The organism is Nonlabens sp. Ci31, from assembly GCF_012974865.1.
Lineage (GTDB): Bacteria > Bacteroidota > Bacteroidia > Flavobacteriales > Flavobacteriaceae > Nonlabens.
This window is the reverse complement of record NZ_CP043633.1, coordinates 1,975,687-2,206,372: the sequence shown is the minus strand read 5'-3', so window position 1 is coordinate 2,206,372 and position 230,686 is coordinate 1,975,687. Positions and strand designations below refer to the sequence as shown.

General features: G+C 37.1%; 195 protein-coding genes, 2 tRNA genes, 1 other RNA gene and 2 pseudogenes (2 of these 200 running past the window's edge). 97 read left to right on the top strand and 103 right to left on the bottom strand.

The window, feature by feature from the left end:
• The 10 genes from ccoS to F0365_RS09670 form a co-directional block, all read left to right on the top strand.
• A protein-coding gene (gene ccoS / locus F0365_RS09715; RefSeq protein ID WP_169933513.1) for a cbb3-type cytochrome oxidase assembly protein CcoS crosses the window boundary here: on the top strand, nucleotides 1–159 show its 3' portion. 54 nt of this gene lie to the left of the window's left edge; the window shows 159 of its 213 coding nt (coding positions 55–213); its start codon lies off the left edge, out of view; its stop codon occupies nucleotides 157–159.
• 2 nt (nucleotides 160–161) lie between these two features.
• On the top strand, nucleotides 162–2,366 hold the full coding sequence (gene ccoN, locus F0365_RS09710; RefSeq protein ID WP_169933512.1) for a cytochrome-c oxidase, cbb3-type subunit I: 2,205 nt from the start codon (nucleotides 162–164) through the stop codon (nucleotides 2,364–2,366).
• Nucleotides 2,367–2,369: 3 nt separating this feature from the next.
• Nucleotides 2,370–2,570 (top strand): cbb3-type cytochrome oxidase subunit 3, encoded by a 201-nt coding sequence (locus F0365_RS09705; RefSeq protein ID WP_169933511.1) that lies wholly within the window; start codon nucleotides 2,370–2,372, stop codon nucleotides 2,568–2,570.
• Nucleotides 2,563–3,543, top strand: coding sequence for a cbb3-type cytochrome c oxidase N-terminal domain-containing protein (locus tag F0365_RS09700; RefSeq protein WP_169933510.1), 981 nt, complete (start codon nucleotides 2,563–2,565; stop codon nucleotides 3,541–3,543). The genes F0365_RS09705 and F0365_RS09700 overlap by 8 nt, the downstream gene beginning before the upstream one ends.
• A gap of 4 nt (nucleotides 3,544–3,547) precedes the next feature.
• A complete protein-coding gene (locus F0365_RS09695; protein WP_169933509.1) occupies nucleotides 3,548–3,847 on the top strand; it encodes a hypothetical protein in 300 nt (99 codons plus the stop codon).
• 12 nt (nucleotides 3,848–3,859) lie between these two features.
• The gene (gene ccoG / locus F0365_RS09690) at nucleotides 3,860–5,281 is read left to right on the top strand and encodes a cytochrome c oxidase accessory protein CcoG (protein WP_169933508.1); all 1,422 of its coding nucleotides are present in this window, start codon (nucleotides 3,860–3,862) and stop codon (nucleotides 5,279–5,281) included.
• An 85-nt stretch (nucleotides 5,282–5,366) separates the two neighbouring features.
• Nucleotides 5,367–5,504, top strand: coding sequence for a hypothetical protein (locus F0365_RS09685; RefSeq protein WP_169933507.1), 138 nt, complete (start codon nucleotides 5,367–5,369; stop codon nucleotides 5,502–5,504).
• Nucleotides 5,501–5,947 (top strand): FixH family protein, encoded by a 447-nt coding sequence (locus F0365_RS09680; RefSeq protein WP_169933506.1) that lies wholly within the window; start codon nucleotides 5,501–5,503, stop codon nucleotides 5,945–5,947. The genes F0365_RS09685 and F0365_RS09680 overlap by 4 nt, the downstream gene beginning before the upstream one ends.
• The gene (locus tag F0365_RS09675; RefSeq protein ID WP_169933505.1) at nucleotides 5,947–6,654 is read left to right on the top strand and encodes a sulfite exporter TauE/SafE family protein; all 708 of its coding nucleotides are present in this window, start codon (nucleotides 5,947–5,949) and stop codon (nucleotides 6,652–6,654) included. Before F0365_RS09680 ends, F0365_RS09675 begins: the two co-directional genes overlap by 1 nt.
• A gap of 24 nt (nucleotides 6,655–6,678) precedes the next feature.
• Nucleotides 6,679–6,831 (top strand): hypothetical protein, encoded by a 153-nt coding sequence (locus F0365_RS09670; protein WP_169933504.1) that lies wholly within the window; start codon nucleotides 6,679–6,681, stop codon nucleotides 6,829–6,831.
• 162 nt (nucleotides 6,832–6,993) lie between these two features.
• Here F0365_RS09670 and hemN read toward each other — a convergent pair whose 3' ends face one another.
• The gene (hemN, locus tag F0365_RS09665; protein ID WP_169933503.1) at nucleotides 6,994–8,355 is read right to left on the bottom strand and encodes an oxygen-independent coproporphyrinogen III oxidase; all 1,362 of its coding nucleotides are present in this window, start codon (nucleotides 8,353–8,355) and stop codon (nucleotides 6,994–6,996) included.
• 5 nt (nucleotides 8,356–8,360) lie between these two features.
• The gene (locus F0365_RS09660) at nucleotides 8,361–8,648 is read right to left on the bottom strand and encodes a hypothetical protein (RefSeq protein WP_169933502.1); all 288 of its coding nucleotides are present in this window, start codon (nucleotides 8,646–8,648) and stop codon (nucleotides 8,361–8,363) included.
• Nucleotides 8,649–8,986: 338 nt separating this feature from the next.
• Here F0365_RS09660 and F0365_RS09655 point away from each other — a divergent pair, with 338 nt between their 5' ends.
• Entirely contained in the window at nucleotides 8,987–11,416 is a 2,430-nt protein-coding gene (locus tag F0365_RS09655) for a M14 family zinc carboxypeptidase (protein ID WP_169933501.1), read from the top strand.
• A gap of 27 nt (nucleotides 11,417–11,443) precedes the next feature.
• Here the strand turns inward: F0365_RS09655 and F0365_RS09650 are convergent, their stop codons facing one another.
• The 12 genes from F0365_RS09650 to tgt form a co-directional block, all read right to left on the bottom strand.
• Nucleotides 11,444–11,686 carry a hypothetical protein gene (locus tag F0365_RS09650; protein WP_169933500.1) on the bottom strand — a complete coding sequence of 81 codons (243 nt, stop codon included), beginning with the start codon at nucleotides 11,684–11,686 and terminating at the stop codon, nucleotides 11,444–11,446.
• A gap of 26 nt (nucleotides 11,687–11,712) precedes the next feature.
• The gene (locus F0365_RS09645; protein WP_169933499.1) at nucleotides 11,713–11,961 is read right to left on the bottom strand and encodes a hypothetical protein; all 249 of its coding nucleotides are present in this window, start codon (nucleotides 11,959–11,961) and stop codon (nucleotides 11,713–11,715) included.
• Between the two features lie 31 nt (nucleotides 11,962–11,992).
• On the bottom strand, nucleotides 11,993–12,319 hold the full coding sequence (locus F0365_RS09640; protein WP_240961592.1) for a GIY-YIG nuclease family protein: 327 nt from the start codon (nucleotides 12,317–12,319) through the stop codon (nucleotides 11,993–11,995).
• Nucleotides 12,320–12,473: 154 nt separating this feature from the next.
• Complete coding sequence (locus F0365_RS09635; RefSeq protein WP_169933498.1) at nucleotides 12,474–12,851, bottom strand: hypothetical protein; 378 nt, start codon at nucleotides 12,849–12,851, stop codon at nucleotides 12,474–12,476.
• A 344-nt stretch (nucleotides 12,852–13,195) separates the two neighbouring features.
• Nucleotides 13,196–14,458, bottom strand: coding sequence for an asparagine synthetase B (locus tag F0365_RS09630; RefSeq protein ID WP_169933497.1), 1,263 nt, complete (start codon nucleotides 14,456–14,458; stop codon nucleotides 13,196–13,198).
• Nucleotides 14,459–14,586: 128 nt separating this feature from the next.
• Nucleotides 14,587–16,128, bottom strand: a complete 1,542-nt coding sequence (dnaB, locus tag F0365_RS09625) for a replicative DNA helicase (protein ID WP_169933496.1) — start codon at nucleotides 16,126–16,128, stop codon at nucleotides 14,587–14,589.
• Nucleotides 16,129–16,420: 292 nt separating this feature from the next.
• The gene (locus F0365_RS09620) at nucleotides 16,421–17,374 is read right to left on the bottom strand and encodes an acetyl-CoA carboxylase carboxyltransferase subunit alpha (protein WP_169933495.1); all 954 of its coding nucleotides are present in this window, start codon (nucleotides 17,372–17,374) and stop codon (nucleotides 16,421–16,423) included.
• Nucleotides 17,375–17,614: 240 nt separating this feature from the next.
• Nucleotides 17,615–19,318 carry a hypothetical protein gene (locus F0365_RS09615; protein WP_169933494.1) on the bottom strand — a complete coding sequence of 568 codons (1,704 nt, stop codon included), beginning with the start codon at nucleotides 19,316–19,318 and terminating at the stop codon, nucleotides 17,615–17,617.
• Nucleotides 19,319–19,373: 55 nt separating this feature from the next.
• Complete coding sequence (locus F0365_RS09610; RefSeq protein ID WP_169933493.1) at nucleotides 19,374–19,865, bottom strand: hypothetical protein; 492 nt, start codon at nucleotides 19,863–19,865, stop codon at nucleotides 19,374–19,376.
• Between the two features lie 588 nt (nucleotides 19,866–20,453).
• Nucleotides 20,454–21,353, bottom strand: coding sequence for a DMT family transporter (locus F0365_RS09605; protein ID WP_169933492.1), 900 nt, complete (start codon nucleotides 21,351–21,353; stop codon nucleotides 20,454–20,456).
• Entirely contained in the window at nucleotides 21,340–22,410 is a 1,071-nt protein-coding gene (locus F0365_RS09600; RefSeq protein WP_169933491.1) for an LptF/LptG family permease, read from the bottom strand. Before F0365_RS09600 ends, F0365_RS09605 begins: the two co-directional genes overlap by 14 nt.
• Complete coding sequence (gene tgt, locus F0365_RS09595; protein ID WP_169933490.1) at nucleotides 22,410–23,540, bottom strand: tRNA guanosine(34) transglycosylase Tgt; 1,131 nt, start codon at nucleotides 23,538–23,540, stop codon at nucleotides 22,410–22,412. Before tgt ends, F0365_RS09600 begins: the two co-directional genes overlap by 1 nt.
• A gap of 259 nt (nucleotides 23,541–23,799) precedes the next feature.
• Between tgt and F0365_RS09590 the strand changes: the two genes are divergently transcribed.
• The 3 genes from F0365_RS09590 to F0365_RS09580 are packed head-to-tail and all read left to right on the top strand — an operon-like array spanning nucleotide 23,800 to nucleotide 25,909.
• On the top strand, nucleotides 23,800–24,033 hold the full coding sequence (locus tag F0365_RS09590; RefSeq protein ID WP_169933489.1) for a hypothetical protein: 234 nt from the start codon (nucleotides 23,800–23,802) through the stop codon (nucleotides 24,031–24,033).
• Between the two features lie 44 nt (nucleotides 24,034–24,077).
• Nucleotides 24,078–24,923, top strand: coding sequence for a transketolase (locus F0365_RS09585; protein ID WP_169933488.1), 846 nt, complete (start codon nucleotides 24,078–24,080; stop codon nucleotides 24,921–24,923).
• 32 nt (nucleotides 24,924–24,955) lie between these two features.
• Complete coding sequence (locus F0365_RS09580; RefSeq protein ID WP_169933487.1) at nucleotides 24,956–25,909, top strand: transketolase family protein; 954 nt, start codon at nucleotides 24,956–24,958, stop codon at nucleotides 25,907–25,909.
• 60 nt (nucleotides 25,910–25,969) lie between these two features.
• On the opposite strand, the gene F0365_RS09575 is transcribed toward F0365_RS09580, so the two are convergent.
• Together F0365_RS09575 and F0365_RS09570 are read right to left on the bottom strand one after the other, a co-directional pair.
• Nucleotides 25,970–26,620: a hypothetical protein gene (locus F0365_RS09575; protein ID WP_169933486.1), complete on the bottom strand. Its 651-nt coding sequence runs from the start codon at nucleotides 26,618–26,620 to the stop codon at nucleotides 25,970–25,972.
• Nucleotides 26,621–26,786: 166 nt separating this feature from the next.
• Entirely contained in the window at nucleotides 26,787–27,947 is a 1,161-nt protein-coding gene (locus tag F0365_RS09570; RefSeq protein WP_169933485.1) for an FKBP-type peptidyl-prolyl cis-trans isomerase, read from the bottom strand.
• An 81-nt stretch (nucleotides 27,948–28,028) separates the two neighbouring features.
• Here F0365_RS09570 and F0365_RS09565 point away from each other — a divergent pair, with 81 nt between their 5' ends.
• Genes F0365_RS09565 through F0365_RS09555 form a run of 3 tightly spaced genes read left to right on the top strand, consistent with a single transcriptional unit; the run spans nucleotide 28,029 to nucleotide 29,477 of the window.
• Complete coding sequence (locus tag F0365_RS09565; protein ID WP_169933484.1) at nucleotides 28,029–28,406, top strand: RNA-binding S4 domain-containing protein; 378 nt, start codon at nucleotides 28,029–28,031, stop codon at nucleotides 28,404–28,406.
• Entirely contained in the window at nucleotides 28,403–28,987 is a 585-nt protein-coding gene (locus F0365_RS09560) for a methyltransferase domain-containing protein (protein ID WP_169933483.1), read from the top strand. Before F0365_RS09565 ends, F0365_RS09560 begins: the two co-directional genes overlap by 4 nt.
• A complete protein-coding gene (locus F0365_RS09555) occupies nucleotides 28,980–29,477 on the top strand; it encodes a phosphoribosyltransferase family protein (RefSeq protein WP_169933482.1) in 498 nt (165 codons plus the stop codon). Before F0365_RS09560 ends, F0365_RS09555 begins: the two co-directional genes overlap by 8 nt.
• Here F0365_RS09555 and F0365_RS09550 read toward each other — a convergent pair.
• Nucleotides 29,469–29,996, bottom strand: coding sequence for a shikimate kinase (locus tag F0365_RS09550; RefSeq protein ID WP_169933481.1), 528 nt, complete (start codon nucleotides 29,994–29,996; stop codon nucleotides 29,469–29,471). The two genes, F0365_RS09555 and F0365_RS09550, sit on opposite strands and share 9 nt — an antisense overlap.
• A gap of 104 nt (nucleotides 29,997–30,100) precedes the next feature.
• On the opposite strand from F0365_RS09550, the gene F0365_RS09545 reads away from it, so the two are divergent.
• The 9 genes from F0365_RS09545 to F0365_RS09505 all read left to right on the top strand — a co-directional run bounded on the left by F0365_RS09545 (nucleotide 30,101) and on the right by F0365_RS09505 (nucleotide 37,290).
• Nucleotides 30,101–30,173, top strand: a tRNA-Lys gene (locus F0365_RS09545).
• Between the two features lie 45 nt (nucleotides 30,174–30,218).
• Nucleotides 30,219–30,301 (top strand) — tRNA-Leu (locus F0365_RS09540).
• A 134-nt stretch (nucleotides 30,302–30,435) separates the two neighbouring features.
• Entirely contained in the window at nucleotides 30,436–31,347 is a 912-nt protein-coding gene (locus tag F0365_RS09535) for a MerR family transcriptional regulator (RefSeq protein WP_169933480.1), read from the top strand.
• Nucleotides 31,344–32,804 carry a phytoene desaturase family protein gene (locus F0365_RS09530; protein ID WP_169933479.1) on the top strand — a complete coding sequence of 487 codons (1,461 nt, stop codon included), beginning with the start codon at nucleotides 31,344–31,346 and terminating at the stop codon, nucleotides 32,802–32,804. The genes F0365_RS09535 and F0365_RS09530 overlap by 4 nt, the downstream gene beginning before the upstream one ends.
• Nucleotides 32,804–33,643, top strand: coding sequence for a phytoene/squalene synthase family protein (locus F0365_RS09525; RefSeq protein ID WP_169933478.1), 840 nt, complete (start codon nucleotides 32,804–32,806; stop codon nucleotides 33,641–33,643). Before F0365_RS09530 ends, F0365_RS09525 begins: the two co-directional genes overlap by 1 nt.
• Before the next feature lie 4 nt (nucleotides 33,644–33,647).
• Nucleotides 33,648–34,094 (top strand): sterol desaturase family protein, encoded by a 447-nt coding sequence (locus tag F0365_RS09520; RefSeq protein ID WP_169933477.1) that lies wholly within the window; start codon nucleotides 33,648–33,650, stop codon nucleotides 34,092–34,094.
• Nucleotides 34,095–34,097: 3 nt separating this feature from the next.
• Nucleotides 34,098–35,564: a 1-hydroxycarotenoid 3,4-desaturase CrtD gene (crtD, locus tag F0365_RS09515; RefSeq protein WP_169933476.1), complete on the top strand. Its 1,467-nt coding sequence runs from the start codon at nucleotides 34,098–34,100 to the stop codon at nucleotides 35,562–35,564.
• The gene (locus F0365_RS09510; RefSeq protein WP_169933475.1) at nucleotides 35,561–36,178 is read left to right on the top strand and encodes a carotenoid biosynthesis protein; all 618 of its coding nucleotides are present in this window, start codon (nucleotides 35,561–35,563) and stop codon (nucleotides 36,176–36,178) included. The genes crtD and F0365_RS09510 overlap by 4 nt, the downstream gene beginning before the upstream one ends.
• Nucleotides 36,157–37,290, top strand: a complete 1,134-nt coding sequence (locus F0365_RS09505; RefSeq protein ID WP_169933474.1) for a lycopene cyclase family protein — start codon at nucleotides 36,157–36,159, stop codon at nucleotides 37,288–37,290. The genes F0365_RS09510 and F0365_RS09505 overlap by 22 nt, the downstream gene beginning before the upstream one ends.
• A 6-nt stretch (nucleotides 37,291–37,296) precedes the next feature.
• Here F0365_RS09505 and F0365_RS09500 read toward each other — a convergent pair whose 3' ends face one another.
• Both F0365_RS09500 and F0365_RS09495 read right to left on the bottom strand, forming a co-directional pair.
• Nucleotides 37,297–38,220, bottom strand: coding sequence for an ion channel (locus F0365_RS09500; protein ID WP_240961591.1), 924 nt, complete (start codon nucleotides 38,218–38,220; stop codon nucleotides 37,297–37,299).
• Between the two features lie 5 nt (nucleotides 38,221–38,225).
• Nucleotides 38,226–38,942, bottom strand: coding sequence for a DUF3291 domain-containing protein (locus tag F0365_RS09495; RefSeq protein ID WP_169933473.1), 717 nt, complete (start codon nucleotides 38,940–38,942; stop codon nucleotides 38,226–38,228).
• 73 nt (nucleotides 38,943–39,015) lie between these two features.
• On the opposite strand from F0365_RS09495, the gene F0365_RS09490 reads away from it, so the two are divergent.
• Nucleotides 39,016–39,576, top strand: a complete 561-nt coding sequence (locus F0365_RS09490) for a M23 family metallopeptidase (protein ID WP_169933472.1) — start codon at nucleotides 39,016–39,018, stop codon at nucleotides 39,574–39,576.
• 449 nt (nucleotides 39,577–40,025) lie between these two features.
• Here F0365_RS09490 and F0365_RS09485 read toward each other — a convergent pair whose 3' ends face one another.
• Nucleotides 40,026–42,293: an aconitate hydratase gene (locus tag F0365_RS09485; RefSeq protein ID WP_169933471.1), complete on the bottom strand. Its 2,268-nt coding sequence runs from the start codon at nucleotides 42,291–42,293 to the stop codon at nucleotides 40,026–40,028.
• 298 nt (nucleotides 42,294–42,591) lie between these two features.
• Between F0365_RS09485 and F0365_RS09480 the strand changes: the two genes are divergently transcribed.
• Nucleotides 42,592–42,732: a hypothetical protein gene (locus F0365_RS09480; protein ID WP_169933470.1), complete on the top strand. Its 141-nt coding sequence runs from the start codon at nucleotides 42,592–42,594 to the stop codon at nucleotides 42,730–42,732.
• Nucleotides 42,733–43,203: 471 nt separating this feature from the next.
• Here the strand turns inward: F0365_RS09480 and F0365_RS09475 are convergent, their stop codons facing one another.
• The 4 genes from F0365_RS09475 to F0365_RS09460 are packed head-to-tail and all read right to left on the bottom strand — an operon-like array spanning nucleotide 43,204 to nucleotide 48,431.
• Nucleotides 43,204–44,157 carry an AAA family ATPase gene (locus tag F0365_RS09475; RefSeq protein ID WP_169933469.1) on the bottom strand — a complete coding sequence of 318 codons (954 nt, stop codon included), beginning with the start codon at nucleotides 44,155–44,157 and terminating at the stop codon, nucleotides 43,204–43,206.
• A 21-nt stretch (nucleotides 44,158–44,178) separates the two neighbouring features.
• On the bottom strand, nucleotides 44,179–45,648 hold the full coding sequence (locus F0365_RS09470) for a peptidylprolyl isomerase (RefSeq protein WP_169933468.1): 1,470 nt from the start codon (nucleotides 45,646–45,648) through the stop codon (nucleotides 44,179–44,181).
• A complete protein-coding gene (locus F0365_RS09465; protein WP_240961590.1) occupies nucleotides 45,608–46,459 on the bottom strand; it encodes a hypothetical protein in 852 nt (283 codons plus the stop codon). The genes F0365_RS09470 and F0365_RS09465 overlap by 41 nt, the downstream gene beginning before the upstream one ends.
• On the bottom strand, nucleotides 46,452–48,431 hold the full coding sequence (locus F0365_RS09460) for a peptidylprolyl isomerase (protein ID WP_169933467.1): 1,980 nt from the start codon (nucleotides 48,429–48,431) through the stop codon (nucleotides 46,452–46,454). The genes F0365_RS09465 and F0365_RS09460 overlap by 8 nt, the downstream gene beginning before the upstream one ends.
• A gap of 120 nt (nucleotides 48,432–48,551) precedes the next feature.
• Between F0365_RS09460 and F0365_RS09455 the strand changes: the two genes are divergently transcribed.
• The 3 genes from F0365_RS09455 to F0365_RS09445 all read left to right on the top strand — a co-directional run bounded on the left by F0365_RS09455 (nucleotide 48,552) and on the right by F0365_RS09445 (nucleotide 50,716).
• The gene (locus F0365_RS09455; protein ID WP_240961589.1) at nucleotides 48,552–49,034 is read left to right on the top strand and encodes an SRPBCC family protein; all 483 of its coding nucleotides are present in this window, start codon (nucleotides 48,552–48,554) and stop codon (nucleotides 49,032–49,034) included.
• Nucleotides 49,031–49,261 (top strand): hypothetical protein, encoded by a 231-nt coding sequence (locus F0365_RS09450; protein WP_169933466.1) that lies wholly within the window; start codon nucleotides 49,031–49,033, stop codon nucleotides 49,259–49,261. Before F0365_RS09455 ends, F0365_RS09450 begins: the two co-directional genes overlap by 4 nt.
• A gap of 75 nt (nucleotides 49,262–49,336) precedes the next feature.
• A complete protein-coding gene (locus F0365_RS09445) occupies nucleotides 49,337–50,716 on the top strand; it encodes an FAD-binding oxidoreductase (protein WP_169933465.1) in 1,380 nt (459 codons plus the stop codon).
• 6 nt (nucleotides 50,717–50,722) lie between these two features.
• Here F0365_RS09445 and F0365_RS09440 read toward each other — a convergent pair whose 3' ends face one another.
• The 22 genes from F0365_RS09440 to typA form a co-directional block, all read right to left on the bottom strand.
• Nucleotides 50,723–52,846 carry a thioredoxin domain-containing protein gene (locus F0365_RS09440; RefSeq protein WP_169933464.1) on the bottom strand — a complete coding sequence of 708 codons (2,124 nt, stop codon included), beginning with the start codon at nucleotides 52,844–52,846 and terminating at the stop codon, nucleotides 50,723–50,725.
• Between the two features lie 134 nt (nucleotides 52,847–52,980).
• On the bottom strand, nucleotides 52,981–54,399 hold the full coding sequence (locus tag F0365_RS09435; protein ID WP_169933463.1) for a T9SS type A sorting domain-containing protein: 1,419 nt from the start codon (nucleotides 54,397–54,399) through the stop codon (nucleotides 52,981–52,983).
• Between the two features lie 615 nt (nucleotides 54,400–55,014).
• The gene (locus tag F0365_RS09430) at nucleotides 55,015–58,311 is read right to left on the bottom strand and encodes a VCBS repeat-containing protein (RefSeq protein WP_169933462.1); all 3,297 of its coding nucleotides are present in this window, start codon (nucleotides 58,309–58,311) and stop codon (nucleotides 55,015–55,017) included.
• A 187-nt stretch (nucleotides 58,312–58,498) separates the two neighbouring features.
• Nucleotides 58,499–60,745: a beta-glucosidase BglX gene (gene bglX / locus F0365_RS09425; RefSeq protein ID WP_240961968.1), complete on the bottom strand. Its 2,247-nt coding sequence runs from the start codon at nucleotides 60,743–60,745 to the stop codon at nucleotides 58,499–58,501.
• Nucleotides 60,746–61,005: 260 nt separating this feature from the next.
• On the bottom strand, nucleotides 61,006–61,935 hold the full coding sequence (locus F0365_RS09420) for a glycosyl hydrolase family 17 protein (RefSeq protein WP_169933461.1): 930 nt from the start codon (nucleotides 61,933–61,935) through the stop codon (nucleotides 61,006–61,008).
• A 2-nt stretch (nucleotides 61,936–61,937) separates the two neighbouring features.
• Nucleotides 61,938–64,277, bottom strand: coding sequence for an MFS transporter (locus F0365_RS09415; protein ID WP_169933460.1), 2,340 nt, complete (start codon nucleotides 64,275–64,277; stop codon nucleotides 61,938–61,940).
• 4 nt (nucleotides 64,278–64,281) lie between these two features.
• Nucleotides 64,282–65,733 carry a glycoside hydrolase family 30 protein gene (locus tag F0365_RS09410; RefSeq protein WP_410505483.1) on the bottom strand — a complete coding sequence of 484 codons (1,452 nt, stop codon included), beginning with the start codon at nucleotides 65,731–65,733 and terminating at the stop codon, nucleotides 64,282–64,284.
• A gap of 88 nt (nucleotides 65,734–65,821) precedes the next feature.
• Entirely contained in the window at nucleotides 65,822–67,099 is a 1,278-nt protein-coding gene (locus tag F0365_RS09405) for a glycosyl hydrolase family 17 (RefSeq protein WP_169933458.1), read from the bottom strand.
• A 63-nt stretch (nucleotides 67,100–67,162) separates the two neighbouring features.
• Nucleotides 67,163–70,624 (bottom strand): hypothetical protein, encoded by a 3,462-nt coding sequence (locus F0365_RS09400; protein ID WP_169933457.1) that lies wholly within the window; start codon nucleotides 70,622–70,624, stop codon nucleotides 67,163–67,165.
• 142 nt (nucleotides 70,625–70,766) lie between these two features.
• Nucleotides 70,767–71,618 carry a family 16 glycosylhydrolase gene (locus F0365_RS09395; protein WP_169933456.1) on the bottom strand — a complete coding sequence of 284 codons (852 nt, stop codon included), beginning with the start codon at nucleotides 71,616–71,618 and terminating at the stop codon, nucleotides 70,767–70,769.
• A gap of 30 nt (nucleotides 71,619–71,648) precedes the next feature.
• Nucleotides 71,649–73,061 carry a glycosyl hydrolase family 16 gene (locus F0365_RS09390; RefSeq protein WP_240961588.1) on the bottom strand — a complete coding sequence of 471 codons (1,413 nt, stop codon included), beginning with the start codon at nucleotides 73,059–73,061 and terminating at the stop codon, nucleotides 71,649–71,651.
• A gap of 175 nt (nucleotides 73,062–73,236) precedes the next feature.
• The gene (locus F0365_RS09385; protein ID WP_169933455.1) at nucleotides 73,237–74,010 is read right to left on the bottom strand and encodes a PKD domain-containing protein; all 774 of its coding nucleotides are present in this window, start codon (nucleotides 74,008–74,010) and stop codon (nucleotides 73,237–73,239) included.
• 92 nt (nucleotides 74,011–74,102) lie between these two features.
• Nucleotides 74,103–74,957 (bottom strand): family 16 glycosylhydrolase, encoded by an 855-nt coding sequence (locus tag F0365_RS09380; protein ID WP_169933454.1) that lies wholly within the window; start codon nucleotides 74,955–74,957, stop codon nucleotides 74,103–74,105.
• Between the two features lie 33 nt (nucleotides 74,958–74,990).
• Nucleotides 74,991–76,412, bottom strand: coding sequence for a glycosyl hydrolase family 16 (locus F0365_RS09375; protein ID WP_169933453.1), 1,422 nt, complete (start codon nucleotides 76,410–76,412; stop codon nucleotides 74,991–74,993).
• Nucleotides 76,413–76,423: 11 nt separating this feature from the next.
• Nucleotides 76,424–79,588, bottom strand: a complete 3,165-nt coding sequence (locus F0365_RS09370; RefSeq protein ID WP_169933452.1) for a glycosidase — start codon at nucleotides 79,586–79,588, stop codon at nucleotides 76,424–76,426.
• Nucleotides 79,589–79,890: 302 nt separating this feature from the next.
• Nucleotides 79,891–82,668 (bottom strand): sigma-70 region 4 domain-containing protein, encoded by a 2,778-nt coding sequence (locus tag F0365_RS09365; RefSeq protein ID WP_169933451.1) that lies wholly within the window; start codon nucleotides 82,666–82,668, stop codon nucleotides 79,891–79,893.
• A gap of 136 nt (nucleotides 82,669–82,804) precedes the next feature.
• The gene (locus F0365_RS09360; RefSeq protein ID WP_169933450.1) at nucleotides 82,805–83,572 is read right to left on the bottom strand and encodes a 3'-5' exonuclease; all 768 of its coding nucleotides are present in this window, start codon (nucleotides 83,570–83,572) and stop codon (nucleotides 82,805–82,807) included.
• 266 nt (nucleotides 83,573–83,838) lie between these two features.
• Complete coding sequence (locus F0365_RS09355; protein WP_169933449.1) at nucleotides 83,839–85,143, bottom strand: O-antigen translocase; 1,305 nt, start codon at nucleotides 85,141–85,143, stop codon at nucleotides 83,839–83,841.
• Entirely contained in the window at nucleotides 85,144–86,253 is a 1,110-nt protein-coding gene (locus F0365_RS09350) for a DegT/DnrJ/EryC1/StrS family aminotransferase (protein WP_240961587.1), read from the bottom strand. It abuts the gene before it with no gap.
• Between the two features lie 35 nt (nucleotides 86,254–86,288).
• A complete protein-coding gene (locus tag F0365_RS09345; RefSeq protein WP_169933448.1) occupies nucleotides 86,289–86,579 on the bottom strand; it encodes a hypothetical protein in 291 nt (96 codons plus the stop codon).
• Nucleotides 86,580–86,865: 286 nt separating this feature from the next.
• Complete coding sequence (locus tag F0365_RS09340; protein WP_169933447.1) at nucleotides 86,866–87,822, bottom strand: GNAT family N-acetyltransferase; 957 nt, start codon at nucleotides 87,820–87,822, stop codon at nucleotides 86,866–86,868.
• A gap of 612 nt (nucleotides 87,823–88,434) precedes the next feature.
• Nucleotides 88,435–90,240, bottom strand: a complete 1,806-nt coding sequence (typA, locus tag F0365_RS09335) for a translational GTPase TypA (protein ID WP_169933446.1) — start codon at nucleotides 90,238–90,240, stop codon at nucleotides 88,435–88,437.
• Between the two features lie 918 nt (nucleotides 90,241–91,158).
• On the opposite strand from typA, the gene F0365_RS09330 reads away from it, so the two are divergent.
• The 5 genes from F0365_RS09330 to F0365_RS09310 all read left to right on the top strand — a co-directional run bounded on the left by F0365_RS09330 (nucleotide 91,159) and on the right by F0365_RS09310 (nucleotide 103,888).
• Complete coding sequence (locus F0365_RS09330) at nucleotides 91,159–91,785, top strand: DUF4347 domain-containing protein (protein WP_169933445.1); 627 nt, start codon at nucleotides 91,159–91,161, stop codon at nucleotides 91,783–91,785.
• A 93-nt stretch (nucleotides 91,786–91,878) separates the two neighbouring features.
• Nucleotides 91,879–96,564 carry a beta strand repeat-containing protein gene (locus tag F0365_RS09325; protein ID WP_169933444.1) on the top strand — a complete coding sequence of 1,562 codons (4,686 nt, stop codon included), beginning with the start codon at nucleotides 91,879–91,881 and terminating at the stop codon, nucleotides 96,562–96,564.
• Between the two features lie 12 nt (nucleotides 96,565–96,576).
• Nucleotides 96,577–97,803, top strand: coding sequence for a hypothetical protein (locus F0365_RS09320; protein WP_169933443.1), 1,227 nt, complete (start codon nucleotides 96,577–96,579; stop codon nucleotides 97,801–97,803).
• A 598-nt stretch (nucleotides 97,804–98,401) separates the two neighbouring features.
• Nucleotides 98,402–102,649, top strand: coding sequence for a lectin-like domain-containing protein (locus F0365_RS09315; RefSeq protein ID WP_169933442.1), 4,248 nt, complete (start codon nucleotides 98,402–98,404; stop codon nucleotides 102,647–102,649).
• Nucleotides 102,650–102,661: 12 nt separating this feature from the next.
• A complete protein-coding gene (locus F0365_RS09310; protein ID WP_169933441.1) occupies nucleotides 102,662–103,888 on the top strand; it encodes a hypothetical protein in 1,227 nt (408 codons plus the stop codon).
• A gap of 377 nt (nucleotides 103,889–104,265) precedes the next feature.
• On the opposite strand, the gene F0365_RS09305 is transcribed toward F0365_RS09310, so the two are convergent.
• Complete coding sequence (locus tag F0365_RS09305) at nucleotides 104,266–104,544, bottom strand: winged helix-turn-helix transcriptional regulator (protein ID WP_206071271.1); 279 nt, start codon at nucleotides 104,542–104,544, stop codon at nucleotides 104,266–104,268.
• Nucleotides 104,545–104,700: 156 nt separating this feature from the next.
• Here F0365_RS09305 and F0365_RS09300 point away from each other — a divergent pair, with 156 nt between their 5' ends.
• The 4 genes from F0365_RS09300 (at nucleotide 104,701) to F0365_RS09290 (ending at nucleotide 106,948) form a co-directional block, all read left to right on the top strand.
• Nucleotides 104,701–105,210: a VOC family protein gene (locus tag F0365_RS09300; RefSeq protein ID WP_169933440.1), complete on the top strand. Its 510-nt coding sequence runs from the start codon at nucleotides 104,701–104,703 to the stop codon at nucleotides 105,208–105,210.
• 85 nt (nucleotides 105,211–105,295) lie between these two features.
• Nucleotides 105,296–105,709 (top strand): hypothetical protein, encoded by a 414-nt coding sequence (locus tag F0365_RS09295; protein WP_169933439.1) that lies wholly within the window; start codon nucleotides 105,296–105,298, stop codon nucleotides 105,707–105,709.
• Nucleotides 105,710–106,039: 330 nt separating this feature from the next.
• Nucleotides 106,040–106,201 carry a hypothetical protein gene (locus F0365_RS16460; RefSeq protein WP_206071270.1) on the top strand — a complete coding sequence of 54 codons (162 nt, stop codon included), beginning with the start codon at nucleotides 106,040–106,042 and terminating at the stop codon, nucleotides 106,199–106,201.
• 315 nt (nucleotides 106,202–106,516) lie between these two features.
• Nucleotides 106,517–106,948, top strand: a complete 432-nt coding sequence (locus tag F0365_RS09290; RefSeq protein ID WP_169933438.1) for a peptidylprolyl isomerase — start codon at nucleotides 106,517–106,519, stop codon at nucleotides 106,946–106,948.
• A gap of 547 nt (nucleotides 106,949–107,495) precedes the next feature.
• Here the strand turns inward: F0365_RS09290 and F0365_RS09285 are convergent.
• Complete coding sequence (locus tag F0365_RS09285) at nucleotides 107,496–108,257, bottom strand: bacteriorhodopsin-like (RefSeq protein WP_169933437.1); 762 nt, start codon at nucleotides 108,255–108,257, stop codon at nucleotides 107,496–107,498.
• An 85-nt stretch (nucleotides 108,258–108,342) separates the two neighbouring features.
• Here F0365_RS09285 and F0365_RS09280 point away from each other — a divergent pair, with 85 nt between their 5' ends.
• From F0365_RS09280 to F0365_RS09225, 12 genes are all read left to right on the top strand, one after another.
• Nucleotides 108,343–109,224, top strand: coding sequence for a Brp/Blh family beta-carotene 15,15'-dioxygenase (locus F0365_RS09280; protein WP_169933436.1), 882 nt, complete (start codon nucleotides 108,343–108,345; stop codon nucleotides 109,222–109,224).
• A gap of 186 nt (nucleotides 109,225–109,410) precedes the next feature.
• On the top strand, nucleotides 109,411–110,739 hold the full coding sequence (gene ffh / locus F0365_RS09275; protein WP_169933435.1) for a signal recognition particle protein: 1,329 nt from the start codon (nucleotides 109,411–109,413) through the stop codon (nucleotides 110,737–110,739).
• A 190-nt stretch (nucleotides 110,740–110,929) separates the two neighbouring features.
• On the top strand, nucleotides 110,930–111,817 hold the full coding sequence (locus F0365_RS09270; protein ID WP_169933434.1) for a bifunctional 5,10-methylenetetrahydrofolate dehydrogenase/5,10-methenyltetrahydrofolate cyclohydrolase: 888 nt from the start codon (nucleotides 110,930–110,932) through the stop codon (nucleotides 111,815–111,817).
• Nucleotides 111,818–112,055: 238 nt separating this feature from the next.
• On the top strand, nucleotides 112,056–112,406 hold the full coding sequence (locus tag F0365_RS09265; RefSeq protein ID WP_169933433.1) for a hypothetical protein: 351 nt from the start codon (nucleotides 112,056–112,058) through the stop codon (nucleotides 112,404–112,406).
• Nucleotides 112,407–112,588: 182 nt separating this feature from the next.
• Entirely contained in the window at nucleotides 112,589–113,083 is a 495-nt protein-coding gene (locus F0365_RS09260) for a YkgJ family cysteine cluster protein (RefSeq protein WP_169933432.1), read from the top strand.
• Nucleotides 113,084–113,187: 104 nt separating this feature from the next.
• Entirely contained in the window at nucleotides 113,188–113,667 is a 480-nt protein-coding gene (locus F0365_RS09255) for a TlpA family protein disulfide reductase (protein ID WP_240961586.1), read from the top strand.
• Nucleotides 113,664–114,362 (top strand): thioredoxin family protein, encoded by a 699-nt coding sequence (locus F0365_RS09250; RefSeq protein ID WP_169933431.1) that lies wholly within the window; start codon nucleotides 113,664–113,666, stop codon nucleotides 114,360–114,362. The genes F0365_RS09255 and F0365_RS09250 overlap by 4 nt, the downstream gene beginning before the upstream one ends.
• A gap of 179 nt (nucleotides 114,363–114,541) precedes the next feature.
• Entirely contained in the window at nucleotides 114,542–115,957 is a 1,416-nt protein-coding gene (locus F0365_RS09245) for an MBL fold metallo-hydrolase (protein WP_169933430.1), read from the top strand.
• A gap of 7 nt (nucleotides 115,958–115,964) precedes the next feature.
• A complete protein-coding gene (locus tag F0365_RS09240; protein WP_169933429.1) occupies nucleotides 115,965–116,285 on the top strand; it encodes a rhodanese-like domain-containing protein in 321 nt (106 codons plus the stop codon).
• Nucleotides 116,285–116,686, top strand: coding sequence for a rhodanese-like domain-containing protein (locus F0365_RS09235; protein ID WP_169933428.1), 402 nt, complete (start codon nucleotides 116,285–116,287; stop codon nucleotides 116,684–116,686). Before F0365_RS09240 ends, F0365_RS09235 begins: the two co-directional genes overlap by 1 nt.
• A gap of 15 nt (nucleotides 116,687–116,701) precedes the next feature.
• Nucleotides 116,702–117,520, top strand: a complete 819-nt coding sequence (gene kdsA / locus F0365_RS09230; RefSeq protein WP_169933427.1) for a 3-deoxy-8-phosphooctulonate synthase — start codon at nucleotides 116,702–116,704, stop codon at nucleotides 117,518–117,520.
• A gap of 380 nt (nucleotides 117,521–117,900) precedes the next feature.
• The gene (locus tag F0365_RS09225; protein ID WP_169933426.1) at nucleotides 117,901–118,392 is read left to right on the top strand and encodes a GIN domain-containing protein; all 492 of its coding nucleotides are present in this window, start codon (nucleotides 117,901–117,903) and stop codon (nucleotides 118,390–118,392) included.
• 63 nt (nucleotides 118,393–118,455) lie between these two features.
• On the opposite strand, the gene F0365_RS09220 is transcribed toward F0365_RS09225, so the two are convergent.
• Together F0365_RS09220 and F0365_RS09215 are read right to left on the bottom strand one after the other, a co-directional pair.
• The gene (locus tag F0365_RS09220) at nucleotides 118,456–119,226 is read right to left on the bottom strand and encodes a glycoside hydrolase family 25 protein (protein ID WP_206071269.1); all 771 of its coding nucleotides are present in this window, start codon (nucleotides 119,224–119,226) and stop codon (nucleotides 118,456–118,458) included.
• Nucleotides 119,227–119,740: 514 nt separating this feature from the next.
• Nucleotides 119,741–120,709 carry an IS110 family transposase gene (locus tag F0365_RS09215; protein WP_169932342.1) on the bottom strand — a complete coding sequence of 323 codons (969 nt, stop codon included), beginning with the start codon at nucleotides 120,707–120,709 and terminating at the stop codon, nucleotides 119,741–119,743.
• 262 nt (nucleotides 120,710–120,971) lie between these two features.
• Between F0365_RS09215 and F0365_RS09210 the strand changes: the two genes are divergently transcribed.
• The 8 genes from F0365_RS09210 (at nucleotide 120,972) to F0365_RS09175 (ending at nucleotide 129,826) form a co-directional block, all read left to right on the top strand.
• The gene (locus tag F0365_RS09210; RefSeq protein WP_169933425.1) at nucleotides 120,972–124,220 is read left to right on the top strand and encodes a S41 family peptidase; all 3,249 of its coding nucleotides are present in this window, start codon (nucleotides 120,972–120,974) and stop codon (nucleotides 124,218–124,220) included.
• 302 nt (nucleotides 124,221–124,522) lie between these two features.
• Nucleotides 124,523–125,158, top strand: coding sequence for a hypothetical protein (locus F0365_RS09205; RefSeq protein ID WP_169933424.1), 636 nt, complete (start codon nucleotides 124,523–124,525; stop codon nucleotides 125,156–125,158).
• Nucleotides 125,159–125,821: 663 nt separating this feature from the next.
• Complete coding sequence (locus F0365_RS09200; protein ID WP_169933423.1) at nucleotides 125,822–126,118, top strand: winged helix-turn-helix domain-containing protein; 297 nt, start codon at nucleotides 125,822–125,824, stop codon at nucleotides 126,116–126,118.
• A gap of 536 nt (nucleotides 126,119–126,654) precedes the next feature.
• Complete coding sequence (locus F0365_RS09195) at nucleotides 126,655–127,062, top strand: hypothetical protein (RefSeq protein ID WP_240961585.1); 408 nt, start codon at nucleotides 126,655–126,657, stop codon at nucleotides 127,060–127,062.
• 4 nt (nucleotides 127,063–127,066) lie between these two features.
• Nucleotides 127,067–128,476: a DUF4173 domain-containing protein gene (locus tag F0365_RS09190; protein ID WP_169933421.1), complete on the top strand. Its 1,410-nt coding sequence runs from the start codon at nucleotides 127,067–127,069 to the stop codon at nucleotides 128,474–128,476.
• Nucleotides 128,457–128,765, top strand: a complete 309-nt coding sequence (locus F0365_RS09185) for a hypothetical protein (protein ID WP_169933420.1) — start codon at nucleotides 128,457–128,459, stop codon at nucleotides 128,763–128,765. Before F0365_RS09190 ends, F0365_RS09185 begins: the two co-directional genes overlap by 20 nt.
• A 10-nt stretch (nucleotides 128,766–128,775) precedes the next feature.
• Nucleotides 128,776–129,444 carry a DUF1361 domain-containing protein gene (locus tag F0365_RS09180; protein WP_240961584.1) on the top strand — a complete coding sequence of 223 codons (669 nt, stop codon included), beginning with the start codon at nucleotides 128,776–128,778 and terminating at the stop codon, nucleotides 129,442–129,444.
• A complete protein-coding gene (locus F0365_RS09175; RefSeq protein ID WP_169933419.1) occupies nucleotides 129,422–129,826 on the top strand; it encodes a DUF2809 domain-containing protein in 405 nt (134 codons plus the stop codon). The genes F0365_RS09180 and F0365_RS09175 overlap by 23 nt, the downstream gene beginning before the upstream one ends.
• A 439-nt stretch (nucleotides 129,827–130,265) precedes the next feature.
• Here the strand turns inward: F0365_RS09175 and F0365_RS09170 are convergent, their stop codons facing one another.
• Together F0365_RS09170 and F0365_RS09165 are read right to left on the bottom strand one after the other, a co-directional pair.
• Complete coding sequence (locus F0365_RS09170) at nucleotides 130,266–135,113, bottom strand: lectin-like domain-containing protein (protein WP_169933418.1); 4,848 nt, start codon at nucleotides 135,111–135,113, stop codon at nucleotides 130,266–130,268.
• 38 nt (nucleotides 135,114–135,151) lie between these two features.
• Entirely contained in the window at nucleotides 135,152–136,384 is a 1,233-nt protein-coding gene (locus F0365_RS09165) for an NAD(P)-dependent oxidoreductase (protein WP_169933417.1), read from the bottom strand.
• A 121-nt stretch (nucleotides 136,385–136,505) separates the two neighbouring features.
• On the opposite strand from F0365_RS09165, the gene F0365_RS09160 reads away from it, so the two are divergent.
• The 13 genes from F0365_RS09160 to F0365_RS09100 all read left to right on the top strand — a co-directional run bounded on the left by F0365_RS09160 (nucleotide 136,506) and on the right by F0365_RS09100 (nucleotide 154,028).
• Nucleotides 136,506–137,405 carry a YitT family protein gene (locus tag F0365_RS09160; protein ID WP_169933416.1) on the top strand — a complete coding sequence of 300 codons (900 nt, stop codon included), beginning with the start codon at nucleotides 136,506–136,508 and terminating at the stop codon, nucleotides 137,403–137,405.
• 406 nt (nucleotides 137,406–137,811) lie between these two features.
• Nucleotides 137,812–140,103, top strand: coding sequence for a T9SS type B sorting domain-containing protein (locus tag F0365_RS09155; protein ID WP_206071268.1), 2,292 nt, complete (start codon nucleotides 137,812–137,814; stop codon nucleotides 140,101–140,103).
• A gap of 120 nt (nucleotides 140,104–140,223) precedes the next feature.
• Nucleotides 140,224–140,622, top strand: a transfer-messenger RNA (tmRNA) gene (gene ssrA, locus F0365_RS09150).
• Between the two features lie 197 nt (nucleotides 140,623–140,819).
• Nucleotides 140,820–141,107, top strand: coding sequence for a helix-turn-helix transcriptional regulator (locus F0365_RS09145; protein WP_169933227.1), 288 nt, complete (start codon nucleotides 140,820–140,822; stop codon nucleotides 141,105–141,107).
• Between the two features lie 5 nt (nucleotides 141,108–141,112).
• Nucleotides 141,113–142,363 carry a type II toxin-antitoxin system HipA family toxin gene (locus F0365_RS09140; protein ID WP_169933226.1) on the top strand — a complete coding sequence of 417 codons (1,251 nt, stop codon included), beginning with the start codon at nucleotides 141,113–141,115 and terminating at the stop codon, nucleotides 142,361–142,363.
• 1,003 nt (nucleotides 142,364–143,366) lie between these two features.
• On the top strand, nucleotides 143,367–143,924 hold the full coding sequence (locus F0365_RS09135) for a hypothetical protein (protein WP_169933414.1): 558 nt from the start codon (nucleotides 143,367–143,369) through the stop codon (nucleotides 143,922–143,924).
• A 216-nt stretch (nucleotides 143,925–144,140) separates the two neighbouring features.
• Nucleotides 144,141–144,671 (top strand): hypothetical protein, encoded by a 531-nt coding sequence (locus F0365_RS09130; RefSeq protein ID WP_169933413.1) that lies wholly within the window; start codon nucleotides 144,141–144,143, stop codon nucleotides 144,669–144,671.
• A 940-nt stretch (nucleotides 144,672–145,611) separates the two neighbouring features.
• Nucleotides 145,612–146,793, top strand: a complete 1,182-nt coding sequence (locus F0365_RS09125) for a hypothetical protein (RefSeq protein ID WP_169933412.1) — start codon at nucleotides 145,612–145,614, stop codon at nucleotides 146,791–146,793.
• Between the two features lie 1,058 nt (nucleotides 146,794–147,851).
• Nucleotides 147,852–148,790, top strand: coding sequence for a toll/interleukin-1 receptor domain-containing protein (locus F0365_RS09120; RefSeq protein WP_169933411.1), 939 nt, complete (start codon nucleotides 147,852–147,854; stop codon nucleotides 148,788–148,790).
• A gap of 1,056 nt (nucleotides 148,791–149,846) precedes the next feature.
• Entirely contained in the window at nucleotides 149,847–150,314 is a 468-nt protein-coding gene (locus F0365_RS09115) for a hypothetical protein (RefSeq protein WP_169933410.1), read from the top strand.
• Between the two features lie 283 nt (nucleotides 150,315–150,597).
• On the top strand, nucleotides 150,598–151,278 hold the full coding sequence (locus F0365_RS09110; protein WP_169933409.1) for a hypothetical protein: 681 nt from the start codon (nucleotides 150,598–150,600) through the stop codon (nucleotides 151,276–151,278).
• The gene (locus tag F0365_RS09105; protein ID WP_317169846.1) at nucleotides 151,275–151,457 is read left to right on the top strand and encodes an MvaI/BcnI family restriction endonuclease; all 183 of its coding nucleotides are present in this window, start codon (nucleotides 151,275–151,277) and stop codon (nucleotides 151,455–151,457) included. The genes F0365_RS09110 and F0365_RS09105 overlap by 4 nt, the downstream gene beginning before the upstream one ends.
• A gap of 1,179 nt (nucleotides 151,458–152,636) precedes the next feature.
• Nucleotides 152,637–154,028, top strand: a complete 1,392-nt coding sequence (locus F0365_RS09100; RefSeq protein WP_169933408.1) for a serine hydrolase domain-containing protein — start codon at nucleotides 152,637–152,639, stop codon at nucleotides 154,026–154,028.
• 92 nt (nucleotides 154,029–154,120) lie between these two features.
• On the opposite strand, the pseudogene F0365_RS09095 reads toward F0365_RS09100, so the two are convergent.
• Nucleotides 154,121–154,393: pseudogene (locus F0365_RS09095) on the bottom strand (group II intron reverse transcriptase/maturase); the annotation flags it as partial.
• A gap of 18 nt (nucleotides 154,394–154,411) precedes the next feature.
• On the opposite strand from F0365_RS09095, the gene F0365_RS16800 reads away from it, so the two are divergent.
• Complete coding sequence (locus F0365_RS16800; RefSeq protein ID WP_410505482.1) at nucleotides 154,412–154,498, top strand: aminomethyltransferase beta-barrel domain-containing protein; 87 nt, start codon at nucleotides 154,412–154,414, stop codon at nucleotides 154,496–154,498.
• A gap of 386 nt (nucleotides 154,499–154,884) precedes the next feature.
• Here F0365_RS16800 and uvrA read toward each other — a convergent pair whose 3' ends face one another.
• From uvrA to F0365_RS09075, 4 genes and pseudogenes are all read right to left on the bottom strand, one after another.
• A complete protein-coding gene (gene uvrA / locus F0365_RS09090; RefSeq protein ID WP_169933407.1) occupies nucleotides 154,885–157,422 on the bottom strand; it encodes an excinuclease ABC subunit UvrA in 2,538 nt (845 codons plus the stop codon).
• Nucleotides 157,423–157,982: 560 nt separating this feature from the next.
• A pseudogene (locus tag F0365_RS09085) lies at nucleotides 157,983–158,222 on the bottom strand (transposase); the annotation flags it as partial.
• A 605-nt stretch (nucleotides 158,223–158,827) separates the two neighbouring features.
• A complete protein-coding gene (locus tag F0365_RS09080) occupies nucleotides 158,828–159,823 on the bottom strand; it encodes a lipoate--protein ligase (protein WP_240961583.1) in 996 nt (331 codons plus the stop codon).
• Between the two features lie 288 nt (nucleotides 159,824–160,111).
• Nucleotides 160,112–160,615 carry a CPBP family intramembrane glutamic endopeptidase gene (locus F0365_RS09075; protein ID WP_240961579.1) on the bottom strand — a complete coding sequence of 168 codons (504 nt, stop codon included), beginning with the start codon at nucleotides 160,613–160,615 and terminating at the stop codon, nucleotides 160,112–160,114.
• Nucleotides 160,616–161,605: 990 nt separating this feature from the next.
• Between F0365_RS09075 and F0365_RS09070 the strand changes: the two genes are divergently transcribed.
• From F0365_RS09070 to F0365_RS09055, 4 genes are all read left to right on the top strand, one after another.
• Nucleotides 161,606–162,277 carry a haloacid dehalogenase type II gene (locus F0365_RS09070; protein WP_169933406.1) on the top strand — a complete coding sequence of 224 codons (672 nt, stop codon included), beginning with the start codon at nucleotides 161,606–161,608 and terminating at the stop codon, nucleotides 162,275–162,277.
• 217 nt (nucleotides 162,278–162,494) lie between these two features.
• Nucleotides 162,495–163,328, top strand: a complete 834-nt coding sequence (locus F0365_RS09065; protein ID WP_169933405.1) for a helix-turn-helix domain-containing protein — start codon at nucleotides 162,495–162,497, stop codon at nucleotides 163,326–163,328.
• Nucleotides 163,329–163,546: 218 nt separating this feature from the next.
• Nucleotides 163,547–165,049, top strand: a complete 1,503-nt coding sequence (locus tag F0365_RS09060; RefSeq protein ID WP_169933404.1) for an aldehyde dehydrogenase family protein — start codon at nucleotides 163,547–163,549, stop codon at nucleotides 165,047–165,049.
• A 399-nt stretch (nucleotides 165,050–165,448) separates the two neighbouring features.
• Complete coding sequence (locus tag F0365_RS09055; protein WP_169933403.1) at nucleotides 165,449–166,117, top strand: RluA family pseudouridine synthase; 669 nt, start codon at nucleotides 165,449–165,451, stop codon at nucleotides 166,115–166,117.
• A gap of 1,374 nt (nucleotides 166,118–167,491) precedes the next feature.
• On the opposite strand, the gene F0365_RS09050 is transcribed toward F0365_RS09055, so the two are convergent.
• Nucleotides 167,492–168,013 carry a hypothetical protein gene (locus F0365_RS09050; RefSeq protein ID WP_169933402.1) on the bottom strand — a complete coding sequence of 174 codons (522 nt, stop codon included), beginning with the start codon at nucleotides 168,011–168,013 and terminating at the stop codon, nucleotides 167,492–167,494.
• Nucleotides 168,014–168,497: 484 nt separating this feature from the next.
• Here F0365_RS09050 and F0365_RS09045 point away from each other — a divergent pair, with 484 nt between their 5' ends.
• From F0365_RS09045 to F0365_RS09030, 4 genes are all read left to right on the top strand, one after another.
• Complete coding sequence (locus F0365_RS09045) at nucleotides 168,498–171,149, top strand: cation-translocating P-type ATPase (protein WP_169933401.1); 2,652 nt, start codon at nucleotides 168,498–168,500, stop codon at nucleotides 171,147–171,149.
• Between the two features lie 683 nt (nucleotides 171,150–171,832).
• Nucleotides 171,833–172,651 carry a universal stress protein gene (locus tag F0365_RS09040; protein WP_169933400.1) on the top strand — a complete coding sequence of 273 codons (819 nt, stop codon included), beginning with the start codon at nucleotides 171,833–171,835 and terminating at the stop codon, nucleotides 172,649–172,651.
• A gap of 530 nt (nucleotides 172,652–173,181) precedes the next feature.
• Entirely contained in the window at nucleotides 173,182–173,904 is a 723-nt protein-coding gene (locus F0365_RS09035) for an acetolactate decarboxylase (protein WP_169933399.1), read from the top strand.
• Nucleotides 173,904–174,641: a heavy-metal-associated domain-containing protein gene (locus tag F0365_RS09030; protein WP_169933398.1), complete on the top strand. Its 738-nt coding sequence runs from the start codon at nucleotides 173,904–173,906 to the stop codon at nucleotides 174,639–174,641. The genes F0365_RS09035 and F0365_RS09030 overlap by 1 nt, the downstream gene beginning before the upstream one ends.
• 100 nt (nucleotides 174,642–174,741) lie before the next feature.
• On the opposite strand, the gene F0365_RS09025 is transcribed toward F0365_RS09030, so the two are convergent.
• Nucleotides 174,742–175,314 carry a CopD family protein gene (locus F0365_RS09025; RefSeq protein ID WP_240961578.1) on the bottom strand — a complete coding sequence of 191 codons (573 nt, stop codon included), beginning with the start codon at nucleotides 175,312–175,314 and terminating at the stop codon, nucleotides 174,742–174,744.
• Nucleotides 175,315–175,546: 232 nt separating this feature from the next.
• Here F0365_RS09025 and F0365_RS09020 point away from each other — a divergent pair, with 232 nt between their 5' ends.
• Both F0365_RS09020 and F0365_RS09015 read left to right on the top strand, forming a co-directional pair.
• Complete coding sequence (locus F0365_RS09020) at nucleotides 175,547–175,807, top strand: uroporphyrinogen decarboxylase (protein WP_169933397.1); 261 nt, start codon at nucleotides 175,547–175,549, stop codon at nucleotides 175,805–175,807.
• Nucleotides 175,804–176,556, top strand: coding sequence for a patatin-like phospholipase family protein (locus F0365_RS09015; RefSeq protein ID WP_169933396.1), 753 nt, complete (start codon nucleotides 175,804–175,806; stop codon nucleotides 176,554–176,556). The genes F0365_RS09020 and F0365_RS09015 overlap by 4 nt, the downstream gene beginning before the upstream one ends.
• Before the next feature lie 69 nt (nucleotides 176,557–176,625).
• On the opposite strand, the gene F0365_RS09010 is transcribed toward F0365_RS09015, so the two are convergent.
• From F0365_RS09010 to F0365_RS08995, 4 genes are all read right to left on the bottom strand, one after another.
• Nucleotides 176,626–177,255: a carbonic anhydrase family protein gene (locus F0365_RS09010; protein ID WP_169933395.1), complete on the bottom strand. Its 630-nt coding sequence runs from the start codon at nucleotides 177,253–177,255 to the stop codon at nucleotides 176,626–176,628.
• On the bottom strand, nucleotides 177,255–178,874 hold the full coding sequence (locus F0365_RS09005) for a SulP family inorganic anion transporter (RefSeq protein WP_169933394.1): 1,620 nt from the start codon (nucleotides 178,872–178,874) through the stop codon (nucleotides 177,255–177,257). The genes F0365_RS09010 and F0365_RS09005 overlap by 1 nt, the downstream gene beginning before the upstream one ends.
• Nucleotides 178,875–178,976: 102 nt before the next feature.
• Entirely contained in the window at nucleotides 178,977–179,303 is a 327-nt protein-coding gene (locus F0365_RS09000) for a hypothetical protein (RefSeq protein WP_169933393.1), read from the bottom strand.
• 161 nt (nucleotides 179,304–179,464) lie between these two features.
• Nucleotides 179,465–179,986 carry an OmpH family outer membrane protein gene (locus F0365_RS08995; protein ID WP_169933392.1) on the bottom strand — a complete coding sequence of 174 codons (522 nt, stop codon included), beginning with the start codon at nucleotides 179,984–179,986 and terminating at the stop codon, nucleotides 179,465–179,467.
• Nucleotides 179,987–180,396: 410 nt separating this feature from the next.
• Between F0365_RS08995 and F0365_RS08990 the strand changes: the two genes are divergently transcribed.
• Entirely contained in the window at nucleotides 180,397–181,293 is an 897-nt protein-coding gene (locus F0365_RS08990; protein WP_169933391.1) for a DUF6263 family protein, read from the top strand.
• A 60-nt stretch (nucleotides 181,294–181,353) separates the two neighbouring features.
• Here the strand turns inward: F0365_RS08990 and F0365_RS08985 are convergent, their stop codons facing one another.
• On the bottom strand, nucleotides 181,354–182,703 hold the full coding sequence (locus F0365_RS08985) for a DEAD/DEAH box helicase (protein ID WP_169933390.1): 1,350 nt from the start codon (nucleotides 182,701–182,703) through the stop codon (nucleotides 181,354–181,356).
• A 537-nt stretch (nucleotides 182,704–183,240) separates the two neighbouring features.
• Here F0365_RS08985 and rlmF point away from each other — a divergent pair.
• The 4 genes from rlmF (at nucleotide 183,241) to F0365_RS08965 (ending at nucleotide 187,055) form a co-directional block, all read left to right on the top strand.
• Entirely contained in the window at nucleotides 183,241–184,074 is an 834-nt protein-coding gene (gene rlmF / locus F0365_RS08980; protein ID WP_169933389.1) for a 23S rRNA (adenine(1618)-N(6))-methyltransferase RlmF, read from the top strand.
• 19 nt (nucleotides 184,075–184,093) lie between these two features.
• Nucleotides 184,094–185,437, top strand: a complete 1,344-nt coding sequence (locus F0365_RS08975) for an ATP-binding protein (protein ID WP_169933388.1) — start codon at nucleotides 184,094–184,096, stop codon at nucleotides 185,435–185,437.
• Nucleotides 185,437–186,690 (top strand): tetratricopeptide repeat protein, encoded by a 1,254-nt coding sequence (locus tag F0365_RS08970; protein ID WP_169933387.1) that lies wholly within the window; start codon nucleotides 185,437–185,439, stop codon nucleotides 186,688–186,690. Before F0365_RS08975 ends, F0365_RS08970 begins: the two co-directional genes overlap by 1 nt.
• 200 nt (nucleotides 186,691–186,890) lie before the next feature.
• Nucleotides 186,891–187,055 carry a Lacal_2735 family protein gene (locus F0365_RS08965; RefSeq protein WP_169933386.1) on the top strand — a complete coding sequence of 55 codons (165 nt, stop codon included), beginning with the start codon at nucleotides 186,891–186,893 and terminating at the stop codon, nucleotides 187,053–187,055.
• Nucleotides 187,056–187,702: 647 nt separating this feature from the next.
• On the opposite strand, the gene argS is transcribed toward F0365_RS08965, so the two are convergent.
• Complete coding sequence (gene argS / locus F0365_RS08960) at nucleotides 187,703–189,487, bottom strand: arginine--tRNA ligase (RefSeq protein ID WP_169933385.1); 1,785 nt, start codon at nucleotides 189,485–189,487, stop codon at nucleotides 187,703–187,705.
• Nucleotides 189,488–189,610: 123 nt separating this feature from the next.
• On the opposite strand from argS, the gene F0365_RS08955 reads away from it, so the two are divergent.
• The 5 genes from F0365_RS08955 to F0365_RS08935 all read left to right on the top strand — a co-directional run bounded on the left by F0365_RS08955 (nucleotide 189,611) and on the right by F0365_RS08935 (nucleotide 197,076).
• The gene (locus F0365_RS08955) at nucleotides 189,611–190,036 is read left to right on the top strand and encodes a hypothetical protein (protein ID WP_169933384.1); all 426 of its coding nucleotides are present in this window, start codon (nucleotides 189,611–189,613) and stop codon (nucleotides 190,034–190,036) included.
• Between the two features lie 203 nt (nucleotides 190,037–190,239).
• The gene (locus F0365_RS08950) at nucleotides 190,240–191,139 is read left to right on the top strand and encodes an ABC transporter ATP-binding protein (RefSeq protein WP_169933383.1); all 900 of its coding nucleotides are present in this window, start codon (nucleotides 190,240–190,242) and stop codon (nucleotides 191,137–191,139) included.
• Between the two features lie 2 nt (nucleotides 191,140–191,141).
• Nucleotides 191,142–194,831, top strand: coding sequence for an ABC transporter permease/M1 family aminopeptidase (locus F0365_RS08945; protein WP_169933382.1), 3,690 nt, complete (start codon nucleotides 191,142–191,144; stop codon nucleotides 194,829–194,831).
• 105 nt (nucleotides 194,832–194,936) lie between these two features.
• Nucleotides 194,937–196,364, top strand: a complete 1,428-nt coding sequence (locus F0365_RS08940; protein ID WP_169933381.1) for an SDR family oxidoreductase — start codon at nucleotides 194,937–194,939, stop codon at nucleotides 196,362–196,364.
• Nucleotides 196,365–196,416: 52 nt separating this feature from the next.
• Nucleotides 196,417–197,076, top strand: a complete 660-nt coding sequence (locus tag F0365_RS08935; protein ID WP_169933380.1) for a chromophore lyase CpcT/CpeT — start codon at nucleotides 196,417–196,419, stop codon at nucleotides 197,074–197,076.
• Nucleotides 197,077–197,151: 75 nt separating this feature from the next.
• Here F0365_RS08935 and ctlX read toward each other — a convergent pair whose 3' ends face one another.
• The 38 genes from ctlX to rpsL all read right to left on the bottom strand — a co-directional run bounded on the left by ctlX (nucleotide 197,152) and on the right by rpsL (nucleotide 225,535).
• Complete coding sequence (gene ctlX / locus F0365_RS08930; protein WP_169933379.1) at nucleotides 197,152–198,081, bottom strand: citrulline utilization hydrolase CtlX; 930 nt, start codon at nucleotides 198,079–198,081, stop codon at nucleotides 197,152–197,154.
• Entirely contained in the window at nucleotides 198,082–199,002 is a 921-nt protein-coding gene (locus F0365_RS08925) for a dimethylarginine dimethylaminohydrolase family protein (RefSeq protein ID WP_169933378.1), read from the bottom strand. It lies immediately after the preceding gene.
• A gap of 168 nt (nucleotides 199,003–199,170) precedes the next feature.
• Nucleotides 199,171–200,457, bottom strand: a complete 1,287-nt coding sequence (locus F0365_RS08920) for a citrate synthase (RefSeq protein ID WP_169933377.1) — start codon at nucleotides 200,455–200,457, stop codon at nucleotides 199,171–199,173.
• Between the two features lie 262 nt (nucleotides 200,458–200,719).
• A complete protein-coding gene (locus F0365_RS08915) occupies nucleotides 200,720–205,945 on the bottom strand; it encodes a reprolysin-like metallopeptidase (protein WP_169933376.1) in 5,226 nt (1,741 codons plus the stop codon).
• A gap of 219 nt (nucleotides 205,946–206,164) precedes the next feature.
• Entirely contained in the window at nucleotides 206,165–207,451 is a 1,287-nt protein-coding gene (eno, locus tag F0365_RS08910) for a phosphopyruvate hydratase (RefSeq protein WP_169933375.1), read from the bottom strand.
• A complete protein-coding gene (gene carA, locus F0365_RS08905; protein ID WP_169933374.1) occupies nucleotides 207,448–208,566 on the bottom strand; it encodes a glutamine-hydrolyzing carbamoyl-phosphate synthase small subunit in 1,119 nt (372 codons plus the stop codon). The genes eno and carA overlap by 4 nt, the downstream gene beginning before the upstream one ends.
• Nucleotides 208,567–208,650: 84 nt before the next feature.
• Complete coding sequence (gene rplQ / locus F0365_RS08900) at nucleotides 208,651–209,121, bottom strand: 50S ribosomal protein L17 (protein ID WP_169933373.1); 471 nt, start codon at nucleotides 209,119–209,121, stop codon at nucleotides 208,651–208,653.
• A 30-nt stretch (nucleotides 209,122–209,151) separates the two neighbouring features.
• A complete protein-coding gene (locus tag F0365_RS08895) occupies nucleotides 209,152–210,144 on the bottom strand; it encodes a DNA-directed RNA polymerase subunit alpha (protein WP_169933372.1) in 993 nt (330 codons plus the stop codon).
• A gap of 23 nt (nucleotides 210,145–210,167) precedes the next feature.
• Nucleotides 210,168–210,773, bottom strand: a complete 606-nt coding sequence (gene rpsD / locus F0365_RS08890) for a 30S ribosomal protein S4 (RefSeq protein ID WP_169933371.1) — start codon at nucleotides 210,771–210,773, stop codon at nucleotides 210,168–210,170.
• Nucleotides 210,774–210,857: 84 nt separating this feature from the next.
• The gene (gene rpsK, locus F0365_RS08885; RefSeq protein WP_169933370.1) at nucleotides 210,858–211,247 is read right to left on the bottom strand and encodes a 30S ribosomal protein S11; all 390 of its coding nucleotides are present in this window, start codon (nucleotides 211,245–211,247) and stop codon (nucleotides 210,858–210,860) included.
• A 12-nt stretch (nucleotides 211,248–211,259) separates the two neighbouring features.
• Nucleotides 211,260–211,634 carry a 30S ribosomal protein S13 gene (gene rpsM / locus F0365_RS08880; RefSeq protein WP_101013360.1) on the bottom strand — a complete coding sequence of 125 codons (375 nt, stop codon included), beginning with the start codon at nucleotides 211,632–211,634 and terminating at the stop codon, nucleotides 211,260–211,262.
• A gap of 3 nt (nucleotides 211,635–211,637) precedes the next feature.
• Complete coding sequence (ykgO, locus tag F0365_RS08875; RefSeq protein ID WP_015361145.1) at nucleotides 211,638–211,754, bottom strand: type B 50S ribosomal protein L36; 117 nt, start codon at nucleotides 211,752–211,754, stop codon at nucleotides 211,638–211,640.
• A gap of 1 nt (nucleotide 211,755) precedes the next feature.
• Nucleotides 211,756–211,971, bottom strand: a complete 216-nt coding sequence (gene infA, locus F0365_RS08870) for a translation initiation factor IF-1 (protein ID WP_169933369.1) — start codon at nucleotides 211,969–211,971, stop codon at nucleotides 211,756–211,758.
• Complete coding sequence (secY, locus tag F0365_RS08865; RefSeq protein WP_169933368.1) at nucleotides 211,971–213,305, bottom strand: preprotein translocase subunit SecY; 1,335 nt, start codon at nucleotides 213,303–213,305, stop codon at nucleotides 211,971–211,973. Before secY ends, infA begins: the two co-directional genes overlap by 1 nt.
• A 9-nt stretch (nucleotides 213,306–213,314) precedes the next feature.
• Nucleotides 213,315–213,767, bottom strand: a complete 453-nt coding sequence (gene rplO, locus F0365_RS08860; protein WP_169933367.1) for a 50S ribosomal protein L15 — start codon at nucleotides 213,765–213,767, stop codon at nucleotides 213,315–213,317.
• An 11-nt stretch (nucleotides 213,768–213,778) separates the two neighbouring features.
• Complete coding sequence (gene rpmD, locus F0365_RS08855; RefSeq protein WP_101013356.1) at nucleotides 213,779–213,958, bottom strand: 50S ribosomal protein L30; 180 nt, start codon at nucleotides 213,956–213,958, stop codon at nucleotides 213,779–213,781.
• Nucleotides 213,959–213,966: 8 nt separating this feature from the next.
• On the bottom strand, nucleotides 213,967–214,491 hold the full coding sequence (gene rpsE, locus F0365_RS08850; protein WP_169933366.1) for a 30S ribosomal protein S5: 525 nt from the start codon (nucleotides 214,489–214,491) through the stop codon (nucleotides 213,967–213,969).
• A gap of 18 nt (nucleotides 214,492–214,509) precedes the next feature.
• On the bottom strand, nucleotides 214,510–214,857 hold the full coding sequence (gene rplR / locus F0365_RS08845) for a 50S ribosomal protein L18 (RefSeq protein ID WP_169933365.1): 348 nt from the start codon (nucleotides 214,855–214,857) through the stop codon (nucleotides 214,510–214,512).
• Nucleotides 214,858–214,869: 12 nt separating this feature from the next.
• The gene (gene rplF / locus F0365_RS08840; RefSeq protein WP_169933364.1) at nucleotides 214,870–215,412 is read right to left on the bottom strand and encodes a 50S ribosomal protein L6; all 543 of its coding nucleotides are present in this window, start codon (nucleotides 215,410–215,412) and stop codon (nucleotides 214,870–214,872) included.
• Between the two features lie 9 nt (nucleotides 215,413–215,421).
• Complete coding sequence (rpsH, locus tag F0365_RS08835) at nucleotides 215,422–215,820, bottom strand: 30S ribosomal protein S8 (protein WP_169933363.1); 399 nt, start codon at nucleotides 215,818–215,820, stop codon at nucleotides 215,422–215,424.
• A gap of 18 nt (nucleotides 215,821–215,838) precedes the next feature.
• Nucleotides 215,839–216,108, bottom strand: a complete 270-nt coding sequence (gene rpsN, locus F0365_RS08830; protein ID WP_169933362.1) for a 30S ribosomal protein S14 — start codon at nucleotides 216,106–216,108, stop codon at nucleotides 215,839–215,841.
• A 6-nt stretch (nucleotides 216,109–216,114) separates the two neighbouring features.
• Nucleotides 216,115–216,666, bottom strand: coding sequence for a 50S ribosomal protein L5 (gene rplE / locus F0365_RS08825; RefSeq protein ID WP_169933361.1), 552 nt, complete (start codon nucleotides 216,664–216,666; stop codon nucleotides 216,115–216,117).
• Between the two features lie 2 nt (nucleotides 216,667–216,668).
• Entirely contained in the window at nucleotides 216,669–216,980 is a 312-nt protein-coding gene (gene rplX / locus F0365_RS08820; protein ID WP_169933360.1) for a 50S ribosomal protein L24, read from the bottom strand.
• Between the two features lie 9 nt (nucleotides 216,981–216,989).
• Nucleotides 216,990–217,358 carry a 50S ribosomal protein L14 gene (gene rplN, locus F0365_RS08815; protein WP_101013348.1) on the bottom strand — a complete coding sequence of 123 codons (369 nt, stop codon included), beginning with the start codon at nucleotides 217,356–217,358 and terminating at the stop codon, nucleotides 216,990–216,992.
• Nucleotides 217,358–217,615, bottom strand: a complete 258-nt coding sequence (gene rpsQ / locus F0365_RS08810; RefSeq protein WP_101015069.1) for a 30S ribosomal protein S17 — start codon at nucleotides 217,613–217,615, stop codon at nucleotides 217,358–217,360. Before rpsQ ends, rplN begins: the two co-directional genes overlap by 1 nt.
• Nucleotides 217,616–217,622: 7 nt before the next feature.
• Nucleotides 217,623–217,805, bottom strand: coding sequence for a 50S ribosomal protein L29 (gene rpmC, locus F0365_RS08805; protein ID WP_169933359.1), 183 nt, complete (start codon nucleotides 217,803–217,805; stop codon nucleotides 217,623–217,625).
• Nucleotides 217,806–217,814: 9 nt separating this feature from the next.
• Nucleotides 217,815–218,234, bottom strand: coding sequence for a 50S ribosomal protein L16 (rplP, locus tag F0365_RS08800; RefSeq protein ID WP_169933358.1), 420 nt, complete (start codon nucleotides 218,232–218,234; stop codon nucleotides 217,815–217,817).
• Nucleotides 218,235–218,236: 2 nt separating this feature from the next.
• Nucleotides 218,237–218,974, bottom strand: coding sequence for a 30S ribosomal protein S3 (rpsC, locus tag F0365_RS08795; protein ID WP_169933357.1), 738 nt, complete (start codon nucleotides 218,972–218,974; stop codon nucleotides 218,237–218,239).
• Between the two features lie 7 nt (nucleotides 218,975–218,981).
• Nucleotides 218,982–219,392, bottom strand: a complete 411-nt coding sequence (rplV, locus tag F0365_RS08790; protein WP_169933356.1) for a 50S ribosomal protein L22 — start codon at nucleotides 219,390–219,392, stop codon at nucleotides 218,982–218,984.
• An 8-nt stretch (nucleotides 219,393–219,400) separates the two neighbouring features.
• Complete coding sequence (gene rpsS, locus F0365_RS08785) at nucleotides 219,401–219,679, bottom strand: 30S ribosomal protein S19 (RefSeq protein ID WP_169933355.1); 279 nt, start codon at nucleotides 219,677–219,679, stop codon at nucleotides 219,401–219,403.
• A gap of 3 nt (nucleotides 219,680–219,682) precedes the next feature.
• Nucleotides 219,683–220,507: a 50S ribosomal protein L2 gene (rplB, locus tag F0365_RS08780; RefSeq protein WP_169933354.1), complete on the bottom strand. Its 825-nt coding sequence runs from the start codon at nucleotides 220,505–220,507 to the stop codon at nucleotides 219,683–219,685.
• 13 nt (nucleotides 220,508–220,520) lie between these two features.
• Nucleotides 220,521–220,811 carry a 50S ribosomal protein L23 gene (gene rplW, locus F0365_RS08775; protein ID WP_169933353.1) on the bottom strand — a complete coding sequence of 97 codons (291 nt, stop codon included), beginning with the start codon at nucleotides 220,809–220,811 and terminating at the stop codon, nucleotides 220,521–220,523.
• Between the two features lie 3 nt (nucleotides 220,812–220,814).
• Nucleotides 220,815–221,444 carry a 50S ribosomal protein L4 gene (gene rplD / locus F0365_RS08770; protein ID WP_169933352.1) on the bottom strand — a complete coding sequence of 210 codons (630 nt, stop codon included), beginning with the start codon at nucleotides 221,442–221,444 and terminating at the stop codon, nucleotides 220,815–220,817.
• Nucleotides 221,444–222,061, bottom strand: coding sequence for a 50S ribosomal protein L3 (gene rplC / locus F0365_RS08765; protein WP_169933351.1), 618 nt, complete (start codon nucleotides 222,059–222,061; stop codon nucleotides 221,444–221,446). The genes rplD and rplC overlap by 1 nt, the downstream gene beginning before the upstream one ends.
• 93 nt (nucleotides 222,062–222,154) lie before the next feature.
• The gene (gene rpsJ / locus F0365_RS08760) at nucleotides 222,155–222,460 is read right to left on the bottom strand and encodes a 30S ribosomal protein S10 (RefSeq protein WP_006795812.1); all 306 of its coding nucleotides are present in this window, start codon (nucleotides 222,458–222,460) and stop codon (nucleotides 222,155–222,157) included.
• A gap of 11 nt (nucleotides 222,461–222,471) precedes the next feature.
• On the bottom strand, nucleotides 222,472–224,613 hold the full coding sequence (gene fusA, locus F0365_RS08755) for an elongation factor G (RefSeq protein WP_169933350.1): 2,142 nt from the start codon (nucleotides 224,611–224,613) through the stop codon (nucleotides 222,472–222,474).
• 2 nt (nucleotides 224,614–224,615) lie between these two features.
• Nucleotides 224,616–225,092: a 30S ribosomal protein S7 gene (rpsG, locus tag F0365_RS08750; protein WP_101013338.1), complete on the bottom strand. Its 477-nt coding sequence runs from the start codon at nucleotides 225,090–225,092 to the stop codon at nucleotides 224,616–224,618.
• A gap of 68 nt (nucleotides 225,093–225,160) precedes the next feature.
• Complete coding sequence (gene rpsL, locus F0365_RS08745; protein WP_015361172.1) at nucleotides 225,161–225,535, bottom strand: 30S ribosomal protein S12; 375 nt, start codon at nucleotides 225,533–225,535, stop codon at nucleotides 225,161–225,163.
• 171 nt (nucleotides 225,536–225,706) lie between these two features.
• Between rpsL and F0365_RS08740 the strand changes: the two genes are divergently transcribed.
• From F0365_RS08740 to F0365_RS08730, 3 genes are all read left to right on the top strand, one after another.
• Nucleotides 225,707–227,353, top strand: coding sequence for a BamA/TamA family outer membrane protein (locus F0365_RS08740; RefSeq protein WP_169933349.1), 1,647 nt, complete (start codon nucleotides 225,707–225,709; stop codon nucleotides 227,351–227,353).
• Between the two features lie 117 nt (nucleotides 227,354–227,470).
• The gene (locus F0365_RS08735) at nucleotides 227,471–230,527 is read left to right on the top strand and encodes a SusC/RagA family TonB-linked outer membrane protein (protein WP_169933348.1); all 3,057 of its coding nucleotides are present in this window, start codon (nucleotides 227,471–227,473) and stop codon (nucleotides 230,525–230,527) included.
• 14 nt (nucleotides 230,528–230,541) lie between these two features.
• Nucleotides 230,542–230,686, top strand: partial view of a RagB/SusD family nutrient uptake outer membrane protein gene (locus tag F0365_RS08730; RefSeq protein ID WP_169933347.1) — the beginning only. The gene runs 1,316 nt beyond the window's last position; the window shows 145 of its 1,461 coding nt (coding positions 1–145); its start codon is at nucleotides 230,542–230,544; its stop codon lies beyond the right edge, outside the window.

The following is a 230,686-nucleotide window of genomic DNA, read 5'->3' as shown; positions in this document are numbered from 1 at the left end:
TTTGCAGCTTTTATTTTTTCTGTAAAATCTGGACAGTACGATGACGTCTACACCCCTTCAGTAAGAATGTTATTTGATGATGAACTGGTAAAAGAAAAAGCTGCTAAAGCTGCTAAAAGAGAAGAAAAACCAATCATAATAAGCGACCAACCTAAGTAACTATGGACAGACAAAAGTTTTACTACGATAACAAGATCGTTAGCAAATTCATCATCGCAACCATGTTTTGGGGTATTATAGGGATGAGTGTAGGCCTCTTGCTTGCGTATTCTTTTTTATTCCCCAACATGACCGATGGCATATCTTGGTTGAGTTTTGGCCGTTTAAGACCATTACATACTAATGCTGTCATATTTGCATTTGTAGGAAATGCGATTTTTGCTGGTGTTTACTACTCTACCCAGCGTTTGTTAAAAGCACGTATGTGGAAAGACTGGCTGAGTAAACTTAACTTTTGGGGCTGGCAAGCGATTATTGTAGGTGCAGCTATCACCCTTCCTTTAGGATATACCACTTCTAAAGAATATGCAGAGCTGGAATGGCCATTTGATATTGCTATTGCTGTCATTTGGGTTGCATTTGGAGCCAACTTAATTGGCACCATGATCAAGAGAAGACAGCGACATTTATATGTAGCGATATGGTTCTACTTAGCAACATTTGTGACCGTTGCCGTTCTTCATATTGTCAACAGTATCGAGATACCTGTCAGCGCTTTAAAAAGTTACTCTGCTTATGCGGGTGTTCAAGATGCTTTGGTACAATGGTGGTACGGTCACAATGCGGTAGCCTTTTTCCTTACGACTCCATTCTTAGGTTTGATGTATTACTTTGTCCCTAAAGCGGCCAATAGACCTATTTATTCGTATCGGCTTTCCATTGTTCACTTCTGGTCCTTGATATTTATTTATATCTGGGCAGGACCTCACCATTTACTTTACTCTGCGCTTCCTGACTGGGCTCAAAATTTAGGTGTTGCATTTTCTATCATGTTACTCATGCCGTCATGGGGCGGAATGATAAATGGACTGCTAACACTACGTGGTGCCTGGGATAAAGTACGTACAGATCCTGTTTTAAAATTTATGGTAGTAGCGATTACCGGTTATGGTATGGCGACTTTTGAAGGCCCCATGCTCTCTCTAAAAAACGTGAATGCGATTGCTCACTTTAGTGATTGGATTATTGCACACGTACACGTAGGTGCGCTAGCATGGAACGGTTTCCTAGCTTTTGGTATGATCTACTGGTTGGTCCCTAGACTCTTTAAAACAACATTATGGTCTACAAAACTGGCAAATGTTCATTTTTGGATAGGAACTTTAGGAATCATTCTATATGCCTTACCTATGTATGTCGCTGGCTTTGTACAAGCCTCTATGTGGAAACAATTTAATCCAGATGGAACATTGACCTATGGTAACTTTTTAGAAACACTTACCGAAATCATGCCTATGTACTGGATGCGAGCTATAGGTGGTACCCTGTACATAATAAGTGCTTCCATAGGGGTCTACAACATGATCAGGACCGCTAGATCTGGTAGTGCTGTTACTGATGAGCTTGCAGAAGCGGCTGCTCTTCCTAAAGTAACTAGAAAACGTACTTCAAAGGAAGGCTACCACACTTGGCTAGAAAGAAGACCTGTGAAGCTGACTATTTTTGCAACTATTGCCATACTTATAGGTGGAATAGTGCAAATTGTCCCATCACTTATGGTAGATGATTACATCCCTATCATTTCTAGCGTAAAACCTTATACACCACTAGAATTAGAAGGAAGAGATATTTATATACGTGAAGGCTGTGTGGGATGTCACTCTCAAATGATACGTCCTTTTAGAAGTGAAGTAGAACGCTATGGAGAATATTCTAAAGCAGGAGAATACGTGTACGACCATCCCTTCTTATGGGGAAGCAAACGCACCGGTCCAGATTTGATGCGTATAGGAGGCAAATACAGTGACAACTGGCACTTAAATCACTTTTATGACCCGCAAAGTACGTCTTCAGGTTCTATAATGCCTTCTTATAAATGGCTGATTAAAAATGAACTGGATAAAGATCTAACAGAAGCTAAAATGGAAGCCATGCTTACGCTAGGTGTTCCATATACCCAAGAAGAAATAGACAGAGCACAAGAATGGATGACTGAACAAGGAACTCAAATTGAGGAAAACCTGTACAATGATCCAGACTTTGCAAAAACTTATGAGGCAGATAAGCAATATGCAAAAGACAACAACTTGCCATTTGTAGAAATGCGCGATAGAGAAATTGTAGCTATCATTTCCTACCTACAAAGATTAGGGACAGATATTAAAGTAACCCGTCCTGATGGAACTGCCCTCAACTTAAACGACTAAACCATGTTAAAATTTATCAAAGGGAATTTAGAAAATATAGATGGCGTGGAAATCTATCCCATCATATCACTGCTCATCTTTTTCATCTTTTTTAGCGGTCTGTTTTGGTGGGTATTTACAGCCAAAAAGAACCATATAGAAGAGGTCAGTAACATCCCTCTAAATGATGATACGTTCCCTACTAATGACCAAGATCATGAATAATACAGGACCTTTTTTCAGAACTATAGGATTTAGCATCCTAGGCTATTTCTTCTTCAACTGGATAGGAGCTACCCAAGAGGCGACGGCTTTTGAAAACCTACCCTGGCTGTGGTATCTGTACGGTACTATTATTTTGTTTTATATCGCTGGAGAAGCTTGTTTAGGAGCCCTTAGCAGGGTGCTTTATTTAAGCTTAAAACCAGATGCTCAGGAGAAGTATGATAAGAATACCGCTTTCGCGAAAGCGAACCAATTCAAATGGATCAAAGAAACCTATAAGAAATTACTGGGAAGTAAAGACATTGAAGAAGAGCACGAAATCATACTTGACCATAATTATGACGGGATAAAGGAGCTGGATAATGATTTACCACCATGGTGGGTGTATGGTTTTTATGCGAGTATTCTATTTGCCGTAGTTTACTTAGTTCGATTTGAAGTCTTTGATGATTACGATCAAAAAGAAGAATATGAAACAGCCGTTGCAGAAGCTCTAATAGAAATAGAAGAGTGGAAGAAAACAGCCAAAGACCTCGTGGATGTAAACACGGTAGTCTTGCTTACTGAAGCCTCTGACATCAATGCAGGTAAGCTGATTTTTCAAAGCAATTGTGTTGCTTGTCACAAGGCAGATGGCGGCGGCGGTATAGGCCCTAACCTTACCGATAAACACTGGATTTTAGGTGGTGGGATTAAGAATGTATTCAACACTATTTCTGAAGGAGGAAGATCTGGTAAAGGAATGGTACCCTGGAAACAGGATTTGAAACCAGCCGAAATGGCGCAAGTATCTAGCTATGTTTTAAACTTTCAAGGAACTACTGCTGCCGAGCCAAAACCAGCAGAAGGAGAGGTATGGATTGATCCTGATGTTCCAGAAATAAAATCAAAGATCAACGCAATAGTTCAAGATTCTTTAGAGCATCCTGCTATTGAAGTCGGCGATGTAAAGATAGCAACCGAAAAAAATTAAAGGAATGACACTTCACGATATAGAACAAAAATCTCTACAGGCTGAAACGCCTGTTGTAGGAACTATTTTTAAAGCAGATGGATCAAAAGTAATTGCTATAGGTATGAAAAGAGGTGTCGTTTTGCAAAAGCATACGGCACCATCCAAAGCAAAAATACTAGTTATTAAAGGTGAGATTGATTTTAATACAGAAAATCAAAGCAAGCGTCTTGCGCTCTATGAAAGTTATGACATACCTCTAGAGTTAACTCATAGTGTAGAAGCCTATGAAGACGCCCTTTTTCTTCTTCTATTAGAGTCATAAAGTAAACGAAAAATGGCAGAGCAAGGACAGGATAATTTTAGAGATACCATAGGAACGCTGGACAAAGAAGGACAGCGTGCATGGGTGTTTCCTAAAAAGCCAGATGGTATATGGTACGAGTATCGCAAGTATGTGAGCTATGTATTACTAGCTTTCTTGTTTGCGGCGCCATTTGTTAAAATAGGTGGTAATCAGTTTTTAATGTTCAATGTTTTAGAACGTCGTTTCAATATTTTTGGATTTCCCTTCTGGCCGCAAGACTTTCATTTATTTGTGATCATCATGATGATAGGTGTGGTCTTTGTCATTTTATTTACCGTTGCCTTTGGTAGATTATTTTGTGGTTGGGTCTGTCCACAAACGATTTTTATGGAAATGGTTTTTCGCCGTATTGAATATTGGATCGATGGTGATAGAGGTAAACAAATACGACTTGCTAAAATGCCTTGGAATGCAGAAAAGATTAAAAAAAGAGTTTTAAAATGGATCGTTTTTTTTATCATCTCTTTTCTCATTGCAAACGTATTTCTAGCTTACCTCATAGGTAGTGACCAATTAATTAGATACATCACAGAAGGGCCGTTTAAACATGTGAGCACCTTAATATCCTTAATCATTTTTACAGGTGTTTTTTACTTTGTATTTGCGTGGTTTAGAGAGCAAGTATGTATTATAGCCTGTCCTTATGGGAGGTTACAAGGAGTATTACTCGATAATAAATCCATAATTGTAGCTTATGATCACAAACGTGGAGAAAAAGAAGCCGGTCGTGCTAAGTTCAAGAAAAATGAAGATCGGGAGACTACAGGAAAAGGTGATTGTATCGATTGCGCTGCCTGCGTGCACGTATGTCCTACCGGTATAGACATACGTAACGGTACTCAATTGGAATGTATTAATTGTACCGCCTGCATAGACGCTTGTGATAAAATTATGGAAGCTGTGGATTTACCTAAAGGCTTGATACGCTATGCCAGTGAGGATAATATTGAGAAAAAAGAAAAATTCAAATTCACTCCTAGACTGAAAGGTTATGTAGCCGTTTTAGGAATTCTTACAGCTGTTTTAATAGGAATGTTATTCTTGCGCAATGATGTTGAAGCTACTGTACTAAGACTCCCTGGACAGTTGTATGAACATAAAGGAGAATTCATGATCAGTAATGTGTACACCTTTAAATTAGTCAATAAAACAGTGGACGACATTGATAATATCAACTTTAAATTACTCTCACACAAAGGAACTATCGAGCTGGTTTCTCAAGATCATTTTACCGTAAATGGTCAAGGACTTGCAGAAGGAACACTATTCATAGAAATAGATTCCCGTGCTTTAAGCGGCGATAAAGACCGAGTGGAAATAGGTATTTACAGTGATCAACAATTGATAGAAACTACGACTACCGCCTTTTTAGGGCCGCGTAGTTTTCATTAGACTTCTGCTTTTATTTCTATGTCGCACCCGCCTGTGCTGAGTTTATAAAGGTATTGAGTTACAAAAGCAAAACAAAAAACAAACTATGAAGTCAGAGAAAAAAGATCAATGCTGTCAAGGCTGTAAAAAAGGAAAACCAGGTGAAAACTTGAGCTGTCAAGCAAAACTATTGTTTGAAGAGCTTCAAAAGAAAAAAGAACTCGCTAAAAGTAAAGTGTCATGAAATGGAATTGGGGAACAGGTATTGCGCTAGTAATGACCGCTTTTATAGGCTTCATTCTCTATATGGTCATTACCATGAGTACTGATAAAGATTACAGCTACGATCTGGTTACGGAAGAATACTATGCTAAGGAAATGGTCTATCAAACCGAAATCGATGCAGAGAAGAATCTCAACCATTTAGAAGAGAAGTTAACTGGTCAAAAAACAGCCGATGGATGGCTGTTGTCCTTCCCATCAGAACTGACCAATGAAAATATACAGGGAAACCTGTTCCTATACCGACCGTCTAATCAGCAATTAGATTTTGACATGCCTATACTCTTATCTGGATCTCAGTTGCTTATACCTGATAAAAATTTGATAGATGGTCGCTGGAACATTACTGTCGATTTTAAATACAACGGTAAGGACTATTTATATAAAAAATCTATTGTTTATTAATGTTATACACTGCGCTCATATTAGGCTTATTAGGTAGTTTTCACTGCGTGGGAATGTGTGGTCCTATCGCGTTTTTACTTCCGTTGGATCGACAGAATAGAGTGAAAAGAATTTTACAATTATCCAGTTATCATTTTGGTCGTATTCTCACCTATTCTCTATTGGGATTATTATTTGGAATCGCAGGAAATACGTTTCATTTTTTTGGGATACAACAACAATTATCAATAGGAATAGGTGTCTTAATGATTATTTCCATTCTAGCTCCTACCCAACTCACTAATAAGTTCAGCATTACCCGACCTATTTATAAACTAGTAGGTAAAGTAAAAAATGCTTTAGGTGCAGCTCTTAAAAAAAAGGAACCGGAGACCTTTTTTATCATAGGCTTTTTAAATGGTCTACTCCCCTGCGGACTCGTCTATATGGCTGTTTTTGGGGCCATTGCATTGGGTGATCCTTTGCAAGGTATTTGGTATATGGCGCTATTTGGTATAGGAACTATTCCTTTAATGACTACGGCTATCTATTTGGGTAACTTCTTGACAAACAACCTTAAACAACGTATTCTTAAAGCTATTCCAGTTGTTGTAATAGTCATAGGCTTATTATTCATACTGCGCGGTTTGGGACTGGGAATTCCTTATGTATCGCCCTCAGAAATGGTAGCTGTACCAGAAGTCTCTTCACAATATGAGTGTCATTAAAACAACATTTTAAAACATATAATTATGAAAATAACATCGATAATACCTTTAGTAAATTGGGCAATGGGAGCTATACTTATAGGAGTCTTTGCTGTAGTATGTGTCGTTATCATACTGGTAGTCTATAATATGGTTAAGGCCGATAAAAAAGACTCTACAGATGCCGAAACTGATTAGGCAGTAGGCAGTAGGCAGTAGGCAGTAGGCAGTAGGCAGTAGGCAGTAGGCAGTAGGCAGTAGGCAGTAGGCAGTAGGCAGTAGGCAGTAGGCAGTAGGCAGTTTAAATAAAAATTCCTATGAAGCAAGCTTCACAGGAATTTTTATTTAAAACGACCTATATTAAACCGTCATTGAAAATAACTGTGTATCTGGTTGTTTTCTTTGTAATCGGAGATCAAAAGGCAGGCAAACATTTCTCACATAAGCTCTTCCTTTCTCTGTCACTATTAGTTTATTACTCTGTATTTTAACCAAATTGTCTTTTTCTAACTCTACAAGACTTTGTAACACGTCTGGTAGCTCCTTAAAACACAAAGACTCATCACTCCACGAAGTCTCCAACGTGCACATAAGATTAGAGATATGCTCACGTATTACCAAATCCTCTGAAGTGAGTACATGACCTCTATAAACGGGTAAGTCTCCTTTTTCTAAAAGACTTTGATATGCGTCAAGGTTCTTTACATTTTGTGCAAAGCTGTACCAAGAATCACTTATAGAAGAAACCCCTAATCCTATCATCACTTGGGTTTTACTAGAATTATATCCCATGAAATTGCGGACTAATTCCCCAGATTCTTGCGCCGCGTAAAGTGCATCTGATTTCAAGGCAAAATGATCCATACCTATTTCTCTGTAACCAGCTTCTTCTAGTAACTCCTTCCCTATTTCGTATTGCTGCCGTTTTACCTGAGCAGCAGGTAGATCGGTATCTTTAAATCCACGCTGTCCATTTCCTTTGATCCATGGCACATGTGCATAACTGTAAAAAGCGATGCGATCTGGTCGCAATTCTATGGTTTTATGGATCGTAAAAACTACATTTTCTATAGTTTGAAAAGGTAATCCATAAATAATATCATGTCCTATAGACGCATAGCCTACTTTTCTCGCATTTTCTGTAGCTTGCAGTACCTTTTGAAAAGGTTGTACGCGATGTATCGCTTTTTGAACCGATAGATTATAATCCTGAACACCATAACAAACCCGATTAAAACCTAGTCTTCCTAAGGTAGAAAGATGCTCAAGAGTGGTATTGTTAGGATGACCTTCAAAACTGAATTCTGCATGCTCAGCTTTATCAGCTAGAGCAAATATTTCAGTCATTAAGTATTTTAGGTTCTTTGAAGAGAAAAAAGTAGGTGTTCCACCACCTAAATGAATCTGTTTGATCTTAGGCTTTTCATCGAATAATTCAAGGTATAATTGGAATTCCTTTATTACAGAATCTATATAAGGTATTTCTACCTGATGGTTTTTTGTAATGCGCTTATTGCAACCGCAAAAGGTGCACATACTTTCACAAAAAGGCAAGTGTATATAAAGACTTATCCCTTCATTAGCATTGCTTTCTTTAAAACTTCTTTGTAACGATTCTTTCCAACTAGAAAGAGAAAAGCTATCCTGATCCCAATAGGGAACTGTAGGATAGCTGGTATATCTAGGTCCGGCCACGTTATACTTAGAAACAAGTGAACACATGGGCTCTAAAATATAAAGTTGAATGCGGCAATAAGACTACAGATAGAAATGCTCGCAATAACCGCTTTCAATACTAATGCAGGTTTTTGCAAGGTCAAAATCGATGCTAGCACTAAGTTGCACAACACCACGACAGCAAATATTTGAATCATCTGGAATACACCACTACCGTTTTGAAAAACAGACAATACCGTTAATCCTCCCAGACACGTACAAACGATGATAGCAGCCGCAGTGTGCAGCATAAAATGATCTTTCCAGTCTTTTTCCAGTTTTACATATAGAGTACTCATACCTTAAGTGTTTAATTATTAGATGCAAATCTAAGGGGAGACTGGTGTTTCAAAAGATGACTTTTGTCAGCTTTGAGATAATTCTTTGATGTTTTTTTCTCGCTTTCGCGAAAGCGGAACTAATACCACCTCTTGAATTCACATCAACTTCTTCTTTTTATCTTGCTTTAAACTACTTGTTTTGAAAAAATCGGACAATCTACTAAGCCTAATTAAGGTTTATCAAGGCTTTAAACAGTATTTACAAACGGCAAAACTAGTTTTCCATATAGTTCTATAGGCTAGCCTCTTGTATTAAAGTATCTTAGCCATCTTATCATCAGTTATACTCCCTTTTTATGAAATCTTGTTTAACATTATTAATTCTTCTCATTTCTAGTGCTTCCTTTGCACAACAAGAATTGCATCACCGCGCAAAGGTCTATTACAACTCTTATGAGCAATTCAAACAGATTCAAGAAGCTGGTGTCTCCATGGATCACGGTTATCATAAAAAAGATGTTTCCTTTGAATCTGACTTTTCAGTAAAAGAATTACGGACCTTAACTACTATAGGTATTGCTTACGACATCATCATTAATGATGTAAAGCAGTTTTATTTAGACCAAAATGATCCAAGAAGTCCTAAATATGTTTCCCCACAACTAGATTTAAAAAATGCCGGCTGCCTTAATAACAGCAATCAAATAAACTATACAACCCCACAAAATTACAACCAAGGTAGTATGGGCGGCTTTCTAACCTATACCGAAATGCTACAGGAACTGGATGACATGTACCTCTATTCCCAAAACAATAACCTCAACATTATCACGCCTAGAGCTGATAATATAGACCCAAGCAACCCAAATGATCTGGTAACCAGTGAAGGCCGCTACCAACAATGGGTGAAAATATCTGACAACCCAACCATCGTAGAAGTTGCCGAGCCTCAAATGTTATATACTGGTATTCACCATGCTCGTGAACCTGCATCTATGCAACAGCTTATCTTTTTTATGTGGTACGTACTAGAAAATTACAGTACCGATCCAGAAATTCAAGCTATAGTAGATAACACAGAGTTGTATTTCATTCCTGTTGTGAACCCTGATGGGTACATTTATAATCAAACTACAAATCCTAATGGCGGTGGATTATGGCGCAAAAACAGACGTGGTGGCTACGGTGTAGATCCTAATAGGAATTACAGTTACATCACACCTCAAGGAAATGAAGTGTGGAATACCGCTGGTACTTCTACCAATCAAAATAACGATACCTACGCCGGCACTGGACCTTTCAGCGAACCAGAAACTAGAGCGGTACGCTATTTTCTAGAGAATCATAACTTTAAAATGGCACTGAACAACCATAGCTTTAGTGAGTTGCTGTTATATCCTTTTGGATATGCAAATAATCAACCTACCACAGAAAATGCTTTGTTTCAAAATATATCTGAAGTAATGGTGTCACAAAACGGGTATAACAACATAATCAGCTCAGACTTGTATCCAGCGGCAGGAGATAGCGATGACTTTATGTACGGCATGCTCACCACTGCTTCTGGTGGAGCAAGAGAAAAAGTATATGCCATGACTCCAGAAATAGGTGCTTCTTTTTGGCCAGCGGCTAGTCAAATAGATGGTATTTGTAAAGAAATGATGTTCCATAACATTACAGCAGCCCAATTGATAGGTAACTATGGAAAGCTAGAAGATAACGCCCCTAGCTCTTTTGAAACTACCAACCTGACGGTTCCTTTTTCATTAACTCGTTTAGGATTGCAAGATTTGACGGGTTTTAGCGTGAGCATCAACCCTGTTAGTGCTAACATCGCTAGTGTCGGAAGCGCCAGATCTTTTACCAATCTCAATTTAAATCAAACGGTATCTGATAACATTTCTATGACACTGATCAACACGATCAATCCTGGTGATCTTATTACCTATGAACTGGCTCTTTTCAATGGACTGTACACCTCTGCACAAACGATTACTAAAGTATATGGTGACCTCACGCCTATTTTTGAAGATAGGGTTGTAAATTCTAATAATTGGCAATTGAACGGTTGGGGGATTTCTACCACCGACTTCTTTTCTCCTTCTCAATCGTTTACAGATTCTCCAGTTGGACCTTATAACAACAATCAGAATAAGTCTATTATCCTTAATAACGCTAGCAGTATTGACCTTACTTCTACCTCCTTATTAGAAGCAAAGCTTAGGTTCCAAGCCAAATGGGATATTGAAAACAATTACGACTATGTGCAAGTAGAAGTTTCCACAAATAATGGTGCTTCTTGGACGCCACAATGCGGTAATTACACCAACACAGGAGTTGCTAGCCAACCAGCAAACGGACAGCCATTATACGATGGCATACAATCCTCTTGGGTAGAAGAAAGCATCAGTCTTAGTGATTATTTAGGGCAACAAATTTTAGTGCGATTTCAGTTGGTTACCGATCAAAGTGTCACTGGTGATGGGTTCTATTTTGACGACCTTAAGGTAGTCGTGATGGATACTGCTACCGCAAGTGAAGCCTCTAATGAACTGGGTGAATTGGTTGCTGTTTTTCCTAATCCGGTGCAAGACCGGCTATTTATAAACACCTCATTAGAAAAGTTTCAAGCTACTATCTACAACCTACAAGGACAGAAACTATACAGCTTTGAATCTAAAGAGGCCAATATAGAATTGGATTACAATGGTTATTCATCTGGTATATATTTCTTAAACATATCTACCGATAAAGCTTCAAAGACGTTTAAGGTTGTAAAAGAGTAAGCTTGTTCTCGATATATTTTAAAATCTTCATCCATAACGGATTCCAGACAAATCTGGAACTGTTTCCCCATCTTCAGTAAAACATTTCAAACCAGATGTTCTGGAAGGACAAAAGCTGCGCAGGTTAGCGCTTGTGAAATAGATTTGTCCTGCTGGAAGGACAAGAGTCGCGTAGGTTAGCGCTTGTGAAATAGATTTGTCCTGCTGGAAAATTGGTACGCGGTATTTCCAAAAAAGGTGAAGAATACAGCATGCAAATTTGTTCAGCATACTGTAAGTGTTCTCGGTGATCAAAGTTATCTCCATCCATAACGGATTCCAGACAAATCTGGAACTGTTTCCCCATCTTCAGCAAAACATCTCGATCCAGATTTTCCGGAAGGACAAGAGTCGCGCAGGTTAGCGCTTGTGAAATAGAATTGTCCTGCTGGAAGGACAAAAGCTGCGTAGGTTAGCGCTTGTGAAATAGATTTGTCCTGCTGGAAAATTGGCACGCGGTATTTCCAAAAAAGGTGAAGAATACAGCATGCAAATTTGTTCAGCATCCAGTAAGTGTTCTCGGTTTAAGAAAGACTTTCAATCTTCTTTATATTCTTCGATCTCCTTATCGGTATACCATTCTTTAGCTAAATCTATCCATTCAGGATTATGCTGCTGTATGAGATTCACTTTCCATTCTCTGTTCCAAGTTTTCAATTGCTTTTCTCTTGCAATACCTTTATCTGCGTATTGAAAGAACTCTTTATAAACTAGTTTACCAAGCTCATACTTGGAGGTGAATTTACCGCCTTTTCCAGCTTTGTGCTGTAAAGTACGCTGACCTAAATTCCCTGTGAAACCTATGTAGATAGTTCCATTTTTAAAATTGGTCATGATATAAACGTAAAAGGCGTAAACTTTCATTAATAAGGTATCTCTATGAAGCACAAGTTAATAAAAGTTATCTCCATCCATAATGGATTCCAGACAAATCTGGAACTGTTTCCCCATCTTCAGGAAAACATCTCGAACCAGATTTTCTGGAAGGACAAGAGTCGCGCAGGTTAGCGCTTGTGAACTAGAATTGTCCTGCTGGAAAATTGGTACGCGGTATTTCCAAAAAAGGTGAAGAATACAGCATGCAAATTTGTTCAGCATCCAGTAAGTGTTCTCGGTGATCAAAGTTATCTCCATCCATAACGGATTCCAGACAAATCTGGAACTGTTTCCCATCTTCAGGAAAACATCTCGAACCAGATGTTCCGGAAGGACAAGAGTCGCGCAGGTTAGCGCTTGTGAAATAGATTTGTCCTGCTGGAAAATTGGCACGCGGTATTTCCAAAAAAGGTGAAGAATACAGCATGCAAATTTGTTCAGCATCCAGTAAGTGTTCTCGGTGATCAAAGTTATCTCCATCCATAATGGATTCCAGACAAATCTGGAACTGTTTCCCCATCTTCAGTAAAACATTTCGAACCAGATTTTCTGGAAGGACAAGAGTCGCGCAGGTTAGCGCTTGTGAACTAGATTTGTCCTGCTGGAAGGACAAGAGTCGCGCAGGTTAGCGCTTGTGAAATAGATTTGTCCTGCTGGAAAGTTGGTACGCGGTATTTCCAAAAAAGGTGAAGAATACAGCATGCAAATTTGTTCAGCATCCAGTAAGTGTTCTCGGTGATCAAAGTTATCTCCATCCATAACGGATTCCAGACAAATCTGGAACTGTTTCCCATCTTCAGGAAAACATCTCGAACCAGATTTTCTGGAAGGACAAAAGCTAGCAACCAAAAGAGGAAATTAAAATCAGGTCTTTTGCTTTTTCTTTCTCGCCGCAGGAAACAACACATTATTTAAAATCAAGCGATATCCTGGACTGTTGGGGTGCAGACTCAACTCTGTAGGTGGGTCTCCTACTCGATGCTGGTAATCTTCTGGATCGTGTCCACCGTAGAAAGTGAAGAATCCTTTACCGCGTATGCCGTGAATGTATTTAGCTTCTTTGTTGATTCTGTTCTCCCCAAGTACCAAAACATTTTTCTTTACCTCTTCTCTATAAAAACTCGTCGTCTGCCCCATAAATCCTTTGACAAGACTCGTATGGTTTTGATTGAGCATGGTAGGAATAGGATCCCATTTGGCACTGAAATCCATTAAAGAGAAATAATCCAGTTCTCGATCGATCGTACGCTTAGCAGTCATATCAATGGAGCTGAATTCGTACACCATAGGAGAACGCTCAAGTGTATAATCTGTAAAAGCAAACGTCTTTGTATAATCTATTTTATTTTGATACCCCGCATCACTCGCATCACCGTCAAACATGGGCTCTGCAATATCAACTCCTTCTGCACTGAGTGCAATATCAAAGCTGTCTGTCGCGCTGCACATCGCAAACATAAAACCGCCACCGACTACATAGTCTCTAATTTTAAGTGCCACATCGCGTTTTTCTTCACTCACCTTATCGTAGCCTAGCTTTTGCGCCAATTCTTCGGCTTGCTTCTTTTCTTCCACATACCAAGGCGCTGCTCTAAAACTGCGATAAAATTTACCGTACTGCCCTGTAAAATCTTCGTGATGCAAGTGCAACCAGTCGTATAATATAAGTTGGTCAGAAAGTACTTCCTCGTCGTAAATCTTGGTGTATGGAATCTCTGCATAGGTGAGCACCATAGTTACCGCATCGTCCCAAGGCGAGGTACCTGTAGGAGAATACACCGCTATTTTAGGAGCTTTTTCTAGCAAGACTTCTTGCATGTTTTGAGACGGACTGGCTACCAATTCTAAGATAGATCGTACCTCGGCTTCGGTCATTTCTTCAAAGCTCACGCCTCTTACGATCAATTCTTTTTTGATTTCTTCTACGTTAGGCACTAAAAAGGAGCCGCCTCGATAATTGAGCAACCACTTGACTTTGTTTCCTTTAGAAAGCACCCAATAGGAGATCCCGTAAGCTTTTAAATGGTCTGCCTGAGTCTCTGCATCCATGGGTATGAATAAATATTGAGACTGTGCAAAGAGTCCACTGGCACAAAATAATAAGAGTAAGATTATTCTTTTTAGCATTCTTAAAGTGTGTAATTATACCGCTTTCGCGAAAGCGGAATTCAACAAAAACCACCACCCTAAAAGCTGCGTACTAATATAATAATTGAATGCGGAACAGACTGCAATAATGCGACCAAGTTATTCCACTAGAACGGCATGTCGTCATTAGGAATTCCAAAAGCATCACCAGGATTTCCAGCTTTAGGACTGTCAAAGGCATCTGGCTTTAAGGTGTCGTCGTTTGCAGCATTCATTTTAGAACCAAATTCTTCTGGAGTAGTAAAAAACTGATCCAAGTTATCAAACTTACCGAACTGTCCTAAGAACTTCAAACGTATGGAGTCTGTCGCACCATTACGGTGTTTTGCAACGATAAATTCTCCTTGACCAGCAGTAGGGCTGCGGTCGTCATCATCCCATTCTTCCAGACCGTAATATTCTGGTCTGTAAATAAAGGATACAATATCTGCATCTTGCTCAATCGCTCCAGATTCCCTTAAATCAGAAAGTAACGGACGCTTAGACCCCCCTCGAGACTCTACCGCACGAGACAGTTGTGAAAGTGCAATTACTGGCACGCTCAATTCTTTGGCAAGTGCTTTTAAATTACGAGAGATCGTAGAGATTTCTTGTTCGCGATTCCCTCCTTTGTTACCGGTCTGAGCAGTCATTAATTGCAAGTAGTCAATCATGATCAGTTTGATACCGTATTGTGAGGCCAGTCTTCTACATTTTGCACGCAAGTCAAAAATAGACAGTGATGGGGTGTCATCAATAAAAATAGGAGCTTGCTCTAAATCTTTTACTTTAACGTTGAGTTGTTCCCATTCATGTGGCTCTAGTTTTCCTGTCCGTAGTTTTTCAGAACTCAATCCTGTTTCTGAAGAAATCAAACGAGTAATCAATTGTACCGAGCTCATCTCTAGAGAGAAGAAGGCTACTGGAATATTATTTCCTACGGCAATATTACGAGCCATACTCAAGGTAAAGGCCGTTTTACCCATACCTGGACGTGCAGCAATAATGATTAAATCTGAGGGCTGCCAGCCACTTGTTAAACGGTCCAGATCTGTAAAGCCAGATGGAATACCGGAGAGTCCATCGCGATTTGCTATTTCTTCAATACGCTCTTTTGCCTGACGCACCAAATCCATAGCCGTCTCTGTACTTTTTCTGATGTTCCCTTGGGTTACTTCATAAAGTTTAGATTCTGCCTTGTCTAATAAATCAAAAACGTCGGTAGATTCTTCGTAAGATTCATTGATAATCTCAGTAGAAATTTTGATCAGACTGCGCTGTATGAATTTTTGAAGAATGATCCTCGCATGAAATTCAATGTGCGCTGTAGAACTTACCAACTGGGACAGTTGAACGAGGTAATGATCTCCACCAGCGGCTTCTATCTTTTCCATTTTACGCAACTGAGCGCTAACGGTTAATAAGTCCACTGGCTTCCCTTCTTTAAAGAGAATATCTATGGCTTCAAAAATGAATTGGTGGTTTTTCTGATAGAAAACATCTGGAGAAAGCAGATCGATTACCTCATCCACTCCTTTACCATCAATCATCAAAGCTCCTATGACAACTTTCTCTAAATCAACTGCTTGAGGTGGTATTTTACCTTTTTCAAGAGTAACAACAGAAGTGTTTCCTGAGGCGATATTAGGGCGTTGTTGTACTTTTTCCATAGAATTCAAAAGTAGGGATTTAAATAGGTTTTACTCGTGTTGGGTTATGATAACTTAATCAACAATTACATCAAAAAGACGGTTTATAACATGTTAATAAGCATTGGTTTTTTAAGAAAGCTAGGAAGCATCACTACTCACAAAAAAAAGCTGGTATTCTTCTCTGGTTTTTTTTAAGTTGATAAGTCGTTTGGACCTAGGAAATCAAAAAATAAACAATTGAAAAAGCTACAAAGTTGTCACATCAACTTTGTAGCTTTTTTTCAATAGGTTATAAAATGTACACCTGTAATTACCCCTTAAAAACTCCCATATTAGCATATTTATCCATGCGTTGTTCTACGAGGTCTTTAGGAGATAGGACTTTTAATTCTTCATAATATCTCACGATACATTCTGCTACAGATTTAAAAGTAGTCTCTCTATCCTTATGAGCACCACCTTCTGGTTCTTTAAGAATTTCATCTACTAGCTTTAATTTCTTCATGTCTGTAGAGGTCAACTTTAAAGCGTCTGCAGCTCTTTCTTTGTATTCCCAGCTTCTCCATAAAATAGAAGAACAAGATTCTGGTGAGATTACAGAGTACCATGTATTTTCTAACATGACTACTTTATCTCCTACACCTATACCTAGTGCGCCACCACTTGCTCCTTCACCTATAATCATTACTATAATAGGCACTTTAAGACGCGTCATTTCAAGAATATTTCTTGCGATCGCTTCTCCTTGACCGCGTTCTTCTGCTTCAAGGCCTGGATAGGCACCTGGAGTGTCGATGAGTGCCACAACCGGCACACCAAATTTCTCGGCACTTTTCATTAAACGAAGTGCCTTGCGGTAACCTTCTGGATTTGCCATACCAAAGTTGCGGTACTGACGTGTTTTGGTATTAAAGCCTTTTTGCTGACCTATAAACATAAAGCTTTGGTCGCCTATCTTACCCAGTCCACCTATCATCGCCTTGTCGTCTTTTACATTGCGATCACCGTGTAATTCTAGCCAAGTATCTCCACAAATAGCCTTGATATAATCTAAAGTATAAGGACGGCTAGGATGACGAGACATCTGCACACGTTGCCATGCTGTTAAGTTGGCATATATATCTTTACGGGTTGCCTTAAGCTTTTTCTCTATTTGCTTGATCGTTGCACTTACATCAACATCACTCTCTTCACCTAAAGTAATCGTTTGCTGGTGTTTTTCTTCCAGCTCTTTAATCGGTAATTCAAATTCTAAATATTCCATATGAGGGAATTCGTTTTTTGGATCAACAAATATAGTGATATCGATGAACTTGAAGTTGAAGTTGAACTCGAATTTAAAATTGAAATTGAAATGAGTTTTGCTACTTACTCAGACGTTTTTACTCTTGAACCGGCATCGTTGTCCAGACAAGATTGCTCCACAAATTTTATAACTTTAACTTTGCTAACAAAAAAGCACCTCAATAAAGGTGCTTTTCAAGTTCCTTCTAAAAGTATAAACTTAGTCTAAAGTGATTTTAACGTAGCTCTTTTCTTTAGGTTTAGGTGTATTTGTTATGTACTCATTATCTGAAATCTTCACCATTTTTTCTACCATAAGACCATTTAGACCAGTTCCCGTTTTAAGTAAAGGTTTGTATTCAAAGCCTTTTTCTAGATCAAGAGTGATTAAGTAAGGTTTTGATTTTAATAATTCCTTATCTGATTTTAAATTACTGTTTACATAGGTTAAAGTGTCTGTATCTTTTTTCAATTCCCTAGCATTTACTATAAAGTTAAATTTACCTTCTCGATATTTTGAGAAAACCCCATGATTCCAAAACTCAAATCTACCACTGTTAGTATAGGTACCCACGTTATAAATCCTATCTCTTCTATCCCTTGTTATTTCGCGCTTAAGTGTATAATGATTTATCAATTCTCCATTTTGGGAATCTAGCTGGAACACATTAAAGTCTCCTTTAATTCTTTCTGATGAAACTAATCTTCTACGCACATTCTGCCCTGAACCAAAACTCATAGTTTCTGTTCCTACTTCATAAGAATAGATTCCAAAGACCCAATCATTTTGAAATTTTACCATGGTGTGAAAATCAAATTTTCTGAGATCCCCCTCGCTAGGACTTTTAAAATCATAAGATTTAAAAGAATGGTCATCTAATTCCGTATTAATGATAACACCTTTTTGTTTCAGGTCTTGAATATCAAACTCTTGAACCATTAAACCTGTTTTAATTTTATCCTCTTCCGTGTATGCACGAGAAAAGGTTAAACTAGCAAGTGATATCGAATTATCGATGATTAATGCTTTAGAAACTGCCAGAAGATCTTTTTCACCTTGTAATTTTATCATAACAGGTTTTTGATCGCCTTTCAAGACATAAATTGTTTCAAAGCCCATTAGATCTAGTTCCCTATCCTCTTTTCTTCTATTTTTATTTTTAGCTTTTTTCCCCTTGCCATAAAATATATAGGTATCGTTGTCTTCAAAATAGTCAATCTTATATAATTTAAAATCTTTAAAATCTTTATGGATCAGTGTCACTTCTTTATTATCAACAACATTCAATTTTTCATCTAATCTAATTATAGTATGTGTTGATGTTTCTCTAGGTCGATCATCACTGAAAATAGTAAATCCTCTTTTTGCATAATTATGTAAAGTAGCTATTAAAGTAAAGTTTTCTTTATCACTAGTGAAAGTATGTAGAGATGCGTCTATGTCACCGTTAGATTTCTTTTCATTGACTCGATTAAAATCTACGTCTTGTTTTGCAACACTTTTCCTAATCGCTTTTTTATCTAGATCCAGATCATAGGCTTCTTCTATTATCTCCTCCAAATTCTTTTTCTCAAAATTAACAACTAACACCTTACCCAATCCTCTTCCTACTTCTACGGCAAATAGTTTGATTTTTCCATTTTCCAAAGCTGCGGAAACAATTCGATCTTTGGTTGCTCTTATTTTTGTAGACTTGCGTAATTTCATCTTACTATCAAACTCATTGACGTATTGTATTTCACGTTTGTAATTATACACTAAAACATAAACTCCACCATCTGGCTTCTTTAAAGCAAAACCCGTATTATCAGTCTTTTTGGTTTTGACAATCCCACTTTTCTCAATTGAGAAATCTGTTTGAGCTGTTACCGTAAATTGAATTAAAAATATTATTAAAAAGTAAAGAAATTTAAAATGTTTCATGCTAATAAATACTATGAGTTGAAATAAAATTATACTGACTATTTCTATTTAAATTTTAATATAAATCCTTGAATCTAATACCTAAATTAAATGAAGTAAAATTATAACCGTCCCCAAAACTTAAAGAGGGTCCTGAAATGATTGAAATAGAATCTAAATCCAGTTCCAAATATGGTTTTATAAAAATAAGATTGCCTTCTTCTTGTGATTCCACAAAACTGTATCCAACATCTAAATTAGCTTTCAATAAATCAGATAAGTAATATCTAGCAGCAACTCCTACATCTGCATAAAAAACAGAATCTGAAAAACCATCAGGGTTTGAATCACTTGAACCGAATTGAATATCTCTTAAGGTACCTGCGGTAGCTAATCCAAATTGAAAATCGTCGCCTATTTCAAAAAAATAATAATTAAGTTCGATAGCTGCTGAATAATTCAAATCATCTCCAAATCCTTGACCGTAAGTTACACCATAAGAAAAACCTTGTCCAAAACTTAATATGGATGTTAAGAATATAATTGCTACAACTGCTTGCTTTCTCATAAGTTAAAATTTATTCAAAAAAAGTAATAATAGAGAAAATACCTACAATTTTAATTTTAATTTTAATTTTAATTTTAATTTTAATTTTAATTTTAATTTTAATTTTTAAATAAATACAAACACCTATATAGCAATCATATATCACAAAAAATATAGTTTCTATATTCTGCTATTGAACGATAGATTTATATTCAAATTATTTTGAGAAAGATGCTAAGGGATACTGCTATACAGCGGCATGACTAATTCAATAGCTATTAAAATTACGGGAGAACAACTTACTCCCTACCGCTAACTGAGAATGAGAATAAAAACGAGAACTAAAGACTACCTACTAAGATTACGAGCGCCGTTTGGGACCTGACTTTCTACTGCCTACTCTATAACTGATAATGAGAACTAAAAAATCAAAGACTGCCTACTGCGACTGAGACTGAGACTGATAAATTAAGGCCATTTACTGCGACCGCAACTGCCTACTTCCTTCTGCAAACTGATACTGAGACTGCGACTGCAACTGCCTCCTCCGTTCTGCCGACAGTGACTAAGACTGCAACTGAGACTGAGACTGAGACTAAGACTAAAAAGCTACTTCTTAGCCAGACGCGTTTTCAAAATACCATTAGAAATAATAACGACTATAATAACCAGCGCTCCTATATAAAATTCAGGAGTCATTTCTTCCGATTCGCCTAGAATTAGAAACGCAAGAAAAATACCGTATACTGGTTCTAGATTTATGGTCAACATGACCGTATAAGCACTTAAAAATTTCATCACTTTTACACTAGCAATAAAGGCATAAGCAGTACATACAGATGCGAGAATACCCAACCACAACCAGTCCATTTGAGTGAGCTCTGATGGCCGTACAAAATCCACAGGAAGAAATACAAAAAATAAGGACAGCAAGATCACACCACTTAATAACTCATAAAAAGAAATCAATGATGGCGGATGCTCCTTTGCCCATTTTACATTCAGAATTGAAAAAATCGCACTTAATAAAGCGCTAATCAGTCCTAAAATCATTCCGGTCACATATTCTGTTTCAAACTGAAAGATATAATATAGTGCTCCAATGATCACCACTCCAAAAACAAGTTCGTACCAAACAAACTTTTTGGAAGTAAACAAGGGCTCTAGTAAGGCGGTAAAAAAAGCTCCCATACTTACCATAGCAAGAGTTACAGAAACGTTCGATTCTTTAATTGCCCCAAAGAACGTCACCCAATGCAAGGCAATAACGATTCCTGCGATTAAGAATCCTATGATCCGCTTTCGCGAAAGCGAACCTTTACCAACAAATTGAAACGGAATTTTCTTCCATTTCATATAGATAAAGATGAGCACAACAGCGATGCTCATGCGCCACCAAACCAGCGGAATAGAATCTATACTGATTAGTGCACCTAGTACTGCGGTAAAACCCCAGATGAATACTATAAAATGTAGGTGCAGGTAATTAAGGAGTTTATCGTCTGGCATTTCTAATCAGGAAAAATGCCACTACAGCAAAGAATATATTGGGAAACCACACGGCAATCCATGGATTAAAAGTGCTTTTCTCAGCAATCGTACCAAAGACTTTATCTAAAAACACATAAGTCATCGCGATCACGATTCCTATAGCGAGATTCAACCCCATACCTCCACGCTTTTTAACAGAGGAAACAGCGACGGCAATAAGAGTGAAAATAAAAGCGCTCACAGGGATGGAAGTACGCTTGTACTTTTCCACGTAATAGATATTCATATCGGCATTACCGCGTTTTTCTTCTAACTCGATAAAGTCGTTTAATTCAGAAAATTGAAGGGTTTCTGCAATGTAATCTGATGGTGTAAGCTCATCAATATCAAAGGAAAACAGGGTGTCTTTTTTCTGTTCTCGTTCTATTTTTTCTCCGTCTTCAAGAATCGTTCTTTTTTTGTAACCACTTAATACATAAGTCGAATCTTCAAATTTGATGCGGTTGGCATAAATCTTATATTTCAACTCATTTCCTTCAAAATGTTCTAAGGTAAAATCAAAACCTATTTGGGAAGACGGCTGGTAATTGCTTACATAAATGTAGTCGTTATCGTTGATTTGTCTAAAAACATTAGTGGTCTTTTTATCACCACCACGGTTAAAGTATTTGTTTTGAAATTCGTTAAAACCTGAAGAAGCATTTGGTACAAACACCGCACTAAGAATCAATGCAATGACACAAACGATAGTAGCTCCTATGATATAAGGACGCAAAAACCGGTTAAAGGAAACCCCAGAACTTAAGAAGGCAATTACCTCCGTATTCATCGCCAGTTTTGACGTGAAAAACATCGTAGAGATAAACAAAAACAGTGGAAACAAGAAATTTGAGAAATAAATAGTAAAGTCTAGCAAATACAGGATTACTTCACCTATGGGCACATCATTGCCTATAATTTTACCTATTTTCTCGGCAATGTGTACTGTTACCATAATAGGTAAAAACAGCACTAACAGCAGCGCAAACGCCCCTAGGTATCTTTTTAATATGTATTTATCTAATATGCTTAGCACTAGAGTCTGTTATCCATTTGCTTGACCATTTTATCTTTCCATGTTCTAAAATCGCCCGCAATAATACGTCTGCGTGCTTCTCTCATTAACCACAAATAGAAAGAAAGATTGTGTATGGTACAAATTTGTCTTCCCAACATTTCATTTACAGTAAATAAATGACGCACATAAGCCTTGGTATAAGCCGTATCTACCCAAGCATAATCTGCTGCATCTAATGGAGTAAAATCTTCTGCCCATTTTTTGTTTTTCATGTTCATGGTACCATGAGCAGTGAAGATCATACCGTTACGACCGTTACGCGTAGGCATGACACAATCAAACATATCTACTCCCAGAGCTACATTTTCTAATAAGTTGATAGGAGTTCCTACGCCCATTAAGTAACGAGGTTTTTCTTTGGGAAGAATAGCCGTTACTACTTCAGTCATGGCATACATCTCTTCAGCTGGCTCCCCTACAGAAAGCCCGCCTATGGCATTACCAAACTGGTCTGTTGCTGCAATCGCCTCGGCACTTTGTTGCCTTAAATCTACATAAGTACTTCCTTGTACTATAGGAAAAAGCGTTTGTTTATGGCCGTATAGATCTGGTGTGTTATCAAAATGAGTGATACATCTTTTTAACCACCTGTGTGTCATGTGCATGCTACGCCTTGCATAATTATAATCACATGGATAAGGAGTACATTCATCAAAAGCCATGATGATATCACCACCTATAATGCGCTGTATATCCATCGCACGTTCTGGAGTAAAAGTATGATAGGAACCATCTATATGTGACTTGAACTTCACACCTTCTTCCTTAATCTTGCGATTAGAGCTTAAAGAATAAACTTGGTATCCACCAGAATCGGTTAAAATAGGTCGGTCCCAATTCATAAATTTATGGAGACCTCCTGCTTTTTCTAAAATATCAGTACCTGGTCGCAAGTACAAGTGGTAGGTATTTCCCAATATAATATCTGGATTCACCTCTTCTTCCAGCTCCCGCTGGTGAACTCCTTTTACGGTACCTATGGTGCCTACTGGCATAAAAATAGGGGTTTCTATTTTTCCGTGGTCTGTATGGATCACTCCAGCTCTCGCTTGACTCTGTGAATCGCTTTGTAGTAAATCAAATTTCATGAGCGGCAAAGATACTTTAAGTAACTTGAATTTGAACTCGAAATTGAATTTGAAACCTTCCACAAGTCGATTAAAGAAATTGAAAAATGAGATGGTGATAGGTATAATTGTTACCGCTTTCGTGTTGCATCAAGTGAAGTATGCACTTCTTTTTCAAAAAAAAGTAAGATTCCTAAATTTTAAATGTTTTCTTGAAAAGACAGTCGCCTAATTCATTTGTTTAAATTTTGATTTTCCAGTGCTGTATCGTTACAAAATCATGGAACAGTTACCGCATTGTTCTCTCGAAATAAGTCGTTCTACCGCTCTACCAAGGATTTTTTTTGATTTTGATTTTGATTTTGATTTTATTTCTATCCCGCTTTCGCGAAAACGAGATGCCCATCAGCCTTTAAAACAAGGTTATTTAATTGGTTGTTTTGAAAACAAGCTGTATTTGTTCACAAAACACATCATATCGTTAATAACTGGCTTTAAGAAAAACTCTTCTTAAGCCTCATTAAGCCTATTTTTGGCGGATCATTTAAAAACACTAAAATGGCTGATACACAGCACTTAAAAGATTTAGTAACGCAAGTACGTCGCGATATTGTTAGACAAGTACACGCCGTAAGTAGTGGACACCCTGGTGGATCGCTAGGTTGTGCTGAATTTCTAGTAACCTTATATAACGAGGTGATGGACCACAATCCTAACTTTGACATGGATGGAAAAAATGAAGATTTATTTTTTCTTTCTAACGGTCATATTTCCCCTGTTCTCTATAGCGTTTTAGCTCGAGCTGGTTATTTTCCAGTAGAAGAATTGAGCACGTTCAGAAAATTAAACTCCAGATTACAAGGACATCCTACTACCCATGAAGGGCTGCCAGGTGTGCGTATCGCGAGTGGTTCTTTGGGCCAAGGAATGAGTGTTGCTATAGGAGCCGCTGCTGTGAAGAAATTAAATGGAGATGGTAAAACAGTCTTCACTTTACACGGTGACGGAGAGCTTCAAGAAGGTCAAGTCTGGGAAGCAGCGATGTATGCAGCCGCAAACAAAGTAGATAACTTGATCTCTACTATTGATGTAAACGGTCAGCAAATAGACGGAAGCACCGAGCAGGTTCTTGCTCTAGGGGATTTAAGAAATAAGTTTGAGGCCTTCGGTTGGAATGTAATTACCGTTTCAAAAGGTAATGATATAGACGCTGTTCTAGCAGGGTTAAAAGAAGCGCTTTCCTCAACTGGCAAAGGGCAACCTATTTGTATTCTTTTACACACAGAAATGGGTAATGGAGTAGACTTTATGATGGGATCTCATGCATGGCACGGTATTGCTCCTAATGACGAGCAACTGGCTGAAGCATTGAGACAAAATCCAAAAACCTTAGGCGACTATTAACTTAAAGAGCATCTGCCCAGCAGATTTTAGATATGAAAATTTACGAAAATACAGGAAGTAAAGACACCAGATCCGGATTCGGTGATGGTCTTACAGAACTAGGACAAAACAATAAAGATGTAGTAGCGCTTTGTGCAGATCTTACTGGATCGCTCAAGATGAACGCTTTTGCAGATAACCACCCAGAACGTTTCTTTCAAGTAGGAATAGCAGAGGCAAACATGATGGGAATAGCTGCCGGTATGACTATAGGCGGTAAAATTCCATTTACGGGAACATTTGCTAACTTCTCTACAGGTCGTGTATACGATCAGATCAGACAGAGCATTGCTTATTCTGATAAAAATGTAAAAATTTGTGCATCTCACTCAGGATTAACACTTGGAGAAGACGGGGCAACTCATCAAATTCTTGAAGATATTGGATTGATGAAAATGCTTCCAGGAATGACAGTAATTAATACCTGTGATTACAATCAGACCAAAGCAGCAACACTTGCTATAGCTGATTACCATGGTCCTGTTTACTTAAGATTTGGACGTCCTAAAGTAGCTAACTTCACTCCAGAAAATGGCGAGTTTAAAATAGGAAAAGCAGTACTGCTTCAAGAAGGAACTGATGTAACTATTATTGCTACTGGACACTTGGTCTGGGAAGCACTAGAAGCTGCTAAAGCTCTAAATGAAAAAGGAATCAGTGCTGAAGTAATTAACATTCACACGATCAAACCTCTTGATGAAGAAGCTATTATCAAATCTGCTAGAAAAACAGGTTGCGTGGTAACTGCTGAAGAACATAACTTCTTAGGTGGATTAGGTGAAAGCGTTGCCAGAACTTTATCTCTTAACAGTCCTACACCACAAGAATTTGTAGCGACTAATGACACTTTTGGTGAAAGTGGAACACCTGCACAATTACTTGAAAAATACGGTCTGAATGCAGAAAACATCACACTAAAAGCTGAAAAAGTAATTAAAAGAAAATAGCCCCACACTATTTTATTACAAAGTCCTCATTTAAAAATGAGGACTTTTTTTGTGCTTATTTTAAAATCGATACGATACTTTAGGCAGTATGTTAAAGGAGTTTAAACGCCTGGTAACTGCCCGTTCCATTTTAAAAGGGGTGTACTGTACATCTAGAGAGATTTGAAACATCGAGTTGTCATTTAATGTATAATCGTAAGACAATCCTGGGGCTACTAGAACAGAATTAACACTGTCATAATCTAAGACTTCTGCTCCACTGCTTTCTACTGGATCTAAAAAAATGGAAGAAATTCCTACAGAGATTCCCAAACCTAATCTCCCTTTTGATTTTTTATAAACATACTTATTGAGTTTGAGATAGGCATTCACTACAGAAGTAGCTTCCACATCAAATTGATCAACACCGTCTGATAAAATGAAAAAATCTTTTTGTTCAGGCACTGCAAGCTGGATACCCAACTCAAAGGCTCTATTCCTCTTAGTGTCTGGGATCACTAAAGCCAGTTCAAATAAAGGGGAATTGTCTATAAATTTGGATAAGTTTCCTTTGGGCAGCCAGTAGCCTACACCTACTTTCAAATAGCAAATCTCTTGCTGATAAGAGTCCGTATTTACGGAATCTTGAAATACCTGATAATGATTTTGGTTTTGTGCACTTGTAAAGGCTAAAGAGCATATCAATACTGTTGTAATGATCATCGTTTTCATAACTAATAGATTTAATTATTCAAACTTATAGTGATAAACACATTTTGTTTTGTGTTAAACCATTAAACAGCAAATAATTTTTGCTAAAAACACAAAGACAAGCCGCAAAAAAAAATGGAGCCCAATTGGTATGAAGACTCCATTTTTCTATTCAAATTTTTGACCTCTATGAATCTGGATCTAAATAATCTGGAATACCATCTCCATCAGAATCAAGGGCATCTACTGGGTTACCGTTATTGTTAGGGTCAGCATTTTCTTGTGAGGTGGGAATCCCATCGCCGTCGTCATCGTCGTCTAAATAATCTGGTATCCCGTCATTATCGGTATCACGAGCGTCTCCAGGGTTGCTGTTGCCATTAGGATCTGGTTGTTCAAAACGGTTTTGAATACCGTCATTATCAAGATCTATATTCACCTCATTAGCATCTAAATACCCGGGAATACCATCGCCATCCAGATCTTCTGCATCACTAGGATCGCCATCTCCATTAGGATCTGGATTTTCAAATATCGTAGGTACGCCGTCACCATCGTCGTCAGCATCTATATAATTAAAACCTCCATTGATGCGATCATTATCTGTATTATCTCTATTCCCTGGAGACCTTAGGTCTTGATCACCGTCTAAATCTTCAAACTTTGAAAGGATACCATCATTATCGTGATCTGTAATCTTCACTTTTCTCAATTGATAAGTAAAAATCAAAGGGGAGTACTGTGGGATGGTACTTTGTATTCGATTAAAGTAGGCTAATCCTGAAGGCATAAAAACAGCTCCTACCCCAGAATCAGTATAAGAAAAAGTTCCATCACCATTAGGCGTAATACTAGCAGCTTCATTGAGCTCTGTAATTCCAGCTGTAAAACCATCAACAACATTAGGTAAATCAAACCAAACGGAATTAGCTGAACCATCAAAAACAGTGTTATCTAGCAATCTACCTTCATAAGAAACAAGAGTACTATCAGCAAAAGTAGGCTGTGCAGCTCCACCACCTTGACGCACATTTAAAGTGTAGTAGGTATAATCAATCCCGTCTCTATTCAGTACTTTAGTAGCCACTTGACTTGCAAGAGGTATTCTATTAGCATTGGCATCTGCAATAGTATCAAATGCTATTTTAAAATCAGCACCGGCAGGATTTGCGGCAAACTCTTCATAGTTATAAAAGTGAGTATTGAGATAATCTTGTAATTTGACAAGATCTTCTGTGTAGACTTCCCCTCGGTCTCTTATTGCAATACGGTTGTCATCGTCGTTCCCGCAGGAAATCAAAACAATTCCTGTAATAAGAAAAGAGAATAAATATTTAATTTTTTTCATCATCATTTTTTAAAGCAGTCAAAGATAGTATTTTCCACTATTTTTGCGGTGTTGTGATAACGTTTAATAACAAAGGATCTTATGCGAGTAGATAAATTTTTATGGAGTGTGCGCTACTACAAAACTAGAAGTAAAGCGACTGATGCCGCAAAAAAAGGTCGTGTACGTATAGATAATTCTATCGTTAAACCTTCCAGGGATGTATTTCCTGGTGACATCATTGAATTGCGCAAGGATCAGATCGATTATAAAGTGGAGGTTCTTGATTTACCAGACGGTCGTGTAGGTAACAAAATTGTTGATCTATACCGGATGGATCGAACTCCTAAGGAAAATTTTGACGCAAAAAAACTCATTGCGCTTAATCAAGACTATTACAGAGAAAGAGGAGAAGGAAGACCTACAAAAAAAGATCGTCGTGATTTAACTGGACTGCTTAATCAGGATGAAGAAGAATGAAACACGATCAGAATTACTGGCAAGAAAGATATGTAGAACATACTACAGGTTGGGATTTAGGACAGGCTTCTAAACCTCTTAAAAGTATCGTGGATAAAATTGAAGACAAAGAATTGCGTATTTTAATCCCTGGCGCAGGTAATGCTTATGAAGCAGAGTACTTGATTAAAAATGGCTTTAGTAATGTCACCGTTTTAGACATCGCATGGAAGCCCTTATTGCAATTAAAAGAAAGATTAAAGAATACAGAAGATATAGCTATTATTCAAGGTGATTTTTTAAAACATAAGGGTAATTATGATCTTATTTTAGAACAGACGTTTTTTTGCGCTTTAGAATCTCGCTTTCGCGAAAGCTACATCAACAAGTGCCATGAATTACTAAAAAAAAATGGATGTATAGAAGGGGTGCTATTTGACTTTGACTCCAAAACAAAAGAACCTCCCTATCCGGCAACTAAAAAAGAATATCTTAACCTTTTTCAAAAAAAGTTTGAGATCATAAATTTAGATAGGTGTCTAATTTCTGAAGAAGCTAGACAGGGAAAAGAACTTATTATAAAGATGAAAAAAAATGACTGAAAATCAAATTCTCGATCACAATCAAGTACAGCATAAAATACGAAGAATCGCATATCAAATTGCTGAAGTTTATTTAAAAGACGACCGTATCATACTCGCTGGTATAGCAAATGGAGGGTATACCTTTGCCAAAGAATTAAAAAAAGCCCTGTCTCACATCATTGCTACTGAAATCGTGCTGTGTAAAGTCATCGTTAATAAAACAAACCCATTAGAGCCTGTAAAAACAAATCTCAAACCAGAGGAATACACAAACTGTGGTGTGATCCTTTGTGATGACGTATTGAATAGTGGCACCACATTGATTTATGCCGTAAAGCACTTTTTAGACGTTCCTTTAGACCGATTAAAAACCGCTGTATTAGTCAACAGAAATCATAAAAAATATCCAGTTAAGGCAGATTTTAAAGGGACTTCTCTGTCAACCACTATGGAAGAGCACATAGAGGTGCAATTAGAACAGAAACCCTATAGTGTGGTTTTAAAATAAGAGTGCTACTATATTTCTAGCCAACTCCTCTGCAGTTTCATCACCAACCTTTAAAATCTGTTTTGCTTGACGGTAATAAGGGCGTCTTTCAAACAGATGCTTCCCAATAAATTCTAATAATTCTTGCTCTGAAGCGATGCCATTTAAAACAGGACGCTTCGATTTTTCAGATAATAACCGGTTCACTAACGCAGGAATAGAAACATCTAAATAAACAGTATGAACTTCATCTAGATTATTGAGATAATTCATAGATTCAAAATAACAAGGAGTTCCACCTCCTAAAGATAGGATCATGTTTTTTTCTGACCTCAAAACTTCTTCAAGAACTAATTTTTCTTTTTTTCTAAAATAAATAGCGCCATGCTCGTCAAAAATTTCAGACACACTTTTATTTTCCGATTTCTCAATTTCTGTATCTAAATCTACAAATGGAGTAGATATAATTTTTGCAAGTTCCTTTCCCACAGTGGTTTTCCCAGAACCCATATATCCTAATAAGACAATTTTAAACGACATTTGTATTCTCTTTTTTATGCTAAATATTATTTTATAAAATTAATCTAAAAAAAATTAGGTTGCAGTAAATCTTAAGCACTATATTTGCAGCCGCTAACGCAAAAGATCTGGTAGCTCAGTTGGCAGAGCATCTCCCTTTTAAGGAGAGGGTCCTGGGTTCGAGCCCCAGCCAGATCACTTTTATTTAACAAAAAGTCCTTATTCTTAAGGACTTTTTTATTTACCTGGGTGCTGAAATTGGTAGACAGGCACGGTTGAGGGCCGTGTGTACTTTGTACGTGTGGGTTCAAGTCCCATTCCAGGTACTTTTAAATCAGACTTTATGGTCTGATTTTTTTTATTCCAAGTCAAAAAACCACTTTAGTTAATAAAATATCAAACTCAAACCTTTCTGAATAATTTGTCTAACTTTACCGCATAATAAGTAAACAAATCTATTTTGATCAAAAGTAAGTTTAGTATCAGAGATCTTGAAAACCTTAGTGGTATCAAATCTCACACTATCAGGATTTGGGAAAAAAGGTACGACCTTTTGGAGCCGGATAGAACAGATACTAACATCAGATCTTACAACCTTTCTTCTTTACGTAAAATTTTGAATGTCAGTTACTTAAAAAATGCTGGGATAAAAATATCTACTATTGCCAGTTTAACTACAACGGAGATAGAAACACAAGTACGCAAACTAGCCATAAGAAATAATAAAAATGATCACGCTGTTCAAGAATTGAAACTTGCCATGGTCAATTTTGATCAATTTATGTTTCAAAGAGTTTATGATTCTGTTTTAAAAGAAGTTGGCTTTTCGGGTGTTTTTTACGATCTATTTATTCCGTTTTTAGAAGAGTTAGGATACTTATGGCAGTCAAAAACTATAAATATAGCACACGAACATTTTATCAGTCATTTGATCAAACAAAAAGTTTTAATAAATCTGGAAAAGGTTCAGTATCAAGAGACTACAAATAATGATAAGGTTTACGTTTTATTTCTCCCTGAAAATGAGATGCATGACCTTGGACTATTATTTTTAAATTACGAATTACTAAAGAAGGGTTGTAAAACAGTTTACTTAGGCGCAAGTATGGTTTTAGAAGCTCTTCCTTTCTTTAAAAAACAAGGCATCTCCCCGACCTATATCACCTATATCACCGTAAAACCAACAGAAAAGGAACTCCCTTCCTTTTTGAAAAAGTTTAACCGAAAGGTTGCTAAGAATGATGATACAGAATTATGGATTTTAGGGCATCTTGCACAAAAAATTAAACCTAAAGACCTTTCTAAAAATCAAACTGTTTTTAGAGAGATCTCAGAAGTAATAAGAAAAATACCTGAATTAGTTGAAGCATGAGTAAAGTAGCCGTAATAGGATCTGGATTTTCTTCATTAGCTGCTGCCTGCTATTTAGCGCAGTCGGGGCATGAAGTGAGTATTTATGAGAAAAATGACACCGTAGGTGGAAGAGCAAGAAGACTTGTGAAAGGTGGTTTCACCTTTGATATAGGTCCATCTTGGTATTGGATGCCTGATATCTTTGAAAGATTTTTTGCAGACTTTAATAAGAAACCATCTGATTATTATCAGTTGGATAAACTCAGTCCGGCATACTCGGTAGTTTTTGAGGATGAAAAAATTGAAATAGCAGATAATCTCGAAGATATCAAAGCTACTTTTGAAAAAGTAGAAAAAGGAAGTTCAAAACCTTTACAGCAATTCATGTCCAAAGCTGAGGAAAACTACGAGATAGCCATTAAAAACCTCGTGTATAGACCTGGTGAATCTCCATTAGAATTGATTACACCTCAGACAGCAAAAAAAGTGGGTGCTTTTATAGGTAATGTCTCTAAGGACGTTAGGAAAAAATTCACTAATCCTAAATTGATCAGTATTCTTGAGTTTCCAGTACTTTTTTTGGGCGCTACTCCTCAAAACACTCCAAGTTTTTATAATTTCATGAATTATGCAGATTTTGGTTTAGGAACATGGCATCCTAAAGGCGGAATGTATGAGGTGATCATCGCGATGAAGAAACTTGCTGAAGAGTTAGGAGTAGTTATCAAAACAAATAGTCCTATTGATAAGATTTTAGTAGATGATAAAGGTCGTGTGGAAGGAATTATGACAGGTGGTCAGAAACATCTTTATCCTATCGTATTATCTGGTGCAGACTACCATCATTCTGAAACTTTACTGCCTCAAAATTACAGACAGTATTCTGAAAGCTACTGGGAAAAGAAAACCTTTGCTCCTAGCTCCTTGATATTCTATGTAGGCTTTGATAAAAAATTAAAAAATATAGAGCATCACAATCTGTTTTTTGATACTGATTTTACAAAACATGCCAATGAAATTTATGAAGATCCGAAGTGGCCTGAAGAGCCCTTGTTCTATGCAAATTTCACCTCATTAACAGATGCATCGACAGCACCAGAAGGTTGTGAAAATGGATTTTTCTTGATTCCTTTAGCACCTGATTTAGAAGATACATTAGAACTACGAGAAAAATACTTTAATAAAATTATTAAAAGATTTGAATTGAGAACAGAGCAAAATGTCTCAGAACATATTATCTTTAAGGAGTCGTTTTGTGTAAATGATTTCATTTCAGAATACAATAGCTATAAAGGAAATGCTTATGGTATGGCAAATACTTTATTGCAAACCGCATTTCTTAGACCAAATTTAAGAAGTCGCAAAGTTAAAAATCTTTATTTTACAGGCCAGTTAACAGTTCCTGGACCAGGAGTACCCCCATCGCTCATCTCTGGAAAACTAGCTGCCGAACTTATTAATAAACACGATCAATAATGAAAAGCTTATTTGATAAAGTTTCTAGAGAATGTAGTAAGACTGTCACTCAGAATTACAGCACCTCTTTTTCTCTTGCGAGCCGAATGCTGGGACCGACAATAAGACAGGATATTCATAATATTTATGGCTTTGTAAGGTTTGCAGATGAGATCGTGGATACCTTTCATGATTACGATAAACGAAGCTTACTCGATAGATTTGAAAAAGATCTTATAAGTGCCATAGATGAAAAGATAAGCCTCAACCCTATCTTGAACTCTTTTCAAGAAACCGTAAACAAATATGATATCACTCCAGATATGTATGGAGCGTTTATGCATAGCATGCGCTTAGATCTTGATAAGTCTATTTATTTGACAGATGAAGAGTATAGAAATTATATTTATGGCAGTGCAGATGTTGTAGGTTTGATGTCCTTAAAGGTGTTTGTAAAAGGAAATATGGAACAGTATAACGATCTTAAAGATGACGCTATGCGCTTGGGAAGTGCTTTTCAAAAAGTGAATTTCTTACGCGATCTTAAAGCAGACCTCGATACGCTGGAAAGAAGCTACTTTCCCAACACAGATCTTCACGATCTAAGTGAAGAAGATAAAGCTCGATTAATTGAAGAAATAAAAGAAGATTTTGATGCAGGTTTGCGAGGTATTCAACGACTACCTATAGAAGCTAAATTAGGAGTTTATACCGCTTACACGTATTACCGAAGATTGCTTACTCGATTAGAACGCACCCCTTCTAAAGAAATAAGAAACACAAGAATACGGGTTCCTAATTATGAGAAAATTTTCCTTCTTTCAAAAGGATACGTAACTTACAGACTCAATTTGATCTAAAAATATGGACATAGTGTTGTGGATAGTAATATTTGTAGTGACATTTTCGGTAATGGAATTTAATGCCTGGTGGATGCACAAATACGTCATGCATGGCTTTCTGTGGGATCTCCATGAAGACCATCATCATAAAAAACACAACAGTTGGTTTGAAAAAAATGATTTGTTTTTTGTCTTTTACGCCGCAATTAGTGCAGGACTTAAGATAGCTCATAGTGAATTTGATTTATGGTGGGCATTACCAATGAGCGCGGGTATTTTAGCCTATGGTATCGCCTACTTTGTGGTGCACGATATCTTTATACACCAACGCTTTAAGTGGTTGCGCAAAGCAGATAATAAATATGCAAAAGGAGTACGACGTGCTCACAAAATGCACCATAAACACATAGGAAAAGCAGATAGCGAAAACTTCGGTATGCTGGTGGTTCCTTTCAAGTATTTTAAATAAATTATGAAAACAGCCATCGTTATAGGCGCTGGAATAGGTGGACTAGCCACTGCTCTAAGACTTCATAAACAAGGTTTTAAAGTTCAGGTATTTGAAAAGAATCACTATGCCGGTGGTAAACTGCATGCCATTGATCAAGAAGGCTACAGATTTGACTTGGGACCTTCTTTATTTACACTTCCCCGTCTTATGGACGACCTTTTAGATTTATTTCCTAACTCTCAAGTAGCCTTTTCTTATAAAGCTAAAGAAATCGCTTGTCACTATTTTTGGGAAGATGGCACTGTTTTTAAAGCAAGTACGGACACCTCTGAATTTGTAAAAACAGCTGCAACTACTTTTTCTGAGGATCAAAGCACCATTGCTACTTACCTCCGTAAGAGCAAGAAAAAATACCAACTTACCAAAAGTCTTTTTCTAGAAAAATCACTCCATAAAGCCTCTACCTACCTATCCATTGACACCGTAAAAGCTTTAATTAACGCCCCTTTTTTAGGAATATCAAATACCTTAGATCAAGAGAATCAAGTTTTTAAGAATCCAAAGCTAACCCAACTCTTCAATAGATACGCCACCTATAACGGTTCATCGCCCTATCAGACACCTGGAATAATGAGTATGATACCGCATCTTGAGCTTGGTTTGGGCACCTATTACCCTCATGGTGGTATGCACCGTATATCACAATCTTTATTTGAACTGGGACAGGAAGTTGGAATTGAATTTCGCTTTCGCGAAAGCGTGACCCAAATCAATCACAACAAGAAAAAAGTTACCGCTGTCACTACTGAAAATGGTTCTTACAAAGCAGATCTGGTTGTATCAAATATGGATATTTATCCGACTTATAAAAAATTAATCCGTGACGTTAAAGCTCCGGAAAAAACATTGGAACAGGAACGCTCCAGCAGTGCACTAATTTTTTATTGGGGAATTGACAGCACTTTTCCAGATTTAGAATTACACAACATTTTATTCTCTGAAGAATATAAAAAGGAATTCGAGCATATTTTTGAACACAAGACACTTTCTGAAGACCCTACGGTTTACATCAATATAACAAGCAAAGAATCTCCAGAAGATGCGCCTAAAGGTCATGAAAACTGGTTTGTGATGATCAACGCACCTGGTGACTATGGACAAGACTGGGGAAAGCTGGTTACCCAGTCCAAAGAGCGCATCGTACAGAAAATTAAAAAGTGCCTGCAGGTAGACATAACAGATCATATCAAAACAGAATATATTCTTACACCGCAGGGAATTGAATCCAATACCAGTTCTTATAGAGGCGCTCTTTACGGGGCAGCGAGCAACAATAAATTTGCCGCATTTTTAAGACATCCTAATTTCAATAATAAAATTAAAAACTTATATCATGTAGGTGGTTCCGTGCATCCTGGAGGAGGAATTCCTTTGTGTTTATTAAGCGCTCAAATCACTTCTGACCTTATTTCAAAAACATCTCTATGAGAATAGCCCTTGTTTTTTTATGGGTTTTGCACCTAGCGGCATTAATAGGAATTGCAATAGGCTATGAAGATTTCTTTCTTCCCAAGTCGCCATTTACGATCATGTACTTGCTGTTCTTTTTGATCTTCTTTTTTAAAATTGATTCTCGTAATAAAGTACTTTTATTTATCGCATTTATGATGATAGGAATCGGCGTAGAGTGGTTAGGTGTGCATACAGGAAGCCTTTTTGGTGATTATTATTACGGTAAAAACTTTGGCCCTAAATTAGACGGCATTCCAGTGCTTATAGGAGTCAACTGGGCGCTATTAACTTTTACTACTCATGTAATTGCTAAGAGCATTTTCAAGTCTCCCATCGCTATTATTGCTTCAGGAGCTACCTTGATGGTAGGTTTTGATTATTTTCTAGAGCAAATTTGTGATTTTGCAGGTTTCTGGCATTTTGAAGGCGGCGCAGGCTGGTTCAACTATCTTTGCTGGTTCATTATTGCGGCTGCACTGCATGCCGTTTCATTTCAATTTAAACTCCGAGGTAATAAGCTTATTTCTTATCATCTATATGGCGTTCAACTATTTTTTGCAATTAGTCTATGGATCATCATTTCGATATAGCGATTATAGGTATGGGCTGCGCTGGCAGTCATGTGGTGCAGGAATTATTGCGTCGTAAAACCGATCTTAGAATTGTCGTCATTGATGATTTTAATTCAAATTCTCTGGAAAAAACCTGGTCTTATTGGGAGCAAGGAGAAGGTCGCTGGGATCATTTAATCTCTCACAGCTGGGATAAAGGCAGCTTTATTATGCCTGATGATTTTATACATCTGGATCTTGATGGATATGTTTATAAGACTATCGAGAGCCGTGATTTTATCGCTTTCGCGAAAGCAGAATTACAACAACACCCTAACTTTCATCTGGTAAAAGAGAAAGTACATAAGGTGTCGGGATATGAGGTGCAAAAAATAGAATGCGATCACACGACAATTACGGCAAACCTAGTATTGGACAGTCGTATCGACAAAGCATTTTTTACAGACACACAGGCGATCACCTTGCAACAACATTTTAAAGGCTGGGTGATAAAAACAGAACAACCCATTTTTGATCCAGAAGAATTTGTGATGATGGATTACCGTTTAAGAGATCCTGGAACCACGAGTTTTACTTATGTTTTACCCTATTCAAAAACAGAAGCCTTGGTAGAGTTTACCTACTTCTCTAAAGATGTGGTGAGCGATGAAACCTATGACAGGTTTCTAAAAGAATACATCAGCGATTTTTTAAAAATCGAGAATTACAGTATAGAGAAAACCGAGCAAGGTATCATCCCTATGAGCACCTATAAGTTTGAACAACACCACCGTAAAAATATTTTTAAAATAGGAACCGCAGGAGGCTGGGTAAAACCTTCTACTGGTTATAGTTTTAAAATGAGTGAGAAAAAAACGACACAATTAGTCGATAATATCTTAACAGATCGAGATTTAAATCACGGAATGATATCTAAGAAATTTCGCTTTTATGATGAGATCATGTTAGATGTATTGCATGGTGATAATGACCGTGGCGCTCGAGTGTTTCACACCCTGTATAAGAAGAATAAAATACAAACAATATTTAGTTTTCTGGATGAAGAAACAAGTTTTGGACAAGAATTGAGCATCATGCTGCCTATGACGTCAAAACCATTTTTGAGTGCGTTTTTTAAAAGACTGTTCTAGAACTTTTTACTGTAAACCACTTTGGTCATAGGAATTCAAGCCACTGACGTCTATATGTAATTTCCCATTCTTATGTTGTCCTAGGTAAGTGAATTTTGCACCCCAAATTATTTCATCTGCCTTATAAGAAGATCTGGAATACAAGGTTTGAGAAGAAGATGCATCAAATGCTTTGAGCATCACTATAAACTCCACCTTTCTTTTTTCAAATTCCTTTTCTGTCATTTTATAAAGCGGACTCTTCTCATCGATAGGATGCACAATCGTCCAGACTGATGGAAAGAAAAAGACCATATTCCTTTCCAGTTTTAAATTGTGGAACTCTCTATGCTGAGATCCTTCCTTTCTAAAGGAGACGCTTAAATCTGCATTTACCTCTAGCAATTCGTTATTCTGTGGATTCACCACCCGTATCATAAAACCATTAATATTTTGATAGGGAGCAATAACTCCTATATCACTGTATTTTATTTTGGTGGGTGATTTTGAAAACCTACCGTAAAGCAAACCAGTAGCGAGTGCAAAGGACAATAAGCCTAACATAGACTCTATGGCTGCCACAATGTTTGTAGCAAGTCCCAATGGTGCAACGCGACCGTAACCTAAAGTGGTAATGGTCTGGGCACTAAAGAAAAAAGCTTCTGAAAATTGATCTATACCTGTTGTACCAGAGGTTCCTGTCAGGTGATCAACTCCTATACTCATGTAAATAGCAGCAAATGAAAAGTTAATTACAAAATAGCCCAGCAATATATATCCAAAGAAATTAAGCCATGACATGGTTACCAGATTATGAAAGAAATTAAGTTTTTCAAAAAAGGGAATGTTGGTTTTAAGTATATTGAAGGAACCGTCCTTATTTACGGCTCTGTACCCATTCGATTCTGACTTCTCACCTAGCCCAAAATCATTGAATTTTTTTTCTTCCAAAGCTATTATTCGTTACTTATTAAAGATGGTGGGATTTCAAACCCACTCCATTCACCTGTAATTTTAAAAGGTTGAAATCTGGTAAACATCTCTTCTTTATACCACTGTAAAGCCTGTGTTTGTTGTACCGCATGTCGATGATTCTGACTTCGGTAAGCATATTTTTTCAATGCTCTTGCATCATTCCAAAGGCTAAAAGTAGCCATCTGAGTTACCGGTCGCTCTCCTACTCCGGCTGTAAACAATAAACTGGGATTGTCCACGAGGTCCTTTTGAGAAATAGGAACATAATCCCAGAATTTCTTAAGCATATGTAACTTAATCGTTGCCCTAGTAATTACAGCAATCATCTCATTATTCTCATCTAAGGAATCACTAGTCTCAAAGGGATTTTGCTTGGACCACTGCCCATGAGCTTTGATACTTTTCATGTAAAAAGTAAGCTGTTGTTCACTGCGATGTTCATAACGTTTGTAGAGCTGAGCCTCTGCAAAAAAGCCCTTTGCACTTGCTTCATTATCCCAAACTTGCAACAAACCATAAACACTCCAGTCCGGTAGTGGATCAAAATTCTTTTTGCCAGAACCCAGCAATTTATAAAATTGCAAACCCTTGATTTTCTTCATAGGGCCATTTGCAAATTGCATCATTCCAAAAGCCCATAGCTTTTCTTTAAAACTAGGATATTTAAAAAATGTTAGTGTTGTAATTTGTTGAGACATAAAACAAAGATAGATCGCACTACAATTAAAATGGTTAAATTAGTGTTGTAAAACAGAACCTTTCCATTTCTTTATGAAATATACCTTTTTACTAATAAGTCTCTTACTTTTTTCATGTAAAAATAGCCGCAGTGACATAGCTCCTTCAGAAAGGCAACTAATTAAAAGTCCTATCGCCTTTCACTTTGATTTCCCGATTGGAAAACCAGATGCAAAAGGCTATTACAATGCTCAGGGATTTGAGAAAAACAATCATTTAGGTGATGATTGGAATGCGGTGACAGGTGGCAATTCTGATCTAGGAGATCCTATTTATTCCATAGGAGACGGTAAGGTTACTTTTGCTAAAGATATAGGCGGCGGTTGGGGCAATGTAATAAGAGTGATGCATGAACTGCCCGATGGCACTTATGTAGAATCTCTATATGCGCATTGTGATACCCTGCTGGTTTCTAAAAATGAGCTCGTAAAAAAAGGCGATCAAATAGCAACTATAGGAACTGCAAACGGTGCTTACCTCGCTCATCTTCATCTAGAGATAAGAGATGATATAGAACTACCTATAGGCGGCGGTTATTCTAGTGATACGGATGGTTATTTAAATCCTACAGAGTTTATTAAAAACCACAAATAAGGCTAACCGAATTATTGATACCTAAAGACTTTTGAAAGTATAATAATTTCAGCTCCAAATTATCACTACATATTTTAAGAAATAGTTGCTCAAAATCCTATATTTGAAATGTGCAAAAACTATAACATGGACAATATCTTTACTTTTTTACGATCTCCTTTTAAATATTTAGTCCTTTCAAATACCTTTTTGTTTCTAGCTATTTACTTTCTTCTTAGTGGAGGAGAAAAATCAACTTATGAACTGCTGTTTTTAATAGCTCTCGTTCAATTAGCTCTATTTGGAATATCGTTTTACAAAAAACATAGAGGAAGTGATCATAAACTGAAATCTTAAAAAAACGCTTGTATATTCCTCGTTTTTGCGAAAGCAAAACTTCCTCCCATAAAAAAAGCCTCTTGAAAATCAAGAGGCTTTTTAAGTATAGGGAACTCATTGAAAACGCTTTATTAAGCGGCGTTTTCTTCTTTAATTTTATTCAAGGCACTTCCTTTGTGGAACCACCCAATTTGAGCAGCATTATAGGTATGGTTTGCCTTAATCGTGTCCATAGAACCGTCTGCATGGGTAACCTCGATAGTAAGTGGCATATCAGGAGAGAAAGAAGCTAAATCTACAAAGTTAAAGGTATCATCTTCTTGTATCAAGTCATAATCTGCCTCGTTTGCAAAAGTAAGACCTAACATTCCTTGTTTCTTCAAATTAGTTTCATGGATACGTGCAAATGATTTAACTAGTACTGCAACAACACCTAAGAAACGTGGCTCCATAGCAGCATGCTCACGGGAAGAGCCTTCACCATAGTTATGATCTCCTACTACAACCGTAGGAATTCCAGCTTCTTTATAAGCTCTTGCTGTTGCTGGAACGGCACCGTATTCACCATCCAACTGACTTTTCACAAAGTTGGTTTGCTTGTTATAAGCATTAACCGCACCAATCAAACAGTTGTTAGAAATATTATCCAAATGACCCCTATAACGCAACCAAGGTCCTGCCATAGAAATATGGTCTGTCGTACATTTACCAAAAGCTTTGATCAACAATTTTGCTTGAGTAACATCAGTACCTATAGGTGTAAATGGTTCTAATAATTGAATGCGTTCTGAATCTTCATCAACCTTAATCACCACTCCACTTCCATCTTCTTGTGGCGCAAGGTAACCGTCATCTTTTACTTCAAAACCTTTAGGAGGCAATTCCCATCCTGTAGGCTCATCTAGCATTACTTCTTCACCGTCTTCATTGATCAATTTATCAGTGATAGGATTAAAGTCCAATCTTCCTGCAATTGCTATTGCAGCTACCATTTCTGGAGAGGCTACAAAAGCGTGAGTGTTAGGGTTACCATCGGCACGTTTTGCAAAGTTTCTATTAAACGAGTGAATGATGGAGTTTTTAGGAGCATTTTTAGGATCGCTATAACGCGCCCACTGACCTATACACGGTCCACAAGCATTGGTGAAGATTTTAGCATCTAATTTTTCAAATATGCCTAAGATACCGTCACGCTCTGTGGTGTAACGCACTTTTTCAGAACCTGGGTTGATACCAAATTCTGCTTTAGTTTTCAACTTTTTATCAATGGCTTGCTGAGCGATAGAACTCGCACGTGATAAATCTTCATAAGAAGAGTTGGTACAAGAACCTATAAGTCCCCATTCCACTTTAAGTGGCCAACCATTTTTAGTCGCCTTTTCATTCATGGCACCTAATTCTGTCGCAAGGTCTGGAGTAAAAGGTCCGTTAATTTGTGGCATTAGAGTATCTAGATTGATCTCAATTACTTGATCAAAATACTGCTCTGGATGGGCGTACACCTCAGCATCTCCTGTAAGGTGTTCTCTTACTTCATTTGCAGCATCTGCAATGTCGGCTCTTTCTGTAGCACGCAGGTAGCGATCCATAGAATCGTCATAACCAAAAGTAGAAGTCGTTGCTCCTATTTCAGCTCCCATGTTACAAATAGTTCCTTTTCCTGTACAGGAAAGGTTCAATGCTCCATCGCCAAAGTATTCAACAATAGCTCCAGTTCCTCCTTTAACGGTAAGAATTTCAGCCACTTTAAGTATCACATCTTTAGGTGCCGTCCATCCAGATAATTTACCAGTTAATTTCACACCTATCAATTTAGGGAATTTTAATTCCCAAGCCATTCCTGCCATTACATCAACAGCATCTGCTCCACCTACACCTATGGCAACCATTCCTAGTCCACCGGCGTTTACGGTGTGAGAATCTGTTCCTATCATCATTCCTCCTGGGAATGCATAGTTTTCAAGAACTACTTGGTGTATAATACCCGCTCCAGGTTTCCAAAAACCAATTCCATATTTATCAGATACTGATTCTAAAAAGTTAAACACCTCATTAGAAGTATTCAATGCGCTTTGAAGGTCCATAGACGCTCCGTTTTTAGCTTGAATCAAGTGGTCACAATGCACAGTTGTAGGTACAGCTACTTTATCTTTTCCAGCTTGCATAAATTGTAGCAAAGCCATTTGAGCCGTAGCATCTTGACATGCGATACGATCTGGAGCAAAATCAACATAATCTTTACCTCTAGTAAACGGTTTACCAGGGATGCCATCCCAAAGGTGAGAATACAAAATTTTCTCAGAAAGTGTCAGCGATTTACCAGTAAGCTTACGTGCTTTATCCACGCGAGCTGGCATCTCAGCATATACCTTTTTAATCATATCTATATCAAAAGCCATATATCAAAATTTAATTTATCAGTTTTTTAAGGATTGCGAAGTTACAAAAATGCTTCGTGAAATGAAAGTCTCACTGCGTTACCGCTGTTTTTTAGACATTCTCAAAATAACAAGCCATCAAAGGTTCTTAAATTATCAAATTGATAATTTTGATATCTTTAAATTATCAGTTCTATAAATAACGATAACGATAGTAGTGTTTCCGCTTTCGCGAAAGCGTGATTGTTAATTTCTATGGTGGTATTTACGGTGTATTTTATCTAAACAAGCTTTTTGAAATCTTGTCATTACAAAAAATATGGATCGAGATGTTGTATTCAGGATGAGGAGACAGTTCCAGATTTATCCTGGATCCATGATGGATCGAGACTTCAATTCAAACGGAGAACACGATCTGGATGCTGGACAAATTTGCGTTACACATCTTTTACCATATTAAAAATCCAAACCGCAAATTATCCAGCATGACAAATCTATTCAACAAGCGCTAACCTACAAGCCTTTGTCCTTCCAGAAAACAAGTCCTATAAAATTTGGGTTTAACATGCTTTTGGATAAGAAAAAAGTTTGCTCCAAATTTATGTGGAATCTCTTTATGCCTTCTCCTTAATTAAAAAAATCCTGATTCATTCCAGATTTGTTTGGAATCCATGATGGAATGGTGGTTCTATTATTACCGAGAACATTTACTAAACGGGTAACAAATTTGCATTATGTCTTCTTCCCCTTTTTTGGAAATATCGCAAGCCAATTTTCCAGCATGACAATTCCGTTTAACAAGCGCTAACCTAAGAACCTTTTATCCTTCCATATAGTCTGGATCAAAAATGATTGATTCAAAGTAAAGAGACCGTTCCAGATTCTTTTGGAAGACATTATTGATAGGGATGTATAAAAAAAGGACTCTTTCCTACAACAATTGATCGATGATACTTTCTTCCGTATGCCCTTCGGCCTCTGCTTTGTAATTTTTGATAATTCTGTGCCTTAGAATCCCCGTAGCAACAGCTTTTACGTCCTCAATATCTGGACTGTATTTACCGTTAACGGCTGCGTGCGTTTTTGCTGCTAAAATAAGATTCTGGGAAGCTCGAGGTCCTGCACCCCAATCCAAATATTCTTTTACAATCTCAGGTGCTCCATCGCTTTTAGGGCGTGTCTTACCGACTAAAGTAACGGCGTATTCAATGACATTATCTGCTACTGGAATACGTCTTACCAATTGCTGGAAGCCCACTATTTCTTGTGCTGTAAATAAAGCATTTACCACTGGCTTATGATCTCCAGTTGTTGCTTTTACCACATCTACCTCTTCTTGAAAAGACGGGTATTGTAAATTGATGGAAAACATAAATCTATCCAACTGTGCCTCTGGCAAAGGATAGGTGCCTTCTTGCTCAATTGGGTTTTGAGTTGCTAGTACAAAGTACGGCGCATCTAATTTATAATGGTGACCAGCTACGGTTACCGATTTCTCTTGCATAGCTTCTAAAAGCGCTGCCTGAGTTTTAGGTGGTGTACGGTTGATCTCGTCTGCAAGAATGATATTGGAAAAAACGGGTCCTTTTAAGAATTTGAAAGTTCTGTTCTCGTCTAAAATTTCACTACCTAGAATATCACTAGGCATCAAATCAGGAGTAAATTGAATACGTTTAAAATTTAATCCTAATGCTTGCGATATAGTGTTTACCATTAAAGTTTTTGCCAGCCCAGGAACGCCTACTAAAAGCGCGTGACCACCAGAGAAAACAGAAATCAATATTTCATTGATTACATTGTCCTGTCCAATTATTACTTTGGCAATTTCTTTTTTAAGCTCTTGGTGTTTTTTGACCAAGTGATCTATCGCAGCTACATCTGACATGATGGGATGGGTTTATGAGAATTAATTCCAGGCATTGAGAATATCGCAATCTTTGTATTCTGCTCCTATCTTGATGTAAGTATCGGTAATTTTTTCATTGCGCCATTTATTGATAGCCTTAACTTGCTTATCCTTCAATGCCAAATCTTTGATTTTTAAATAATCATTTGCATAATCTGCTTTATGATCTGGTATTTTATCAATAATATAAACTACTTTAAAACTCATCGACCCCATTCGAGGATCTGTTTCTTCTATGATACCACTAAGGTCTCCCTTTTCAAGAAATTGCAAGGTAGACGCCATGTCAGATTCTAATCTAGTCACTTCTATTCTACCAGTTCCTGTGTTAGGATTGATGATCTTACCACCATTTTGAGCTGTCTTTTCTTCGTCGCTAATTTCTTTTGCAGCATCTCCAAAACTAATCTCATCCAGAATGATGCGATCTCGCATAGCGTTTAACTCTGTCTTTGATTTTTCAACTTGTGCCACAGAAATGTAGGGTTTTAATAAAATGTGTCTCACATCTCTGATTTGCCCCCGTATTTTCTCTACATAAAGAATATGCCAACCAAACATGGTTTCAAAAGGCTCGCTGATTTCACCTTCTTGAAGTGAAAAAGCTTGATCTTTAAATTCTTTTACAAATGGGTCATTCCTCTTAAGAGATAAAACTCCGCCTTGACGCTCGGTTCCTGTATCGTCAGAATAGAGCGTTGCTTTTGCTGCAAAATCAGCACCATTATCCATCACGTCTGCTCTATATCCTGCAAGTTTATTAATCACTAGATTTATTTCTTCCTGCTCCGGCTCTGGTATTACTACTATTTGAGCCATTTCTACCTCTGTATTAAAAAGAGGTAAATCTTCCACTGGAATGGACTTATAAAACTCGCGAACCTCCTCTGGAGTGATTTCAACCTGCTCGGTAATACGTTCTTGCATGCGCTGTGCTAATAGCCCATCACGATTTACTCGATTCAAAGCTTCTCTCACCTGAGTAATGTTGTCCTTTTTATAGAAGTCTGCGATCTTTTGATCATCATTGGTTTGAAGGGCATTCTTAAAATATTGAATTTGACCTTCCGTTCTACCTTCTATTTCTCTATCACCAATAGTTATGCTGTCTTGAATAGCGTGGTGTGCGTACATTTTTTCTGAAAGTAAACTTTCCATTAATTCACAACTGGAAATATCAGATATTCCTGCTTCTCTTTTTGCTTGTGCTTTGGCACTTACGATATCAGAACCTAAAATAACGTAGTCGCCTATGACCCCTGCAACCCCTTCAATAAGAAATCTATTTTTTGTACTGGGCTTTACACTGTCCATTGCAGCAAGTGTTTCTTGCACGTTCTTGTTATCTATAGCTACCACATCTTGCTCGGTTGTAGTTTGTGCTGTTACCGCTTTCGCGAAAGCGAAAACCATAATAATGGCTAGATATTTAGTTATTGATTTGAAGTTTATCACTGTTAATAGCGTCATTTAATAAATCTTTTTCTAATTTTTTAATATAAGCAAGTTTGCTCTTGTTGAGTAAAATCTGTTTTACAGTAGGCTTTACATAGGATAAAGGCGCGCGATCCCCGCGTTTAAGCACTTTATTAAATCGCACCAAATATACGCCAAGACTATCTTCTAGCTTCCACGTTTTATTTTCTTTTATATATAACTTTTCATTTGCCACGTTGATAACGTTCATAGCGTCAAAAAGGGCACTCTTTTTTACCCAAATGCTATCGTTTAAAAAGTAATTGCGATAGGATAGCTTAAGACTGTCTAGTTCTTTCAACGAATTTAAATCGCCTTTATTGAACCTCTTTGTTATTTTTTGCAAATCAGTGTTAAGAGGATCCAATTGCACATACCTAAACTGAACTAAATCTTCATTTAATTTAAAGTCCTCTTTGCGTTTTTCATAGAAAGATAGAATTGCCTTTTCTGAGATGAGTGTGTCTAGATTTTGTTTGGTTAGTTCTCCTAAATATTCTTGGGCGTATAATTCTATTTGATAATTTTCAATCAATTGATCCAGTTGCGCCTGTCTCTCTTGTGAAATATTATCGATTGCATTGTCCATTAACAAATGATCTGTTGCCCATTTACTGATATAAGCGTCTACAATTTGAGCACTGTCTTGCCGTGTATACCCTTGTGGTAAAAGTCGCGCTATATCGTCTTTATCTAAGTAATGTGTGCCTAAAGTTACCACATTATCTGCTGGGGTCTCCTTTGTTAAATACTCACAAGAAACTAACGAAATGAAAAGTGCTATGTAAATGGTTTTTTTAATCAAGTTGTGTTTTTATTTGAGCTTTTACTTTTTTGAATACTTTTTTATGGACTTTTATTTGATGACCTTTTCTGAGGTCATCAATCCAATTTTTTTCTAGTTCCTGCTTGTAATCATTAATAACTCTACCTCTTGCTTCTTCTAGCGTTTTAACTGAAGACGCTATGATTTCATTCACTTGTATGACTTTATAAAAACTGTCTCCATCAGCATGATATATATTAGAAACTCCTAATCGCACTTCAAAGTCGTCTGGTAATCTATTGTACGTCTCTTCCACGGTTCCAGAAGAAATGATCACTTTAGTTTTATCACCCACATTAAGGCGGGCTTTGATGGAATCTGTCGCTATCCCTTGTTGCAACATTTCTCTAACCTCTTGGGCCACTTCTTCTGATGTACTTTGAGTGAGGTCCACATCTAACCTGCGTTTCCAGGTATAGTTGACTTTATGACGATCGTAATAATCCTGCTGTCCCACAGAATCATTATCTGCTTTATTCCATATTTGTGTTTCAATTAGGTCAAACACTAAGAAGCCTTCTTTGAATTCATTGTATAAGAACCTAAAGTCTTCGTTATCTCTCTCTAAATTAGAATCGTAGTAAGAAATAATTTTCTCTGTAATAAAAGAAGTATAGAATGCGTCTAACTTTTCTTTTTTAGTCGCAAATGCAGTGAAATCTTTTACTTGTTTTTGCGCGGTATAAGAAAGAAAATTACTGATCGTGTAGCCATTTTCTTTAATATGGAAGAGCTCGTTGCTATTTGCGGCTTGGTTCTTATCAAAAACGTACTTACCCGTCATTATCAAACTGTCGCTCACCATATCATAAACTTCTTCTGGCAGCACCAATGTTTCGGGAACTTGATATTGCTTTTTAAGTTGACCCGTAAAAGCCTCGGTGATGATTCTAGAACGAGGTGATTTTTTAATTTTTTCTTTCAGCTCGCTTTCCAACTCTTCAAAAGTTTTTAGGGGATGGTTTTCCAGTAATTTAATAATATGCCAGCCGTATTTAGTTTCTACTGGCTTGGAATAAGCTCCTTTTTCTTGGAGTTTAAAAGCAGCATTTGCAAAGGTTTCATCTATTCCACCAGTGCCGAATTTATTAAGCCTTCCCCCACGAGAAGCACTATTTTCATCATCAGAGAATTCTCTGGCAAGTTCCTCAAAGCCTCTTCCTTCTTCCAGTTGCTGGTATATTTCTTGAATACGGCTCGCTGCTGTCTGTTCTCCTTCTTTTTGTTTATCAAAAGTCATGATGTGCGCAACGGTCACTTCTCCAGGATCTGGTCTTTTATCATTTACATAAACGATATGATATCCAAAATCTGTCCTTATCGGCTTTGAAAAAGTGGCTGCTGGAGTCTCGTAAGCCGCTGTCTCAAATTCATAAGCCATCACAAAAGCACCGAACCAGCCTATATTCCCTTCATTACCTGCACTAGGACCTTCACTTTTAGTTCTTGCAAGGGTTCCAAAACTGATGTCTTGTTGAAGTTCTTTATAAATAGCCTCTATCCTATTCCAAGCCTTTAAAGTATCTACTGGAGAAGCCCCACGACTTACTTTAATTAAAATATGGCTCGCATTTACCTGTTGCAAACCTCGCTCGTATCCTTCTTTAACTAAGCTTTCTGTCACCTTATTATCTGTTAAATAAGGTTGTGCCAGACTAGAACGAGTACTTTGAATCTCTCTGATATGACTTTCCTTTTTATCCAGCTCTAATTCATAAGCTTGCTGTAACTTTAAACGGTAGTCTATATAAAGATCTAGGTAATTATAAATATCTTTTTGTTCTTCTTCTTGGACGATATCTATATTCTTAAAATAAAATTTCATAAAAGTCCCTGCATCATAGTCCTTCCCATCTATGGTAAGAAAAGTGGTGTCTTCTATTTTTTGCGCATAGGATGAGACAGAAAACAGCAATACAGCTATACCTAAGAGACCTTTTATATTCTTCATAATTTTCTTTTCAAGGATAGCAAAAATAGTTATTTAACACTGCCTTTCAAAACGTAGTGTTTCACTTGTTATTTTATTAAATATAATTAAGTTTAGAACAGCTTACACGACTTAAAAATTATGATAAAAAGCGAGCACTCTATTGAGATTTTACTTCCTATTAATGAGGTAATGGAATTATTTAAAAATCAAAGCTATTTTAAACATTGGCAAAAAGGACTGGTAAGTACTCGAAATCTTTCGGGAAATCCTGGAGAAGAAAATAGCACTAGAGAAATGAAAATTAGAGTTGCCGGAACAACTATTACCATGAAGGAACAAGTCACCGCTGTAGACTTACCTCACTTATGGGAAGCTACCTACCGCACTAGTGGTGTAGTTAATAAGCAGAGCAACCGCTTTCGCGAAAGCGAAACAAACATCAATGATCAATTAGTACCAACTACTTTATGGAATGCTACCAGTATTTTTAAGTTTACGGGAATGATGAGAGTAGTAGCAAAAGCCCAACCTAAATTATTTAAGCAGCAAACACTGCAACATATGGAAGATTTCAAGACCTTTGCAGAAAACAAGGATGATTATATCAAAACCAATTCATGAGAAAATTAAAATTGATTTGGGACTTTAAAGGTCCAGATGCTTCTAGAACAGCAGCGCACCACCTTATTCACCTAGATGAATATGTAGAAAGTGAAAAAGTAGCTTCTATTGCCACTGGCGTTGAAGAGATAAATGATAGGCATCACATCGCTTATATAGCATTAGAAGAAGAACATATGCCTGCAGTAAGGGACGCCTTGAAGCCACACAGAGGACAATTGTGGTAACAGTAAAAAACACAGCAAAATTGAGCTTTAATTGATTAGCTTACACCTTTAGTAACTATCAAATATTTTTCCTACATGATCGCACACGAGTTATTTTCTCACTTCCTTAAAGAAGAACAAATACTTGAGAAGAATGCCCTGTCCCATAGATACCATCATATATGGCATATGGACGAGCCTCTTAAAGCTTTGTGTGTACTACTGCCAGAAAACACTGAGCAAGTAAGTAACATCATGAAAATATGTTTCCAAGAAGCCCTACCGGTCGTCGTTCACGGTGGTCTTACCAACCTGGTAGGAAGCACAGAAACTAATGGTGATGAAGTGGTGATATCTACAGAACGATTAAATAAAATAGAAGAGATAGATACTGCCAGTAGAACGATAACAGTGCAGGCAGGTGTGATTCTAGAACATATTCAGGAGTCGGCAAATAACAAAGAACTGCTATTCCCTTTGAATTTTGGAGCAAGAGGTAGTGCGCAAATAGGTGGCGTCATTTCAACAAATGCCGGAGGATTGCGTGTTCTCAAATACGGAATGACCAGACAGCTTGTTTTAGGACTTGAAGCGGTAACAGCAGACGGCACGATTATTTCTTCTTTGAAAAAGATCATTAAAGACAATAGCGCTTATGACCTCAAACAATTGTTTATAGGTAGTGAAGGAACACTAGGAATAATTACTCGCGCGATTCTAAAACTAGAAGAAGCCCCTAAAAGTCGCAACGCCGCCTACATAGGTTTTAATAACTATGAGAAAGTCGTCTGTTTTCTAAAATACATGGATAGTAATCTTGCTGGAAAACTAAGTGGGTTTGAACTGATTTGGAAAAATAGTTACGAGCAAATGACCAGCGTCAGTGCTGCTGTAAAACCACCGTTACCTTACGATTACGAGTATTATGTTCTCGCAGAAGCATTAGGGAGTCATCCGACTAATGATCAAGCAGAGTTCCAAGATTTGCTAGAGAACGCCTTGGAAAATGAAATGATTCTAGATGCGGTGATGGCACAATCTCCTAGCGATGTAGAGTGGTTTTTTAGAATCAGAGAAGATGTCAATAATCTGGTAGATTTTATGACCCACGACCAGCATTTTGATATCAGTTTACCCATCCCATTAATAGGTTCCTATATAGGGGACAGATACAAGGCTTTAGCTGCGATTAAAGGTGTAAAGCAAATCTATGCATTAGGCCACGTGGCAGATGGGAACATTCATTTCATGATAGGAAAAGAAAATCTAAACCTAGCACTTAAAAAAGCCATTGATCATTGCATCTACGACGGACTCAAAGAAATAGGTGGCTCTGTAAGTGCCGAGCATGGCATAGGAACCCATAAAAAGGCGTATTTAGAATTGTGCCGTACTCCAGAAGAAATTGCTTTGATGCGTTCTCTTAAAAGTTTTATGGATCCTAAAGGAATCTTGAATCCTGGTAAGATTTTTTAGAATCAATTATTTTAAAAGCTGATCAACCGCACTTTCCGTATTGGTAACAGGAAGTTTACAACTACCATCTACGCATACATAGATATACGTATGGTCCTGATTAAACCTATTTTTCATAATAGACAAGTCACTATCAACAGTGGAACCCGCTATTAATATATTTGGCAAATAATAAGAATGCAGCTCCTTCATTTTTTCCATAGCATTACTTCCAGAAATAGCTACTTCATAATAAGGGTTAGAATAGTTTAAATATAAACCCAGCCAATTAGCATAAGCAGAAGGCGTTGCTTTCAAATCCTTATGCATATTGGACAGCATAAATTTTGAATTTTTAGAGTACTCTTTATTCGTATAGTAATGTCCTAGTTGGAATAAACTAGTAGCTAACACTGAATTTGATGAAGAAATCACATTATCTACAACCTCCGTTTTACGAGTGATCAAGTTGGTGTGTTGATCGGAAGTAAAATAAAACATACCGCTGTTTTTATCATAGAAATGGGTCATGGAATACTTCATAAGATCATTTGCTGTCTTGAGCCATTTTTCATCTAACGTTGCCTGATATAATGCGATAAACGCGTCAATCGTGTGTGCATAATCTTCAGAAAAACCTTCAATCGTACTTCTGCCTTTTTTATAATTATGGAATAGCGAGCCGTCCTTATTTAATTGTTTGGTTTTTATAAACTCGGCATTTTTAATTGCTCGATCCAAATATTTTTTGTTTCCTAGAACGCGGTAGGCATCCACGTATCCCTTAAGCATTAATGCATTCCAAGAAGTGAGCACTTTATCATCTGTAGAAGGTCGTTCTCTGTTGGCTCTAAAAGTACCTAGTTTGGATTTCCAATCATCTACCAATACATCTAACTCCTGTTGCGTTAAACCAAATTCTTTTAAAAATTCTAAGTCTGATGTTGTTTTGTATAAAATGTACGTATCATCTTCCCACTTCCTAGCTTCATTGATATTATAATAGGAATTAAACAGCTCTAGTTCTGAATCTATAGCAGTTTCTAAGTCTTTTTTAGTCCATGTATAGAATGCACCTTCCTTAAGGACATCGCTATTGGTTTTACTATCTGCATTTATGGATGAATAAAAAGCTCCTTCCTTTTGAGTAAGCTCTACATGAACAAAGTCTAATGTTTCCTCTATAATTTTTTTAAAATATTCATTTCCTGTTAATTGATAGGCATCTGCATAAAGGCTAACGAGCTGAGCATTATCGTACAACATTTTTTCAAAATGTGGTACATGCCATTCTTCATCAACCGTATACCTAGAAAAACCACCACCTACTTGGTCATATATACCGCCATTAGCCATTTTAATTAAGGAGTTCTCTACATGCTTTTGCAGTAATTTATCATTGTTCTGAACACTATAACGCAGTAAAAAACTTAATTGATTAGGCATGGGGAACTTTGGAGCACCTTGCTGTCCTCCATAAACAAGATCTAAGGAAGGTTTCCACAAGTTTACTATAGAATCCATTGACTTCGTATTAAATGCAACCGCTTCTTTGTTAACCGCAATTAAGTCCTTGCTTTTCATTCCTTTAGTTAATCTATCAGCATAGGCAATTACTTTTTCAGGATTCTTCTTATACAGATCAGACATTTCGACCAATACATTAGTCCATTGGGATGTTGTAAAATAAGTACCTCCAAATACAGGTCTTCCATCTGGTAGAGTAATACAATTAAGCGGCCAGCCGCCCTTACCTGTCATTAATTGAACCGCATCCATATAAATTTGATCTACATCTGGTCGCTCTTCGCGGTCTACCTTAATACTTATAAAGTTATCATTCATTAAAGCCGCAACAGAATCATTTTCAAAGCTTTCTTCTTCCATGACATGACACCAATGACATGCTGAATAACCTATGGAGATAACCACTAGCTTATTTTCCTCTTTTGCTAACTCTAAAGATTCTGAATTCCAAGCCTTCCAATCTACAGGATTGTATGCATGTTGCAATAAGTAAGGACTTGTTTCATGAATTAAATCATTTGCGAGCCGTCCTCGAGCATCTGTTGCGGCGGCTTCTTCTTCTTTATTTGAGCAACTGGATATTAAGATAAAAGAAGCTAAGAGAAAAAGTACTTTATGAATCATAGTCAATTGTAATTTTAATGTAAAAATATTCTTTTTATACTATTGGGTTCGATAACTAAAAAGGTAAAATAAAAAAGGCTGTCCTTACAGACAGCCTTTTTAACTCTTATTGAATTAAATCAAATAACCAATTGTTATTCTTTAATAAGCTTTATGGTTTGTACGCCATTATCGCTTTCAATTTTAGCAAAGTACATACCTGCAACAATGTTAGTAGTATTGATTTCTACATCCATGTCGTTAGCTTCTACTGTAGCAATTTGCTTACCCATGATATCAAAAATAGCAACTGAATTAATGGTAGTAGTACCAGAAATAGTCCAGTTATTTGAAGTTGGGTTAGGATATGCAGTAAATACAGCTGCATTTGCATCATCTACACTAGCTGTAGTATCCTTGTGAAGATACAAGTTATCGTACCACACATTATTTAAATTTGAAGTAATCACTATTTGAGACAAATCATCAAATGGAGAAATATTTAGATCAAGAGAAACCCAATTTGTACCATTTCCTGCGACTACACCAGGATTTGTACCATCATTAATATTGAGTTCAATTGTTCTAGCATTATCTTCTCCAGCGCCTCCATTAAAATCAACTAGTTTCAGGTTGAAAACTTTACCTACTACATTAGTTTCATCCGTATAAAAATCAATGTGTAGTTTGGTAAATCCAGTCGCATCTATATCGTTAGCATCACTATCAAAAGCAATTCCTTGACAAGGTTTGCTTGAGAATAATTTTGTAGCATTACCCGCAATAATTGCATCTGTAACAGAAGGAGTACCACAAAAACCTGCGTCAAATGCATCTACAGCAACATCCGTATAAACGTCACTAAAGAAAGAAATAACATCAGCAGCTGGTCTATTAGGTGGTCGAGGTGCAGCTACGGTAGGTGGTGTAGGACAGGCAGCACAGTTAGGTCCTCCACAATCGATCCCTGTTTCCCCTTGATTTTGAATACCATCATCACATGTTGGTGGTGGTGGTGTGGAAAATGCAGAAACATTATCTACGTAACTAGTTCTAACAGAACTTGCTCCGTTTGCATCGGCCCATCCACCGCTTCCTCCATTTGCAGAGCTATCCCACAGGTTAAAGAAAAATATTTTAGGATAAGCACCATTAGCCACTTGCTGACCATCTTTAGGTATACTAAAGTCAAAAGAAAGGTTCTCCCAACCGCTTCCTGTATGACTTGCATCAGTAGCAGATATAGGACCAGTTCCTCCCTCTATTCTAGCAAGCATGTCGAAAGCTGAAGTTGAATAGACATCTACAGTAACTATTTTGTTAGTAGTTAAATCCATCCAGTCACCTTGTAAGGTAAGCTCGGCTTGCTGCCATGGTGCAGATGCTGCTCCTGTAATTATCTCAAGAACGTTACCGTTTGCAGCTCCTGCAGCCGGATCAGTTACAATTGTAGCCGTACCTGGCCCATTAGAAAAGCCTAAGGTCGGTGCTGTACCTTCAAAATTTTCCAGCACTACTTGTGCAAAACAAACTGAGCTGATAAGGAAGGTTAATAAAAATGTAATTTTTTTCATGGTGTTTTTAATTAAAATTTGACACCTACAAGATGCAAAACTATAACGATATAGCTGCGACAAAACACCTATACAAAAACTATACAAAACTATAATAATCTAGGGATTGATCATTAAAAACAGAAAAAACTACTTGTAATTAAGATTTAAGTGGAAATTTAAAGAAGATGTTCTCCTGAAGTTAAAGTAAAAAATCCTCTAACTCTACTAAGAATATGCAGCTATTAAATTTTAGAATAGAGCTGTTTTTAGCCAAAGAAGGAAAGCATTAGCATTACCTATTTTCTACACAGTTGTAAAATTATCTTTACTATATCTCGGAAAACACAAAATACTTTTACAGAGCACTTCCTCCTAGTTTATTTAGATATAAGGATAAAACCTGCAGCATGATGATAAAAAGCGATTCTGTCTTTTAGCATTTATGGTATAGAATTCAGATTTTCTTCCATACCGATAAGCAAAGCTCAAAAGCTGCAATTATAAATGTCTATCTATTTAAGAACATGGTAAATGTACCTTAAAAGACGAAGTTAACTTTACAAAACGCCTATACAAGGAACAACAAAGCAGCATAAACTGCATCAATCAATAGTGCTTGCTATCTATAAAGGACTATGGTTGTTCTTTAAAAAAGGATAGAGTTGAATTGTTGTTAGTCACCACAAAGGTATTGTTTCCTTTAATGGAAAGCTGTTTAAGGTCTCGGCTATCTCTAGGAACATAAAAACCGCTTTTTCCTGCTGGCATAAAACTAAAATCGTTTTCACCGTTACCCAGCAGCACCGTTCCATAACCCGCATCATATCGCACCGTTTCCACCTCAACACCATAATGATTTCCTACGGTAATGATATCCTTATAACCGTCCTTGTTAACATCTATAACAAGAGCTGATTTAATTGGAGCTATTTGGGCTTCGTTAGGTAATGATTTTGCTATAAGCTTACCATTATCATTAATAAGTAGGATACTTTCAAAACTTGATATTTCATAAACGACACTACCTTCTATCTTTTCTTCCGGTAAGATTTCTATTAAGGTAGAAGAAGCAAAGCTGTGATAATCTCCAAACTTATCGGCTACATAAGGCATTTGCTGACTGGTGCATTCTCTACCTCGCATAGGTACATAATCGCCTTTATAAAATTTAGCAAATACCACATCGTTAGTACCGTTGTTATCAAAGTCATTTGCATATACCTTAAAAGGGTGCTCTTTAGAAGCTTTAAACTTATTGTTTTTACCTAAATTACCTATGATATAATCTTCATCACCATCATTATCTAAATCACTGGCCGTAATAGACCACCAAATCCCTCTGGTATTCTCGAGCCCATATAGCTTGGAATCGTCTTTAAAAACGCCATTATCATTTGTTAAAACTTTAATTTCCATCCATTCCCCTACTATCATCAAATCCTCATCATTATCATTATCTATATCTGTAAAAATAGCGTCGGTAACCATTCCTATATTCTGTAATGCTGGTGCTACATCGCTTGTTGATTCTTTAAACACCCCATTTTCATTAATAAGAAAATAACTGGTTGCTGGAAAACTGTATTTACCAGGTATCATTCTAGTTCCTACAAAAATATCCAGATCTCCATCATTATCTATATCTGAGGTTTTGACACTTTGCGTACTTTGGGCAATTGCAGGTAAGGCTTGTTCCTTTTTGCTAAAGTTACCTTGTCCATCATTTATATATAAACGGTCTCTAAGTTGCGGACTTCCTATATTAAATTCACTTCCTCCACTTGCTACATATAAATCAACATCATTATCTCCATCAACGTCAAGAAAGACACTTCCCATGTCTTCACTAGCTTTATCCAATTGCCATGGTTGAGATAAACTCTTGCGGAACTGACCGCTTTCTTGTTGCAGGTACAATACACCGCTCTGACCGGCAGCACCACCTATAAAAATATCTTCTAACCCATCATTATTCACATCTTTGATTGCTGTGAATGGGCCGTTTTGAGATAATTTATGTGGTAAAAGTATTTGCTCTGTAAAATCGTCAAAATCATTTTCAGTATGTATGAAGTCGATTCCAATATCATTTGGCTTTACTGATGACAACAATGTCTTGGATATTTCAGTAGAAGTATCCATTTTTATGGCTTTAGCGTAATTTGCAGTTATTGTCTGATTTGCAGATACCTCTTTAAATACATTCACCTTTCCATCAGGCCAGGTTACCTCAATTTTCTCTATTTGAGTATCCTTTCCTACTCCAAAAAATAGACCTGGTTCGACAGAAGATAAATAACCTTTTGTCAAAAAGTGTTCAGCTACTTGTATTTTATTTTTTTGATAAATTTTTGCTTTTGCCCCTAATCCAAATGGATTATTAACAGACCCCTTAAGGGCTATTTTCAAGAAATTCCCCGTTGCATTATTGTTGTAAACAAACGCCTGGCCGTCGATGTTATTAATGACAACATCTAGATCACCATCGTTGTCTAAATCGCCATATGCCATTCCGTTTGAAAAACTAGGAGTATCAAAGCCCCATTTTTCACTTACTTTTTCAAATTCTAAATTTCCCTTGTTTCTAAAAGCATAGTTAGATATGGGCTGTGATGGCGCATCTTTACTTAATTGAAACAATTCATCTACAGTTGTGGTTTTATCTAAATTTTGAAGAGTAGTTCTAAAATCATTGTTGTCTACATCTTTCTTTATACCGTTAGAAACAATGATATCTTTCCAGCCATCATTATCTAAATCTACCAACAGACTTGCCCAGCTCCAATCTGTAGAGGATACTCCTGCCATACTAGCCACGTCTGAAAAAGTCCCTAGCCCAGTATTCACTTGTAACGTATTAGACATATACTGGTAATGAGCTCCAGCATCTACCATTTTATTAAAAGCCTCTGTACTCATGGTAGCCATATTAGTTTTGGCTCTATAATGATCTTCTGGGGTCATGTCTGTGGTCATTAAATCAATAAAACCATCATTATTAATATCGCCTGTATCTGACCCCATACTTAGTTGGGTAATATGTTTTAACTTTTCATTTATGACATTTGTAAATGTACCATCGCCATTATTATAATACATAAAGTCAGGCTCTGCATAATCATTTGCAACATACAAATCTGTCCAACCATCATTATTAAAGTCTGAGGCACTAACACTTAAACCATAGGAGACATTGCTAGAGATACCCACTTGATTGGACACCTCTTTGAATTTACCATTATCATTTCTGTATAGCTTATCTCTAAATAAAGGATACTGCTCCCGTGGAATAGTATTGATTAAAATTAATTTCTTGTCAGGCATCTGATTGACTTGATACATGTCTAAATCCCCGTCATTATCCATATCAAAAAACACGGCTTGGGTAGAAAAGCCAGCATCTGCTAGACCATAAGCTGCAGCACTTTCAGTAAAAGTTAAGTCTTGGTTGTTTATGAATAATTTATTTTCCCTGTCTTCTGCTTTTAAGGAATTACCATTTCTACTAACGTATATATCTAGATAACCATCTGCATTAACATCGGCCATAGTAACTCCCCAAGTCCATCCTGAATCTGTATCTATTTTAGAACTAGTAGTAATGTCCTCAAATTTAAAATCCCCTTTATTGAGATATAACTTATCATTTACTTGATTCCCCCCAAAAAAAACATCTGATAAACCATCATTATTAATATCACCAATAGCTACTCCAGAACCTAAATAAATTTGACCGAAAAAGTAATGATTGAAATACTTAGACTCTTCGATGGTATTGTTAAAATCTATTCCCGTTTGTTCAGAAGGCAATAAGTTAAAACCTCCTACTAACTCTTTAGGATAAAGATCACGCGAAGGCTCTTTATTACAGCTCATCAAAAAACTAGTGATTATTAATAATACTATAAATGGACTATTTGATTTTTTCATTTTTATCATCTAATGTTTTAAAAGTCGTATTTGGGATTAAATCAATACGGGTAAAGGTAATAATTATCTGAATTATTACATCACGTGCAAGGGACGAGCACATGGATAGTATTGGATTCCATTTACCTATTGTAAAATGGGCCTCAATTAATTACTTGTAAATACCTAAAATAAAACGGTGCCTTTTTTACTCTATCTCATTTAATTCAAAGGTAGTTTTAAGCGCTGCGTTAGAGCTGCCTCCTACCCAAATATCAAAACTTCCGTTTTCTATAAACCAGTTCCCTTCATTATCATAAAAGCCCAGGTGACTTTTATCTAATATAAACCTTATTGGAGTAGAACTATCCGGTTCTAATTCCACTAACTCAAATCCTTTTAATTCTTTAACAGGCCTAGCAATACTTGAAAATTTATCACGTAAATATAATTGGACAATTTCTTTTCCTTTCACTTTACCTGAATTTGTCAATTTTACAGTAACCTCTATAGTCCCGTTTGAGCTATAGTTGTCTATAACGCTTAAATCAGCATACTCAAATTCTGTATAACTTAATCCGTGACCAAAAACCCATAAGGCATCATTTACTTCATCTTGATAATGTGACCAAAACACAAAATCTGGGGAAGGCAAACTAGGTCTCCCAGTACTTTTACTATTATAATAGATAGGCACTTGACCTACATTTCTAGGAAAGGACATCGGTAATTTACCCGAAGGATTGTAATCTCCATACAGGACTTGTGCTATGGCATTACCACTTTGCGAGCCTAACTGCCATGCTTCCACTATTGCAGGAATATTTTCTTTTGCCCAAGGTAAGGCTAGAGGTCTTCCATTGTTTAAAACCAGCACTACATTTTTATTCACCTCAAATACTTTCTCAAGCAATTCTTGTTGAAGACCAGGCAATCCTAATTGAGTTCTACTGCGACCTTCACCGCTTTGAAGACCATGTTCTCCTAAAACCATAACAACTACATCTGCCTCTTTTGCCACCTCAACGGCTTCGGTTATTCCGGTAGTATCAGAATTGTTTATAAGAACCTCTTTGGTAAATTCAATTTTACCTAAAGTGAGATCTGGTCCTTTAGAATATATAATATTTTCATCATACTGCTGCATCCCCTCAAGAACGCTTACCCCTGTATTTTCTTTGGCAGCCGCCCTCCAATTTCCTAAGGGACTGTTTTTTTCAGTAGCAAGTACCCCTATTAATACTGCGTTTTGACCACTTTTATCTAAAGGTAAAAGCTGGTTTTCATTTTTGAGAAGAACTATAGATTTTAAAGCCATATCTAGTGCCCCATTAATGATCTCTGTACTGCCCATTACCTTTTTTTCTCTTTCCAGATCGCAGTACTTGTAAGGGTTATCAAAAAGTCCTAATTCAAATTTTATCTTTAAAATGCGTCTAGCGGCATCATCAATTGCAGCACTATCTACGAGACCTTCCTTAACCAGACTCACCAATTCATTTACATAAAGATGGGATTCCATATCCATATCTGTCCCGGCATTAACGGCTAACTTTGCAGCCATTTTACCATCTTTAGCATAGCCATGGGGTATCAATTCAGCCACAGAACCCCAATCAGAAACTACAAAGCCTTTAAAATTCCATTTTTCTTTTAAGATATCTCTCAGTAAAAACGTATTTGCAGTTGCAGGAATTCCATTCAATTGATTGAAACTATTCATAAAGGTTCTAACGCCAGCATCATTTGACGCTTTAAACGGAGGTAAAACGATGTTATATAGTGTCGATGTCCCAATATCAGCATTATTGTATTCTCTTCCCGCTTCTGGAAAGCCGTATGCAGCAAAATGCTTTGCACAGGCCATAATGGATTCCTGACTGGCTAAATCTTTTCCTTGAAAACCCTGAATCCGAGCCACCGCAATTTCACTAGAAAGAAATGGATCTTCTCCTGCACCCTCCATGACTCTTCCCCATCGTGCATCCCTAGAGACATCTACCATGGGTGCAAATGTCCAATTGATACCAGCTGCTGAGGCTTCCTTGGCTGCTAAGCGAGCAGACTCTTGAATGGCCTTTAAGTCCCAACTTGCAGCCTCTGCAAGCGGGATAGGACTCATTGTTTCATAGCCGTGTATCACATCAAAGCCAAAGATTAAAGGAATACCTAAACGAGATTGCTCTACTGCTATTTTTTGAACAGCCCTGACTTCTTTTACACCTCGCACATTTAACATGGCTCCCACATATCCCATCTTAATGTGTTCAAATTTCCGTTCTGTATCCTCCACATTTGGAACTGGACCTGTAAAATCCATAAAACCGTTATACTGGTTCATTTGACCGATTTTCTCTTCTAAAGTCATCAAATTTAAAACCGAATCTACTTTTTTGTCAATGGTATCCTGCTGGAGAAGTGTACTATCTTTCTCCTTAAATGTAACGGATGAAATATCATCTTTACATGCGGTGATAGAAATAACCAAAATGCAAAAAATAAAGGCGGTAAAATAATGTGTGTTTTTAATAATAGTAGAATTAGTAATAATAAAATAATAATAAACCGATCGTGTATTTAAATTCGCTTTCGCGAAAGCGAAACATAATAGTAATTCTTAAACAAAAACTTGCTAAAAAGATTATAAAATCTATTTAGCAAGTATGTTCTAACGAATAATTATATTTGATACCATAGAATTGAAACTCCTACATATTAGAATTTTAACTGTTCTATTTTATCCCAAAGCCCCCAATAGGCTCCTACTTCACCTTCAGCTCCTTTTTTCCAAGACTCATCAAATGAGGAAAAATAGAAAACATCAATATCGTTTTGACTTGACCAAAGTTGTGCGTTTATAAAATACTTCATGGCATTTACCGCTGATGAATGTGCCTCTCTTAAACTCTCCCCTTGACTAGGCCAGCCCGTTTCTGTGATAATGACTCTTTTGCCCTGGCTTACATTGACCACTTGATTAAACATGTCGTTCATGTGGCCTATTGAATAATCTATACTTGTTCCTTCCCAATACGGGTAGCAATTGGTTAAAATAACATCAGAATGCTGTACTAATTCTGGATGTACTACAAACTCATAATAGGCGTCCACATAGCCTACTGGAATATTTGGTAGCGCTTCTTTAACTCTTTTCATGTATTCCAATAATTGCTCAATAGAAAGGTCATTGCGGTAAAGCACTTCATTACCAACAGCTGCAATATCTACGAAACCTTTATTTGCAAGATCTATCAAGGCTTCAATCTCTAATTCGTTTTTCTCAAGGTCATCACTTAACCAGGCTCCTACGAGAGTTTTAAGTCCGTATTTACGAGCCATTTGTGGCACAAATTCATTTCCCTCTATACAGGAGAATGACCGTACCCATTTGGTATAAGGCTTCAGTATTCCCATACGTCTTTCCACCTGTTCCATCGTGATGTGATCTCCAGGTTGCTGCCCATCTTCATACATACTAAAACAAATCCCATGCATCCCCTTCTTTAAGGATTCATTCCATAATTTACCTAAATCTTTTGTTTCAGTATACACAGTAAAATCAACTCCCGAACTGTCTATATGGTCAGGGTCATGATGCTTTTGGTATTCTTGGTACGGGTGATAATCTTCGTTTCTAAATGACATTATTAATATTTTAAATTTTCGTTTTTATCCCATAATCCCCAACGTGCTCCTACTTCTCCTTCTTGTCTTATTTTCCATGACTCATCAAATGATGAGAAATAGAAGGTTTCTACTCCTTTATCTTTTGCCCAATTGGTCACGTTTACAAAATATTTCATCGCATTTATTTTTGAAGGAGATGCGTCTTGGTTATCGTTACCTTGGTTTGGCCATCCTGTTTCTGTCACCATAACAAGTTTATCGTTTGCTACACTACATACAATGTTATGCATTTCATTGAGGTATGCAGTTGCGTTATCTATATCACAACCTTCCCAGAAAGGATAGCAGTTTGCTAGAATTACATCACATTCTTCTACTAATTGAGGATTCTCCACAAATTGGTAGTAGGCATCCACGTAACCTACCTGAATATCAGGAACAGCAGTTTTCACCTTTCTTACGTAGTGTAGTAATTCATCCAAAGTAAGTTCTTCTCGTAATAGCACCTCATTACCCACAACAGCGATATCTACCATTCCTTTTTTAGCCTGTTCAATAAGGTTTTGAATTTCTAAATCGTTTTGAACTTTATCACCACTTATCCATGCACCCACCATTGTTTTTATACCTTTAGAACGCGCTGATAATGGAATAAGTTCGTTTCCTTTAGTGGTAGAGAAAGAACGGATCCACTTCGTATACGGTGCAATTATCGCCATTCTTTCGTCTATTTGGGTTCCCGTAAGGGTATCACGCACATCCTGACCCTCTCTGTATGGACTAAAACAAATACCGTGTAATCCAGCATTTAAAGTGACTTTAAATTGTGCTGCCAATTCTAAAGTCGTTGTATCGTTTCTAAGATCAGTTGGATACTTCGATGTTCCCTCAAAGAAACCCAATGACTGTAGTTTGTTTAAAGCGTAGTAAGAAGAACTTATAGGCTTGCTTACCGGTTTTTTTCTGAGGGCTAGCTCTGCACTGATTTCTAAAGATCTTTTTTCGGTAAGATGATAATTACGCATGATCCACATAGCTCCTAGAGTACCAGCTATTGGTAAACCCGAGTAAAACAATCGTATTCCTGTAATGGAGGCTTCAGAATTAACTGCATCAGGTACAAATCCTACTAATGACATGATAACACCTGTTAATAGTCCTGCGATGGCAAAACCGAATTTTACCATCCACCAATAAATAGCTCCAAAAACACCTTCTCTTCGCTTTCCTGTGTTCAATTCATCTATATCGATAACATCTGAAGTCATGGACATCATTAGTGTAAACAAACTTCCAATCCCAAAGGAGAAAAAAGGTAAAGCAAATAAAAACAAGTAAGGCTTTCCAGGAACAAATAAAAACCAAAGCATCACATAACCTACCACTGATATTCCTTGAGACCATAAAAAGGCTTTCTTCTTTCCTAATATTTTGGACATCTTTGCTACTATAGGGATGACTAAGAAAGTCGTTACTAAAGCACCTATACTCCCTAATAGCGTTGGCCAAAGACCAGCTGCTGCTGCATCTCCATTGAATAAATAATAAACTACAATAAAGAATGAGAATCCTGCAACCGTATTAAATGCATTAAAAATCAAGAAGGTTGAAAAACAAAGTTTTTTAAAATCTTCAATCTTAAAGGCCTCTCTAAAATTATCAATAATTTGTTTCACACTGCCTCCTATAGTTTTCATGGTTAAAGGAGTCAAACTATCATCATCTACAGTAGAGTTGCTTTTTATAAAAAAAGCAGGAACCATAGCTAAAATAGCACAAATAACACCAACCCAAATGGCTATAGTTCTAGTGGCAACTGCCCCATTCTCAAACCAAGAAGGGTCATACATAATCACCCAAAACCAAGGTGCTATTACCCAAGCCCATTGTCCTATCCATTGTGCAACAGCCATAATGTCTGTGCGCTCATGGAAATTATCACTCATTTCATAACCCATAGCTACATAGGGAACGCTAAATATGGTTAGCCCTAAATAGAAAACTAAAGACCATAACAAAAAATAAGTGAAATTATAACTTAACGAATCTACTTCATAAAGTTGCCACATCAGACTGAATGAAATCCCCATCATTACGGCACCTATCAAAACATATTGCCTTCTTCTACCCCAAACTGATTTTGTATTGTCTGAAATAAAACCCATAATTGGATCGGTAATCGAATCAAATACACGAGGTAGGAAAAATAAAACCCCCCACATCCAAGTAGGGAAACCTAGATTCTGAACTAAAACCACCATGAAAATACCTAGTGCCGCAGGAAACATCTGGTTGGCCAACATTCCAAGACCGAAAGCCACTTTCTGGCCAAAATGAACTTTATGAGTAGTGCTAGACATAAGATTAGTTTTTGGTTGGTATAATAACAGTTTGTAAGCTCTGTGCACCTAAGTTGATGCTGACCACGCTTTCGCGAAAGCGCAGTTCATAATTCTTACCTTCCATACCTTCATTAAAAATAACAAAAGCAATAGTACCGTCTGGATTCTTTGCTGCGGTCACCATAAGGTCTTTATCTGTATGTTGTACCTCAATAACTTGAGCTCCTGGACGTATATATTTACTAAAATGTGCCATGGTATAATAAAGCGGTGTAAAATACACTTCATCATTATCTGGGTCTACAATTACCGGAGCAACACACCAATTTTTAAACCAGTTAGGTCCTCCTTTACGGTCTAGAACCATGTTCCAATCTACCCATCCATCTACCCAATTATTCATACAACCTATAATATCTCTAGCATAACGGTTTACAGGAGCGTATTTAGGATGCAGGTATTTTTCTTCTTCTTTTGCCCAGTCCCAGCCCCAATCTGTTGCCTCTTTAGACCAGTACCATTGATCATCGCGCCAGTGTGGCACTTCAGAATCCACACAACCTTCGGTCTCGATCAGGTATTTTTTTGGTGCTTTATGATGTGCATATTGCAGCTCTTCTGGAAAGTAATCATAAGTACTTTCGTACCAGTGAATAGCTGTTCCATCAAAATATTTGGAAGATGCCTCATCTCTATACATCTCATCTACCCATTCTTTAAGTCCTGCTCTATTTTGATCGTAACCTAGAATAACTTTATCTCCATAACCATCTGCTTCTAACTTGGGGCCCAAATGATACTCTACAAAATCTGTCATTTCCTTAGGAGTATAATGCATACTTTCCCAGTTATTTCCATTTCCATGCGGCTCATTTTCTACCGTAAAACCCCATATAGGAATGCCTTCGGCTTCATAAGCGTCTGCGTATTTAGAAAAGAAAAGTGCCCAGGTATCATAGTATTTAGGCAGTAGTTTTCCTCCTACCCAATCATTATTATCTTTCATCCAAGGTGCTGCTGTCCATGGGGATGCAAATAAATTAAAACCATCCTCAGACGCTGCCATAGCATCTTTGATCATAGGAATTAAATCATCTCTATCTTCCTCTATGCTAAAGTGTTCTAAGTTCACGTCGTCCTCGACTGGAGAGTAGGAATATTGTGACAAAGAAAAATCACAACTATTCATATGCGTGCGCGTTAGCGAGTAATTTGCTCCTTCACGAGAGAAATAAGCATTGATGATGGTATCCCTATTTTTTTTACTCAATCGATTGAGCAAATAAGCAGACGACTCTGTAAATGCGCCGCCAAACCCAGTAATGGTTTGAAAGGTTACCTCATCATTGATAGTAATTACAGTGGTACTGTCTTTTACTTCAAAAGGCATCACTTTAGACAGATGATTACCAGATGCAGAAGTCTCGTAAACTTCTACATCCAGTTTTTCTCTTTCCTGTTTACAGCTTACCATAAAAGCTGTGAATAAACAAATTGTTCCATATTTAATTAATCTCATTTTGGTTGGTTTTATCCCTCTTCATCATTCAGCCTGCGTTATTTTATTTTAAAGGTGGTAATAAGACGTCTTTCATTAATTCCTCTTTATTGCCATTATAAGTTTTGGTAATAGGCTTCCCCCCTCTAGTTAAACCTATAAAAGCACCTTCATCTACCCGATCCCAAAGCGCATATTTTGCTTTACCATCAAGAGTAAAAAGTCCAAAGTAATTCTCAGAACCTAGCTTATTAGCAGCATCTTTCCATCGCTCATCAAATGCCTCAAAATAAAAACAAGAAATCCCCTCTTTATCTGTCCATTCTCTCATAAAATGATAGAATTTTGCGCTTTTATACTCATCTGTAGCTCTTGATCCATCTGGACCATAATGTCCATTTGAAACCGATGCCCATCCTGTTTCTCCTATGTGAACTGGCTTATCAACACCTATAACATTCATATACTCCACAACACTTCTGTATTGTGATTTTGCATAGTCTCTTGCACGGCGCATAGCGGTATCCATTTTCTCATGAGTTGTCAAACTCTTTTCAAAATTTAATGTTCCCCAAAATACGGCATTGTAATGTGTATCGTGCATAGGATAAGTATGTAAGGACACATAATCAACAGCTTTCAAGAGTTTAGTCAAGTCTGGTGTGTGATAGATATAATCACCACCACCCCAAGAGGCAAAATTATCTGAACTGGTAATCCATAAATTTTTAGAAAGCTTACCTTTTTTCTTCAAGCCTTGTAAATGGTTGACCCATTTTAAAATAACTACAGGTTGCACATAATAACTGGCTGCCCATTTTACCATGGCCTCATTACCTACGGCTATTACTTTTACAATATCTGGATATTTGATGGCTAAGGCAACGGCTCTAGCTATCTCACCAGCGTTTGCCTCGCTCTCTACGTTATGATCTGGTTCTAAACCAGTCCAAGCATTTTTACAATCAATCCATGCTCCCAGCATGACATACATTTCAAAATCTGAATCTTCCTTCTTAAGCTCCTGTATCGCAGCGAGAATATTAGAAGCATGTGGTAAACTAGGTTGCACGTTATACGTGCGCAACACTTTTATACCCATGGCTGCCATGATTTTGATGTCTTCTTTTAGTTGGGCTATAGTAGGTTGTTCTTCTCTAGAAATCCCTCTATAACCTCCATAAGAAATAGCTTGATAATCTGGGTTGCCCAAAATATCTACTGCATTGATTTCTTTCGTCTGTTTCACTTCTTCCTGCTCTTTTGGTGCATTACCACAACTTCCTAGAATCAATAATTGTCCTAGTACTATTCCTATTTTAAAACTGCGGTTGATGTTCATTGGGTTAATTTTAAATTTCGCTTTCGCGAAAGCGAACTGATCACTTATCTATGATTCCATTATCTATTTGATCACTTCTACAGTTATATGATTGATCTCCCCTGTGCGCTGAAACAACTTTTCACTGGTTGTTTTATCCAGTTTCAATTGCCCAAAAGTTTTCTCCGTACCATCTTTAAATGCAATTTGCACACTTTCTTGATTAGACTTCGTATAAATCACAGGAACCTGACAATAGGTAAACGCAAGGGATCCCGCACTTACCGTTATGGCCTGTTTATTTCGATCTACGTCTATGTAGTTAAATTCTTTATTTTTTGCCAGAAACTCTTGCTTGCGCAACAAGCTAGGTTTAAAGGAAAGTACGCCATCAGAGACAACAATACCTAACTCGCCAAAACGGCTCAAAATATCTTCTTTTACCTGTCCAGTCATTCCTGGCTGTTGCGCACCTTTTGTAGCTGGCGTATGCGAGTAAGGGTCTGTAGGAACAGCTCCATATAACTCTGGTGATTTATGAGCACCTATTCCTGCCTGTATCTCGTAATAATGGTCTAACATCTCACCTATTAACGCATCGCTTTCTCCGTCATTAACTGCTTTTAAACAACATTCTTGTACAGCCAGCAATAGCTTGGAAACCATGTGCCAATAAATAGAACCTAGTCCTTCAAAACCAAAGAATGTTCCTGATCTACCGGTAAAAGCTTTGTGATTAAAAACAACTTCAAAAGTTTTTTCTAACTGTCTTTGTTCCTTGCTAACAAGACTGCTATAATTCCCTTTAGCTAATTGCTTAAGGGCTTTTTTAAGGCTATTTACATTATTGAAGCTGGCATTGAAATGATACGCCCCAGTAAGGTCTTGAACGATGACTTGTTGATTGTCATCTTTGAGTAATTGTTGCAACAATTCTGATTTAGAAACCAGCTCATTAGGAATGATATTCTTTTCTTCAAATCCCGGTAAGTTCTTATTAGGATATAGGATATAACTGTACTGATCTTCTCTAAATAAGGCACTTGACTTTAACGCGTTCATAACCTCTAAAGCCTGTACTGATGTTAAATATCCAGAGCTTAAAGCTGCTACTTGGCCTTCTAACATTTCTGATAAATAGGAAATACTCACGTCGCCGTTATCCTCTAATGTCATCAAGTTATAAGCGTGATACATTCCGTCTTTACGCTTATTTGCATCTATACTATGGTCCAAGTATTTTAAAGTAACCTCTATAAATTCTAGTAAGCTATCTTTTGAAATATCTTGTTTTTTACCTGAGAAATTATGGTCATAAATATTTTTTCTATAATCACTTGCAGGTTGAGACACCCCGTCAAGAACAGCTCTGCGTTGGGTGTCGTTCAGTGAACCTTCTAATAAACCTTGATGATCTTTCAATGTAATGCTTACTGCTGTATAAAACACCTTTAGATCTTCAGATATAGAGGAAGACTCAAAGTCTGCCTCCTTAATAAAACCTTTAAAGTAATTTAAGAAACGTCTCAAATAGTAAAGGGTTACCATAGAAACACCGTTACCTACTAAGGCATTATTAGCATCATTCCATTCTGGTCGTTGGGTATTTAACCATATTCCAGCTTCAGGAATCAGGTTAGAAACTTTAGCGAGGACGGTAGCTAATAATTTCTCTACCAGGTTTACTTTATAAATAGCCCCTGATGTATCCCTTAATAAAGAACCGTCTGCACCTAATTGTTCCCGACGTTCTTCTATGACTTCTTGTAAACGGTAATCAAAATCAATAGTGTCTTTAGGGTCCAGTAAAATGTCTGCATATTCCTTAATTTTATAAGGAACATTTGCGTAAACAAAGAGATTTTCATTGAGGAAACTATCTAGTTTACCAGGGTAATAATCTTGTATAAACTCTAAGAATTTAAGCAAATAAATAATCTGGTGATCTCCCCAATATCCAATATAAGACCAAGGGTCATCTTCTTCTATTACTTCCCAGTCAAATCCTCCTTTTGTTACTCGATAAGGATTATAACCATCAAAGGTTGTCGCGTTCAAAAATTTATGAATCATTCCATCGATAAACTCTGGATACGAATGAGCGAGAGCTTCCCAATTTTGGAAAATATCACGCCAGTTTCCTTCATAGTCTAATATTTTAGAGCCATCAATTTCACTACGTGTGTTGATAGAAAATTTATTCCATGGACGACTAGGGTCACCGTGTCTTCTACTAAACTTTAAAGGTAAGTACTCTATTACTAATCTTTTAAAATGCGGATTATCATGAGAATAAGCTATTTCATTTAAATTATCTAGATCAAAATCTGCTGGCAGGTCTTGAAGCAATTCTTGGGTACTTTCAAACACCTCTATATTTGCGGCTTCTAAATATTCTAAAAAGTCCTGCTTTTCAATAACATAGTTGTTATCAAAAATTCCACCACGCATGATATTGAACATGGTATTTGCAAAATGGCGGTTGTTAGTTAACGGATCTGCTGTTAATTGCAAACCGTCTGATGCAGCTATAAGCCCTACTAATTTTTGAGAACCCAATGCTATATCCTTTTGAATCTTTTCTATAAGATGAGCATCTGTCTGAATCTGGTTGGAGATATCATTTATGGTAACGATATTTTGGTTCACATCTGCTAGGGTATACCATACTTTATTATCTCCAGCATTGAGTTGCATTTCTGAAACAGTAAAATAGGCTCCTTTTTCTGCCTTAATATCTGTCTCTTGCTTTACTGCTATTCCTTTTCTGAAATTTTCTAACTGAAGGCTAGACAACAAATAAGTAGGATGATCTAAACCTAGCGACCAGGCTATGTTTGCTTTGAGCGCTTCACTAGGCTCTGCTTTATCAACTATTACAGCACTTAAAGCTATAATTCCAATACCGGTTTCTTGCTTAAGCTCTGATCTTTTGTAAGCGTCCACTAGGTTACTTGATGCCTTTTGTAAATCTTCTCCCACATTTGCTGGTAGCATGTTTTGCAAACCATCCAACACGGTCATTTTTAAAGAACCAGAACCCTGATTGATCAACTCTGATTTTTTGACAAATCCATAACTATCACTAGAATTCCAATGGTATCTATAGGTAAGATTTAAATCGTGGTTGATCTCTTCAAAAACCAACTTGTTACCGTACGCATTTTTATAGAGGTTGCGAGTAATTTTATAGATACCGGAGTATCTATTTGAAAAAGGCTCCCATAATAAATCACGGTCTCCGTTGTGCACTCTTATGATTGTTTTACTACCCGTAATATCGTTAGACTCCGTAATCTTATCATCGGTATAATATGGAAAAAGCGCCGAGTCGCTATTTTTGCGTCCCGCAGTAAGACCACCATTGCTCGAAACAAACATCCAGTGGTTGGAATCACTTACTATGCTCATAAAAAATGGGCGCATAGCATCGTGATTACTTATTTTATAATATTTTTCGTTTTCAAAATCAACAAGTTCCCCTTTGACTTTACTTTGATCAAAAGCAGCTTTTTGGTTCCCTAGGTATATAGAATTTTTGGTCATTGGATAATTTATAGTTCTTTATGATATCCCTTAAACTACTTTTAATTTAAGGGCATTAAATGTTTTTCAATAGCTATTTCGCTTTCGCGAAAGCGTAACAATTGCATGAGCATTTGTTACAATTAATTTCTTTGTATAAAACTTACTCATAAACGCGTACATAATCTACATACATCGTTTGTGGATAAACAGTATTTAAACCTGGAGCACCTACAAATGTACCTCCAACAGCAACGTTCATGATAATATAAAACTCATGGTCATCAAACACCCAGTCGCCAGTAACGTCTTCAGGTGTAATTTGGTTATAAAGCACCTCGTCAATATAATAATTTACATAACCAGGTCCCCATTCTATGCCATAAACATGAAAATCGGTATCTAACCTGTCTGTAACTAAATCATATTGTTTAGTAATGGCCTGACCTCCAGAATAACCTGGACCATGCATACTACCGTGCACTATGGTAGGTTCCTGACCGCGGTACTCCATAATGTCTATTTCGCCTATTTGTGGCCATGCTTGAGCACCGTTACTATCATCTCCTAACATCCAAAACGCCGGCCATAAACCTTGTCCCCAAGGAAGCTTGATTCTCGCTTCAAAACGACCGAATTTTTTTTGATACTTCCCTTTTGTAAGAACTCTTCCCGATGTATAGTCAGAACCTTGAAAGGACTCTTTAAGAGCCGTAATTTTAAGCATCCCATTTTCAACCACCACGTTTTCTGGACGGTCTGTATAATATTGACGTTCCTCATTTCCCCATCCAGGTATTCCTTGAGCTTCACCGTTTCCTAAATCAGCACCCCATATTAAAGGATCCGGAGCACCATCTACACTAAACTCATCTTGCCAAACAAGATTGTTTTTTGTGGTTACTTGTTGCTTATCATCTGGAGAACAGCTAAAGATTACCGCTGCAGCAGCGACTAGAAGTCCAAGACGAATTATTAACTTAGTATGTATCTTTTGAAGTGTGATGTTCATCATTTCTTTTATTGAATTGTTGGCGTCTAATGATTAGTTGTAGTAGTATACATTATCTATATAAAAATTTCTCAATGAAGAAAAATTAATATTTTCATAGATAATGAGTCCTATATTATCCCTATTAACTAGGGTCAAAGGAGCATCAATGCTGACCCAACTGTTAGCCACTACTTGATTGCGACGTACAAATATTTGTTGTCTAGAATCATCACCACCATTATCCACCCCATTAGGGCCCCAATCTTCTATAGATATTAAAAAGTCAAAATTGTTTGGCACCGGACCTGGGATATACAGGTCAAAGTGCACCATAGTCATACTCGATGCATCCACTAATGGATTAGCAGTTTGGGTACCTACATAATTAAAATTGGTGTAATTTAAAATATGGTCTCCATTCACTGAAAAATCAGCTGAGCCAGTAGAAGAACCAGGAAGCCAAAATCCATTATAATAGTCTACAGGAACATTCGTATACGCATCACTAAAAATAGAGATCACATTAGCAGGGTCTCTTGTAGGTGTAGTTGGCAATTGAAAATTACCTTGTGAATTAATCGTTAAAGAACCCGCCGCATCAATCCCAGCAAGCGTTGCCGTAATTACCGAAGTTCCTGCAGCCGCAACAGCAATATTACCTAACGCATCCACTGATGCCACGTTAGGATCAGAAGCTGTGAAATTATAATAGCTAGGAGCGACTGTTATAGTTTGTTCTAATCCAGAAGCTAAATTGAATGTTTCTATTAAACCGGTAACTGCTAAATTAACTCCTATAAAAGAGCTAGTAGCTGCATCTTCACCGTTAGAGATAGCAGGTCTAGGTTGTGCTACTGTGGCCAAATTTTCAAATTTGATATCGTCCATCCAGACAATATACCCGGAACCACCAGTACCCTGAGTTCCCATAGCATACCAAAAGGCACCACGCTCCTCTACTAATTTTGAAGGATCTGGAATAGGTATGGTCACTTTAGACCAGTTCGTACCTACATTTACATTGTTTGCGGTTACTTGATATTTATCTTCTAGAAAGTCTTGACCAAAACCAAAAGCATCTACACTTACTCCTCGAGAAGCTTTTACCCAAAATGTAAGCGCGTTAAAGCCAGATAAATCTCTCCCGGCTCCATCTACACGAAGAATTGCCCCTGCATAATTCCCTGTAGGATCAACCGCGTTAGGCACGTCTATACGTATGGAAGAATTACTTTGAAAACCTACTTGCTCATCCACTGAAAACGCGTCTGGTTTAGAACCTGCAAAAGGTAAATAAAAGTCACTTCCCATACTTACAAATGCGTCTGTATAAATCTCTCCTGTCTTTGAAAAGGTTGCTGGTATAGCGTCATCTGACAGATCTCTCTCGCAACCTACTGCTATCATAAACACGACTGCTAGTGTTAGAGATATTTTATAAAAAGTTATTTTTTTGGTATTCATTTCTTATTCTTTTTTTCTTTAATTAAAAATACAACGGTATTTTTATGTCATCCTTACAATAATAACTGCCTATTTGTTATTTGAACAGCTATATTAAACATGCAAAGAGGTAATCATAATTTTCTAATTTGATTGATTAAAGGTTACCAATTATCCCGCTTTTTAAGAACTTTTTCTACTGTACAATTAATGTTACATTATCAATATTAACCAACCCAGCTTCTCCATTAGAATCAAATAATACTCGAGCATTAGTGGCTCCGAAATTTGTTGCGGTTAAAGTTAACTGATATTGCTGTTGGGTGTCCGTGATGCTTAAAGGCTGACTATTATTAGCAAATGTTCCACCACTTAATCCTATTCCTGCTATGACATCTCTATTGCGATCCGACCACGCGTCAAAAGTTAATACATAAGTAAACCCTTGAATAATTTCTAATTTTTGGCTCAAGTTCACTAAAAACGGCTGGTTTGAATTAGGGTTGGTTATGTTTACTTGATAATAGGTATTACCTGCAAAAGTAACAACTGGTGCTGGACTATTATCATCCACTCCTTGGATCCAAGGGGTAACACCATTTTCAAAGTCTCCGTTAGTCAACAGACCACCATCAAACAATTCGTCAATGAGTATGGTATCTTCAAAACGAGCCATTGCACCATCATTGTTAGTGACTTGTAGCACAACAACGTAGGAGCCCCCCGCGCTATAAGTCTTAATAGGGTTAATTAACGTTGAAGAAGTACCATCTCCGAAATCCCATGCAAACGTAGTAGCGTTACTAGAAGTATTGATAAAAGTTACTGTACCCGTATTTTGATTGATCGTTTGTGTAAATCCAGCAGCGACATTTTGCAGCACAACGGCATCATCTTCACTACAACTCATAAAAGCTATAGAAATGAATAGCGCAGCAATTACTTTAAATCCTTTATGTGTTTTTATCATCTTATTAATTTTTAAAAGTCAAATGAATTTATGAGTAAAAGATCCCATTTGAAATTATGAATACTAAGTACCCTAAATAGGATTCCTGTTTATTAAGGTTGATATACTCTTACGTAGTCCACTAACATGGTTTGTGGAAAAACAGTTTCTGCGTTTGGAGCACCTGGCAAGTTCCCCCCTATAGCTACATTAAGAATGATATAAAATGGTTGATCAAAAACCCATTCTCCTTGACCATCAGTTTCTTCAAATACATCTTCCCTTGTAATTTGCTGGTACAGCACATCGTCTACATAATAATTGATATAATCTGGTGCCCATTCGATACCGAATACATGAAAACCAGTATCAAATCTATCATTTTCTAAGACATATTCTTTGGTAATAGCATCCCCGGCAGAATATCCTGGTCCATGAGCACTACCAAAAACAGTAGTAGGCTGATCACCTAGGTACTCCATGATATCAATTTCTCCACATTGCGGCCAAGCATTTTGATCACAATCATTTCCTAACAACCAAAATGCAGGCCAGTAACCTTTTCCATAAGGAACTTTGATACGAGCCTCAAACCTTCCATAAGCCTGCTCAAAAAGACCTTCAGTTTTAATTCTAGCCGAAGTATAGTTAGAACCATTAAAGGCTTCTTCTTTGGCTGTGATTAATAAATAGCCATTTTCTACGGTCACATTTTCAGTCCTATCGGTATAATATTGAAGTTCATTATTACCCCAGCCGTCATTACCGGGTCCTGTCCCGATATCGTACGTCCATAAAGCGCTGTTAGGTGCACCCTCTACATCAAACTCATCTTGCATTACCAAATTATTGAATTCAGCAACAGTTTGTGTTTCGTCAGGGTCACAGCTAGCCATCATTAAAAATGATACTACTGCAACCGACTTAAATACAATTCTTATACTAGTCTTGTTATATATATTGTTCATTTTTCTTTTGTTTGATGTTGTTTATTAGCCTTTTTACGGAGTATAGAAGTATATATTATCCAAGATAAAATTGGGCCCTCCAGCTAAAATAATTGCTCCCAAATTGTTTTTCTGATTTGCAATAGCGCCATTTAGTGGAATATCAAAAGAATTCCAGCCGTTTACCGTTACACCAGAAGCTGTAAATCTTCTATCAGCATCATCTCCTTCAGGTTGTCCTGTAAAAATATTTGTGTTGATCTCCCCGTTGGCACCAATATCTCTTATTTGAAATTCAACTTGAACACCAGCCTGCTGCACGTATACATCTACATGCATAAAGGATAATGCAGAAGCATCTACTGTATTATCAAAAATAATTCCTGTAAAGTTATTGTTTGTGTAAATTAAAACTGAATCATTATTAGAAGTGACTACAGTGGCCTGAGTAGTAGATCCACCAAAGTCTGGTGAAAACTCACTCGAAGTATCAATTGTGTAGGCATCGCTAAATATAGACTTGACATTTGACTGAGCTAAGGTTGGAACCGGAGCAGTAGGCAAAGCACCAGTAGAGGTAACTTCTAAAGATCCATTTGCTAAAACACTACTAATACTTGCAGTAATAGTAGCAGTACCAGAACCAACAACAGAAACAACTCCTAATTCATTAACTAATGCTACGCTGGTATCAGAGGATACAAAATCAAAATAAGAAGGTGCTGTTTGTACAGTTACATTATCCCCTGACTCTATGTTAAATGTTTGAGTGAATCCAGAAAGAGGAATGGATGAGCCTGTAAATGATTGTTGGACTAAATCCTGACCATTTAATATAACAGGTCTTGGTTGTGCGATAGTTCCTAAGTTTTCAAACCTAAGTTCATCGATCCAAAGCGTGTACCCTAAACCATTGGTACTTTGAGTGCCTGCTGAAAAAATAAACATTCCTTTTTCTTGAGTTAATTTTGAAGCATCCGGTATCGGCACCGTGTATTTTCTCCAATCCGTAGAAAGCTGTATATTTTCAAGACCTACAGCGTACTTATCTTCTTCAAAATCAGTACCAAAACCAACTAATCCGACTGTTGCTGTTAAAGAGCCTTTTGCCCAAAATGTTAAAGCATCGTATTGCGTTAAATCTCTTCCCTCCCCACGATCTTTAAAAATACCTCCAATAAATCCCCCATTAGGATCATTAGGAGCCGGCACCTCTATTCGAATAGAGCTCGTTCCTTGATAAGCCTCATTATCATCAGTCCCAAATCCTTCTGTATTAGCACCCTCCACTGGATCAAAAGAAATAAAGAAATCATCAGTTAATCCTACAGGATTATCTGTAAATATTTCTGCGGTATTAGGGAAGCTTGCTAATGCAGCATCATCTGAAATATCTCGATCACACCCAATGATTAAACCTAACATCAAAAAGACAAGGCTTAAATTCTTGAAATAATTGAATTTTATATTTTTCATTGCTCTTATATTTAGTTACCTATATTGATATGAACATAGGTTCTGATTTCCCACTCTGTTCCATCAGGGAATCCCACTGGACTTATAGTAGGCTCACTTGCAAATGCAGCAGCTGCGTTAGGACCAAATCTCCCTCCTGAATTAGCATCAAGAGATCTCCATGTTCCTCTAACACCTACAGTAGTACTAGGTAAAATAAACCAATCTGGTTTACCCAAAGTAGTAGAAACATCTAGCATCAATTGCATAGGGAATGTGATGTTAAAGTCTCTGTAGTAATCAAATGGTCCCCAGTCATTAACTTTCACTGTTGCAGTGGCTTTAATTGATTTATAAATAGCTCTTATATCACCGCCAAAACGTTTTATTTCTCTAGTACTATCTCCATTACCTTGACCATTACCGTAGTAGAAGTTACCTATAATTCCTAATTCAAGATTTAGTTTTGAAACGATACGTGTGTGTGCCTCGTATAAATCAAGTGCTGGTGCAGAGTTTGGAAACCTAAGAAAAGTTCGATCTGCTGCAAAACCGATAGCTGCGTCTTGAGTTGTAGGTAGATGACGGTATACAAATCCTGCACTCATAGCAAATTCTGCATCTTCAGTTCTATCATTATCCCATTGATACATCCAAGTTCCTGGTGTAGGGTCATAGGTGAATAAGATCTCACCAGCGGTAGTTTCTCTATTTCCCCTAACAGCAAATGGATCATCAATAAAGTTTCTTAATCTTCCTGGTGCTCCAACATTGTTAGGCATAGGGTCTACTAACGGCTTTTGCCATAAAAAGTTAGGTGCAATTTGCAAATCACCCATGGTATAAGTCATACCAGCTAAAAAGTTGGATTGATTACCACTACCGTTATCTTTTAATTTCCATCCAGTAAAGGTTTGTGTAGGATCTGCCCCTCCGTTTGCTACCAGTCCCATTACTCCACCTTGCATATACGCATTCACTTTCCCACCTTGATAGGTTACTTTAGCTTTCCCACCCCAGTTGTCACTTGACTTCACTTTATCATTAAAGACCGTATAATTACCTTCCGTTCCTGTAACATCTTGATAAGAAGTGCCATTTAAAGGACTCCCTCCCCAAATACCACCTAAGGTAAATCCAAATTGTCCTAAATCTCTTTCCACTACTAGTGTAGCTCTCTCCATAGGAAATGCGGGAATAATACCACTACGCACCTGATTTTGGTCTAAAATACGTACGCCATTTTCGTCTAGTTGAATTTCTGTTTGTAAATCTCTATGATAAATTCCAGTAATATTGAAATTTTCAATAGATCGAGAATATTTAAGAAGTGCGGTTGGATTTGCTCCCCACCATAATTGCGGCCCAAAAGCAGCCTTTAATCCTGCAAACTCATTTTTCCCATCTATTTCAAGCCCTAATGTTTCCCCTCCGTAGATATCTAAGTTAGGTCCATAATTAGTTTCAGGATATAAACCAAAGAAATCACCTTCATAACCCCAGTGATAATGACCTGTTCTATAAAAACCTCGTAGGTCAAAATCTTTTGCATTCCATTCATAAGACGCGTTATAAACTTGAACTCTATTCACATCTCTTAACTGAACAATACCATCTGGTGTTTCAACCTGCTGTGGACGCCCTCTATTTTCATAAAAGATTTCATCAATAGGGTTCTGTGCTACATTACCAAGTATGTTAAAGTTCACCTCACCTCTCATATTAGATGATGGATTCCCTTGTACTCCGACGAAATAGGATTCCATACGATCAAAACCTAACTGGTCCGGGTAAACAGGATTATCTGGGTCAGCATTGTCAGGAGTTGAAAGAAGAGTACCTCCCGTGTTAAAGGTGGTAAATTCAGCTCGTAAATTGCTTAATCGTATTTTATTATTACTGCCACCGCTTAATGCCGCCTTGTCACCTCTTGCTCTAAGTACAGCCTCCATTAACTGGATATTATCAAAATAATTAGTTACAAATTCTAAAGTTTTATTACCACTATAAGGATCTAAACTATGTACTTGTTTCAACGCATAATAAGCGGCTCGAGGGTAAAGATCATAAAGTCCTCTTTCATTAGAGGGCCCTTTAGCACAAATACCAAACCATTCTTCATTCATGTTCTTAGAAACACCATCAGTATCTAATGAGTATCCCTTACTCAACCAACTCGCCTCTGAATTATGAATATCCAAATCTTCCGTTTGTCCTCTTTTCCACCATCCATCACTAAACTGGAATGTAAATCCACCAATGGAATTTCCCGCTTTGCCTAGTCCCGCAGCATTTTGATAAATTTCCTTCCAGTTATTCACCATATAATAAGCCTGCATTTTTTGATCTTCCTTATTGTTTAATGCATTAAAAGCATCAGAACCAAATTCTGAAAACATCAAAGGCTTACCCAGTTCATTTTTAACTCTATCAAAAGCATCGCTAAAAGAAACACCTCTGTACATATTGGTTGCATATATATCCATATCAGTTAAATACTCAGCAACTAAATTCAAATACAACAAGTCTCCATTACAAATAGCAATAGGATGATCAGTATTGATTTTTTTCATTTCAACTACTGCTTCATTCATCAACTTATACATAGCTCTAGCTCTAGTGATGACAGTTCCCTCTGTTTCAATAGGAATATCTTCAGTTTCAGCACCACCCCATGATAAACCATAATTATTCTCATTCCCTAGCATGAACATCAAAAGACCAGAAGTACCCTTAAAATCCTTGACCAAATCAGTGGCTTCTTTTAAAAGAAATGCACGAGCCCTTGGATCTGCATATTCCGTATTAGACACATAAGATCCATCTAAAGTCAGACCATAACGACCAAAAGAATGGTTGATCATGGTATAAATACCATAATTCTCATAGATATACTCCACCCATTTAGGTTGCATACCTGTATAAACACGTATCGTGTTCACCCCCATGTTTTTCAATAAACCCATTTCTGAATCTAAGGCAGCCTTAATAAAGTCGTCCGGTTGCGCCCAAAAATTATAAGAAAAGTTTTCACCGATGGGGACATAATCCCAGTTCATACCATTAATAATAAATGGTTTTCCGTCTACCATAAGAGTATGGCCATTCATGTCTTCTATAACTGAAACTTTTTGATTTTGTGAAAAACCAAAAAAGGCAAAAAAGATCAACGAAATACTTAATAAAAGATTCTTCATGTGTAAAGAGGTATTGATAGGTTGGTACTGATAAATGATTTAATGTCTTCCTTTCTAAAGATGATTTAATTGTATTAATTTTAACGTGCTAAATATATATTTTGAAAAACTTTATCAACCAAAATCAAACACAACAAAAAATATACACAAGTATAAATATATATAAATCTGTAATAATTCCTATCGTATATTATAAAAAGCTTAAAAATAAGTATTTATAATTTTCGATTTGATAAAAACCACTCCGTATCATCAAGATTGATGTGGAAATGTTGAGTTATTTAAAACAATTCTATACAGATTTAAATCTCAACAATATAGCTGGTTAAACTATCATCGCGTGAAAGAGCTAATTTTTTACGCAAACGATATCGTTTTATTTCCACGCTACGAGGGGAAATATTTAATAGTGGAGCGATCTCTTTGGAAGATAAATTAAGCCTTAAATAAACACATAATCTTAAATCCCCAGAAGAAAGGGAAGGATGTAATTCCTTAATCTTTTTGAAAAAATCTTTGTCTGCATTATTAAATGCTTCTTCAAAAGTGAGCCAATCTTGCTTGCTGTTTAAATTTTTATCCAACATCTTTTTTAAAGATTTAGACGCTACCGTTTTTGGTAAATTGTCCAATTCAACTTTCAACTCATTAAGCGTTTCATTTTTCTTGATCATCGCCATCGTTGAAATGGCAAGCTCTTTATTTCTATGCTCAATATCACTTCTTAGTTTTTCATTACGCAACTCCACTAGATTCTTCTCATTAGTCAAGCTTTTTAACTCCAATTCTTTTTGCTGCTTTTGGAGTGCAATTTGCTTTTGCTTTTTAAAGTACCAGATATAAAAGCCGTTAAGCACTAAAATAATGAGGATCAAAATGACAATATATACGGCAATAGCTACACTAGTTAAATAATAGGGTCTGGCTACAGTAAAGTCTATGCTGTCTACGTTATCAGATATTACAGTATTCACCCTGGATCGCACCTCAAACGTATAATCTCCATAAGATAAATTTTTCAGCTCTGTGCTATTCACCTTACTCCATGCACTCCATTCTTCATCATCTCCCAAAAGTCTGTGCTGATATTCCAGGATACTTAGCGTTTTATAAAAAGGTGATGAATACGCTATCTGTAAATGATTGTTTTTATACGGAACTTCCGAAGGGTTCTTTAAACTAAGATTGGTTGGAATATTTTTATCAAGACTGTACAAATTATTGATATAGACCCTATGAGAGAGCATATTATCTAAATTTTGATGGAGTGTTGTATAACCATAAGAGTTACCTATTAGATAGTTCTTAGGACCCACCTTTGTTAAATTTTCATAACCTATCTTTTCTCTTCTCAGCTCGTGGCCTAATGGTATGCTGTCTATGTTATAACTGCCGTTTATATCTTCTATATTGATTTTAAAAATTTTGCTTTTATTGAAGAGCCATAAATAACCGTCATTTTTAATAAAAGTTCCAGAAGTGTATTCGCCGCTTGCAACTATCTTACTAAGCTCTTTATCTTTTACAAACTCACTCTTAGAATCTGATTTCACATATACGGCATCCCTTTTAGAAAAGAATATTCTGCCCTTAAAATCAGTGATATCAGAACCTATTCCTTTACCTAATTCTTCTATTTTCTCCAGCTTTTTAAGCTTTTTAAACTCTTGATCTAACGCTATTTTAAACACGCCTTTGTACTCGTGGTTGACATAAACCAAATCCTTATAAGCAATAATATCTTTGGAACTAATATCAAAACCTTCTATCCTATTTCGAAATTGCCATTGGCCATTGCTGTTCGTTAGTACTTGAAGTCCTTTATAAGTACCGGCTAAAATCAAGTCTGTTCTATTGGGTATGGAGTTTAATTGCCAAGTTCCAATAGTATTGTCAAGTCGCCTTGCTGTCCTATCACTTAAGACGAACACTCCTAAATGATGGTTACAAAAGACAGTTCCATTGTGTTCACTAATCGACCATACCTGACCTTCGGTACCATTAATAAAACTAAAATTTTCTTCATCCGATTTCTTGTAAAACAAACCTTGATTAGTCCCTATATATAAAATACCGTCACTTTGATAGGATGCATACACGGTACCCAAGTTCCCATCATTATCATTATAAATCTTGTAAGGCGAGTCAATACTAATAGAGCTAATACCGTTATCTAACCCAAACCATACATTTTTAGAACTGTCTTCATAAACATATAAACAAGTATTATTTGCTAATCCATCACCTTGATTAATTGCATAATTTACTTTACCCCTAAGGTTCATTGAAATAACTCCATTTGCTATGGTTCCCAATAAAATAGTATTATCACTTAACAATGAAGCACTATAAACGGTTATTTTTTGATCCAGCTCACAAGAACCAACCAGTGAAACATTACCGTCTTTGTAAACGTAAATAGCTGCATCTTGAGTAAGAAGATAGACTTTAGAATTGTATTCAAACATCAAGATAATGGTCTCCTCCAAGAAGAAATCTGTTGAGCCCTTTAACTGTGGTTGTTTATTGACTACCTGAAACAAGCCTTCCCCTAATACGTGATAATAATAAGTATCGCCTACTTGAAAAAACTTGTTGATCTCCGTCTGTTGAGCAATTTGTGATACTTCACCAGACTCGATATCATAAAAGTAGATACGGGAACGCGATTGAAAAAGAACATAATCATTCTTAACAATAATATCCCAAAACTGTTCGTCTTCTTGTAATTGGAACTTTGTCTTTTCTATAATAGACGTATAATTTAATCTACCACTGTCGTCCCGTATCCAATACCCAAAATCCATATAACAACCTGTATAAATACGGTCGCCTTGAGCCTTTACAGACCTCATGATACTTTCATTAGGGGTTTTATACAAGGTCCATTGAGACCCGTTGTATTCAAGAAGTCCTTTGTTATTAGCTACGTAGATAAAGTGGTCATCAGACTCAGATACCATCCAGTTTTGATTACCAGCGTGATATAAGGACGGCTCGTAATTATGAAGCGGCGGCAACTCCTGACTAGCGACAAGAGTTATCATTAAAAATAAGAATAGAGAAAGTAGGGTTTTCAAGAGAAATTCATTTACTCAAATATAGTAAAAAAAACACCTCAACATAATGAATACAGAATAGGTTATATTAAATCATAAACCACTGTAAATCAATTATTATAAATACAACATCTATTATATTTACCTCAACAAATTACTAGGCATTGAACCCGCGCAACTTGATAGCCGTGAGCACCTTCTTTGTATAAAGCGGGAAATCTGCATTTTGAATCCAGCTGTAATATCCAGGTTCTTGTTCCAATACATCTACTATACGTTTGCCTTTATGCTTCCCAAAATTAAAACACTCTTCTCCAGCGTCATTAAAAGCAAGCATACCCGCAAAATCAACTGGCTTTCTACGAGTAGAGAACTCTGCTAGAGATTTCATATTATTATCCAGTTCTGGATAACGATCTAATTGACCTTTTAAAACCTCGTAAGTAGCAATAGTATCCGCCTCTGCACTGTGCGCATCGGTAAGGTCTTTTTGGCAGTAGAATTTATAAGCGGCTACTAGCGTACGTTGTTCCATTTTATGGAAAATATTCTGCACATCAATGGCATTCCTATTTCCCATTTCAAAATCGATTCCAGCTCTCAACATTTCTTCCGCAAGCAATGGAATGTCAAATCGATTGGAGTTAAAACCAGCCAGATCTGCATCTTTGATGATATTATTAACCTCATGAGCTCTTTCTTTGAAAGTAGGCTCATCTTTGATCATATCATCTGTAATACCATGCACAGCAGTAGTTTCTGCAGGAATAGGCACGGTGGGATTCACTTTAAAAGTATAGGTCTTCTCCTCTCCATTGGGAAAAACTTTGTGTATAGAAATTTCAACGATTCTATCTTTAGAGATATTCGTACCAGTAGTTTCTAGGTCAAAAAAGCAAATAGGTCTGTTGAGTTGTAAATCCATAATAAGTGGTCGATTGATTTTTAAATATCCGCTTTCGCGAAAGCGGAACACCCACTAACAACAAAAACAGAAACGAACTGAGTTTACAAATATAAGTTGGTACTCCCGAGCCGAGCATAAAATTGGAAGCCTTTTATTAAATATTATCAGGAAGTTAAAAAATTCCATTTTGAAATCCTTTTTTACCAGTTCAAATAAATTCTTCAAAAGAGCATAAATAGCCCCTTTCAAGAACTCTGGCTATGTCTTATATCTACGAACGAGAATTACACGGGGATTTCTTTACTAAATAATTCTTTACGCAAGATCACGAGCAACAGCAATAAATAAAATAAATAATTACCTAAATAAGCCATCACCACACCTTCTTCTTGATAGGCTGGAATCAAGTAAAGAGCTAATAGGTAAAAAGATGCAATGCTCCATACTTCAGCTATAAGGTACCTCCTCAAATCGTTCATAGCAATAAATCTAAACGCCATGACCGTAGTAATGATCTTTATAAAATCACCTAATAGTTGCCATTTAAATAAGCCACTTGAAGCGTCAAATTCTGTAGTGAACAGAATGCTGATGATCAAATCTCTAGAAAAGTAAATAGCGATAAGACCTACTATAACTAGTGGTAATATTGTTTTATAGAAATTCCATATGGTAGCTCTATAGTTCTTATGACTGTTATCTTTACTCAAACTAGGCAAGACATAAAGGCTGATCAAACTGGTTACAAAAAGCATGTAATATCCAGAAATACGCACTACAGCCTCCCACCATCCAGCAGCCTCATCACTCACCTCTACTCTGACTTGATCTCTTACTAATATATTTACCAACGGAATCAGCAAAGCACTGACCAGTGCCATAATACTGTATTTAAGCAACTGCCGACTGGCTTTTTTATCAAAGTAAAAATGCAGAAGCTCTTTAAGTTTTATAGTTTTTTCTCCTTGAAATAACCAAAAAGCAACAGCTGCAATAGATTGTAAAAAAGGAACTAAAGCAAGGGAGTACAAGGCTCCTGAAAGGTTGTATTGATAGACCAGTATCGCAGATGCTCCAAAAACTAGAAGACTTATGATGATATTGAGAATGATAAATTTCTTGTACCATTCTAAACCTTGCATAAGGCTGGTAATAAAAACAAAAACTACATAAAAAGGCAGCGAACAGGCAAGCACTTTAAAAAGGATAGAAAAGTCTACCTCTGTCGCAATAAGCTTTTGATCCAACCATGAAGCGGCAAAGAATATCACAACCGCTGCTACTATACTGGCGCATATGCTCCATACCCAAGCGGTACCAAATACCTTTTTTAACTGTGCCGGCTCTTGTTGAAATTCTGCCGTATTTTTAACCAATCCATTTTCCAGTCCTAATACAGAAAAAGTAAATAAGCCTTGTGTAAAATTACGCAGATTACCCAGAATACCCATCCCTGCCGCACCTACATACTCTGCAAGAATTTTAGACATGATGGCGCCTATACCTATTTTAATAAATACATGTATGGAATTAAAACCGGCTACTTTGAGCAGTACATTTTTATGGAGTTTATAGAACGGTCTTCTCATCTAGTATCCATTTACTACCTGGACTACTCTTTGCATTTGCTCCAAGGTCAAAAGTGGATGACATGGCAAGCTTACTTCTGTACGATGTAATTTTTCAGTTACAGGAAACCTAAGTTGGTTGAGATGTGCTAATGCTTTTTGTTGATGCGGTGGCACTTCATAATGCGCACTAGTCCCTATTCCCTGACTGTCTAAGTGATCTACAAAAACTTTCCTTTGATCTACATAAACAGGGAAAACATGAACTACATTATTGTTGAGAAAATCGAGAGAATGCAGCCGTACTTTACTATTCTGCAGATGTTTCAAATAATAAGCAGCTATCTCTACTCTTCTTTGATTATCGGTATCGAGTTGTGGCAATCTGTTGAGCAAGAAACCCGCTTGTAATGTATCCAGTCTCGAATTAACTCCTACTAAATTATTGACAAAACGGCTTTCTCTACCATAGTTTGCGATCTTACGACAGGTAATTGCCAGTTCGTGATCGTTAGTGGTTATCGCCCCTGCATCTCCAAGAGCTCCTAAGTTTTTTGTTGGATAAAATGAGAACGCACTCGCTCGAGCTAGATTTCCTGACTTGAGGCCTTTATCATTAGTTGCTCCATGAGATTGTGCTGTATCACAATAGATAGGAATAGACTTTTCTCTTGCATAGTCATAAACCTCATCACCTACCAGCTTGCCGTAAATATCTACAGCTATGATGGCATCATATTTTTGATGGAGCTGGCGCAACGCTTGTGTTGTTAAATTGAGCTCTTCCACATCTACAGGAATAGGTTGCATACCCGCATGAAGGATGCTTAAAAAAGTGGCGATATACGTATGAGCAGGGACTGCAATTTTTGCCATTTCAGGAAGGTTTCCTAGAGCGACTTCAGCTTTTAAGATAATTGTGAGCGCGTCCAGTCCATTTGCAGTACCTATACAGTGACTTGCTCCACAATAAGAAGCAAAAGCGCTTTCAAACCTACTCACCCATTCTCCACCTATCAGCTTTCCTGTAGCTTGGATTTCTTTAAACGTCTTTAGATCTTGTTGCGCAAACCTGTTGTTATAAGGTTGTAGATCTAAATATGGAATATAAGTTGATATCATTTCCTTCATGGACTAAGTAACGAAGATAGCATAACAAAAGTGCTTTAACTAAAGGCTTCTTTTAAATTACCGATCAAAGCGAGGCTGGTCATCACCAAAAAGAAGAAATTAACTCCTATTCCAACATGTTTTTTCCAGTGGTAGCTCTCTCTAATACTCAAAACACTAAAGAAGACTCCTAAAAGAACCGTTACAAAAAATAAGGTAATTAAGTAACCGGTTATATCGTTGATTGTATGGGCTGCTGTCCTTGTGGTCTGGCCTAAAATCGTAAAAACAATGAGCAATACCACTGAAAAAACGGCAAAATGAAATGATCTCTTTGTATTCTTCATTTGTTAAAAATCTGTTGCAAATTTATTGCTTTTTTAAAATATAAAGGTAACACTACTTAACATTGCTTAACTAGACATTAGGACCTTGAACTAGGTAATTACTTTAAATTTGTACCTTCATAAGATTGGAAGTATAGGTTTAGATTATTGAATTAGCCTTTTTTAATTATAAGCATCCGAAAATATTATGAAAAAGAAAAATAAGTTAAGTTTGGTTGAATGACCACCATATAATAAGTGTTTGATAGCAACTTATTGTACGGTGGTTTTTTCTTTAACCTATTGATCACCATTCTATCTCCCATCGTTCCCACTCTTCTTGCTGACAGCCCAACTGTTTTTTAAAACGCTGCAGCCCTTTATTTACAGATCCGTCTTTTTCATTTACTGGCCCATAATCCATTAAGCGGAATCCTTTTCCTTTAAATTCTTTCATAGCCTCCATATAAATATAAGCTACAGCATCTGTCTTCAATCCTTCGGGAGAGCTGGCAGCATACTGAGACTTTACTATGTTTCCCTTTATAAAAAAAGTGACTCCAGCAAGTAATTCATCCTCTCGATACACATGGTGTTGAATGATGTTATCTGGAAACCTGGAAGCGAGTAATTCTATTTCTGCTATACTGTGCACTGGCTTTGAATGGTGACGTTCTGCCAATTGTGGTATTAAAACTTCTTCCCAGAAACCCCTAAAATCATTTCCGCTTTCCATTCTCAATCCCTCAAATTTACCATTGCGGTAACCTATAGACTTTTTAGGTGACACTTGTATTTTTTGATCTAATGGTACCGAATGATTGTGCAACTTTCGATTAATAGTAAAACCCTTCTGTTCTAAAACAGCTGTTATTTCTTTATTGATAGAGTTATAGGATACTGGTGGTAGTTGTAACTCTGCTTTCCTGCCTACAGACATGGATGGCGATAAAACGAGACCTTTCAGATACTCCAACAATGCATCAACAATGCTTTCTATACTTTTTACTGCTGCAACCTTGATTATCAAACCAGCATAACTCAAACCCCGATGACTGTAAAAAACACCTTCTTTTACGTGAGCAGGAACACAGCAAATCAATTGACCATCTAGGTACATCATTAAACTGTGATCTTCAAAGCGCTCCTGGTGATAGTCCATAAAATCACGTTCCAGAAGGAAGGTACCGTTAACAGAGTGCTTGATAAAGGCGTTCCATTGTATGGTGTTTTTTGGAAGATATTTTTTAACCTGTATACTCAACAAAAATTATTAAGACGCTAAGATAAGTAGAAAGAGGGTTTTTAAACTTGAACCTGAACCTGAACTTGAAATCGAATGTGAATGTGAATTTGAATTCGAATTTGAATTTGAATTTGAAAATCAAAACTTTTGTTTCCCCACCTTTCAGGGTTGGGGAACACAAACAAACTGCGCAACCTTCAGGCTTGGTGCACTGAGATCAAAGCCAGAACCTTTTCCCCTGCCCTAAAGGGTGAGGTTTCTAATTTTTTACTCCACAAAATCTTATGATTCATACTCCATATTAATACTACTGTTGTTTCCCCACCTTTCAGGGTTGGGGAACACAAACAAACTGCGCAACCTTCAGGCTTGGTGAACAGAGATCAAAGCCAGAACCTTTTCCCCTGCCCTAAAGGGTGAGGTTTCTAATTTTTTACTCCACAAAATCTTATGATTCATACTCCACATCAGAATAACCGTAGTTATCGCACCCTTTAGAGATGAGGGACGGCAACAGAAACAAAATAGACCCTTTAGGGTTGGGGGAGGGAAACAAACTCCGAAAGCTTTTAAACAAAAAAGACTGCCTCTTCAGGCAGTCTTTTCTATAGTATAATTCTTAATTAGAAATTAAGAAAGTTGTTTTCCACTGCGTTTACGTTGACCTTCATCAAGAATAATCTTACGCAATCTTAAGTAATTAGGAGTTACCTCTACGTACTCATCTTTTTGTATGTATTCCAGCGCTTCTTCTAGTGTAAATTTTACTGGTGGAGCGATCTTTACTTTATCATCGTTACCAGCACTACGAACGTTAGAAAGTTTCTTCGTTTTTGTAAGATTGACCGCTAGATCATCTGGTCTAGAATTCTCACCTACTACCTGACCCCCATAAATTTCTTCACCTGGATAGATAAAGAATTTACCACGATCTTGTAATTTATCCATAGAATAAGGAATCGAAGTTCCTTTCTCCATAGAAATCATAGAACCGTTGATACGTCCTTGAATGGCACCTTTATAAGGTTCAAAACCTACAAAACGATGGTTCATAATAGCCTCACCAGCAGTAGCTGTGATCAACTGGTTACGCAACCCGATGATACCACGAGAAGGAATTTTAAATTCACAAACCATACGCTGCCCTTTAGGCGCCATACTGGTCATTTCTCCTTTTCTTAAGGTAACCATTTCAACAGCCTTACCACTAACCCCTTCAGGTAAGTCGATAGTCAGCTCTTCTATAGGCTCACATTTCACACCATCAATTTCTTTGATAATTACTTGTGGCTGCCCTATCTGTAATTCATAACCTTCACGACGCATCGTTTCAATCAGTACAGAAAGGTGCAATACACCACGACCAAAAACCATAAACTTATCTGCAGCACCAGTATCATGTACCTGTAATGCAAGATTTTTTTCTAGCTCCTTATTAAGACGATCGTTAATGTGACGCGAAGTCACAAATTTACCATCCTTACCAAAAAATGGCGAATCGTTAATGGTAAACAACATACTCATCGTAGGCTCATCAATAGCTATAGTTGCTAAGGCTTCAGGCTCTTCAAAATCAGCAACAGTGTCTCCTATTTCAAAACCTTCTAATCCCACAATAGCACAAATATCACCAGCCATTACCTCATCAGTTTTAGCTTTTCCCATACCGTCAAAGACATACACCTCTTTAACTTTGGCCTTTGTGATAGAACCATCACGTTTGCATAAAGAAACACTTTGACCTTCTTTAATAGAACCTCTTTTTACTCTACCGATCGCGATACGACCTGTATAGTTAGAAAAGTCTAAAGAAGTAATTAATATTTGAGTAGTTCCTTCTTCTACGACAGGAGCAGGAACATGCTCAATCACCATATCTAGTAATGGCTCGATATCAGTTGTTTCATTCTTCCAATCTAAAGACATCCAGTTGTTCTTGGCACTACCGTAAACAGTAGGGAAGTCCAGTTGCCATTCTTCAGCTCCCAGTTCAAACATCAAGTCAAAAACCAACTCATGCACCTCATCTGGTGTACAATTTTCTTTATCTACTTTATTCACTACCACACATGGCTTTAAACCAAGGTCGATTGCTTTTTGTAACACAAAACGCGTTTGTGGCATAGGACCTTCAAAGGCATCTACTAAAAGTAGTACACCATCAGCCATGTTCAACACACGCTCTACCTCACCACCAAAATCGGCGTGACCAGGAGTATCAATAATATTGATCTTCGTGCCTTTATACATTACTGATACGTTCTTTGCAAGGATGGTAATCCCGCGTTCACGTTCAATATCGTTGTTATCAAGAATTAAATCTCCGGTAGTTTCATTCTCACGAAAGGTTTCACAATGGTGTAAAATCTTGTCTACTAACGTAGTCTTACCGTGGTCTACGTGAGCGATAATCGCGATGTTTCTAATATCTTTCATAAAAAATAATGCTTCTAAGCGGCTGCAAAAATAGTCTTATTTATTGGTTTTTAACACTTTGTTACGTTAAATGATCGTTATCATTAACTATCTGATTTTCAGCAAATTTATTCTTAGGACCGCTTTCGCGAAAGCGAAATACTTTCCAACTCCACCGTTTTTACACCAACAGCCGCATCATTTGGATACTATGAGATTTTCTTTCTACAAAAAAGTGCTGAAAATTTATATCAACATAAAGTGCCAAATACTTAAGAAGTGTCTGTTGCTATTTATATATCAAAGAAAATTTCGAATCCGATGTCGCTCCTATATTCCTTCATTTAAAAAATCCCTTTTGCACGTAGTTCATTTGCCCTTTTAACTCATAATGATTAGGGAAACGTTATCATCAAAGGACGCTATTCGGGTATTTAAAATACCATAAAAACGACTTGCCAAGAAAATCAATTCGATGATCCTTAGAAATAACTGACTTTTCATACGTATTCAGTAAAATATTAGGTATTACCTAAATGAGTATTTACACCCATCGTTATCTATGTATTTACACCCAATTCTATTAAAACCAATTATTTAAGATTTATTTAGACCATTATAAAAGGTTACTTTTGACATTTTTTGTATTAAACATTAACATAATTGTGGCGTTTATCGAATAAATAAAATTGGTTCCATTACGATCCTAAAGACGAAATAATAATTTTTAGCATTTCGAATTTAAGAAGTAAAAGTGCTCTAAGAACCCTATATCAGGCAGATTATTTCACTATTATCCTCACAAAAAAAAATATTTAAAAAACCGTACACATTTTGCATCAAATAAAACGTATGTTTTTTCTTATAATTTAGTTAAAAAAATATTATGTTTGCTAATATTCTAGCTTTCAGATAACCACTAATAGATAAATGTAAATAATGGGAGAAAATTATTTTAAGTATTCGGTAGTAAAGGCACTATGTCCTTTAATTTCAATACTGTTGTTTACCACAAACTCAAATGCGGTGACTTCACTGCGTACCCATGCTATGCTAAATAACTATGTAGACGCGTCCGTATCAGATAGCGATCTGCTAAAAAACAAAGAATACCTTTATATATACTGTTGCTATTTTGCTCAAGGCGAAAAAGAGAAAAATGCAGTTCCCTATCTAGAAACTCAGCTCGGTATGCATATTGCAGCTTCTACTGATCTTACCGGTGCCGCTGGTAATTGGACACCTATATTTGGAGAAGGTGGGAAATTTGGTTCGACACCTTCTACTTTTGGTGGTGTTGTTGCCGGTAGAGGTAGAACCTTCGTTGAGCCGTTTCTCAATAGTGGTTCTTCAGTAGAAGGGAGAACTTCACTACTGCTAAGGAATGTTGAAGTTATGACATTTGGAGGTTCTGGCACTTGGGCTACAGTAAACCGACCTCCTACAGTATTAGTGGTAAATACAACAGAAATTCTTTTTATAAAAATGATCCTACAAGATGGAACTGCAACCAGTGACAACAGCATACATCCAAGAGATATGAACTGTAATGCTACGATAAGCTAGATAACAGTGCCCTAATCCTCTCTATTAGTAAGAAATTTGGTTTACGAAAAACAGGAGTTTTTATATAAAATTAACTACAGTGAAAACATAAAAATGACGCATATGTATATCGATCCAAAAAGGGAACGATCATTTAAAAAAACGCTAGGGGCAAAGTTATTGCTACTAGTAGCCTTTATATGGGTATCAGTAGGCTATTCACAAACTTCCAATTTAGTGGCAACCTCCAATGGAGGGGTATTAATAGGCTGCCCTTCTCAATTTGATACCTCAGGTATATACTCTTGCCAAGCGTTAAACGATGGTATCCTCAATAATGATGGTTGGGCAAGTGCTCCAAATCCACCTGCATTAAATTTTGATTTTAGATTTAGCGGCAGCCAGACGGCACTTATAAGTCAATTTAGAATAAATACAGGTACTGCTGAAGGTGTATACTGGAGTAGAGACATACAGATTTTTACATCCAATGATAATGGCGCTAATTGGGTTTTAAGGCAGTCAGCTACACTTCCTAATAATAACAATACCCTCACTTATAACATCACATCTGTTCAAGCTAACCGGGTGCGATTAAGGATTTTAAATGGGCACGATGATGATTATTGGGAGCTTGGAGAGTTTGAAGCTATAGGCACATTTAATCTTATAGATCCTTGCGACCCTGTTGCCTCAGGAAATACAGATACCGATGGTGACGGTGTTTCTGATGTATGTGACTTAGATAACGACAATGATGGGATTTTAGATACTGATGAAGGTTGTATAGAAACTACTTCTACCATCACATTAGTTGGATCACTCCCTAATCATTTTTCGAATGCTACTTTTGCGGACTTGTTTGATGCCAATACCGCTAACGCTGTCAATGCTGACCGTAGAGTTCATCACCCACCAGGTAACGATCTTAATTTAAATTTTGGAACAACTTTACCTACCAATACTCAAATAACCGTTTACTGGGGTAATAGTCTACAAAATAACACTCCAGCTAACTATTTGGGTTTAGAAATATTGCTTTTTAATGGAGCTACTCAAATTGGACCAACCTACGCAACCGCTTATGATCCCGTAGCTTCAGCAGCTATAAGACAGTTTAACGTATTTTCTGCCGGTCCTATTACCTCTATAAGAATTAGAAGTAGACAAGATAACGATGGAACAGACCCACATCTATTTGAATTTAGTGTAGATGGCAAATTTGGAACATCTATTACTATTCCTTGTAGTGGTCAAGATACAGACAGCGACGGTATTCAAGATCATTTTGATACTGACTCCGATAATGATGGTTGTAGTGATGCGATCGAGGGAGGAGCAAATTTTACCAATGCAAATACAAATTCTAATGACACACTTACAGGTAGTGTAGATGCTAATGGAGTTCCAACAGCAGCTACGGGAAGCGGGCAATCTGTAGGGAGTAGCCAGAATAGTGCTGTACAAGATGCCAACTGCCCTGATCCATGCGACCCTATAGCCTCTGGAAATACAGATACTGATGGAGATGGTGTCTCCGATATTTGCGACCTAGACGACGATAATGATGGTATTCTAGATACAGAGGAGTGCGGCCAGACTACAGACATTATTCCAATATTTGGTTCAGGCGCGATTGATAATTCTGACGATGGAACTGTAGCGGTACCTGGAGCAACAGTGACCTATGATTTTACTGAAAATGGTGGCAGTATATCCGTACAAGACCTTAATGGAGCAGGACAACAAGGACCTGTTTTCTTTTTAAGTGGAACTACAAATCAAGACGTCACGGTAGATATGGTTTTTGCTCCTAATTTCGTAAATCCTAGATTTACCATATCAGATTTTGACACCGCTGAAACTGCTATAGTAACCTTGTATGATGAAAATAACAATATCATTAACTTATCAGGTAGCACAAATGTGACCGTTGGAAGTCAAATTACACAGTCTGGAGCTAATGGAACTACTTTTACAACCACAACGAATAATAATATTAGCGGGGATCTTGTATCTAGTAATCCGCTAGGAAGTGTCGTTTTTAATTTTTCAGACCAAGAGATCAGCAGGATTACCGTAAGAGTAGATTTTGTTCAAAGTTCATCCTTACGGTATACCCAAATTACCTTTTGTGGGGATACCGATGTTGATAACATACGCGACCATGTAGATAGCGACTCTGATAACGATGGCTGCTTCGATGTGGTAGAATCAGGAGGAGTAGACGCTAATAATGACGGTGTTTTAGACGGTACAGGTTTTGACACTGACGGTCTGGTAACAGGTGGAACAGGTGGCTATAATGGTGTTACCGGTAATGAATACAACGCTACACGTGTGGTGGTAACAACACCACCGACAGACCAAACGGAAGCTAATGGAAGCCCAGCCACTTTTAGTGTAAACGCTCGTGGAGATGAGACGAATGCCTTTGCTGGTACCGCACCCGCTACAACTCCTAATTATACCGCACCAGGAAATGCCAATACTGGACTCAGGTATCAGTGGTATGCAGGCGACCCCAACTCCGGTGGTACCTTACTTACCAATACAGTACCTTATACGGGTACTACTACCAACAGTCTTTATATCAGCGATACCACAGGTCTGTATGGAACTGAATATTATGTTGTCGTTACTCACGTCAATAATGTCTGTATCAATGAGGTGTTCAATGCTACACTAAATGCAGATCCTTGTATAAATGGAGCCACAGCTGGCATTGTAACCGCAAACGACCCAGATGCAGATGGCATCAATAATGTTTGTGATTTAGATGACGATAATGATGGTATACTAGATACTAATGAAAATCAAATGGTAGTGCTTTCCACATCTTCAAGCTTTAGTACTGCTACTTTAGCATGGCAATCCTCTGGTGTTTCTATTACCGCTGGTTCTACTATCGAGTTTACAGCACCTACATCATCCATAGGCTCTGCAGTTGTAAACGGTGGACCACATAACGGTCAATCTTTATTAAAGTATATTTTTGATAATGGTTCTGTTAATCCCAGATGGGTTGATTTAGATGGAAATTGGTATGAAGATGGTACCGGTAACTATATAAGGAACCCAAGGAATTCTGTTGATCTTGCTTTTGCAAATCTGCTAGCTGCTGATTATACTAATATTTTACGATTTGTAGCCATGGTGGATACCAACGGGAATGGGCAATACAACCCCGGAGTGGATGAATTGTTAGGAGAAGTTTTTTCTGTCAACAATACCATTTCAGTTACCCCAACAGTTTCAGGAGAAATATTTGTGGTTTTTGCCGACAATAATTATAATGATAATGACGGAGATTTAACTTTCCAAATAGAACAAACGGTCGGAGATACAGACTTGGACGGTATTGTCGACTCCTTAGATCTTGACTCTGATAATGATGGCTGCTTCGATGTGGTAGAATCAGGAGGAGTAGATGCTAATAATGACGGTGTTTTAGACGGTACAGGTTTTGACACTGACGGTCTAGTAACAGGTGGAACAGGTGGCTATAATGGCATTAGCGGTAACGAATACACCGCTACCCAACTCAACATAACAGTTGCAGCAGCAAACCAAACCGTAAATAATGGAGCTACAGCAACCTTTAGCGTTACCGCTCTTGGAGACGAGACGACCACATTTGTAGGTACAGCGCCTGCCACAACACCTAGTTATACCACACCAGGTAATGCAAATGCTGGAATCAGATATCAGTGGTATCTAGACGACCCAGATGCGGGAGGTACTCCTATAGCTCTAGAAACGAATGCCAGTTTAAATATTACAGCAACCGAAGCCTTAGATGGGCAACAATACTTCCTAGTCATTACACACGTGGATTATGTTTGTGCACGTGAGGTACAATCGGCAACACTTAGCGTACTACTGCCAAACTTGGCATTAGTCAGAACAGCGACTTTTAATGATACTAATGGCAACGGTTGTACAGATGCATTAGAGACGCTTACTTATACTTTTCAAGTGAACAACCTAGGGAACTCCAGTTTAACAGCTGTAAGTCTTACAGATGTAGAAGTGCCTGTTATTAATTTTGTCAATGGCGATACAGATGGCAATGGCGAGTTAGATACAACGGAAACTTGGGTGTATACTGGTACTTATAGCATTACTCAAACAGATATAGATGCTGGCTTTATAACCAATCAAGCAACTGCAGAAGGAACAAGCGGTACTCAAACAGTAAGTGATCTCTCCGGTTCTAATAACAATAACGATCTTCCTACGCTAATCAACTTAATCGCTTGTGGCGTTGGAGGAAATAGCTTCTTCGGAGAGCGCAGCGGAAACCAAAACACAAAAGGAATTTACAATAATTTCTATGGAAATGCGGCAGGATTATCTAATGTCACAGGGAATCACAACCTATTCATTGGTGAGAACAGTGGCTTTGCTTTAAATCAAGGTAACTACAATGTCTTTATTGGTAAAAGCGCTGGTGTGGTGAATACGTCATCTAACTACAATACCTTTTTAGGGAGTTACACAGGCGCTACAAACACAGGTCAGGGCAATATTTTTATTGGTCATTATGCAGATGGTTTGGTCTCTAACGCCAATGACCTTTTTGTACTTCAAAATGACAACCTAGATACGTCCCTTATATATGGAGATTTTCAAGCCAATACCCTTCAGATAAATGGACGATTGATCATTCAAAATAAATTAAACTTATCACCTAAAGCTCAAATTCCATCAGCGCCTAATACTGGAGATATGTATTACGATTCCAGAGATAATAAATTAAAAGTATGGACGGGTTCTGTTTGGGAATCACTTAATTAATACTACTAGATTATGAACTTAAATATATGTACTTACCAGCCAAAGCAGTTTCAAATCCAATGCATGCTATTGCTGTTGTTCTTATTAGGCTCTAGCAGCCTAATAGCACAAGTAGGTTTGAACACAGCAACTCCTAGCGAGTCTTCTTCACTAGACGTCGTATCTGGAAATACCGGGATACTCATACCTAGATTAGCGCTTACAGGAACCAATGACGCCCTTACCATTGCAAATGGAAACATTGAAAGCTTGTTGGTGTACAACACCGCAACGGTAAGCGATGTAACTGCAGGTTTTTATTATTGGGACAGTACCCAATGGGTTCGTTTGGTAACTAGTGGTACAGAATCTAGAGACTGGAGTTTAAATGGTAATGCCGGTACGGTAAACGGCGTGAATTTTATAGGAACCACAGACACACAGGATCTGGATATCAAAACCAACAACACTTTGTTTTTCAGATTTACTCAAAGGGGACAGATCGATTTTTTAAATACAGGGGAATCCGTATTTATAGGAGAAAATGCTGGAGAAGCAAACGATAATACCATTACGACGAGATCCACCTTTATAGGAACTAATAGCGGTGTCTCCAATATCTCTGGTGAAGACAACAGTTTTTTTGGAGCTAATAGCGGGCAAAGCAATACCACAGGAGAAAAAAATAGCTTCTTCGGTTCTCAAAGTGGTGTAGCTAATGTAGATGGATCAAAAAATAGCTTTTTTGGAGAACGTACAGGGATCCAAAATACTTCAGGTTCTGATAATAGCTTTTTTGGTCAGACATCAGGTAGTTCCAACACCACAGGACTCAGCAATACTTTTTTAGGCAGCGCCAGTGGTCTTAATTCTAGTGTAGGAGATGAAAATGTGTTTGTAGGATCTACAGCAGGGCGCAATAATGCTGCTGGAAACTCCAATACCTACATAGGAGCTACTAGTGGCGCTTTGAATACTGGAAACAACAATGTCTTTATAGGTTTTGGTGCAGGTAACGGAGAAACTACCGCTAGCAATACCCTTATTATTCAAAACAACCCTAATGATGATCCTTTAATATATGGGAAATTTGATACTGACGAAGTGGAAATAAGAGGAGGTTTGAAAATAAGCGATATCATCAATTTAACCCCTAGAGCTACAGCACCAATTACTCCGTCAGCAGGAGATATATATTACGACAGTGGCACTAATAAAGTGAGACTGTGGAACGGTAGTGTGTGGGAAAATTTAAATTAAAGATAACGTCAGAAAAAAACCTTTATCATCGTTTAAAAACCTAAACTGATTAGAATAATTGGATACCTATAGTTATAAAAAGAAGTATGCTTATTCCTTAAATACTGTTCTAGTATATATCCCGGATGAGCACCCCAACCAAGAATAGGACTGCTTTAAGACAAGCTATATTTATGAATATACGCTCCAAAAGATTTAGACTTTCTTAAGAACGATTGGAATCCAGTTTTCGCGCCACCCCTGCCGGCAGGCGGGAAAGCAAAATACCTTCCAATACCTACACTCCTATCCTATCTTTATAGCAATCACTAAATCTACCTTAGCTATTTAATTTTATCGGAGATGATGAAAAGCTTAATACCGCAGAAGAAGAAGTTCTAACTTTTTATCATTTGATAACGAATCCCTTAAAGGACAATTATAACCGTTTATCTACAATGTTTATTTCATTTTAGCATTAATTTTTACATATTATTTAGTTAAAAAACCAGTATTTTTGCTAACTTACTAGTTGTCAGATAACAAATAGTTAGACAACTCTAAATAATTTACAATAATGGAGGGGAATTATTTTAAATATTCGGTAGAAAGGGCACTATTGTCTTTAATTACAGTCCTCTTGTATACCATTAATTCAAGTGCTGTAACTACTTACCAGCATACCAATTCCATATTAAATAATTATATAGACCCTTCCCTATTAGATAGCGATCTGTTAAAAAATGCCCTGCCAAAAGATGAATTAGGCTTTTACTTATTCTCTCATGGCCGTCCAGGAGAACTTTTTATAAACCATAAGTGGCTAGATGCACCAGCAATTGAAAACTGGTTGCAAAAGAACGATCTGCTAAAAGACAAAGAATACCTTTATATATACGGTTGCCATTTTGCTCAAGGCGAAAAAGGAAAAAATGCAGTCACCTATCTAGAAACTCAGCTCGGTATTCCTATTGCAGCCTCTACCAATCTTACCGGTGCAGCTGGTGATTGGATTTTAGAAGTTGGAAACCAGTCAACTTCACCATTAGTTATTTCTAGTTACCTATACAACTTACAAGGACCTGTAGCTTCCGATAATTTTTCATCAAATAACTTTTCTGGTGGTACCGGTTGGGCAACTGCTTCTTGGACTACTACTGGGACCCCTTCAGTTATTGGGGGTAGAGCGTTTTCTAACGGTGGGGCAGACAGATCCTTTGCTCGAAGAATAGACTTAAGCGGCTATTCTTCTGTTATCTGGACAGCAGACTGGAATTGTGATGATTCAAGTAGTGGTTTTGAATCAGGAGATCAAACGTTTTTTCAAGTTTCTTACGATAATGGAGGATCTTATACAACTTTACAAACCTTAACCGCTCCTTGTGGCACGAATGAGAATAACACAGGTTCCGTTTCACTCAATATAATTGGCGGTAACACAAATACATGGATCAGAATACTCACTAGTAATGACTCTGGAAGTGAAGATATGTTTTTTGACAATATAGTTCTAACAGATCCTTGTACTAATGGAGCAATAGCAGGAACCGTAACCGCAAACGACCCAGATGGAGACGGTATTAATAGCAGCTGCGACATAGACGACGATAATGATGGGATCTTAGATTGTGAAGAAAAGAATTTGACAGGCAATGTTTCAGAATACTTTAATATTACAGGAAACGCCTCAGAAACTTCAGTCAACGAGTTTCAACTTACACCCAATCTAAACAATCAAAGCGGGCAGGCTTGGTCTTTTGGTAGAATAAATTTTAATGAAAGCTTTACTTTAAGCTTTGAAGCCAATTTTGGAACCAATAACGACGGAGCTGATGGTATAGCCGTTACCTTTCACAATGACCCTTTAGGGAATAATGTGGTTGGAAATACCGGTGTAGCTATTGGTTCTGGAGGTATTCAAAATGGTATTGCTATTGAATTCGATACATTTAACAATTCTCCTACTCATCCAGACATCGCAGCAGATCATGCAACCTTCTGGGATACAGATCAGGCTGCTCCAAATACAATATTAAGACCAAATGTAGCCTTAGGTGCTTCAGGTAATATAGAAGATGGACAATGGCATACCATAGATATTTCATGGAATGCCAGTACTCAGTCACTTTCTTACTTGTTTGACAATGTATATAGCGATTCTTATACTGCTGATTTGATAACCAATTTCTTTGCAGGGGAATCAAATGTGTATTTTGGTTTTACAGCATCTACTGGTGGTAGTATTAATAACCATAGTATTCGTATAGCCAACGCCTGCAGCTTGCCCATATCAGAAGACTCGGATAACGATGGCGTCAGAAACAGTTTAGACCTAGACTCCGACAATGATGGTATTCCAGATAACATAGAAGCCCAAACCACAGCAGGATACATTTCGCCTACAGGTCTTGATAATGATAATGATGGGCTAGATAATGCCTATGATGCCACACCAAACGGAAACCCAGACGGCACAGGTTCTACTGGTTTAACTCCTGTAAATACAGACGGTACTGATGATTTAGACTACATCGACACTGATTCTGACAATGATGGAATTAATGATATAGATGAAAGTTTTACAATCAGACCTATCCCTGCAAATGGAGTAGGCGCTAATGGCCTTTCTAACGATTCGGAATCCGTAGACGACTATACCGATGTAAATGGAAACGCTTATACTAGTGGCTTATTCACTTTATTAGATGGTGATAACGATGTAAATCCAGGCGGTGGTAATGCTATCGCACTCACTATTGATTACGATTACCGTGATGCTTCAAATGATGAATGTGACTCTGCTATTTCAAACAACCTAGACACCGATGGAGATGGTGTCTCCGATATTTGTGATTTAGACGACGATAATGATGGTATACTAGATACTAATGAAAATCAAGTGGTAGTGCTTTCCACATCTTCAAGCTTTAGTACTGCTACTGTAGCATGGCAATCCTCTGGTGTTTCTATTACCGCTGGTTCTACTATCGAGTTTTTAGCCCCTACCTCATCCATAGGCTCTGCAGTTGTAAACGGTGGACCACATAACGGTTCATCCCTTTTAAAGTATATTTTTGACAATAATGACAGATGGGTTGATTTAGATGGAAATTGGTATAGCTCTACCGATAACTATACAAGTGCACCCTCCAATTCAGTTAACCTTGCTTTTGCAAATTTGGTAGCTGCCGACTATACCAATCGTTTGCGATTTTTAGCCATGGTGGATACCAATGGGAATGGGCAATACAACCCCGGAGTGGATGAATTGTTAGGAGAAGTTTTTGCCGTTAGCAATGTTATTGCAGTTACCCCAACAGTATCAGGAGAAATATACGTGGTTTTTGCCGACAATAATTATAATGATAATGACGGAGATTTAACTTTTCAAATAGAACAAACGGTCGGAGATACAGACTTAGACGGTATTGTCGACTCCTTAGATCTTGACTCTGATAATGATGGCTGCTTCGATGTGGTAGAATCAGGAGGAGTAGACGCTAATAATGACGGTGTTTTAGACGGTACAGGTTTTGACACTGACGGTCTGGTAACAGGTGGAACAGGTGGCTATAATGGCATTAGCGGTAACGAATACACCGCTACCCAACTCAACATAACAGTTGCAGCAGCAAACCAAACCGTAAATAATGGAGCTACAGCAACCTTTAGCGTTACCGCTCTTGGAGACGAGACGACCACATTTGTAGGTACAGCACCTGCCACAACACCTAGTTATACCACACCAGGTAATGCAAATGCTGGAATCAGATATCAGTGGTATCTAGACGACCCAGATGCGGGAGGTACTCCTATAGCTCTAGAAACGAATGCCAGTTTAAATATTACAGCAACCGAAGCCTTAGATGGGCAACAATACTTCCTAGTCATTACACACGTGGATTATGTTTGTGCACGTGAGGTACAATCGGCAACACTTAGCGTACTACTGCCAAACTTGGCATTAGTCAGAACAGCGACTTTTAATGATACTAATGGCAACGGTTGTACAAATGTATTAGAGACGCTTACTTATACTTTTCAAGTGAACAACCTAGGGAACTCCAGTTTAACAGCTGTAAGTCTTACAGATGTAGAAGTGCCTGTTATTAATTTTGTCAATGGCGATACAGATGGCAATGGCGAGTTAGATACAACGGAAACTTGGGTGTATACTGGTACTTATAGCATTACTCAAACAGATATAGATGCTGGCTTTATAACCAATCAAGCAACTGCAGAAGGAACAAGCGGTACTCAAACAGTAAGTGATCTCTCCGGTTCTAATAACAATAACGATCTTCCTACGCTAATCAACTTAATCGCTTGTGGCGTTGGAGGAAATAGCTTCTTCGGAGAGCGCAGCGGAAACCAAAACACAAAAGGAATTTACAATAATTTCTATGGAAATGCGGCAGGATTATCTAATGTCACAGGGAATCACAACCTATTCATTGGTGAGAACAGTGGCTTTGCTTTAAATCAAGGTAACTACAATGTCTTTATTGGTAAAAGCGCTGGTGTGGTGAATACGTCATCTAACTACAATACCTTTTTAGGGAGTTACACAGGCGCTACAAACACAGGTCAGGGCAATATTTTTATTGGTCATTATGCAGATGGTTTGGTCTCTAACGCCAATGACCTTTTTGTACTTCAAAATGACAACCTAGATACGTCCCTTATATATGGAGATTTTCAAGCCAATACCCTTCAGATAAATGGACGATTGATCATTCAAAATAAATTAAACTTATCACCTAAAGCTCAAATTCCATCAGCGCCTAATACTGGAGATATGTATTACGATTCCAGAGATAATAAATTAAAAGTATGGACGGGTTCTGTTTGGGAATCACTTAATTAATACTACTAGATTATGAACTTAAATATATGTACTTACCAGCCAAAGCAGTTTCAAATCCAATGCATGCTATTGCTGTTGTTCTTATTAGGCTCTAGCAGCCTAATAGCACAAGTAGGTTTGAACACAGCAACTCCTAGCGAGTCTTCTTCACTAGACGTCGTATCTGGAAATACCGGGATACTCATACCTAGATTAGCGCTTACAGGAACCAATGACGCCCTTACCATTGCAAATGGAAACATTGAAAGCTTGTTGGTGTACAACACCGCGACAGTAAGCGATGTAACTGCAGGTTTTTATTATTGGGACAGTACCCAATGGGTTCGTTTGGTAACTAGTGGTACAGAAGCTAGAGACTGGAGTTTAAATGGTAATGCCGGTACGGTAAACGGTGTGAATTTTATAGGAACCACAGACACACAGGATCTGGATATCAAAACCAACAACACTTTGTTTTTCAGATTTACTCAAAGGGGACAGATCGATTTTTTAAATACAGGGGAATCCGTATTTATAGGAGAAAATGCTGGAGAAGCAAACGATAATACCATTACGACGAGATCCACCTTTATAGGAACTAATAGCGGTGTCTCCAATATCTCTGGTGAAGACAACAGTTTTTTTGGAGCTAATAGCGGGCAAAGCAATACCACAGGAGAAAAAAATAGCTTCTTCGGTTCTCAAAGTGGTGTAGCTAATGTAGATGGATCAAAAAATAGCTTTTTTGGAGAACGTACAGGGATCCAAAATACTTCAGGTTCTGATAATAGCTTTTTTGGTCAGACATCAGGTAGTTCCAACACCACAGGACTCAGCAATACTTTTTTAGGCAGCGCCAGTGGTCTTAATTCTAGTGTAGGAGATGAAAATGTGTTTGTAGGATCTACAGCAGGGCGCAATAATGCTGCTGGAAACTCCAATACCTACATAGGAGCTACTAGTGGCGCTTTGAATACTGGAAACAACAATGTCTTTATAGGTTTTGGTGCAGGTAACGGAGAAACTACCGCTAGCAATACCCTTATTATTCAAAACAACCCTAATGATGATCCTTTAATATATGGGAAATTTGATACTGACGAAGTGGAAATAAGAGGAGGTTTGAAAATAAGCGATATCATCAATTTAACCCCTAGAGCTACAGCACCAATTACTCCGTCAGCAGGAGATATATATTACGACAGTGGCACTAATAAAGTGAGACTGTGGAACGGTAGTGTGTGGGAAAATTTAAATTAAAGGTAACGTCAGAAAAAAACCTTTGTCATCGTTTAAAAACCTAAACTGATTAGAATACCCATAATCCAAAAAAAGAGACAACACCACCCCTCCCTAGTTATAAAAAATCACGTAATAAATTAAAGAGATGGTAAGGGTCTTGAAAGGAGTGATGATCAACAAAAAATAATATTTGTTACAAGAGCCAAAATGACTCTTTTATTTGAGACAACCAAACCTTATGACTCATTTGGGGAAGTATTTACTAGGATATACTATGAACAGACAAGGGATAAACTTAAAACTTCATCTAACACAAAAAATAGTTAGAAGACATTTTTTTATGTACTGCCCTATCTAATGATATCTGTATTTGTAATATGGGATAGAACCCTTTACTATTCTTGGTTCTGGTTTTGAGTTCCCCATTTATCCAATGCATTTAATATGCTTTTCAAAGTTTTACCTCGTTCTGTAAGTTGGTATTCTCCTTTAGGTGGAACTACTGGAAAGACTTCCCTGCTTATCAAGACATCTTTTTCCAATTCTCTAACCGTCTGGGTAAACATTTTATTAGAAATTCCTGGAACTTTTTTCTGTAGCATTCCAGAAGGTAAAGGAGCCTCCAAAAGGTGAAATAAAACTAAAGGCTTCCACTTGGTACCTATTAACTTCATGGTTTAATTTAAATGGCAGTACTTATTTTGATTCATTTTTATTCTATAATAATTTGATATTGTGTATTTTACTCTTTTAAGTACGTATATTACTTAAAAGTAAGTTATTGCACATAAGGCAAATATATACTTATTTTGCACTTCTAAAAACTCCATATGTCTTCTAATAAAAATTATCCAAAATCATTTTCTCATATAGGAATCACAGTACCTGATATTCACAAAGCCGTAAAGTTCTATTCTGAAATACTGGGGTGGTACGTGATCATGCAACCTTCTAAAGTGAAAAAAGAAACAGACACAGCCATAGGTCAAATGTGTATTGATGTCTTTGGTAACGATTGGGAAGAGTTTGAAATCGCACATCTCTCTACCTCTGATGGAATAGGAATAGAATTATTTTCCTTCCCTTTTGGTATTAAAAAAGCTCCTGATTTCAATCCTTTTAATACCGGACTCTTTCACTTTTGTATTCAAGATCCAGATATAGAAACATTAGTAACTAAAATTGTAGCTGCAGGTGGCAAGCAGCGAATGCCTATACGAGCCTACTATCCCGATAACAAGCCTTACAAAATGTGCTATGTAGAAGACCCTTTCGGGATTGTATTTGAAATTTACACACACAGTTATGAATTGACCTATTCTTCTGGTGCGTACCTCTAATAAAACGGTGTAAAATACCCCATATGGGGTATTTGCATTTAAATATAACATGCTTAGCTTTACCTGATAACAAACTTATTTAATTATGAAAAAATGGATTTTTACTGCATTGCTTCTGTGCGCAGGTATAGGCAGTGCGTTTGCTCAAGCAAAGGACTTTGATGGACTTTGGGAAGGAACTTTAAATAAAGCCGACGGTGGGACAGTCTTTGTAAGACTATTTGTAGAAGAAAATAACGTCTACATGACTAGAACAGATGACGATGGAGATCTTATAAAAGATTTTTCCAAAGAAGTCATGATGAGCAAAGGTTATGGTGGACAGCTCAACGCATTCTGGATGGATACTGGTGGTGTATGGACAGAGACTCAATTCTACTCCCTTTCTTGGACATCAGAAGACGAACTTTCTATATATCATACCAGACACGTGTCTAATGAAGATGGAAATGGATATTCGGACTGGGGCTACTCAGCAACTGGCACATTAAAAAAATAAAGCGGCTATTCCACTAGATAAATGCATTTTTAATTTATTGAAGCGATCGTTCACATGAAAGAAAACATGGGGTTTCTTTAACCTAATGTCGGTTACAGATTCTCAGATAACACAGATTTTGCTGACCTACTTGTCATTTATCTTGTATTGGATCATGACGAGCATTAATTTATAAAATAAACCCTAAAATACTCCAAGCCATAAAAGCAAATTTTAATACCAATGACCTTTGCTTTTTTGGTTTGGATTTTAATGTTTTGGAGCCTTTTGCGCAATATGAAAAGTCCTGCAACAGCATAACATATAGTTTAGGGGCTAAATGAACACCACTTGGATCCGTTACCTGACCAACTGGATAAGAGCACACGTATTATTAAAACAGATCTTCATTTTAATTTTGATAAAGAAGATATAGGCCTTCTGCCACTATCACCCTCTACAGGATTAATGCCCCACTCTAAGATCATATGGCACCCATTTTATGGCCTTTAAATATGTGTTTTGAAGTGATTCATCAGAGCATTCCTACAGACGACTGCCATTTTTGCGGTCGCTTCAGATGGGTTGTTACCGCCCTGAAAGCAAAAATTTGCTCCTTAGAATTGGAGATAAGCGAATTTAATAAATGTAAGAGCTCGACATTAGACTGGTTTGGTTGATTAAAAAAAAATGGGTCATCTGTTATATTTGAGTTTTTACCGGTGTAATCGTTAAGCCTTTCTTAATATAACAGCATTAAAGGGCTTTAAACTTTGATAAGTATTTACAAACCATACCTTTGTAGCCGATACAAAAAATAACAATTTTATGAGTCAAGTTAAAGCAAATGACACTGTAAAGGTGCATTACACAGGAAAATTAAAAGCAAACGGACAAGTATTTGATACTTCTGCCGAAAAAGAGCCCTTAGAAGCTCAATTAGGTCAGGGAGCGTTGATACCAGGTTTTGAAAAAGGCCTTGTTGATATGAAAGTAAACGAGAAGAAAACTATTGAAATCCCTAAAGAAGAAGCTTATGGAGAAATCATGGAAGAGCTTTTCCATAAAGTTGAAAGAACTCAATTACCACAAGAAATTAAACCGGAGGTAGGAATGGGACTTGTTTCAAAAAACCCTGATGGCACAGAACGTCAGTTACGTGTTGCGCAAGTAGAAGAAGATCATATTATAGTAGATGCAAACCATCCACTTGCAGGTCAAGACCTGGTATTTGAACTAGAAGTAGTGGAGATCCACTAATCCTCACTTCTATTATACAGTAAAGCCCATTGAGATTTTCTCAATGGGCTTTTTTTTAGACTTATTTGAAACACTTATCTCTTATGAAAGTTAAAACATCGAATAGCGTACCCTAAAATAAATAGAAAAGCTAAAGCTTGGATCGAATAACACCTATACTTCCCTGAAGCCATGGTCGTACAGCTCGAACACAATCCTTACTAACTGTAGCATACTTACTTCAAACATCCTGTACTACTAGAGGTCAACAGTGTTTGCTCAAATCTGAGCAATTTCCACCTGAGAGTCCATAAAAACCAATCACTTATCAGATAAGTTCTAGTTTTTGAATTAGAAGTTATATAAACTACCTATCCCATCCCAACGCCATAGTAAAGACTATCCAATAAAGTTCAATGGGCTTTGCTTTAGGTGCACATCCAAAGAAAGAAATAACTCCATTGGACGTCCGTATTTTTTCTGAGGATATCAAAACATGAATAAAAAGCATAAAAAAATGGCTCCTTTTACAAGGAGCCATTTATGACTATAATAAAGTCAATAGTTACTATGCTTCTGATTTCTTAGTAGATGCAACGGCTAGACCGAAGATCACAAGACCGAAACCTATTTTGTTAATAGCATCACCGATGTTGTAAACAACATCCATAGCCTCTTGAGCTACTTTTGGATCTTCTACTAATTGTAAACCAAATAGACCGCCCTCAGTACCTAAAATGTAACCAAGTGGGTAAATAGCCCATCCTACCAGTACAAACCAGCATAACACGTTGTGTGCTTTCAATACGGCACCGCCAGCTGCAACAGCAAGTTTCTTAGCCTCACCAAACCATATGATGTAAACTATAATAAAGTAAGCAATTCCTGAAGCAAGACCCCAAATCCACTGAGCAGTAGGGTTTCCTATCGCAACAACTTCACCGAAATATCCAGTTACAAGCATTACTACAGACAAGAAAATCAACTTCCACATAAGTCCGAGCTTTGCACCAGCAACTTTAAGGATTAAGTAAAACTCAACACACATAAGCGGCACTGTTAGTGTCCAGTCTACATATCTGAAGAATGTAGGAGACTCGCTGAAAGCAGCATAATAATCTCTCATGTAAAAGTAATGTACTGCTGCAATAAAGGTAATTAAACCTGAAACTAATACAGAAGTTCGCCACTTGCTGTCAAATTGACTCAAGGACAAAAAGAAAAAAGCACTTGCTGCCATCATGGCCATGCTTCCAATGAAAAACGTAAAGCCTACGTAGTCATTTGTGGCCATTTTGGCCACCTCAAGATTTAAAAGTAAATTAATCATATTTATTGGTTTTTATATTCCCGTAAAGATACACAATCAGAATTAATATTGTTTAACTTTACAATGTTAAAATTGAACAAAATAAATGTCTAAGAAATTTCACTTGTACGATATCATTATGGTACTAAGCTTTTTTGCCTTATGGGTATCCATACAAATACCTGATTATATGGAATTTGCGCTCAGTTATTTTTTAATTTTAACCATAGGAGTAGGACATGGAGCAAATGATCTGAAAATTTATTTTAACTCTAAAAGATTGAGTTTAAAAAAAATAATCCTCTTTATATCGTTGTATACACTGATAGTTCTTGCTGGATTTGCCTTATTTTTCTTTGTGCCAGAAATAGTTTTAACCCTATTCCTTTTGATAAGTGGTTACCATTTTGGACAGGAACATTTTGAAAAATACGATTTAGCTACATCTTGGTTATCTCGTATATTTCTATTTTCTTATGGCTTTAGTATTATACTTACCTTATTATTAATACACCATAAAGAGAGCGTACTCATCATAAATGACCTCATAAATGTACAAATTTCCTACACAACACTATTGTATCCTTTGATCGCCTCAGTAGCACTATTGGCGTTAACTTCTATAAAAGTGCTATCGCCCTTATCGTTGAAAACCATAGGACGAGAAATCTTTTATTTAGTCCTTATATATGCCATATTTCAAACCGCTAGTTTATTATGGGGATTTGCTATTTATTTTATCCTATGGCACAGCATTCCATCTATCCATAGTCAAATTGTATTTTTAGAAGGAACCGTCTCTAATTTTTCTATTAAAAAATACATGTTAAATTCTTTACTCTATTGGATAGCCGCTCTGGTATTTCTAAGCGTACTCTATTATTTCTTGAAGGATTACACTACACTTTTTCTCTCTACTATTATTGCTTTTTTAGGCGGTATCACTTTTCCTCATGTAGTAGTCATGAATCATTTACACAAAAAGTAAAATGTAAAATTTTTAATAGATTATTGTAATTCCGCTTTCGCGAAAGCGGAACAAAACAATAAGCTGATGCCCCACTCCTGCAAAACAAAAACGGTATTCAACAACTAGATCACAAACCAAATGAAAACCTTGAAGATAAACCTCTGAAATACTATCTTTGCAGTCTTCAAAAAATGAGTCAAAAATATGTTTGATAATTTAACTGACAAACTCGATAAAGCCATGCACGTCCTTAAGGGACACGGAAGCATTACCGAGGTAAACGTTGCAGATACTCTTAAAGAAATACGTCGCGCTCTCGTAGATGCCGATGTGAACTATAAAATCGCTAAGGATTTTACGGCTCGTGCAAAAGAGAAAGCATTAGGTCAAGGGGTACTTACCACACTGAAACCTGGCCAACTTCTTACCAAAATAGTAAAAGATGAGCTCACAGCCCTTATGGGAGGAGATGCCGCTGGGATTAATCTAAGTGGTAATCCTACCGTAATTCTTATGTCTGGTCTTCAAGGATCTGGTAAGACTACTTTTTCTGGTAAACTAGCTAATTACCTAAAAACTAAAAAGAGTAAAAAAACACTCCTAGTAGCTTGTGATATTTATCGCCCTGCGGCAATAGATCAATTGCATGTAGTAGGAGAAAGTGTAGGAGTTGAAGTGTTTTCTAATCGCGAAGAGAAGAATCCCGTAAAGATTTCTCAAGCGGCAATTGCCTATGCAAAAGAAAACGGTTTTAATGCTGTGATCATAGATACAGCAGGTCGTCTTGCGGTAGACGAGCTAATGATGAAGGAAATTGCAGATGTTCACGCAGCAATTCAACCTCAGGAAACCTTATTTGTGGTGGATTCCATGACCGGTCAAGATGCTGTAAATACGGCAAAGGCTTTTAATGATATTTTGAACTTTGACGGTGTTGTTCTTACAAAACTAGATGGTGATACCCGTGGTGGTGCTGCGTTATCGATCAAATCTGTAGTAGATAAGCCTATTAAATTTATAGGTACTGGAGAAAAAATGGAGGCGATCGACATTTTCTATCCAGAACGTATGGCTGACCGTATTCTAGGAATGGGAGATGTAGTCTCTCTGGTAGAACGCGCGCAAGAACAATTTGATGAAGAAGAGGCTAGAAAGCTGAGTAAGAAGATTGCAAAGAACCAATTCGGTTTTGACGATTTTCTTTCTCAGATCCAGCAAATCAAGAAAATGGGTAACATGAAAGATCTTATGGGTATGATTCCTGGTGCAGGAAAAATGCTCAAAGATGTGGACATTGATGATGATGCCTTTAAAGGTATTGAGGCAATTATACACTCCATGACTATAGAAGAACGAACAAAACCTATGGTAATTAACGGCTCTCGTAAAAAGCGTATTGCAAAAGGCAGCGGTACTTCAGTAACTGAAGTTAACCAATTACTGAAACAATTTAACCAAATGAGCAAAATGATGAAGATGATGCAAGGTGGTAAAGGGAAAGCGATGATGAGTGCTCTAGGTAACATGAATTAGTAAGTGAACGACTTGGAATATAGTTCAAAGAACAAATCCTGAGTTAACGCTTGGGTTTTGTTTTTAGATCTCATTTTAACGTCTCGCAAACCTTATCGTTAACAACTAGATAATAAATGTAGGTAGTTAAACTTCCTAGTTAACAAGTTATTTATGAATTTTACACAGGCACTAATATTTATATACAACTATGATTATTCTCGACGGAAAAAAAACCAGTAATGACATTAAGGACGAGATCACCGAGACCGTTCAAGGAATGAAAAATAACGGTGAGAAAGTACCTCACCTAGCTGCGGTAATTGTAGGAAATGATGGCGCCAGCCTTACTTATGTAGGTTCTAAAGTGCGTGCTTGTGAACGTGTAGGATTTGAAAGTACCATGGTACGCCTACCTAACACTACTAGCGAGACAGAACTTCTTCAAGAAATTAAAAAACTAAATGACAATCCTGAAATCGATGGATTTATTGTTCAGTTGCCACTGCCTAAACAAATTGACACCCAAAAGGTCCTAATGGCGGTAGATCCAGATAAAGATGTGGATGGCTTCCACCCTACTAACTTCGGTAGAATGGCCCTAGACATGAGTACATTTATTCCTGCTACTCCTTTTGGAATACTCGAATTACTAGATCGTTATGGTGTAGAAACCCAAGGGAAACATACGGTTGTTATTGGAAGATCACACATTGTTGGAAGACCTATGAGTATATTAATGGGAAGGAAAGGATTCCCTGGTAATTCTACCGTAACACTTACTCACAGTCATACCAAGAATATAACTCAAATCACCTCTCAAGCAGACATTATTATCACCGCTCTTGGCGTTCCAGGATTCCTAAAGGCAGAAATGGTGAAAGATGATGTAGTTATTATAGATGTAGGAATTACTCGTGTACCTGATGAATCTCGAGAACGCGGCTACTATATCACTGGTGATGTAGATTTTGAAAATGTTTCTAAAAAGGCAAGTTACATTACTCCTGTTCCAGGGGGTGTTGGACCCATGACCATTGCAATGCTGCTTAAGAATACCCTATTAGCTAGAGAACGTCATAGAGCGGCTGCTAAATAGTCCCATAGACAGGTATTGTTAGGAAGCTATTTTCGAGCTATCAGTGCCAGTACGATAGGCAGGAATAAAATAGTACAAAAGCACGAAACTATTTGTACTGAAAGGCATCTTAAACAAAACCAAGGCTATGAAAAAATGGAGCTTTTTATTTTAAACTATTGTTTTAACATATTCCTGTTCTAAGGATGAAGATTCCATTCGTATAGATTCTGAGCTTATTGGCGATTGGGAAGCTAAGATGACACTAGATGATGTGGAGATAAAATCTTTCTATAATTTCAAATCAGATGGGACTTATAGCTGCTCCTTCAGTGGAGAAAACATAATAACAAATCAATTTTTAGGTTTTAAGGGGTACGAAGAAGGAACTTATAGTGCTGAAAACGCAGTTATAAAAATTAAATTGACTAAATTTTTAATCGCTCCTAATGGAGAATACGTAGCATTGGATCAACTAGAGGAATCACAAAGCGGTAATGGGTCTTTTTCCTATGAGATAAACAAGGAGATACTATTAGAGCTTACTCCTATTTGCGGTCCTTATGAAGACTGCACTGGAGCACTTGTTTATCATAAAATCATTCTGTAATTTTAATTTTTATAGTTCAAGGAGCACTTTTCTTAGTGTAGAAGCTAACAGATTGGCAAATAGATAGTACCTTAGATTTTTACAAATCAACACACTTCTTTTTCCTATTTCAATAATTAACTGGCGCTCTAAAGAATTGCTCCACTCCAATACGAGTTCATAAAATAAAATGGGTATCCCTTATGGAAGAATTTCTCCAACAACTTCCTCAACTAGCACAACAGAAGAAAAAAGAAAACACAGACTTCTTTAAAAAATTGCGCAAGAAAAAACCAAAAGGACTAGACGGTGCCGTTCAAGAAATCCACAATGAAGTTTTTGAAGAAGTAGACTGTCTTACTTGTGCCAATTGTTGCAAGACTACAGGACCTCTATTTACCAATATTGATATCGATAGGATTGCTAAGCATTTTAGAATGAAGCCCAGTGACTTTATTGACCAATTTTTAAAAGTTGATGAAGATCAGGACTATGTATTACAGCAAACTCCATGTCATTTTCTAGGAGCAGATAATTATTGTTCTATCTATGAAGTAAGACCCAAAGCCTGTCGCGAATACCCACATACAGACCGAAGGAAAATTTATCAAATAGGAACACTTACCGTAAAAAATACGTCCATTTGTCCAGCTGCCTACAAGATAGTAGAACGCATGAAAGCTCGATTAACTACATAATTAGACTGACTTACTACATAGTTTTTGTTATAATTTCTTAAATTCTGAGCCAACTTTTGTTAAACTCTTTTTGAGTCAGCCCTTCCTCCATTACCTTTGTAATAATGAAACTGAAAATACTTTTTGGATTTTTATTATTAACAGTGCTCTCCTGTGATCAACGTCCTATTGCAAAAGTAGTCCCTATAGATCAGGAAGGATTAAAACAAGTTCTTGTTGCAGATAATGAAAAGATTAAAGTGATCAATTTTTGGGCAACTTGGTGTGCTCCTTGTATTGATGAATTGCCCTATTTTGAAAAAATAGGTGCTTCCTATAAAAATCAATTAGATGTTATTTTAATCTCTTTAGACGAAGCAAAAAGTATAACAACTGCTGTCCAACCCTTTTTAGAAAACCATCAAATAAGGTCTAAGGTATTACTCCTAGATGATCCTTATGCGGCAGAGTGGATCCCCCTAGTTGACCATCACTGGGATGGTGCTATACCGGTGACTTTAATTATCTCTAAAAACAAAAAACAATTTTACAACAAAGCATTGACCTATGATGAATTGGAAGATGCCATAAATAAATTTCTATGAAAACCTTGAAAATATTAGTGATCCTTTTAATCGGCGGACTTGCAATTTCATTTTTTCTTGGAATGCTAGATCATAGAGAGCATAAAAAGCTATTTGCAGAAAGGCCAGTGCCTAATAAAGAGAAAATTAATAAAAAAATAGAGCGAGAAATTAGCACTACAAAAGGCTACGATATAGGTGATGCAGCAACAGATTTTTCTTTAAAAAACACAGATGGCAGTACTACATCTCTTAAAGACTTTGAAGATGCAAAAGGGTTTATAATTATATTTACTTGCAATCATTGCCCTTATAGTGTGGCGTATGAAGACCGAATTATAGCCTTAGACCAGAAATATAAAAATGTAGGATACCCTGTTATAGCCATCAATCCTAATAATCCAAAAGAATACCCTGCCGACAGTTTTAAGGCTATGAAAGAACGAGCAAAAGAAAAAGGCTTTACTTTCCCCTATTTGTTCGATGCTGGGCAGCAAATTTACCCGCAGTATGGTGCGACTAAAACTCCTCATGTGTTCTTACTCCAAAAAGAAGGCAAAGACCCTATCGTAAAATACATAGGTGCCATTGATGATAATTATCAAGATGCAAACGCTGTAAAAAATGCCTATCTTGAAAACGCTTTACAAGCCTTGCTTAGCGGTGAACGTATCAAGGTTACTACATCTACGGCTATAGGATGCCGTATCAAATAAGCCTATACAGGAGTCCTTGAATTGAAAAGAGAATAGTAAAAGATTCTTTTATATCGATGCACTCCGATTGTTCCTGGTACAAGTTACCATCACTATTTTCTATACAAGCTAGTGATCTACTCATGAGCTTTTCTTATTTCTGAGATTTTTAAATTGTACTTTTGCATAAAATTTACTCTATGATCCTAGAACAATATTATACTAAATGTCTTGCTCAAGGAACCTACTACATTGCCTCAAACGGAGAAGCTGCTATCATTGACCCTCTTCGTGAGGTACAACCATACATAGACCGCGCTTTAGAAGATGGCGTGACCATTACCTATATTTTTCTCACCCATTTCCACGCAGATTTTGTTTCTGGGCATGTGGATCTAGCAGATAAAACTGGGGCTACTATTGTTATAGGTCCAAATGCTGTTACTAGTTACGCTTTCGCGAAAGCGGAACACCTACAAGTATTTAAAATAGGAAAAATTTCTTTACAATTATTACACACTCCTGGACATACCATGGAATCTTCTTGTTACCTTTTAAAAGACGAAGAAGGAAAAGAACAAGCTATATTTACTGGCGACACTCTTTTTATAGGAGACGTAGGAAGACCAGATCTGGCCGTGAAATCTGACTTAAGCAAAGAAGATCTTGCCGCTCATTTGTATGATTCTTTAAGAAATGAAATCATGCCTTTACCAGATCACATTACCATATATCCAGCTCACGGAGCAGGAAGCGCTTGTGGTAAAAATATGAGTAAAGAAACCAGCGACTCCTTAGGCAATCAGAAAAAAACCAATTACGCCTTGTCTACTTCCATAAGTAAAGAAGATTTTATAAAAGAAGTTACTACTGGTATAGCAGCGCCTCCAGCTTACTTTCCTAAAAATGTATGGATGAATAAAGGCGTTAACTCTAGCATAGACGAAGTTATTGCAAGAGGAATAACTCCTATAAAATTGGCCGCTTTTAAAGCACTCGCTGAAGATCCTGAATATTTAGTGTTAGATGCAAGATCACCACAAGAATACACGGCAGGTGCCATTCCGGAGTCTTGGTTTATAGGTTTGGATGGACAGTTTGCCCCTTGGGTAGGTGCTCTAATTGAAAATATAGATCAAAAAATAATTCTAGTTGTCCCAGAAGGGCGAGAAAAAGAAGCGGTAACCAGACTGGCTCGTGTAGGTTATGATAATGCCCAAGGATACTTATCAGGTGGTTTTGACACTTGGAAAAACAATGGGCTAGAAGTTTCCACTATTAAAAATTGTACTGCACAAGGTTTTATAGACGGGTTAGAAGATGGGTCTGTAAAAAACCCTATAGATACCCGCAAGCCAGGCGAATATGAAACTGGACACCTAAGTAGTGTGCCGCTGCATACTTTAAATGCGGTTCATAAAGAAGTAAAAAAATTAAATGCTGATACCACTTATCACATTCATTGTGCCGGTGGTTATAGATCTGTTATATTTTCTAGTATTGCAAAGGCTAACGGTATTAAAAATGTAATAAATGTAGAAGGTGGTTATGGAGCCATTAAGAATACGAATTTAAAAAATCAAAAAATAGTTGCTACAAGCAATTGTTCCTTATAAAAATATTATGATAACAGATCTCAACAACCTAGAATGGAAAGAGCAGACAGCTCAAGATACTAATGGATTCATTATCGATGTCCGCACCGATGAAGAAGTAAGTGAAGGGATTATTCCAGGCGCTTTACATTACGATATATTTAAACCTCAAGAATTCATGAACGCTATGAATAACATGGATGCTGACCAGAGTTATTATGTTTACTGCCGTGCTGGTAGTAGAAGTATGCAAGCTTGCCAGATCATGGAGCAATTGGGTTTAAAAAACACTTTTAACCTTACTGGCGGTTACAGCAATTGGGATGGAGATACAGCAATCCCGGAATAATGAAAAGCCTATTTAAAATACTACTCATATCCTTTCTTGTACTCCCGATACAGAGCTGTTTTAATGACCAACCAGGTGTCATCAAACAGGTGACTGTAGAAGAAGCAGCTAACTTGATGGAGTTGGATAAAGTGAAGGTAATTGATGTGCGCAGCAAACTACACTTTACTGACAAACACATTAAAGACGCTATTAATATTGAGGTAGAAAATGATGATCTCAATAGCTACCTCGATCAATTAAATAAAAACGAACCGCTTCTTATCTATTGTAATAAAGGTGGCCAGAGTTTGCGTTGTGCTCAGATTCTTCAAGATAGAGGCTTTACTCTTATTTATGATATGCAAGGTGGTATTTCCAAATGGGAAGAAAGCGGCAGACAAGTAATCGTCAGAAATTAATTAAAATAGCATTTTATGCAACTTGATAGTATACCTAAACTTAAACATTTAGATGCAAATAACTTCTTTCTACTCGCTGGACCATGTGCCATCGAAGGAGAAGATATGGCATTAAGAATAGCCGAAAAAGTGCTCAAAATCACTGATCATTTAAAAATACCTTATGTTTTTAAAGGAAGTTTTAAAAAAGCAAACCGCAGTCGTATTGATAGTTTTACAGGTATAGGAGACCTGAATGCATTAAAAATATTACGTAAAGTTTCTGAAACATTTGATATTCCTACGGTTACAGATATTCACGAGGTAAGCGATGCCGCAATGGCGGCAGAGTATGTGGATGTGTTGCAAATCCCTGCATTTCTCGTAAGACAAACTGATCTAGTTGTCGCAGCCGCAGAAACCGGCAAAGTAGTGAACCTTAAAAAAGGCCAGTTCATGTCTCCCGAAGCAATGAAACATGCAGTACAAAAAGTAAAAGATACAGGAAGCGATAAAGCATGGATCACAGATCGTGGAACGATGTTCGGCTATCAAGATATGATTGTGGATTTCAGAGGCATTCCTACCATGAGAGCCTTTGCTCCTACCGTTCTCGATGTCACACATAGTTTACAACAACCTAACCAGAGCAGTGGCGTTACTGGTGGAAGGCCTGACATGATAGAAACAATCGCTCGCGCTGGCATTGTCAACCACGTAGATGGTTTATTTATAGAAACACATTTTGACCCAGCAAATGCAAAAAGCGACGGAGCTAACATGCTGGATCTTCAACATTTAGAAGGACTTCTTACCAGGCTGGTTGCTATTAGAAAAACAATCAATTCGTTTTAAGACTTCAAAGCTCTTCAAATTCAACGCTGCTATTTTTAAAATAGCAGCGTTTTTTTTGGGGTCACGCCACTAGAACTTTATAAATAAAGTGCTACAAAGTTCTTTTAGAATACTATTCCAATAAAAGGCAATCAGGTAATCTTTAATTGCTTTTTAAACTCAAAATTAAAGAGAAGCTGTATTGATAGATGTTATCTAAGTATGTTTTACTCCTACTGAAACACCTCCTAAAGCAGCTACAACAGTGCTATATCATAACTTTTTGTTTATCATAAAATGATTTTAAAGACTTTAAAATAAAACAAAACGCGTTGATACTGTAACAAATAAGAAAATCTCAAGTCTACTTAGTAAGTAACTAACAATTAAAACTTTAAGACATGAAAAAAATAATAGTAGCAACGGCTCTCCTATTTGTAGGATTATGTACCGCACAAAGTATTCAGGAAGTAGAGGATTTCTCCAAAATCAAAATTGATACAGAGGCTCAAGTTGAAATAGTGCATTCTAGTAAAAGTCAACTTGTTTTTAATAAGAATTCTAAAGATCTAAAAAGCTTGAACATCACATCTGATCATAATTCTTTGGTCATTACACAAAATTCAAAAAACAGTATTCCTGGACTTAAAATTCGCATTTACACCAACGATATAGAAGCACTTTCTATCACTGGTAACAGCAAAGTAACTTTAACAAATTTTACGTATCAAGATAGGATGGTCATCCTTGCCAAAAAAGGTGCCGTTGTAAATACTGGTGACACAGAAATTAAAGAACTTCAAATACTGCGTTCTAATGACAGTAAAGTAATTAGTACCAATGCAAAAACAACTAATGAAACGGTTGACGGAGTGCTGGTAGCTACAGATTAAAACATCTATTTATAGATTTAAAATGGCTTTGTGATCCCTCATAAAGCCATTTTTAATGCCTGTTTATTGGACCAGCAATTTATTGAAATCCACTAGCGAGCCTTTGAATACATTAGCGTCTACTAATGTTTCAATACCGTCTACAGGCATGCGATCCGTATACTGCCAAAAGTTCCATGAAATGCGCGGAGAGGCCACTCCATTATAGTTGGCTATCCATACTCTAGGATAATCATTAAAATAAGCGTCGGCTTTCAAAACATCTCTATAAAAAGCTTCACCGCTATATATAATAGGCTTTACCCCATAATGAGTTTCGATAATATCAATCCAATTTTTAAGTCCTTTCCTCAACGACTTTTTATTTTGGATATTGGAGATATCTTCAATATCGAGCACTGGTGGAAGATCTCCTTTTGCTAAAGAGACTGTTTCCATAAAATGATGTGCTTGCTTCGTACTGTTGACATCACTCCAGTAATAATGGTAGGCTCCCCGAGAGAATCCATGATCTAAAGCCGCTTCCCAATTTTCTTCAAAACGTTTATCCTTATTCGTTCCTACGGTTGCTCTTATAAAAGTAAAATTCAACCTTTGATTGGTATCAGGATGTTTCACCTGTTGCCAATCAATGACTCCTTGATGATGACTAATATCTATTCCGTGAATTTGGAATTTCTTAATTCGCTTATGTAAATACGTATTCGTAGGTTGACGGGAATTGCTATAATAAGAATAACGCTCGGTCATTATTATAGTCACTGCGACTAGAAGGGTCACCGCTAGAAGGATCACTGCCGTCCACTTTTTAGGCTTTATTTCTTTTTTATGCATTAACGTATTTGATCATTGCCTTCTTCTGATTTTACAAATCGAAAAGAAAAAATTCGATGGTGATTTTCTTAAGCGATTAGAACTCCGTACCCGTTCCTTTATGGATCACTTTCTCAGGATATAAATGTACAAATGTCTCTCAGCATTTTAAAAATAAATCGGCCATTTATCATTGATATATTAAATACGTATACTATTTCGATGGGGTTCTAAGAAGTCTTTGCTCCAGGAGCATCGATAGACCGCTTTTTAATGGAAGCTGCTTCGTCTGTTGATATATGGAACAACACAGCTTAAAGTTGAGTTAGCGTTATAGAATTATTAGAAATTAGGCTATCTCATGTTATACCACTCGCCATCTGCTTTTATTTTCTAGAGAAAATAAAAAACCCAATACAACAAAGAACTGAGGTAAAAAACAACCTTTTTCTTCATTAATTTTGAGACACTATTATCCTAGACTCAGAGATTCAATTGATTGATTCTTTGAGTTTTTTATTGTAAATTTTTCTAATTATCTAGGCAAGACAGAAACGTAAGTTTCGTCATAAGGTCTTCCAGATTTTGCGATAGCGAAACACTGTTTAATTAGCTTATTTGCAACAGCAATTAGCGCTAGTTTTTTGCTTTTACCTTTGTTCACTATTCGCTCATAAAGTTCTCGACACGCTTTGTTGTACTTACAGGCATTAAAAGAACATAAAAACAATAGATTACGAAGCTTTCTATTACCAACCTTACTTATCCGTGCCCTGCCTCTAACACTGCTGCCAGAGACTCTTGTCGTTGGTGTAATGCCTACATAGCTGCATAACTGCGAGGCTGTTTCAAACTTAGAAAAACCATCTGTAACGATGATTAAAAATAAAGCAGTCTTCTGGCCTATTCCTGGTACAGAAGTTAGCAAGGTGAGCTGTTCTTGCTGCTCCTCTTTTACTAGGGAGAGAATCTTTGCTTCAATTTTTTTAATCTCGGTATCATAATACTTCTTAGTTCTTCTCAAAGATTGATATGTGAACTTTGACGGTATCCCTAAAACCTCTTCTCCGTGCATTTTATTCTTTGTAGCAGTGCGGTGTTTTATATAATTATCTAGGGTTCTAAATAATTGCAAACATTCACTCTGAACATCTGTTAAGGCATTATACAAAGGAACCTCGTTAATTATTCCATACTCACAGATCATCTTTGCATCGCTTTTATCTGTCTTAACTTTTGCTAATTTCATTTGTATAAAACGCTTTACAGACAAAGGATTAACAACAGAGACTACCACTTCATTTTTGTAAAGAAACTGAGCAAGTCGATAATGATAATAGCCCGTAGCTTCCATAACTACTAAGGATTCCTTAGGTAAGTCTTTAAGAAATTTCTTAAAGCCAGTCGCATCGTTTTTATACTGATTGTGCCCCGAACTACTGCCGTGCACATCAAAAACATCTTTACTGATGTCAACTCCATAAGTTTCTTTATATTTATTCATAAGAATTGATTTATGAAAGAACCAGCTACTGGTATTACATCGACTTGAAAACGAGATCTAAAGTCTCACAGAACTGATCGTAATTAAAGTAGTAAAAGAGAGAGGATTATCAATGTTGTCGAAGTCTGAAGCTTCACCGTATATAGTAACCTTAATTCTCTCCTTTGTTCTTTCTGATTAATAACTAAAACTAGGTGTTTTAATATAAATCAAACTTAAGACATATATAAATGTCCTATATTGTAATCACAATACGTCAATTATGAAAAATTTACTCTGCATTTTTCTTGCCTTTTCTGGAATTCTTGCCACAGGTCAAGGAACACAGCTTTTAAGACAACCCACTATCCATAAGGGTCAAGTTGTTTTTTCTTATGCAAATGATCTTTGGAAAGCCAGTACCTCTGGAGGTAGTGCCATACGGCTTACAAGCGATATAGGCTACGAGATGACACCTCAATTTTCTCCAGATGGAAGCTTGATCGCTTTTACCGCAGAGTACGATGGAAATATGGATGTTTATGTCATTCCATCTTCTGGCGGTGAACCTAAGCGAATTACGTTTCATCCGGGTGGAGATTTTGTCCAAGGATGGACTCCTGATAACAAAATCATTTTCAGATCTGATCGGGAATCAAAACCTACACAATCCAGTCATTTATTTACCATAGGTCTTGACGCGCATTTTCCTGTAAAAATAGATATAGGTAGGGCTGCTTTTGGGAATATATCAAATGATGGGAAATACCTGGCTTATACTCCTATCACCTCATGGGATTCCGAGTGGCGCAACTACCGCGGTGGGCAGGCGCTTCCGATTTGGATCGTAGATTTGAAAACTAAAGAATTACAAACCACCCCTCAATTAGATCAAGAACGTCACCTGACCCCGGTATGGCACAAGGAGCTGATTTATTACATTTCTGAGCGCGATTACACGAGCAATATCTGGTCTTACAACCCCAAGTCCAAAGAAGAAAAACAAGTTACTTTTCACAAAAGGTTTGACGTGAAAAACTTAGATACAGACCAGAATCAGATCGTATATGAACAAGCTGGTTATTTACATCTTTTGGATCCGAATTCAGGAAAGACAACTCCACTTGCCATTGATGTAAATGCCGATTACAACTATGCTAGAGAGCGATGGGAAGAAGTAAAAGCGTCCGATTTAAGCCATCCTAATATTTCGCCTAATGGAAAACGTGTTCTTTTTGAACACAGAGGAGAAATTTTTACGGTACCTAAAGAAAACGGTACCTGGCGTAATATCTCCAACTCTACAGCAGCCGCTGACCGCAGCCCCATCTGGTCGCCTAAAGGAGATCAAATAGCATGGTTCTCTGATCAAAGTGGGGAATACCAATTAATGGTTACCGATCAATATGGCGCTAATAAAAAAACAATCGCCATAGCAAACCCTACGTTTTACTTTAAACCAGACTGGTCACCAGACGGAAAGTATCTTACGTTTACAGATACTAACTTTAATGCCTATGTACTCGATATTGCTACTGGAACATCTGACATAGTAGCTACAGATAATTTTGCACATCCTAACAGAACTTTAAACCCGGTATGGTCACCAGACAGTAAATGGATCGCTTATAGCAAACAATTAAAAAGTCACTTCAAAGCCATTTTTGCCTACCACATAGACACCAAAGAAACCATTCAAATCACAGACCCACTGGCAGATTCTATCGACCCTGTATGGGATGAGTCTGGAGACTATCTATACACATTGACAAGCACCGATTACGGTCTTTCTTCTGGATGGTTAGACATGAGTTCTATGGATAAAACATTGAACAGATCGCTATATGCCGTAGTACTGTCTAAAAATGGTAAAGCACCTCACCTACCAGAAACAGATGAAGAAAAATTAGAGAAAGAAACGGACGAGAAAAAGGATAAAAAGAAAGCTGCTCAAAAAGAAGAAGATACGGTTGTAACTGTTAGGATCGATAAAGAAGGGATCTACCAACGCGTCATTCCAATGGACCTCCCTGCTAGAAATTATGTCAGCATGACTAAAGGTCCCGCTGGATTTGTTTTTATTGCAGAAAGTATTCCTAATGAAAGCGGATTCAAAGTTTATAAATACGATGTAAAAGAACAAAAAGCAAAAGAATTTGCCACTGCTGTTAACGGCATGATTTCCTCCTATAACGGTGACCATATTCTAATTTATAAATCTGGCAGCTGGAGTTTGAACGATACCAAAGCAGACGCCGCAGGAAAAGAAACCCTTAAAACTTCCATGCAAGTAAAGGTAAATCCGCAGGAAGAGTATGCCCAAATCTTTAAAGAAGGATGGCGTTATATGAGAGACTTTCTTTATGTAGATAATACTCATGGAGCTCCATGGGATCAAGTTTATGAATGGTATGCACCGTGGATCAAAGACGTGCGTCATCGTGTAGATCTCAATTATGTTGTAGACATTATGAGCGGTGAAATCGCCATAGGACATTCCTATGTTTCTGGTGGAGATCTACCAGATGCAAATGATGTTCCTGTAGGCTTATTAGGAGCAGATCTGGAACTGCATAAAGGAATGTATAGAATTAAGAAAATATATACAGGCGAGACCTGGAATCCTAATGTAACTGGTCCACTTTCTATGCCTGGACTTGATGTTCAAGAAGGAGATTATATACATGCTATTAATGGTGCCGCTTTAAGCGAAAACGTAAATCCGTTCCAACTTCTAGAACAAACAGCAAATCGCAGCATAAGTCTTCAAGTGAGTCCTAATGGTAAAGAAAAGGATGCCAAAACGGTGATCATAAAACCTACAAGAAGTGAACGAGGCTTAAGAACGGTAGAATGGATAGAAGCTAACAGACGTAAAGTGGATGAATTATCAAACGGTCAACTGGCTTATGTCTATGTACCCAACACAGGTGAAGGTGGGTTTACTTCCTTTAACAGGTATTATTTTTCTCAACAAGATAAGAAAGGAGTGATTATAGATGAGCGCAATAATGGTGGTGGCTCTGCAGCAGACTACATGATCGATATTATGAATCGCGAGCCCATGGGATATTTTAATAGCAAGGCAAATGACAACCAACCTTGGACCACTCCTATGGCAGGAATATTTGGCCCTAAAGTGATGCTTATTAATGAAAGAGCTGGATCTGGTGGTGATTTACTTCCTTATATGTTCAAGCAACAAAATATAGGACCCATCGTAGGAACTAGAACTTGGGGCGGACTTGTAGGAACTTGGGATACACCGGCATTTGTAGATGGCGGAAGAATGGTGGCACCCCGAGGTGGTTTCTTTGATCTAGACGGAAACTGGGCGGTAGAAGGAGAAGGTGTAGCACCTGATATTGAAGTAGTTCAAGATCCTAAAAATGTCTCTTCAGGAATAGATCCACAATTAGAAAAAGCAGTTCAAGAAGCCTTAAGACTATTACCTACACAAGAATTTAAAGAAAAGCCTGAACCTGCGCCGCCAGTGCGTTGGAAAAAAGCAACCGGTTGGGATAAGCAGTAAGGTTTATAATAAATCAATAATAAAATCGGCTTGTGCTTAATTGCGTCAGCCGATTTTTTTGTTTCCGATTTTTATGGTCATGCGGCTTCCTTTTGATTTCTCTAGTAACTTTTACGATTCATTTTTTAGTATGTGGTTCTGATAGCTATAGATTCCGCTTTCGCGAAAGCGATATCATACTCTTGCCTTCCATTATTGACCTGTTTACAATTAATTTCTCTGTAGGTAAACAAAATAAGTTCCAAAAAACATTGCAACCTATCTTAAAATAGTTTTACTTTGTATTTCAAAGTACTTTAATTATGACCACAGATAAATATCTAGAAGACATTAAAGAGATCAGGTCGCTTATGAATAAATCGACCAGATTTATTTCCCTATCAGGAATGAGCGGTGTTATGGCCGGGATTTATGCCTTAATAGGTAGTGTGATGGGATATTTTATCATTCAAAATGCCTATAGAAATGGCTATACCGAGACATTGAATCGCCTGAATAGTACTCCATGGGATCAAAATCCGTCATTACAGATACTTGTGGTTGCAACATCTGTACTATTTATGGCAGTATGCACCGCTTTTTTTCTCACCAAAGCAAAAGCAAAAAAGCACCAGCAAAAAATCTGGACCAAACAATCGATTCGATTGGTAATTAATTTTATGGTACCGTTAAACATAGGTGCATTATTCACTTTGGCCTTATTACAATACCAGTTCATAGGACTAATCGCTCCAGCCATGTTGGTTTTTTATGGACTAGCTTGCATGAATGCTGCTCCGTATACCTTGGGAACAGTAAAATATCTAGGCGTAAGCTGTGCCCTTTTAGGATTGATCAATACGCAGTTTATAGGTTACGGACTGTATTTTTGGGCGGCCGGATTTGGTTTGTGTCATATTATTTATGGAACGGTGATGTATTATAAGTATGATCGATAGTTTACTTCCGTCTACCCGTTGTGAGGATATGGAGAATGAAAAAGCCGAATTCGTTCGGCTAAATAAAAACAAGGCCGCAGGCGACAAAATAGATTCCTAGCGCAGAGTTCCGTCTGCCCGTTGTGAAGATATGGAGAATGAAAAAGCCGAATTCATTCGGCTAAATAAAAACAAGGCCGCAGGCGACAAAATAGATTCCTAGCGCAGAGTTCCGTCTGCCCGTTGTGAAGATATGGAGAATGAAAAAGCCGAATTCATTCGGCTAAATAAAAACAAGGCCGCAGGCGACAAAATAGATTCCTAGAGGCAGACTTCCGTCTGCCCGTTGTGAAGATATGGAGAATGAAAAAGCCGAATTCATTCGGCTAAATAAAAACAAGGCCGCAGGCGACAAAATAGATTCCTAGAGGCAGAATTCCGTCTGCCCGTTGTGAAGATATGGAGAATGAAAAAGCCGAATTCATTCGGCTAAATAAAAACAAGGCCGCAGGCGACAAAATAGATTCCTAGCGGCAGAGTTCCGTCTGCCCGTTGTGAAGATATGGAGAATGAAAAAGCCGAATTCATTCGGCTAAATAAAAACAAGGCCGCAGGCGACAAAATAAATTCCTAGCGGCAGACTTCCGTCTGCCACTAAAATTATAATAGAAAAGATAAAAGAATTTGAGTTTAATAAACAAATTAAATAAAGCATTTGATCACCGCATACGACTGGGCATTATGTCCGTGCTCGTAGTGAACGATCATGCCGACTTTAAAGAACTCAAAGAATTGCTGGATGTGACGGATGGAAATCTCGCCAGTCATGCAAAAGCACTGGAAAAAGAAGATTATATCAGAGTAGAAAAAAGCTTTATAGGTCGCAAACCAAATACAAAATACATAGCGACAGACATCGGTAAACTCGAATTCAAAAAACACATAGACGCACTGGAGAAATTGATAGGTGGAGGATTTTAGTATAAAGTATGAAGTGAAAAAAATGAAGACGATTTTTGGGAATGAGAAATGTGGTATGTGTTATGTGTTATGTGTTATGTGTTATGTGGAAAATACAAAATACAAAATGTCAGTTGCACAGAGCGCTGCCTTGAGAAATCCGATACTTTGACAAAAGCTCAGCACAAGTAAACTCAGCATAAACTTATCGAAGCGTAGAAAACAATTTGAAAATCGAGATTAAGAAGGAGGAATGAGAAAATATATCAAGCAAGTGTTTCCCCACCATTTATGCCCTGTACTAAGTTTGTCGAAGTGGTAAGCAACGGAAACTAACGAATAACTAAATCGAAAAAACAAAACCTAAACCAATCACTTTAAACAGTGAATTTAAAGAAACTAAAACAACTTAAAATGAACACCTTACTTCATCATATAAAATGCAGCCTATTATGAAAACCTTTTTTTTATCTATTTACTTTGAAATACAAAGTACTTTAAGACTACTACGAGAGCTATTTGTCTGTCACTCCTTTGAGATCGCAAGCCACCTGTATATGAAATTCAAAAAAGGCCCCTCATGGAAGGTACATACTAAGGAACTCCTGTCCTATCCAAAAGAAAGCTTGGGGTTCCATTTGGGTTGTTTTCTATTGCAGCATAAACTAGAACCACAACCGCGTTGCGAAGATCATGACATCTTCCATGTGCTTACTGACTTTAAAATAGACACCGCCCAAGAAATAGGCATGCAATACTGGTTGTGGGGAAATGGCAAACGCAGTCCTTTTGTCTTACTCGCCATGCTGGTAGGTGCCGTTTTATATATAGACCAGCACCTGTTATTTACTGATGCCTATTTAAACGGTAGCGCGTCTGATCCTATTCATCAATTGGATTTTAAACAATACCTCTCCTCTCCTATCGCATTTTTTAAATCAACTCTTGTCACTATAAATTCATAACAAAATGAAAAAAACAATCATCATCACCGTCGGCGGCCTCCTATTTGCCACCTTATTCTACACACAAAGTTTAGGAATCAATGCCTTGCTTTACAGTACCTTCTTAATGGTCGCACTAGCTATTACTCGCAAAGAAATCTTGTTAAAAAGCAGTATTATCTTCAGTGGCACAGCCATGCTTTCCAGTGCTGTAGCGATCAGCGTGCACGGTTCTGCCTGGAGTATTGCTGCTTATTTTTTAAGCACTTTAATGTATATAGGTTATGTCGCCAGCTGTCGAAGCAGTATCTATGTGAGTTGGCTCAACGGATTTTACAACGCTGTTTTTGGAATATTTCATTCCTTTTTTTATCAACTGGAGCCACCTAAAATAGGTGAACCTAAGAAAAAGATAGCTACAGGTCAAGTCATAAAGTTGATTGGTATACCTTCGGTTTTAGTAGTGGTATTTACTGTTTTATACCGTTCTTCTAATCCTGTTTTCCAAAAAGCATTAACAGCTATAGACTTCTCGTTTATAGATATGCTTTGGATCTTTACAGCTGTTCTAGGAGCGTTTATTATGGCAAATATTCATGATCCGCAACCTATTAAAGAGGTTACTGCTAGGGATCAAAATTACCCGAATCAACTGGTGCCCAATGCGCTTAATGACCTCCAATTAAAAAGTGTTGCTAATGAATCCCAAATAGGTTTTATCTCTATCCTGTGTTTGAATATCTTGCTGTGTCTCGTCTTGATTACAGAAATCCTATTCTTGACCAGTATCACCGATCTAGAAGCCCGTATATTATCTGATGCAGTGCATCAAGGAGTGTATGCATCCATAGTAAGTATCGTTCTTGCTTTGGGAGTTATCGCTTTCATATTTCGCGGAGACGTCAATTTTTTAAAGAACAATCAGAAGTTAAGAACGCTCACCTATATATGGATAGGACTCAATGCCCTGCTCGTTGTTAGTATCTGTATAAAAAACTATATCTATATACAAGATCATGGACTGACCCATAAACGCATAGGTGTGATGGTATATCTTTTTCTCACCATTATAGGACTCTTTACCACCTATCTTAAAGTCACTCACCGACTCAATTTTGTGTATTTATTAAGACGCAATATGGCGGTAGGCTACGTTATCATTGCCATTTATGCACTGATCAACTGGTCAGCAATTATTACCGATCACAATATCAAAGCAGATAAAATAGACCAGTCTTATCTAGAAAGTCTCCTTCCTCAAAATGCATTGGTTCTAAAAGAGCAGGGCTTATATGACCTGTACAGCCAGCAAAAAAGCGGTTATAGGTACTATAGTGACCCGTATAATGAAGCTATTTTTATAAATCGCAACTGGCAAGAATTTAATTGGATCGCTCATCAACTAGGACTGGATCATGAAGACCTTCCTCAATAGACTACAAAAGCAGAATAGGATATCGGTACAACTAGCTGGAATATCATTTGCTGCCGAGACATTAGATTTTTTACTTTATGTAGCAAGCGATTACGAGCCTTTTATAAGTGTAGGCTTAGGAATTTTGCTTCTGGCATTTTTGATAAATGCCGTGATGTTCCTTATAGTGATGGCAAACTTTTTCTTAGGCTTTGTCCCTTTTAAAGAAGCGCTATTCACCATATATATACTCCTACTTCATATCCCTATCGCTGTGTTGTATTCTTATATCGCTCTTCAATTTGTATAAATCAAACCTTATGAAATCAATAGTTATTCAAGGCTTTTCTGAATTTAAGCAAGTAACAGCGCTCACCTTGTTGAGTATAGTACTCCTGGGATTGCGTATGAAAATCACGCATCATTATTCCATGCTCTTCTTAGTTTGGAACTTGTTTCTGGCTTTTATTCCTTATGTGATGTTGGTACGGTTGCGCTTTCGCGAAAGCGTAACCACCACAAACCTCATCGCCACATTCCTTATCTGGCTGGCATTCCTACCTAATGCGCCTTACATACTGACCGATTTGATTCACATCAGACATGCTGCCAGTAATTGGCTGGTTTATGAATCTTTGCTCATCCTCAGTTTTAGTATTACAGGACTATTTCTAGGATTCCTAAGCTTGAGAGATATGAGTTTCCTTTTAAGTGAGAAAGGATGGCTGCCACATAAGAAATGGGAGCGTATTTTTGAATGTAGCATCTTGTTTCTTTGTGGTTACGGTATTTACCTGGGCCGTGCACTGCGATGGAATACTTGGGATGTGATACAACACCCACAGCAATTATTTTTAGACATGGCCGGCCTTTTTATACATGCCTTTTCTCATCAAGATGCGTGGTTGATGATAGGCAGTATGAGTCTATTTCTTATAGTGACCTACACACTTTTTAAAAATTACAATGCGCGCATTTCCCATAAATAAAAAGCAAAGAAGCCTATATATCTTAACTGCCCTACTCCTGTTTATTCTCGAAGTACTCATTGAACGCTATGTTCACGACGGCTTTATACGCCCCTATTTAGGAGATTTTTTTGTCGTGATACTCTTATATGCGCTATTGATGTCAGTAAGTGGTCTAAGAGTAGTTACCGCAGCTGCTGGTACGTTGCTTTTTGCTTACGCGATAGAAACCGCTCAGTATTTACAATTGATAAGCCTATTGGGTCTGGAAGAAAACAAATGGGCAAGAGTGGTTATAGGGACCAGCTTTTCTTGGTGGGATCTATTGATGTACACTTTGGGAATTTTGTTTGTTTTGGTGGTGGAGCAGCTGAACTCGAAAGAGAAAAATAGTTCATTTTAAAAAAGAAGCTGCAACCTCATAAAAAAGGAACCATAACTGTCACAATTTGACCAAATACGGTAAATTTAAGAACGTTTGAAAACTCGCTCGTTCTTTTAAATAAAAGGCCTACCGCACATTTCCATAACATCCCATAAGGAGCCTATTTAAAAGAACGATTTTATTGCTGTTGCGACAGCTTAAAAATAATAGATTTAAGGAAGAATAAATCAGAAATTACAGGATAAAAATTCTTGTGATTATTATGATTAGATTCACCTTATTCTACTTAAATATAAAAGGAAAGCCATTGCTAGCTTTCCTTTTTTTTATGATACCTCTTTACTGTTGCTATGTAGATCACGAGCGAGACGCTCGCGCCAGCTGTGCAGATCTATTAAAATACAAAAGCGAGTTATTTTTCAATAACTCGCTTTTATTATTTAGGAACCAGTTGGGATTATCGCTTTAAAGCAAAGTGGCCTTTAAAACTACGCCCGTCAGCTAATTCTACTAAGTACCAGTAATCACTGGATGGCATAGGAGCTCCATTATAAGTTCCGTCCCATCCTCGACCCGTAGCGCTTACTTGTTTTAATAATTTACCGTGACGGTCAAAAATATAGATGCTCGCGTCAGGAATGGTTTCTACCGCAATGACTTGCCAGGTATCGTGATACCCATCTTGATTAGGAGTAAAATAAGGAGGTCCGCCTATGATGACAGCACTCATAGATACGGTTCCACAACCGTTTTTATCTTTTACATAGATGGTATAGAATCCTGGATACAGATTATTAAATCGCTGGCTGTCTTGATACACGAAGTCATCTAATGAGAATTCGTAATCACCACTTCCAGTGACAATCGCAGTTAGTGTGTTGGTATTCACTTCAAACTGTCCTACATCGATTCGTTCAATTACCGCTACATCAGACTCCACAACCGTTACTGTTGCCGTACTGTCACAACCATCGCTGTTGGTTACCGTTACCGTATAATCGCCACCAGAAGCAACATCAATAGTTTGTGTTGTTTCCCCAGTAGACCACAGGTAGCTAGAGAATCCTGGGCCAGCGTCAATTGTTTCGGCAACACCTGCACAAATAGTATAAGGTCCTTGGTCAGCAATAACAGGTCGTGCAAATACTTCTATTCTAAAAGTAGATAGGTCATAACAATCTTGATGAGCAGCATTCTCTATTCTTGCATAAATAGTTTGTGTTCTAGAAGTATTGGTATAAGGAAAACTCAAAGCATTGACATCATTGTCAGCATCTGTTGCATTGCTGTGATACGTCACATTGAAGTCCGTTGTACTTTGACCGTTATAGATCGCAGCATCTTGTGTACTGAAGTCAAATTCTTCAAAACCATCGTTACTGATGTCATCACAACCTACCACGTCAGTTCCAGTTCCTGCCGTAGGCTGTTCACTTACGGTTAAGGTAAAACTGGTCGTATCAAAACAAACCGGATTTGAGATTGCTTCTATTCTTACAAAAATAGTTTCTGGAGTAATGCTGTCACTTGCATAAGAAGTAGCTAACGCAGCAGTATTCATGTTGGCATCATTTTGTGATGGGTGGAAGGTGATATTGAAATCACTGGAGTTTTGTCCATTTAATACTTGGCTATTTGCCATGCTTAAATCAAATACCTCAGAGCCATCATTTCCAGGATCATCACAAGTAATCATATCCAATACTGAATTTGCCGTAGGAGTAGGACTGATCACAAATCTAAAAGTAGTTGTCGTGTAACAGCTATCATTATCAGCATTATCTATTCTAGCAAATAGATTAGGTGTGGTGCTGGTCACTGCATAAGGACTGGACAATGGACTTGCATTAGCATTAGCATCTGCTTGAGAGGCGTGATAGGTCACATTAAAACTAGGGTTGGTCTGTCCATCGAGGATCGCACTATCAAACTGAGATAAGTCCACATCTTCTGTTCCATCATTAGACGGATCATCACACACAATAATATCTGCTGGAGTTCCTGCAAGTGGTAATGGGTCTACAAATAGATCAATTACAGCAGTGTCGTAACAGCTGTTATTGGCATTGGTCTGTATTCTTACAAAAAGCGTCGCAGAACCACTATTGTAAATAGTAGGTAACGGAGTTGCTCCACCAGTACTTCCCAAATCAGCATCTGCTTGTGAAGTAAAGTATGCTATGGTAAAGTTAGCGGCGTTTTGAGTTCCTAAAACTTGACTGTCTTGAGTACTAAGGTCAAAATCTTCTACACCGTCGTTACTAGCATCATCACAAATACGGTATTCGGCAACGTTGTTGGCCACTGCTTGCTCATTAAGGATGATCGTGATAGGAGTGGTATTGTAACAGGTTTGATTATCTGTATTGTCTATTCTTGCAACTATGGTCGTTGTACCTGTCGTAATATTGAAAGGACTCGTAAGTCCCGGAGCGTCAGCATCAGCATCTGCTTGATTCAAGTGGTAAGACACTACAAAAGTAGAAGTAGTTTGTCCATTTAATACAGCAGCGTCAAATTGTGAAAGCGCAATATCTTCGGTCCCGTCATTACTAGCATCATCACAAATAATCAAATCTGCTGGAGTTGTTGCTAGGGGTAAATCATCGACTACAAGATTAAAACTTGTGGTATTATAACAAGTGGCATTGGCTGCAGTTTCGATACGCACAAATACAGTTTCGCCACTACTGTTATAAGAAGTTGGCAGCGGACTTGCTCCTCCGGCACTTCCCAAATCGGCATCAGCTTGAGAAGTAAAATATTCGATATTGAAGTTTGCTGGGTTTTGAGTGAGCAGGACTTCTGTATCTCTGCTACTCAGATCAAAGTCTTCTACACCGTCATTACCTGTATCACAAAGACGGTATTCACTAACTGGATTAGCTAATGCTTGCTCGTTGAGAATGATATTGATAGCAGTGGTATCAAAACAAGTTTGATTATCGCTATTGTCTATTCTTGCAACTATGGTCGTTGTACCTGTCGTAATATTGAAAGGACTCGTAAGTCCCGGAGCGTCAGCATCAGCATCTGCTTGATTCAAGTGGTAAGACACTACAAAAGTAGGAGTAGTCTGTCCGTTTAAAATAGTGGTATCAAATTGTGAAAGCGCAATATCTTCAGTCCCATCATTACTAGCATCATCACAAATAATCAAATCTGCTGGGGCTGTTGCTAGGGGTAAATCATCGACTACAAGATTAAAACTTGTGGTATTATAACAAGTGGCATTGGCTGCAGTTTCGATACGCACAAATACAGTTTCGCCACTACTGTTATAAGAAGTTGGCAGCGGACTTGCTCCTCCAGCACTTCCCAAATCAGCATCAGCTTGTGAAGTAAAATATTCGATATTGAAGTTTGCTGGGTTTTGAGTGAGTAAGACTTCTGTATCTCGGCTACTCAGATCAAAGTCTTCTACACCGTCATTACCTGTATCACATAGACGGTATTCGGCAACGGTATGAGCTACTGGTTGCTCGTTGAGAATGATATTGATGGGAGTGGTATCAAAACAAGTTTGATTATCACTATTGTCTATTCTTGCAACTATGGTCGTTGTACCTGTCGTAATAGTGAAAGGACTCGTAAGTCCCGGAGCGTCAGCATCAGCATCTGCTTGATTCAAATGGTAAGACACTACAAAAGTAGGAGTAGTCTGTCCGTTTAAAATGGTCGTATCAAATTGTGAAAGCGCAATATCTTCGGTCCCATCATTACTAGCATCATCACAAATAATCAAATCTGCAGGAGCTGTTGCTAGTGGGAGATCATCTACAATGATATCAAATGATGTGGTATCAAAACAGTCGGTATTGGCATTATTTTCTATACGTGCATACATGATTTGTCCAGCACTACTATAAAGGTTGCTTACAGGAGTCGCCCCACCTACAGATCCTAAATCAGCATCTGCTGGAGAGGTGAAGTATTCTATATTGAAATCGGCTGGGTTTTGAGTGAGGAGAATTTCAGGATTTCTAGAAACCAGATCAAAGACTTCAGAATTATTGTTAGAGGGATCATCACATAACCTATAAGTCGCTACTGGATGAGCTACTGGTTGTGGACTTACGCATAATTCAAAATCTGTTGTATCATAACAAGAAGCACTGGTTACCGATTCAATACGGGCATAAATACGTGTACAAGCAGCCGTATTCGTGAAGTTTAATGGCAACGGATTCATTTGCGTATCAGCATCTGCTTGAGAGGTATAATAAATCACATCAAAAAGTGTAGGGTCTTGAGTTCCTAAAACACTCGCATCTAATGTAGATAAGTCATAATTGATGATTCCATCGTTAGAGGCATCATCACAAACAGCAAGGTCTGCCACTGGGTTTGCGGTAGGTGGTGTACTGACTACGGTAATGGTAAAATCTTCCTGAATATTATTACCACATCCATTTGTAATATCTACTGTGTAGGTAGTCGTAGAGGAAGGAGAAAAAACAGGATTTGCAATGGCTGGATTACTGACACCCGTAACCGGTGTCCAAAGATATCCAACGGCTCCATTTATAGTCGCGTCCACATCAGTAACGTTACCTCCTATACAGATGGCTCTGTCATCAAGAGTACCGACATCAGTTGCAAAAGAAATGTAATCAAAACAAAGTGATTGAAGGTTTGCTAATCCACCGGTAGAACCCGTAAATCCAAAATAAGTAATATTGCTTCCTGCAAACACCTGATTGATTAAATCTCCCGTATAAGACAGTCGTAAATTACAATCAAAGAAAATACTCATGGTTGTCGTAGCAGCATTCCATTCTATACGTACATCATGCTCTTGTCCATCTTCTATATTATTAGATGTAGCAGAAGCAACTATAGGTCCTGCCAAGTTTTGTGCTGAAGTATGAAAATTATTACCTCCAGAAACAATAGCAATATGATCAAAAAATGGATCTGATAAAACGTTGTTTTGATAGGTATCAAATTCTACCGCAATAGAATTGGCAATCCCTTCATACCCCATTCCACCTCCTACATTACCTATTAAAGGCGTTGGGTTGTTTTTAATAACAAAGGTGAGTCCGTCGGCACCGTTTGCATCGTTAGTTCCTAAAAAAATTCGGAACTCAATAACAAAATCAGCATTCATATCGATTTGATCAGGTGACCAAATCGCACCAGATTGGTTGAGTGTGTTAGGGGTAACCGTAAAGCAGTTGTTTCCTTGAGCAAAGGCATTACCCAATAAGCTAGGGTTAAATTGGGCAGTAACTGTTAAGCTAAGCAACATTGCAAAAAGAGTTACTGCAAGCAGTATATTTATTTTACCTTTTATTCTCATAGTAAGGAGTATTTTAATTTTGTATTAGTTGTTGTCATCTAAAAGGCGGTTTGCTCACCGTACACATAATCATGAAGGTAGGCAAATCGTTCTGTTAGCTTTCCATCGCTAGTGGTCATTTGAGCGCGTTCTAAAACTCCATTTTTATCTCCGTTAAAAAAAGCAGGTATCACATGCTTTTCAAACATTTCGCCGAATCCTTCACTGGCATCTTTAGGCAATTCACAGGGTAAATTATCTACCGCCATTACGGTAATGGATCCAGGAGTTTTGAAAGCGACCTCCTTTTCGCCTTGAGCGTCATAGCCATAAATAGGGTCTGCTATGGTACTAGGTCTTATGGTTGACGCAATAGGACCATCGATATCACAACTCACGTCTGCCACTAAGCTGATTTTAAAATCGGGTTGTTTGGCATCTTCTCGGGTAAAAAGATAAGGAGCTGCATTGCCATAAAAATGACCTGTAATTAACATGTCCGTTATTTTGGCGTATTTTGAAAAATCGCTTACCAGTAATTCTGGATTGTTGTAGCACTCTGTTTTAGTAGGTCGGTAACCATCTTTACGGGTGTAATAGTGATGTACATCTAGTACGGTAAAAGTGGTCTGTATATTTTTAAAATGACCTAACTGCAGGTATTCCTTAGGTTTCAGTTCTTTTATTTTCAGCTTTTCCAGCACCTCTCTTATACCGCCAGCAACTTTACCATTTCCTGTCATTAGGATATGAATAGCTGGTAATTTATTGTTAATGTGTTTCAATTCTGCTTTTAGAGCTGCGTAATCGGGCAAGTCTTCTACTTTAGGTAATTCAAATAAACCGTCTCGCAAACCCAATGCTCGGAAACCGTTATAAGCACCTACTATACCGGCATATCTTCCAAAACCAATCAGTCGCGCACCGTTCTTTTTTACGATGGTTTCATGATCATAAAGCTCAATTTTTTTATCCAAAACTGCTCTAAGCAGCTGGCTATTATAGGGTTGTTTTTTAATGGTATGGGAAAAGAAAAAGTATTTTTTATTGGGAATCAATGCTTTTATAGGCACTTCTTTTACGCCTATCATGACATCAGCATCGCTTACGTCATCCTTTACCACTATCGCATGAGATTGGTACTGGCCGTCTGGAAAGATTCTGATGGGTGAGGATTCTACTATGAATTCCGCTTTCGCGAAAGCGAGACCTAAACGGCTCAACTGCTCTGGAGTAAACACCACTCTCCTATCTGGCGGATTCTTCCTTTCTCTTATAATGGCAAACTTCATAGTTACTTTTTAAAGCAGCAATATAAGGAAATAGACCTTTAAAATAAATTCGTAGTTAATCAATAGTTAATCTAAGGTTTTATAATAGTAATACTATTACATTTGATGATAAATAATTCAGATGCGCACTTATTTCAAAGAATATAGTCAAATAGCCGTGGGTATTCTATTAGCAAGTGTAGGCTTAAAAGCCTTCTTGTTGCCTAATAATTTTCTAGATGGTGGTGTAACTGGAATTGCGATTTTGTTGAGTCAGCAAACCGGCTGGAATATTTCGATCTTACTGGTTCTTATAAGCATCCCATTTATTATAGTGGGAGTTTTTACAGTTTCCAAAAGAATAGTGATCAAATCAATTATTGCGATTACTTTGCTCGCACTCTCTATAAGTCTGGAAACCTTCAGCACGATTACCGAGGATAAATTATTGATCGCAATTTTTGGTGGTATATTTTTGGGTGCTGGGATAGGAATAACGATAAGAAACGGTGCTGTACTAGACGGCTCTGAATTATTAGGCCTTTTTGTTTTTAATAAATATGGTATTAGTATTGGTAAAACGATACTGATTTTTAACGTAATACTATTTGCTATTACGGCTTATGTCGTGTCTGTGGAAGTAGCGATGTATTCTATTCTTGCTTATCTAGTAACTGCCAAGGTGATTGATTTATTTATTCAAGGACTGGAAAACTTTATAGGTCTTACTATAGTTTCTCATAAATCTGAAGTTATTGAAGAGGCAATTGTGGAGCAGTTAGGTGTGGGAATGACTATTTATAAAGGCGCAAATGGTTATGGACGTAGTGGTAAAAGCAAAAAGGTACATATTATTCAAACGGTTATCAATCGCATCGATATCAATAAGACCTTAAAACTGGTGGAGGAATTGGATCCAAAAGCTTTCATTATTGAATTTGATGTCAATAAGGTACGTGGAGGCGTGTTAAAAAGATACCTCACTAGAGGCTCCAATACTTCTCTAACAAAAGCTATGGTTAAAAAAGCCCGTTCCTTATAACAATCAAGGGAGCTATTAATATCAATAAGGAGTAGCGAAATCTGTTTTAAAACTTTGTGCAAACAGCTTCACTTATTTCTGCTATTTTTAGAGTGAAGTCTCTCGATAATGCTCCTGCGTATGCAAATATAGAGGTTGTCGTTATACTACCTTAAAAACAAGATATTAGAGGCGCAGTAAGCTTGCAAAAATAATTTCTAGCTGATGCAACTATATAGGCAGTTATTTTATTAAGATCAAATTGTAAATGAAGTTCGTGTAAAATTTTAAAAAATTAAGATTTTATTTGCTACAACTTCATCACGCAGTAATTATATTGGCCGATTAGTTCATTTTGTTTCTTTAAATCTCCAACCTGTTGGTTCGAAAGTTAAAATATACCATCCTACTTTTATCCATTTGGAGTTTGATTCCTATCAAATCCTTAGGCCAAGCAGAGCGCAATAATTGGTATTTTGGAGCATTAGCTGGAGTTAGTTTTAATGGGGGTAGTTTAACTTCCTTAAACGATAACGGGATCCTACGCCCTATCGCTTTTGGACAAATTCAAGGTCCTGATAATATTGCGGTGGTCAATGATCCCGCTGGAAATTTATTATTCTACACCGAAGGAAGAGTCTTTAAAAATAGACTCCAACAAAATATGCCTAGTACTCCTACAGACGAGTATGCCTTTAGAGAATCACAACAAGTGGTCACCCGTAATCCTGGTAATCCCGATCAATATTACCTGTTTGTAATTATCCAAGATGGTTTAATGATGAGATTGAGCTACACCATAGTAGATATGTCTCTAGACAATGGATTAGGTGATATTTTATTAGAAAGCGCTCATACCATCGTGTTGAATAACGTGGGTCAACAAATGACTACCGCTCAACATGCTAATGGTAGAGATATATGGGTAATTTGTCAAGGCAATGGCACTTTTAATTCGTTTTTAGTTTCTCCTGGAGGAGTTTCCACTGTCGCCATTAGATCTCAAACAGGATTGAGCCCAGTAGATGGTAATTTTAACAATTTTGGCGCCATAGAAACTTCGCCTAACAATCAATTAATCGCTGGTATTTTTTCAGACCTAGGAAAGGTTTTGCTTTTTGAGTTCGATAATCTAACTGGACAGCTTAACTCCATTTACGAAGACGAGCCTGCTATTGCGTCACCCTTGCCATTTACAGGGGTTGAGTTTTCTATAAATAGTGAGGTGCTATATGTAACTCATAATACAGCAGGTATACGACAGTATGATTTGAGCGACTTAAGCCAAATACCCTCTTTTGTAAGTATAACTCCCCAAACCGGTGGTTTAGCATTTTCACATTTAAAACGAGGTCCTGACGGAAAAATATATGTAAGCAACAGAGGAACTTCCTTTTTAGGGGCTATAAATGACCCCAATACGTTAGGTATAGGGTGTGATTATCAAACCAATGTATTTAACTTCTCTTCAGGAGCTCACCTATTAGATTTACCTACCTTTTTATTACCAGACCGACCAGAAGGAATTTCTTTCCTTAATATCTGTTTGGGAGAAAGCACCCAATTGCGATTTGGTACCGATTTTTTTTCTACCAATTATGAATGGGATTTAGGTAATGGGACAACCATCATGGGCAGTGACACCATCAATTACACCTATCCTGTGCCAGGAAGGTATACGGTTACGGTACAAGGTAGGGATCAATTTGGTTCTCCTACTTTTTCTGATAGTAAAGAAGTGATCATATACGACTCACCTGTTATCGCTCCTATAGACGACATTTACAATTGTCTTGAAGACACCGCCTTCTTTTTTATTTTTATGGAAGATGAGATTTTAGGTGTTTTAGATCCTAACGTATTTCAGGTCAGTTATTATTTAAATGAGGAGGATGCATTAGTAAGAGACAACAACGTTATTGAATATACCCCTGGAATAGGCTCCCAAACGGTATGGGTACGCATTGATAACAAATTAAATTTTCAATGCTTTGACATCACTAGTTTTGATATCATAACGCCTGAATTTTTTACTATAGATATAGATACAGAGCAATTTCTTTGCGATAATTCTGACCTTAGCTTAAGGGCCCCTGACGGTTTTTTGAGTTATGAATGGAATACCGGCAGCACAGATCAAGAAATAATTATCAATGCCACTGGTGATTATAGGCTTACTGTAGTTAAGGATTTGGGTAATTTCACCTGTGAAGCTTTTATTGTGATTGATGTTTCATTAGCTTCTCTTCCAGTAATAGAAATGATAAACATCACAGACTGGTCAGCAAATTCCAACTCCATTGAAGTGATTATGGAAGAAGCTGGTGTGTATGAATACTCCCTAGACAACCGTATTTTTCAAAGTTCTAATATATTTTCGGACCTGCCTATAGACGATTATCAAGTTTTTGTAAAAGATGTAGAATGTGGAGAATTAGTCTTTAGTGAAGAATTATTTTTGCTCTATTACGACAAATTCTTCACCCCTAATAGCGATGGCTTTAACGATTACTGGCAAATTTTCAACTCCAAAAGAGAAACGGGTCTCCGTATACGTATATATGACCGCTATGGAAAGCTGATTGCCATCATTGATCCTCAGGGAATAGGATGGGACGGCACTTACAATGGTGTTGATGTACCTTCTTCTGATTATTGGTTTCGTGTGGAACGACCCAGTGGCAAAACATATAATGGTCATTTTACTTTAAAGAGATAAAATTCTTTTGGCATATTTTTTAGGTTGATTTCTATGGTAGATTGTTATATTTGCCGTCCATATTTTCCATATTTTCTATTTGGAATTTAGTTTTTTTTGACATGGTCAAGAATTACAACTGGGGTCGACTGGTTTTGACAGCGAGATCGAGTTAATTGTAAGCATGTAGAGCGCTGGGAAACAGCTCTTAAATCTCATTTTTCAACTTTTTTAAACGGCGAGAATAACTACGCCCTAGCTGCATAATCCGAATTACAGTAGGATAGTGCCTCGGTCTACTAGGTAGACAAGCAGGAAATCTCTCAGAAGCCTTGATTTACGGCGGCTGATTTTGAGATTTCGTAAATGTAAATCTATTCTCAACAGGGCTTTGATGTTGAGGAGAAACTCAATTGGAGACAAGCGTTGCTTTGGTAGTTTCTAACCGGTGTAACGACTGAAATCAAATGGAAACTAAACATGTAGAAGGCCGTTAAACCGCTCGTTTGGACGAGAGTTCGATTCTCTCCGACTCCACGATTAAATTAAACCTCTTTAAATCAATGATTTAAAGAGGTTTTCACTTTTCTATAAAATAATTAAAGAGTTGTCATTCATAGCGTTATATGTTCGAACTTTTACAATTACTCAATCAAAAGCTTTAGCCTTACTAATATTTTAAATAATGATGCTTATTAAATACATTAACGCTATATTTGTTGTAAGTAAGCAACAAAATGAACTCCAGAAAAACTATTCTTCTCCCTAAATATCAAAAGATGTTTGAACAAATAGGTGAGAATATTAAATTAGCAAGAAAACGTAGAAAGTTAACTACTGAGCAAGTTTCAGAGCGAGCTGGTATTCATAGAGCTACACTTTATCGTATAGAAAAAGGCGATCATGCCGTTTCAATAGGTTTATATTTTAACGTATTTAGAGTCCTTAACCTTCAAGATGACTTTCTAAAGCTTGCCAGCGAGGATGAATTTGGTAGAAAGCTACAAGACCTTGATTTATTATAGAAACTATGGGGAAAGGGAAATTTGATATTTACGTTTATGCAGATTGGATAGGTCTAGAATCTGTTGCATTGATAGGTATTCTGTCTGCTCATTTTGCCAAAGCTAAAAAGGCATTTAGTTTTGAGTATGACCGAGCGTGGCTTAAAAGTGAATCCCTACATCTACTTGATCCAGATATTGACTTTTTCTCTGGTGCGCAGTATCCATCAAACAAAGAGAATTTTGGGATCTTTCTAGACAGTATGCCCGACACTTGGGGAAAAACCTTAATGAAACGCAGAGCCGCTCAAGATGCAAGAACTAAAAACGAAAAAGCTCAAACACTCTATGAAATAGATTATTTATTAGGCGTTTATGATCAAAGCAGAATGGGAGCACTTCGTTTTAAAACTGATAGGAACGGACCTTTTCTCGATAATGATGAGCAATGTCCTACTCCACCATGGTCTTCTTTAGGTGATTTACAAGAGGCTGTTAATCAATTAGAGAATGATGAACATAACGAAACCATCAGAAAATGGATCGCAGTACTTATCGCTCCAGGTTCTTCATTAGGTGGAGCAAGGCCAAAAGCTAATATTCTAGATAGCAAAAAAAATCTATGGATTGCAAAATTTCCCTCCAAAACAGATACCATTGACAAAGCTGCGTGGGAATATCTAACATATCAACTAGCAACAAATGCTGGTATAAAGATGGCAGAATCTAAAATTGAAAGGGTCAGTGGCAATTATCATACATTTCTAACTCGTAGGTTTGATAGAGAAAATGGCAACAGGATTCATTTTGCATCTGCCATGACCATGACTGGTAATACAGAGGATAATACTAAAGGAACAACTCCTAGTTATTTAGAAATAGTTGAGTTTATTGAAAACTTCGGTATAAATATCGATATAAACCTACACCAGTTATGGCGTCGTATTATTTTTAATATCGCTATATCAAACACAGATGATCATTTACGCAATCATGGTTTCATTTTAACGGATAAAGGCTGGATCCTATCGCCAGCTTACGACTTAAATCCTTCCATTGAGAAGGATGGCTTATCCCTAAATATTGACATGAATGATAACGCGTTGGACTTTGAACTAGCAAAAAGTGTTGGTCCTTATTTCCGCTTACGCGAAAGCGAAATGGATACGATCATTAATGAAGTTTTACAAGCAGTTAAGAATTGGAAAATAATTGCTAAAAAAATAGGAATTAAAAATGCTGAGATAGAACTTATGTCTGGAGCATTTAGATTTTGAAAATCTTAAAATTTGATTTAGAGATAATTATCTCAATATCTTCACTCAAAAAGTTCGAACTCTTTCGCTCCGACTCCACTTTTAACCTCTTAATCATTTAATTAAGAGGTTTTTGTATTTTTAGTTGACAATCCCACTATCTAAAAATATGATGTTGAAGTTTTTTATTCCCTTTCTCTAGATGTGTCAAGATAAGTAATAAATCTGACCGTCATAAATGTTTTAACTCCCGATTCATTATGCTAACTGCCGAATCTTTTTACCTCTTTGCTAAAGAACTTTCTAAAAAGACCTGCGCTTGCTGCAGAATAAAATTGATAAGAATTTAAAGGAACATACATCTACTCGAATAAGAACTAAAAAGATTCAAAATAGAATTACAAAAACAGAGGTAGACGATATGTTGTGGAAACGAGTTTTTAATGTTGATACTAGTAGCACGAAATAAGGCAGCGTGAACGATTTAAATAACTGATTAACATATATACCCACTTCTACGTTATACTTCCACAGGCTTTTCTGTTTTTATTCAAACACAGCTATTTTACACCTATTCTTTCCTTTATGTAATACTTTAAAACCTGATTTTAAAATAACAGCTCCAATTGCGGAAACCCGTACACTTATAAGAATAGTTTGATGTTTATTTACACATTGATACAAACTAAATCAAGTAAGAACGTTAGGATAGGTGTGTGCAAGCAAGCAAAATGACCAACTAAATATGAGTGTTTATACTCATATAAAATAAAACCTTATCAATTAACTTTACCTTGATGCTAATTTGAGTAAATCCCTACAGATGAAAAAACTGCTTTGTTAGATTTTGATAAAAAAGATGAGTAGGTTTCCCATCAATATGGTGCTGATTAACCATAATTTAAAAAGAATGCACCCGGATAAAGAACATATAAACATAGGTTTATCCGGAGATTCTTAGTGGATATGTGTTAATTTAGTGCAGATATAAGAAGTTGTAGCTCATTAAAAAACTAATAGAAATATGATTAAACAATTACTGATAATTGGATTTATTTCAATCCTCACCTCTTGTTTCGCAGGAACAGAAAAAACAAAGGACATTGATCTAATTAATGAATACTACAAAGCTTATAATTCCAAAGATTACAACACAATAGAAAAATTGGTGACAGAGAACATAATAGTGATTGAAATGAATTATCAAGTTTTGGAGACAAAGACGGCATTTATTGATCTTGTTCAATGGGGAGAAGTCTTTAATTCAAATAATAAAATGGGTTCAATTAAAGAAGAAAATGGGGTTTATATAGTTGATGAAATCCAAGATAGTGAACGAATACAGTTTCTTTACGGACAATTACTTAAGGCGAAAACAACATTTACCGTTGACAATGGAAAGATTTCAAAGGTCAACACAGATTTAATAGATTTTGATCCTGATAAAATGAGCAAAGGCAGAAATGAACTCTTGACTTGGTTGAAAGCAAATCATCCAGATAAAGTATCTAACATAAACCAATTAAATAAACTTGGTGGTCAAACCTTTAAAGAAGCAATGACCTTGTTTGAAAATAAATAATAAAAACGAGCAACAACAATAGCTATAAGTAATGCGGGTTTTCTGCTAAACGAAAGGTCCGTACATATAATTAAGTCCGCCAATACTTTAATTTGGTATTTAAAGTGAATAAATTAAAAACAAAATATAAACTCTTGGCTAGGTGCAAATTTGAAAACTCCGCTTTTCAAATCCCAAACTACGCATAGCCTAGCGTTGTAAAACATTTGACGAAAATTGCAAGAAACTATCAAAAATAGAATTCCAATCCACATTGATTTAGCACCAAATCGAGATAAACTATATTCTGGAATTGGTTTAAAATCTAATGATGAAATTTTCATTTTTGTTTGCTTTAATGACGAAACCAACGAATTTGAGGGTTATGCAATAGTTAGGAATTACGAAATTGATAAATATCGTGAATGGGATGAAGAAGAATTGGGCGAAATAGAGAATGACAATTCTGACGATTTAATAAATGAATTGAGATTAGAAAAAATGAACAATATGCTTGAGTGTTTGTCAGAATTAAAAAGCGATAAGTTGATAGCGATATATACGGAATCCGACGACAAGTCCTATTATGTTGGTAAGATTGAGAATCTGACAGAAAAAAAAGTTGAACTAAAATTGCTTGATGAAGATGCTGAATGGATTGAAAATAAAATAATCAATATCAAAGAAATAACTTATATCGGATTTAGAAGTAATTACGAAAGAGAGTTAGCGGATAAAAACGTTTTACAATCGAGTAGACGGCTCTGACTAAAATAGCCAGAGTGCGCCTCTCACACCAACGTACATACGGGTCTCGTACCTGCCTGCCGGCAGGCAGGTACGGCGGTTCGTAATTCATCAAACCAAAGCTCTTTTCACCCTTGATACTATCCCCTAATTTAAGCATAGGCTACAACTTGTGCTCCTATGCGAATTTTGAAGAGAATTACGTTCCGTCCTTCCTCAATTGTGAGACCTGTAGGTTTTTCCTACCTCGTTTCCCTTAAGTAATATGACTTCTGCTGACTTCTCCATTATACCAACTCGTGGTTATCCCCTGCGCCTGCTGGCCCGTTCGCTAAAATGATTTACCAAATCATTTTTTGACGCTCCGTCCTCCAGGTAATGGCATCTTCTTTCACTCAATTCCTGCCGTATCTACACATACTCAATGGATGTAGCTTTTCGGGAATTTTTAGGAATTTATTTTTTCCTTTATCAAGGCAAAATTTTCAATCGTAGTGTAGCTACGGTTTAACATTTTAACGAAGAGAAAGGGGAAAAGAAAGATTAAAAAAACCTTAAAGCTATGTGCTTTGTGTATTGTTACCCTTTTGGTACTCTTAGGGCGTTACAATGATGTGCTTGCTTACCCAAGTAAATATGCCTCTGTATACGGTTTCTGCTTGGTTTATCCTGAGCGTAGCTGAAGGGTCAGTACCGAGTTTTGTAGTCTCGCTTTCTTCAGATGTAACCTCACGATTACCACCCTTGCGACTTACTAATGCTTCCAGACGTTACTCCAGCGCATCCACGAAGAAAGGGATAAAGGGTTCCCTTTCTGATGTCTTGCACCCTATAGATTAATAACTTACTTTACAGTAAGGTAAAGATGCCCATACTGGGCACACACATTCTGTATAGTGCATACCCTGCGGGATACGCACCATACAGTTGCCGTTGTGGCACATTAAAACAAAATCCGTAAATGACAGGAAAATTTAGGAAAGAAAAAATATCAATTCAAAACATTGGGAAACAAAGATTTTGTATTGGAATAATTTCAGGTCTGTTTTCTGCGATTATAATTTCGCTAACTTTCAATTACTTTAGGGAATTATTTCGATTTTTAACAACTTTATCTGCTGATTTACTCATTTTAGAGAAATCCGAATTACAGTTTTATAATTACTTCTTTTCATCACTTGCAACAGTTTTAGGTCTTTCAATTACTGTTTCAATTTGGATGACAAATAATAATCATAAAAGGAAAAAAGACAAAATTTACAAACAATTATCACGGACGAATATTCTCTTTACTTTTTGGCTTATTTTAATGATGATTGCTCGATTTGGTTCAGTTGTTCCTTTTGTTTTATATGGAATGCCTGGTTATGATAATCAATTAAATTTATTCGAAGATTATTGGCTTTTATTTGTTCTAATTCCAATAGTAGTTTTTGCTCAAAATTGGTTTATAGTTAGACTAATTTATCGTTCTACAAAATGGATATTCTTTTCATTCTTAATTTGTATTGCAATAACCTTTACATTAAAAACTACAACATCAATTAATCAAGAAATTTTAAATACAGCTTACTACAAAAAATTTGAATCGGATTATAATTATATTGACCAACAAGTAAATAAAGCCAAATCTGAATACGGAATTAAATATCAAGAAAACACAATAGCCACACTAAAAAAATGGAGTACTGAAAGCTCAACCGAACAAGTGATTAATTTAAAATCAACGTTTTCAAAAGACAATAAAGTATCTTTAGATACAATCATTCTTCAAAAAATTGTGATTAAGAACTTTAAAGAAAATGGCCGATATTTTAGAAGAAATTCTATTGATAATTGGCGATATGCTTTTCCAAAAGATATTTTAAGACAACTTGAACTTTATGATATTAACTCAAATGAATCAAAGGAACTTATAGAAATACTAAAGGAACAAATAGACCTAATTAACACACCAGAAATTGATTGGGAAGAATATGACAAACATACAGATACCGAAATAAGAAAAAGTTTTGGAATAAAATATAACGTTCCAAGACAAATAATTGAACAGTTACAAAAAGTACGAGATAGTATAATGAATGATACTAAATATAACGAAATTTCAAAAGATTTACCTGAATTAAAATATAGAGATGAATAACAATAACGTGCTACAATCGAGTAGACGGCTGACAGTGAAATAACTGCCAGTGCGCCTCTCACACCACCGTACATACGGGTCTCGTACCTGCCTGCCGGCAGGCAGGTACGGCGGTTCGTAATTCATCAAACCAAAGCTCTTTTCACCCTTGATACTATCCCCTAATTTAAGCATAGGCTACAACTTGTGCTCCTATGCGAATTTTGAAGAGAATTACGTTCCGTCCTTCCTCAATTGTGAGACCTGTAGGTTTTTCCTACCTCGTTTCCCTTAAGTAATATGACTTCTGCTGACTTCTCCATTATACCAACTCGTGGTTATCCCCTGCGCCTGCTGGCCCGTTCGCTAAAATGATTTACCAAATCATTTTTTGACGCTCCGTCCTCCAGGTAATGGCATCTTCTTTCACTCAATTCCTGCCGTATCTACACATACTCAATGGATGTAGCTTTTCGGGAATTTTTAGGAATTTATTTTTTCCTTTATCAAGGCAAAATTTTCAATCGTAGTGTAGCTACGGTTTAACATTTTAACGAAGAGAAAGGGGAAAAGAAAGATTAAAAAAACCTTAAAGCTATGTGCTTTGTGTATCGTTACCCTTTTGGTACTCTTAGGGCGTTACAATGATGTGCTTGCTTACCCAAGTAAATATGCCTCTGTATACGGTTTCTGCTTGGTTTATCCTGAGCGTAGCTGAAGGGTCAGTACCGAGTTTTGTAGTCTCGCTTTCTTCAGATGTAACCTCACGATTACCACCCTTGCGACTTACTAATGCTTCCAGATGTTACTCCAGCGCATCCACGAAGAAAGGGATAAAGGGTTCCCTTTCTGATGTCTTGCACCCTATAAATTAATAACTTACTTTACAGTAAGGTAAAGATGCCCATACTGGGCACACACACGGTGTATAATTAATTGCTTGGGTAAGTGCTTATCTGAAATATTCCTTCGGAATATCCTACAGTCCGTATTTGTTTACTAAATTAGTTGCTTATTCGCGCAACTAACCATACACATCACGTTAGCGGTAATTTTAAAAACAACAATAATCTTGATTAATGAAAGTATTTATATCACATAGTAGTACCGACAAGAAATTTGTGAGAATGTTAAAAGATGCTTTAGTAGAAAATAGTATTGAGATTTGGTTTGACGAAGACCAACTTGATTTAGGTGACAATTTAGTATCAAGATTAGATTACGCTCTGGATACGTCTTCACACCTTGTAATCATTTTATCACCGAGTTCAATAAAGTCCGATTGGGTCAAATTTGAACTTAAAAAGGCTCTTGGTAATACTCGTACAGGATTGATGCAAAAAATAATTCCAATCAAGTATCGAAACTGTGAAATTCCAGAAGAATTAAAGGATATTCTTTACGCTGATTTATCGAAAGAAGTTGTTTTACCAACAGATGACGGTAGAAAAATAAAATTTATCTCGGACGGTTTTGATGCAGTATTTCTAAAACTAGTTAGGGCAATTCAAAATAACGCTAAAGCTTTTAATGAAGTTGAAAAAGAAGAGATTATAAAATCAATTAAGTCATCACAACCAATCATTAAAGAGAATTCAGCTACCATTCATCGTGGAAATTATGAACTAATTGGGTTTAATTCAGCGGAATCAAAATTCAAATACCAAAAAATTATATTTGAACAAGATGACTCTATATCAAATATTGAAGAATTGCGACCATTTTTATTGCCTGCGAGTTTAAAACCGCTAATAAATTGCAAAAAAGGAAAAAGATTTGAAATTCGAACAGATTTGCCATTTTCAAGTTACGGTCATTTTGCTGGATTCAGAATTGACGACTTGAAAATTGCAATCGATAAGAAATCCCGCGATGAGATATTTTTAAATGCCGGAATTTTATACCAAGTTGAAATTGATTTGAAAGAAAATATAATCAGATTTGTAAATAATTTTGACTTTGACCCTAAAGACAAAATCCTAAAAGCTGGCGAAAATAATTATGCTCTAGCTGCATAAAAACTACCGCTAATCGAGTAGACGGCTCTGACTAAAATAGCCAGAGTGCGCCTCTCACACCACCGTACATACGGGTCTCGTACCTGCCTGCCGGCAGGCAGGTACGGCGGTTCGTAATTCATCACACCAAAGCTCTTTTCAGCCTTGATACTATCCCCTAATTTAAGCATAGGCTACAACTTGTGCTCCTATGCGAATTTTGAAGAGAATTACGTTCCGTCCTTCCTCAATTGTGAGACCTGTAGGTTTTTCCTACCTCGTTTCCCTTAAGTACTATGACTTCTGCTGACTTCTCCATTATACCAACTCGTGGTTATCCCCTGCGCCTGCTGGCCCGTTGGCTAAAATGATTTACCAAATCATTTTTTAACGCTCCGTCCTCCAGGTAATGGCATCTTCTTTCACTCAATTCCTGCCGTATCTACACATACTCAATGGATGTAGCTTTTCGGGAATTTTTAGGAATTTATTTTTTCCTTTATCAAGGCAAAATTTTCAATCGTAGTGTAGCTACGGTTTAACATTTTAACGAAGAGAAAGGGGAAAAGAAAGATTAAAAAAACCTTAAAGCTATGTGCTTTGTGTATTGTTACCCTTTTGGTACTCTTAGGGCGTTACAATGATGTGCTTGCTTACCCAAGTAAATATGCCTCTGTATACGGTTTCTGCTTGGTTTATCCTGAGCGTAGCCGAAGGGTCAGTACCGAGTTTTGTAGTCTCGCTTTCTTCAGATGTAACCTCACGATTACCACCCTTGCGACTTACTAATGCTTCCAAATGTTACTCCAGCGCATCCACGAAGAAAGGGATAAAGGGTTCCCTTTCTGATGTCTTGCACCCTATAAATTAATAACTTACTTTACTGTAAGGTAAAGATGCCCATACTGGGCACACACACCGTGTATAATTTATTGCTTTGGCAAGTGCTTATCTGGAAAATTCCGCTGGAATTTTCTCTAGTCCGTATTTGTTTACTAAATTAGTTGCTTAACCACGCAACTAACCATACACATCACGTTGTGGTGCATTTACCACTCACACTTTTGAATTGAATAAATGAAAAAATTAATATTGCGATTGACTCTACCTTTGACTTTAATTTCTTTCGGAATTATAACAAAATGGTCGTACGGAATAGCAATTGACGCAAAGGATGTTTTCTTTTATGGATTTCCGATGATTTATAAATGCGAAGGATTCCACACATCTTTGTCAACTCAATATTTTCTGACTGAAATGATAATTAATTTGTTGACTTATTTTGTGTTTTGGTTAATTATAACATTGTTTATAAACCGAATTTGGAAAATCAATATTCCGAAACGAATAGCCAAAATATTTTGGATAGGATTCGGAGTTTTATTTTTTGGATTTGTTTATCTGTCAAATGATTTGGATGACCGATATTTAATAAAACGTGAATTTGACGTTAAAATATTTGACAGCGGAATTACAATATTCGGAATCCACTCGACCGATAGAGAAAAATATCAAACTGAAATGAAAAACTGGGATGGAAAATAAAAACAACACCACAACACCATGTATAATTAATTGCTTTGGCAAGTGCTTATTTGGAAAATTCCTTCGGAATTTTCTCTGGCAAGTATTTGTTTACTAAATTAGTTGCTTAACCACGCAACTAACCATACACAACAACGTTAGCAACAAGCTGAAAACAAAAAAAGGAACTCAATTAAGAATTCCTTTTTAAATCTTCTACTTGATTACGTTCCAATAAAGGAAGAGGCTTTAACAAGTCTGTATGAAACAAATATACAAATAAATTTCCGATATTACACAATATATGAGAAATGAATTAAGAAATAAATATTTATCGAGACCACGACATAATAGATATCTGAATGCGACTGGCAATGACAAGAATCGAGCCAAAAGATTATATAATGCTAATATAAGATTAGCACAAGCCACACATCCTATCTTAACTCAATTTGAAGTTGTTTTGAGAAATAGTTTAAATATTCAACTTTCTAGCCATTATGTTGATACCGATTGGATTATTAATCAAAAACATGGTTTTATGAGAAACAACTCATTACGTCATTCAAACTTTTTCTTAAAACGTTCTGTTCAAAAGACAGAAGATAAATTGACAAGAAGAGGAATTCCTATTACAAGTGGAAAAATAATATCTGACCAAACTTTTGGTTTCTGGATAGCATTATTTCTTGGACACCACTATTCTCTTATTGCAGGTCAACCAATTCATATATTTGTGAATAAACCAACTACAGAAGATAGGGCAAGTATTTATTCTAAATTAGACGACATACGAAATTTTAGAAATAGAGTTAACCACTGCGAACCTCTATGTTTCAATGGAAATAATATTGATTGCAATGAAGTTCTAAACATAAGAACAAAACTATATCAGCTTATAGAATGGATAGAACCTGAAATAATTCCATTTTTTGAGAGTATTGATAATATTCAAAGTAAGGTAGATAACATAATGAGAATATAAAAAAGCCAATAACTTCTCAATTTGACTTACTAATTGAACAAGGAATAATTACGCTTGACCATTTAATTAAGCGAAACTCAAAAGGAAAGGTTGTTGAAAAAGGTCCATTATTTAAAATTAAGCCGAAAGGGATTGAATTACTGTTTCCGCCAAGTGAAAGTTACAATTTAATGACATAGTGGAATTGCCAACGCTTAAAGCCATACACATTTCCAGTCACGCCATCCACGCTTCACCAAAACTGTAAAAGAGTATGTCTTTGCCAACGCTAGCAAGTTTGTGGAACAAAGCCTGCCAGGTAATCGAGTAGACGGCTGACAGTGAAATAACTGCCAGTGCGCCTCTCACACCACCGTACATACGGGTCTCGTACCTGCCTGCCGGCAGGCAGGTACGGCGGTTCGTAATTCATCACACCAAAGCTCTTTTCACCCTTGATACTATCCCCTAATTTAAGCATAGGCTACAACTTGTGCTCCTATGCGAATTTTGAAGAGAATTACGTTCCGTCCTTCCCTACTGGTGAGACCTATGCCTATCTGATGGCAACTCGTTTCCTGTAGGTACTATGACTTCTGCTGACTTCTCCATTATACCAACTCGTGGTTATCCCCTGCGCCTGCTGGCCCGTTCGCTAAAATGATTTACCAAATCATTTTTTGACGCTCCGTCCTCCAGGTAATGGCATCTTCTTTCACTCAATTCCTGCCGTATCTACACATACTCAATGGATGTAGCTTTTCGGGAATTTTTAGGAATTTATTTTTTCCTTTATCAAGGCAAAATTTTCAATCGTAGTGTAGCTACGGTTTAACATTTTAACGAAGAGAAAGGGGAAAAGAAAGATTAAAAAAACCTTAAAGCTATGTGCTTTGTGTATTGTTACCCTTTTGGTACTCTTAGGGCGTTACAATGATGTGCTTGCTTACCCAAGTAAATATGCCTCTGTATACGGTTTCTGCTTGGTTTATCCTGAGCGTAGCCGAAGGGTCAGTACCGAGTTTTGTAGTCTCGCTTTCTTCAGATGTAACCTCACGATTACCACCCTTGCGACTTACTAATGCTTCCAGATGTTACTCCAGCGCATCCACGAAGAAAGGGATAAAGGGTTCCCCTTCTGATGTCTTGCACCCTATAAATTAATAACTTACTTTACAGTAAGGTAAAGATGCCCATACTGGGCACACACACCGTGTATAAGCCATTGCTGGGTCTGTGCCTATCTGGAAAATTCTTGGGAATTTTCCAGCGGAGTTTTGTACTTTTAATGTCTTGTGCTTTAACACGCAACGGCTCATACACATCAACGTTATGTGCAAGCTGAATAAAAATCCTGCTTATCCAAAAACAGAATTCAAATGAAGAAAATACTTTTAATAATTCCTTTACTTATCGGTTGTTCGTCAACGAAAGAGAAATCTGAATACGAAAGTCTTTTCGACTACGAAGGAAAATACGAATATGTTGATAATACGACATTAGAACTTAAAGCATCAGCGATGGACACAACGCTTTATGCAGTAATAGATAATGCGAAATATCCTTTGAAATTTATTGCTATAGACAGTTTTACAGATATGCAAGGAAGTTCTGTGATTTTTGAGAGGGACAACTCAAAGAAAGTAATTAGCTATAAATCTGACGGTCAAGAATTCAAGTTACTAACAAAAGACATTGATAAATCGAATATGTTTCCGAGAAAAGAACTTTTCGATAAACCAGAAAATTACGAGTATAAGAAACCTACAGAAACTGATGACGGACTTGCAACAGGCAATTTGGATGAAGAATTCAAAAACCCCAAACTTATAGTCGATATGGTCAAAGAAACCATTGAGGGTAATTTTCCCGATGTACATAGCATCTTGATTTATAAAAACAATAAATTAGTACTTGAGGAATATTTTTACGGTTATGATGAAAATACACCACATCAATTAAGGTCTGCCACAAAACCTTTCATTGGCGGAATTCTTGGAATAGCGGTTGACCAAGGATTTATAAAAAGTGAAAAAGATGGACTACTACCCTATTTTAATTCTATATATCCAGATATCGCCAATTTAGACAAAAGAAAAAAAGAAATTACAATAGAAAATTTCTTAATGTATCGACACGGAATGGATTGTGAAAACAATAATCCTGAAAGTAAAGGAAATGAATCAAAAATGATGCAAAGTAAAGATTGGGTAAAATACACGCTCGATTTACCAATTTTTGGAGAACCGGGTATATCATCATCTTATTGTACAGGTTGCGCTTTGACTTTAGGCAGTTTAGTTGAAATAGCAACAGACAAGAAAATTGAGGATTTTGCAAAAGAAAATCTTTTTGAACCTTTAAACATTTCAAACTACAAATGGACTTTTGAACCAAATCAAACGAGTAGTGACGATTTTAGTCAAACGTATTTTACACCAAGAGACTTGATTAAATTAGCAAAATTATTTAAAGATGGTGGTAAGTGGAATGGAAATCAAATAATATCAAAAAGTTGGATTGATAAAACATTTAATATGGACAAAGGAGATTACGGCTATCTTTGGGAACATAAATATTTTATAGTTGACGGACGAACTTATAACTCATATTTAGCTTCGGGAAACGGCGGACAAAAAATTAATATTTGGCCTGAACTCGATATGATTACAGTATTTACTGGTGGAAACTATAATTCTTATCAATTGTATGGTAAAAGTACACCGCCAAACGAAATGATACCGAACTATATATTAAAGTCCGTGAAGTAAATCCTGCACATAATCGAGTAGACGGCTGACAGTGAAATAACTGCCAGTGCGCCTCTCACACCACCGTACATACGGGTCTCGTATACGGCGGTTCAAAAAATCGAAGTTTGCGTTCTATTCAGATAACCTATCATAGGTTTGTAGCCTTTTCGTTTTAATCTAGATAGGGTGATTGTAGTACCTAGTATAGGGCTTTGAGCTACTGCCCAGCCTCCCATTCGGGTTCTACTCCAAGCATACGCCTGACCTTTTTCTATTCCTAAACATATTAAATTCTTGCGTTTCCTGTCTGCTTTCTTCCAATGATGCCAGATGCAGTATCGCAGACGGTTGCGCAGCCATTCATCTAGCTTTTTAAGCTTTGTATAACTGTTTGTTAACCGATAATTGGGGTCACCTGTATTTCTGCTGGCCAGTTCGCCGCATGGTATCACGGTAGTGAGTGTTTAGGATCGGGTGTAATTGCTTAAATTAGTAACATGAAGCAAGGTGTCTTTATTCTATTATTTCTCTGTTCTGCCACATCTTTAGTATTGCAGGAATTACATGCTCTGGTCTATTTTAAGGATAAAGCAGACGTAGTAAGTTATCTAGCTAATCCTTCCACCATGCTATCGCAGCGCTCGATGGACAGAAAATCCCGACATAATATTTTTGTATTCCGTTCAGAAACCTTCATTCAACCTAGATTTGTCACGTTTAGGTTTGTGTATACCTTGTAATGGTTAAATGATTTGGTTATCTCATTTTTTTGCTCGTTTTGCGTTTTGTAACTGTAAATCTATGGTCCATTCAAAGTCTTTTTCCAGTGCTGAAAAATATAATAAATCCTTAGTTTGTAAACTATTCTTTATAATTATTGGTGACCGTTTAATGTTTTTGATAAATAAATTGCGGTTTTACTGAGTTCGTTTTTGGCAACTTCGTTTGGAGTGCCTTCTGCTACCACTTTTCCGCCTTCTTTTCCTGCTCCAGGACCTATGTCGATAACCCAATCACTACCAGCCACTACCTGCATATCGTGCTCAACTACAATTACAGTATTGCCAGCATCCACCAATCTTGCCAATTGGAGTTGTAATTTTTCTACATCTGTTGGGTGTAAGCCCGTAGTGGGTTCGTCTAAAATATAAAGTGTATTCCCGCGGCTGAGTCGCTGTAGTTCCTTAGCAAGTTTAATACGCTGTGCTTCCCCGCCGGAAAGCTCAGTTGCTGGCTGGCCCAAACGTAAATAACCCAAACCTACTTCCTGCAACACCTTAAGGGGGCGACTTACTCGGTCTTCTTTTTCAAAAAATACGGCTGCTTTATCTACGGTCATGTCCAGAACTTGGTTGATATTCTTTTCGTGATATGTAACTTCTAAGGTTTCGGGATTATACCGCGCTCCTTCACAAACAGGGCAGGGCGCATACACACTTGGTAAGAATAGCAGTTCAACCATCACAAAACCCTCACCATCACAATTGGGACATCGACCCTTACCTACATTAAATGAAAAGCGACCGGCATTATAATGGCGTGCTTTTGCTAATTTTGTTGAAGCAAATAATTTCCGTACAACATCAAACAAGCCAGTATAGGTGGCCAGATTAGAGCGCGGTGTCCTCCCAATGGGTTTCTGATTGACCACCACCATACGTTTGATACCTTCTGAACCCGAGGTGATTTCTCCCCCTAGCGTCTCAATGGTGTCTTTTTGTAAATCCTCTTCGTCTTCTTCCTTAAAAAGGCCCTTTCCTAATTTTGTTGAGATTAATTCAACTAATACTTGACTAACTAAGCTGCTTTTACCTGAGCCTGAAACTCCAGTGACACTCATTAGCACTCCTAAAGGAAACGACACTTCAAGATCTGTTAAATTATTTCTGGTTACTCCACTTAATTTCAACCAGCCACTAGGTTTTCGGGGTGTGGTTTTTTTAAAAGGCAGATCATTAAAAAGATGTTCTCTGGTTTTGGACCGTTTACTGTTTTTTAAACCAGACGGTGGCCCGCTGTATAAAATTTCACCACCACCTTCGCCAGCATCTGGACCTACATCAACAATCCAGTCGGCATGGCGAATCACATCTAACTCATGTTCAACGACAAACAGTGAATTACCAGAAGCTTTTAATCTATCTAAAGTTTTTAGTAAAGCTTCGGTGTCAGCGGGGTGCAATCCTGCAGAAGGTTCGTCTAATACATACACCACCCCAAACAAATTACTACGCACTTGTGTCGCTAGTCTTAACCGCTGATGTTCCCCAGGAGAAAGAGAAGGTGTGCTGCGCTCCAAGGATAAATAACCCAAGCCCAATTCCAATAGAACTTCTACTCTCGCCACTAGATCTTCGGCGATTCTTTGAGCTACCATTGCTTTTTCCTGATGCTGTTTGGTTAATTTAAGCAAAGCCGGCGCCGTGCCATCGCCATAAGGAGCGAAAATAGAAAGCAATTTCTCTAGAGGTAATCTCGAAATATCGGCAATATCATAACCAGCAAAAGTCACAGAAAGCGATTCGCTACGTAAACGTTTACCTTTACAGGAGGGGCATTCGCTGCTTATCATGTATTGCGACACCCGTTTTTTCATCAAAGTACTTTGCGTATTTGCAAAAGTGTGCAGAACATGTCTTTTCGCACCCTTATACGTGCCTTTGTAACTAGGTTCAATTTTATTTTTGATGGCAAGTTTTACGTCGCCTAGGCTTAAGTCACGATATACGGGTACCTGTGGACGTTCGTTTGTAAATAAGATCCAGTCGCGGTCTTTTTTGGGAAGATCTTTCCAAGGGATATCTACATCGTAGCCGAGAGTGGTCAAAATGTCGCGAAGGTTTTTACCTTGCCAAGCTGGGGGCCATGCCGCTATGGCTTTTTCTCTTATCGTTAAGGAATCATCGGGGACCATGCTTTTTTCAGTGACTTGGTGAATTTTACCCAATCCATGACATTTAGGGCAAACTCCTTCTGGTGTATTGGTTGAAAATGAATCGGCATATAAAAGAGACTGTCCTTCAGGATAATCACCAGCACGGGAATATAACATGCGTAACAAGTTAGATAATGTAGTCACAGAGCCAACCGAGGATCGCGTAGTGCCAGAGCCTCGTTGCTGCTGTAGAGCAACGGCTGGAGGTAGACCTTCGATCTTGTCGACTTCTGGGATAGGCATTTGATGGAAAAGTCGGCGGGCGTAGGGCGATACAGATTCAAGATACCTCCGCTCAGCTTCGGCATACAGAGTACCAAATGCAAGCGAGGACTTACCTGATCCTGAAACCCCAGTAAATACTACCAATGCATCGCGGGGGATTTCTAAAGTTACATTTTTAAGATTATGTTGCCGTGCTCCGTGTATAGCTACGAAGCCCTGTTTTTGTTTCTTATTTTCATTAGATTGTCCCATGCTCACATTTGTTGAAAAAATATACCAAGACCTTGTTGTTAGATCTTAAGTCCAAAGTTATTATATTCTAATTATTAATTGTCCGTTTTAGAGAAGTGTATATGATGACTGATGGTTTTTCAAAATTTGAAACTGCATCTTAGCTATCCAGTTATGCTAGTCTTGCTACATTGGTTAGAAAAAGCGGAAGCAATCTAAATTGACCTAACTTCTTCAGTTAAATTGGAAATCAAACCCTACTTAACTTATTATTGGAGTTTAGATTTAAGGCGTATAAACCTAGGTGGGATCAAGTGAAATATAACTTTTTAAGGACGAATTATTAAATTATTTTAAGATTAGCATGAGCTATTTTAAAGCCTCAGAATCAAATTACTAGTAGTTAAGAACTATAGACTTTTGCAAAACACCGACATCATATAAAAATACAAAGACCATTGCAAAATTCAATAATTTAATTACACCATTATTCAGATGGATTTTCGCTTAGTTTTTTGTCGAAAACCTTATTTTTTTCTCTATTTATTGTCTTTGTTAGTCATTTTCTTGATGTTTATCCCTTAATTTTTACGATTGGACGCAATTATCCCTGGACTACGGTATAAATTATAGGATATGGCCTCCATCAGGTTTTGGGTATGCATTTTTGCCATCCCTCGGTATCTTGCCAATCCTCCATTGAACCATCTTTTTATTCCCCCAAAAGTACGCTTTACCTTGAACCTAGTTTTTCTTATGAGTTTATTGAATTTCCTTTCCCAACGGGTCAAGGGTTTATTTTTGTAAGCTTTTTTTAGGATATGGTGCAGTTATGACTTGAATGCAGGACTGCATAAATGAAGCAAAAATGTATTCTTTAATTTCCTTTTGAATGGAAGAAGTTACAAGCAAAAGGAATATCTAATTGGTTTACCATTTCTAACCGTGGCTGAATAAGCAGGTGTCTATAGGTTAGAACATCGATTAAAATATGGTATGCTTTTGTCGAATACTATTCCTCTTTTCCCATCCACTAATTTGAAAGGTGATCTAAATACCTCAATGATATAGTATAACAAGACCATAGAATGACTAAATGGCAAATAATACAAGGTAAGGGATTTAAAAATTTAGATTGAGCCAAAAGAACCACTGCCGGAGTAGAAATGATAAGAATAATAGAGGAGAACCAACTATGGAATACCAAGAGCTCCACTTATAAATCATCTAATTCTATAGCTTATTAATCCTTGAATGCGTTCCACCCATTTTATCTTTAACAAATACAGCAGATTCAAAATTACGTTCATAAACGATGGCTCCATGAATACAGAATGATGTCTGTATCCATTAGGTACTAAAATTCCCGTTGAATCCACAAAAAAGTTTGTTCAACAACATTGCATTTTCAAATAGTACGCACCGCTCAAAAGAACGCTACTACCAACTCCTCCTCAGAAATATTATTGAAATACTCGCTACTTTTGATTTCCTTTAATTTATCTAATACGGTTTCCTGGCGGTGCTCCAATCCTATCAAAGCTTGTTTTACTTCGTCTATGTCACGGTTGACGAAGAAATCACCAAAAATTTCGAGTTCAGTAATTACCCCTTTATACACATTAAGGTGCACCTCCACGTGCCCTCCGTTTGTTTTTACTCCTTTCTTTAAACCATACTTGGGAGAGTAGCCATAGTTCCATGCCCAGGTGCTGTACTTTTCATCTGCTAATTTTTGAATAGCGGCTTTATCATTTACAGTTAATTGGTAAAGGATAGCATCAGGGTACATTTCCGTAATGTGGTTCATCACCTTTTGGCGAAACTGGTCTACGCCCATATCATCTTTTAGATGGCTAGAAATATTTGTCACCCTACTACTTACCGACTTTCGAGCTTTCCCTTCAAACTTTAAGGGGTTTACATTCAGGGCATCCGATATATCCTGAATCTCTGAGGCGTAAAGCAACGTACCATGATGTAAAACTCTTTGCTTTTGATGATAGATGTGTTCTGCATTGCCCGAAAACTTTTGGTCATCAATTAGGATGTCGTTTCTTCCAGAAAAATGAGCCTTTACTCCCAATCCCGCTAAAACATCAATAATAGGCTGATTGTATTTTTTAAAATCTACTTTTGCTCCTTTCTCGCCATAGCCCATTATAAAGGTATAGTTGATGTTTCCCAAATCATGAAAAACAGCTCCACCACCTGTAAGGCGTCTTACTACTTTTATCCCTCGATCTTTTACATGTTTTACGTTGATCTCGGCAAGAGTATTTTGATGTTTACCTACGATAATAGCATTGTTATTCCGCCACAGCATGAAAATATTATCATCAAAATTCTTAAGGAAGTACTCCTCTACCGCTTGGTTAAAATAAGGATCAAGACTCTCACTATCTATACAAAACATGGCCATGAAAATAAGATTTAAAAGGAATCAAAAAAATTAGAGGTATAGGTTACAGTAAAAAATTTAGGAGTTTGATAGGCCTTTTTTGAACACTTACAGCTCTATCAGCCTCTTGCCGTATAATTTATGCTAGATACTCTTTGCTATTTTTATTTGTTTTAAACTGCTCTACAAATTCTAACAAACCATACGCATTAAATATGTCCATTATACGCCCTATTTATGGACTCTAAAATACGTAATTATATATTGACCACCATGGTTCGAAAACCAACTTTAGTGAAGTTTCAAAATTTAGTTGCAGATTTTCAGCCTTAGCTTTCGCCAAAAGTACATCGCAAAAATTGTGGTGATAATTGGAAGCATCATTCCGTATTCATCTATCCAAAAAGTAGTGCTCTCGTTTGTCGAAGTTAGCGTAGTGAATATCTTTTGTATGAATATATTATGAACCGAATGAAAAAGTGCCAAAGGCCATAAACTATTTGACTTAAAATTATAATAATCCAAAATAACAGACATTCCTAATACCATTACAGTAAACGAAGAAATATGGAATATAACATGGCCACTTCCTTTGTAGGTTAGTAAAATAATCGGCCAATACCAAATTGACCAAATCAAACCACTAATTATTGATACCCCACCAAAAGAACATATTTTTCTAAGTTCGTAAATGAAAAATCCACGCCAACCAATTTCTTCGCCCAAAGTGGAGCCGAAATTTTTTACGACACCTACAATTGACAAAAGTACGACCATCGACAATATAATAATTGGAACACTGAATTCTTCCATTCCCAATTCTTAAGACCATTCTGAAGTAGTATCTTGATTAAGAATATTCCCAAAACCAAAAGCCCAAATTAAAACATAAGCTATCTATATATAATACAGGAAATACATATAATAATCTGAGATATTTGGACTTTTTTAAATTCCAAGGTAGGCTTGAAATAGGCCTTTTCATAATTTTTAAAGTAGTAAAAGCAGACAATGCAGGACACATCATTAAAGCACCGACATAAATGCTTGTCGGATTTAATTTTAATATCGCATAGTAGCAGATTTAGTACTAAAATCTAAGTGAGTATCTTTGTACAAAGCCAGTGCTAAATTGAAAGGCTCTAGCCTTGAAATTCGCTACTATTCTTATACTAAACGTTTTAACTAGTATGCCTTAACGGACATTTGAGATAAAACAAAAGAATGCCTTTACTAGTTGGAAGACAGGTTCTGGAAAACAACATATTCATCAGAATTGAAAGGATAAACGAAAGGAATTTTTTTTTCAATTGACAAGTGGAATAAAACACTCTTCTAGACGACAAAAAATTGACTGATAGATTAAAATGGTTTCTCAAAAGAATAGAACGAGCCGAAAAATGATTATGGCTTTAATTAGTCAGTTGGAAAACTCAGTAACTAATTCTATTCTGGATTATAGGACTATCAAAATTTGAGCATCTTACAAAATTTAGGGGGTTTTCGGAGTTGAATGGTTACGAATTGAAAACTCATCTTTTAGACATTTCAAAAGAAACGCAGAAAGAGGAGCCATTTTTGAATTTGTAGTAAGTAAGGCTGGTTTTTATTTTATGGAAAACTAGTTCGAGAAACCAAATGAAAAAAGAAATGATTGACGGAATAATCATAGCGATTAAAAACGTGAGCCAACATCTCTTGAAAAAAAACACCGCATTTATGCTTACTCAAAGAAAATTGTAAACAAGCTTGAAACGATACTTTAAACAGAATTATTCGGTAAAAATATATAAATAAAATAGTATGAAAAAAGCAGTATTCTTCGACATGAACGAAACCTTATTAAACTTGAGTTTACTTAAGGAACAGTTTGATAAGCACTTTGATGATCAATATATTCTAAAATATTGGTTTACAAAATTATTACACAGTTCAACTATCATGGGGATTATGGACGAATACAGAAATTTCGGAGAATTAGCAGCTGTAGCTTTAGAAAATCTGTTTTTCGAGAACAATAAATCTTTGAGTAGCGAGGTAAAAGCTGAAATACTTGGAGCATTTAGAAAGTTACCTGCTTATGAAGATGTACGACCTGCTCTTCGTGTTTTAAGAAACAATGATATTCGTGTTATTGCTGTTTCTAATTCGTCTTTAGAAATGATAAAAGAACAGCTATCTAATGCAGGAATTATGGACCTTTTTGATTCTTATTACTCCGCAGACAAGGTCGAGAATTACAAACCTTTCAAGGATATTTATCTTTCAGCAGCTAAACAGGAAGGATTACAAACTGAAAATATTGTAATGGTTGCAACACACGATTGGGATTTGTTTGGAGCAAAAAAAGCAGGACTCACCACAGCTTACATAAAACGAAAGCAAGAAATTTATCATCCCTATTATTTACAGCCAGACTTTAAGGCATTAAACTTACTCGATTTGATACGACAGATAATTAAGGCTGAGAATTAATAGGTGAAAATTTGATTCTAATTTAGTGATTACAAAATCTTGTCTATACCCAGAAAGTATAGAAGTCAGACCTACTACAATGTATAAAATTACACCTGAGATAGATGTAAATTTAAGGTTAGTATCCCTTTAATTTTCTTGTAACTTGATCAAAAATAGAACGCTATCAGCTACCTATTGTTAAACGAACCAATATCTAAAAGAAGAAAAAAAACAAATGCCAATAGAAAACATACCTGAAATTTATTTTCAGAATAAAAAGACTACTCAAGACATCTTTGTCTACGATTTTAAGATGTCGAGCGATGTCGTAAAAAGTAAAGTCAATTTAAGCATGAATATGTTTAGCTTTCTACAAGTTGGTAAAAAGCAGGTACATTTTGCTGGCACATCGGTTGCCGTAAATAAAGCCCAATCTTTGTTGCTTAAAAAAGGAAATTGGCTTTGGACGGAGTTATTAGACACTGAAGCCGCTTACTACTGCAAACTTTTCTTCTTTTCTGAAAAAAAACTAACCGATTTCTTAAGTAAGTACACTAACGATGTTAAGCCATATAAAGAAGATGTGCCCTATTTTGTGATTGAAAATGATGATTATATTGCTGCTTTCATTAATTCTTTATCGTCTTACACCTTTACAGATCATAGTTATAGTGATGCTTTATTGGTTTTAAAATTTGAAGAAATTATGTTGTATTTGCTCAACAAGTACGGTTCTACTTTTGAATACTACTTGCACTCATTAATCTCTAAAGAAGTTTCACCGTTTATAAATGTCGTAGAAAGCAATGTAAATTCCAACTTAAAACTGGAAGAAATTGCTTTTCTCTGCAATATGAGTCTATCAACTTTTAAACGTCATTTTACTTCCGAATATAAAGAACCTCCCGGGAAATGGCTTCAAAACAGGCGCCTACAAAAAGCAAAAGAACTACTGCAAGGAGGTGATTTAAAAGCGTCTGATATTTATTTAGATATGGGCTATAATAACCTGTCTAACTTTAGTATAGCTTTCAAAAAAAAGTTCGGAATTAGTCCAACAGATCTTTAAAATTAATATTTTTTATTTTAAATAGCTATATTTCAGTGTTTTAAAAATAATAATCATATCTTTTTATTTAAAAAAACCTTATACTGAACTTTTTTCATAAGCTACTGACCCTTATGAATAACTTCACAAGTAAGCGCTAGCCATACATTTGCATCAGAATTAAAAATGCTTGTATTTAGATAAGCATTCCTTAATAATAAAATTTAAAACATACAATTATGGCAAATGTAACTAAACCTGTATTTAAAGAAAGATATGGGAATTTTATTGGTGGTAACTTCGTTGCTCCTGTAAAAGGTCAGTATTTCGATAACGTATCTCCTGTAGACGGCAAGGTATTTACACAGGCGGCTCGTTCCACTCAAGAAGATGTCGATCTGGCTTTAGACGCTGCACATGAAGCGTTTCCCTCGTGGAGTAGCTCTTCAGCTGCAGAACGAAGCAATATGCTATTAAAGATTGCGCAGGTAATGGAAGATAACCTTGAGTATCTGGCAACTTTAGAGACCATTGATAATGGAAAACCAATTCGTGAAGCTCGTGCAGCAGATATCCCTTACTGCATTGATCATTTTCGCTATTTTGCAGGAGTTATTCGTGCAGACGAAGGAAGTATTTCAGAACACGACAAAAATACATTAAGCATCGTATTAAACGAGCCTATTGGTGTTGTTGGAGAAATCATTCCATGGAACTTCCCAATGCTCATGTTAGCTTGGAAAATCGCGCCAGCTCTAGCAGCAGGTTGCACAGCAGTTGTAAAACCAGCAGAACAAACGCCTACCAGCGTTATTGTTTTAATGGAACTCATTGGTGATATATTACCTGCAGGCGTATTAAACATTGTAACTGGTTTTGGTGACGAAGCTGGTCAAGCTTTAGCGACATCTAAACGCATAGCTAAACTTTCCTTCACTGGCTCTACAGAAACAGGTCGTAAAGTATACCACAATGCAGCAGAAAATATCATTCCTGTAACTATGGAATTAGGTGGGAAATCTCCTAATGTGTTCTTTCCATCAGTAGCAGAGCAAGATGACGAATTCTTTAGTAAATCTATTGAAGGTGCTTTGATGTTTGCTCTTAACCAAGGAGAGATCTGTACGACACCTTCTCGTATTCTAGTTCACGAAGACATTGCTGATCTTTTCATAGACAAGATGCAAGAACGCTTAAAGCTAGTTAAAGCAGGTAACCCTCTAGATCCAGAAACAATGATCGGTTCTCAAGTTTCTAAAGCACAATGTGAAAAGATTCTTGACTATATTAATATCGGTAAAGAAGAAGGTGCCGTTGTTTTAGCCGGTGGAGAAGCTGGTAACCATGAAGGTGATCTTTCTGGAGGATACTATGTACAACCAACAGTGTTGAGAGGAACAAACGACATGCGTGTATTTCAAGAAGAAATTTTCGGCCCAGTTGTAGCATTGACTACATTTAGCTCTACAGAAGAAGCAATAGCTATCGCTAATGATACCCCTTACGGCTTAGGAGCAGGTGTTTGGTCTCGCGATGCTCATGAATTATTCCAAGTTCCACGTGCTATTCAAGCTGGTAGAGTTTGGGTAAATCAATACAATACTTATCCCGCCCACGCTCCTTTTGGCGGTGTAAAAGATTCAGGATTCGGTCGTGAAAACCATAAAATGGCATTAGATCATTACCGTGTTGTAAAAAACATGCTGGTCTCTTATGACAAGAAACCTATGGGACTCTTTTAATTATAAGTGCCATTTAACTTCAATGACAACCCCAGAAAAATCTGGGGTTTTTTGGTTTATAACTTAAGCTGCAAATAACCTATTTTAAAACTTCTACTTAAATGAAAAAAAAATATCTTATTTGAATACAGCAGCTTGTGATTTTTGTAAAATCATTAAGTTAATGTATTTTTATCGCTGACTAAAAAAACTAAAATAGTCTAACATTGACTCTAAATAATTACGTATTGCTTTAAGAGAGCTGCAAAAGATTAAAGCCGTAATGATAAAGAAGCGTGCTTTATGTCAATTTTGATGATCATTATTTTATTGAAGTCAACAAAATCAGATAGCTGTAATCACTTGAAATTAGGTAAAGTAAGAATACCCTAGTAAAATTTAAAAAGAAAACTACTGCTAATGCCCAACCTTGAAGTAATACAAGAAAACAACGATTATATAGTCGTGAACAAAATGGCTGGACTTATTAGTGAAAAAAGTCCTTATGAGAATCACACTGTAGAGGATCAAGTTGTGAATCACCTTTTAAAAAATAAACAAAAGCCTTATATTGGGGTTATACATAGATTAGATCGCGTGACAAGTGGGGTGTTGGTTTTTGCAAAAAAGAAAAGTATTCTTGTGGAATTCAATGATCTGTTTAGTACCCGAAAAGTTCAAAAAACGTATTTGGCAATTGTCGGAAAAAAGCCGTTAAAGAACAAAAAAACCTTGACTAATTTTCTTGTAAAAAACAACCTAGAAAAAAGAGCCGATATAGTGCCTTTAAAATCTAAAGAATCTCTAAAATGCATTCTTTCCTATCAAGTTATAGATGAAAACAGTTTTGGCTATCTTTTAGAAATAAAACCTAAAACTGGTCGGTTCCATCAAATAAGAGCCCAGTTAGCACATATGGAATTCCCTATTATAGGTGATGAAAAGTATGGTTCAAATCAAGAATACCTCCCTTTATCAATTTGCCTACATGCTTGGAAATTAACCTATCAAGTCACTGATTCCAATGACTTTAGAACCTACGAAGCTCCTGTTCCAAAAAACGATTTTTGGAAGTTTACAAAAATCTAAATTTTACGGCTACAATCAGGTAAATTCCATAATTTAAAAAACACTTCATAAAAAACTACGCTGTATAAACTGTCAAAATCCTATGGCATACTTGAAGGTTAAAACCCTGTCTATTTGTTCTAATAGCACCTAAAGATGGCTGGATGACTAAAGGGCATTCTTCAACATCATCTAAACCATGTTCTGAAAGATAAACACTAAGATTTGTAGATAAATGGTCTGTATTCTCAAAACATCAAAAAATAGACCTGATCCTCTAGGTAAGCTTTTGTACAAAAAAAAGTGGCTTGTAACCTTTAGGGGTATTTGAAACACAGGGTGTACCGATCAATTATGAATATGTGCATCGATGGTTACTTTTGATACATCGATACCAATAACATCTGAACAATTTTTCGCGTTTGTAAGTATTATTTCTTGTAAATAAGAATTGATTAACAAGTGTTGCAATGACTATCAGCTTTAATAGAAAGTAGTTCCTTGTGTTTCAAATGCTACTAAAGCAACCTAAGAAAGACAAGAGGACTGATACGCGCAAAGGAACTGGTATTCAAAACAAGGTTTTAGTTTTCCTATTGTTACTTAGTAAGTATAATTAACTCCTTTCTTAAGGGTGAAAATAAAAAACAAGCTTGCCAAACATTTAAGAAAAACCTTGTAAAGGTTTTTATAGTAACAATTCTAATAATAATTTCGAGCTGTAAACAAAATGCCGAAAATAAAGAAACTACGCAGTCCGAAACGAAAGGAACGGTTGAAAAGTAATTGCATCTCACTTTAGGATACTCCCATTTGATCACAGTTGGTATCGAATTTTTAAAGAGGCTGAACCGACTGAACTCACTGATACGAAAATCAACGAAATACAACCGGTTTTAGAAAAAGTTATTGTAAAAAATAATAACAATAGAAAGGAAAATTTAAAAAGACACAACGAAAAGTATCCTAAATATCAATGGAAAGAAACAGGTTTTGAATTGGATGTAAACAAAGGGTATCGTAGGCAAAATGTTCCCGTAATCATTGAAAATGAAGGACAATAAATTTGGATTAATTTCTTCTGTTCATATAGGATAGACCATTGGAAAACTGATTTAGTCGTAAAAGCAGAGAGTCTTATCAATGTTGTCAAAGTCTAGGCTTCACCGTTTATAACATCCTTAATTCCCTCTTTTTTTCTTTCTGATTTATAACCAAATTTAAAAGGAATTAAACTTAAGAAGAACTGAGGTAATTATAAAAACTATTTTCTGTAATTTGATGCATCACTCTGATTAATGGTCCTATGCTCAAGAATTAGACCCTAATAAAAGACAAGTTGATTTCATTTTTAAAAACCTTTTAACCCCTTGACCATCCACTTTTCTCGAACCACTAACCGCTAGATTTATATCCGTTATAGAATCCTATCACAAAATCTACAACCCATTTTATGGTTAAGAATACCAACCATAATGCAGCAACTCCTATATGCCATAAAAGTTTAAAAACAGTTGCGACAAGACTCCATACGATACCTATTAATTGAAGGGCAGCTGCATTTTTACCTCTTACTTGGACACCAGCCAATTTAAAACTAGAGTAATTTGGTTTAAAGAGGTTATAAGAGCCTCTTTTATTTTTTATGGAAGTGCTAACTCCACCTTTTGAAATATTAAAGTTAAATGGACCACTTTTATACCTTCCTATAAATTGGAAGTTTCCACGCTGAAAGCCCATTCTCGCGCCTTTAAACAGCTTTTTATGTAATCTTAGTCCGTGATTGGTGTTTATGGTAGCCCCATAACCGTCTTCTGAAATTGTTTCTGTAACAGAAATGCCTCCTGTTCTAGAGGCTCGGATATTTTTACCGCGATATTCTATTCTTTTTTTAGGAGCTTTATTATTACTAGACATTGCTAATTATTTTTTGGTGTTTCTCCAGACAAGACTTTTACCACTACTATCTCTTTAATAGCAAAATAATCCTAAGTCAAAATATAGACAGCTATTTAAAATCAACTGTTCACGACCGAATCTGTATTTACCTAAAATACATAGCCAAAGAACTTTCTCCAAAAGAACTGCGCTTTTTTTTATGGTAAGATCGATCAAAGCTTTTTCTATTCCAGCTGTAATATTTATCGTGCTGTTGAACTCATAGGCTAGAAACAACCCGGACTATGGAGTGTAAAAATCAGCTTTGATTTGATTCATCACTGCCTTGGATATAATTGTCCTTCAGGCAAAAGAAATAAATCAAAGTTGTAAAAACAAGTGTTTATTCATTAAATAATTGTGGTTATGTGGTATTTTAGTACGTATGTAACTAATTTAATTACAAGTATTTGCAGCAAATATTTTAGTCCCAACACAATCACCTAGACAAGGAGTAACCAAAATGAAAAATAAAAACAGCTTCTATCCAATTGAATTTCCTCATTCGGAGGATATAGAAAAAATTGCTCAACTTCTTCAGGCAAATCAACAAAGTGGATTAACAGAGCAACAGGTACAAAAAGGAATTAAAGACTATGGTTTAAATAGCTACAAAGCACAAAAACAAAAAAGCATCTTTTTAATCCTTCTTGCTCAATTCAAAAGTCCTATTATTTTATTGTTGGTTGTGGCTGCAACACTTTCCTTTTTTTTCCAACATTGGTTGGAAGGATTTTCCGTTATTGCAGTACTATTTATTACCGCAGCCTTAGGCTTTTTTATGGAATTACAGGCACGCAGATCCATGAGTGCTTTAAAACAGATGGATGTTAGTGTTTCAAAAGTTATAAGAGATAACTCGATAGTTGAAATCCCCTCCGAAAGGATTGTACCCGGCGATATTGTGCTGTTAGAAGCAGGGGATATGGTACCTGCTGATGGTCGCTTATTTGAACTTCATCAACTCGAAGCAGACGAATCAGCGCTGACAGGTGAATCTTTACCAGTAACCAAAAAGCTGGAATCACTTAAAAAAAACACTCCTACAGCAGCACAGACCAATATGATTTTTAAAGGCACAGCTGTTGTAAATGGCAATGCTAAGGCCATTATAACGGGTACAGGCATGTACACTGAATTGGGTAAAATTACATCTCTGGTAGAATCTGCAGAGCAAAGTAGTACACCACTTGAACAAAAACTACAGGGTCTTACAAAAAAACTAATTTGGATTACAAGTGTGTTTGCGTTAATTTTTATTGTTACAGGGGCTATTCAAGGTAAGGATATCTACCTCATTGTTGAAACGTCACTAGCACTAGCTGTGGCGGCCATTCCCGAAGGACTGCCCATCGTAGCCACCATTGCATTAACATATGGAATGCTGCGTATGGCCAAAAAAAATGTATTAATAAAAAGATTAGCAGCAGTGGAAACCCTCGGAGGTATCAATACCATTTTTACTGATAAAACTGGAACACTTACTGAAAATAATATTGAAGTCAGCGATATTTGCATTTTTGATGAGTCCATAGCTGTTGAGAAAAATAAAATAGGCGCTAATAATAATAGAGCGATTATGGACCAACTGCTTCTGATCTCTACCCTATGCAACAATGCGGTGATCTATGAAAAAGAAAATGATAAAAAACAATTAGGTGACCCGATAGAAATTGCATTGTTGCAATTTGTAGCTGATAACAACATCGATTCCGACAAAATCAACAAACAGTATCCCCGTGTGGCAGAGGAAGCGTTTAGCTCTGAGACTAAACTAATGGGAACCTTGCATAAAAATGGCAGCACTAACTTTGTAGCTGCTAAGGGAGCTGTAGAAGTGCTCATAGAAAAATGTACTAGGTACAGTAAGGGAGATACCCTAGAAAAATTAACTGAAAAGGAGAAAAAAATATTTTTACAAAAAGCAGAAAAAATACAGGCACAAGGCACACGCGTACTTGCTTTTGCGTTCAAGAAAGGTGCTAGTATCCCAATCGATAATTTCTTGCAAGATTTAACTTTTGCCGGTTTTATCGGGTTTTTAGATCCTCCAAGAATGGATGTAGTCGGTGCATTGCAATCTTGTAGAGATGCCGGTATAAAAGTGATAATGATTACGGGGGACCATCCCGCCACTGCTCTTCATATCGCTGAAAAAATAAAATTATCCGACAAAGAAAACCTCGTTATCAATGGCAAGGAATTGGAAAGTAATCAGCCCGAAAAGAATTTATTTGCCGCCACCATATTTGCAAGAGTAAATCCCAAACAGAAGTTAGATATGGTTAGCCTTTACCAAAAAAGAGGGGATATTGTCGCCATGACTGGTGACGGTATAAACGATGCCCCGGCATTAAAAAAAGCAGACATCGGAATTGCGATGGGGCTGAAAGGTACTCAGGTAGCAAAAGAAACTGCTGAAATGGTACTGAAAGACGATTCTTTTAGTTCTATTGTCTCAGCCATCGAACAAGGCAGGGCAATCTTTGAAAACATTAAACGCTTTTTAGTGTATTTGCTCTCTTGCAATTTGAGTGAAATTTTTATCATTTTTGGTTATGGCTTGTTGAACTTCTCCTTCTCAATTCTTCCTTTGCAGATTCTGTTTCTCAACTTAGTTACCGATATTTTCCCAGCATTGGCACTGGGAGTGAGTAAAGGCAATGTACTGATCATGAAAAATCGTCCACGAAATCCCGCAGAAGCCATTGTTGTCAAAAAGGATTGGGTACGTATAATCGTATATGCCTTCTTAATGGCATTGCCTATTATGTTGGTAAGCTGGTATTGTAGTTATTACCTTAAATACGAGCATGAAATTTGTAACAACATTACTTTCTTTAGTCTTGCATTAGCTCAATTGTGGCATGTTTTCAATTTATCTTCTTATAAAACATCTTTTATAAGAAATGAGATTACCCGTAATGCATTCGTGTGGTACGCTTTGCTATTGTGTATAATCATTATGGCAGTTTTTTATATAGTAGCTCCGCTTAATGAAATACTCGACCTTCAGACGCTTGATACAACTATTTGGTTAATAATAGTGGGTACAAGTTTTGCGCCTGTTCTATTAATACAATTGTTAAAAAGAGCCATTAGAGTCATTGATTAAATTAAAAAAGAGATAGAAAGTAAGTCTTTAAAGGTAAACTTTAGAAATGCTATTTTACGACAGTACGTCAACGGCCAGCAAAGAACTGAGGTAAAAACTACACTTTTCTTCTTTAATTTTAAGACACTATAATATTAGCCTCCTAGATTCGAGCACTTGATTCTAGGAGCTTTTCTATGCTGATTTCTTTTACTTATTTCACCCATACTAGAAAGATAGGTTTCATCAAACAGCCTGTCTAATTTTACCATTTCTAATATCACTATAATGGAAGGCTATTTGAGTGGACGGGTAATGGTCAAATAACCACCACTGCGCCCCCAACCCTCCAACGCTACAAAGACAACTAACTCCTACGAGCAGGTGTTTCTTTTATACAGCCACAGGAATTCTTCCGGCGCACTTTCTAAAGATCGCAATCAAAGAAAGGTGTATACCAGACCTTTGAGGAACGCTTCCTTGATTTCTAACTCCACCAAAGGCCAAAATATCTTTTATTTTATAGAAGCTTTTCATCAGTTACTAAATAGATCTTCAACTGTACGCTACAGCTCTACGTGCTTTTAATCTTGATGGAAAGATTCCTATAATGTTCAAAAGTACCAGTAGCCTATGATAAATATCAATGCTGTTTAGAAGAAATTGGTTGTAGAATGAAGTAAATTTAGGCCAAACTATACCTCATGAACAACATTATTATACCAGTAGACTTTTCAAAATATTCTGAATACGCTTTAGAGATAGGTGCTATGCTTGCTAAAAAACACAATGCTACCTTACATGTGCTGCACATGCTCGAATTATCAGACTCATTGATCTCTCACTCTGATAGTGACAATAAAAATGAAATGATGTTTCTACTGGCACTTTCTAAAAAGAAATTTGAACCTTTTCTTGATAAAGACTACCTAGAAGGAGTTCAAGTAGAAGCAATGATTAAACACCATAAGGTTTACAAAGAAGTAGATGAATTGGCCCGAAACGTAAATGCAGATCTTATTATAATGGGATCACACGGATTGATGGCACACGAAGGTGTTTTTGCAGGATCAAATGCTGAAAAAATGGTGAGAAACAGTAATACTCCTGTACTAACAGTAAAATCAAAACCACAAAGTTTTAACCTAAATACGGTGATTTTTGCAACAGACCTGACAGAAGCAAGCGTGGCAGCTTATAAGAAAGCTGTAAATATATTTTCTACTTTAGAGAGCAAATTGCATGCTGTGTATGTCAATAGACCTCACACCGACTTTATCAGCTCCAAAGAATTTAAAGAAATGACACAACAATTTGCCGCTTTTGGGGGTACTGATCAAGTGGACTTTATTTCTGGATATACGGTTGAAGACGGCTTGCTACAATATGCAGAGGAAACTCAAGCAGATTGTATAGCGATAAGCACACATGCTAGAAAAGGACTTTCACATTTCTTTAGAGGAAGTATCTCAGAAGACCTCGCTAACAGCTCCCCACTTCCCGTGATGAGTTTTAAGATCTAAAAAGAATCCTAGCGCTAAGTCACTAGAATATCTGAAAACTGGCTAAAACAAATAATTGAAGGCAATTCTTCTTTATGCTATTAATGATAGCAGGTAAAACACCCCCTTAAGAAGGAACCCAAACACTTTTTATTCCACAACAAAACCCTTTTAATCTAATGATTTTAAGGGTTTTTATCCTTGTACAGCTATAAAAATAATCCCAATCTATTTGTTTAACGTTTACTACACTAGTTTTAATAACCATCACTACTTTTGTGACATGAGAATTTACAACTAGAAAAGGCTTGGACCTTTTTAGAAAGTGCTCCACATATCTATGTTGCTATCTGGATTTTTATAACTAATCATGATGTACAGCTTACTGATTTTGAGAACGAGCTTATTCTATTAGTTGAAATGCCATAGCAACTAAAACAAACCTTAAAAGCAGCAATTGCAATACGTACTGATACCTTTGTACAATCTCAAACAATTTCTGTGACGAATTAGCGCCCTACTGCATTAGTCCAATACCTTAAAATTAAAAAATGAATAAACTAAAACTTTTACTATTGCTAATTATCGCCACGAGTGTGGTAAGTTGTGCTGATCAACCAACCGCAGACAGCACCGTAAAACATCAGGGCGCCTTAAGAAATATGATGTCTGGAAATTTAGAAGCAACAATGTCTCTAGATTCTTTAAAGCAATTACCTCATCTGTATGCTCTAGGTGCATTAGAACATCTCAAAGGAGAAATTCAAGTGTTTGATGGAGTTTCTTATGTGAGTAAATCAGGCCCAAATAACAACGTGGAGATAGCGTCCAGTTTTAATCACAAAGCATCATTGCTAGTCTATGCTCAAGTTCCTGAATGGAACTATGGAGTTGAACTGGATCCGTTCTCTAATAACGCAGAACTAGAAAGGCAAATCAAAGAGGCCGCACTCAAAAATGGGTTAGATGTCGACCTACCATTTCCGTTTTTATTAAAGGGGAAAGCAATATCTTTAGACTGGCATGTGATCAACTGGCCAAAAGGTGACAACGTGCACAATCATAAAAAGCACCAAGAAACTGGATCAAATGGCATTTTAAAGGAGGAAGATGTAGAGATTATAGGCTTCTATTCTGAAAAGCACCAAGCGATTTATACACACCACACCACATTCTTACACATGCATTTTAAGACAGATAAAGAACATCCCATCGCAGGGCATATAGATCAACTTATAGGTGTAGATTTACAACTTTATCTACCAAAGATCTAATGAAACATACCTATCAAATATCTGGAATGACCTGTAATGGTTGCCGCAGCGATGTGGAAAAAAGGCTCAATGCTATTCCTGGTGTTAAAGAAGCCATGGTTACTTTAGAAAATGAGCAGGCTGTTATTCTTATGGCATATCACATAGGCATTAAAACCATTCAAGAAGCACTCCCTAAAAAATACGTAATTACAGCAATGACAAAGCCTGAGGTTATTGATTCTAGTTCGAGTTCCAGCTCGATTATAAAATCGGGAAAGTCTAAGTGGGAACAACTACTGCCCTTGTTTCTTATATTAGGTTACTTGACGGTTGCAACAGTGCTGCTCAACTATCAAAGAGAAAACTGGGACGAAGCCATGCTGGATTTTATGGGTTTATTCTTTATCGTTTTTAGCTTTTTTAAAATGCTAGATGTAAAAGGCTTTTCAAAAAGTTTTTCCATGTATGATCCGTTAGCTAAGATTATTCCGATTTATGGATGGGCCTATCCTTTTCTAGAAACGGCACTCGGATTTATGTTTTTAATACGATTTGAAATAGATATAGCCCTTATAGCTACATTGATCATTTTAGGAATCACTACTATTGGTGTGACAAAAACACTACTAGATAAAAAATCTATTCCATGCGCCTGTTTGGGAACAGCGCTTAAATTACCCATGACTGAGGCTACTTTTATGGAAAATGCAATCATGATCGTTATGGCCGTCTTTATGTTGTTGCAGGGATTCTAAAGGTGTATCTTATTGTTCATTGTACCGCTTTCTATTTTCTTTCTAAACAGAAAATTGTGGACTGTCTCGCTTTCGCGAAAGCGAGATCATCACAAGATATTTATTCCTTATTTCCTTCTCTAAGCCTTTTGTAAAGCTTAAAAAGGAGCATCAAAATTACAGCAAAAACTAAAAGTCCTATCAAACCGTAAATCCAGTTGATCGCACTCTTAACAATGACTAAAAACACTACTGCAAACAAAATAAGCGTAGCACCTTCATTGTAGATGCGCATGCCATTAGAAGTCCATTTGACCACATCATTTTGTAATTCCTTTTGGATAAAATGAGTTTTTATATGATAAATAAAGAGTAAAACCACAAAACCTAATTTTACCTGCATCCAAGCAGCTTGCAACCAATAAGGGTTTAAAATAAGTAACCATATCGCAAAAACTGTCGTAAGAACAGCGCTAGGCCACGTAATGATATACCACAACCTGCTCGTCATGATCTTCAGTTGTTGAAGTAAAATACCTTTTTCAGGCTCTGGCTTTGCATGGGCTTCTATTTGATAGACAAATAATCTAGGGATGTAAAACAGTCCTGCAAACCAAGTAACAACAAAAATGAGGTGCAAGGATTTTATATAAGGATAAAAATCAATTTCCATAAACGCGGTAACATAAAGCATAAGCATGGTGTGAATCCACAAATTTAGTCATTAAATAACAAGATTATACGCCTGATTTTCTTTATTAAAAAAGCAGGAATACAAGAATTAAATAGGTCTATAAATACAGTAGAAGCTTTCTTTATTTGTAATCATTTTAAAAAGAAGGCTGTTTTAATAAACAAGATTACAAATAGCTCTTTACTGACTATATGACTTTTAAGCGGTACTATTGCATACTCAAGTATAAGTTATGGAATTAGGTACAGAAACATTAGATCTAGTAGGTTATGCAGCAAGTGCAGTCGTGCTATTTTCTTTCTTTATGAAAAACATCATCACTCTACGCACTGTGAATTCCATAGGTTGCGTATTATTTCTACTGTACGGATTTCTATTTGACTCGCCTAACCTGCCTATCATTGTAACTAATGCAGGCATTTTAATAGTAAATGGGTATTACCTATTTTTAAAAAAAGAAGAGAAGCACAACCAAGTAAAAGAGGGAAAATGAAAATAGGTTTAGCACTTTCTGGTGGTGGCGTTAGAGGTGTCGCACATGCTGGAGTCATTAAAGCTCTTCAGGAGCACAGTATCAATGTAAATCAAATATCTGGCACAAGTGCTGGAGCATTAGTAGGTGCCCTCTATGCAAAGGGAATAGGAATGGAAGAAATCTTTCATTTCTTTGAAAAATCCAACCTCTTCGATCCTAAAATATTTGCTTTTGGACAAGCTGGATTTATCAATTCTTCTGTTTTTATAGATCATTTAGCTTCCTATATCCCTGAAAATAGTTTTGATTCCTTAGAGATCCCGCTAACGGTGACAGCTACTGATCTTAATGCTGGAAAACTCAGAATATTTAAAGAGGGCGAGTTGTACTTACCCATACTGGCAAGTGCTGCTTTTCCAGGAATATTCACACCAGTAGAAATTGAAGGAAACACCTATGTAGACGGTGGTGTTTTAAATAATTTTCCTATTGACTTATTAGATGATTGTGACCTTAAAATAGGCAGCTACGTGAATAAAGTAGATCTTACAAAGCAAAAGCTCAAGCACTCTTACGATGTGGCGGGTAGGGCTTACACCATCAATCAGTATCAGCAAGACAAAATAAAATTTAGTCAGTGTGATTTATTGATAGAGCCTGATTTATTTAACTATGGCTTGTTCAGCTTTAAAGCGATGAAAGATATATTTGAAATAGGTTATAAGTCAGCATTACAAGATTTAAAAAACACAACTATTTTTGATTGAAAATAAACAACAAAGCCCGCCATGATAATAGGAGGGCTCTATGATTACAACTCAAAAATACAACTGCTATTAACTATAAAACTCTACAGCCCCAGTAGCGATATCGTACATTGCCCCTACTATTTTAATGTCCCCATCTTCTTCTAGTTCTTTTAAAACGGGACTTTCTTTGCGTATTCTCTCAATAGTAAGCTCTACGTTTTTTACAGAAACAGCGTCTACAAACTCTAAATTTTTAGAATTGCGTAAAGCTTCTTCTTGAGGTTCGTTTACTGCGTATACTGCCGGTTCTATTTTCTCTATAAGCTTGGTAAGATTGCCTAGTCTTGCATGATCACAGGCTCCTTTTATAGCACCACAACTGGTATGTCCTAAAACCACTACAAGCTTCGTCCCAGCAAGCTTACAAGCAAACTCCATACTTCCTAAAATGTCTTCGTTTACAAAATTACCAGCAATACGAACACTAAATATATCGCCTAAACCTTGATCAAAAACCAACTCTGCCGACACACGTGAGTCTATGCAACTAAGAATGGTCGCAAAAGGAAACTGACCATCGCGAGTATCGTTTATTTGTTGTAATAAATTTCGGTTTGCTTTTAAGTTGTTTTGAAATCGCTCGTTACCTTCAGTTAAAAACTGCAACGCTTTCTCCGGCGTCATGGTAGCTTGCGATTCTTTAGTATGTACTTTCATTATTTATATCTTTTGAATTTAAATTTGTCTTGCTTAGGTCTCAATTTAAAGAATTCTATAAAACTATCTGGGTTTTCTACTATTCCTCTTTCTGAAATCAATTTGATATCAATCTCCTTATAAATTGCTTTTTCTCTGAAATCATCTAGAATCTCTACAACATCATAATCCAGATAACTGGTATTACTTACATCCAATTCCAGATAAGTGTTTCTAGGTAGGTTATCTAGCTCTCTTAATATCGTCGCTTTATTAAAGAAAGTAACCTCTTCTGCAAGAACCATTTTAACTATATGTCTTCCTGATACATCGCTTTCTACAGCATGAAGAAAATGAGAGTTTTGATAACTTTGGAAAAGTGTGATGATAATTCCTAATGCCAGACCTACTCCTACACCTAGTAAGAAATTAAATTGCAACAATAGTACCGTCACAATAAAGGGAATAAACTGACGCCATCCAGAACTCCACATTTGTTTAAATATACTGGGCTTTGCTAGCTTATATCCTACAATAAGCAATATAGCCGCAAGAACTGATAAGGGAATTTTATTCATAAGAGTCGGTATTAAAATGACCGACGCTAATAAAAGGAAACCGTGCAAAATGGCACTCATTTTAGTTTTTCCACCAGATTGAATATTTGCACTACTCCTAACGATTACTTGTGTAATAGGAAGTCCTCCTATGAATCCAGATGCTACATTTCCCACTCCTTGAGCAATCAATTCTTTATTAGTAGGTGTAACTCTTTTAAGAGGATCTATCTTATCCGTAGCCTCTACACATAATAATGTTTCTAATGAAGCAACTATGGCTATCGTAAATCCTGTAATAATCACATCTACATTAGTTATCTGACTGAAGTCTGGAAATTTAAATTGCCCTATAAAGGAATCAAAACCATCAGGGACAGGTACATTTACTAAATGCGCTTCTGATATATTCCAGTACACTGCATCGCTAGTGATGATATAATAAATAATACCCACAGCTACAGCAACTAAAGGACCTTGTATAATTTCAAAAAATTTTGATTTTTCTTGGAGCACATTACTCCACAACAATAAAATGGCAAGTGCTATGCACCCAACTAGTGTAGCTCCTGGACTGATATATTCTCCTATACTTAAAATCTCACTAAAGGTATTTTCTCCATCTATCTGGAAGAAATTCCAGTCGCCTTCTGGATCTTTATCTAGTCCGAAAAAATGTGGGATCTGCTTTAAAAATATGATGATCCCTATACCAGTAAGCATCCCTTTTATGACAGAGGAAGGAAAATAATACCCTATAATACCTAATTTCAAAAGGCCAAAAACGATTTGAATCAAACCACCTATAACAACGGCTACTAAAAAGATCTCAAAACCACCCAAATCAGTAATTGCGACAGCCACTATAGCTGCAAGCCCTGCGGCCGGACCACTTACACCCAATTGAGAACCACTCAAAGAACCTACAAGAATCCCTCCTATAATACCAGAGATGAGTCCAGCAAATGGCGGTGCGCCACTAGCTAGTGCTATACCTAAGCAAAGTGGTAATGCCACAAAAAACACGACAATACTTGCTGGAATATCTTTTTTTAAATTTTTAAACGGATTTGATGAATTCATAAAATGGGATATGGTTCCTTAAACAACAGGAACATGAAGCATGATTTGACTTGCAAATCAATGCTTTGATAAATAAAGTTTTAAAATGATCTCGAGTTGCTTCTAGACAAATAATTCCGGGGGCGGAATCAATATCTCCTGAGAGCAATCACACCAAAGAGGAGGTGTATAATCAACTGTATAAACTGGAATAAATGAGCCGTTTTTGGATTCAAATAATAACAAATCAGTAATGGTCTTCTCGTTTTCTAAATCGGTGTCCGTGTACTCTTCCACATCAGATACTCCATCTACCTCGACGTCTAAAATAGACACGTCATAGTTCCTATTTAAACACACCTCAACAACAGGTTGTCCTAAAAACAAAGCGCAAATAAGCAAAACAAATATGTTTCCTATAAAATTATGATTTGCAAATAAGTTTTTCAATTGAATTACTGCTTATGATATATATAAACAAATATAATGATTACCATAAATAAGTCTTATGGATGACCCGCTTTTTAACATAAACTTTTATTTCACTAAGCAACATAAAAAAAGATCACTCCGTTAGAAGTGATCTTTTTAAATAAATAAAACTGGAAATCTTATTCTGTTGGAACAGGAATACCCAATTCTAAAGCTACAGCCTTGCTGATATTAGCTTCTTCTGTCGCGTAAGCTACGGCGCTAAGATCTACTATAATATTGTAACCCCTAGCAAGAGCCACTTTTTTAATAGCCTCGTTGAGCTTCTTAGAAAGTGGAGTCAATAATTTATTTTGCTTTTCCCCTAACTTTAACTCAGCTAGTTTTTTACTATTCAGCAATTCATTCTCTAATGCGGAAGCCTGAGACTTATAGATTTCTAATTCTTGATTAAAAGCCACTTCATCTGTCGCAGTCTGACGTAATTCTTGAACCTTAGCTTGAAGAAGTGCCATTTTTTCTTTTACATTGTTTTCTGCCTTCGTATCATCTGCTTTTAATGATGCTGCTAGTTTGCTGATTTCCTGCTGAGCTGTTTGAAACTCTGGCATAGATTGTAAAAGAGCTTCAGAAGCTACATAACCTGTTTGTGCCATCGCCGTTCCTGCTGCTAGGAATAATACTAAAAGTAATTTTTTCATTTTCTCTTTAAATTAAGGTGCGCAATATAGTTAAGTCTTTTTAGATTTTCGGACATATCACACCACCACTTTTCAACTATTGGACCACTTTTGTACCGTTTAACGTTAATTAGTGTTATGCTTGCTTTTTATCTCGCTTTCGCGAAAGCGGAATCCCTAACAATATCGGAAACTCTTGAGACACTATATACAAAGAACAGGTTGCCTTAGGCTCTCCATCTCTTAAAAACATATTCAGAACGGCACAGGTAACCAAAAACAAGAAAGAGCTATTAAGGCATTCCTATATATGGATGATACATTGCAAAAAAAGAACCTGTGTTTAGGAACCTTTACCTATCGTTAGAAAATCGTTAAAATCACTTCTAAATCATTTTCTGATCTTATATTAGCCCGCCAAACTAAAAAACATGAAAAAGACATTATTATTTATCGCTTTATGTTGTTGCATGATCACAACAGCTCAATACGATATTGTTTACAATCTTGAAAAAGATGGAGTATACCCACAAAACTTAGTGGTTACTAGTGAGCAAAAGCAAGTTATTAACGGCATGCCTCAAGATATCACGACTATCATTTCTACGGAGTCCGATTATATAGTAACAGGCATTAAGGATGGTATTTATTCTATAGATATTATTGTTAAAAGTATGTCCAACACTACTAAATCTGCTATGGGAAGTGAGACAATGTCTTCTGATGGAGCTTCTTCTAACCCAATGAATCAGATGTTTAAAAACATGATTAAAGACCCTATAAAAATCACCATGAATAATAAGGGAGAAATATTAAGCTTTGATAATAGCGCACAGCTTGTAGGATTAATAGAGGGTATGGAATTGCCAGAAATGCAATTATTACAGATTGAAGGGGCTATGAAAAAAGAAATGAGTGCTGAAAAGCAAATAGATAGCTACAATAAAATCACTCAAATATTGCCGACAAAAGAGGTCAATATCGGTGATTCTTGGGACCAAGTGATTATGATTAGTTCTATAGCTACTTTTGAATCTACAACCACTTATACTTTGGAAAGCGTCACAGATGAGTCGTATATCATCAACTCTTCTGCTATGATTGCAACGCCTAAAGACGCCACTACCGATTTAATGGGCATGAAGGCAAAGTACGATTTGGCGGGTCCATTAAAAGCAAGCTATACCATTGATAAAAAAACAGGCTGGATCAAAAAAGCTAATTTTGAGCAGAGTCTTGATGGAACAGTATTGATTGAAAAATCTGAGACCATGCCTCAAGAATTGAAAATGACTATGACCTCTACCACTACAACGGTTATCGAGTAATCCATGTAAAAAAACAGAAAAGCCGTTTAAGAAAAGTTTCTTAAACGGCTTTTTTTATGCTTATTTCTTATGGCGCCTGTTAGCTCCTTTATCACCTCGGGTTTTAGGTTTTTTATACTTTGCTGCTATAATGCGACGGTAACTACCGCCTTCATTGGTCTTGGAGTTTTTCTCACTCCTATCGTGAAAAGCAGCACCTCGCTCATCTTCAATTGCTTTATGCGGATTGAAAATCTCCCGTATTATAGGTTTTTCTTCCGGAGTTTTTTGCTCTGAAATCTCTACTTCTTCAGGAAAAGCGAGCGCAGGAATCTTATAATTCATGAGCTCCTCAATCCTTTCTTTATCTTCCTTTTCTTTCTCTGTATAAAACAGAATAGACCGCCCTATTTCTTCGGCACGACCAGTTCTTCCTATACGGTGCATGTAGTTTTCTGGAAATGCCGGCACATCCATATTGATAACATGAGAGATTTTATCCAGATCCAGACCACGAGCCATAACATCTGTAGAAACTAGAATACGGCTTTCACCAGTATCAAAAAGCTCAATGGACCTCAATCTGTAATTTTGAGTCTTGTTAGAGTGAATAACAGAAATCTCCCCGCCGTAATGTGGACTCATGACTTCTTGAAGTCTATCGGCACTTTTTTTGTTTCCTACAAAGACCAGTACTTTATGAAACTTCTCTTGATCACTTACTAAGTGCATAAGCAAATTTGCTTTGGTGTAGAAGTTCTCTACTGCATAACAAGACTGTTCGATATTTTCTAATCGCGTACCTGAAACAGCTATGGAAATCTTATCTGGATTATAGAAGTAAGCTTTTATAAAATCTTCTATTTGATCTGTCATCGTTGCTGAGAACATGATGTTCTGACGTCGCTTAGGCAAATGATCAAAAATATTAGTCAGCTGAAATCTAAAACCTAGATCCAGCATCACGTCTACCTCATCAATCACCACCTTTTTACAGTTCTTAAAGTTGACCGTTTGACTCACGATAAGATCGTATAATCGTCCTGGAGTCGCCACCAGAACATCAACGCCTTCTGCATAGGCCTTCTTTTGAGTATTGATATTGGTGCCTCCGTAGATCCCCAATACCCTTAATTTCATATACTTAGAATACTCTTTAATATTTTCTGTGACTTGCACTACCAGCTCTCTAGTAGGAACAAGAACTAAGACTCTAGGGTCATCTATCTGAGCATATTTTAACTCATGTAGCAATGGCAACATGTAACCCAAAGTTTTACCAGTTCCTGTTTGCGCGATTCCTATCATATCACGTCCAGAAAGAATGACGGGAAAAGCCTCTTCTTGAATTGGTGTCATGGTCTCAAAACCCAATTCCTCTAACCCGTTCTGTAAGGGTGTTTTGAGGTTCAGATCAACAAAGGTTTTCATAATTGAACATTTTTGCAAATGTACGTTTTTATGATGATGATTTTATAGCAACAGACTTTTTGACGACAGAAGTCAGACAAAAGACTTCAGATCGCTTTTGCTGCGCAAAATATAAAGACGAAATAACGGCGGCCTACTAGTTGACGACTCACTTAAAGCTTAAATTGGAATCTAAAAAAAATAAACTTGCCTTTAAACAGAAAGCTACTTTATTTTTGATAGGTTGGAATGGATAAATTTCAAGTAAATGTATTCCTTCCCTCAAAAAAAACATCGGCCGTTTATTGTCAAAAGGCTCTGCCAAGTAAGAACCGGAGATCGTCGGTCTTCAAAAAACATAAAAACTGGAAGCCCTTTGTTCGTAAGTTATACATTCACAGTAACTTAAATTCAAAACCTAAGTCAGCAAGTCTTTGCAGTCGTTACTGATGTTAAGGTGGTCTCCCTACAAAAACTCTTAGCCTGGAGGGCTAGGTAAAGGAACTTTTAAAGCTATAAAACCGCTGAAAACAGCTCACTAAAAAGTATCTTTGCATCATGCATTTAAGAAACATACATAGGTACGGTTACGACTTTCAAAAACTAATCGTTACGCATCCAGAATTAGAAAATCACCTTGTTGAAAGCCCCACTGGCACAGCAACTATTGATTTTAGTGATGCGGCTTCTATTTTGGAGTTCAACACCGCCTTATTAAAACACCATTATAAAATCAAATACTGGAAACTTCCAGAAGGCTCCCTTTATCCGCCTATCCCTGGTCGCGCAGACTATATACATCATTTGGCAGATCTGGTTGGAAAAGGAAGCAAAAATGGTCTGGACATAGGTTGTGGTGCGAGTGCGATCTATCCTATTCTGGGAAATTCGATTTACGATTGGAAGATGGTAGGTTGTGATGTAGATGATGAAAGTGTCGCTTTCGCTAAAAAAAACACCTCCAAAATTGACGCTATAGAAATACGCCAGCAGATTGATAAAGGCAATATCTTTAAAGGAGTGATTCTGGAAGGCGAAAGTTATGATTTCACCATATGCAACCCGCCATTTTATGGGAGTGAGGAAGAAGCGGTAAAGGCAAATATGTCCAAACAGAGAAAGCTAGGTACTTATGAAGAGCGACGCAACTTTGCTGGTCATGCACACGAGCTTTGGTGCAATGGTGGAGAAGCCCTTTTTATCAAGCGCATGATTAAAGAGTCCGTTGCTTATAAAGGCCAAGTAGAATGGTTTACTTGTTTGCTTTCGCGTAAGCAAAACTTAAAAAAACCATTAAAGCAACTGGAAAAACTTCAAGCAGAAGTAAAAGTTATAGAAATGGCCACTGGTAATAAAGAGTCCAGATTTGTAGCATGGAGGTTTAAAAGTTAGAAAAGATTGAAGAAGAGAAATGGACGATAAGACAATTCAAAATTTACGAGAAGCACTGGAGTTTTCTCCAGACAATATCCCTTTGAGATTGCATCTTGCAGAATCCCTACGACTGGCAAATATGCTGGAGGAAGCAGAGGAAGAATACGAGATTATTTTACAATACAAAGCAGAGCCTAAGGCGAGAATAGGACTGGCGCTTATTTCTTATAAACAGAAAAACTATTCTAAGGCAATTGTGATCTTAGAAAGCCTGATCCAAGAAGGAAATAAAGATCTGGACACCCATTTATTTTACACCAGGTCTTTAGTGCGATCTAACGACACGGCACAAGCTATTGATGCTTATCAAGATTTACTAAAATACCATCCTGAATTTAGTGATGATGAGCTAGATAAGGTACTGAGAATGCCTTCTAATGGCACTGGAGATTACGAGGACGACGAGGACGATTACGAGGATGATTATGACGACGGCTTTAATGAATCAAGCGTTTTTATAGAAAAACCAGAAATCAGTTTTAAGGATGTAGGCGGCATGGAAAATGTCAAGCGAGAGATAGACCTTAAAATTGTACAACCCCTACTCCATCCAGAAATATATAAAGCATACGGTAAGAAAATAGGTGGTGGAATTCTACTTTACGGACCCCCAGGCTGCGGTAAAACCTATATTGCAAAAGCTACTGCTGGGCAAATCAATGCCAAGTTCATATCGTTAAACCTCAACGATATTCTGGATATGTGGATCGGTAATTCAGAGAAAAACCTACACCGTATTTTTGAAGTCGCAAGAAATAACACCCCTTGTGTTCTTTTTATTGACGAGATCGATGCACTAGGCGCCAGCCGTAGTGATATGAAACAAAGCGCTGGAAAAAACCTGATCAATCAGTTTTTACAAGAGCTAGACGGTATTTCTAACGATAACGAGGGCTTATTAGTACTAGGAGCGACTAACATGCCATGGCATCTGGATACGGCATTCCGTCGTCCTGGAAGATTTGATCGCATACTTTTTGTACCGCCACCAGATGCTCCAGCAAGAGAAGCCATTTTTGATCTAAAGCTAGAAGAAAAACCCACTACAGAAATAGATACGCAAGCGCTGGCAAAAAAAGCATTGGAATACTCTGGTGCTGATATAGAAGCAGTCATCGATATCGCTATAGAGAATAAACTAGAAGATGCGATCAAGTCTGGCGTACCTCAACCACTCACTACCAAAGACCTTCTAAGATCCTTAAAACAACACAAGCCCAGCACCAAAGAATGGTTTGTCACCGCAAAAAACTTTGCGGTATACGCTAATGAATCTGGGCTTTATGATGATATACTTCATTACTTAAAAATTAAAAAGTAATGACCGAAGCCTTATATGAAAGAGCCTATTTGCTCTACCAGCAAAGAAGATTTTCCCAGTCGGAAGAAATCCTCAACCAAGCGCTCACTCAAGATCCCAACAGCATCTCTTGTTTGCACCTTCTCGCAGAGGTCAATCTTGCCCAAGACGATCCTAAAAAAGCAAAGCATTTTATAGATATTGCTTTAGGGCTCTCGCCTTCCATGGCACTATTATTTGCCACTAAAGCAAGAATCATGCTGAACGTGGAGCGTTATGATGAAGGGGAGGAATTACTTAAAGAAGCCATTAGACTAGATGCTCAAGAGCCCCAAAATTATGCGATGCTGGCTCATATTTCGCTTTCGCGAAAGCGGTATAAAGAAGCAGAGCAACTCGCTGAAAAAGCATTATCACTAGATCCAGCTAACCTGCTTGCCCTAAATGTGAAAAGCACGTCACAACTCAAACAGAATAAAAGAGCAGCGTCAGAAGAAACTTTAAAGGGTGCTTTGGGAGAAAATCCAGAAGATTCTTATACGCATACCAACTACGGTTGGAACAAACTGGAAATGGGCGATCACAAAGCAGCTCTAGATCATTTTAAAGAAGCCTTGCGTTACGACCCTAATAACTCTTATGCTCAAGCCGGAATGATGCAAGCCTTGCAAGCCAGGTATTTTGTCTACAGATGGTTCTTGAAATATCAGTTTTGGCTAGGAAATATGGGCGCCAAATACCAGTGGCTTTTTATCATAGGATTTTATTTGGGAACCAGAGCCATTAGCTATGCAGCAGAAACAGTTCCCGCATTAGAACCTTTTCTAACTCCTATAGTAGTTCTTCTAGCTTTAATTGCATTGAGCACATGGATTATCGGTCCTTTATCTAAATTGCTTTTCAGCTTTAATAAATATGCCAAGTTCCTTTTAAATAAAAAAGAAAAACAAGCGGTTATTTTTACGGCTGTTTGTATCCTTATCTCCCTATCAGGAGTGGCAAGTTATCTTCTCTTAGACGATTTCAGATTCTTAATGGTTGCTATAGCTGGACTTATTTTAATGATCCCGTGGAGCATGTTTTATAGGGAAACCAAACCCGCATTAATGATGCCGCTCGCCGCTGGAATCATGACACTGATCGCAGGAATCGCTCTTTACATTAGTTTTACTACAGAAGACGTTATGAATATTTTTGTGACTGCCTTTTTGATCAGCTTTTTTGCTTTTCAATGGTTTGCAAATGCCGTGAGCATTAAAAGAAGTAATATATAGTACGTTGATGTTGGAGTATGGATTCCAGACAAATTTTAGAATCAGATCATAATTCTATTATGGACTGAAAAAGCAGGAACAGATATAAAACCATTTGGGACAACTCTTACTCTTATCTAAAAGTATGGTAAAGTCACTGTTAATGGGATAGCAATTGTGGAAAGTTGTTTGTATATTCTCGACTACCTAAAAAAAAAACGATGTTCGGATTATTTAAAAAGAAAAGTGAGATGGAAAAATTGCAAGAGCAATATGAAAAACTCATGAAAGAATTCCATACCCTCTCTACTTCAGACCGCACTGCAAGTGATAAAGCATATGCCGCAGCTGATGTGATTGCTAAGAAAATGGATGCACTGAAGTAAGTTTTCAGTCGCGATTTTCAGTTTTTAGTTTCAATTAGATGCTCCTGCTGGAAAATCAGTGTGAAGAAAGTCTAACCTGTAGCAATAGAGTAAAGCTGATTTGCTTAGCATCCATTATACCTTCTTGATGATTTCCTATACCTAGATCCAAAATGGATTCCAGACTAATTTCAGTTCTGGTACGTTGCTATAATTCAAAAATGCGCTCTGAAATTTTCTGGAATGACAAAGGTTCGAGCCCTGTTTTCTGGAGTAGCTTACACTTGGGACCTGTTTTGTGGAAAGTCCAAAGGTGATGGAAACCTAGTTTGTTCATCAGATGCTCCTGCTGGAAAATCAGTGTGAAGAAAGTCTAACCTGTAGCAATAGAGTAAAGCTGATTTGCTTAGCATCCATTATACCTTCTTAATGATTTCCTATACCTAGATCCAAAATGGATTCCAGACTAATTTCAGTTCTGGTACGTTGCTATAATTCAAAAATGCGCTCTGAAATTTTCTGGAATGACAAAGGTTCGAGCCCTGTTTTCTGGAGTAGCTTACACTTGGCATTCCATAAGTTTGTCATAAAAAAACTCACCACTCAAAGCTCACATAATCAAAAATTCGCCACTCACGAGCTCACCACTCACAGACTCCATGACTACCTTACATTTGCTCAGGAACTTCGATCCCCAATAAGGCACAAGCACTTTTTACAACGGCTGCCGTCTTGTAACACAACAACAAACGGAATTGCTTTAAGTCGGCATTTTCTTCTTCTACGATTTTGGGCACATTTTGATAAAAGGAATTGAATTCTTTTACCAATTCATACACATAGTTTGCTATTAGCGCTGGACTGTATTTATCTGCAGCGCTCTGAATCACTTCTGGAAACTGTTGCAAGGACATAATTACTGCCTTGTCCTTATCCATCAGTTCTAAATTTATCGCGCTGTTTAATTTACTTGAATCAAATCCTGTTTTCTGTAAAATAGATTTGATACGCGCATGTGTATATTGAATAAATGGGCCTGTATTCCCTTGAAAATCTACTGATTCTACTGGATCAAACAACATGCTTCTCTTAGGATCCACTTTCAGCATAAAATACTTTAAAGCTCCTAATCCGATCATGTCGTACAGTCGTTCTTTCTCCTGTTCAGAAAGCCCTTCTAATTTCCCTTGTTCTTGTGCGATGGCTTTAGCAGTAGAAGTCATTTCTTCCATCAATTCGTCGGCATCAACAACAGTTCCTTCACGGGATTTCATTTTCCCAGATGGAAGCTCTACCATTCCATAACTGAGGTGGTACAGGTTCTCTGCCCAATCAAAACCAAGTTTCTGTAGGATTAAAAACAGTACTTTAAAATGGTAGTCTTGCTCATTACCTACGGTATACACCATAGAATTGATGTCGTGATCTTTTACACGCTGTATAGCAGTTCCTATATCTTGTGTCATGTAAACTGCGGTACCATCGCTGCGCAATACGATTTTTCTATCCAGTCCATCTTCGGTGAGATCGATCCATACAGATCCATCAGGGTCTTTTTCAAACACCCCTTTATCCAGCCCTTGTTGTACGACATCTTTACCTAATAAGTAGGTATTGCTCTCGTAATACAAGCTGTCAAAATCGACTCCTAAATTGTTGTAAGTGGTTTTAAAACCATCATATACCCATGCGTTCATTTTTTCCCAAAGCGCTACAACCTCAGCATCACCTTTTTCCCATTTTTGAAGCATTTGTTGAGCAGCCATTAAAGATGGAGCTTCTTTCTTTGCTTCTTCTTCGGTCTTGCCTTTTGAAATAAGTACTGCTATTTCCTTTTTATATTCTTGATCAAACTTTACATAGTAGTTTCCTACTAATTTATCGCCTTTTAAACCAGTAGATTCTGGTGTCTCTCCGTTACCGTATTGCTCCCAAGCCAGCATGGATTTACAAATATGAATCCCGCGATCGTTGATGATCTGAGTTTTATTCACTTTACGACCAGTGGCCTTAATGATATTTGCTACAGAAAAACCTAGCAAGTTATTTCTAACGTGTCCTAAATGAAGTGGTTTGTTGGTATTAGGCGAACTGTATTCCACCATCACCCCAGGTTGGGTCGTATCTACTTCAGTGGTGCCGTACTTCTCCTCATTTAGTATGCGATTAAAATCGGTCAAGAAGGCTATTGAGGAGACGCTGATATTCAAGAAACCTTTAATGACTTCGATATCCGTGATCAGGTCTGTGTTTTCTTTTAAATAAGTTCCAATTTGCTCGCCTATCGCAGCTGGATTCCCCTTAATATGACGCAACATAGGAAATACCATGATGGTAAAGTCTCCGTTTTGATCTTTTCGCGTAAGCGTAATCTCTACCTGTTCTAACTCTATAGAAAAAATAGATTTTACAGCTTCCTTCGCAGCCTTTTCTAGTTGTTGAAACAGCGTCATAAGTAAAATTTTTAAGCCCGCAAAGATAAGGATTATGAAAGGCTTTAGAGATTCAACGAACTAATAGAATGAGCATTTGAATTTACTAAAATAATAACTGTTCCAAAAATCTAACTTTGCTTTATGCTTTATAACGTGTCTTATAACAATCCGAAAATTGATCGAGAAATCTCTAAAGAAGTAGGCGCCGTTCTCACGTTAAAAGAACGCTGGAAATTAAAAGGATCTGGTTCTCCAAAACTTTTTATGACGAGCACCAGCATACAAATTCACAACCTTATGGTGCTCGATATTAACATAAACTGCTGCAATGTTGAGATACGACAAGATGGAATAATCGTTAGGTTCAGGTCTTTACTAGAGACTTATGCACTACCTATTCCCTATTATAAATTGACCATTTACAAAGGTCGCGCTCAAGAATACAGTATTCATAGAGATAATTATTTTGTAAAAGTAAAAGCCGACCACAAACGCATTCACAAATTTTTTGATAAACTCCAGCAGTTAAAAACCGATCAAGGATTTGAATATATTGATGATCTTTAAAATTAGGGATTAGGGATTAGGGAAAGTTAGAAATATTCTTTCAACTGGCTGAAAGTGATGTTTTTCTTATCAACGAGGTATGGAGTTGTATGTTCTAGTTTTGGATTTTGTGGTTTATTTTTTGTTTTGGTTTTTCCCTTATAAAAACTGTAACGTATGAAGGTTAGGAGATACTAACCCTACAAACCATAAAATTCTATCACATGATTCTTACTTTAAAGAATGTTTCCAAGACGTATCCTAATGGTGTAAAAGCGTTAGATGATGTAACTATAGATATTAAAGCTGGAATGTTTGGCCTTTTAGGTCCTAACGGTGCTGGTAAATCTTCTCTTATGAGAACCATAGCTACACTGCAGTCTCCTGATTCAGGAAGCATACATTTAGATGGTTTGGACGTTTTAAACAATAAGATTGAATTTAGAAAAACCTTGGGTTATTTACCACAAGAATTTGGCGTATATCCTAAAATGAGTGCGCATGATTTATTGCATTATTTTGCCAGTTTAAAAGGTATTACCAGTAAATCAGAGCGTAATGCTATTGTGGCCAAAGCTCTTGAAGTAACCAACCTTACTGATGTACAACACAAACATGTCGCAGGATATTCTGGAGGTATGAAGCAACGTTTTGGCATCGCTCAACTATTGTTGAATAATCCGCAATTAATTATTGTAGATGAGCCTACCGCAGGACTTGATCCTGCAGAGCGTCACCGTTTCCTGAACGTATTACGGGAAATAGGAACCAACCACATTGTTATTTTCTCTACCCACATTGTAGATGATGTTAAGGAATTATGTACCGACATGGCAATATTGAATGGTGGGAAGATTCTTGCTCAAAGCACGCCCAAAGAAATGGTCGCTACTCTAGCGGGCAAAGTATGGACCACTACGGTAAATCGAGATGCTATAGAAGAGATACAACGCACACACAACGTGATATCCTCTAATTATAATGAAGATAACATGCTTACTGTTCGTGTTTACGGAGACAGTACTCCAGGAGCTGCATTTGTGCCCGCTACCGCAAGTCTTGAAGATGTGTATTTCACCACTTTGAATCGCAATAGTACTAGTGCTCAACCTGAAATCGCGTAATCATGTTCACAACCATATTTTCTCACGAGATAAAAACGTGGTTTAAGAAACCTCTTTTTTACATATTTGCGGCAATCTTCTTTCTTTTAGGAGGTGTTATCATGGCTATTGCTACCGGGGTATTTAGCAGTGATAATGTTACGGTAACCAGCAATTCTTATTTGAATAGTCCTGCATCTATCGTAGCTCTTATTTCGCAAATAGCCTTACTCGCCTATTTACTCATCCCTAGTCTTACAGGTACCACCATACATAGAGATTTTAAAAACAATATGCATAACGTATTGTACTCCTATCCTATTAGAAAAGTGGAATACTTGCTGGCTAAATTTTTAGCGGGATTTACTATTAATCTTTTGGTCATTTTATCATTGATTGTAGGCCTTATTATCGGTAGTTATTTGCCTGGCTCTAACCCTGAACTCTTAGGACCTTTTAAACTGTGGAACTATCTACAACCCTTTTTGGTAGTTCTAGTACCTAACATACTTTTCTACAGCGCTATAGTATTTGCAATTATTGTATTTACCCGCAACATGAATATAGGATTCATGACGATTCTTACTTTGATTATCATCCAACTAGTAACCACCTCATTTGTAGGCCAAGTAGAAGATCCGTTTTGGCTCTCGATGGCAGATCCGTTGGGGAATATTGCGATCAGTGAAACCACCAAATACTGGACACCTGCTGAGCAAAATGAACTCTTATTACCATTCTCTGGAATGATTATGTGGAATCGTTTATTATGGGCTGGAATTGCTTTATTGATTTTGAGCTTTGTCATCGCAAAGTTCAAATTTGCTCAGAACGCTTTGACCATCAGTTTTTCTAAAAAGAAATCCCAGCGCATGACCAAAGAAAACACCAGTGGAATCAACAAGGTAGAGATGCCTGTTGCCAAAACGGATTTTTCTTTTTTCGGGCAATTAAAAACGCTTTGGCACATTGCTAAAAGTGATGCGAAGTACATCATATTCGGGTGGCCGTTTATCATTATTTCCTTCTTAGCTATTGTACTTACTATGGTCTTGATGTTCAACACAGGGCTTTTATACAATACCAGTATTTTACCTAAAACATGGGTCATGCTCGCAGAGCCTGCTTCTTATATAGCTCTATTTAGTTATCTGTTGATCCACCTGTATTCTGGATTCTTAATGGACCGCTCCAATGCAGCACATATCAACCAAATAGTAGATGTTACTCCTACTCAAAACTGGGTGTTTTTACTGTCTAAATTTGTCGCTCTATTCTTAATGGTGGCGAGTTTACAATTGGTATTGATCTTTTGTGGCGTCATTTATCAAACCATTAGTAGTTTTACCGACTACCAATTAGATTTATACCTGTTCCAGACTTTTATGTTAAACGTATGGAGTTATGTTCCGTGGATATTCTTAGCCCTAATGATCCATACCTTAATTAAAAACAAATGGTTAGGACTGGCTATTTTATTGATCATAGCTGTTGCTGTACCGCTCGTTCAAGGGGCTATAGGTATTACTCAAGCCATATTTGATTTTAACTCTGGTGGAGCCCCTAGCGCCTCAGATTTTATGGGCTATGGAAATGATTTACCTAGCTTTTACACCTATCGTGTATACTGGATACTCTTTGGAATTGTACTGGCGTGTATTGCTTTATTATTCTATAGACGTGGAATGAGCACTGATATGGAAGGACGTTTCGCTTTCGCGAAAGCGAGAGCAACAAAAACACTCCTCACAGTAGCAGCAGTTTCTTTAGTTGGATTTCTATCTATAGGTGGCTACATCTGGAAAATAAACAATGTAGATAACGAGATCTTAACCGGTAAAGAACAAGAAGAACTACGTGTGAATGGAGAGAAAGAATTAGGGAAATTTGCTACGGCAGTTCAACCTCGATTAGTAGCGGTAAACACCTTTATGGATATGGTTCCTGAAACCCGAGATTTTAAAGCTGGAGCTACCTATACTATGGTGAACCAAAGTGACCTAGCCATAGACACCCTACATGTAAATCTTACCGACTACCCTACAGAAATTACCCTAGATCGCAAGTCAGAAACGGTATATGATAATGAAGATTACAATTACCGAATGTATGCTTTTGAAAAAGCACTACTACCTGGCGACACGCTTGTCTTTAAATTCACCATGCACAATGAACCTAATAAATTCTTAGACAGTAATTCGCCTATTTATAGCAATGGGACATTTGTGAACCAAGGAATGTATCCTTCTATAGGTTATAACGACGCTTTTGAAATACGCAATGTAAAAATAAGAGAGAAGTATAACCTACCTCCTAAAGACAGGTTGCCAGCTCCAGATGCCCCTGGCGCAACAGATAATAACTATATAGGTGGCAATAGCGACTGGATTGATTTTGAAGCTACAGTAAGCACAAGCCCTGATCAAATTGCGATTGCGCCTGGTTACCTTATTAGAGAATGGGAGGAAAATGGCCGCAAGTATTTCCACTACAAAATGGACTCTAAGATGTTGAATTTTTACTCTTTCTTAAGTGGAAAATATGAGGTGAAAAGAGAATCCTATAAAGGAATCAATTTGGAAATTTACCACCATCCTGATCATACCTATAACTTAGATCGCATGATGAATGGCTTAAAGCAAGGTCTGGATTATTACAATGAAAACTATACACCCTACCAGCACAGACAGGCACGTATCATAGAATTCCCTAAGCAGTTCGGGAGCTTTGCACAGGCTTTTGCCAACACGATTCCATTTAGTGAAAGAGTAGGTTTTATTGCCGATGTAGATGAAACTAACAAAGATGCTGTAGATTATGCACTGGCTATAACAGCACATGAACTGGCGCACCAGTGGTGGGCACATCAGGTAATAGGAGCAAAAGCTAAAGGAATGACTATGCTTTCAGAAAGCATGTCAGAATACAGCTCTTTAAAAGTATTGGAAAAGGTATATGGGAAAAACCAGATGCGTAAATTCCTTAAAGAATCTATGGAAGGTTACTTAAGTGGTCGTGCTGGAGAATCCATTAAAGAGAACCCATTGATGTATAATGAAAACCAGCAGTATATTCATTATCAAAAGGGATCTGTGGTATTGTATGCCATGAGTGATTATATAGGGGAACAGAAATTCAACGATGTTGCAAAAAGATTTGCTGAGAAGTACCAATTCAAAAGTGCTCCATACCCTACTGCACCAGAATTTGTAGAAGACCTGAGAAAGGTAACCCCAGACTCTTTACAGTACCTCATAAAGGATATGTTTGAAACCATTACTCTTTATGATAATGAAGTAACCGATGCCACTTATCGCAAAATCAGCGAAGATCAATATTTGGTAAACATTAAAAGTCTAGTAAGTAAATACCGGTCTGATAAGAAAGGTGAAAAAACATATGCTTCAGTGGCAGGAGACAGTCTTAGTTTTACTCCTGAAGGAAAGAAAAGTGCGATTTCTTCTTTACCTCTTGCCGACTATATTGAAATAGGAATCTTTGGAGAAGAAAACGAAGAAACTGGAGAAGAAGATGTTTTGTATTTGAAAAAAGTGAAAATATCTGATATCTTCAACGATACGGATATTATAGTTTCTCAAAAACCTGTAGAAGTAGGGATTGATCCGTACTACAAATTAATTGACAGAAGCACTAATGACAATCGCAAAAAAGTGAATGAAATAGCTGACCAAGAAAAGAAGGCTACTAATTAACGTATAGACTCCCTATTTTATAAAAGCGCCATCTACTAGGATGGCGCTTTTTTGTTTTAACAAACTTATACCTTAGTTACACGATTTGAATGGTATATTTAAATTATGAAAGTATTACTTACAGGAGCCAACGGTTATATAGGCGTACGCCTTCTTTATGAATTATTAAAAGAAGACCATGAGGTTGTTTGTGCGGTACGCAGTGCCGCGAGACTTTCTGTACCTCAAGAGATCAAAGACCAAATTGACATTATAGAAATTGATTTTCTTAACGTACATGCAGATCATGCGTTACCTAAGGATATCGACGTCGCTTACTATTTGATCCATTCCATGTCTTCTAGTACCGATAATTTTGATCAAATGGAAGCTGAATGTGCCGAGCGTTTTGTGGAACTGATTCAGGAAACCAATTGTCAGCAGGTCATTTACCTTTCTGGAATTGTCAATGAAGAACAACTTAGTAAACATTTGCTTTCGCGGAAGCGAGTAGAAGACATACTCTACACCGGTAATTTTAATCTTACGGTTTTACGAGCAGGAATAATTGTAGGTAGTGGCAGCTCCTCCTTTGAGATCGTGCGAGATCTTTGTGAAAAACTACCGGTAATGATCACTCCTAAATGGGTCAATACCAAAACACATCCTATTGCCATACGTAATGTCATGAGTTTTTTAATGGGTGTTTTAGGAAGAGAAGATTGTTATGATCAGAGCTTTGATATAGGCGGGAAAAGTATACTGACCTACAAAGAAATGATGTTGGGGTATGCTCAAAATCGCGGGTTAAAACTCTATATTTTTACAGTTCCCGTCATGACTCCTAAACTGAGCAGTTACTGGTTGTATTTTGTTACCAGCACCAGTTATAAACTGGCTCAAAATCTGGTTGACAGTATGGCGATAGAAGTCATTGCCTCAAAAAACGACCTGGCCGAAAGATTAGGTATTGAACGGTACAATTATCAAGAGGCACTGGATATGGCATTTGCAAAAATCGAGCAAAACCAAGTGGTGAGCAGTTGGAAAGACTCCATGGTCAGCGGCAGGTTTAAACGCAGTCTCAACAAATATAAAAAGGTACCTAGCTATGGGTGTCTTAAAGATGCACAGAAACTAGAAACCTCAGATGCTGCAGCTGCCTTAGAGCGCATCTGGTCTATAGGTGGCAAAAACGGCTATTACTACGCTACTTTTTTATGGAAAATACGCGGTGCTGTAGACAAGCTTTTTGGAGGCGTAGGATTGAGACGTGGTCGCACTAATGCAAATAAAATATACGCTGGAGATGCGCTTGACTTTTGGCGTGTTCTTGTGGCAGACAAAGAAGAAAAAAGATTGCTGCTTTTTGCCGAGATGCGCGTACCAGGTGAAGCTTGGCTAGAATTTGAAATCGATGAAAACAACGTGGTACATCAAACAGCTACTTTCAGACCACGAGGTATTTGGGGTAGGTTGTACTGGTATTCCATGCTTCCATTTCATTACTTTATTTTTTCTGGAATGATCAGGCATATTGCGACTGGGAAATAATCATATCTAGACTTTACCAAATATTAATTATTTTTAATATCAAATCTCTTTTATGAAATCACGTTGTTTTCTTCTCATTCCCTTGTTGCTGTTAATATCTTGCTCTTCTGACCAATACTCTACTAAGGATAAAGAGCTAGATAAAGTTTATAAAATGATACGCGGCAGCTACAATAGCAGTATGCAAAACAAAATAGATTCTAGTTACTATAACATTTCACTTGAAATGCATCCTGTATGGAAAGATAGTGGAGAGAGATGGCTGTATGTAGAACAAGCTCTAGCTTCTCAAAAGGATCAGCCGTATCGAGTGAGCATGTACAAACTCGTTAGAAAAGATGACAACGCTATTGTTTGTGAAGTCTATACGATTCCTAATGAAAAAAAGTATTACGGTAAATTCAAAAATCCTAAAGCGTTCCAATATTTAACACCAGAGTATTTAGAACTGAGAGAAGGTTGCGAGATAACTATTAAAAAAGACAAAGATGGTTTTTATTCTGGCGCTACTGGAAAAAACAGCTGTTTGAGCGTTAGGAATGGAGCTACTTATACGACCAGCCTAGTACTGATTAGAGAATATCAATTCATTTCTTGGGACCGAGGCTTTGATGCAGACGGCAACCAAATTTGGGGTGCAGAAAAAGGTGGTTACATCTTCAACAAAGGATCATTAAGAGATTTAGATTATGGTGATATTAATCTAGATTGATTTACTATGAATATTTCTTTAAAGAGAAACAGGAGCATTAAAACTCCTGTTTTTTTTTAGAGTGGTCCTATTGAATTAGCTTTTGGGCAAAAACACCTCAGCCATCATACATCTTACGGAGCCACCGCCTAATGTTTCTATGGTAGCAATAGAAGGATGGATGATCTCGTTGTACTTTTCTAGTCTGGTAATTTGAGAAGCTGTAAGCGACTTATAAGCTTGATCACTCATGACTAGAAGGCGCTCACCTTTATCATTGTGTACCTGCATCATATTGCCTGCATAAGCATTGACTTGATCTTCTGTAATAACAATGACTTCTTTACCGTCTTCTTTAAGGTGTTTGAGGACATTTTTAGCCTCTTTTTTATCATCTATACAGTCTGAGCAAATCACCGCGTAATTTTCTCCTAAAGCCATCATTACGTTGGTATGATAAATAGGCAGTCTTTTGTCTTCTACGGTTTGATAAGCGGTAAAAATTACTGGTGTATATTCAAAATCTTCACAGAATTCGATCATCAGTTCTTCATCTGCTCTAGGTGAAATACTGCAGTATGCTTTGCGATTTACCCGGTCGAGCAATAAACTTCCCGTACCTTCAAGAAAGAAACCTTCGTCCTCAGCACTGCTGTAATCGATAACGTTATTGATTTGAAAGCCTTCTGCTTCCATTAATTCCATGGCGTCTGGTCTTCTTTCCCGACGTCTGTTTTCTGCAAACATGGGATATAAAGCTATATCTCCATTTTCATGGGTAGAAATCCAGTTGTTAGGGAATATGGAATCTGGTGTGTCAAATTCTATTTGATCCTGTACGATTAAAACACGAATCCCTTTTTCTTCTAGTGCTGCTGCAAAAGCATCAAATTCATCTTGTGCTTTTTTATCTTGATCTAGGATCTTAATCTTACCGTCTTGGTAATAATTATTTACAGCAGTTTCTTCGTTCGATCGAAACTGCACTGGGCGTACCATTAAAATAGTATCGGTTATCTGTCTCATCTAGTCTCTAATTAAGGGTAAAGTAGAACATCTCAGAAGTCCTTCTTGTTTAGAAATCTCTGCATAAGGAACTTCTTCTACGGTGATCCCATGGCTGCGCAACCAAGCGTTTAATCTCGTAAAATTCTTTTCTGATACCACCACATCTGGAGCGATAGAGAAAATATTTGAATTCATATGATACATTTCTTCTCGAGTGATCTCAAAGCAGTTTTTGCGGCCAAAGAAGTTTACTAAATACTGGTATTCTTCTTCTTGTAAAAAGCCATTTCTATGGATGATACACTTGCCGTCTCCTACTGGTTGAAAACAACAATCCAAGTGCAACGCATTATTATAAGGATCTAAATTATCCTTGCGCAAGTTAAAGCTTACTACTTTTTTATGAGGAAAGGTTTCTTTTAACCATGCTACCGCTTCTACGTTAGTACGAGCGATGATATGATCTGTATAGTCCCGACCTCTGTAAGTCCCAACAAATATATACTCGCCGTATAACATCACGTCACCGCCTTCTATATGTACTTCTTCTGGTGGTCTTATCACATTGTCAGGATCCATTTGATCAACTATATACTGGATGGCATCCAATTCTTCTTCTCGATCGGGAAGAATATTTGCTTTTACAAACATATTGTCAATCACAAAACCAATATCTCTGGTAAAGATCTGATTGCAATTTTCTATTTGTTTTGGTCTAAGAACGCTCACATTATACCTTTTCAACACAGCAGCTACAGCTTCCATTTCGTTGACCATATCTTCATTGGAAGGATAAGTTCCCGCAATAATATGTTCGCGAGATTTAGGGTCGTATGCATCGTCTACTGATGGTACTGGACCATTGCTGCGAGCAGTTCCCAAAACGACACTTCTCAGCCGTGAAGTCTCGTCAGTTACATGAAGATCTATTTTTTCCATTTTGCGAATTTAATAATAAAAACATCCTATTCTTTTTGAATTCGCAGAATAAAATGAACAGATGTTTTTTCAAAATTTTAATGTAAACTCCAAATAAAAACTCCTAAAAAGCAGCGCTTCTCAGGAGTTGTGTATGTCAACTTTATTTCAAAAAATTAAATAAATAATTTATCTTTTTGAAACTTCTTTGAATGCTCTTAAGTTCTCACCTGTATATACTTGACGTGGTCTCCCTATAGGCTCTTTATTCTCCCGCATTTCTTTCCACTGTGCGATCCATCCTGGTAAACGCCCTAATGCAAACATTACTGTAAACATCTCTACTGGAATTCCCATAGCACGGTAAATAATACCAGAATAGAAATCTACGTTAGGATATAATTTACGATCTACAAAGTAAGGATCTTCTAGCGCCTCTTTCTCTAGTCCTTTTGCGATAGCCAAGATAGGATCATCTACTCCTAATGCTTCAAGAACTTCGTCAGCTGCTACTTTAATGATCTTAGCACGTGGATCAAAGTTTTTATATACTCTATGGCCGAATCCCATTAAACGGAAAGGATCATTTTTATCCTTTGCTTTGGCCATGTATTTCTTAGTATCTCCTCCATCTTCCTTGATCGCTTCTAGCATTTCAAGAACCGCTTGGTTAGCACCACCATGAAGTGGACCCCAAAGTGCAGAAATACCAGCACTTAAACTCGCAAAAAGACCTGCTTGTGAAGAACCGACAATACGTACGGTACTTGTAGAACAGTTTTGCTCATGATCTGCATGAAGGATTAATAATTTATCTAATGCATTAGAAACAACAGAGTCTATTTTATATTCAGAATTAGGTCTTTTAAACATCATTTTAAGGATGTTATCTACGTAACCTAAACTATCATCTCCATAATCAAGTGGCTGTCCTGTTCTTTTTCTTAACGCCCATGCCACAAGAACTGGGAATTTCCCCATGATGTTCACGATAGCTTTGTACATATCTTCTTTGCTATCTACATTTACAGAAGCTGGATTAAAAGCAATCAGTGCGCTTGTTAATGAAGAAAGTACTCCCATAGGATGAGCAGACTTTGGAAAACCGTCTAAGATTTTCTTTACATCTTCGTCTACATGAGACTTTGCTTTAATATCTGTATGAAATTTATCCAGTTCAGCTTGAGTAGGTAGCTCCCCAAAGATCAATAAATAGGCAACTTCAAGAAAATTAGCTTTATCAGCTAGTTCTTCTATCGAGTAACCTCGATACCTCAGAATACCTTCTTCTCCATTTAGAAAGGTTATCGCACTTGTACAACTTCCTGTATTTTTATAACCAGGATCTAGTGTAGTAAGTCCGCCCGTTGCACTTCTCAACGTTTTTATATCTATTGCCTTTTCATCTTCTGAGCCAGTGATTACAGGAAATTCATACTTCTTGCCATCAAACTCTAATATCGCCTTGTCTGCCATGTTAAATTTTGGTTTTGTATTTGCGAAAATACTGCACAACCATTGATTTTCATAGATTTTGGGATATGAAGTTCCATAATTTAATAAAATATTTAGTTTTAATACACGGATATTGTAATTTAAGCCTGTAAAAGCTATTAAATTGACAAGAGGAGGTTGGAATCCCGCTTTCGCGAAAGCGAGATAAGCAACTATCTAAAAACAAAACGACGACCCTAAGGCCGCCGTGATGCTATTTGTAAGCTCCAAAAACTAACAAATATTATTTTACGATAAGTTGTACCGTAGCAGTCTCCTCTCCTGTACTAACTTTTAACAAGTACATACCTGAACTGAGAATCGCTGAAGGAGTAATGGTTTGTGTACCATTAAAAACAACAGTATTCTCATAAACCTTCTGACCTAAGGTGTTGTACATACCCAGTTGCACCTCTTTACCTAGTAGGTAAGCACTCGACACTTGGAAGCTATTATTTACCAAAGGATTAGGATAAACTGAAATAGCATTTATCAAGCTGTCTTCTTCTAAGCTTAAGGTATTGTTAGCATACTCTATTAGAAATCTATTATCTGAACTACCAGAGGCACTTACACTAAAACTTACGGTATTGTTACCATCTTGCAATAAAGTACGTGTTCCTGTTTCTTGATCTACTAATATGGCGATCAATCCTGCGTTCAAAGAAACTTCCAGATCCATAGTGTAGGAGTTGTTTCTATAGTTAGAAAGGTATAAAGGAGTGATATCACCATCCACTGGCAACTGACGTCTTTCAATACTTAATTGGTCTGCACCACTTGTCAAAGCAAGTGTTTCGTCTAGATTAATAAATTTTATAGCATCTTCTTGTGTGACCATATTACTAAATCCGTTGCTGTATTGCATAGTTGCCTGATCGAGCAGCTCTATCGCGCTAGCATCTTTTAAGGAGATGGTGATAAAGGAACTTTGATTATAGGCGCCGAAAACCGGAGTAAGCGGTTGATCAACTGCTTTATGACTTTCTTTAAAAGTCATTCCAGAAGCTCCTGTAGTAGGAACAAATACCGACTGTCCTGGCTGTAAAAATTTATTAGCACCACTCGATCCCGGAAAGGCAGTACCATTAACCGTTGACATGTCTATGGTTGCATAAGCACCACGTATATTAAGTGTAGGATCCCATACATAAACAAAGTTGACATTCACACCAGAAGTAGCAGCGTCGTTTAAAACATTTTTAAAATCAACAGCTGCTTGATATGGGTTGGAAATCATTGCAAACTCTCCATTGTCCGTAGCATAAGATCTTACATAATCTCCTGTATGCACTGCACCGCTTGATCGCAAGGTAGTAACAGATGCTGTAGCATTGTTGTTTGTTAAATCTGTAGTACGGTCACCTCTTACCATCATCCTTAAAGGAGCTCCGATAAGAAGTTGCTCTGAATTTGTATTAGGGACCACGCTCCAAGTATAATTATCGTTATCAAATGTATATAAGGAATAGGCTCCACTTCCAGTAGTATCAAAACCGTTTGCTGCGCTAGGACCTGTAATATGTGTTCCCAATCCAGCAGCTACTGCTCCATTTTCTTGCCAGTTTTCTCTAATGCTTCCTGTTGAATTTACAGAAGAGGCCAGAAATCTAAAAGCACGTTTTGCAGGTATATAGCGCTCTACTCTAACACTTCCATTTATAGTTGCTGCACTAGCATCATCTAACTGCCCTGTTGTTGTAGCATTACTTTTAAATACGATGTTGTTATTTGCGTTTAATACAGAAGCTTGAGGCCTTAACACATCGTAGATATTAGTAACTGCATTAAAACTTACTCCAGAAGCATTGTTTACCTCTAGTCTATCCAGCTCTAGTGACCCAGCTCCACTTATAGTTTGAGCAGCAGCTCCCTCTAATCGCAGCGTACCTGCAGTACCATCTATTTCTCCCTCTACACTTAGATTTCCATTCAGGGTAAGTACCACATTTGATGCTATAGAAAGTACTCCTGCAGTTACTGCTAGGTCGTTGATAACAGCATCTGTAGCAACAGGCGCCGTACCTAGTAAGACTTGCGCATTTAAACCTCCTGTTTCAGCATGAGGAGCAAATGGTGTCCATACACCAGCATCATAAATAAGCGTAGGGTCTTCAATTGTGATATTAAACACTTCTCCTGGCAAGACTGTATTTGCATTTCCTAATACGGTATACGCAAAGGAGTCAGCAGCTACTAATTCTAAAGAGGTGTGTACATATTGAATGCGATTGTTATCCAGATCCCCTTGAGTAAAAGTATCTCCTATGTTTAGATTTACTCCGCTAAGCTGGATTTGTCCATAGTCCACATCGTTAGTAACCACATAAACCAAGTTGGCATTCGTAAATCCTGCTTGTACTGATCTTAAGGCCGTATTGTTGATCACATTAGTAGCGTTAAAGCTGGTGGTTAATCCGAGGTTTCTATTGTTATCAATATCATTTACATATTGTAATCTTCCACAAACCGTTACCGAAAACTGATTGAATGTACCTCCAGTCCCAGAAGTTCTATCTGTTGCAAGCAACACCCATTCTCCTAAAGCACTGGCATTGTTAAATCTAGTGAAGGCTTGACCAGGGCGTTGATTACCAGTTAAAGCTCCTGTATAGCCCGGTGCACAACCAAAATTTTGAGTACCTTGATCACTTACGATCAAATCAAAATTAACACCGCTTGCACACTCTCTATTGTACACTTCAGCAAACCTACCTGTAGGAGCACTCAATTGCATTTTTACATGTCCTGTATTGCCATGAGTGGCATTCATATAGAAACTGAGGTTAGTCACTTCTATATCGTCAGTAACAACCACTTTTGCTGCAACTGCATTAATACTAGTATTCCATTCGTCTTGTCGGTTTGCCGGTTGAGCAGTATTCTCATAAGTTTCATTGTCATAGGTGATACAAACATCTTGTGCGGTTTGAAATAAGCTGATAGAAACAGTTGTCCCAGCGTTACAATCATTAGAAGGAGTCACTCTCCAGTAGTATATGTTGCTATTTACCAGTGCTGTTGGTTGGTAGGTGTTTTGAAAAGAAACGGTATTGGACTCTGCAATGATTGAAAAATCACTAGTCTCTGAAATTTCTACTAAATAACTGGATGCACTGGCTAGATCTTCCCATTGCAGTAAAGGATTAGCTACTTGGTTTACCGCTCCATTTACTGGTGTAACTTGGATGACATCTCCTACTACAGTATCAAATAATTTAAAAGTGAAGTCTTTAGATATAGTCACCGATATGGACTGTGCTTCCACGCTAAAATCATATTGATTAGCATCTACACCTGACGTACCACTAATACTAACACTCACTGTGGCATCGGTAGAAGTAGAACTTGGTGTAAAACTAGCTGTCAAACCTGCTGGCAAACCTACGGCACTAAAACTTACTGTTTCATTAAAATCAGGTGCTGCATTGTATTCAAAAGTGGTAGCTCCATCACTAGGTTGGCAAACAGAGAAATCATCACTTGCAGCGGTGAGTTCAAAAGTACCTTCTTTGATCTCAAAGTCATTATTGGTAATATCAAAAAAGTAGTTGCTGGCAGCCTCTATCATGATTCTTGCCTGTGTTGTTTTTACACCTGTTGGAATAGTTACCGACTGAGAACCATCATTATTAGTTCCTGACGCTAAAGTGACTGGATAGGTCAACCCTCCATCAAGAGAAAGCAAGATGTTAACAGTAGTTGAATAGGTCGTATTATTAGTGCTGTTCACTGCCCAGGTTACCGTTTTAAGTTCGCCTTCATGCCAAATTTCTCCTCCATTAGGTGCATTTACAAGAAAGGGCCCGGCGGTACCTACTTGTAATGTAGTACCCGCATAGTCCGTCTGACCTCCATTAGGATTATTATCTCTAATCGTACAGAAGAACTGCAGTTCTCTAGAAACACTAGGCAGTTCTTCCCATACTGGATCTATATTATTTACTAGATCTGGCAGATTGGGAAAATACCTAGTAGGACTAGTAGTAGCAAACTTACTTCTAAATAGAGGTCCAGTTGTATTAGTAGCAACTGGTGGCTGAGTTGCTCCAGTTGCATTAGCACTTCCATTTTCTAATTCTTCCCAATTGTAAGTATAGGTCTCACCAGCGTCTGGAGCTATACTAGAAGTGGATGTAAGTTTAAATGGTGTGGATCTTGGAATAGTCTTACCCCCTGGTGACACAGCGTTAGGAGCCGTAGGGTTTGATGTACCTAAGGAAATTTGATCATCACAAGTATCACCATCTATACTTCCTTGCATTTCAAAAAGACTAATCAAGTGAAAATAAGCATCAGAATTATCTTGCACATTAGGAGCGCAAATCCCTGCATATCCCATTATTGTTGAGGCACTGCCTGTCTCGTATGGTCGTGAAGAAGGACTACCTCCAAAACAACCATTGTAAAAGGTATGAGAAGCCCCGAACTGATGGCCTATTTCATGAGATACATAGTCGATATCAAAAGGGTCAAATTCTGGTGTAACGATTCCTGTAACGCCTCGTTCTTTACCTGTACCACAAGGACTGGTTCCTGCAATACCTCCACCACCAGTGGAGAAAACATGCCCTAAGTCGTAATTATTAACGCCTATCACACTTTGTAATGTAGTTACGTTTTGACCCAACATAGCTCCACCTGAGTAATTATCATAAGGATCTGTAGTGCTGTTGGTATAAATGACTTGATCATTTCCTGAGATTAGTTGAAATCTCATAGACATTTCGTTCTCGTAAACAGAGTTAACTCTTGTTACAGTTACCACTATAGCAGCTAATGCATCAGCTACTGCATTACCATTTCCTGCATTAGCATCGTCGTGGTAAGCCGTATATTCGGCAGTAGCAGCAATGGCAATTTCATAGGTTCTGAACTGTCTGTCTTGAAAAGCCTTAGCCGTAATAGCAGCCTCTATGTCTAGTTGCTGACCGGCTGTTAATTCATCCCTTACTTGACATTCGTAGGACTCCGTACCTCTTCTAGTTACATGCTTACGGTTGTATGACATGATAATATTAGGAACACTCTTAGCATAAGGGTCCATATAAATAATTTTCTCCCCAGTAATTAAACCCCTAAAGCCTTGAGGAGTGATGGTAAAATAAATGGTATTCAGATTATTATCCACACTCTTACCAAAATAAGAACGAACCTTAGGAAACTGTCTTTTTAATCCTTTGGCCATAGCTCCAGAATCATAAACCATAAAAGTTTCAAAGGTGTCATTTCCAGTAGGAAAATCGATTGCAATCCCATTTGTTCCAGAAAAACGATCTGGAGCAGCTACTAACTTATCGCTTAAAGCTTGCGGGTTAATTTTAATCAGGTTAAAGGTATGTGGTTGAATACCTCTTTCTTCAGAAGGTATTTTGGCAACCTCTTGTTGATCAGCTGTTTCCCATATCACTTGGGCGGTATTAAAAAAAGGTACTAGTAAAAGACAAGAAAAAAATAAAATTCGATTCATCTGAGTTAGTTTTTGGAACCACTAATAAACAACAGTTTGACCTTGTTTTTTAAATATATCTTCTAATTCTTACTTTTTATTGATTTTTTATGCATTTCATCGATTTATAATATAAGTACAGTCCAATTTTGTACCCTACGAACAAATAAAAAAGCCATCTATATTACAGATGGCTTTTTTGTGTTCCGCTTTCGCGAAAGCGAAACTAAAAGGGAACTATTACAATTGAAATGCTTTTCTACCTGGATAATAAGCGGAGTCTGCAAGCTCTTCTTCAATACGAAGCAACTGATTGTACTTTGCCATACGATCAGAACGGGAAGCAGAACCTGTTTTGATCTGACCAGTAGAGAGTGCTACAGCAAGATCTGCAATAGTATTATCTTCTGTTTCTCCGCTTCGATGAGACATTACTGACGTGTAACCTGCTTTATGAGCCATGGTGACAGCCGCAATTGTTTCTGTAAGTGTACCTATTTGATTCACTTTAATTAGAATGGAATTTGCGATATCATTTTCAATTCCTTTAGAAAGGCGCTCTACATTAGTAACAAAAAGATCATCTCCTACCAGCTGTATTTTATGACCTGCTTTTTCAGTTAAGATTTTCCATCCCTCCCAATCGTTCTCATCCATACCATCTTCGATAGAGATGATTGGATATTTATCTGCAAGCTCAGCTAGATAGGTAGCTTGTTCTTCAGAAGACCTGATCACAGCAGATGCTCCTTCAAATTTTGTGTAGTCGTACTTACCATTTACAAAGAATTCAGCGGCAGCACAATCTAAGGCAATCATTATTTGTTTCCCTGGCTCGTATCCAGCGTTTTTGATCGCTAGTAATATCGTGTCTAAAGCATCTTCAGTACCTTCTAATTTGGGAGCAAACCCACCTTCATCACCTACTGCTGTGCTTAAACCTCTGTCGTGAAGTACTTTTTTCAAATGGTGAAAAATCTCTGTACCCATTTGTAGTGCCTGAGAAAAACTCTCTGCTTCTACTGGCATGACCATAAATTCTTGAAATGCTATAGGTGCATCACTGTGCGAGCCTCCGTTTATAATATTCATCATAGGAACTGGAAGCATACAAGCACTTATTCCTCCTATGTATTTATACAAAGGCTGGTTCAATTCGTTTGCAGCTGCTTTGGCACAAGCTAGAGAAACACCTAGAATAGCGTTTGCTCCTAATTTTGCTTTGTTGGGCGTACCGTCTAAATCAATCATTAATTGATCTATGTAAGCTTGTTCAAAAACAGATGTTCCTAAAAGTTCTTCTGCGATAAGGGTGTTGACATTGTTAACTGCTTTACCTACACCTTTACCCATATAGGATTTACCTCCATCTCTTAATTCTACTGCCTCATGTTCTCCGGTAGATGCTCCTGATGGTACAGCAGCTCTTCCCATAATACCATTTGATGTAAACACATCAACTTCTACCGTAGGATTTCCTCTTGAATCAAATATTTGTCTGGCGTGTACTTCTATAATTGTGCTCATGCTGTAACTTTTTTATTGGAATGAATTAAATTAATAAATTGATCAAATAAGTAGGTAGCGTCATTAGGACCTGGACCTGCTTCTGGATGGTATTGTACAGAAAAACATGGCTTAGATACATGTTTGATTCCAGCTACCGTATTATCGTTTAGGTGATAATGTGTGATTTTAATATTTTTATTTTGTTCCGTCTCTTCTCTATTGATAGCAAAACCATGGTTCTGAGATGTAATTTCTCCTTTACCAGTTTCTACGTTCATAATGGGATGATTGATACCTCTGTGACCGTTATGCATCTTAAAAGTTGAAATACCACTTGCTAAAGCAATAATCTGATGACCTAGGCATATTCCAAATAAGGGAACTTCAGCTTCCATAATATCTTTAGCAGTTTGAATTGCTGATGTCAAAGGTTCTGGATCACCAGGGCCATTAGATAAGAAGTAACCATCCGGTTCAAAAGATTTCATTTCTTCAAAAGAAGAATTATAAGGAAAAACCTTTATATATACTCCTCTAGCAGCTAAGTTGCGCAAGATATTCTTTTTAATACCTAAATCTAAAGCAGAAACTTTTATACTCGCATTTTCATCACCAAAATAATAGGGCTCCGTACAGGAAACTTTAGAAGCCAATTCCAACCCCTTCATAGAAGGAACTTGTAATAGTTGTGATTTTAATTTTTCAACATCATCCAACTCTGAAGATATGATGGCGTTTTGAGCTCCATGATCTCTGATATAAGAAACGAGTGCACGTGTATCCACATCTGACAATATGACGAGGTTTTTCTTTTTAAGTAGTGATAGTAAATCCCCATCTGCCGATTCTCTTGAAAATACCTCAGAAAAGTTTTTACATACTAATCCAGCAATCTTAATAGAATCTGACTCTTCATCAGTGAACTTTACGCCGTAATTACCGATGTGCGCATTAGTAGTTACCATTAACTGCCCGTAATAGGAAGGATCTGTAAAGATCTCTTGATAACCAGTAGTTCCCGTATTAAAACATATTTCTCCTGTGGCTGTACCGCCTTTTCCTACTGCCTTACCGTGGAAAATTGTTCCGTCTTCCAACAAAATAATGGCATCTTTTTTTTCTAGATATCCCATAATCAATTTATATTCAAAAATAATTCAAAAAAAAAGGATCAATGAAATATTCATTGATCCTTTTTCTACAATTTATAAAGAAAATTATTCTTCTTCATTTGTTTTGGTTTCAGTAACTGGCTCAGCAGTTGTTGATTTACCTCTTCTACTACGACGAGTAGTTGCCTTTTTGGCACCAGCTTCTAACTTATAAGTTTCATTATAGTCAACCAATTCGATCATCGCCATATCAGCATTATCACCAAGTCTGTTACCCATTTTTATGATTCTCGTATAACCGCCTGGACGATCCCCAATTTTAGAAGCTACGTCTCTAAAAAGTTCTGTAACTGCTTCCTTACTTCTAAGTTTAGCAAATACCAATCTTCTATTGTGAGTAGTATCTTCTTTGGATTTAGTTATTAAAGGCTCAACAAATTGTTTAAGCGCTTTTGCTTTTGCTACAGTAGTATTAATACGCTTATGCTCAATTAGAGAGCAGCTCATATTTGACAACATAGCCTTGCGGTGTGCCGTTTTTCTACTTAAGTGATTTACTTTTTTTCCGTGTTTCATTTTCTGTTATATTCTTCAACTAGGATCAACCTAGTCACGGTCTAATTTATATTTCGCTAGATCCATACCAAAGTTTAAACCTTTGATATTTACTAATTCTTCCAACTCTGTTAGTGATTTCTTACCAAAATTCCTGAATTTCATCAAATCATTTTTATTGTAAGAAACTAAATCACCAAGTGTTTCCACTTCGGCAGCCTTAAGACAATTCAACGCTCTTACTGAGAGTTCCATGTCTACTAATTTAGTCTTAAGAAGCTGACGCATATGAAGACTTTCTTCATCATAAGTTTCTGTCTGTGCTATTTCATCTGCCTCCAAAGTAATTCTCTCATCAGAAAACAACATAAAGTGGTGGATCAACGTCTTAGCAGCTTCGGTAAGCGCATGCTTAGGATGAATACTCCCGTCTGTAATGATTTCAAAAACTAACTTTTCAAAGTCGGTTTTTTGCTCCACACGGTAATTTTCAATGCTGTACTTTACATTTTTGATAGGCGTAAAGATAGAATCAATTGCAATGGTACCGATGGCAGCATTTGCATTCTTATTCTCTTCAGCAGGAACATATCCACGACCTTTTTCAATAGTCAACTCTAGGTTCAAACTTACGCTGCTTTCTGTATTACAAATCACCATATCAGGATTCAATACTTGAAAGCCTGAAATATGCTTCTGTAAATCACCTGCAGTAAATTGATCTTTACCTGAGAATGATACATTTACTACTTCGCTATCTACTTCGTCGATTTGCCTTCTGAAACGAACTTGTTTGAAATTTAAAATAATTTCAGTTACGTCTTCAACAACGCCTTCGATAGTAGAAAATTCATGATCTACACCTTCAATACGTATGGAGGTAATTGCAAATCCTTCTAATGAAGATAAAAGTACTCTTCTAAGTGCATTACCAACGGTAAGTCCGTAACCTGGTTCTAAAGGTCTGAATTCGAATTTTCCTTCGAAATCAGTTGAATCAATCATGATTACTTTATCCGGCTTTTGGAAATTTAATATTGCCATAAGATTACTTAATGAGTTGGTTATTATTTAGAGTACAATTCTACGATCAACTGTTCCTTGATATTTTCGGGAATTTGCAAACGTTCTGGAACGCTAACAAATGCACCTTTTAAAGAAGCTTTATTGAAAGTAATAAAATCGTAAACACGATCATTACTAGACAAAGAATCATCAATAGCAGATAGTGATTTAGATTTTTCACGAACAGCAACTTCATCACCAGGTTTCAATTGGTACGAAGGGATATTTACTAGTTGTCCATTAACGGTAATGTGCCTGTGTGAAACCAACTGTCTAGAACCTCTACGAGTTCTAGCAATTCCCATTCTGTAGACTACATTATCCAAACGAGATTCACATAACTGTAATAAAACTTCACCCGTTATACCTGTACTTCGAGTAGCCTTTTCAAACATAAGTCTGAATTGCTTTTCTAAGATACCGTAGGTATATTTAGCTTTTTGTTTTTCCTTTAACTGAACCGCGTATTCAGATTCTTTTCCACGACGTCTTGCGTTACCGTGCATACCTGGAGGATAATTTTTCTTCTCCAAAGCTTTACTAGGGCCAAAAATTGGTTCTCTGAATCTACGAGCAATTTTTGCCTTAGGACCTCTATATCTTGCCATTTTTATAAATTTTGTGAGTTGTGTATCATGAATTCAGGTCTATATCCTTCAATGATCTAATAACTACTCGATATTAAAATTAAATTAAACTCTTCTTCTTTTCGGTGGACGACAACCATTATGCGGTAAAGGAGTAACATCAATTATTTCCGTTACTTCAATTCCTGCATTATGAATCGAACGTATAGCACTCTCACGACCATTACCTGGTCCCTTAACATATGCCTTAATTTTACGTAAACCAGCTTCGTGAGCTACTTTAGAACAATCCTCAGCGGCAAGTTGTGCTGCATATGGAGTATTCTTTTTAGAACCACGAAAACCCATTTTCCCGGCAGATGACCATGAGATCACCTCACCTTTTTTATTTGTAAGCGAAATCAAAATGTTATTGAATGATGAAGAAATGTGAGCTTCCCCTACACTATCAACAATTACTTTGCGCTTTTTAGCTACTGTTTTAGACTTTGCCATATCAGTTACTTATTATTTAGTTGCTTTCTTTTTGTTAGCAACAGTCTTACGTTTTCCTTTACGTGTACGAGAATTATTCTTAGTACGTTGTCCCCTTAATGGAAGACCAGATCTGTGACGAACACCTCTGTAACAACCTATGTCCATAAGACGTTTGATGTTGACTTGAGTTTCAGATCTCAACTCACCTTCTATGGTGAATTCACCAATAGCGGCACGGATCTTTCCTATCTCATCATCATCCCAGTCGTTAACCTTTTTATCAATGCTAACACCACTAGCAATAAGAACATCCTTTGCGCGATTCCTACCTACACCGTAAATGTAAGTTAATGCTATTTCTCCACGTTTGTTTTTAGGTATATCTACCCCTGCAATTCTAGCCATAGCTTAACCTTGTCTTTGTTTAAATTTAGGATTCTTTTTGTTAATGACGTATAGACGCCCTTTACGACGAACTATCTTACAGTCAGCACTTCTCTTTTTAATTGACGCTCTTACTTTCATATTAGTATCTATAAGTGATCCTTGCTTTCGATAAATCGTAAGGACTCATTTCTAATTTTACTTTATCTCCAGGTAATAATTTTATATAGTGCATACGCATCTTACCTGATATATGCGCAGTTACAATATGTCCATTCTCCAACTCCACTCTAAACATAGCGTTTGAGAGCGCTTCTATAATGGAACCATCTTGTTCTATTGCTGATTGTTTTGCCATTATGCTACTGCTTTTCTATTCTTACCAGTCTTTATCAAACCGTCATAATGACGATTAAGAAGATAAGAGTTTATTTGTTGCATCGTATCTATTGCGACACCTACCATAATTAATAAAGACGTACCCCCATAGAACAAAGCCCATGACTGGGTAACTCCCATTAATGAAATAACTGCTGGAAAAATAGCCACTGCGGCCAAAAACAAAGAACCAGGCAATGTGATTTGAGACATGATACGATCTAAATACTCTGACGTTTCAGTCCCTGGACGTATACCAGGTATAAAACCACCATTGCGCTTCAAATCATCAGCCATTTTATTAGTCGGTACCGTTATTGCCGTATAAAAGTATGTAAATACAATTATTAGTAAGGCAAAAGTAAGGTTGTACCAAAAACCAAATATATCACTGTACGCTGTTCCAATTGACTTTGCCCACGACGCATCCATTTGACCTATTGCCGAAGGAACAAACATTATTGCTTGCGCAAAGATAATAGGCATTACCCCAGAAGCGTTTAACTTTAACGGAATATATTGACGAGATCCGAAAACATTTTTCTCATACCCGCCAGTCGCTGATCTTCGAGCGTATTGAACCGGTATTTTTCTTACTCCCATAACCAGCATAATACAAGCTGCAATGATTAAGAGCCAAATAACAACCTCTACGATAATAAGGAACCAACTTCCTACGCCGTCTATACGAGAACCAACTTCTTGAATAAATGCTTGAGGCAGCGTAGCAATAATACCTACCATTATTAACAACGATATACCGTTCCCAATACCTTTATCGGTTATTTTTTCACCAAGCCACATAGCAAACACACAACCAGTGACCAAAATTATAGTACTTAAGACTAAAAATAAGGTTTGTTGATCTTGCATCATAAATGCTGAATCAGGAACACCTAGTGAACTCAATGAAAGCATATAACTAGGAGCTTGTATAAGACAAATACCTATGGTAAGCCATCTGGTAATTTGGTTAATTTTTTTCCTTCCTGACTCACCTTCTTTTTGAAGCTTTTGTAAATAAGGAATAGCAATACCCATTAATTGAACAACAATACTGGCTGAGATATAAGGCATAATACCCAAAGCAAAAACCGACGCCTTTGCGAAAGCTCCACCTGTAAAGGCATTAAGAATACCTCCTATCCCATCTTTGAAATTAGAGGCTAAACCTACTAATTGAGTTGAATCAATACCAGGTAAGGTAATTTGAGCACCAAATCTATAAACAAGTAGCAAGCTAAAGGTCATTATAATACGATCCCTTAGTTCTTCTATCTTCCAGATATTTTTTAAATTTTCAATTAACTTCATCTAGAAAAATTAAACTGTTTGTGCTTGTCCACCTACTTTTTCAATAGCAGCCTTAGCAGTTGCAGTGAATTTGTGTGCTGATATAGTAATCGATGCTTTGATATCACCGCGACCCAATACTTTAACCAAGTCGTTTTTAGTAACCAATCTTTCAGATATAAGATCTTGAATGGAAATGGTATCTGTAAAACGCCCCGCGTCGTAATAAGCCTGAATTACATCAAGATTAACACCGGCATATTCCTTTCTATTAATATTGGTAAAACCAAACTTAGGAACACGACGTTGCAGTGGCATTTGACCCCCTTCGAAACCTACTTTCTTAGAATAACCTGATCTAGATTTTGCTCCCTTGTGACCACGAGTAGCAGTACCACCTTTTCCAGATCCCTGACCACGACCAATAATCTTGGCAGCATTTTTCACGGAACCTTCAGCTGGTTTTAAATTGTGTAAACCCATTTTAATATTTTTTAAGCCTTCTCTACAGAGACTAAATGTTGAACTTTAGCGATCATACCTTGTATCGCCGAAGTATCTTCATGCTCTACAACTTGATTCATTTTTCTTAAACCTAGAGATTCTAGTGTTCTTTTTTGTCTTGCCGTCCTATTGATGGCACTACGTACTTTCTTTACCTTTAATATAGCCATGACAATGATTATCCGTTAAAAACTTTATCTAATGAAATACCTCGTTGCTTTGCCACTGTTTCTGCATTACGCAATTGCAATAGTGCATCAAAAGTAGCCTTCACTACGTTATGAGGATTTGAAGAACCTTGGTTCTTACTAAGTACATCGTGAACACCAACAGCCTCAAGAACCGCTCTAATAGCTCCACCAGCAATAACACCGGTACCGGCTGAAGCTGGCATCAATAAAACTCTTGCGCCACCAAACTTACCTTTTTGCTCGTGAGGAATAGTTCCTTTTCTCAATGGTATACGAACTAGGTTTTTCTTAGCGTCCTCAACAGACTTAGATATAGCCTCAGAAACTTCTTTAGACTTACCTAAACCATGACCTACGACACCATTTTCATCACCAATAACAACTATTGCTGAGAAACCGAATGCACGACCACCTTTTGTTACCTTGGTAACACGTTGAACACCTACTAAACGATCCTTAAGCTCAAGACCACTTGGCTTCACCGTTTCTACATTTTTATATTTTTGGTACATTATATTAAATGTTTCAGATTAAAATTTAAGACCTCCTTCACGAGCTCCCTCTGCAAGAGAAAGAACACGACCGTGGTACAAATAACCACCTCTATCAAAAGAAACAGTTTCAACACCAGCAGCTTTAGCCTTTTCAGCTAAAACTTTACCAACTTCTTTGGCAGCTTCTGCTTTAGGACTATTAGATTTAAGCTCACGTGATGAGGCTGATGCGATGGTCACTCCATCTACATCGTTAATTACCTGAGCATAAATCTCTTTATTACTTCTAAAAACAGATAATCTAGGACGGCTAGCCGTACCATTTACCGTTTTACGAATACGCTTACGGATTTTTATTCTTCTCGCTGACTTTGAAATTGCCATAATAAATATAAATTATGCTGATTTACCAGCTTTTCTTCTAATTATTTCTCCTACAAACTTAACACCTTTACCCTTATAAGGCTCTGGTGGGCGGAAACCTCTAATCTTAGCGGCTACCTGACCAACCAATTGCTTATCAAAGGAAGTCAATTTAATGACAGGATTTTTACCTTTTTCAGAAACCGTTTCAATCTGCACCTCAGGTGCAATGTTCAAAACGATGTTATGTGAAAATCCCAATGCTAAGTCTAACTTTTGACCTTGATTAGATGCTCTATAACCAACACCTACAAGCTCCAAATGTTTGGACCATCCAGTAGAAACACCATGAACCATATTATCTATCAACGACCTGTAAAGACCGTGTTTAGCTCTGTGATCTTTGGCATCTGAAGGACGACTCACAATAACATGCTCCCCGTCAACTTCTATACTAACATCGGCGTAAGATTGAACTAACTTTCCAAGCTTACCTTCCACGATGATTTCCTTATTTTCAACTTTTACCGATACACCAGCAGGTATAGCCACCGGATTCTTTCCTATTCTAGACATAACTGTATATTAATAAACGTAACAAAGGACTTCTCCACCAACATTTTCTGAACGAGCTTGCTTATCGGTCATAACACCTCTAGAGGTAGAAATGATAGCGATCCCAAGACCATTAAGAACACGTGGCAACTCAGTAGCACCAGAATACTTACGTAAACCAGGCTTAGATAGACGCTGTAAATCTTTAATGACAGATTCCTTAGTGTCCCGATCGTACTTTAAAGCGATCTTTATATTTTGTTGAGCTGAAGTATCTTCAAACTTATAACTTAGAATATAACCTTGATCAAATAGGATCTTAGTTATTTCTTTTTTTACTTTAGATGCAGGAATATCAACAACTCTGTGATTTGCTCTAACGGCGTTCCTTATTCTAGTAAGATAATCTGCGATTGGATCTGTATTCATAATTATATCTTTAAGCTATTACCAACTAGCCTTTTTAACGCCAGGAATTAAACCTTGATTAGCCATTTGTCTAAACATTACACGAGAAACACCAAATTGTCTCATATAACCCTTAGGTCGACCAGTTAACTTACACCGATTGTGTAAACGAACGGGAGAAGCATTTTTTGGAAGCTTTTGCAACTCTTCATAGTCACCTGCTTCTTTTAAAGCTTTTCTCTTAGCGGCATATTTATCCACTAGTGCTTGACGCTTGCGCTCACGCGCTTTCATTGATTCTTTTGCCATCTCTAATTAGTTCTTTTTAAAAGGTAAGCCTAATTCTGCAAGAAGCGATTTTGCTTCTTTATCAGTATCAGCACTGGTTACAAATGTAATATCCATACCAGAGATTTTGTTTACCTTATCTATATTAATTTCAGGAAAGATAATTTGCTCAGTAATACCTAAGTTATAATTACCTCTACCATCAAATCCATCTGCTTTTATTCCTTGGAAATCTCTTACTCTCGGAAGAGCAACAGTTACGAAACGATCTAAAAACTCATACATACGATCACCACGCAACGTAACTTTAACACCAATAGGCATTCCTTTACGTAGTTTAAACGAAGCAACATCCTTTTTTGAAAGGGTAGCAACGGCTTTTTGACCAGTGATTGTTGTAAACTCCTCTAGAGCATAATCAATCAATTTTTTGTCAGCAACAGCTCCACCTACTCCCCGGCTAAGCACTATTTTCTGTAGCTTAGGAATTTCCATAACGTTTTTGTATGAAAACTCTGTCTGTAAAGCCCCAGCAATACGCTCTCTATATTCTCCTTTAAGTCTTGGTAAATACGACATGATTATATAACTTCTTTAGTTGTTTTAGCAATACGTACATTTTTACCATCTTTTGATTCGTAACCAATTTTGGTATTCTTACCGTTCTTATCTATTAAGGAAAGGTTTGAAACATGTAACGCAGCTTCTTTTTCTTTTATTCCTCCTTGAGGATTTGTTGCACTAGGCTTCTCATGTTTAGAAACCATATTAACACCTTCAACGATTGCTTTATTTTTTACAATAAACACCTTAGATATCTTACCTTCAGAACCTTTATGTTCTCCAGCAATAACTCTAACCGTATCCCCTGTTTTAATTTTTAACTTTGCCATAATTTTTTATTATAGAACTTCTGGAGCGAGTGAAACAATTTTCATGAACTGTCGGTCACGTAATTCACGTGCAACTGGTCCAAAAACACGAGTACCTCTCATGTCAGAAGTTGGGTTTAATAAAACACAAGCATTGTCGTCAAAACGGATGTAAGAACCATCTGGTCTCCTTACCTCTTTCTTAGTACGTACAACAACTGCAGTTGAAACTGCACCCTTCTTTATATTACCATTCGGAGTAGACTCCTTAACAGAAACAACAATTTTGTCTCCTACGGAAGCATATCTCCTTTTAGTACCGCCCAATACACGTATACAAAGAACTTCCTTTGCACCAGTATTGTCAGCTACTTTTAATCTAGATTCTTGTTGTACCATTACTTAGCTCTTTCTAATATTTCTACTAATCTCCAATTCTTAGACTTACTTAAAGGACGAGTCTCCATAATACGTACAGTATCGCCTTCATTGCACTCATTCTTTTCATCATGAGCAACATATTTTTTTGTCTTCAGAACAAACTTTCCATACATAGGGTGCTTTTGTCTTTTGACTTCAGTAACCACAATGCTTTTATCCATTTTGTTACTCTTAACAACTCCTACACGTTCTTTTCTTAAATTTCTAGTCTCCATAGTCACACTATTTATTATTGATCGCCGTCTTGATTCTCGCAATAGTCTTACGCAATTTAGTAATCTGTGTAGGATTATCTAATGGTGACATACTATGAGTTCTCTTTAAATCTCCGTAAGCAACTTGTGATTCCACAAGTTTGTCTTTTAATTCCTCTTGGGAATATCCTTTAACTTCTGATTGTTTCATGACTCAAATCTATTCTTGATAATCGCGAGCGACTATGAATTTAGTTTTAACTGGTAATTTTTGTGCTGCCAGACGTAACGCCTCTTGCGCAACAGCTTGAGGTACACCAGAAATTTCAAAAAGAATTCTACCTGGTTTAACAACCGCTGCCCAATACTCAACATTACCCTTACCTTTACCCATACGAACCTCGAGAGGCTTCTTAGTAATAGGCTTGTCCGGAAATATTTTAATCCACAAAGAACCTTCTCTCTTCATAAATCGAGTCGCCGCAATACGTGCTGCCTCAATTTGCCTGGAGTTGATGAAATTAGTATCTAACGATTTAATTCCAAAAGTCCCGTAGGCTAGCTGGTTACCACGTCCAGAATCACCTTTCATGCGACCCTTTTGCTGTTTTCTAAATTTTGTTTTTCTAGGTTGTAACATTTCTAGCTATTATTATTTCGACGACGACGACTACTACCACCACGAGGGTTAGCACCACCACCTTTATTTCCTTGTTGTTTCTTTGCAAGTCCTACTAGAGGAGAAAGATCACGTTTACCATAAACCTCACCTTTCATAATCCAGACCTTCACTCCTATTCTACCATAAGTAGTGTGTGACTCAACTAATGCATAGTCTATGTCAGCACGAAAAGTAGAAAGCGGTATACGACCATCTTTAAAATATTCAGATCTTGCCATCTCCGCACCATTTAATCTACCGGAGATTTGAACTTTGATACCCTCAGCATTCATTCTCATAGCAGCTGCAATAGCCATTTTGATAGCGCGTCTATAGGAGATACGGTTTTCAATTTGTCTTGCAATACTAGAGCCAACTAAATGAGCATCTAATTCAGGTCTCTTGATCTCATGAATATTGATTTGAACATCCTTACCAGATATTTTTTTCAATTCTTCTTTTAAACGATCTACTTCAGAACCACCTTTACCGATAATAATACCAGGTCTAGCAGTTGTAATAGTAACCGTAACCAGTTTCAAAGTGCGCTCAATGATAATGCGAGATACGCTTGCCTTTGATAAACGAGCATGAATATACTTACGTATTTTATCATCCTCTGCTAACTTATCTCCATAGTCATTTCCACCATACCAGTTAGATTCCCATCCGCGGATGATACCTAAACGATTTCCTATTGGATTTGTTTTCTGTCCCATAAATATTTTAGTTAGCCTCTACGGTATTAGTTTGACCTAACACAAGAGTAACATGGTTTGATCTTTTTCTTATTCTATGCGCTCTACCCTGTGGAGCAGGACGCAACCTTTTTAACATTGCACCACCGTCAACTCTTATCTCTTTGATAATAAGACCGGCTTCAGCTACATCAGCATCTTCATTCTTAGCCTGCCAATTTGCAACAGCACTAAGCACAAGCTTGTCCAATCTTCTAGCAGCTTCTTTGGAAGAAAACTTAAGAATGTTTAAAGCATCCTCCACTTTTTTTCCTCTGATTATATCAGCCACTAATCTCATTTTACGAGGTGAAGTAGGGCAATTATTAAGCTTTGCAAAAGCAATTTTACTTCTCTCTTCTTTTAGCCTTTCAGCCGTTTGTCGTTTACGAACTCCCATAGCTTAGCTTATTTTTTACCTTTGTTCTTTGCACCACCATGACCCCTATAGGATCTAGTAGGTGAAAATTCACCAAGTTTGTGTCCAACCATGTTTTCTGTAACAAACACAGGAACAAACTGACGTCCATTATGAACAGCAATTGTTTGACCAACAAAATCTGGTGTGATCATAGATGCACGTGACCAAGTTTTGATAACAGTTTTCTTTCCCGACTCAATGTTTTGAGCCACCTTAGATTCAAGTTTATGAAATACGTAAGGTCCTTTTTTAAGTGAACGAGCCATAATTTATTTCTTTCTACGTTCTATTATATATTGAGTACTTGCTTTATTCTTGTCGCGTGTACGATATCCTTTAGCAGGAATACCATTACGAGATCTTGGATGACCTCCAGAAGACTTACCTTCTCCACCACCCATTGGGTGATCAACAGGGTTCATCACTACTGGACGAGTTCTAGGTCTTCTACCTAACCATCTAGATCTACCTGCCTTACCACCTACCACTAATTGGTGATCACTGTTAGAAACAGCACCTATAGTAGCAAGACATTCTTGCAAAATCAATCTCGTTTCTCCTGAAGGCATTTTAACCCTAGCGTACTTGCCATCTCTTGCCATCAACTGGGAAAAAGAACCAGCACTACGAGCAATAGTAGCTCCTTGACCTGGGCGCAATTCAATACAACTAATGATTGATCCTAACGGAATTTGCGATAGTTTCATAGCATTTCCAACCTCTGGAAGTGCCGTTTCACCAGACACGATATTCTGACCTACCTTAAGGCCGTTCTGTGCTACGATATAACGCTTTTCACCATCCTGATAATTCACAAGAGCGATAAAAGCGGTACGGTTTGGATCGTACTCTATGCTAGCAACAGTTGCTGGAACACCGTGATGATTTCTTTTGAAATCGATGATACGGTAGCGTCTTTTATGACCACCACCTTTGTAACGCATAGTCATACGACCACTATCATTACGACCACCTGAACGTTTTTTCGGAGCGAGTAAACTCTTCTCCGGCTTATCAGTTGTAATGGCGTCGTAGCCATTTACAACTCTAAATCGCTGTCCAGGAGTTACAGGTTTTAATTTTCTTACTGACATTATTGTCTTTTAATTATAGATTACTATAAAGATCAATGGTTTCACCATCTTTAAGTTGTACAAATGCTTTTTTACGAGCACTAGTTTTACCAACTTGAATCCCTGATTTAGTATATTTAGTATTGCGATTGATACGAGTGTTCATCGTTCTTACTTTAAGAACAGTTACCCCATAAGACGCTTCAACTTCTTTTTTGATTTGAACTTTATTAGCCTTGGAAGACACTTCAAAACCGTAACGATTTAGGAGCTCACTATCTCTAGTTGCCTTCTCAGTAATAATAGGTTTTATTAAAATGCTCATAACTTATTTACTTAAAGTTTCTTGAATTCCTTCTAGCGAACCTTCCAAAAGTACTACGTTAGCAGCATTTAAAATTTTGTAAGTGCTTAATTCTGAGTTTGTTATCACATCAGAGCCCTTCAAATTTCGCGAAGACAAATATACATTATTATTTGATCCACCCAACACAAATAGGGATTTTTTATTATTAAGTCCTAAACCTTCTAAAACTTCAATAAAATCCTTTGTCCTTGGTGCCTCAAAATTGAAGTTCTCAACTACGGTTAACATACCTTCAGCAACCTTTTTGCTTAATGCACTTCTACGAGCTAGTCTCTTCTGTCCTTTATTCAGTTTAAATGAATAACTACGGGGCAATGGACCGAAAATACGACCACCACCTCTAAAGATAGGAGACTTGATAGAACCAGCACGAGCTGTACCTGTTCCTTTTTGCTTCTTTATCTTACGTGTACTTCCTGTAATCTCTGCACGTGCCTTAGCTTTGTGTGTACCTTGACGCTGATTTGCCAAATACTGCTTCACATCTAAATAAATAGCATGCTCACTAGGCTCGATACCAAAAATATCATCAGATAACTCTACCTGACGGCCAGTTTCTTTTCCTTTTAAATCTAATACTGCTATCTTCATTATTTCTGTACGATTACATAAGAGTTTTTATGTCCAGGTATACAACCTTTCACCACTAAAAGGTTCTTTTCAGAAACAACTTTTAATACTCTTAAATTTTGAACTTTTACTTTTTCGTTACCCATCTGACCACCCATGCGCATTCCTTTGAATACACGTGCAGGATAAGACGCAGCACCGATAGAACCAGGAGCTCTTAAACGGTTGTGTTGACCATGTGTCGCTTGTCCAACACCACCAAAACCGTGACGTTTCACAACACCTTGAAAACCTTTACCTTTTGACGTTCCCGCCACATCGACAAATTCACCTTCTGTGAACATATCTACGGTGACTGAATCACCTAAATTGTACTCCTTATCAAAACGTTTGAATTCAGCAACTTTTCTCTTGACACCAGTTCCTGCTTTCTTAAAGTGCCCTTGAGCTGCTTTAGAAGCATTCTTGTCTGATTTGTCATCGAAACCTAATTGCAAAGCAGCGTATCCGTCTACCTCTTCAGTTCTGACTTGGGTAACAACGCAAGGACCCGCCTCTATGATCGTACATGGCATATTCTTACCATTCTCGTCATAAATACTAGTCATTCCGATTTTTCTTCCTATTAACCCAGACATATTTATTTAATTAATTGTTATTTAAAAACTTTTTAGAATGTACCGCTTTCACAAAAGCGGTACATATCAATTTTACTATCGTTCGTATAATAATTATACCTTGATTTCCACTTCAACTCCACTAGGAAGCTCTAACTTCATAAGCGCATCTATAGTCTTTGAAGAAGAACTATAAATGTCAAGAAGCCTCTTGTAGGAACTCAATTGAAACTGCTCACGAGATTTTTTATTTACGTGAGGAGATCTTAATACTGTAAAGATTTTTTTGTGTGTTGGAAGTGGAATAGGTCCAGTTACAACAGCACCTGTACTTTTTACAGTTTTTACGATTTTTTCAGCAGATTTATCCACCAGCATATAATCGTAAGACTTAAGTTTAATTCTGATTTTTTGACTCATCGTTTGAAATATTAATTGTTACCTTTTGTTGCTGCGATTACTTCTTCACTAATGTTAGAAGGAGTCTCAGCATAATGTGAAAATGACATTGTGGAAGTTGCGCGACCAGAAGAAAGCGTACGTAAGGTTGTTACATAACCAAACATCTCAGACAACGGCACATCAGCTTTAACAACCTTAGCACCATTACGGTCACTCATATCATTCACTTGACCACGACGACGGTTAAGGTCACCTACGATATCACCCATGTTTTCTTCTGGAGTAATAACTTCAAGTTTCATAATAGGTTCTAGAATTACAGCACCAGCAGATTTTGCAGAAGCCTTATAACCCATTTTAGCAGCAAGTTCAAATGAAAGTGCATCAGAATCCACAGGGTGGAACGATCCATCAGTCAATGTTACTCTCATACTATCCATCTCAAATCCGGCAAGAGGACCTGCTTTCATTGATTCACGAAAACCTTTCTCAATGGCAGGGATAAATTCCTTAGGAACATTACCACCTTTGATTTTATTTACAAATTGAAGACCTTCTTCTATTTTACCTTCCTCCGTTGGTTCAGCAGGCTCAATAGTAAATACAATGTCTCCAAATTTACCACGACCACCAGATTGCTTTTTATAAGTTTCTCTGTGAGTTGCAGCTCTTGTAATAGCTTCTTTATACTCTACTTGCGGTTGACCTTGATTAAGCTCCACCTTAAACTCGCGACGCATACGGTCCACAATAATGTCTAAGTGTAACTCACCCATTCCAGAGATAATCGTCTGTCCTGAGGCTTCATCAGTTCTAACCTGGAATGTAGGATCTTCTTCAGCAAGTTTAGCTAAAGCCATACCCATTTTATCCACATCTGCCTTAGTTTTTGGCTCTACTGCGATACCGATAACTGGATCTGGAAAGTCCATTGATTCCAAAACAATAGGGTGCTTTTCATCAGTCATGGTATCCCCAGTCTTGATGTCTTTAAAACCTACTGCTGCACCTATGTCTCCTGCCTCGATATAATCGATAGCATTTTGTTTGTTAGAGTGCATCTGATAAATACGTGAAATACGTTCTTTTTTACCTGAGCGGTTGTTAAGAATGTAAGAACCCGCATCTAGACGTCCAGAATAAGCGCGGAAGAAAGCTAAACGACCAACAAATGGGTCTGTAGCAATTTTAAATGCAAGAGCGGCAAAAGGCTCATTCACATCTGGTCTACGCAATTCTTTTTCTTCGGTATTAGGATTGATACCATAAATACCCTCTTTATCTGTAGGAGCAGGTAAATAACGACATACAGCATCTAATAAAAACTGAACACCTTTATTTTTAAATGCAGACCCACAAATCATAGGAATAATAGACATATCCATTACAGCGGCACGAAGGGCAGCATGCACTTCATCTTCCGTAATAGAGTCTTCATCCTCCATATATTTTTCCAGTAAGTTCTCATCATATGCAGCTACCTCTTCGATAAGCATTCCACGATATTTTCTGGACTCTTCTTTCAATTCCTCAGGAATAGCGACCACATCAAATGTCGCTCCTTGAGTATCGTCATGCCATACAATAGCACGGTTTTTAACAAGGTCAATGATTCCTTTAAATTCATCCTCATCACCAATGTTTAAAACAATCGGCACTGCGTTAGATTTCAACATGTCTTTTACCTGCTGACAAACAGCAAGAAAGTTAGAACCTTGACGGTCCATTTTGTTTACAAAACCTATACGAGGCACTTTATAGTTATCAGCAAGTCTCCAGTTAGTTTCCGATTGAGGCTCCACACCATCAACGGCACTAAATAAAAATACCAATCCATCAAGGACACGTAACGATCTATTAACTTCCACAGTAAAGTCAACGTGACCTGGTGTGTCTATAATATTAAAATGATAATCTTTAGTTTCTGGTAACGGCTCTGCATTTTCCATTGGAAATTTCCATGTACAAGTAGTAGCTGCAGAAGTAATGGTAATACCACGTTCCTGCTCTTGCTCCATCCAGTCCATAGTAGCAGCACCATCATGTACTTCACCTATCTTATGACTTACTCCTGTGTAAAAAAGAATACGCTCTGTCGTAGTGGTTTTACCCGCATCAATGTGCGCAGCAATACCAATATTTCTTGTGTATTTTAAATCTCTTTGTGCCATTTTTAGAATCTAAAGTGTGAAAATGCTTTATTTGCTTCAGCCATTTTATGAGTATCCACTTTCTTTTTAACAGCGGCACCTTCTTCCTTAGCCGCAGCTAGAATTTCAGAAGCTAGTCTTACAGAAAATGATTTCTCATTACGCTTACGAGAGTAACTAATCAACCATTTCATAGCAGTAGAGATTTTTCTATCTGGTCTGATTTGCATTGGAATTTGAAAAGTTGCTCCACCTACACGGCGGGAACGCACTTCTACATGTGGCATAACGTTGGATAACGCATCTTTCCACACTTCTAGTGAAGTTTTCTCTTCATCTTGATTTTTCTCCTCTACGATATCCATTGCATCATAAAAAAGTTTGAACGCTGTAGACTTCTTTCCGTGTAACATCATCATGTTAACGAAACGTGTTACTAGCTGGTCTTTAAAGCGTGGATCCGGAAGGATAGGACGCTTCTTGGCCTGTCTTTTTCTCATTTCTTCTTGTTGAAATTGTTAATTAAAAAAATAGGAACAGAGTATGCTCCAATCTTTTAAAATTTAGTTTACTTCTTAGGGCGTTTTGCACCGTATTTAGATCTACGTTGTGTACGGTCTGCAACACCAGCGGTGTCCAGTGCTCCTCGCACAATGTGATATCTAACTCCTGGCAAATCTTTTACCCTTCCACCTCTAACCAATACTATCGAATGCTCCTGTAGATTGTGTCCTTCTCCTGGAATGTACGCGTTTACTTCCTTACCGTTGGTAAGTCTAACACGAGCAACCTTTCTCATTGCTGAGTTAGGCTTCTTTGGTGTTGTGGTGTAAACACGAGTACATACTCCACGACGTTGAGGACATGAATCTAAAGCAGCCGATTTACTCTTCTTGGTTATTTTGGCTCTTCCTTTACGTACTAATTGTGAAATCGTTGGCATATTGTTTTACGCTAATAAATTAATCCTTTTTTAAGGGTCGGCAAAGGTAAGAATAAAATTGACTTATTCAAACCTCAGTTTCAAATATTTAGTATATCTTTTTTAAATGCATAAGAATAGAACGATTTCATACGTTAATTCATAGGTTTAAGCCCAAATAATAAAACTCCATTGAAACACACCTACGCCCTTATTATATACATGCTATTTTTAAATCTGGGCATTTGTCAGAACAATCAACTCCAATTGGCCTTTAAAAAAACAAGGGTTTCTCCAGCAGACTCCCTTGTACAGATTCTTTTGAAAGACAGAAACAGCCTCCAACTAACCGACAGCATTAGAGCATCCCTATGGAAAAAGGGATACCTGAACCTTCTTATCCATAAGCAACAAAAGATCAATGACAGTTTACAACAATTAGAAATCGTACTCAACAGGAAGTATTCTCACGTGCGTATGAAGGAAGATACCGTTCTTGGGAAAGAGGTTATGAAAGTGATTTCGCTTTCGCGAAAGCGAAACTTCATTCCAATAAATGAAATTGAAAATTTTCTATCTGAACTCAACAATCGCGTGAAACAGGAAGGATTTCCTTTTACCAAAACCAAACTAGCCAATTTTAAATTTGACCACACCGATACCATTGAGGCTACCTTAACGATTTCTCAGAGAAGAAAAAGATTTATAAACCGCATAACAGTCAAGGGATATGACAAATTCCCTACCAATACCTTACAAAATTTTACTAAAAGAAAAAACACCTATAACGATAGAACTATTGAGCGACTAGAGAAAAGTCTTGACAATATGCCTTTTGTTAAAAAAACGAAAGAAACAGAAGTCTTATTCAAACAAGATAGCACCACGGTGTTTATATATCTAGAAAAGATAAAAACAAATAGTGCCGATGGTTTGATAGGTTTTAATAATTCGAATAAGGGTAAACTAGAACTAAACGGTTATGTAAACCTTAAACTTCAAAACAATCTGGATAGAGCAGAGACATTTCTTCTAGAATACAGGAACGACAATGGCGACCAAACACGATTTACAACAAGTATAGACCTTCCATACTTATGGAAAACACCTCTAGGTATCAATTCTATGCTGGAGATACAAAGGCGCGACAGTACCTACCAAAGAACATCTATAACAGCTGGACTGTTTTACAAACCCGACTGGAGCAGTACATTAGGAATCAATTATATCAGCACTACCTCTACGGCTACAGGACAAGATGCCAACTTAGAAGATTTTTCCAAAAACGGTATAGAACTAAGAACAGAGATTAAAAAGCAGACTACAGACCTTTTGATGCCAGAAAACCTATGGCTAACTACCCGTATAGGGATGAATAAAAGGACTATTGAAAACAATTCTGAAAATCAATTCAATTTTCACGCAACCTTTTTAAAGTTGTGGCATCTAAGTTATAGAAGTAAGTTTTTAGGTAGGTTGACAAGTACCTATTTAAAGTCTGATAATATCCAGTTCAATGAGCTTTATCAATTCGGCGGTCTGGGAAGTATTAGAGGATTTAACCAAAACAGCATAGATAGCTCTTTCTATACCACGCTCGCAACTGAGTATAGATACCGTTTAAATGATCAAATCTACCTACACAGTATTCTAGATATAGGGGTGTTTGAGAATTTTAATAGTAAAAAGCTTGATGAATTATACGGATTTGGTGGTGGGATTGCAATTTTAACACAGGCTGGAATTTTAAATTTAAGCATCGCTAACGGCCGTTTTGATGATGCTAAAGTGGACTTATCCAGCACAGTAGCTCACATCAACCTAAAGATAAACTTCTAAGATGTTAGCTTAATGTTAAGGCTATTTAAATAAATAGTATAAATAGAGTCCATAAAAGTTGTTTTATTAACTTCTTTTTTTGATTTTTGGCACTGGCTAATTCAAATAAATCTAAACATGAAAACAAAATTAAATGGAATTTTAACGCTTTTACTAGCGTTAGTTGTGCAAGTAGCTTTTGCGCAGCAAACCGTTACCGGAAAGGTAACTGATACAGAAGGTGGTCTCTTTGGGGCTGTCGTCTCTGTAAAAGGAGGAAGTGCTAACACCACAACCGACTTTGATGGAAATTACTCAATCCAAGCTAATCCAGAAGATACGTTAGTATTCACTTATTCTGGTTATGACCAAGTAAGAGTCCTAGTAGGTAATCAAACCGTAATCAATACGGTAATGAAAACTTCCTTAGATCAAGTGGTTGTTATCGGGTATAGAACTACAACTGCTGTAAGAAGTAGTATAGCTTCGAGTGTGGTAACTGACAAAACGATCAAGAATAGACCGAATGCAAACATTTTGCAGACGCTATCTGGTCAGGTTGCTGGTTTAAACATCAATACCACAAGTGGACAACCAGGTGGTGACTCTACTATTAACCTAAGAGGTATTGGTTCTATTAACGGTAATGGAGAACCTTTGTTTATTATTGATGGAGCTTATGTAGATGAAGACAACTTTCGTAGTTTAAATCCACAAGACATCAAAACAATTAGTGTTCTTAGGGATGCTGGTGCAACTGCTATTTACGGAAATCGTGGTGCAAACGGAGTAGTAGTGATTGAAACTAATCAAGGAGGTTTTGACACTCCTTTAGAAGTTTCTTTTAACTCTTTAACAACTTTTACTCAGTTACAGGACAACGACTACGGAATGATGAATTCTCAACAACTTCTTACTCTTGAAAGAGAAAGAGGCGTTGGTTTTGGTGCTGGTGCTTATCAGGGTACTGGTACTGCATTAACAGATGCTGAAATTGCTGCAGCTGGCACTAACGACTGGAGAGAAGATTTCTTTAGAACTGGTGTTACTCAAAACAATACCGTAAGTCTTTCTTCTGGTGGTAAAAACTCTCGACAGTTTACATCGTTTGGTTACTTTGATCAAGAAGGTATCTTAGTACAATCTAGATTAAAAAGATTCAACTTAAGATCTAACGTTTCTGGACGTACTGATAATGACAAATTTAACTACAAGTTGAATTTAACTGCTAACTATTCTGATAGTCAAGAACCAAACAGTATTGGATCTGGAGCAATCAACAGGAATTATGTCTTAGCAGGATTTTCAGGGGTGCCGTGGTTAAATGCTGGTGATTACACAAATGGAGCAGCTTTAGTAAGTCCTTTACAATTTGCTGCTACACCTTTGTTTCTTTTAGACAGACTTAAAACGTATAACAGAAAAGTAGAGGAAATAAAAGTTGTAGGAAGTTTAAACCTTAACTACAAGATTACTGATGACATCTCTTTAAACAGTACTTCAGGTATTGATTATCAAAATGCTGTTTTAACACGTGCTGAAGGATCTAACTCTTTCAACGCATTGTTATTTGGTGGTGGAGCAAATCCTACTGCAGGTTTCCAACAAGGATCTACTGTTAGAGAATTTACCTTCAATCAGACGACTTCTTTAAACTACAATAAAGTTTTTGCTGAAAAGCACAGGTTAAATATTGGTCTATACACAGAATACTTTAAGGCTCACTTAAGAGGTTTTAATTATTTTGCAAATGGATTAGATGCGAGAACTTTCGCTTTTGGTGATGGTTCAGGTTTTGTTGCTGATCAGCCTACCAATGATTTCTTTGTAGATACTATTGGAGCTGATAATAACAACTCTGGTTTATTCTCTTATTTCGGTAGTATCGATTACAGTTATGACGATAAATACGGAATTACAGGAACACTAAGACGTGATGCTTCTTCCAGATTTGAAGGTGATAACAAATGGGGTACTTTTTATGCAGTATCTGCTTTCTGGAACATTCATAAAGAAGATTTCTTCGGTGAAGATTCAGATATCGATTTCTTGAAGTTAAGATTTTCTTATGGAGAAGTAGGTAACCAGTATGTAAACCAAGGAAACAACTTTGGAATTTTCGGTACTAGTTCACAATTCACAGATTTAGGATTGTTTAGAGATACGTTTGGTACAGGTTCCGGTTATGCTGGTCTACAAACTGTTGGTGTAAGTAATTTTGGTCTTAGCGGATTGAGATGGGAAACTACCAAAGAATTTAACGTAGGTCTTGATTTTGAAGCATTTGACTCTAGATTAAGAGGTAGCTTAGATATGTACTATCGTGATACTACTGATTTATTTACAAATACCAATATTTCAGGTATCGCAGGAACAAACAATTATTCCCTAGCTGGAAACTTTGGTATATTAACCAACAAAGGTATTGACTTATCTCTGAACTACGACGTGATTAGAAAAACTGAAAAAGGTGGACTTGCTCTAACTGTAGGTGGTGTTGCTAACATCAACAAGAACATTATTAGAGATTTAAACACTGATGACTCAAATGCTATCATTGGTACTGGTAGAGAAGGTAATAGAGTTTTTGAATATTATACGATCCGATATGCAGGTGTAAACCCAGCAAACGGTAATCTTTTATTCTTAGACGCTAATGGTGATCTAACTGAAAACCCTAACCCAGACAGAGACCGTGTATGGTTGAATAAAGATTTATTTCCTGAATTTACAGGTAGTGTGAACGTAAATGTGGAATACAAAGATTTCTATTTAAATACACAATGGAACTTTGCAACTGGATTGGATCGTTTTGACAATGACTTAGCAAACGTACAAGACCCTACTAGTTTAGGTCAGTTTAACGTTTCTACAGACTTGTTGGATGCTTGGACACCTACTAATAGAAACACTGCAATTCCATCACTAGATGCAACGAATATCAACACTTTTGCTAGTACTAGATATTTACAGTCAGCTGATTATTTAAACTTAAGATTTGTAACATTAGGTTATAACTTTGATGAAGCAGTTCTTTCTAAATTAGGAGTGAGCAGATTAAATGTTTTCTTTAATGCAGAAAACCTTCTTACTTTCTCTAAATGGAGAGGTTATGACCCATTAGCACAAACAAACGGATCAAGAGGATTCCCTACGCCAGTACAACTCTCTATAGGTCTTGAATTAGGAATTTAATAAAAAAAATAATGATGAAAAATATTAAAATAGTTTTTGGTTTAGCATTGGCCAGCTTAGTTTTTAGCTGTGAGGATGCAACTGATATTAGACAACCTGGTGTACTTGATGCAGCTACGGCAATACAGTCGTTAGATGACATGGAAGACGCCCTAATAA

What these genes read in the sequence shown, in the direction of transcription:
- ccoN (WP_169933512.1), top strand. Translation starts at nt 162, where the DNA reads ATGGACAGACAAAAGTTTTACTACGATAACAAGATCGTTAGCAAATTC.
- F0365_RS09705 (WP_169933511.1), top strand. Translation starts at nt 2,370, where the DNA reads ATGTTAAAATTTATCAAAGGGAATTTAGAAAATATAGATGGCGTGGAA.
- F0365_RS09700 (WP_169933510.1), top strand. Translation starts at nt 2,563, where the DNA reads ATGAATAATACAGGACCTTTTTTCAGAACTATAGGATTTAGCATCCTA.
- F0365_RS09695 (WP_169933509.1), top strand. Translation starts at nt 3,548, where the DNA reads ATGACACTTCACGATATAGAACAAAAATCTCTACAGGCTGAAACGCCT.
- ccoG (WP_169933508.1), top strand. Translation starts at nt 3,860, where the DNA reads ATGGCAGAGCAAGGACAGGATAATTTTAGAGATACCATAGGAACGCTG.
- F0365_RS09685 (WP_169933507.1), top strand. Translation starts at nt 5,367, where the DNA reads ATGAAGTCAGAGAAAAAAGATCAATGCTGTCAAGGCTGTAAAAAAGGA.
- F0365_RS09680 (WP_169933506.1), top strand. Translation starts at nt 5,501, where the DNA reads ATGAAATGGAATTGGGGAACAGGTATTGCGCTAGTAATGACCGCTTTT.
- F0365_RS09675 (WP_169933505.1), top strand. Translation starts at nt 5,947, where the DNA reads ATGTTATACACTGCGCTCATATTAGGCTTATTAGGTAGTTTTCACTGC.
- F0365_RS09670 (WP_169933504.1), top strand. Translation starts at nt 6,679, where the DNA reads ATGAAAATAACATCGATAATACCTTTAGTAAATTGGGCAATGGGAGCT.
- hemN (WP_169933503.1), bottom strand. Translation starts at nt 8,355, where the DNA reads ATGTGTTCACTTGTTTCTAAGTATAACGTGGCCGGACCTAGATATACC.
- F0365_RS09660 (WP_169933502.1), bottom strand. Translation starts at nt 8,648, where the DNA reads ATGAGTACTCTATATGTAAAACTGGAAAAAGACTGGAAAGATCATTTT.
- F0365_RS09655 (WP_169933501.1), top strand. Translation starts at nt 8,987, where the DNA reads ATGAAATCTTGTTTAACATTATTAATTCTTCTCATTTCTAGTGCTTCC.
- F0365_RS09650 (WP_169933500.1), bottom strand. Translation starts at nt 11,686, where the DNA reads ATGCTGAACAAATTTGCATGCTGTATTCTTCACCTTTTTTGGAAATAC.
- F0365_RS09645 (WP_169933499.1), bottom strand. Translation starts at nt 11,961, where the DNA reads ATGCTGAACAAATTTGCATGCTGTATTCTTCACCTTTTTTGGAAATAC.
- F0365_RS09640 (WP_240961592.1), bottom strand. Translation starts at nt 12,319, where the DNA reads ATGAAAGTTTACGCCTTTTACGTTTATATCATGACCAATTTTAAAAAT.
- F0365_RS09635 (WP_169933498.1), bottom strand. Translation starts at nt 12,851, where the DNA reads ATGGGGAAACAGTTCCAGATTTGTCTGGAATCCATTATGGATGGAGAT.
- F0365_RS09630 (WP_169933497.1), bottom strand. Translation starts at nt 14,458, where the DNA reads ATGCTAAAAAGAATAATCTTACTCTTATTATTTTGTGCCAGTGGACTC.
- dnaB (WP_169933496.1), bottom strand. Translation starts at nt 16,128, where the DNA reads ATGGAAAAAGTACAACAACGCCCTAATATCGCCTCAGGAAACACTTCT.
- F0365_RS09620 (WP_169933495.1), bottom strand. Translation starts at nt 17,374, where the DNA reads ATGGAATATTTAGAATTTGAATTACCGATTAAAGAGCTGGAAGAAAAA.
- F0365_RS09615 (WP_169933494.1), bottom strand. Translation starts at nt 19,318, where the DNA reads ATGAAACATTTTAAATTTCTTTACTTTTTAATAATATTTTTAATTCAA.
- F0365_RS09610 (WP_169933493.1), bottom strand. Translation starts at nt 19,865, where the DNA reads ATGAGAAAGCAAGCAGTTGTAGCAATTATATTCTTAACATCCATATTA.
- F0365_RS09605 (WP_169933492.1), bottom strand. Translation starts at nt 21,353, where the DNA reads ATGCCAGACGATAAACTCCTTAATTACCTGCACCTACATTTTATAGTA.
- tgt (WP_169933490.1), bottom strand. Translation starts at nt 23,540, where the DNA reads ATGAAATTTGATTTACTACAAAGCGATTCACAGAGTCAAGCGAGAGCT.
- F0365_RS09590 (WP_169933489.1), top strand. Translation starts at nt 23,800, where the DNA reads ATGGAACAGTTACCGCATTGTTCTCTCGAAATAAGTCGTTCTACCGCT.
- F0365_RS09585 (WP_169933488.1), top strand. Translation starts at nt 24,078, where the DNA reads ATGGCTGATACACAGCACTTAAAAGATTTAGTAACGCAAGTACGTCGC.
- F0365_RS09580 (WP_169933487.1), top strand. Translation starts at nt 24,956, where the DNA reads ATGAAAATTTACGAAAATACAGGAAGTAAAGACACCAGATCCGGATTC.
- F0365_RS09575 (WP_169933486.1), bottom strand. Translation starts at nt 26,620, where the DNA reads ATGAAAACGATGATCATTACAACAGTATTGATATGCTCTTTAGCCTTT.
- F0365_RS09570 (WP_169933485.1), bottom strand. Translation starts at nt 27,947, where the DNA reads ATGAAAAAAATTAAATATTTATTCTCTTTTCTTATTACAGGAATTGTT.
- F0365_RS09565 (WP_169933484.1), top strand. Translation starts at nt 28,029, where the DNA reads ATGCGAGTAGATAAATTTTTATGGAGTGTGCGCTACTACAAAACTAGA.
- F0365_RS09560 (WP_169933483.1), top strand. Translation starts at nt 28,403, where the DNA reads ATGAAACACGATCAGAATTACTGGCAAGAAAGATATGTAGAACATACT.
- F0365_RS09555 (WP_169933482.1), top strand. Translation starts at nt 28,980, where the DNA reads ATGACTGAAAATCAAATTCTCGATCACAATCAAGTACAGCATAAAATA.
- F0365_RS09550 (WP_169933481.1), bottom strand. Translation starts at nt 29,996, where the DNA reads ATGTCGTTTAAAATTGTCTTATTAGGATATATGGGTTCTGGGAAAACC.
- F0365_RS09530 (WP_169933479.1), top strand. Translation starts at nt 31,344, where the DNA reads ATGAGTAAAGTAGCCGTAATAGGATCTGGATTTTCTTCATTAGCTGCT.
- F0365_RS09525 (WP_169933478.1), top strand. Translation starts at nt 32,804, where the DNA reads ATGAAAAGCTTATTTGATAAAGTTTCTAGAGAATGTAGTAAGACTGTC.
- F0365_RS09520 (WP_169933477.1), top strand. Translation starts at nt 33,648, where the DNA reads ATGGACATAGTGTTGTGGATAGTAATATTTGTAGTGACATTTTCGGTA.
- crtD (WP_169933476.1), top strand. Translation starts at nt 34,098, where the DNA reads ATGAAAACAGCCATCGTTATAGGCGCTGGAATAGGTGGACTAGCCACT.
- F0365_RS09510 (WP_169933475.1), top strand. Translation starts at nt 35,561, where the DNA reads ATGAGAATAGCCCTTGTTTTTTTATGGGTTTTGCACCTAGCGGCATTA.
- F0365_RS09505 (WP_169933474.1), top strand. Translation starts at nt 36,157, where the DNA reads ATGGATCATCATTTCGATATAGCGATTATAGGTATGGGCTGCGCTGGC.
- F0365_RS09495 (WP_169933473.1), bottom strand. Translation starts at nt 38,942, where the DNA reads ATGTCTCAACAAATTACAACACTAACATTTTTTAAATATCCTAGTTTT.
- F0365_RS09490 (WP_169933472.1), top strand. Translation starts at nt 39,016, where the DNA reads ATGAAATATACCTTTTTACTAATAAGTCTCTTACTTTTTTCATGTAAA.
- F0365_RS09485 (WP_169933471.1), bottom strand. Translation starts at nt 42,293, where the DNA reads ATGGCTTTTGATATAGATATGATTAAAAAGGTATATGCTGAGATGCCA.
- F0365_RS09480 (WP_169933470.1), top strand. Translation starts at nt 42,592, where the DNA reads ATGGATCGAGATGTTGTATTCAGGATGAGGAGACAGTTCCAGATTTAT.
- F0365_RS09475 (WP_169933469.1), bottom strand. Translation starts at nt 44,157, where the DNA reads ATGTCAGATGTAGCTGCGATAGATCACTTGGTCAAAAAACACCAAGAG.
- F0365_RS09470 (WP_169933468.1), bottom strand. Translation starts at nt 45,648, where the DNA reads ATGACGCTATTAACAGTGATAAACTTCAAATCAATAACTAAATATCTA.
- F0365_RS09460 (WP_169933467.1), bottom strand. Translation starts at nt 48,431, where the DNA reads ATGAAGAATATAAAAGGTCTCTTAGGTATAGCTGTATTGCTGTTTTCT.
- F0365_RS09455 (WP_240961589.1), top strand. Translation starts at nt 48,552, where the DNA reads ATGATAAAAAGCGAGCACTCTATTGAGATTTTACTTCCTATTAATGAG.
- F0365_RS09450 (WP_169933466.1), top strand. Translation starts at nt 49,031, where the DNA reads ATGAGAAAATTAAAATTGATTTGGGACTTTAAAGGTCCAGATGCTTCT.
- F0365_RS09445 (WP_169933465.1), top strand. Translation starts at nt 49,337, where the DNA reads ATGATCGCACACGAGTTATTTTCTCACTTCCTTAAAGAAGAACAAATA.
- F0365_RS09440 (WP_169933464.1), bottom strand. Translation starts at nt 52,846, where the DNA reads ATGATTCATAAAGTACTTTTTCTCTTAGCTTCTTTTATCTTAATATCC.
- F0365_RS09435 (WP_169933463.1), bottom strand. Translation starts at nt 54,399, where the DNA reads ATGAAAAAAATTACATTTTTATTAACCTTCCTTATCAGCTCAGTTTGT.
- F0365_RS09430 (WP_169933462.1), bottom strand. Translation starts at nt 58,311, where the DNA reads ATGAAAAAATCAAATAGTCCATTTATAGTATTATTAATAATCACTAGT.
- F0365_RS09420 (WP_169933461.1), bottom strand. Translation starts at nt 61,935, where the DNA reads ATGTCATTTAGAAACGAAGATTATCACCCGTACCAAGAATACCAAAAG.
- F0365_RS09415 (WP_169933460.1), bottom strand. Translation starts at nt 64,277, where the DNA reads ATGTCTAGCACTACTCATAAAGTTCATTTTGGCCAGAAAGTGGCTTTC.
- F0365_RS09410 (WP_410505483.1), bottom strand. Translation starts at nt 65,733, where the DNA reads ATGGTAAGCTGTAAACAGGAAAGAGAAAAACTGGATGTAGAAGTTTAC.
- F0365_RS09405 (WP_169933458.1), bottom strand. Translation starts at nt 67,099, where the DNA reads ATGAACATCAACCGCAGTTTTAAAATAGGAATAGTACTAGGACAATTA.
- F0365_RS09400 (WP_169933457.1), bottom strand. Translation starts at nt 70,624, where the DNA reads ATGACCAAAAATTCTATATACCTAGGGAACCAAAAAGCTGCTTTTGAT.
- F0365_RS09395 (WP_169933456.1), bottom strand. Translation starts at nt 71,618, where the DNA reads ATGATGAACATCACACTTCAAAAGATACATACTAAGTTAATAATTCGT.
- F0365_RS09390 (WP_240961588.1), bottom strand. Translation starts at nt 73,061, where the DNA reads ATGAATACCAAAAAAATAACTTTTTATAAAATATCTCTAACACTAGCA.
- F0365_RS09385 (WP_169933455.1), bottom strand. Translation starts at nt 74,010, where the DNA reads ATGATAAAAACACATAAAGGATTTAAAGTAATTGCTGCGCTATTCATT.
- F0365_RS09380 (WP_169933454.1), bottom strand. Translation starts at nt 74,957, where the DNA reads ATGAACAATATATATAACAAGACTAGTATAAGAATTGTATTTAAGTCG.
- F0365_RS09375 (WP_169933453.1), bottom strand. Translation starts at nt 76,412, where the DNA reads ATGAAAAATATAAAATTCAATTATTTCAAGAATTTAAGCCTTGTCTTT.
- F0365_RS09370 (WP_169933452.1), bottom strand. Translation starts at nt 79,588, where the DNA reads ATGAAGAATCTTTTATTAAGTATTTCGTTGATCTTTTTTGCCTTTTTT.
- F0365_RS09360 (WP_169933450.1), bottom strand. Translation starts at nt 83,572, where the DNA reads ATGGATTTACAACTCAACAGACCTATTTGCTTTTTTGACCTAGAAACT.
- F0365_RS09355 (WP_169933449.1), bottom strand. Translation starts at nt 85,143, where the DNA reads ATGAGAAGACCGTTCTATAAACTCCATAAAAATGTACTGCTCAAAGTA.
- F0365_RS09350 (WP_240961587.1), bottom strand. Translation starts at nt 86,253, where the DNA reads ATGAAGGAAATGATATCAACTTATATTCCATATTTAGATCTACAACCT.
- F0365_RS09345 (WP_169933448.1), bottom strand. Translation starts at nt 86,579, where the DNA reads ATGAAGAATACAAAGAGATCATTTCATTTTGCCGTTTTTTCAGTGGTA.
- typA (WP_169933446.1), bottom strand. Translation starts at nt 90,240, where the DNA reads ATGAAAGATATTAGAAACATCGCGATTATCGCTCACGTAGACCACGGT.
- F0365_RS09330 (WP_169933445.1), top strand. Translation starts at nt 91,159, where the DNA reads ATGGGAGAAAATTATTTTAAGTATTCGGTAGTAAAGGCACTATGTCCT.
- F0365_RS09325 (WP_169933444.1), top strand. Translation starts at nt 91,879, where the DNA reads ATGACGCATATGTATATCGATCCAAAAAGGGAACGATCATTTAAAAAA.
- F0365_RS09320 (WP_169933443.1), top strand. Translation starts at nt 96,577, where the DNA reads ATGAACTTAAATATATGTACTTACCAGCCAAAGCAGTTTCAAATCCAA.
- F0365_RS09310 (WP_169933441.1), top strand. Translation starts at nt 102,662, where the DNA reads ATGAACTTAAATATATGTACTTACCAGCCAAAGCAGTTTCAAATCCAA.
- F0365_RS09305 (WP_206071271.1), bottom strand. Translation starts at nt 104,544, where the DNA reads ATGAAGTTAATAGGTACCAAGTGGAAGCCTTTAGTTTTATTTCACCTT.
- F0365_RS09300 (WP_169933440.1), top strand. Translation starts at nt 104,701, where the DNA reads ATGTCTTCTAATAAAAATTATCCAAAATCATTTTCTCATATAGGAATC.
- F0365_RS09295 (WP_169933439.1), top strand. Translation starts at nt 105,296, where the DNA reads ATGAAAAAATGGATTTTTACTGCATTGCTTCTGTGCGCAGGTATAGGC.
- F0365_RS09290 (WP_169933438.1), top strand. Translation starts at nt 106,517, where the DNA reads ATGAGTCAAGTTAAAGCAAATGACACTGTAAAGGTGCATTACACAGGA.
- F0365_RS09285 (WP_169933437.1), bottom strand. Translation starts at nt 108,257, where the DNA reads ATGATTAATTTACTTTTAAATCTTGAGGTGGCCAAAATGGCCACAAAT.
- F0365_RS09280 (WP_169933436.1), top strand. Translation starts at nt 108,343, where the DNA reads ATGTCTAAGAAATTTCACTTGTACGATATCATTATGGTACTAAGCTTT.
- ffh (WP_169933435.1), top strand. Translation starts at nt 109,411, where the DNA reads ATGTTTGATAATTTAACTGACAAACTCGATAAAGCCATGCACGTCCTT.
- F0365_RS09270 (WP_169933434.1), top strand. Translation starts at nt 110,930, where the DNA reads ATGATTATTCTCGACGGAAAAAAAACCAGTAATGACATTAAGGACGAG.
- F0365_RS09265 (WP_169933433.1), top strand. Translation starts at nt 112,056, where the DNA reads ATGACACTAGATGATGTGGAGATAAAATCTTTCTATAATTTCAAATCA.
- F0365_RS09260 (WP_169933432.1), top strand. Translation starts at nt 112,589, where the DNA reads ATGGAAGAATTTCTCCAACAACTTCCTCAACTAGCACAACAGAAGAAA.
- F0365_RS09255 (WP_240961586.1), top strand. Translation starts at nt 113,188, where the DNA reads ATGAAACTGAAAATACTTTTTGGATTTTTATTATTAACAGTGCTCTCC.
- F0365_RS09250 (WP_169933431.1), top strand. Translation starts at nt 113,664, where the DNA reads ATGAAAACCTTGAAAATATTAGTGATCCTTTTAATCGGCGGACTTGCA.
- F0365_RS09245 (WP_169933430.1), top strand. Translation starts at nt 114,542, where the DNA reads ATGATCCTAGAACAATATTATACTAAATGTCTTGCTCAAGGAACCTAC.
- F0365_RS09240 (WP_169933429.1), top strand. Translation starts at nt 115,965, where the DNA reads ATGATAACAGATCTCAACAACCTAGAATGGAAAGAGCAGACAGCTCAA.
- F0365_RS09235 (WP_169933428.1), top strand. Translation starts at nt 116,285, where the DNA reads ATGAAAAGCCTATTTAAAATACTACTCATATCCTTTCTTGTACTCCCG.
- kdsA (WP_169933427.1), top strand. Translation starts at nt 116,702, where the DNA reads ATGCAACTTGATAGTATACCTAAACTTAAACATTTAGATGCAAATAAC.
- F0365_RS09225 (WP_169933426.1), top strand. Translation starts at nt 117,901, where the DNA reads ATGAAAAAAATAATAGTAGCAACGGCTCTCCTATTTGTAGGATTATGT.
- F0365_RS09220 (WP_206071269.1), bottom strand. Translation starts at nt 119,226, where the DNA reads ATGCATAAAAAAGAAATAAAGCCTAAAAAGTGGACGGCAGTGATCCTT.
- F0365_RS09215 (WP_169932342.1), bottom strand. Translation starts at nt 120,709, where the DNA reads ATGAATAAATATAAAGAAACTTATGGAGTTGACATCAGTAAAGATGTT.
- F0365_RS09210 (WP_169933425.1), top strand. Translation starts at nt 120,972, where the DNA reads ATGAAAAATTTACTCTGCATTTTTCTTGCCTTTTCTGGAATTCTTGCC.
- F0365_RS09205 (WP_169933424.1), top strand. Translation starts at nt 124,523, where the DNA reads ATGACCACAGATAAATATCTAGAAGACATTAAAGAGATCAGGTCGCTT.
- F0365_RS09195 (WP_240961585.1), top strand. Translation starts at nt 126,655, where the DNA reads ATGAAATTCAAAAAAGGCCCCTCATGGAAGGTACATACTAAGGAACTC.
- F0365_RS09190 (WP_169933421.1), top strand. Translation starts at nt 127,067, where the DNA reads ATGAAAAAAACAATCATCATCACCGTCGGCGGCCTCCTATTTGCCACC.
- F0365_RS09185 (WP_169933420.1), top strand. Translation starts at nt 128,457, where the DNA reads ATGAAGACCTTCCTCAATAGACTACAAAAGCAGAATAGGATATCGGTA.
- F0365_RS09180 (WP_240961584.1), top strand. Translation starts at nt 128,776, where the DNA reads ATGAAATCAATAGTTATTCAAGGCTTTTCTGAATTTAAGCAAGTAACA.
- F0365_RS09175 (WP_169933419.1), top strand. Translation starts at nt 129,422, where the DNA reads ATGCGCGCATTTCCCATAAATAAAAAGCAAAGAAGCCTATATATCTTA.
- F0365_RS09170 (WP_169933418.1), bottom strand. Translation starts at nt 135,113, where the DNA reads ATGAGAATAAAAGGTAAAATAAATATACTGCTTGCAGTAACTCTTTTT.
- F0365_RS09165 (WP_169933417.1), bottom strand. Translation starts at nt 136,384, where the DNA reads ATGAAGTTTGCCATTATAAGAGAAAGGAAGAATCCGCCAGATAGGAGA.
- F0365_RS09160 (WP_169933416.1), top strand. Translation starts at nt 136,506, where the DNA reads ATGCGCACTTATTTCAAAGAATATAGTCAAATAGCCGTGGGTATTCTA.
- F0365_RS09145 (WP_169933227.1), top strand. Translation starts at nt 140,820, where the DNA reads ATGAACTCCAGAAAAACTATTCTTCTCCCTAAATATCAAAAGATGTTT.
- F0365_RS09140 (WP_169933226.1), top strand. Translation starts at nt 141,113, where the DNA reads ATGGGGAAAGGGAAATTTGATATTTACGTTTATGCAGATTGGATAGGT.
- F0365_RS09135 (WP_169933414.1), top strand. Translation starts at nt 143,367, where the DNA reads ATGATTAAACAATTACTGATAATTGGATTTATTTCAATCCTCACCTCT.
- F0365_RS09125 (WP_169933412.1), top strand. Translation starts at nt 145,612, where the DNA reads ATGACAGGAAAATTTAGGAAAGAAAAAATATCAATTCAAAACATTGGG.
- F0365_RS09120 (WP_169933411.1), top strand. Translation starts at nt 147,852, where the DNA reads ATGAAAGTATTTATATCACATAGTAGTACCGACAAGAAATTTGTGAGA.
- F0365_RS09115 (WP_169933410.1), top strand. Translation starts at nt 149,847, where the DNA reads ATGAAAAAATTAATATTGCGATTGACTCTACCTTTGACTTTAATTTCT.
- F0365_RS09110 (WP_169933409.1), top strand. Translation starts at nt 150,598, where the DNA reads ATGAGAAATGAATTAAGAAATAAATATTTATCGAGACCACGACATAAT.
- F0365_RS09100 (WP_169933408.1), top strand. Translation starts at nt 152,637, where the DNA reads ATGAAGAAAATACTTTTAATAATTCCTTTACTTATCGGTTGTTCGTCA.
- uvrA (WP_169933407.1), bottom strand. Translation starts at nt 157,422, where the DNA reads ATGGGACAATCTAATGAAAATAAGAAACAAAAACAGGGCTTCGTAGCT.
- F0365_RS09080 (WP_240961583.1), bottom strand. Translation starts at nt 159,823, where the DNA reads ATGGCCATGTTTTGTATAGATAGTGAGAGTCTTGATCCTTATTTTAAC.
- F0365_RS09075 (WP_240961579.1), bottom strand. Translation starts at nt 160,615, where the DNA reads ATGGAAGAATTCAGTGTTCCAATTATTATATTGTCGATGGTCGTACTT.
- F0365_RS09070 (WP_169933406.1), top strand. Translation starts at nt 161,606, where the DNA reads ATGAAAAAAGCAGTATTCTTCGACATGAACGAAACCTTATTAAACTTG.
- F0365_RS09065 (WP_169933405.1), top strand. Translation starts at nt 162,495, where the DNA reads ATGCCAATAGAAAACATACCTGAAATTTATTTTCAGAATAAAAAGACT.
- F0365_RS09060 (WP_169933404.1), top strand. Translation starts at nt 163,547, where the DNA reads ATGGCAAATGTAACTAAACCTGTATTTAAAGAAAGATATGGGAATTTT.
- F0365_RS09055 (WP_169933403.1), top strand. Translation starts at nt 165,449, where the DNA reads ATGCCCAACCTTGAAGTAATACAAGAAAACAACGATTATATAGTCGTG.
- F0365_RS09050 (WP_169933402.1), bottom strand. Translation starts at nt 168,013, where the DNA reads ATGTCTAGTAATAATAAAGCTCCTAAAAAAAGAATAGAATATCGCGGT.
- F0365_RS09045 (WP_169933401.1), top strand. Translation starts at nt 168,498, where the DNA reads ATGAAAAATAAAAACAGCTTCTATCCAATTGAATTTCCTCATTCGGAG.
- F0365_RS09040 (WP_169933400.1), top strand. Translation starts at nt 171,833, where the DNA reads ATGAACAACATTATTATACCAGTAGACTTTTCAAAATATTCTGAATAC.
- F0365_RS09035 (WP_169933399.1), top strand. Translation starts at nt 173,182, where the DNA reads ATGAATAAACTAAAACTTTTACTATTGCTAATTATCGCCACGAGTGTG.
- F0365_RS09030 (WP_169933398.1), top strand. Translation starts at nt 173,904, where the DNA reads ATGAAACATACCTATCAAATATCTGGAATGACCTGTAATGGTTGCCGC.
- F0365_RS09025 (WP_240961578.1), bottom strand. Translation starts at nt 175,314, where the DNA reads ATGCTTTATGTTACCGCGTTTATGGAAATTGATTTTTATCCTTATATA.
- F0365_RS09020 (WP_169933397.1), top strand. Translation starts at nt 175,547, where the DNA reads ATGGAATTAGGTACAGAAACATTAGATCTAGTAGGTTATGCAGCAAGT.
- F0365_RS09015 (WP_169933396.1), top strand. Translation starts at nt 175,804, where the DNA reads ATGAAAATAGGTTTAGCACTTTCTGGTGGTGGCGTTAGAGGTGTCGCA.
- F0365_RS09010 (WP_169933395.1), bottom strand. Translation starts at nt 177,255, where the DNA reads ATGAAAGTACATACTAAAGAATCGCAAGCTACCATGACGCCGGAGAAA.
- F0365_RS09005 (WP_169933394.1), bottom strand. Translation starts at nt 178,874, where the DNA reads ATGAATTCATCAAATCCGTTTAAAAATTTAAAAAAAGATATTCCAGCA.
- F0365_RS08995 (WP_169933392.1), bottom strand. Translation starts at nt 179,986, where the DNA reads ATGAAAAAATTACTTTTAGTATTATTCCTAGCAGCAGGAACGGCGATG.
- F0365_RS08990 (WP_169933391.1), top strand. Translation starts at nt 180,397, where the DNA reads ATGAAAAAGACATTATTATTTATCGCTTTATGTTGTTGCATGATCACA.
- F0365_RS08985 (WP_169933390.1), bottom strand. Translation starts at nt 182,703, where the DNA reads ATGAAAACCTTTGTTGATCTGAACCTCAAAACACCCTTACAGAACGGG.
- rlmF (WP_169933389.1), top strand. Translation starts at nt 183,241, where the DNA reads ATGCATTTAAGAAACATACATAGGTACGGTTACGACTTTCAAAAACTA.
- F0365_RS08975 (WP_169933388.1), top strand. Translation starts at nt 184,094, where the DNA reads ATGGACGATAAGACAATTCAAAATTTACGAGAAGCACTGGAGTTTTCT.
- F0365_RS08970 (WP_169933387.1), top strand. Translation starts at nt 185,437, where the DNA reads ATGACCGAAGCCTTATATGAAAGAGCCTATTTGCTCTACCAGCAAAGA.
- F0365_RS08965 (WP_169933386.1), top strand. Translation starts at nt 186,891, where the DNA reads ATGTTCGGATTATTTAAAAAGAAAAGTGAGATGGAAAAATTGCAAGAG.
- argS (WP_169933385.1), bottom strand. Translation starts at nt 189,487, where the DNA reads ATGACGCTGTTTCAACAACTAGAAAAGGCTGCGAAGGAAGCTGTAAAA.
- F0365_RS08955 (WP_169933384.1), top strand. Translation starts at nt 189,611, where the DNA reads ATGCTTTATAACGTGTCTTATAACAATCCGAAAATTGATCGAGAAATC.
- F0365_RS08950 (WP_169933383.1), top strand. Translation starts at nt 190,240, where the DNA reads ATGATTCTTACTTTAAAGAATGTTTCCAAGACGTATCCTAATGGTGTA.
- F0365_RS08945 (WP_169933382.1), top strand. Translation starts at nt 191,142, where the DNA reads ATGTTCACAACCATATTTTCTCACGAGATAAAAACGTGGTTTAAGAAA.
- F0365_RS08940 (WP_169933381.1), top strand. Translation starts at nt 194,937, where the DNA reads ATGAAAGTATTACTTACAGGAGCCAACGGTTATATAGGCGTACGCCTT.
- F0365_RS08935 (WP_169933380.1), top strand. Translation starts at nt 196,417, where the DNA reads ATGAAATCACGTTGTTTTCTTCTCATTCCCTTGTTGCTGTTAATATCT.
- ctlX (WP_169933379.1), bottom strand. Translation starts at nt 198,081, where the DNA reads ATGAGACAGATAACCGATACTATTTTAATGGTACGCCCAGTGCAGTTT.
- F0365_RS08925 (WP_169933378.1), bottom strand. Translation starts at nt 199,002, where the DNA reads ATGGAAAAAATAGATCTTCATGTAACTGACGAGACTTCACGGCTGAGA.
- F0365_RS08920 (WP_169933377.1), bottom strand. Translation starts at nt 200,457, where the DNA reads ATGGCAGACAAGGCGATATTAGAGTTTGATGGCAAGAAGTATGAATTT.
- F0365_RS08915 (WP_169933376.1), bottom strand. Translation starts at nt 205,945, where the DNA reads ATGAATCGAATTTTATTTTTTTCTTGTCTTTTACTAGTACCTTTTTTT.
- eno (WP_169933375.1), bottom strand. Translation starts at nt 207,451, where the DNA reads ATGAGCACAATTATAGAAGTACACGCCAGACAAATATTTGATTCAAGA.
- carA (WP_169933374.1), bottom strand. Translation starts at nt 208,566, where the DNA reads ATGGGATATCTAGAAAAAAAAGATGCCATTATTTTGTTGGAAGACGGA.
- rplQ (WP_169933373.1), bottom strand. Translation starts at nt 209,121, where the DNA reads ATGAAACACGGAAAAAAAGTAAATCACTTAAGTAGAAAAACGGCACAC.
- F0365_RS08895 (WP_169933372.1), bottom strand. Translation starts at nt 210,144, where the DNA reads ATGGCAATATTAAATTTCCAAAAGCCGGATAAAGTAATCATGATTGAT.
- rpsD (WP_169933371.1), bottom strand. Translation starts at nt 210,773, where the DNA reads ATGGCAAGATATAGAGGTCCTAAGGCAAAAATTGCTCGTAGATTCAGA.
- rpsK (WP_169933370.1), bottom strand. Translation starts at nt 211,247, where the DNA reads ATGGCAAAGTCTAAAACAGTAGCTAAAAAGCGCAAAGTAATTGTTGAT.
- rpsM (WP_101013360.1), bottom strand. Translation starts at nt 211,634, where the DNA reads ATGGCTAGAATTGCAGGGGTAGATATACCTAAAAACAAACGTGGAGAA.
- ykgO (WP_015361145.1), bottom strand. Translation starts at nt 211,754, where the DNA reads ATGAAAGTAAGAGCGTCAATTAAAAAGAGAAGTGCTGACTGTAAGATA.
- infA (WP_169933369.1), bottom strand. Translation starts at nt 211,971, where the DNA reads ATGGCAAAACAATCAGCAATAGAACAAGATGGTTCCATTATAGAAGCG.
- secY (WP_169933368.1), bottom strand. Translation starts at nt 213,305, where the DNA reads ATGAAGTTAATTGAAAATTTAAAAAATATCTGGAAGATAGAAGAACTA.
- rplO (WP_169933367.1), bottom strand. Translation starts at nt 213,767, where the DNA reads ATGGGTTTACACAATTTAAAACCAGCTGAAGGTTCCGTGAAAAATGCT.
- rpmD (WP_101013356.1), bottom strand. Translation starts at nt 213,958, where the DNA reads ATGGCTATATTAAAGGTAAAGAAAGTACGTAGTGCCATCAATAGGACG.
- rpsE (WP_169933366.1), bottom strand. Translation starts at nt 214,491, where the DNA reads ATGTACCAAAAATATAAAAATGTAGAAACGGTGAAGCCAAGTGGTCTT.
- rplR (WP_169933365.1), bottom strand. Translation starts at nt 214,857, where the DNA reads ATGGCAATTTCAAAGTCAGCGAGAAGAATAAAAATCCGTAAGCGTATT.
- rplF (WP_169933364.1), bottom strand. Translation starts at nt 215,412, where the DNA reads ATGTCTAGAATAGGAAAGAATCCGGTGGCTATACCTGCTGGTGTATCG.
- rpsH (WP_169933363.1), bottom strand. Translation starts at nt 215,820, where the DNA reads ATGAATACAGATCCAATCGCAGATTATCTTACTAGAATAAGGAACGCC.
- rpsN (WP_169933362.1), bottom strand. Translation starts at nt 216,108, where the DNA reads ATGGCAAAAGAATCAATGAAAGCGCGTGAGCGCAAGCGTCAAGCACTA.
- rplE (WP_169933361.1), bottom strand. Translation starts at nt 216,666, where the DNA reads ATGTCGTATTTACCAAGACTTAAAGGAGAATATAGAGAGCGTATTGCT.
- rplX (WP_169933360.1), bottom strand. Translation starts at nt 216,980, where the DNA reads ATGGCAAAGTTAAAAATTAAAACAGGGGATACGGTTAGAGTTATTGCT.
- rplN (WP_101013348.1), bottom strand. Translation starts at nt 217,358, where the DNA reads ATGGTACAACAAGAATCTAGATTAAAAGTAGCTGACAATACTGGTGCA.
- rpsQ (WP_101015069.1), bottom strand. Translation starts at nt 217,615, where the DNA reads ATGGAGACTAGAAATTTAAGAAAAGAACGTGTAGGAGTTGTTAAGAGT.
- rpmC (WP_169933359.1), bottom strand. Translation starts at nt 217,805, where the DNA reads ATGAAACAATCAGAAGTTAAAGGATATTCCCAAGAGGAATTAAAAGAC.
- rplP (WP_169933358.1), bottom strand. Translation starts at nt 218,234, where the DNA reads ATGTTACAACCTAGAAAAACAAAATTTAGAAAACAGCAAAAGGGTCGC.
- rpsC (WP_169933357.1), bottom strand. Translation starts at nt 218,974, where the DNA reads ATGGGACAGAAAACAAATCCAATAGGAAATCGTTTAGGTATCATCCGC.
- rplV (WP_169933356.1), bottom strand. Translation starts at nt 219,392, where the DNA reads ATGGGAGTTCGTAAACGACAAACGGCTGAAAGGCTAAAAGAAGAGAGA.
- rpsS (WP_169933355.1), bottom strand. Translation starts at nt 219,679, where the DNA reads ATGGCTCGTTCACTTAAAAAAGGACCTTACGTATTTCATAAACTTGAA.
- rplB (WP_169933354.1), bottom strand. Translation starts at nt 220,507, where the DNA reads ATGTCAGTAAGAAAATTAAAACCTGTAACTCCTGGACAGCGATTTAGA.
- rplW (WP_169933353.1), bottom strand. Translation starts at nt 220,811, where the DNA reads ATGAGCATTTTAATAAAACCTATTATTACTGAGAAGGCAACTAGAGAT.
- rplD (WP_169933352.1), bottom strand. Translation starts at nt 221,444, where the DNA reads ATGAAGATAGCAGTATTAGATTTAAAAGGAAAAGAAACTGGCCGTCAG.
- rplC (WP_169933351.1), bottom strand. Translation starts at nt 222,061, where the DNA reads ATGTCTGGGTTAATAGGAAGAAAAATCGGAATGACTAGTATTTATGAC.
- rpsJ (WP_006795812.1), bottom strand. Translation starts at nt 222,460, where the DNA reads ATGAGTCAAAAAATCAGAATTAAACTTAAGTCTTACGATTATATGCTG.
- fusA (WP_169933350.1), bottom strand. Translation starts at nt 224,613, where the DNA reads ATGGCACAAAGAGATTTAAAATACACAAGAAATATTGGTATTGCTGCG.
- rpsG (WP_101013338.1), bottom strand. Translation starts at nt 225,092, where the DNA reads ATGAGAAAAAGACAGGCCAAGAAGCGTCCTATCCTTCCGGATCCACGC.
- rpsL (WP_015361172.1), bottom strand. Translation starts at nt 225,535, where the DNA reads ATGCCAACGATTTCACAATTAGTACGTAAAGGAAGAGCCAAAATAACC.
- F0365_RS08735 (WP_169933348.1), top strand. Translation starts at nt 227,471, where the DNA reads ATGAAAACAAAATTAAATGGAATTTTAACGCTTTTACTAGCGTTAGTT.